We start from the raw sequence: 228,608 nt of genomic DNA on the forward strand, positions 1-228,608 counted from the left end.
GATCCATCCGCGACGTCATCGCGTTGCCAAGGTGCAAACATGCATGCATTGGCCAACTGTGCCTGCCCCAGAAACAGACAGACCGCCAATATGCTTTTGAACAAGAAGACGCGCCATCCATTCGACTGTGTTTGCGGCGCAGCCCGCATGATCAAATCTGCTTTTCGGGCATCTGCACGATCAACCCGTCCAGCTCGTCGGTCACCTTGATCTGGCAGGTCAGGCGCGACCGCTCGGGATCGGGCTCGTAGGCGAAATCCAGCATGTCTGCTTCCATATCGTCCTTGGCCGGTACTTTTCCTACCCAGTCGGGATGGACATAGACATGGCAAGTCGAGCAGGCACAGGCGCCGCCGCAATCGGCTTCGATGCCGGGAATGTTGTTGTCGCGCGCGCCTTCCATGACGGTCAGGCCATTGGCCACGTCCACGGTATGCTCGGTGCCGCTGTGCTCGACATAGGTAATCTTGGCCATCGTGTTCAGGCTCCCCAATACGGATTTCCCGGACGTTCTACCCAAGCCGCCCCGGCCCTGCCAGCCCCATTTGCGACATGGGCCTGCCGCTCTTGCGCAAATCCGCTTATGTTCTATTTTTGTTCTCATGACGATTCCGCGATCCCCCCGCCCCTGCCTGCCCGCCGGGCAGCTTTCGACCCGCCTTAACGGAGCGCGGATCACCGTCGCCGGGCTGGTCATCCTGCGCCAGCGCCCCGGGACCGCCAAAGGGGTGATCTTCCTCACGCTCGAGGACGAAACCGGCATCGTCAACGTCATTGTCTGGCGCAAGCTTTACGAACGCTTCCGCCGCGCGGTGATCTCGGGGCGCTGCCTTCGGGTCACCGGGCGGCTGCAATGCGAAAACGGGGTGATGCACCTGATCGCCGAGGTGATCGAGGATATCTCGCCCCTGCTCGATCGTCTGCTCGACCCGGATCTGCCTGCCATGGCGGCCTCACCCGTCACCCCTCCCGACACGATGCTTTCTTCACCCGATCAAAACCGCTAAAGTAGCGCCCAACCAGAACACAGGCCGGGCAGCCATGTCGATCAGGACCCTTTTACCCATTTGCGGTGCCTTTGCCGCCCTTGCTGCCTGCACCCCGCCGCATCTGGGCGGCCCCATTGCCGCACTGGGTAGCGAACCCGCCCTGGTCCAGACCTATCAGGCCGCACCCCCCGGAGCTCCCGACGGAAGTTGCTGGGGCAAGGACGTGAGCCCCGCCATGCTCGAGACCGTAACCGATCGGGTGCTGATCCAACCGGCCCAGGTGCTGGATGACGGCACGGTGATGTCCGAGCCGGTCTATAGGCTGGAAACCCGCCAGGCCATCGTCCGCGAACGCCGCGAACTCTGGTTCCAGACCCCTTGCGAGGATCAACTGACCCCGGATTTCATTTCGTCGCTACAACGCGCGCTCCAGGCCCGCAGCCTCTATCGCGGCGCAATCACCGGTGAAATGGATGCCCGCACCCGCCGCGCCATCCGCCGCTTCCAGCAACCGCAGGGGCTGGACAGTTCGATCCTGTCACTGTCCGCCGCCCGTCAGTTGGGGTTGGCGGCAGTTGCGCGGGATGAAGGCTAGCCCCGTGCCCCTACCCGCCGCATACAGCCAAACCCGCCACCACACTGCGTAGGTCGTTCATGATCCGCCTCTGCCATACGATATCTCGGATTTGGAACCGAACACCCCCAAAGTCTCCACTGTCCCCAGACGCCGCGCTTGAGGCTGCATTGCTGGACCAGGACGGCTCGGCCCGCGACATCAACTTTCAGGCCCCAACATGGGAAGGTGTGGACCGCTTCTTCAGGCGTGTCGAAGGATGTTTCCGCGATATTTGTGTGTCGGACGGCAACGGCACCGATCTGCCAAACCCAAATTGGCAGCGCATGAAACAGGCGGTGACGCAAACCGGCGTGGTGCGTGGGCTGTTCAAAGGATCGCAAACCCTGCCTCGGAACATGCAAGCCTTCGTTTTCAAACAGGGCGACGGATCGCCATTCCTGGAACTGACATTCTTCCCCGAAGATTTCGCGAATACAGATGACTTGGCGCGCAGCTTCCTGACATGGATTGAGGAGGCAAAGACCTGCCTCCAAGCCGAACGGTACTTTTGCCGATACGAAAACGCATCCTGGACCTTTGGCGACACCGGCCGATACTCCGGTGTCTTTCTGGTATCGGACAACGCCGACGAAATTCTCCAAAGGATCACCTGACCCGTCGGGTGGGTTTCCACCACACCTTCCCTAGAAAAAGAAAACGGCCGCCCCATCGGACGGCCGTTCGCAATTCTCATGTAAGCGAAATCACTCCAGCGACAGCGCCACAAAGCGCGGATCACCGGCCCGGCGCACCAACAGCAAAAGCGACTTGCGCCCGGCCTCTTTGGCGTCCGCAATGCGAGCCTCAAGATCGGCGGCAGTCTTGACCTTCTGCTGACCGGCCTCGGTGATTAAATCACCTGCGCGCAGACCCTTTTCATAGGCCTCTGACATCTCGCCCAGGTCACGCACCACCAGGCCTTCGGCCTTGCCATCCAGATCCAGCTGCTCGCGCAGCTCGTCGGTCAGGGGGCTCAGCTTCATGCCAAGCACCTCTTTCTCGACCGGTGCCTTTTCATCCGGTTTGTCGCCCGGCATCGCCGCAGGCACCGCGCCTTCGGCCTCTTCACGACGGCCCAGTGTGACCTTCAGCGTCTGGGTCTTGCCTTCGCGGAAGACCACGACGCGCACCGCCTTACCAACCGAAGTATTGCCAACCTGGCGCACCAGCCCACGGGTGTCTTTTACGTCCTGCCCGTCAAAGCTCATGATCACGTCGCCCGACTTCATCCCGGCATCCTTGGCGGGTCCATCCGGCACGTCCGTCACCAGAGCCCCGGCAACTTCCTCCAGGCCAATCGCCTCGGCCACATCCTCGGTCACGTCCTGGATACGCACACCCAGCCAGCCGCGACGGGTCTCGCCAAACTCTTTCAGCTGATCCACAACCTTGGTGACCACATTGCTGGCCATCGAGAAGCCAATACCAATCGACCCGCCGTTGGGTGACAGGATCGCGGTGTTCACGCCAATGACTTCACCAGCCATATTAAAGAGCGGCCCGCCCGAGTTGCCCCGGTTGATCGCCGCGTCGGTCTGGATGTAATCGTCATAAGCCCCCGACAGGGCCCGACCACGTTGCGACACAATGCCGGCGCTGACCGAGAACCCCTGGCCCAGCGGATTGCCCATCGCCATGACCCAATCGCCCATCCGGGCGGTATCACTGTCACCGAAATTGACAAAGTCCAACGGCGCGTCGGCCTCAACCTTCAACAACGCAATGTCAGTGTTGGGGTCGGTGCCAATCACCTTGGCCTCCAGCTCGGCACCCTCAAAAAACTCGATAATGATCTCGTCGGCTGACTCGATCACGTGGTTGTTGGTGACGATGTACCCGTCCTCGGAAATCACAAAACCGGACCCCAGCGCAGACGAGCGGCGCGGCCGATCACCGTTTTCACGGTTGCGGTCCTGGAACTCTCGGAAGAAATCCTCGAACGGGCTGCCCTCGGGCACCATCGGGCCGGGGCCAGTGCCCTGCGCCACCACGGTCGAGGTGGTGATATTGACCACCGATGTGCTGACCTTGTCGGCCAGATCGGCAAAGCTCTCGGGCTGCGCCTTGGCGCTTACGGCCTGCACCAGCAGGACCATGGCGGCCATAAGGCCAAGCCAGAAGGCCTGCGCCGTGCGGCGCGGATGATTGGCATGGATGGGAAGTGCCACTGCTTCAACTTTCACTTCCGGGTCTCCCTTTGATCAAAGATAGTATCGTAAAACCAACCGTCCTTACCGAACGGAACCTTGGTTACGACCTTAATGTAGGGGCGTTTGGGCGCAACACAAACTACGCCCCCAATTCTCAACCGAATGTGAAGATACGCGAGAATGCGCCGCTTGTCTCGGGGTTTGCTTGGACTGTTGTTGCAAGGGGCATCGCCAAACTCTCACTCAGAGCCTAACTCTTCGGCCTCACACGGGCAGCGGTCTTGTTGGCAAAGGCTTCCAGCCGCGCGCGCGCATCCGGTTGCGTGTTGACGATGCCACCAACAAAAGCCTCGGCATAGGCGGCGTCCATGCCCGACATGTTGTTCATGTGGCTCACCGCCGAGCAGATGGCGAAATTGGTCAACGGCAGGTTTACCGCAACCTTCTCGGCCAGCTCCATCGCCTTGTCGAAACTGCCACCCTCTTCGACGATGTATTGCGCAAGGCCCAGATCGACGGCCTCCTGTCCCTGATAGACGCGACCCGTCAGGATCATGTCGATCATGCGGTACTTGCCGATCATGTCCGACACCCGGATCGTCGCGCCGCCGCCGGTAAAGATACCCCGCTGACCCTCGGGCAAGGCGAAATAGGTGCCCGGATCCATCACCCGCACATGGGCCGCGCTGGCAAGCTCCAGCCCCCCGCCCACGACCGCCCCCTGCAAGGCCGCGATGATCGGCACTCCGCCATATTCCATCTTGTTGAATGCCTCGTGCCAGCGCAGGCAGACATGCATAAAATCATCCGGGCTGCGATCAGCCTTCCAATGCTCGATCAGGTCCAACCCGGCGCAGAAATGCTCCCCCGCACCAGCCAGCACAACCGCCTTGACCCCCGCCAGACGCGCACCGCTGAAAAAACGGATAAGCTCTTCAACCGTCGCCACGTCCAGCGCGTTGCGCTTTTCCGGACGATTCAATGTCACAACATAAAGACCGTTGTCTCGCTCGGAAATCGCGAGTCTTTCATAGGTGTCGGGGTTCACAACATCGTTCATGATCGGATCCTTTTGGGGATTTTTGCTCAGCGACCCGCACGCCATGCAGAATGCGCGCTCGTTCAGCGCAAACTCTGTCAGGATGTTGGAAGAATGAACAGTGCAGCCTCGCCATTTTCTGCGCTGGCAACCGTTGCAACCGGTTTGACTTACGCCCCGACCGTCTTGGCAATCCACACCAGCAGCACCCCGATCACCAACGCCAGCAGACCGACGATGCGCCGCGCCTCGGGCGGAATCTGTTTCAGCGCTTCAAGCATCTCTTCAACAAGCGAAGGGGCCAGCGCATAGACCAGCCCCTCCACGATCAGTACCAGCCCAAGGGCCAGAAGTGCAGTTCCGACGATCATTCGACCTTGTCGGACTTGAGATAGTCGAAGAACTCACTGTCGGGTGACATCACCATGGAGGTGTTGCCGCCCTTCAACGCGCCGCGATAGGCATTCAGCGACCGGTAGAATTCAAAGAATTCCTGATCCGCGCCAAAGGCCTCGGCAAAAATGGCGTTGCGCTTGGCGTCGGCCTCACCACGGATGATCTCGGACTGTTTCCTGGCTTCCGACACGATCTCGACCTGGGTCCGGTCGGCTTGGGCGCGAACGCGCTGGGCCGCTTCCTTACCGCGCGCCACCTCGTCGGCGGCCTCACGTTCCCGTTCGGCTTCCATCCGGGCATAGGTTGCTTCCTTGTTGGCCTCGGGCAGGTCGGTACGTTTCAGACGCACGTCAATGATCTCCAGACCCAGCGTCCGCGTCTCGGAAATGGCGCCATTGCGAATACGCAGCATCAGCGTCGCCCGGTCGCTCGACAGGATATCGTTTGACGACACCCCACCCAGAACTTCCCGGGTTTTCGAGCGCAGTATCGAATCAAGCCGCCGTCCGGCCACCTCAAGGGCGTTTTCACCGGCCGCACCGGTGGCCAGCCGGAACTGGTTCACGTCGGCAATCCGGTAACGGGCAAAGGCGTCAACCTCGAGACGCCGATCATCCGACGGGGTCACCTGAAGCGGCGGCACATCGCGGCTGAGGATGCGGTCGTCGTAACGCGCCACTTCCTGGATCAACGGGATCTTGAACGCCAATCCCGGTTCATCCTTGGTCGAGACCACTTTACCGAATTGCAGCACCAGCACCTTTTCACGCTCGTCCACGATGAACACCGAGGACAGAACCGCCACGACAGCCAGAACAATCACTGGCAGGATATAAGTCGATTTCCGCATCAGTTGTTCCCTCCGGCCTGGGGTTTGCGCAGCTCGTTGAGCGGCAGGTAAGGCACCACGCCCGAACCGCCCGACTTCTCATCGATGATGATCTTGTCGACCTGGCCCAGAACCTCTTCCATGGTTTCCAGGTAGAGGCGCTTGCGGGTCACTTCCGGGGCTTTCTGGTACTCGGCCAGAACCGCCTTGAAGCGGCTGGCTTCGCCTTCGGCCTCGTTCACGACCTGGGCGCGATAGCCCTCGGCCACTTCCAGCACCTGCGCGCTTTCACCACGCGCGGCGGCCAGAATCTGGTTGGCATAGGCGTCGGCCTGTTTTTCCAGCCGGTCGCGTTCCTGCTCGGCCGATTGCACCTTGAGGAAGGCGCCGATCACCTTGTCGGGCGGATCGGCCTTGTCAAAGTTGACCCGGACGATGTTCACACCCGCGCCGTAGCTGTCCAGTGTTGACTGGATCAGTTCCTGCAGACGTTCGGTGATGCTGCCACGATCCCGGTTCAGGATCGGCGCCAGTTCGGACTGCGCAATGATCTCACGCATCGCCGATTCACTCACTGCACGGATCGTGGCGCGGTGATCACGCAGATTGAACAGGAAATCCTTGGGGCTCTTGATGTTCCAAACCACCTGGAAGTCGATATCGACGATGTTCTCGTCCCCGGTCAACATCAGGCCGGTGTCACCATAGGTCTCACCGGTGCCGATATTCTCGGTCTGCTCTCGCGTGACCGGCAGAATTTCATAAGTCATCACCGGCCAAGGGGCAAAGTTCAGACCCGGATTGCCGGTGTCGGAATACTCACCCAGGAACAGCTCGATCGACTGTTCTTCCGGCTTCACTGTGTAAAAGCTGGCATAGGCCCACAAGGCCACCGCCGCCAGAACACCAAGCAGAACCGTGCCGCGTGTCAGGCCCGGGCCATTGCCGCCCTGACCACCGCCACCGCCGCCATTGCGACGCGCGCCGTCTCCGCCACGGCCACCCATGAGCACTTTCAGCTGCTCCTGGCCCTTTTTCATAAGCTCTTCGATTTCGGGGATCTGCGGCCCGTCATCGCCCGGACGGCGTCCACCGCCCCGGTTGTCGCGGTCGTCGTCACCGCCGCCGCCATTATTTCCGCCGCCGCCCCAAGGGCCGCCCGAATTTCCAGCCATCCAAAGCCATCCTCTCTTTTCGTCCGGTGCCACACTACCTGTGCCTTTGGCCCCGAAAAATCAACCTTTCACACGCTTACGCGCACCTATTCCACCACCCGCGTGGGGGTTTTCATCGTCACGATCTCTTCGCTCATCGTCGGGTGTACCGCCACCGTGCGGTCGAAATCCTCCTTGGTGGCGCCCATCTTAATGGCAATGCCCGCCAATTGGATCATCTCGCCCGCGCCCGGTGCCACGATGTGACAGCCCAGAACCTTGCGCGTCGCGGCACAAACAATCAGCTTCATCAGCACCCGCGCCTCGCGGCCCGCAAACAGCGTCTGCATAGGCCGGAACGAGGTCGCGTAAACCTCAATCGGCCCATGATCACGCGCCTCTTCCTCGCTCAGCCCCACCGTGCCCATCTCGGGCTGGGTAAAGATCGCGGTCGGGATCAATTCATGATCAGGCTTCGTCGGATTGCCTTTGAATACGGTTTCGACAAAGGCCATGCCCTCGCGGATCGCCACCGGGGTCAGGTTGACCCTGTCGGTCACATCGCCCACCGCATAGATGCTGGGCACATCGGTCTGGCCATAGTCATCGACCAGAACCTCGCCCTTGCGGCCGAGCTTCACGCCGACCTCTTCAAGGCCCATGTCCTCGGTATTGGGATGGCGGCCGGTGGCAAACATCACCACGTCGAAATCGCGCTTGTCGCCATTGGTGGCCTTCACATGGATGCCGCTCCCGGTTTTCTCCATCTCGATCACGTTGGTGCCAAGATGCAGCTCGACCCCGTTCTGGATCATCTCTTCGCTGACCAGCCCGCGCGCTTCCTCGTCAAAGCCCCGCAGGATCTGCGCCCCGCGATAGTATTGCGTGGTTTCAACGCCCAGCCCGTTCATAATCCCGGCAAATTCGCAGGCGATATAGCCGCCGCCAACGATCAGGATCGACTTGGGCAACTTATCCAAGTGGAAAATGTCGTTCGAGGTAATCGCATGCTCCTCGCCCGGTGTGCCCGGCTTGATCGGACGCCCACCCATCGCCAGCAGGATATGCTTGGCTGTCTTGCGCTCGCCGGTTGCGAGTTCCACCGTATGCGCGTCGACCACCTTGGCGCGCGCATCAAACGTCTCGACCCCGCTACCCGCCAGCAACTTGCGGTAAATCCCTTCCAGCCGGTCCAGCTCGGCCTCAAGTGCACCGCGGAACCGCGGCCACTCGAAATCGCCCGCCTCTATGTTCCAACCATAGGCCTTGGCATCTTCCATCGCCGGCGCGTATTCGCTGGCGAACACCATCAGCTTCTTGGGAACGCAGCCCCGGATCACGCAGGTGCCACCATACCGGCTCTCCTCGGCCAGCGCGACCTTGGCGCCGGTCTCGCCCGCCGCAACGCGCGCCGCGCGCACACCGCCGGACCCGCCGCCTATTACAAAGAGATCATAGTCAAAATTGCTCATGGATCAGCTATCCCGTTTCAATCCTTCAGGCGGTATCCCACAATCGTGGCTGGGGTAAAAGCCGTTTCGAAACGGCTTGCCCAAGCGGCTTCCAAGCCGCTTTTCAACGCATTTTCGAAAATGCGTTCCCAAGGCTTTTCGAAAAGCCTTGCTCACTTACTCCATCAAGTCGGTAAAAAGATTGTCATCCTCGACAAAATCCAGCCGGTCTTCTTCCTGGGTACCTTCGTTGATGTCTCGCACCACAACGCGGCCATCACCGTGGCCGATCACCACCCGGTCGCAAATGTCGATGAACAAACCATTTTCCACCACACCCGGCATCTGGTTCAGCACCATCGCCAATTGCCGTGCATGGCCGATCCGGTTCAGATGCAGATCAACGATGTGATTGCCCTCGTCCGTCACATAGGGCACTGCCCCGTTCATCCTAAGCGAGGTTTGCCGCCCTAAGACGTCCATCGAGATCAGCGTCTCTTCGATTAACGCCTTCGTCGTCTGCCAGCCAAACGGGATCACCTCGACCGGAAGCGGGAACGCCCCCAGCGACTCGACCTCCTTGCTGGCATCGGTGATCACCACCATCTGGTCGCTCGCCGTCGCCACGATCTTTTCCTGCAGCAACGCGCCGCCACCGCCTTTGATCAGGTTGAGCTCGTGATCAAACTCGTCCGCGCCATCAATGGTCAGGTCCAGCCACTTGGCCTCATCCAGCGAGATCACCTCGATTCCCACATCCCGCGCCAATTCCGCCGTGCGGGTCGAGGTCGGCACCCCGTGGATCTTCAACCCGTCCTCGCGCACCATCTCGCCCAGGCAGCGCACCAGCCACGCGGCGGTGCTTCCCGTGCCCAGCCCGACACGCATCCCGTCTTCAACCATCTCGGCGGCGCGTTTCGCGGCCACGAACTTGGCCTTGTCGATCGGTGAAAGTTCCCCGCTCATTGGCAGCACTCCGTCATCAGTCCCCGAAGTTGTTATATGAGAGTTATCCTTCCCCGGCGAGAGGCAATTCCGTCGCGTTTTGGTATCGCACTCTACCCGCGCCGCATCCCGTCGATCACCCGCTGCATCAACCCGACAAGCTGCGCTTGTTCCTCCACGGTCAACCCTGACAGGGCCGCGCGGTTCTGCGCCATTGCCGCCTGGGTCGCCTCTTCGCGCATCTCTTTCGACGCCTGGGTTAGCTCGACAATCCGGGCACGCCCGTCGTTCGGGCTGGCCCGCCGCGTGATCAGCCCGTCGCGTTCCATCCGCGACAGGGTATTGGCCACCGTTGCCTGTTCCAGGTCCAGCCGGTCGACAAGGTCGCGCTGGGTCAACCCATCCTCGTCCCATAATTCCAGAAGGATCATGAATTGCGCCGGCGCGATCCCAAGCGGGCTAATCCGCCGGGTCAACCCAGCCGCAAACAGCCGGGCCATGTGATTGGCCAGGTATCCGGCCGAATTGTTCTTGTTCCAGGTCATGGGGACAGAAAACACTTGCATAGCATGCTATTCAAGAGCTAATTACATAGCACGCTATTTAAATGGAGATTCGCCATGAAACTGACCATCCACATCGCCACCGCCGCGCTTGCCATGCTCCTGATTGCCACGTTCTGGGTGTCCACCTTGGCGACCGAGCTTTTTGCCAGCCACCAAACCGTCGCCAGCGTCAAATGGCTCATCGTCTACGGCATGGGCCTCTTGATCCCAAGCATCGCCACCGCCGGGGCAACCGGCAATTCGCTGGGTCGCGGTTGGCGGCTGCCCGCCGTCGCCCGCAAGAAACGCCGTATGGGCTTCATCGCCGCCAACGGTCTGCTGATCCTGCTGCCCAGCGCGGTCTTTCTTGCCTTTCGCGCAGGGGCCGGGCAGTTCGACACCCTGTTCTATACCGTTCAGGCGCTTGAACTAATTGCCGGGGCCACGAACTTCACCCTGATGGCGCTGAACATGCGCGATGGCCGCGCCATATCACGCCGCAAGCGGACACGCCCGTCCACACCGAAACCCCAAGTGGCCTGAGCCGCGACAACCATCAAACTCAACAGGTGGCGCGCCCTTCCCCGGATGCGCCGCTAAAGTTTTGAAGTGAGAAAACAGCGCAGCCTGCCGATTTCTCCTTGCAGAGTCGGGATCAGTTGTGTTTCCGATAGGAAACTTTCCATCATGAACCGAAACCACGACCATGCCATCGCCCTATCGCCTGCACTATGCCCCCGACAACGCCTCGCTGATCGTGCGACTGGCGCTGGAAGAGCTGGGCCTGTCCTATGAGACGGTGCTGGTCGACCGTGCGGCCGGGGCACAACACGCCGCGGACTACCTCAAGCTCAACCCAAACGGATTGATCCCGACGCTGGAAACCCCCGAAGGTCCGATCTTCGAAACCGGAGCGATCCTGCTATGGCTGGCCGACATTCACGGTGCGCTGGCCCCGGCACCGGACGGACCCGAGCGGGCTGGCTTCCTGAAATGGCTGTTCTTCACCTCGAACACCCTGCACACGGCAATGCGGATGCTGTTCTATGCCGACAAATACATCGGTCCCGACACGGCCCTGCAGCAGGCCCTGCGCCGCCAGACCCAGGCCAACCTGAAAACCCATCTCGCCAAGCTCGACAACCTGGCAGGCCAGGCCCCGCCCTTCTTCAACTCCATCCCGGTCAGCGCGCTTGACCTCTACATCCCCTGCCTGATGCGCTGGATGGCACTTTACCCGAAGGGTGACACCGACTGGTTCGACATCACCCGCACGCCGCATTTGCACGCTCTTGCGGCGCGTATCGAACAGCGTGACAGCGTCAAACGGGCAATCTCGACCGAAGGCCTTGGCCTGACACCGTTCACCGCACCGCAGCACGCCAACCCGCCAGAAGGAAGCGCGACCTAAGATGTTCCTCTCGGTATTTGACATGTTCAAGGTCGGCGTCGGCCCGTCCTCGTCCCACACGATGGGGCCAATGGTGGCTGCCGCACGGTTCCTCGACCTGATGCGCGCTTCGCCTTTCGAATTTGCCGGTCTGCGCGGCTCACTCCATGGTAGCCTCGCCTTCACCGGCGTCGGCCACGCAACCGATCGGGCCACAATCCTTGGCCTCGCGGGTTTTGAACCCGACAGCTATGATCACGACAAGGCCGAAGAGACGCTCGATGCGATCCGCGAAACCGGTCGCGTCACCCCGCCCGGCCTGCCCGAGTTGCGCTTCACCCCCAAGGACGACCTGATTTTCGACTACGGGCCGGCCCTGCCTGGCCACGCCAACGGCATGATCCTTATGGCGACGGACGCTCAGGGTGACGTAATCCTTCAGGAAACCTATTACTCGATCGGCGGTGGCTTTGTCCTGACCGAACAGGAATTGGCCGATGGCAAAGACACCGATGACGGCACCCCCGTGCCCTATCCGTTCAAATCCGCCGCCGAGATGCTGGAAATGGCCGAACACTCGGGCAAATCCATTGCCGAGATGAAGCGCGAAAACGAAATCGCCCATGGCTGTCCGCAATCCTTTGCCTCCGGCACCGCCCGGCTCTGGGAGGTGATGAACGCCTGTATCGAACGCGGGCTTGCCACCGATGGCGAATTACCCGGCGGGCTGCAGGTCAAACGCCGCGCCAAGTCGATTCGCGATCAGCTCGAGGCCGAACGCGGCATGAACCTCAATGCCCCCCACACGATCAACGACTGGATTTCCGCCTATGCCATGGCGGTGAACGAGGAAAACGCTGCCGGCGGGCAGGTCGTCACTGCCCCCACCAACGGCGCGGCTGGCGTCATGCCCGCCGTTCTACGCTATTGGCTTGATCATGTGCCCGGGGCCGTGCCTTCGAAGATCGAGGATTTCCTGTTGACCGCCGCCGCAATTGGCGGGCTGGTCAAGTTCAACGCCTCGATTTCCGGTGCCGAAGCGGGTTGCCAGGCCGAGGTCGGCTCGGCCTCTGCCATGGCGGCGGCCGGGCTTGCGGCCGTCATGGGGGGCACCCCGGAACAGGTGGAAAACGCCGCCGAGATCGCGCTTGAGCACCATCTCGGCATGACCTGCGACCCGGTCAACGGGCTGGTCCAGGTACCTTGCATCGAACGCAACGGGCTGGGCGCAATCAAGGCGGTGTCGGCGGCCTCGCTGGCGCTGCGTGGTGATGGCACACACCTTATTCCGCTCGATGCTTGCATCGAAACCATGCGCCAGACCGGCGCAGACATGCACGAACACTACAAGGAAACGTCGCTGGGCGGTTTGGCGGTCAACGTCCCCAACTGCTAGGACATGGCTTTCAGGAAATGACGCCAATAGCTTACCCTTCCTTCGGCAGGAACGCGAAAGTTTGGGCTGCGAATTCGCGGGCCTACCCCTGCACCAACAGGGATTTTAGGAACAGAGATTTTAGGGAATCGTTGTCCGCGAAAGCGGCCTTACCGGGAGCAACCTGATCGGAGCAGGTTTGTGACAAGTGGATTTGCGGGGTAAGCCGCAAGCGGTTAAAGACGCGGCACCATCACACCGCACTTATGCGTCCAAAGACAAGCAGAGCTGTATCTAAGATCTGGACCTACGGAGCGACGGCACACCACATGCCATTGACCTGCACCAGTGTAGGTTCGCCGCAATGAAACATGAAATAGGTCACGTTGGTGCTCAGCAGCCGGTCGATGTTGGGTCGGTTGCACAGGGTACCCGCTTTTACAGGCCGGGTCCTGGCCCCTTCCCGCTTGAAGGCCACGTTTTGCCCCGGTGACAGGGTCACCGCCTCGAAGGGCGCGTTCAGCCCCAATGCGCCGCGTTGGAACCGCACCGGGTTGGCATCCTGGAACCCGTTCAGGAAGCCTTCGTCCAGGTAAATCCGGTCCAGCCATTCTACCTTCATGTAGGCGCCCGAAATCGTCTTGACCGGGTCGCGCAGGCGCAAGGCCGCGATCGGCAGGTCGCCAAATGAGGTGGTCACTTTGGCCTTGCCGTCAAACCCGGGCAGATTCCATCGCATCGCGTTTTTGGACGGATCCGTCGAACTGCGCCGCTTGCGCAGGGCAGGCGCCGCCGGCTTGGCCTCGGGCTGGGCCGCCGGTGTCGCCGCCTCCTCTTCGGCCATCGTTTTCATAACGGATGAAATGATGTCGTCAGTCATGCTCTGGTTTTGCCTCGTTACCGGGTCACACGTCATGCCGCACGCGGGCGCACACGTAGCGTGCGGGGCTCAATCGCCAAACTCACACAACTTTGTGGAGGCTTCGGGGACAAAACAAGGGCATTTTGTGATCGACCCGCTCCGGTTTGGCCGCAATTGCCAGCCTCAACCCCATGCGTCGCCCACAAACAAGACATGCCGCTTCCCGCGCTTTAAGCCGGATGAGCAAATCAGCAGGACCCCCAAATGACCGACCGCACCACCCTTGGCATCCTCTGCATGATTGCCTTTTCGCTTATTGCGCCGATCATGGATGCCTTTGCCAAGGCCACCCCGGCCGAGGTGCCGGTTTTACAGATCCTCTCGGCCCGGTTCGGGGTACAGGCCCTGGTGCTTGTACCGTTGGCGATGCTTCTGGGCTTCCGGGTCATGCCGTCCCTGCGCGACGCCGGTCTGCATTTCCTGCGCGCAGCGCTGATTCTGGGAGCTACGGGCTGTTTCTTCCTTGCGCTGCGCTCGATGCCGATTGCCAATGCCATCGCCATCTTCTTCGTCGAACCCTTCATCCTGACCCTGATGGGTGGGTTTTTCCTGGGCGAGGCGATCGGCCCGCGCCGGATCATTGCCTGTATCGTTGGCTTCGGCGGCGCTCTGTTCGTGATCAAGCCTAGCTTTGCAGATCTCGGCCCGGTCGCCCTGCTGCCGCTTGTCACCGCCATGCTGTTTGCCTTCTACATGATCATGACCCGTTCGATGGCCGGCCGGGTCCACCCGATCCCGCTTCAGGCCCAGACCGCCAGCGCCGCACTTTTCCTTGTCATGCCGCTCCTGTGGCTTTTCGACGACACCGGCACGCCTGGGCTCGATCCGGTCTGGCCGACGCAATTCGCCCTTATGACGCTCGCCGGGGTCGGCATCGTCTCGACCATCTCGCACCTTTTCATCAGTTTTGCCCTGCGCTTTGCCCCTGCCGCCACCATCGCACCACTGCAATATCTCGAAATCGTCTCGGCCACAGTTTTGGGGTACTACGTGTTCAGCGACATTCCCGACGGACTCACAATCCTTGGCGCCTCGATCATTGTCGGCTCCGGCCTGTACGTTTTCGCCCGCGAGCGCGGCCTGGAACGGCGTCCGACCCCGGCCCCCTGATACGAGCGGCTTAGATTCTTATTAGGTGTATTTTATTAAGCGAAAAAATCTTTAAGTTGATTGAAGCTCTATTCCGGCCTAGCCTGCCCCACATGATCGGTGACCGCCCCATCTGTGGCATCTTGCTGATGCTCGGCTTCTGCATCGTCGCCCCCATGGCGGACGCGGTGGCGAAAATCCTTGGCCAATCTGTGCCACTGGGACAGCTCATCTTCATCCGCTTTGCTGTACAGGTGGTGCTGCTTCTGCCCTTCATCGCGCTGACCGGGCGACCATGGCGGATACGCGGCCGGGTGCTGTGGTTGGTGATCCTACGCACCTTCATGCACATTTTCGGCATCGGACTTATGATTGCGGCGCTGCAATACCTGCCGCTCGCCGATGCCGTGGCCATATCCTTCGTCATGCCCTTCATCCTGCTGGTCCTCGGCAAACGCATGCTAGGCGAAGAGGTCGGCACCCGTCGCATCCTCGCCTCCCTGATCGGGTTCGCCGGTACGCTGCTAATCGTTCAACCCAGCTTTACCGCGGTTGGCTGGGCCGCGCTGCTGCCGCTTGGCGTGGCTCTGAACTTTGCCTTCTTTATCCTGGTGACCCGCCAGATTGCCAAAGAAACCGACCCGTTTGGCCTGCAAACCACGAGTGGGCTGATGGCCATGGTGATCCTGGCGCCGTTCCTCTTGATTGGGTTGCCCAATCCCCTTGGCCTTTTCGACATCATTTTCCCCAACAGCACCGAATGGGCTCTTTTGCTGGCCATCGGCACACTGGGCACCCTGGCGCACCTTTTGATGACCATGTCTCTGCGCCATGCCCCCGCCGCCACTCTGGCCCCGCTTCAATATATCGAAATCCCCATGGCCGCCCTTCTGGGCTGGATGGTGTTTGCCGACTGGCCCGGCACCATGGCCATGTCGGGCATCCTGATCACTATGGCCGCCGGACTCTATATAGTCCTTACCGAGGGTCGGGCCGAGGAGCAGCCCAGCGCGCCAGCCCCGGATCGCGCAGAACCGTCCGCACCGCGGCAAAACATGCAACCGGCAGAATGACCATCATCGACGGGCTTTCGACCTCGATCCGAACGGCAACCTCGCCGCCCTCCCCGGCGACCCGGTTCGACGTGCCAATCTGCCGACCCGGTTCAAAATCCAATCCATCCAGCGGCCAGGCCAGCCCCTCGGACCGCGCCCCTACCGGAGCCATCGGAAACAGCGACACCCGGCACCCCGCAGGTAATCCAACCTCAATGCGCGGCGGTGCCAGGAACACCACCTCTCGCTTGCCCACCAGCAGGCAGGGCCGATCCGCGTAACGCATCATCCCATGCAGCACCGCCAGCTGATGATCCAACCGCCCGCCGGAAAACCCCAACGCCACTACCAATGGCGCCTCGATCCGGCTCAGGCATTTCTCGAAATCGGTGCTGTCCTGTTCTTCTATCCGGTGAATGCGCCCCTCGGGTAAAACCTCCCGAGCCGCGCTGGACAATGAATCCATATCCCCGATCACCGCGTCGGGCAGAACGCCCCGCTTGATCAACCGGTTTGCCGCCCCATCCGCGGCCACTATCCGGGTACCGTCAACAATCGCGGCGCTTAGCAGCTTTTTTTTCACCTTTGCCCCTCCTACTAGAAGGACTGGCCGAGAATCGTGAACAATCGTCGTTGCTATCATCTATTTGTGCCCGCTCAGGAAACAGATCACATTTATGTCACGAAATGATACGGTAAACATCGCAGATTCGGGCCGGTTTGGACGAGGTGCAGATGCTACAAGTTTAACCAAATCCGTAACTGATTGGCGAGCAATCCCATGGTTAATACGAATAAAATTCTGACAGTCTCCTACGGCACCTTCTCGTGCACGCTTGAGGGGTTTGAGGACTCCTTTGGCACGATGACGCGCATTGCCGAGTATTTTCAGCGGCTTTCTGCAAATGACCGGTATTTTGGCGCCGAGCCGCCAACCCCCGATGCAGAAGAACTGGCACGGATCGCAGAACGCGAGATCGCCCGCCGGGTCGAAGCCGAGGTTGAGGTAGACAACAAAAACATCGTGTTGCGCGCCGACCCCGGAACGATTCTCCCGGTTGCCGCCCGCGCCGCGGACGAGCCACGTGAAGAGCCCGCGGCAGCGGCGGAAGAGCCGAAGCAGGAACTCGCCACCGACTCTGTGCAAATCGAAGAGGCTGCCCCCGAAGCGCCCGCCGACTCCCACGTCGAAACCCCGGCCTTTACTGAGGCCGAGAGAACCGTGACAGACGAAGCGGCGGAAGAAATCGTCGCTGCAGACGACACAATTGACGCAATCGAGGAAGGTTTTGCCGTCAGCGACGCACTACCTGCCGAAACTGTGCAACCGGTAGAAACCGTTGCCGAAGCCGTCATCGCCCCCGCGGGCGAAGTCGAGGTCGACACCTGGTCGCCCGAAGATGCCGCCGCCTTCTTCGATGGCCCGGCCACCGCTCCTGCTGAAACCGGGCAATCTGACATTTCCAGCGTTGCTGCCAAGCTCCAGCGCATTCGCGCCGTCGTCGATCAGGACGAACCGACATCCGGGGAAGACGAGGAAACCGGCTTCTCTGAAGATGAGCACGCCGAGGATTTCCTCGCCGATGCCCATGAAGACATCGAAGCTGCCCTGGCCATCGACGACGAGGCCGAACTGGCCTCCGAACCCGCCCGTGTTGAAGCCGAAGAGGCACAGCTCGACGTCAAACAGAAAGAAGAAACCCCGGTCGACGCTCTCGACGATACTAAGGACGAAGCTCTGGCAGAACCTGACGCCGGTTGGGGCGAACAAGAATACGCTTACGAAGAAGACGCCTACGAAGAAGACATCTCCGAAGAAGTTAATGACGAGATCTCGGCGTTACTCGACCGTTTCGGCGTTGAAGCCGAGGACGAAAGCGCCGACGTAGAAACCGGCGACGCGGCCTTTAACAGTGAGCCTGCCGACGAAGACATCGCGTCGGGTGAAGATATCGTCGACGAAGCGGTCGAAGACGCGGCCAACGAAGCCGCGGAACAGGACGCCCCCGTGCGCGCCCGTGTCATCAAGATGAAGCGCGCCGATTTCGAAGCCGCCGTGGCGGCAGGAACTCTCGACGAAGACGTCAGCGGCGATGAATACACGGCGTTTGACGACGCGGACGAAGCCGCATCCGATTCCAGCCTTTCTGCAGATGAAGAGGCCGATCTGCTGCGCGAATTGGCAGCGGTCGAGGCCGAGCTCGACGGCGTGACCGACGCAAACCAGGATGACCTGGACGAGATGATCGTTGCGACCGATGATGTCGAGACCCAAGTTGAAGACGCTCTTGAAGAGACTCTAGCGCAGTTCGAAGACGAGGATGAAAACGCCTTCGACACTTCAGAAGACCCGGATGGTCCGGTCGATCTGTCGGCTTATGCCAGCGACGATGATTTCGACGCAGCAGGCAAGGATTCGATTTTCGCCGAAGTTGACGACGAAGTCGCCGACGATGCGCCGAAACCCGAAACAGAACGGGTCACGACCCGGTTTTCCGAAGACGCCGACGACGACATGGCCCGCATGTTCGACAAAGCGGCAAACCAGATGGACGAAGAGACCGGCAAGGGGCGTCGCAACGCCATCGCCCATCTTCGTGCCGCCGTGGCCGCCGCAAAGGCCGAGGAAAACGCCGGAGGCAACCTCAAGGGCGAGGGCCTTGATACCGAGGTTTACCGCGACGATCTGGCCAGCGTGGTGCGTCCGCGCCGTCCGGATGGTGCCCAGACACGTCCGCACACCCGTCGCCCGGAAACCCGGCGCCCGGCCCCGCTCAAGCTTGTTGCCGAACAGCGTGTCGACGTCGATGAAGAGCACCCGAGCCAGCCGATCCGCCCGCGCCGCGTTGCCATGCAGCGCCCCGAAGTGGCCGCTGATACAGATGCCGGAAGCGATTTTGCCGAATATGCCGAGGATGTCGGTGCGAACACCCTTCCCGAACTGCTCGAAGCAGCGGCGGCCTACCTGTCCTTCGTCGAAGGCCAGGAGCAGTTCTCGCGTCCGCAGCTGATGACCCAGATTCGCCAGGTCGAGCCCGAGGACTTCTCGCGCGAGGACGGTCTGCGCTCGTTCGGTCAACTGCTACGCGAAGGCAAGATCGAAAAACTCGAAGGTGGCCGGTTCAAGGCAGCCGACTCGATCTCCTTCCGCCCGGACACGCGTGCCGCCAACGGCTAAGCGCCCGGTTACCCGGAAAAAGAAACGGCGCCCACTGCTCGGGGCGCCGTTTCGCTTTTCTCAAGGTGGGCTTCAGCCTTTCGAACCCTACACCTTCTGCTGGGTATACTTGCGCAGCTCCTTGCGACCCACGGTCCGTCGGTGCACCGCGTCAGGTCCATCGGCAAAGCGCAACGTCCGAAGCTGGGTCCAGGCAATCGCCATCGGCGTGTCCTGGCTGATCCCGCCTGCGCCATGCATCTGGATCGAATCGTCCAACACCTGAAGCGCGGTCAGCGGCGCTACCACCTTGATCATCGAAATCCACGGATAGGCTGCGCGCGGATCGCCCTGATCCATCATCCAGGCTGCCTTGAGGCACAAAAGCCGCGCCTGCTCGATCTCCATCCGGGCATTGGCGATGATGTCATAGTTGGCCCCCAGATGCGCAATCGGCTTGCCAAAGGCCTCGCGCTCCAGCGACCGGCGGCACATCCGTTCCAGCGCAGCCTCGGCCTGTCCGATGGCGCGCATGCAGTGGTGGATCCGCCCCGGCCCAAGCCGCCCCTGGGCAATCTCAAAGCCGCGACCCTCGCCCAGGATCATGTGATCGGCCGGCACCCGCACATTGGTGAACCGAATGTGCATATGCCCGTGCGGTGCGTCTTCATGGCCATAAACCTGCATCGGGCGCAGAATTTCGATCCCCTCCGTCCCCGCAGGCACCAGGATCATCGAATGCTGCGCATGTTTCGGCGCGTCGTCATTACCGGTCTTGACCATGGTTATATAGATCTTGCAGCGCGGATCGCCTGCGCCCGATGACCACCATTTTTCGCCGTTCAACACGTAATCGTCGCCATCACGGACACAGGACATCTCGATATTGGTCGCGTCCGAACTTGCCACTTGGGGTTCGGTCATCAAATAGGCCGACCGAATCTCACCCTGCAATAGCGGCGTCAGCCACTTTTCCTTCATCCAGTCGGAGCCGTAGCGCTCCAGAACTTCCATGTTCCCGGTATCAGGCGCGGCACAGTTGAACACCTCGGCCCCCAGCGGCGTCTTGCCCATCTCCTCAGCAAAATAGGCATATTCCACCGTGCTCAGGCCAAACCCGCGCTCGCTGTCGGTCAGCCAGAAATTCCACAGCCCCTTGGCCTTGGCCTTGGCCTTCAACCCCTCCAGGATTTCGGTCTGACGTTCGGTGAATACCCAGGGACTGCCGGTGTGGACCTCCTTGTGATATTCCTCTTCCATCGGCATGATCTCGTCACGGATCATCTCGCGGACTTGGTCAAGAAGCGCCTCGTGCTCCTCGCGAATTCCCAGGTTCATTTCCATGTCGACCCTCTCCTCTCGTCGCGCCTTGCCACGAGTAGACGGGCGCGCCGGACCCGAGTAAACCCCCCGCCCCTTGTGCCGTTGCGTCGCAAGTATCGCGGGCGCCCCGAATACCGTCGCACACCTGTCACATCCATCGGCTAGGGTCTGCGCAATTCTCAATGGTCGTTTTCAGCACTATTCGCGGCAGCCTTTCCCCGGGGCTGCCGCTATTTCTTTGCGTAAGCCTGCATCACCCAAGTACAACCTCGCCCTCGATCTCGATGGCAAAATTCATCGGCAATGCCGCAACCCCGATCGCTGACCGCGCATGCCGCCCTACCTCCGGTCCGAAAACGTTCAGGATCAGATCGGAAAACCCATTGATCACCAGGTGCTGGTCCGAAAAGTCCGGTGCCGAACTCACCATGCCGAACACACGCGTCCAACCGGAGATCCGGCTCAGCTCCCCCAGCTCGACCTTGAGATGCGCCAGCACCGACAGCCCGATCTCACGCGCCGCCGCCTGCGCCTCTTCAAGCGTCAGCTCCTGCCCCACCCGGCCATAGGGCCCGGTGATCGCACCGCTCGCATCATGCCTCGGGTGCCCCGAGATCAGCACCCGGTCGCCGCGCCGGTTCACCATCGAAAACGGCAGGTTCAACTCCGCGGGCAATTGAACCGGCGGTGGCAGCACCAGTCCCATTTCCGCCAGTCTCTCTTCCGGTGTCGTCATGATTTCCTCCTCGCGCTTGCCCCCACTCTCTCCCGGTCCAGCGCCGCAATCAACCGGACTCGCCAAATCGCCCCGCATCCGCTATCCCCCGCCCATGACATCAAGGATCACGCTTCCATGACCACCAAATGCGGCTTCGTCGCCCTGATCGGAGAGCCCAACGCCGGCAAATCGACGCTCACCAACCACATGGTGGGCGCCAAGGTTTCAATTGTCACCCACAAGGTCCAGACCACCCGCGCCCGCATCCGTGGTGTCGCGCTCGAAGGTGAAGCCCAACTCGTCTTCGTCGACACGCCCGGCCTGTTCCGACCGCGCCGCCGGCTGGACCGCGCCATGGTTGCTGCCGCCTGGGGCGGGGCGGCTGATGCCGACATCATCGTTTTGCTGGTCGAGGCTCATCGCGGCATCACCCCCGGCGTCGAAACCATCCTCGACGGCCTCGCCGATCTGCCCAAAGGCCGCAAGATCGCCCTTGCCATCAACAAGATCGACAAGGTCGAGGCCCCGGTCCTGCTCAAACTCACCCAGGACCTAAACGAGCGCTACGCTTTCGCCGAAACCTTCATGATCTCGGCCGAGAAAGGCCACGGCACGAACGCCCTGCGCCACTGGCTCGCCGAAAACCTGCCCGAGGGCCCCTGGCTCTACCCCGAGGACCAGATCGCCGACCTGCCGATGCGCATGCTCGCCGCCGAGATCACCCGCGAAAAACTGACCCTCCGCCTGCACCAGGAACTGCCCTACCAGCTCACGGTGGAAACCGAGAGCTGGGATGAACGCAAGGACGGTTCGGCCCGGATCGAACAGATCATTTATGTCATGCGTGACGGCCACAAGGGCATCGTGCTGGGCAAAAAGGGCGAAACCATCAAGGCGATCTCGAAACTCGCCCGCGAAGAGCTCGAAGAATTCCTCGGCCGCCGCATCCACCTCTTCCTACAGGTCAAGGTGCGACCCAACTGGCTGGAAGAGAAAGAACGCTACTCGGAAATGGGTCTCGATTTCAAAGATGGAAACTGACCTGCCCCTCTTTCTTTGCGCAAATACTCCGGGGGTCGTCCTTGGTTGCGCCATTGGTCCGAGCGACCAATGGACGACGGGGCTGGCCCCCGCTCCGACACCCGCATGACCCGCCTCACCGCCGAATTCTGGGTCAAGGCCTACCTCACTCGCCTGCGCCTCTTCGACATCCCGGCTTTTGTCACCTCCCATGGCGACGACACGGCGGGCGCGGTTCTGGTGAAACTCAACACGCTCGACGGCCAGGCCAAGGCATTCCACCGCACGTTCGATCTGATGACCGGCGCTCGCAAATGGGACCTGCTGGCCGAAGGCCCGGAACCAGATGTCGACGCTTCCATTACCAAGCAACGCAGCTTCGATCCCGACCTCTGGGTGATCGAAGTCGAAGATCGCGACGGTCGCCACCTCTTGGACCAACCCGGCCTTTCCGACTGATACGTTTCAACACGAAACATTTTCGCGCCCGCTTGTAACGCCACGTCAATCCTTGTTACGTCACGGCGCGACCCCCCTGCTGCCGGTTGCCCAGAATCGGGCAATACCGGCAATATGCATCCAAGAGACATCCCGCGAGGACATGAAACATGAGCGAACAGGTCACCCTTACCCGCGACGGCGAAATTGCCGTGGTCACCGTCAACAATCCGCCGGTCAACGCGCTTGGCACCGCCGTGCGCCAGGGTCTCGTTGCCGCGATGGAACAAATCGACGCCGACGATGCCATCAAGGCAGCGATCATCATCGGCGAGGGCCGCACCTACCCGGCGGGCGCCGACATTCGCGAGTTCGGCAAACCGCCGCAACCCCCGGCCCTGTTCGAGGTCTGCACCCGGATCGAAGAAACCACCAAACCCGTGATCGCCGCCATCCACGGCACCGCCCTCGGCGGCGGTCTGGAAATCTCGCTTGGCGCGCATTACCGCATTGCCGACCCCAAAGGCCGCGTCGGTCTTCCCGAGGTTCTGATCGGTGTCATGCCCGGCGCCGGTGGCACCATCCGCCTGCCCCGCATCGCGGGTATCGGCAAGGCGCTCGACATCATGGTCTCGGGTCGTCAGGTCGGCGCCCCCGAAGCGCTCGAACTTGGCATCCTCGACCGGCTCGCAGAAACCGACCTGCTGGACGACGCCAAAACCTTCGCGCGTGAACTCATCGCCGAGGGCGCTGGACCTCGCAAAACCTCCGACCGCACCGAAGGTCTCGGCACGGAGGAAGAGAACGCCACCGCGCTGCAAGCCGCTCGTGACGGAATCGTCAAGAAAGCCCGCGGTCTCTATGCCCCGGCCAAGATGGTCGACAGCATGGAGTATTCCCTGTCACACAGTCTGCATGACGCCTCGATCTTCGAGCGTGACGCATTCATGTCCTGCCTCGGCACGCCGCAGCAACAGGGCCTCAACCACGCCTTCTTTGCCGAACGCGCATCCGCCAAGGTCCCCGAAAACGGTCGCGCGCAACCCCGCCCGCTCAACAAGATCGGTGTCATCGGCGGCGGCACCATGGGCGCGGGCATTACCGTCGCCGCGCTGAACGCAGGCCTAGAGGTCACCATGGTCGAACGCAACGCCGAGGCGATCGCAAACGGCCAGAAGAATGTCGAAAAGGTCTATGACCGCGACGTCACCAAAGGTCGCAAAACCGAGGCGCAAAAGACGGCCATCATGGACCGTTACACGCCATCGACCAACTACACCGACCTGTCCGACGCTGATCTGATCATCGAGGCCGTGTTCGAGAACATGGACGTTAAAAGGGAAGTTTTCAGCACGCTGGACAAGGTCGCTAAACCCGGTGCCGTGCTGGCCTCCAACACCTCCTATCTCAACATCGACGAAATCGCCTCGGCCACCGCGCGCCCCGAAAGCGTGATCGGCCTGCATTTCTTCTCGCCCGCCAACATCATGCGGCTTCTCGAAATCGTCATCCCGACCAAAGCGGCGGATGACGCCATCGCCACCGGCTTCGCCCTTGCCAAGGCGATGAAAAAGGTCCCCGTGCGCGCCGGCCTGTGTGATGGCTTCATCGGCAACCGCATCCTTGCCAAATACATGAGCGCGGCCGCCTTCATGGTCGAAGACGGCGCCTCGCCCTACGCGATCGACGCCGCCCTGGTGAAGTTCGGCTACCCCATGGGCATCCACGCCATGGGCGACCTGGCGGGCCTCGACATCGGCTGGTCCAACCGCAAGAACAACGCCGCCAAACGCAACAACCAGGACCGCTACAACGGCACCATCGCCGACCGCATCTGCGAAAACGGCTGGTTCGGTCAGAAGACCGGCAAGGGCTGGTATGTCTACGCCGAAGGCGACCGCCGCGGCACCCCCAACCCCGACATCGACGCGATCATCGCATCGGCCCGCGCCGATCTGGGAATCACCCCACGCGACTTCAGCGAAGAGGAAGTCATCCGCCGTTACCTCGCCGCCATGGTCAACGAAGGCGCCCGCGTTCTGGAAGAGGGCATCGCCCTCAAACCCTCCGACATCGACGTCACTTTCCTCTTCGGCTACGGCTTCCCGCGCTATCGCGGCGGCCCGATGAAATACGCCGACATGTACGGGCTGGACAACCTGCTCACCGACCTGCGCGAGTTCGAGAAGGAAGACCCAAGGTTCTGGAAACCCGCGCAGCTTCTGATCGACATGGTCGAGCGGGGCGAGAGCTTCGACGACCTCAACAAACGCGCAATGGCATAAGGGAGGCCCTTTATGGACCTGAATTTTTCCCAAGAAGAACAGGATTTCCGCACCGAGGTGCGCGACTGGATCGCCGCCAACCTGCCCGCCGAGCTTGCCACCAAGGTGCGCAATGACGCGCCCATGGGCAAACAGGAAATCCTCGATTGGCAGCTGATCCTGCACGAAAAAGGCTGGCTCACCTACATGTGGCCAGCCGAGTTCGGCGGCACCGGATGGGGCCCGGTCAAACAGTTCATCTTCGAGGATGAAATGGCCCGCGCCTGCTGTCCCCGCATCCTGCCCTTCGGGTTGAAAATGCTCGCCCCCGTGCTGATGAAATTCGGCACCAAAGAACAACAGGACCACTACCTGCCCCGCATGTGCGACGGCACCGACTGGTGGTGTCAGGGCTACTCCGAACCCGGCTCCGGCTCGGACCTTGCCAGCCTGAAAACGGCGGCGGTGCGTGACGGCGATCACTACATCGTCAACGGCCAGAAAACCTGGACCACCCTCGGCCAGCACGCCGACTGGATCTTCAACCTTGTGCGCACCTCTTCCGAGGGCAAGCAACAGGAGGGCATCTCTTTCCTGTTGGTCGACATGAAATCGCCCGGCATCGAGGTCCGCCCGATCCGCACCATCGACGGCGGTCACGAGGTGAACGAGGTCTTCTTTACGGATGTGAAAGTCCCAGCCAGCAACCTCGTGGGCGAGGAAAACATGGGCTGGACCTATGCCAAATACCTGCTGACCCACGAGCGCACCAATATCGCCGGTGTCGGCAAGTCCTATCAGGAACTGGACCGCCTCAGGGATCTGGCTGCCAAGCAGAAACGCAACGGTAAACCGCTGTCCGAAGACCCGCTTTTCGCCGCCCGCCTTGCCAAGGTAGAAATCGACCTGATGAACATGGAAGTCACCAACCTCCGCGTCCTCTCGGCCGCCGAGTCCGGTGGCGCACCCGGTACCGAAAGCTCGATGTTAAAACTTCTGGGCACCGAGATCGAACAGGAAATCACCGATCTGACCCGCCGCGCCCTTGGCCGAAGCGCGCAGGCCCTGACGCCCGAGGTGGATGAACCCGGCTACAATGGCCCGCATGTGACACCCGAAGGGTTCAACAACGCCTCCGGCGTCTATTTCAACCACCGCAAGACCACAATTTATGGCGGGTCGAGCGAGATCCAGAAGAACATCATCACCAAGATGATCGTCGGGCTCTGAAGGGGGATACACAGATGGACTTTACCCAAACCGAAACCCGCCGCATGCTCGCCGACACGATCGAACGGTACCTGCGCGACCAATACCCCCTGATGCCCCGTGTCGAGGCCGGCAACTCGGAGACCGGGTACCAACAGGCCCACTATGACGGCCTTGCCGAGCTTGGTGTCATGGCCGCGCTCTTTTCCGAAGACCAGGGCGGCTTTGGTGGCGATGGTTTCGACATCGCAGTGGTATTCGAAGAAATGGGCAAACGCCTCGTCAATGAGCCGGTCATGGACAACGCCCTGATCCCGGGAGCGATCCTCGCTGCGGCCGGAAAAACCGACCAAGTCGAAGAGATCATTGGCGGCGCGGCACGCTATGCGCTGGCCGCCGAGGAACCCCACGCGCTTTATGACCTGGCCGAAGTCGATACCACCGCGCAACTGTCCGAAAACGCTTGGCGGCTTAACGGCTCAAAGACTGTCGTGAAATACGCCAACGGCTGCGACGGATTCATCGTCTCGGCCCGTACCGATGCGGGCATTGGCCTCTACATGGTCAACGCCGGCGATGCGAGTTTGCGCAGCTACACCACCACGGATGGCGGTCGGGCGTCTGAACTGACACTCGACAACACCCCGTCCACGCTGATCGCAGAAAACGGCGCCGACCTGCTGGCCGAGGCCCAGGCTCGTGCCATTGTCGCCCTGTCGGCCGAGGCGCTTGGGATAATGCTCACCATCCGCGAGATGACCATCGAATACCTGCGCACCCGCAAACAGTTCGGCCTTCCCATCGGCAAGTTCCAGGCCCTGCAACACCGCATGGCCGAAATGCTGGTCGAAATCGAACAGGCGCGCAGCGCGGTGATCAACGCTGCCAACGTGATGACCACGCCGGGCGCGGCGCGCGACCGGATCATGGCCGCCACCAAGTATTCCATTGGGCGCATAGGCCGTCTGGTGTCTGAGGAATCGATCCAGATGCATGGCGGCATCGGCATGACCTGGGAATACGACCTGGGCCATTACGCCAAACGGCTGATCATGATTGATCACGAATGGGGCGATCAGGATTTCCACCTGGCCCGGTTTATCGAGCTGGGTCAGGCGGCCTGATCGCCAGCCCCTACATCGGCGGGGCACTGATCGCCGTGGCCCATCTTGGCCATGACGAGGTCGTGCGCCGCCTGATCGACGCTGGCGCGCCGCCTGATCACATCAAGAATCCCGGTTGGACCGCCCTGATCGAGGCAGTGGTTCTGGGCGATGGCGGCCCGGCGCATCAACAGGTGGGGGGCGACCTGCTTGCCGCCGTGGCTGATCGCAGCATCGGCAACAAGCAAGACGCAACTCCGCTCGATCTTGCCCGCGCCCGTGGCTATTCCGAAATGATCCGAATGCTAAAAGCGGACTAGGCTACGCCCCGGTACTCGTATGGCGGCACTTGCCGTCGGGTGCCACCAGCACCCCATCCTGCATTCGCAACTCCCGCGTCGCGATCTTGCGTCGGAAATGCGGGTCATGGCTGATCAACACCATCGCCTGCGGCAGCGATTGCAGGATATCCACCAACCGCTCCTCGTTCTCCTCGTCCAGCGCGTTGGTCGGTTCATCCAAAAGAAGCACTTGTGGCGACATCGCCAATACGGCGGCAAGGCTTACCAGCCGCTTTTCCCCGCCGGACAGTTTGTGGGTGATCCGATCCCTCAGATAGCGCAGATCAAGCAGCGTCAGCACCTGCTCCACCTGTGCCATCGCCTCGTCGCGCGACTGACCCAGGTTCAGTGGCCCAAAGGCAATATCCTCGGCGACGGTCGGGCAAAACAGCTGATCATCCGGATCTTGGAACACCAGTCCAGCCCCGCGCCGCACCGGTCCGAAATCCACCTCGGTCATACGCCGTTCGCCAAAGGCGTGCACCTCACCCGACGATGGTTTCAACAATCCCACCATCATCCGCAGCAGCGTTGATTTCCCCGCGCCGTTATGCCCGGTGACGGCCAATCGCTCACCATCGCCCAGCGCCATCGAGGCCCCTTTCAGAACCTCGCCATGGCCGGGATAGGCAAAACGGATATCCCTAAGCTCAATAAGCGACATCGACCCACCCGATCGCAATCAATGCCAGCATCAACACTGCAAACCCAACTGCGAAGGCCCGGTCACGTGGCCCGGCACTGAACTGCTCCAACATCGGGAACCGCCCGGCAAATCCCCGGCATTTCATCGCCGCCATGATCCGTTCCGAGCGTTCAATCGCCCGCACCAGCATCATACCGACCAGATAGCCGAACGACCGCAGCGTATGCAGCGACGTGCTGGGCCGGAACCCCCGCGCCTTCATCGCCGCCCGCATCCGCAGGTATTCCTCGTGCAGCACCGACAGGTAGCGAATGGTGAACATCATCAGATGCACCAGCCGTTCCGGCACTTTCAACGCATGCAGCGCATGGCCCAGAACCACCGGCTCCAACGTGCCCACCAACGCCATCAGCGACAGGATCACCGCATTGGCCGTCAGCGCGATTTCAATCGCGTGCAGCAATCCCTCGCGGCTGGCCTCGAAACCCGCAACAGTAAACAGGGTCTCACCCGGCGTGGTAAAGGGCAACATCACCAGCAGGAACAGGATGAATCCGTCCACTGCCGCCATGCGTTTCAACGTCGGACCCGCTGGCAGGCGCGCCGCGACCATCAGGCCCAGTGCCACAGCCATCGCCGCGACCAACGCGGCCAATGACGACAGCGCAACGCAAATCAGTGCAAACACCACCACCGCCACAATCCGGTATCGCGGGTCGATCCGGGTCAACCATCCCGGCCCCGACCGGACAGCCAGGGCAGAGGTCAGCACATCAGCCATCACGGTGGTCCTTAAGCTTCCGCCTTGCGGCAAGATAGAACCCCAGCCCGAACAACCCGACAATATAGCCGATCCCGCCCAGAATGGCCTGCAGATCACGTGTCTCCTTCAACGCCGCAATCTCGCGCCGGATCGGGCGCATCTCGTCGCGGACCACGGCTGCAAACTCTGCCGGATCAATCGCCGCAACCGGGGCTACCGCTACGGATTTCGTTACAGGTGCGGCTGATGCTTCAACCGGCTGCAACCCCTTGGGCAATTCTGCTACGGGCAACACCACCCGCGCCACGTGGCCCATGCCCATATCGGCGATGAAATGATGGTCGACGGCCAGCGTTGGCGTGAAGGTAAAGAACCCCTCATCGTCGGTTGTCACTTCCCCCAACATCGTCCCGTCTGACCCGGTGATCTGAACCAGCTGCCGCTTGGCCAAGTCGCCATTCGACAGCCCGATCTCTCCCTCGATCATGTCGCCCGCCGCATAGACCGTGGCGATCACCTTGTGCGCCATCGCCTGCCCCGGCAGGGCCAAGAGCACTAGGATAAGAAGGCCCCTCATGCCTGCGCCTCGCCCCAAGCCAGGAACAGCTCGGGCTTGACCTGTCGCATCAGGTACACAGCAGCCCCGGTCAACACCGCCTCCACCGCCATCACTGGTACATGCGCCAATATCACCAGCTTCGCGGCAAGGAAGAAAGCCTGGCCCGACAACGCCAAGGCCAGCGCCACCATTGCCCCGGTCATCGCAAGCGCCACCCCGCCACCAATGGCACCCCAAATCCAGGCCAGCCGGGCGTCTCCCCGCCGGATGAAGGGCGTGCAAAGATAGTGAACCGCCACTGCGGGCCCGGCGATGATCACGGTGTTCACGCCCAGCACGCTGAGACCGCCAAAACCGAAGAATACCGCCTGCAACAACAAGCCGACAAACAGTGCCGGAAACGCCGCCCAACCCAACACCAGCCCGGCCAACCCGCCCAGGATCAGATGGACCGAGCTCGGCCCGATCGGCACATGGATCAGCGAGGCCACGAAAAAGCTGGCCGACAGCACACCGGCGGCAGGGATCTTTTCCAGGTCCAGCTTGCGCAATCCCATGGCGATCCCGCCCACGGCAAGCGCCGCGCCACCGATCACCACCGGGTTGGCAAGGGCGCCATCAACGATATGCATCAGTTGCCCCCCATGTCATAAGCCCGCACCCAGATCACCGCGTCCTTGCTCAGCGGCTTGCCCTCGTGGCTGGCGCCTTCGTCAAGGTCCAGCGCGGCAAAGCCCCAATGCCCGGCGCGTGGAATGGCAAAGGTGAAATACCCGCTTGCATCCGATCTAACCACGACGGCACCGCCGGGCATTGCGCCCGTGGTCGCGGAACCGGCGCTGTTGGTGGCCATGTCGGGCTCGGCGGCGATATACTCCACTTCGATCTCCGCGTAGGGAACTGGCTCACCGTTCAAAACAACTCGGCCCGTAAAGCTCGAACCGGCAATCAGGTTATAGGGTTTCGACAACGGCAGGATTTCCGCGGGCAGACCCAGTTCATCTTCCCAATCGGTCGGCATCCCGGCGCGATTGACATAGGCCTTGGCGAATTGCTGGATAAACTTGTCCTCGGCCGCTTCGAAATAAGGGGCAGGCTCCACAGCGACCACATAGTCACCAGCGCGTTTCACCGGCAAAACCGCATCATAAGCGGTGGCCGCATTCTCGGCCCCCTGAAACGAAAACGCCTTCAGCGACGGCGCCAAATCGATACGTTTTCCACGGTGCAACACCCAGACTGCACCCGGCATTCCCATCTCCATCACCGCCCCGTTTTCGAACGGATGCCAGAAGATCAGCTTCAGCGGTACGTTGCCCGCCCGCTCGATCTGGTTTTCCGGCGTGTAAATCAGTTGAAAATGTGCGTGAACGGCCTGCGGCAACGCCAACGCGGCGGCAAGAAGGATAGCTCTCATCATGTCATGTCTCCCTCGCCCAATATCTCAGGGCAAAAGCGACGGGGTTTTGGCTTGGGGCTTGGATTGTGCCGCCTCGCCAGATGCTCACCCCGGCATCTGTTGAAGTTGGAACCACGGGGATTGACCCGTGATCCACCGGCGGCAGGTCTCCTGACTTGCGGGTCATCGCCCTGATCTTGCCTTCCCGGTTGCACGATTGGCATCCAGTGGCCTTGCGATCAGAACTCTCCGCCTACAGTTGCGGGGGCAGTCACGGAGTTGGCGCCTGATGGCTACACCTCACCGTGTTCCCTTTTAATCCGGGCGTGGGTTTACCCGGAACCGTCGACTTCCCCGCAATGGCATTGAAGGGGGGACCGAGTCAATGCTTGCCAATATCGCCGTGCAGCCCCAACATGCGCCCGTTCGATCAAAGGGACTGCACGACATGCTCGAGAAACTGGCGGCCATCGTGGGCGCACAACATGTGCTGACCGGCAGCGATGTGGCACGGTATGGTCACGACTTCACCCAAACCTATCAATGGACTCCGCTGGCCGTCTGCCGTCCGGCCAACACGGGCGAGGTTGCGGCCCTGGTCCGGCTCGCCAACGAAACCAAAACACCGGTTGTGCCGGTCTCGGGCAATACCGGGCTGGCCGGGGGCGCCCGCGCCGAGGGTGCCATCATGATCTCGCTGGAGCGCATGAACGCCATCCGCGAAATTCGGCCCAACGCGCATGTCGCCATTGTCGAGGCTGGTGTGGTGCTGTCGACCCTGCGCGAGGCCGCAACCGAACACGAGCTGATCTTCCCCCTGACCTTCGGTGCACAGGGCTCGGCCATGATCGGCGGCAACCTGGCCACCAATGCGGGCGGCTCGAACGTGCTGCGCTATGGCAATACCCGCGACCTGGTGCTGGGGATCGAGGCGGTGTTGCCCACCGGCGAGGTGATGGACATCATGTCGGAACTGCACAAGGACAACTCGGGCTACAACCTGAAACACCTGCTGATCGGAGCCGAGGGCACGCTGGGCATCATCACCGCCGCCGTGCTGAAACTGGTACCGAAACCGCGCGCCTATGCCACCGCCATGGTTGCCGTGCCCGCTTTGGATCAGGCCCTGACGCTTCTGAACCGCCTGCAAGAGGCCACGGGCGGCGGCGTAGAGGCGTTTGAATACATGCCGCGCAGCTATATCGAACAGCACATGAAAACCATCACCGGCGCGCGTGAACCTTTTGACGCGCCGCATGAAGTCAACATTCTAGTCGAGGTCGGTGCAACCGCCCCGCGTGACGCGACACTGGGTCCCGACGGTGTTGCACCGATCACCGAGTATTTCGAAACCATCCTGGGCGAGTTGTTCGAAGAAGGCGCGTTGCTCGATGCCGTGGTGGCTCAGAACGAGGCCCAGCGCCGCGAGATGTGGGAACGCCGCGAAGCCGCCGCCGAGGTCACACTTTCACGCCAGCCAATCCAGAACAATGACATTGCCGTACCCTTGGACAAGGTGGCGGTCTTCCTTGAGCGGGCTGACACGATGCTGGAACAGGTGGATGCCGGCAGCACCGCGATGGTGGTCTCGCACCTGGGCGACGGCAACGTTCATTACGCGGTCTGGCCGCAAAGCCAGGACCCCGAGCGGATGGACGCGATCATGGAGGCGATCGAGGAAATCGCCCTTGATCTTGGCGGCAGTTTCTCGGCGGAACACGGCATCGGCACGTCGAAACTGCCCTCGATGACTCGGCGCAAGAACAAGGTCGCCCTTGGGGCAATGCGCGCCATCAAGGCAGCCCTTGACCCCAACGACATCATGAATCCCGGCAAGGTGCTTCCCGCGGATGGCTGAGCCCACGTCTCTTTCTTTGCCTAAATACTCAATTCCGACAGGGCGACCTGACGCACGGCCAAGGCTCAGCCACGCCGGAACATCGCGATCCAGCCGGTATCGGCGGCATGTGCTCCCGTAGCCTTGTCACCGTAGTAACGCACCTCTTGCAGGCGGAATTCGGCAATCTGATCCCCAAGTGTTGCGAACCGGGCCTTGAACCCGGCTTTCTCCCAATGCTCGCCATTGATCGACAGAGCAATCAGCCCTCCCTTACGCACCACACGCAGTACCTCGTCGACCCCTTCGGGCCCAACATGGCCGTTGGTGAAGGTCCCCGCGCTGACCGCGCTGCCATAGAACCCGTCCTCGACCGGCAACCGGCCCAGCAGATCACCTTCGAATAGCCGATCATAGACATCTTTCTCGGCCGCCGCCGCCAGCATGCCCGGCGAGATGTCGGTGCCATCCACTGGCCCCACCCCAAGCGCCACCAGCCGTGCCCCAACCAGCCCGGTACCCGCCCCGACATCGAGGATTGGGCCTTCGGGGCCTGCGGCGGCAAAGGCCTCGGCCACACGGTCGGGCAGGACGTAATCCATGTCGCGCACGAAATCGCTGTCATAGCTCTCGGCCCAGCCGTCATAGTGGCGGCGGTTGTCTTCGGGAGATTTCAGTGCGTAGACCGCGTCGAGATCGTCATTGGCATCACTCATCTGCCCATGACACACCGTGCCTGCGCATCACGTCAACCCTAGCCACCGGATTTCAGCGCCTTACCGAACTCCAGGAAGCGCGGGTCGCTCTTAACCCGGTCATTCATCGCCTGGCGTAAGGCCTCAACCGATTTCAGCGGCCGCATCACCACTTCGAACTCAGCAATCAGCCCGTCCTCGCCAAGGGTGATCAGGTCAACGCCCACCGCGTCGAATTCACCGATCTTGCACTGGAACTCCAGCGCCCAGTCGTCACCCGAACCCATCACCCGCCGGTAACGGAAGTCGGAAAACACCTGCCCGACATAACCCAGAACAGCGGCCACCGGCGCACGACCCTGCCAGACCGCCCAGTAGGTCGGCGGTAAGAACCGCACCTCTTCTGCCAGGATCGGGGCAATCGCCGCAGCGTCTCCCTTGGCTACGACCTCCATCATCGTTTCGATTGTCGGGTGCATCGCAGGTCTCCTTCTGGTTCACGCCAGCCTGCCCGCCCGATAGCCCTATCACAAGCCTGACGTCGGGTTGCGAAGGAACCTCCCCCACGCTATGGCCCGGGTCATGAGCGACATCTATTCACCGCCCCAGGACCCGCTCGAGGTTCTGCACGAAGATCACGAGTTGATCGTAGTGAACAAGCCCGCAGGCCTGCTGTCGGTGCCGGGCAAGGGCGAGCACTTGGCCGATTGCCTTCTGAGCAGGGTACAGGCGGCGTTTCCGACCGCACTTTTGGTGCATCGGCTGGATCGGGACACCTCGGGCGTGATGATCTTTGCCGCCACGCCCCATGCCCAGCGCCACCTTGGCCTGCAGTTCGAGAAACGTCAGACCAAGAAGATTTATGTCGCCCGGGTCCATGGCATTCCAGAGGAGAAGGTAGGCACCATCGACCTGCCCCTGATCGTGGACTGGCCCAACCGACCACGCCAGATGGTCTGCCATGACACCGGCAAACAGGCGATTACCGATTACAAGGTGATCAAATCTGGAGAAGGCGAAGCCCGGGTGCGGTTGATGCCCAAGACCGGGCGTAGCCATCAGCTCCGCGTGCATATGGCTGCCATCGGCCACCCGATTCTGGGAGATCCGTTCTATTCGAGCAATGCCAGCGACTATCCGCGGATGATGTTGCACGCTCAGGAACTGCGCTTGCGCCATCCAGATGGCGGCAAAGGCATGCGGTTCTTTGCTAAGGCACCGTTCTGACGACTACTTGGCCGGGTCTTTCGGCAAGGGCGTGAACTGTTTGCGCGTTTCCGGCGGCAGCTTTTTCGCGGCCCGGTGGTAGTCGCCGCGCGCATCGGAATACTCGGCCCGCCCAAAGGCCTCTTGCATCGGGTTCTTGTCCTTGATCGCCTTTTTAACCTTCTGGCGCTTCTCTTCGGCAATGTCACGTTTATGGATCACGTCAAACGCGGTCAGGATGGCCTTGGCCCACTTGCGCAGCGCCTTGTCTTTCTTCTGATTGGCATAACGTTTCAGCTGCACGAAAATCAGATTGAATTCGACGGATTTCCACCCCGAATACCCGTCTCCCATCTCGGTCACCTGATCGACAAAGTTTTCCAGGCGCTTGCCGTTGGTTGCCAGGCCCTTGAGTTTGTCCTTCTTGGCGTATCCCGCGATTTTGCTTTGCGTGTCACGCACGGCGCGTATTTTCGATTGCTTGTAATCAGCGTGCACCGGAACGGATTTTTTGGTCGTCGATTTGCCGTTCTTTTTAGGCGCGGTGGCCGGCTTCTTAGGGGCGGTGGTTGTTTTTGTGTTGTCGTCCGTCGCGCCTCCGTCGCCCCCCATGGCAACGGCCATTGTGCCAATGTGCCCATCCAGCCCAGGCATGCATATCATGCCGACACCGAGAAGAATTGCGTAAATGAAACGTAGAATCATGAGAATGCCCCCTTTGGTAGCCCGAAAAACGGATTGCTGCGCACAAATCAACGTGGAAGCACTGGCAATAGACATGTACCAGTATAGCAGGATTTCAAAAAAACCGGAAAACCGCGGGATCAGGCGGCGCGGCGCTGCATCAGCGTAATCGCCTCGAACGGCTTGATCATCAGATAGGCCGAGCGCGCGTGTTCCGGCAGCATCCGCCGGTCGGCTCCGGCCAGAAGACTCGCTGCCAACGGACCGGGCTTGCGCCGCAGACGGCCCAGATACAGGCTCTCAACCGGACAGCCCGCCGCGATCACCGACTCGTGCCGCGGCAGGATCAGCTGGGTATAGCTCACGGTCACCGCCCCGGTTAGCTGAATCGCCGAAATACCATTGACCAGGTGCCGTGCGGGAACCAGAACCGCCTCGCGGCCGAAGGTGTATTCCACCTCCGATCCACCCACGACAAGGCGTTGATCCGGGGCCACGACGATATCTCGGATCAACCCGAAATAGGGCGCCCTAAGACGCACCGGACGGAACGACCCACAGGCCGGCACCGTGCGCCGAACCGCTTGCAACACCGGCACCACGCCGGATTCCAGCGTCTCGACCATGTCACCGCGCCGCAGGTCGCCCGCATGAGCATAGCCACCTCTGGCAAGGATCGGCACATTGGCTGTCAGACAGGGCATTGGCCCAACGGGTTCGACCTCGTCCGAGACAGCAAAGAACTGAACGTCTTCATCCAGCAGGCGACGGCGCGGATCGGTCGCGATGATCCGCACGTCTTCCAGCATCAAGGGTCGCGCGCTTTGTAATTCGACCGTGGTGACGCTGTCGTATTCCGGCCGCTCGATGGACAGTCGGCCGCGATGGGCCGGCCCGGTACCGCTGGTATTGCGGGCCCAGCTGTAAGAGATGCGCAAGATATCGGCGCGGTCCTGGCTGTCATGGTGCAGCGCCGTGTGAAACACGTCCACCCCGTCGGCAATCACCAGAACAAGCCCGCCACCGGGCAGCGCCTGTAAGGTCAACTTGTAGGGTCTGGGATAGGCCCGTTCGAAAGCCAGCAACGTCTGGGGCCGCCCGTCCGGTGACAGCCGGGACTCGATCATCATCGAACCTTGCGGCATCGGGCAATCCAGCTGACTGGCGGTGGCAACAGCGCCGGGCGCCGCGGGGTCCACCTCCCTGAACATGCCTTCGGCACAGAACCTGTGTTCTTCGGCATCCGATATGGCAATCCAGCCCATGCGCGCCCTATGCCTCCCGGGACAGTGGCGCGTGGCCCGGCTCCAAAGGCCGCACCACGTGGTGTTTCGGGATCTGCCGCGCCGCTAGCATGCCTGCCCAACCCTCGCTTGCGAGACAGAAGCTGGTGTGGAAATCGCCTATGGAAAACCGCACGGGTGCCGTGCGTTCTGCCTTGATCTGCGAACTCTGCTCACCGCCGGGGCTTTTGCCCGGCCAACCCTGCCTCGGGTCTTGTTTGTTACAAGATGGTTAGCACAAGCTCGGATCGCTTGTTAAGGAAAATCTCAACACCGTGTCACTCGGCGGTGCAAAAGCCACATTTGCGCCCGCCGGGCATCTCGGATACGGGTTCTTGCAACGCTCTTCGATGCAACGAGGCCACGCCCATGACCGCACCCCTTGACCCAATTCACCTGACCCAGAACTTGATCCGCTGCAACTCGGTCACACCGCTCGAAGGCGGCGCGCTGGTGCTTCTGGACGAAGTGCTAACCGAGGCCGGTTTCATCTGTACCCGTGTCGATCGCGGCGGGGTCTCGAACCTATATGCCCGCTGGGGCGAGCGGGGCCATGCCCGCAGCTTCGGCTTCAATGGTCATACCGACGTTGTGCCCCCGGGCGACGAAGCCGCCTGGCGTCACGGCCCGTTTTCCGGCCATCTCGAAGATGGCGTCCTCTGGGGCCGTGGTGCCACCGACATGAAATCGGGCGTTGCCGCCTATGTTGCAGCCGTGGTCGATTTCGTCCGCGAAACACCCCCCGACGGAGCCTTGATTCTCGCGATCACAGGCGATGAAGAGGGCGACGCAACCGACGGGACCACTGCGCTTTTGGATTGGATGGCTGAGAATGGCGAAGCAATGTCCGCCTGCCTCGTCGGCGAACCCACCTGCCCCAACGAAATGGGCGAGATGATGAAGATCGGTCGCCGCGGTTCGATGACCGCGTGGTTCTCGGTGATGGGCAAACAGGGCCATTCCGCCTATCCCCATCGCGCAATCAACCCGCTCCCGGCCATGGCGCGACTGATGGACAGGCTGGCCTCGCATACCCTTGACGAAGGCACCGAACATTTCGACGCCTCGACCCTGGCCGTGGTCAGCATTGACACGGGCAACACCGCGACCAACGTGATCCCGGCCAAGTGTTCCAGCGCTGTCAATATCCGTTTCAACGACGCCCATTCCGGCAAATCCCTCACGAAATGGCTCAAGGACGAGGCTGACACCGTTGCCGCAGAATTCGGCGTCGGCATCGATACCCGGATCAAGATCTCGGGTGAAAGCTTCCTGACACCGCCCGGCCCGCTCTCGGACCTGGTGGCAAACTCGGTCGAAGCCGAAACCGGCCGCCGCCCCGAATTGTCCACCACCGGCGGCACCTCGGATGCACGCTTCATCAAGGACCGCTGTCCGGTGGTCGAGTTCGGGCTTGTCGGCAAGACCATGCACCAGGTCAACGAACAGGTTCCCGCCGAGCAGATCACCCAACTCAAGGCGATCTACGCCCGCATCCTTCGCGACTATTTTGCCTGAACCGCCCCGCCTGATTGTCATGGTCAAGGCCCCGGTCGCCGGCCGGGTCAAAACCCGCCTTGGCCGCGACATCGGCGCGATTCCGGCCACCTGGTGGTTCCGCCATCAGGTGACGCGACTGCTGCGCGAGGTGGACGACCCCCGCTGGCGGACCGTTCTGGCGGTGGCTCCCGACACGGCTCTCCACGCGCGCTTCTGGCCGGCCCATTTCCCCCGCGTATCCCAGGGCCGCGGCGACCTGGGTGCCCGCATGGCCCGCCTTTTGCGCCTGCCCCACCCCGGCCCGGTCTGCCTTGTCGGTGGCGACATTCCCAGCCTGAGCGCGGCGCACATCAGCCATGCCTTCGCGGCTCTGGGTGGCAATGATTTTATCTTCGGGCCCGCCACCGATGGCGGCTTCTGGCTCGCCGGGTTGCGCCATCCATCCCTTGCGCCCGCGGGGCTATTTAGCGGGGTGGACTGGTCAACCGCAACGGCTCTGAACGACAGCCTGAAAACACTGGCAGGGCGTCGGGTGCAATTGGCTGACCGCCTGTCCGATGTCGACCGCGCAGCCGATTTATGAGGCTTTGCGCCGCCTTCGGCGTCGCCAGGGGGCCTCGCTTCGCTCGGCCAAACGCACGCTGATGGCGGTCATTCGGAAGTGATCCCGGTCGGGTGAATGGTCCGTTGGATTTTGAGTATTTGGATCAAGGAAGAGGGGCAATCGCGTTCTCTTTCTTGACCCAAATACTCACTGAAACGCCTGTGCCACCCGCCCAACGCCTGAAAAGCGACACGCGACTTTTCCAATGACGCCCAGCGCCGCCCGTGCTAGGGGAGCCGCCATGAGCAAGCTGCCAACCAAGGACGAGATCCTGCAATGGATCACGGACAACCCGACCGAGACCTCAAAGCGTGACATCTCCCGTGCTTTCGGCATCAAGGGGGCGGCGCGGATCGACCTGAAACGCATGCTCAAGGAGCTCGAGGCCGAAGGCCACCTTGCCAAGCGCAAGAAAACCTATCGCGACCCGGACAAGCTGCCGCCAGTGGCGGTGCTGCAGGTGGGTGAACCCACCCTTGATGGCGACATGACCGCCCGTCCGATGGAATGGCAGGGGGACGCAGACGAACCGCGTATCCTGATCATCACCCGCGCCTCGGACCCCGCCCTTGGCTCCGGTGACCGCATCCTGGCCCGCCTGACCGAGGTCAAAGGCGAGTTCCAGTACGAGGCCCGGCTGATCCGCCGCATCGGCACCAACCCGCGCCGGGTGCTGGGTGTCTTCCGCAAGACGCCTGAGGGTGGGCGCATCCTGCCAATCGACAAGGGCGACGGCAAGGAATGGCTGGTCGGCAAAACCAACACCGGTGGCGCCAAGGAAGGCGAGCTGGTCGAGGCCGAGCAATCCGGTCCCAAGGGGCGCATGGGCCTACCCCAGGCGCGTATCGTCAACCGCCTGGGCGATCCGACCCAACCGCGCGCCGTGTCCCTCATCGCCATTCACCAACATGGGCTGCCGCATGAATTCCCCGACGAGGTGATCGCCGAGGCCGACACCATGCATCCCGCGGGCTTGGACGGGCGCGAGGACATGCGGGACATGCCGCTCATTACCATCGACCCGGCCGATGCGCGCGACCATGACGATGCCTGCTGGGCCCATGTCGATGATGACCCCAAGAACGAAGGCGGCCATGTCCTGTGGGTCGCCATCGCCGATGTCGCCCATTATGTCCGCCCCGGCACGGCACTCGATGGCGAGGCCCGCAAACGCGGCAATTCCTCGTATTTCCCCGATCGTGTCGTGCCGATGCTGCCCGATCGCCTGTCCGGCGATCTGTGCTCGCTGCACGAAGGGGTTGAGCGCGCCTGTTTGGCGGTCCGCATCCAGATTGACGCCCATGGTGAAAAGATCGGCCACCGCTTTGTCCGCGGGTTGATGCGCTCGGTCGCTTCGCTGAACTACCGCGAGGTTCAGGCCGCAATGGACGGCGACGTGAATGACAAGGTGGCCCCTCTGATGGACGAGGTCATCCGCCCGCTTTATGCCGCCTATGACGCCCTGATCCAGGCGCGCAACAAACGCCAGCCGCTCGACCTCGACCTGCCCGAACGCAAAATCGTCCTCTCCGACGCGGGCGAGGTTGAATCCGTCAACTTTGCCGACCGGCTCGATGCGCATCGGCTTATCGAGGAATTCATGATCCTCGCCAATGTCGCCGCCGCCGAGGACCTGATCGCCCGCAAGTCGCCGCTTCTTTTTCGCGTGCACGAGGAACCACCCAAGGAAAAGCTCGATGCCCTGCGCGACACCGCCCAGACGGCGGGCCTGACACTGGCCAAGGGGCAGGTGCTGAAAACCTCGCACCTCAATTCGCTGCTGGCCCAGGCCGAAGGCTCGGATCATGACGAGTTGATCAACCTCGCCACCCTGCGCTCGATGACGCAGGCCTACTATAGCCCCAGTAATTTTGGCCATTTCGGCCTGGCGCTTCAAGCCTATGCGCATTTCACCTCGCCGATCCGGCGCTATAGCGACCTGATCGTGCACCGGGCGCTGATCTCGGCGCATAAATGGGGCGATGATGGGCTCTCACCCGAAGGCATCCAGCGGCTGGAACCCACCGCGGCGCATATCAGCGAAACCGAACGCCGCTCGATGATGGCCGAACGCGATACCACCGACCGCTACCTCGCCGCCTTCCTCTCCGAACGGGTCGGCAGCGATTTCGCCGGTCGCGTCTCGGGTATCGCCCGGTTCGGCGTCTTTGTCAGGCTTGATGAAACCGGGGCCGACGGGCTCATCCCAATGCGTAACCTTGGCAACGAATACTACCATTTCGACCGTGAAAGCGGCACTCTGACCGGCTCGGATACCGGTCATGAAATCGCCCTTGGTGACCGCGTTGTCGTCCGCCTGGCCGAGGCCGCCCCGGTCACCGGTGGCCTCGCGCTCGAACTCATCACCCACGAGGGCAAATCCCTGCCCCAGGGCAGCGGCTCGGGCCGCGGCCGGCGTGGCAAACCGGCCAAGCGCAAACTCTCTCGCGCCAAGAAAAAATCGGCCAAGACTGCCCGCAAGGTCACGCGCCGCCGCAAGTGAACCTGCACGATTCCTGCTCGGTGTATGGGTTCAAAACCCACCACCCCATTGCTGCCCGACGGCACCGGGGCGGGCCGCGCAGCCATTGCCACAAGCGAACCACCGGAACAGGATGGGTGGTGCCAGAGGGCGGCAATTCCCGCTTCAATAGCGCCGCCGCGTGCAGGTCATCTCGGTCACCTTCTCACCCAGCCCTCTATTGACGTAGGTATCGTCGATATCACAGTCGTATTCGACCTTGCCAGGGAGAACCTCGATTGGCTCAGCCCCCTTGCCGCATTTCAACCGCGCCTCAATCAAGGCCTGATCCCCTCCCAGCTTCGCCACCGAGCAGCCCGAAACCTTCTCGATCGCCGCCACCGCTCGCGGCGCCACGGCTTCCAACCGCGGCGCCCATTCCCGGTTCAACCGAATGGCTTCCGCCCGGTTGCCGTCCACTCGCACGTCAAACGTGCTTTGGCCGATGGTGATCCGCACCGGTTCCACCCCGCGAAACCCCGGGCTGGGGGTGTTGCAGGCAGCCAGGGCCACGGCGAATACAAGGCAAACAAGACGCTTCATACCCCGATCTGACTGCATCGTGGTTAACAGACGGTTAATGAACTTGCTGATCTTGTGCTTTTACGCGTCCGGTGAGTACAGATGCGGCCGCCCAGAGGGGTCGGAGATGTAACATGTTTGAGGCGTGATTTTCATTTTCGTCGAACGTCGGCTTGGCAACTTCATTTGTTCAGTCGCCGCTTTCGCCTTTTCCCCAGAACAATAGGGGATTTTTACCTGTTGATATCGCTTATCCCTCATACACAGTTCAAAATTTTTCATGCGCAACGCGGCGTTGGTATCCGTAGAATAAATGCCAACGTACGGTGCCCATCCGATTTGTGTATTTACTGGCACCTTCTGCGCGGCAACGGTACTGCATTGTACATAGTCTCGTTCATAACGATCATATGTTACTCCTTGTTTTACAAAGAAGCTTTGATCAACGCAGGCCGTAAGAATAACCGAACCTGCAATAGCCGCCGGAAGAATGAATCTCATTTTTGCCCCCAAAAGATTGTCAATCTTTGTAGCGCTCAACTTTAAGGATTTGCAATACCTAAGTGATGTGACTTAGCGTCTGCACCGCGTTTCATGACCTCGGGCCAAGTCACCAATTCTCTCGCCCTCTGCGACAAAAAGTTCATCCACGAGTCAGCTTTTCCAGTTGTATTCCAAAAGTCGCATGTTACCTAATATTCGAAAATCAATATGTGAGTCACCACCCAATTCAGAAGCATCCCATGTCGACCAACGTCAAACGCCCGGCGGACGCGTATTCGCCACTTTACTTCCTCGGCGCTCTTGGCGCGGGTGGCCTCTCGGTCACCTTCTTCATGTTCCTGTTCTTCTGGGTGCCCCACAACGGCCGCCCGGTGCCGATTTTCGAAGATATCATGGCCGCTTTCTCGCAGGGCGACCTGCCCCAGCAGGTCGCCATCGTGATCGCATGGATCGGCATTGCCACCTTCGCCTTCCTCAACATCAAATACCTTCTGTGGAACTTCTCGGCGCTTGCGGCGTTCAAGAAAACCGACGCCTACGAGAAACTGCGCAATTCCAACGCCGAAACCACCCTTCTGGCGGGTCCTCTGGCCACGGCCATGACCATCAACGGGTTGTTCATCGTCGGCCTCGTCTTCGTACCCAAGCTCTGGACCATCGTGGAATATCTCTTCCCCCTCGCCATGGTTGCCTTCGGCATCGTCGGCATCTGGGCGCTGCGCATCATCGGTGACTTCCTGGGCCGCGTGCTGTCTCAGGGCGGCATCTTCGACGTCACCGCCCATAACAGCTTCGCCCAGTTGCTGCCGGCCTTTGCCCTGTCGATGGTCGCCGTCGGTTTCGCCGCCCCCGCCGCGATGAGCACCGCAACCGTGACCGTTGGTGCGGCGATGGTCATCTCGACCTTCTTCGGCATGGCCGCGCTGATTTACGCCGTGGTTGCCGCGATCACCGCATTTTCCTCGATGCTGCACTATGGCACCGCGAAAGAGGCCGGCCCGACCCTGATGGTCATCGTCCCGATCGTCACCATCCTGTCGATCATGATGCTGCGCCAAAGCCACGGGTTGCACGTCACTTTCAACGTCCACACCTCTGCCGGTGAAACCATGGTCTTTCTTGCCCGGATGATCGCCATCCAGGTCATCTTCCTGATGCTGGGTCTCACAGTCCTGCGCCGTCAGGGATATTTCAAGGATTTCGTATTCGGCTCGAAAACCTCGCCCGGTTCCTACGCGCTGGTCTGCCCCGGCGTTGCCTTCGCGGTGCTGATGCAGTTCTTCATCAACAAGGGCCTCGTGGCTGCCGGCGTGCTGACCAAGTTCTCACTCGCGTACTGGGGCATCACCTTTGTGCCGCTGATCTCGATGTCGCTGATGGTTCTCCTGGTCTTCCGCCTTAACCGCCAGTACTTCGGCAAGTCCGCCACCCCGGCGGCGGTCCCTGCCGAGTAATACCGCGAGGCTTGTCTCTCGGTACCTGCCGCTGTGCGAAGCTCATCGTCGCGCAGCGGCAAACGGGTGGGGGGTGGTCTTCCTCCAAAAAACGACCCCCCACCCAAATTCCCTTCGCTTAGTCCAGCGTCATCAGCATGTCCTTGGTATAGGGTCGCATGTCGCCGTATTCCCCGGAAAGCACCCGATTGGCCCAGTCCGGATTGGCGATCAGCGCCCGCCCGACGGCCACCAGGTCAAACTCGCCTCGACCGACCCGCGCCACCAGCTCATCAATCCCCGTCGGTTCCGCCTCGCGGAAATTCGCGGTGCCATCATCGGGCAGGAAATCGGCATTCAGCCCCACGCTGCCCACCGTGACCGTCGGCTTGCCGGTTAGCTTCTTCACCCAACCTGCAAGGTTCAAGTCACTGCCCTCGAACTCGGGCTCCCAGAACCGCCGCGTCGAGCAGTGGAAAATATCCACCCCGGCCTCAGCCAACGGCTGAACGAACGCCTCCAGCTCCTCCGGTGTTTCCACCAGCCGCGCGGAATAGTCCTGCTGCTTCCACTGCGACCAGCGGAAGATCACCGGGAAGTCCGGCCCCACTGCCGCGCGCACGGCCTTCACAACCTCCAACGCGAACCGCGAGCGATGCGCCAGATCACCACCGTATTCGTCCTCGCGCACATTCGTCCCGTCCCAGAAGAACTGGTCGATCAAGTAGCCATGCGCCCCGTGGATCTCGACCGCGTCAAATCCGATCTCCTTGGCCGATGCCGCGGCCTTGGCAAAGGCCGCAACAACCTCGTCAATATCCTCCTGCGTCATCGCGTGACCGGTCACCTTGCCCGGTTTGACCATGCCGCTGGGGCTGTATCCCGGCGTATCCCCGCCCGGATTGACCCCCGGTTTGCGAATGGCCCCCACATGCCAGATCTGCGGCGCGATCTTGCCACCCTCGGCATGCACCGCCTCAACAACCTTTTCCCACCCGGCCAATGCCTCGTCACCGAAAAACGCCGGCACGTTGGGATAGGCAATCGCCGCCTTGTGGTCGATGAATGTGCCCTCGGTAACAATTAGGCCCACGCCCCCCGCCGCGCGGCGCCGGTAATACTCGATCACCTTCGCGTTCGGCACGTTGCCCGGCGAATAGGTCCGCGTCATCGGCGCCATCACGATCCGGTTGCGCAACTCCAGCGGTCCAAGGGCAACGGGGTCATTCAGTGTTTTCGTATCCGGCACAGACAGGCTCCTCATTCAGCAATTTGCCTCTAACAATGCACTTTCGCCCCAACAGGCAAGCACGTGGCGAAACATCGTGACGTCACGCCCTCACGACGTCACGGCATTTTCATACCAGCCCCGCACAAAAACCCCCTTGCAACCGCACGCCCCGATGATCATCCTCGGAACCTGCAACAGGAGACCGCCGATGACCGAGGACAGCACCCGCCACGCCAGCAAGATGGCCAAGAAAAAGGCCGCCCGCGACAAGATCATGGCGACCAAGACCGACCAGAAGGGGTTGATCATCGTCCACACCGGCAAGGGCAAGGGCAAATCCTCGGCCGCCTTCGGGATGATCTTCCGCTGTATCGCGCACGACATGAAATGCGCCGTGGTGCAGTACATCAAGGGCGGCATGTCCACCGGCGAGCGGGACATGATCCAGCGCCATTTCTCCGACACCTGCGCCTTTCACACCATGGGCGAAGGCTTCACCTGGGAAACCCAGGACCGCGACCGCGACATCGAAATGGCCCGCGCTGCCTGGGAGAAATCCAAGGAGTTGATCCGGGACCCTGCCAACAAGATGGTGCTGCTCGACGAGATCAACATCGCGCTGCGCTATGACTATATCCCGATCAACGACGTGGTCGATTTCCTGGTCAACGAAAAACCCGAGATGACCCATGTCGTCCTCACTGGGCGTAACGCCAAGGAAGAATTGATCGAGGTCGCCGACCTCGTGACTGAAATGGAACTGATCAAGCACCCGTTCCGCTCGGGAATCAAGGCGCAGATCGGGGTGGAGTTCTGACAACGACGGCTACCAAGCGCTGAACAGAGGACCCCACGTCATGCCAGAAACCCGCCTCCTGACCGAATTCGGCATCGGCACCTCGCTGCGTCGCCAGGACTATACCGAGGCCACGCTGCGCGCGATCCGCGACGCGCTGTGGCGCAATTCGATCAACCTCGCCGAGCTGTTCGGCGCCCCCAAGGAAGCGATGATCCTCGATGTGGACATCGGCGTTGCCCAGCCCGACGCAGTGGACATAGACCAGGTCAAGGCGGCCTTTCCTTACGGCCAGCCTCGCATCCATGTGACCAAAGGCGGGCTCGACGTGCCCCGTCCCGATGCCCCACCCAACGTGATCGCCAATGTCGCCATCTCTGTCTCTCTCGACCTGGAGGCGCAATCATGAGTGACCAGCGCTTCATCATCGAAATGGGCATGGGCAATGACCTGCACGGGGAAAACTACACCAAGGCCGCCACCCGCGCCGTGGAAAGCGCAATGCGCCGCTCGTCCCTGCATATCCTCGGCCTGCCCGGCATCGACAGGGACACCTTGCGAGTCAAGGTCACCATCGGCGTCCAAAACCCCGACGCCATCGACTCAGCCGCCATAGCCGCGCTTCTACCCATCGGCATGCCCGAGGTGGTGGTCCTGCATGGCGGCCTCAACTCGACCCACCCTGATACCGGCGAGATCATCGTCATCGCCAGCGCCGCGGTCGAGGCCTTCCTGCCGGTTCAATTCGGGGCCTGCAAACCAACCTGATCCCCAGAGTCATTGCGCCGCCTTCGGCGTCGCGGCAGGCACCGCATGCATGCGCGGCTTGTCCGGCCCGTCAGGTGGTCATATTATCTGACCAATATCCCCAGGAGGCTACGTTGCCCTTTCAGCCCGTCCAGCCCGAAAAGCTCTCTTCCGCAGTGATCCGCCAGATCGAGCGGTTGATCCTGCGCGGCGTTTTACGCCCCGGAGACCGCCTGCCCTCGGAACGCGACCTGGCCGAACGGCTGGCCGTCTCGCGCCCCTCACTGCGCGATGCCATCGCCGACCTGCAGGAGCGCGGCCTTCTGACCAAACGTGCCGGATCGGGCATCTTCGTGGCCGAGGTTCTGGGGTCCGCCTTTTCCCCGGCGCTGGTGCAGCTCTTTGGCAATCACCCCGAGGCGGTGCATGATTTCCTGTCTTTCCGCCGCGACATGGAAGGGCTGGCCGCCGAGCGTGCCGCCCGTCACGCCTCGAATCTCGATCTGCAAGTCATCGACCGGGCCTTCCGCCGCATGGAGACCACCAAGACCCGCCCCGACCCGCAGGAAGAGGCCGATCTCGATGCCGCCTTCCACATGAGTGTGATCGAAGCCTCCCACAACGTGGTGATGCTGCACATGATGCGGGCGATGTATGACCTGCTGCGCCAGGGCGTGATGTTCAACCGCGCGCGCATGTTCGCCCAGAACACCACCCGCGAGGAGCTTTTGGCCCAGCATCGCGCCATCAACGACGCGCTGCAAAGCCGCGATCCAAGGGCGGCGCGGCAGGCCTCCGAGGCCCATCTCGATTTCATCGCTGACGCCTACGAGGCCCAGCGCAAAACCGACCGCAACGCGGAAACCGCCCGCCAGCGGATCGAGCACGACACCGCGGAATAAACCTGGCTCAATTCTCTGCGGCCACCATGACCTTGCCAACGCTTTGGCCCGATCCCAACCGCTGCATTGCCCCGGGCGCGTCGCCCAGCGGGAACACTTTGTCGATCACTGGTACGATCTGCCCTTCCACGGCCATCTGCGCCAACTGTTCTACGTCACGCGGATTGCGGTCCCATAGCAACAGGCGCACGTCCCGGCTGTCAAAGCGCGACAGGATCGGCCCGGCAATACCAGCGATCAATGACGCTCCAAGAGGCCCGCCGATGAACCAGAACCGCCCACCAGGTTTGAGCAATCTGCGACTCTGCAACACCGGACGCCCACAAACGCAATCGATGATCAGGTCGAACCGCAGACCTAAGGCCGCCACATCGTCGGCCCTGTAGTCCAGCACCACATCGGCGCCCAATTCACGCAAACGCTCCCCCTTGGTCGCATTATCCTCGGCCACCGCATGGGCGCCCTTGGCCTTGACCATTTGCAAGGCAAAGGTGCCCACACCTCCCCCGGCCCCGGCAATCAACACCCTCTGCCCTGCAACGACATCGCGCGTCGCCTGCAATGCCAGTACTCCGGCCTGGGGCAGCGCAGCCGCATCGACGAAGGGCAACGCCTCGGGCTTCATCACCCACAGACTTGCAGGGGCGGTGACATATTCGGCCAGCCCTCCCCAATGTTCGAACAGTTCGCCGATCACCGCATCCCCCACGGCAAAGCCATCGACCCCGGTGCCAACGGCCTCGACATAGCCGGCCACATCAGACCCCAGCACACCGATCTTAGGCCGCATCCAGCCCCACATCCGCGAATAGATCGGCCATCCGGTCATGATCTCATAGTCGGCACCGTTCAGCGCACAAGCTTCGACCTTGACCAATATCTCCCCCGAGCCCGGCTTCGGGCAGGGCAGATCGACCGCCTGCAACACCTCCGGCCCGCCATATCGTGAATAGGATAAGGCTCTCATGACACACCCCCTCAGCCCATTCTATCGCAGAGCCACACAAACGAAAAACCCGGACCGCCATGGCCCGGGTTCTTCAATTTCGTCGGGTGGGTTCAAACCCACCATCCAGCTTAGTGCAGCTTGGCGTCCACTTCGGCGATGGCCGCATCGATCAGCTTGTTGCCGCTCGCGGCGGTCATCTGCTTGGCGATCACGTCCTGCGCGGCGCCTACGGCGATCAGAACCGCCTGGTCGCGTACTTCCTTCACAGCCGACGCTTCGGCGCTGGCGATCTGTCCCTCGGCCGCGGCCAACCGGCGCGCGATCGAGGTTTTCAGGTCTTCCTTGGCCTGTTCGGCCGCCAGACGGGCTTCTTCCTTGGCGTGATCGACGATCCGCTCGGCCTGATCGACCACTTCCTTCTGCTTACGCTCGAAAGAGGCCAGAACACTCTGGGCCTCTTCACGCAGCTTGCGGGCCTCGTTCAGCTCGTCCTGGATGCCTTCGGCGCGCTTGTCCAAGAGGCCGCCCAGAAGACCGGGCACCTTGAGGTACAGCAGAACACCAATGAACAGCAGGAACGAGATCAACACCACGAAGTTGGTGTTGCTCAGTGAAAAGAACGGACCAGACGCGGCCAGCGCCGGGCTGGCGGCGAAAAGGGCAATGAATGTTGCAATGATGCGCATGTCTTTACCCTTTCATCCGTGCGTTGATCGCCGCGGTCACCGTCTTGGCGTCGGCTTTGCCGCCCATCGCCGCCACGATATCCTTGGCCGTGTCCTTGGCCACAACCTTGACCGCATCCAGCGCACCGGCGCGGATCTCGGCAATCGCCTTCTCGCTTTCGGCTGCCTTGGCTGCGATCTCCGCATCCGCCTTGGCAATCTCAACTTCAAGCTCGGCCTGCATTTCTGCCTTGGCTTCTGCCACGATGTTGTTTGCCTCGGCCCGTGCATCCGCGAGCGCCTTGTTATAGGCGTCTTCGGCGTCCACGGCCTTTTGTTTCAGATCTTCGGCAGCTGCCAGATCATTGGTGATCGTGCCCTGACGTTCGGCCAGGATTGCCGCGATGCGCGGCAGTGCGATCTTCGACAGCACGAAGAAAATCACCACCAGCGTGACAACAAGCCAGAATACCTGGTTCGCCATCCAGTCGGGGCAAAGCTGCGGCATGCCAATGGCACCACCACTGCTGTCGACACAGGACGAAACTGTCTGAGCAGCTCCGTGACCGGCGTCTTGCGTTTCCGTTGCCATGTCGTCGTCCTCCTCGAACCGGGATTACAACGGGCGGGTCATGCTTTGGCAGAACCCACCCGAGCGTAAGGATGGTCCGTAGGTTTAGACGGCGAACATCAGCAGAAGCGCGACGAGGAACGAGAAGATCCCCAGGGCTTCCGAGAACGCAATACCGATGAACATCGTTGCGGTTTGGCCACCAGCAGCCGACGGGTTGCGCAGAGCGCCCGACAGGAAGTTACCAACCACGTGGCCCACACCAACAGCAGCGCCGCCCATGCCCGTGCATGCCAGACCTGCGCCGATGTATGCGCCCATTTGTACGATATCGCCTTCCATGAGTATTCTCCTTACGTTGGAATTAGCTAGATGAGGTGTAGGGTGCGTGATTTCACGCACCGTTCGTTAGTGATGCGGGTGCAGTGCGTCTTTCAGATACACGCATGTGAGGATCGCGAACACATAGGCCTGGATAAAGGCCACCAGCAGTTCAAGCGCATAGATCGCGGTGATCGCCAGGATCGCGAAGGGCGAGATTGCCAGCAACGCGGCAAAGGCTGCAAACACCTTAATCACGGCGTGACCGGCCATCATGTTGCCCGCCAGACGAATGGAGTGGCTTACGGGGCGCACGAAGTACGAGATGACCTCGATCAGCGCCAGGATCGGGCGCAGCACCAGCGGCGCGGATGAGATCCAGAAGACGCTCAGGAAGCCCAGACCGTTTTTCCAGAAGCCAAGGATGGTGACGAACAGGAACACGGCCATCGCCATGACCGCGGTCACTGCAATGTGGCTGGTGGTGGTGAACGCGCCCGGCAGCAGGCCCAGCATGTTCGCCATCACGATGAACATGAACAGCGTCATGATCATGGGGAAGTATTTCACACCATCTTTGCCGGCAACGTCTTCAACCATGGTGTAGACAAAGCCGTATGCGAGCTCGGCAATCGACTGACCGCGGCTCGGAACAACCGCCCGCTTCGACGTGGCAAGAACCAGCAGCGCAATGATCGCCACAACCGTCAGCGCCATCCACAGGGTCACGTTGGTGATCGTGAACATGCCCACCGGGCCGTCGCTGAACAGCGGCTTGACGATGAACTGATCCATCGGGTGAAAGACCAGGCTCGATCCCTCGGCTGCGGCGTCTGCGGATTGCGTCTCGGTTGCCACGTCTTACGTCCTCTCGTTGTCTTCTTCAGGGCTTGCGCCCGCTTGTTCCTCTTGGAACTCTTTCGCCGTGCGCATCATGGTGCGAACCCCGGCGATAAAGCCCAGCAATGTGAATATGACAAGGAAGATCGGGAGCGTCCCGAACAGGCGATCCAGCCCGTATCCCATGCCAAAGCCGATCAGAACACCGGCGACCATCTCAATCACCATCCGCCAACCCTGTTGGGCCTGGGAATAGTGCTCATCCTGGTGGCGCTTCTCGGTCTCTTCGGCCTTTTTGGCCGCATTGATCTTCGCTTCCAGCGCCTCAAGGCGTGCTTTCGGGTCGGATTCGGACACGGGAAAACCCCATCTGACGATTGCGCCTTTGCTATTTGGGGTGGGGTACAGAGTCAAGCACGCCGACCGGACCGGCTTTACTCACCTAACCTGTTGTTATTTTGAATATTTTTACAAAGAAAGAGAGACGGGGACATTCCGCCGCAACCGGCGTTAGCGCTGACTCAAGGCAAATCGCATATTCAACCAAATGGTTGACGAATTGGCGGGCCATGGGCAAATGGAGCCATGAGTAACGCGCTCGATACCACCTTCGCCGCGCTGGCCGATCCCACGCGCCGCGCGATCCTGACCATGCTTCTCGAAGATGACATGGCCGTGACGGACGTGGCCGAACCGTTCGAGATGTCGCTCGCGGCGATTTCCAAGCACCTGGGTATCCTCACCCGCGCCGGTCTGATCAGCCAGGAAAAGCGCGGTCGGGTGAAGTGGTGCAAGCTTGAACCGGACGCGCTGCGCGGAGCCTCGGTCTGGATGCAGGGCTTTGGCCAGTTCGAACCGGTTAATCTCGACGCTTTCGAGCGGTTTCTCGAAATCGAACTCGATCCCGGCACAGCCGAGGACCCGGCGACTTGATCCACTCGTTCGACAAAATCCCGGCGGCCCACATGGTCACCGTCCGGGATGCCATCACTGTACCGCCGGTCGAGGGCCGCAACATACCCTCTGGCGTATTCGACGATGGCGGAACGATCGTCGACAATTCCCGAACGTTGATGGGCGGGCCGCGCTGGTCGGACATCCCGCCCTATCCCGACCCGATCTCGGTACACTCGTTGCCCGGGCGCCACCTCTTCGGCGGCGTGGGCCGGGTGCATTTCGGCCATTTCCTGATCGAAACGATCCCTCGGCTCTGGGCGCTGGATCACCTCGACCCGCCGGTCGAAAGCGTGATTTTCTTCCCCATGCATGGCCGCCGCACCGATATGCCCTTCGGGCGGACCCTGCGCGAGTTGATTGACCTTTTCTGCGGCGACGTGCCAATCACCATGATCGACCATCCTACCGAGATTGCCGAACTGGTGGTGCCCAGCCAGGGTGTCGGCCACCTGAACTGGTCCACCGGCACACCCGAATTCCGCCAGTTCGTCCGCTCCCGGTTCGAGGCCGCCTACAAACCCGACGGTCCCGAACGGCTCTACATTTCCCGCACCCGGCTTGGAAACGAAGACAGCCTTGTCGACCAGGAAGATGCCATCGAAGAGCTGATGGCGGCAGCGGGTTACACCATCTTTCACCCGGAGCGCTATTCGATCCGTGAACAGGTCGAACACCTGATGGCGGCGAAAACGGTGGTCGGGGCAGACGGTTCAGCCTTCCACCTCGCCGCCCATGTGCTGCAACCCGGCACCCGCGTCGGGTTGATCAAACGCCGCCACCGCACGGCCGTATTCAACGCCATCGCCGAACAGGTCAAAGCCTTCGGCGAGGTCGACCTCAGCACGATCCACCCGCTCAAACCCCAGCAAGAGGGTGAGCCCAAGGCCCGGCTCAACATGTTCCGGCTGGAACGGGCGTTACGACAGAAGGGGTTCCTCTGACCGGGTTAGCGATGCACGGTGAGCGAGCTTTGTCGAAAGGCGCAGCGATTGGCGGCACTGAGCCCAAGGCGGTCGCCATTTTTCTTTGAAAGATTGACATCCATTGGAGGTTTCCCTGAAGCTTTGATAGTAATTTTAGGGGAGAATTATTATGGCACGCATGCACGATACCATCGGGATCATTGGCGGTTCAGGAATGCTCGGGTCCGCAATATCCAAGACGATTTTGGGAAGCGGAGCATTTGAAAATTCGAACTTCTGGATTTCGAACAGAAGCGGCGAAGCCCCGGATTTGGGGCACAGTTCGGACATTCACGTCACGAAAAACAATCAAGAGCTGGTGGGCGCATGTGATGTTATCATTCTGTGTGTGCCGCCCGCGCATTTTGCCGACATTGACATCCGCGCATCCGACCGGCTGGTTGTTTCAGTTATGGCAGGTGTGACGATAGACGAAATGAAATCCAAGACCGACGCCGTCCGCATCGTGCGGGCCATGAGCAGCCCTGCCGCCTCATTGGCCTTGGCATATTCACCTTGGGTGGCTAGCGCCGACGTTACGCCCAAAGACCGAAACACCGTGAGTGCGATTTTCGGGTGGTGCGGGGCAACCGACGAGATATTTGACGAACGACAACTGGATCACTTTACCGCAATGACTGGCCCGGTTCCCGGCTTTGTCGCCTATTTTGCGCAGTGCATGGTGGATCATGCCACAAGTCAGGGAATAGAACCTGAAGTGGCCAATCGGGCCGTTCGCCAACTTTTTCTTGCCAGTGGAACAATGCTGGCCAACGGCGAGGCCAGCCCGGAAGATCAGGTTCGATGGATGATAGATTATGCTGGCACAACCGCCGCCGGGCTAACTGCAATGATAGACTCAACCTTGTCCAAGACAATCAGTGATGGGCTGCTAGCGGCAGCGGACAAGGCTACATCCATGCCGAGGTAGGCGGTTTTTGAAACTGGCGCTTTTGGCTGAAATGCAAACAACTATGAGAATTTCCAAAGCGCAACTTAGAGGTCAAAGTAACGCCCAATAGGTGCGGTTTTGTCATCTGAATCGATGGTCAGACAATCGTATAGTCTGTTCCAATACACGTCGGTAGGTCGTCGCTGAGTTTCAACCAAGTGAGTTTTTCATCATGTGCGGCTTGAAGAGTAGGTTCGAATTTCCCCTACTCGTCCAACGCTGCAACAATAAAGTGCATAACACCTGACATTTTTTCTGATCTGAATGGCAGCGGTGTCCCGCAATTCCCGCAAAAAGTTCTCTCCGCACCCGGTGAAGAGTGAAAAACCTTGGGCGCACCGGTTGTCCATCGCCACTGCTTGTCAGAGACGCCAATGAAAGTTGCCATCGGCGCTGAAAACTGTCGCCTGCAACTTCCACAATGGCAGTTGACGCACGACTGGACCGGTTCATCTACTTCGCATTTGATGCGACCACACAAACAACGACCGCGCATAATAATTTCCTTCGGGAATGCAGGTTGGCCGTTCCAACAGCATCAAACACCAATGGCCGCAAATCCCGCGGAGCGGTCACTCAACACGAGTTTTGATGCGGCTATGCGGCGAACGGCTGCTTTTCCCGATACCGGGCAAAAGCAGGCAGCGTCACGAACCGCAGCTTAGGGCGCGGAAAGCACAATTTCAGTGCCCTTCATCCTTCAGCAGCACCAGCAACGCCAGTACGGTCAGCGCCACCCCGACCAGCACCAGCATGGGCGGCACAGTGTGCCCCAAGGCGATTTCCCACACGATCACCCAGCTGGGCGTCAGATAGGTATAGGCCATCACCTTAGCGCTGGGCAGGCGCAGCGTCGCGAATTGCAACAGCACGAAGGTCACCGCACTGGCAAACACCGCTACATAAACTAGCGTGATCCAGACAATTCCCGGCAGCGCTGCCCAATTGGTCGCCAATATGTCATGCCAACCATAGACGGTCACGACCACCGCTCCCGCGACAAGCATGCCAAAAGTGAACACCACAGGCGCCTCACCGCGGTTCAAAAGCCGCACCATCGGCGTATAGGCCGCATGCGCCACGCACCCCCAGAAATAGATCATCTCACCACGCCCGACCTCGAACGCCCGGAATGCGCCCCAATCGGCACGGAAAATCACCCACAGCGCGCCAACGCCGCCCAGCGCCAGTGCGCCTGCCATCCTTGGCGTCGTCACCTGCCTCAGCAACACGTAGCCAATCACCGCCGACATGATCGGGGTCAAGGTGAACACCGCCGCCGCCGACACCGGCAGCGCCGTCTTCAACCCTTCGAACATCAGCACGAAATAGGCGGCAAATGTGCCCCCCAACAGGAAATAGCGCCACGGCGCCCGCGCTGCCTGCCTTGGCAAGCCCGTGGTCATCAACGCTGCCGCCCCGACCAGCATCGCCGCAATGACGAAGCGCGGCGCATTCAACGCGGCCGGCTCGATATGCGGCGCCGCCATCACCCCCAGCGAAAACGACCCCGCCACCAGCGCCGAGAACGCCAGCATCGCCAAATGGCCCAGCCCCGCCGGACCGATGCGTCCGGTCATCGCACATGCTCTTTCAGAAACTGCACCAGCGCCTGCACCTTGGCCGTGCGATGCAAGTCCATATGCGTGACCAGCCACAATGGTCCACGCCACTTGTCCCGTGGCGGCAACACTTCAATCAGATCGGGATTGTCACGCACATCCTCGGCTGGCAGAAACCCGAGCCCGGCGCCGGCCAGCACCGCCTGTTCCTGGGCTCGGAAATCGTCCGTGCGGAAAACGATCGCCTCGGGTGGGACCTGTTCGCGTAACCAGACCGCGTAGGGCGCACGCGACGCGCTGTTCTCGGTAGACACGAACCGGTGCCCTTCGAGATCTTTGCCATCCTTGGGCTGCCCATAACGCGCGCAATAGGTTCGGCTGCCGAACAAGGCCATTTCCGTTGTGGCAAGCCGCTGCACGACATTATCTGGCTCCTCCGGTGCGTCCATCCTTGCCCGGATCGCCACATGTGCTTCGCCGTATTCCAGCCGAAACACCCGGTCGCTGGCCAAAAGCCGGATGATCACACCGGGGTGGACCTCCTGAAACGCACTCAGCACCACGGCCAACCTTGGCGTGACACCGGGGAGCGCCGTGACCACCAACTCGCCGCTGACATCGCTGCCCCGTCCCTTGATGCGTCCCGCCAGCTGTGAAAACTGGTCGTCAGTCGCTCGCCCCACCCGCAACAGGTCTTCTCCGGCTTCGGTCGGGGTGTACCCCCTGGCATGGCGCTGGAACAGCTTCACCCCCAAACGCGCCTCAAGCGCGTCTATGTGGCGGATCACAGTGGCATGGTGCACGCCCAACGCCTCCGCCGCCCCGCTGACCGTCCCGGCGCGGGCAACATGATAGGCGGTGCGCACCTCATCCCAGTTTTCCATCTCGACAACCCTGTGCAATTTTGAACATGGCTTTCACAACATGGCATTCAGGTTCGGAAATGCAAAGTTGAAACTGAAGCAAGCAGGGCTACTCTGATCGCATGAAAATCCGCAAGAATACCGATCACACATTGATCGTCGAAAACCGCCCCTGGTTCTTTGCCATTATGATTTCGGTCTTCATCCTGGTCTTCACCGGGATCGGGATCGGCCTGTTGAGCTCAGGCGAGCTTATGGGCCTTGTCCCACTGGCCGTCGGCCTGGTGATGGCCCCGCTCTTTCTTTACATCTTCGCCCGCCGGGTTCAGGTGGTATTTTATCGCCCCGAAGGCTGGGTCGAAATCCGCCGCGCCAATCTGCGCGGCACCAGCAAAATCCGCTATGACATCGAAGAGATCCAGCGCGCCATTCTGGAAAGCACGCAAAGCGACAGCAGCACACTCTACCGCGTGACGCTGATGGTCGAAAAGGGCGGCGTTGCCGGCCCCGTGCCCCTGACCCAGGCCTATTCCAACATCGGCAAACACCGCCAAGTCACCGACGCCATAAATGCCTGGCTCTCGGCCTAGGGGTGCTCCCGCCCGTCCTTCACCGATCTGACGATCGGCTCGGCCCGTTGGGCCCGGCCTCGCTTCGCTCGGCCGCATGGTAACCGGTCGCGCCTCGTGAGCGCCCGGCGCGGGTCCAATGGCGCGGCGTTCACCTGTCGGCTCCAATCAGACCTACAGGTTTGGATATTGAGTATTTGGACCAAGAAAGAGACCCGAACTGCACCTATCCTCTTTCTTAGATCAAATATTCGAACTCAGAAGGTTTTACCAAGCGTTTCGATCTCGGGGCGCGTCACAAATCCCCGAAGGCGGGAGGGTGAGATGTCACCCGAGCGGCTTTTCCGGCCAATATGACTGCTCGCTTGACTCTGAACGCCCACAGGCCTAAATCCCCCACAAATCTCCGGAAGTGAAAAACCTTCCGGTCCCATGGGCAAAGGCCCGGGATCGCCCCCCATCAGCGAGTTTCGCCCATGGGGGCATTTGTGCATTCGCCGCCCTGTTCCCATATGAACCGGGCAGATTAACGAAACGGTCAAGGAGGCCGCTGATGTTTGAAAACCTGTCCGAACGCCTCTCCGGCGTATTCGACCGACTGACAAAACAAGGCGCCCTGTCCGAGGATGACGTCAAGACCGCCCTGCGCGAGGTGCGCGTCGCGCTTCTCGAGGCTGACGTCTCGCTCCCGGTGGCCCGTGAATTTGTCAAAAAGGTGCAGGATCAGGCCACCGGCCAATCCGTCACCAAATCCGTCACCCCCGGCCAGCAGGTCGTCAAGATCGTGCACGACGCCCTGGTTGAAACCCTGACCGGCGAGGAAGACCCCGGTAAGCTCAAGATCGACAACCCACCTGCACCGATCCTGATGGTCGGCCTGCAGGGCGGCGGTAAGACCACCACCACCGGCAAGCTGGCCAAGCGGCTCAAGGATCGCGAAGGCAAAAAGGTACTGATGGCCTCGCTTGACATCTATCGTCCGGCAGCGATGGACCAGCTCGCCGTTCTGGGCCAGCAGATCGGCGTCGACACCCTGCCGATCGTGCCCGGCCAGAACCCCGTCGATATCGCCAAACGCGCCAAGCAACAGGCGACCCTTGGCGGCTATGACGTCTACATGCTCGACACTGCGGGCCGCCTGCATATCGACGAAACCCTGATGCAAGAGGTCGAGGACGTCTCCGACGTCGTCACCCCGCGCGAAACCCTGCTGGTGGTCGATGGCCTGACTGGTCAGGTCGCGGTCGAGGTGGCCGAGGAGTTCGACGCCAAGATCGGCATCTCCGGCGTGGTCCTGACCCGGATGGACGGCGATGGCCGCGGCGGTGCGGCGCTGTCGATGCGCGCGGTCACCGGCAAGCCGATCCGCTTTGTCGGCCTCGGCGAGAAGATGGACGCGCTCGAAACCTTCGAGCCCGATCGGATTGCCGGCCGCATCCTCGGCATGGGTGACATCGTCTCCCTCGTGGAAAAAGCCCAGGAAACCATCGAGGCCGAACAGGCCGAGAAGATGATGAAGCGTTTCCAGAAGGGCCGTTTCAACATGAATGACCTCAAGATGCAGCTCGAACAGATGATAAAGATGGGCGGCATGGAGGGGATGATGGGGATGATGCCCGGCATGGGCAAAATGTCCAAACAGATGGAAGGTGCCGGCATCGACGACCGGATGCTGAAGCAACAGATCGCCCTGATCCAGTCGATGACCAAGATCGAGCGCGCCAATCCGCAGCTCTTGCAGGCCAGCCGCAAGAAACGCATCGCCGCCGGTGCAGGGCTCGAAGTCTCTGACCTCAACAAACTTCTCAAGATGCAGCGCCAGATGGGCGACATGATGAAGAAGATGGGCAAGATGGGCAAAGGCGGCATGCTGAAACAGGCTATGAAAGGCATGTTCGGCAAGGGCGGCATGCCCGACATGGGTGACATGGCCCAGGGCATGGACCCCAAGGCGCTGGAACAGGCAGCCAAGCAGATGGGCAAAGGCGGCGGCCTGCCCGGCCTTGGCGGCGGCATGGGCCTCCCCCCGGGCCTCTCAGGTTTCGGGAAAAAGAAATAACCCGATGTCTTCCTCTTGCCAGAAATATCCCCGCCGGAGGCTCCTGTCCTCCCAACCGGCCCCTCGGCCGGCGATGGCGTATTATCTGGCCCCCCTGAGGAAACCTGTCGCGCGCATGCGCGACCGCTGGATCGGCTCACAATTGGGGGGGCTGGCATGACCACCTTTCCCGTACTGACAACCGACCGCCTGATCCTCCGCGCCCCTGGGGCCGCCGACACGTATGCCATGCTGGGCTTCCTCGCCTCGGATCACGCCAAATTCTACGGCGGCCCGATGAACGCCGATGCCGCATGGCACAAATTCTCGGCCTATGTCGGGCAATGGACCCTGCGTGGCTACGGCTTCTTCGCCATCACCCTTCGCGACTCAGGCAACACCATCGGCATGGCCGGCCCGCACCACCCGGATCACTTCCCCGAGCCGGAAATGTCCTGGCTGCTGACCAGCGACGAACACGAGAGCAAGGGTTACGCCTCCGAAGCCTGCCGCGCCGTGCTCAGCCACCTTTTCACCGATCTCGGCTGGACCACATGCGTTAGCTATGTCGACCGCGCCAATACTGCCTCGCGCATCCTGGCCGAAAGACTTGGCGCTACTCTCGATACCGACAGCCCGGCCCTGATCAGCGGCTGCGATACCTACCGCCACACAGCGGAGGCCGTCGCATGACCCTTTCACTGAACATCCCCACACTGGAAACCGAACGCCTAATCCTGCGCGCGCCCCGCGAGAGCGATTTCGCGGCAGAAGCCGAGTTCTTTGCCTCGGATGCGTCGCGTTTCGTGGGCGGCCCGATCCAGCCGCATGAGGCATGGCGCGCGCTGGCGATGATCGTCGGACATTGGGCGTTTCGCGGCTATGGTTTCTGGGCGCTGGAGGAAAAATCCACCGGCACCTATGCCGGTCGCACGGGCCTGTGGTTCCCGCATGGTTGGTCCGAACGCGAAATTGGCTGGACCCTGATGCCCGCCGCGTGGGGCAAAGGCTACGCTACCGAGGCCGCGATTGCCGCCCGGGCACATGCCTATGACGTCCTGGGCTGGGATACTGCGATTTCACAGATTGCCCCGGAAAACGAGCCCTCCAAGGCCGTCGCGCGCCGTTTGGGGGCCAGTTTCGAATCCGTCTATGATGATCCCAAGTGGGGGCCGGTGGAAATCTGGCGCCACCTCGCCCCCGGCGACCTCGAAAACGGTGGAATGGAGGCCTACGCATGACCCTCCCTGCAATTCCCCGGATTGAAACCGACCGGCTGGTGCTGTGCGCGCCGGTGCTCAATGACCTGCCCGCCGTTACCGCTTTCTTTGCCTCCGAGCAAAGCCACTGGGTTGGTGGCCCCAAGGACGCGCTCGGCGCCTCACAGACCCTCAACGCCACCATTGGCCACTGGGTCACACGCGGGTTCGGCATGTGGTATGTCACCGACAAGCTCACCAATGCCTGGCTCGGCTGTGTCGGTTTCATGTTTGCCCCCGGCTGGGACGAGCCAGAACTGGGCTGGTCCGTGTCTCAAAACGCCCAGGGCCAGGGCATTGCCTTTGAGGCCACTCAGGCCGCCCGCGCCTACGGTGCCAAGCATCTGAACCTTGACGGTGTGATCTCTTACATCAACCCCGCCAACACCCGATCCCTGCGCCTCGCCAAACGGCTCGAGGCCACATACGAACGCGCGACCGAATTGCTTGGCACCCCCTGCCAGGTCCACCGCCACCCCACGCTGCAAGAGGCCGCCTGATGCTCGACTTCGCCATCCCTGTTCTGGAAACCCAGCGCCTGATCCTGCGCGGCCCCGAGGCCGAGGACTACCCCGATTTCAAGGCCACGTTCGCATCGTACCGGTCGCGTTTCATGGGCGGGCCGCTCAATGAATACGAAGCCTGGATGCTCTATGCCGCCGAGATCGGCCATTGGAACATCCGCGGCTATGGCATGTGGATGATCCATGACCGTGAAACCGACGAAACCCTCGGCATGGCCGGCGGCTGGTTCCCCGCCAAATGGCCGGAGCGTGAAATCGCCTGGATCATCTGGCCCGACAAGGCCGGTCACGGCTACGCGCTCGAGGCAACCCACGCCGCGCGCAACTATTTCTACAACCAATGCGGCTGGGAAGGGGCGGTTTCCTACATCGACCCGAAGAACCTCGATTCCATCCGCCTGGCCGAACGGCTGGGCGCGCAAAAGGACAAGGAAGCCGCCACCATCGACGGCTCGGACGCGGTCTATCGCCATCCTTCTCCGGATTCTCTCACCGGCAGCCAACTCGAGCACGGGATCGAGATGGAAATCGCCCACTATGCCGACCCACTGTTCAAACCGAAAGGATGGGCCATTGACTGACGCTGTGACACGCGCCGCCGAGGTTCTTAAAGAACATCGCAAAAGCATAGACCGGCTTGATGCGATCCTGGTCTACACGCTTGGCGAGCGCTTCAAACACACTCAGGCCGTGGGGAAACTCAAGGCAACACACGACCTTCCGCCGTCCGATCCCTCGCGCGAAGCAGAGCAGATCGCCCGGCTAGAAGATTTGGCGAAAGAGGCCGAACTGGACCCCGAATTCGCCAAGAAGTTCCTGAACTTCATCATCGCTGAAGTCATTCAGCACCACCGCAAACACCAAAGTTAATCGAAACGTAGGGTGCGTGCTTGCACGCACCACACCCCAAGCCACGAACAGGAGAAACCCCATGGCTATGAAAATCCGGCTCGCCCGCGGCGGCTCGAAAAAACGTCCCTTCTACCGCATCGTTGCGGCCGACTCGCGCATGCCGCGCGATGGCCGCTTCATCGAGAAGCTGGGCACCTACAATCCGCTGCTGCCGAAAGACAGCGAAGAGCGCGTGAAAATGAACATGGAGCGCGTGCAATACTGGCTTGATCAGGGTGCGCAAACCACCGACCGCGTCTCGCGTATGCTCGAGGCCGCCGGCGTGATCGCCAAGAAAGAGCGCTCGAACCCCAAGAAGGGTGAGCCCGGCGACAAGGCCAAGGAACGCGCCGAAGAGAAAGCCGCCAAGGCCGCCGCTCCGGCAGAAGAAGAAGCTCCGGCCGAAGCACCTGCAGAAGAAGCCGCCGCCGAAGAAACCGCCGAGTAATCGGTTGGCTCTCCTCTCCCTGACAGGAGAGGCCCGCAATTCGCCCGGGGCGGTCGCCATGACCGGCCCGGGTCCCTCATTCAGATCGGGGAAGTCCCATGAGTGATCGCATCTGCGTCGGCGCCATCGCAGGCGCCTATGGTGTCCACGGCGACGTGCGACTGAAAAGCTTCACCGCCGATCCTCTGGCCATCGCCGATTATGTGCCGCTGACCTCCGAGGACGGCGCGCACTCCTTCTCCTTTGAGATTTCCCGCCCTGTAAAGGGTGGCTTCGCCGCGCGCTTTGCCGGCGTCCAGACAAAGGAACAGGCCGACGCCCTGCGCGGCACCAGGCTCTATGCCAACCGCGATCAGCTGCCCTCGCTACCCGATGACGAATTCTACCATGCCGATCTGATCGGTCTCGAAGTGGTCGATACCGGCGGCGAGGTTTTGGGCCGAGTCAAGTCGGTGCAGAACCATGGCGCTGGCGACTTGCTGGAAATCCACGGCCCCGGTCTCAAGACCACGGTGCTTTTGCCCTTCACCCGTGAGGCCGTTCCAACTGTCGACCTCACCGCGGGCCGCATCGTTGCCGATCCGCCGGAAGGGGTGTTCTAGGACTGGTGACAATAGTGGTGTGCCGTGCGGTCACCGACCTGTGGGGTGGCGCGCCGAACCCTCGGCATGGCACCGTTTCTCAAACTCATCAAAAGAGCTTCACTGTTCTGCGCGACCTCTCCCAATCTGCGCTAAAATACCTCAACATGGCCCAACCCAGCCCTCGCACCCTGATCCACCCACCGTGCGGTGCCGTAACCTCTTCCTGAACGAGGCCTTGCGCCACCGAACGCCCGACAGATACCCGACAGATAGCAGACGGATACCAGCACCCGGGTTTTTCGCGGAAAATTCGCGTTAACCCGTCGGGGCGCACTGTTTTCGGATTGTGAACTATTCCGCTGCCAGCCGGGCCTCGCCCTGGCACCCGATCTCGGCGATCTCGGCCGTGACCTGACGCATCAAGCGCCTGAAAGAATTGAAGTTTCCGTTGGGCCGCACCAGCGCTTCGTTCATGTAAAGCGACCGGTCCACCTCGACCTGCACCGCGTGACGCCCCTTGGACGGGCGGCCATAGGTCTGCACCACATAAGCCCCGGCAAAGGGCGCATTACGCACCACGGTCAATCCCGCAGCAGCAAAAGAAGCCTCAATTTTTTCAACCACTTCGCTGCTGGCAGCGGCACCGAACCGATCTCCGATGACCACCTCGGGGCGCTTCTTGACCCCCTTGGCGACGATGTCCATCGCCTCATGCGGCATTGAATGGCAATCCACCAGGATTGCCTCGCCAAACAGCGCGTGCGCCTCGTTAACCTGTCGCTCCAGCATGGCGTGGTAAGGTCGCCAGTATTGCGCGATCCGCCTCTTCGCCTCGCTCAGGGGTAGCTTGCCGCTGTAAATCTCGCGCCCGCCCGCCACGACACGCGGGATCACGCCCAGCCCGCTCGAAATTCGCGGGTTGTGGCCCTGCCGTGCGACCCCTTCGATCAGTGCCGGGTCCAATTCGTCCGGCCCGCGGTTCAGGTCGACAAAGGCACGCGGCGCCCCGGCCCGCAGAAATGGCGCGCCATGATCCGGCGCGCTGTCAAACAACTGATCGACATAGGCATCTTCCGAGCTGCGAATCGTCTGGCGATCCAGCTGGGTGCGGCGCAGGAACGACCACGGGTAATCCCGCCCCGAATGCGGCGAGGCAAACACCACCGAGGTGGTGCGTTTTTCGGGGTGGATCAGATCATATGCTACCTTGGGCATGCCGCCTCCTGTGGTATTATGGATAAACGGTTTTTTCTTGTGCCAAAAGCCCTTGATCCCCGGTGCGACTCCTTTTATAGACCCCGGGACCGGCGCGGACTTCCCGCGCCCCTGTTTATTGGGGGCAAAGGTACCAGTTGGTTAAAATGGGCGATTAGCTCAGCGGTAGAGCACTTCGTTGACATCGAAGGGGTCACTAGTTCGATCCTAGTATCGCCCACCATATTCACTGTTTCGCATTTCGCGGAACACCCGCAACCCCAGGCGCTGGCCCGCGCCGCGACTATGAGGAGAGACCGATGAAGGTCAAGAACTCGCTTCGTTCGCTAAAGAACCGGCACCGCGATTGCCGTATCGTGCGCCGCAAAGGCCGCGTCTACGTGATCAACAAGACCCAGCGCCGGTTCAAAGCCCGCCAGGGCTAAGCGACCACGCTACCTGAATTGGAAAAGCCGCCCATATTCGGGCGGCTTTTTCTATTGCGCTCACGGGCGCCCCAGCATCAGGACAACCATCGTTTTCTGATCGACATAACCGGTGACGTTCAACCCGTTTTCCCGCTGGAACCGGCGAATTGCGCGGCGGGTTTCGCGCGTGAACTTGCCATCGGTTGCTCCGGGTTTCATACCGCGCCCCGCCAGGATTTGCTCGACGATGACGCGGGCCGCCTGTCCCGGCACAACCCTGTCTTCTACGGCTTGCAGTCGTTTTCGCGCCTCGGCATTCTCCACCTCGTCCTTCAACTCGGCAAGCCGCTTGCGGCCTTCCTCGGCAAAGACCCCCTTGGGGAACCGGTTGAGAAAACGCTGATAACTCTCGATCGTGTTCTCGGCGACCGCCCTATCCCACGCGCCCCGTTCTTTGGCCTCTGCTGCTGCGCGTTGCTTTTCAAGGATACGGTCAAGCTGCGCCTGCGCCTTATCTGCAAAAAGCCCGTCCGGATAGCGTTTCAAATACAGCCGCAGGCTGGCCTCGTCGCGCCCCAAACCCTGCCATAGCTGGCGATCAGCACGTTCCTCCACCTCGCGCCGCAATCGCGCTTCGCGTTCCAATTCGGCGGCGCGGATATCGGCTTGGCGCTGTAATTCGGCAATCTGGGCGCCGTTCAGGAACCCGATCGCGTCGTAACCCGACGCTTTCTGCCAGGCGGCAATCGCGGCCCGTGAACCGCGTCCAAACAGCCCGTCAATCCCCCGCGGATCATGCCCCAGAAGGTCTAAATGACGCTGGATTTGGCGGCGCTCATTCCGGCTTAGCCCAAGCGCCGTTTCGGCCTCGCGGGCAAGTTCGATCGGATCAGGAGGTTTCTGCGCTGCAATCTGCGCCCGTGCCTCGGCGGCGAAAACGCCTTGTGGATAGCGGTTAAGATAGGCTTGCAGCGCCTCTGAGGTGCCGAGGTCTCGCACCGCGTTCCAATAGGCCATCTCACCCACACCGGTACCACCAGCGGTTCCGGCCTGGGGCCAGCTTGCTGCGGGTCCAAACCCGATCGCCCGCGAGACGAACCCCCGTGCCCGCGTCTCTTCAGGCAGGTTATCAACTGCCTGCGCAAGGCTGCTCCCCTGCGCCAAAAGGCTGTCCCGCGCCCAGGCTTGCAGAGAACTCATCGGTCCCGTCACTGCCGTCACCCCTTGCGGAAGATTGCCGGGACCTGTCACCTTGCGCAATCCAAAGCCAGAGGTTTCTTCCTCGGCGGGCAACCCGATCATAATGATTGCCTGACCGGCCGCCCCTTCCGAAGCAATCTCTGCCAGGGCACCCAGTGACAACCCGTTTGCACCTGCTGTCAGCATGTCGGGTTTGCGACTGCGCGTCTGCAACAACCAGACATCGCGTGAACTCTGGGCGAACCGCCCGGTCAGGGCAATGATCACGCGATCGGCGTCCGAACTGGCCTGCATAAGCGAGCGCAGCCGCATGGCTGAAGCACCCATCTGCGCGGTGTCGGCCTCGCCCATTGCCAGAACCGTCCAACCCCGCGTCCGCAGGTCATGCGCCAGCTGCGAAGCTGCGGCATTGGTCCCGACCTGGCCACCAAAACGGTAGGATTGGTTGGAAATGATCAGGGCGATGTCATCGGCAGGGGCTACCGTCGCCCCACCCATCATCATCAGCCCCGAAAGCCCGCCAAGTATCCATTTCTGCATGATCTTTCCCCCGGATTTACTGTCCGGGGAAAACCCCGGCCTCAATCGTAACTACGAGTATCTTCGATTACTTTGCCGTCATTTGGAAGACTTCCACGGGCCACGACTTCAATCTGACCTTTCAGCTTCAGAACCTCGGCCACCGTTTTGGCATAAGCCACCGAATCACCGCCTTCCGCTTCGATCTGAACCGTCATCGTGTCCATCTCGCCATCGCGACCGGCAATGACACGCGCCTTGGCAATTTCGTCATGCTTGGCAACCAGCGCCGCCACCTGTTCGGGGCGCACGAACATGCCCTTGATCTTGGTGGTCTGATCGGCCCGCCCCATCCAGCCTTTGATCCGCATATTCGTGCGGCCACAAGGGCTTACACCTTCCATCATCGCACTCAGATCACCGGTGGCAAAGCGGATCAACGGATAGTCGGGATTAAGTGTTGTGACCACGACCTCGCCCACTTCGCCCGGCGCCACGGGGGTGCCGGTGCCTGGTGTAACGATCTCGACGATCACACCCTCGTCGACGATCATGCCTTCCATCGCAGGCGACTCGTAGGCAATCGAGCCGAGGTCCGCGGTGCCGTAACCTTGCAGACACTGGATGCCCCGGTCGGCATATTCCTGCCGAAGCGACGGGAACAATGCGCCTCCCCCGACAGCGGCCCTGGCAAACTTCAATTTCAGGCCCATCGCATCGGCCTTGTCGAGGATGATCTTCAGGTAATCCGGCGTGCCAGTATAGGCAGTAACGCCGATGTCATGCGCTGCCTGCACTTGCAGCTCGGTCTGGCCGGTACCTGCGGGCAGTACCGCACAACCGATTGCACGCGCCCCGCTTTCAAACATCATCCCAGCCGGGGTCAGGTGGTAGGAGAAACAGTTCTGCACGATATCTTCGGCCCGGATCCCGGCAGCGTACATCGCGCGCCCGGATCGCCACCAATCGCGGCTGATCCCACCGGGTTCATAGATCGGCCCCGGGCTCTGGAAGTAGTGCGCCACGTTCGAAACCGGAAGAGAGCCAAAGGGCGGTGTCGCCTTCTGCTGTGCGCCCAGTTCAGACTTTCGCAACACCGGCAGGCTAGACATCTCGGACAGATCGCCAATTGCGCCAAGACCGTTCTTTTCCAACTGCGTGTTGAGCGCCGCCAATTGATCCGCCGCGCGCTGATCCGCCGAACGGGTTTCCAATTCGTCGTAAAACTGGCTCATTGGCCCGACCTCCGTTTTTCTGCATGCGACAGTATGCAAACTTGCCTTTCCGCCGCGTCAACTTTAGTGTCCGCGCCGGTATTCCCGCGCGAAAGGTGTAACCCGTGACCCCAGATTTTGACGCCCGCATTACATTTCATGACGATCTCCAAACCATGGAGGCCGACTTTTCCAACTTTGATTTCCCCAGCCCTGCGCTGGTCAACGCCTTCTATGACCGTATCGAATCGCGCATTCGCGAGACCGGCGAGGACAAATGGTTCTTCCTCGTCAACTATTCCCATTGCCGGATCGACAGCAGCGCCTGGGTTGCCTTTTCCCGCCGCGGCAAAGCGCTCAACATGGCGCATTCCATGGGCTCGGTCCGTTTTGACGTCTCCGACGCCACCCGCAAGCAGATCGAGCGTGACGCCAAGACCGAGCGGTTTGACCCGAACCTCTTTGCCGATCGTGACAGCGCGCTGGCCCGCATAAAGACCTTCGACTCCGTCCGCCGGAAAAAGATCGTCCATACCCCCAGCCACACGCCCGAAGAAATCGCCCGCCGGATCACGTTCGATCCCGACGTCCCCCTGATGGAGGCCGATTTTTCCAACTTCACCTTCATGCATTCCCGCGATGTCGACGACGTCTACGACCACATCGAGGGCCGCATTAAGGCAAGCGACCGCAAGTGGTTCTTCCTCGTCAACATGGAGAACTGCGAGATCCACCCCGGTGCCTGGGTCCGTTACGCCCATCGCGGCAAACGGCTCAACATCGCCGCCTCGCTCGGCTCGGTCCGCTTCGCCCCCGGTTCCGAAACCGAGGTGGAAATCCGTGACCGCGCCGAAAGCCAGGGCTTCCGCCCCAACATTCGCAACACTCGGGAAGAAGCGCTGGAACGCATCGCCGAGATGAAGGCTGAACTGATCGCCAGCATGAGCTAGGCCAGCCTCCTCCGGGCGGACCGCGAAAAACGGCCCGTTGGGGTTAATCTCAATGGCTTGGATCATCAGCTCAGCCAGCGCTTCCGGCGACGGTAGGAACGTACGTCACGGAACGATTTGCGGCCCTCGTCGGACATGCCGAGGTAGAACTCCTTGACGTCCGGGTTCTCGCGCAGGTCGGCGGCAGGGCCGTCCATCACCACCCGGCCGCTTTCCAGGATATAGCCATAGTTGGCAAAGCGCAGCGCCACGTTGGTGTTCTGTTCGGCCAACAGGAAGGTCACCCCTTCCTTTTCGTTCAGGTCTTTGACGATGCCGAAAATCTCTTCCACCAGCTGCGGTGCAAGGCCCATTGACGGTTCGTCCAGCAAAATGGTTTCCGGTTTGGACATCAACGCCCGACCAACGGCAACCATCTGCTGTTCGCCACCCGACGTATATCCCGCCTGACTGCGACGGCGTTCCTTGAGGCGTGGGAAATAAGTATAGACCATCTCCAAATCGGCGCTTACTGCGCCACCACCATCGCGACGGGTATAGGCGCCAGTCATCAGGTTTTCTTCAACGGTCAAGTGTTCAAAGCAATGGCGGCCTTCCATCACCTGGATCACACCACGTTTGACCAATTCGGCCGGATCGCGTTCGGCAATATCTTCGCCACGATAGGTGATCGTGCCCTTTGTCACCTCCCCGCGTTCAGAATGCAGCAGGTTGGAAATGGCCTTGAGCGTGGTGGTCTTGCCCGCGCCGTTGCCACCCAGCAGGGCCGTGATGCCACCCTTGGGCACTTTCAGGCTGACGCCCTTCAGCACAAGGATCACGTGGTTGTAGATCACCTCGATGTTGTTGACCTCGAGAAGGGTCTCTTGGGCGGTTTCACCGGCGTCCAGCATCTGGGGACCTCATTCAAATCTCGTTTTGTGGTCCCCCGGCCAGGTGTCCCGGCCGGGGAATTCGGTTACGCTTACTTACAGTTCGGCGCGATGTTGTTTTCGGCAGCGTAGGCTTCCGAGTCCTCTTTGATCAGAGCGTCAATGACTTCCGCATCGGTGGGTTGGAAGTCAGAAACCAGCGACCAAGTCTTCGCTGTCGCATCCCACTGGGCGACACCAACAAGACCTGAACCACCGTGATTTTCACAGCTCACTTGGAACGAAGGGCCAAAGCCCGGCATGCCAATTGAAGCCATGCGTTCTTCGGTGATGTTCAGGCTTTCCATGGCATTACGCACATCACCAGCAGTGATGTCGGCCTTACCGGTTGCAGCTTGCGCATCCTTGATGGCTTCCGCAGCAAGCATGGCCGCATAGATACCACGGTTGTAGAGCACTGTGCCGACCTGATCGCCCGCACCAGCGGTTTTTCCAGCATCAACAACATACTTCTGGATGTCGTCGAAAACCGGGTAGTCACTACCCACCGCATGGAACGTGATGGCTTTATAACCGTTGGCTGCGTCGCCTGCTGGCAGCACGTCATGCTGTGCACCCGACCACCAGACACCGATGAAGTTTTCCATGTTAAAACGGATATTGGCGGCTTCCTGGATGGCAACCTGGTTCATCACGCCCCAGCCCCACATCGTGACATAGTCCGGACGTTCGCGGCGGACTTGCAGCCATTGCGATTTCTGCTCTTGGCCAGGGTGGTCAACAGGCAGCAGGCTCAGTTCGAAACCATGCTTCTCGGCCAAAGCTTCGAGTGTCCGGATCGGCTCTTTGCCGAAAGCGGAGTTGTGATAGACCAGAGCCAGTTTTTTGCCTTTGATATCACCGTTGTTGATTTCCAACAGGTAGTTCACCACACCCGAGGCACCGTTCCAGTAGTTGCCCGGATAGTTAAACACGTGGCTGAACACATTGCCGTTGGCGGCAGACGTCCGACCATAACCCATGGTGTGAATCGGGATATCGTCCACAGTCGCCTTGGGGATGATCTGATAGGTAATACCGGTCGAAAGCGGTTGATAAATCAGCGCGCCTTCACCCTTGGTCGCCTCGTAGCATTCAACACCTTTCTCGGTGTTATAGCCGGTTTCACATTCGATCATCTTGATCGGAGCGCCACCGATACCACCGTCACGCTCGTTAAGCAGGGTGAAATAGTCGGCATAGCCGTCGGCAAAGGGAATGCCGCCAGCAGCATACGGGCCGGTACGATAGCTCAGCGACGGAATAACGAGATCCGCCAACACCGGGCCTGCCGCCATAATGGCACCCAGGGCCATTGTTGCAAGTTTCATCTTCATCGGGTTTCTCCTCCCATGGTTATTTCCGATGTGTTCCGGGGGTATCCCCGAATTTAGTAATGGTCGCCCCCACCTCAGTGCGGGAACGGCCACAGTCTCAGTTTCTCTTTCGCGACGCGCCACAGCTGCGCAAGACCATGCGGCTCGGCAATTAGGAAGATTACAATCAGGGCGCCCACGATAACAAACTCGAGGTGCGCCGCAATATCCGTCGGCCAGCCTAAGGTGCCCACCAGCACGTTCTTCAGCAGAACCGGCAGCAAAACCAGAAAGGCCGCGCCCGCAAACGAGCCAAAGACCGAGCCCAGCCCGCCGATGATCACCATGAACAGCAGCAGGAAGGATTTCTGGATACCGAACGCCTCGCCGACTTCCGCCGCGCCGAGGTAGACGGCAAAGAACAGCGCGCCAGCGATGCCGATATAGAACGAGCTGACTGCAAAGGCCGTCAGTTTGGCCTTGAGCGGATCCACCCCGATGATCTCGGCGGCGATGTCCATGTCGCGGATCGCCATCCATTTCCGACCGACACTACCACGGGTCAGGTTGCGGGCCACGATGGCCAGCACCGTCACGAACACCAGGCAGAACAGATAGGTTGCCCAGGCGCTTGTTGCGGGGCCGGTCACGGCCACGCCAAACACACCGCGCTCGGGCGCGTTGATCTGCCCCGACGCCGAGTAATTGTAGGCCCATTCCCATTTGTTGAACAGCCAGACCAGGAAGAACTGCGCCGCCAGCGTGGCCACGGCAAGGTAGAACCCCTTGATCCGCAGACTGGGCAGTCCGAACAGCACGCCAACAAAGGCGGTGGTCAGACCGGCCAGGATGACCGAGAAGAAGATGTTGATCGGCGGCAGGGCATATTGCACTCCTCCGATCCAGATATCGATCCCCGTCATGAACTTGTAGCAGGCATAAGCGCCCACGGCCATGAACCCGCCCGAACCAAGGCTGACCTGACCGGCATAGCCCACCAGGATATTCAGCCCGATCGCCGCGATGGCATAGATCAGGAACGGCAGGAAGATCGCGTTGACCCAATAGTCATTGAGCATGAATGGCACGATGGCAAACGCAAAGATCAGAACCGCATAGTAACGGTAGCGGTCGAATTTGATCGGGAATGTCTGCCCGTCGTCCTGATAGGAGGTTTTGAAATCTCCGGCCTCACGATAAAACATCAGGCGCTCTCCCCATTTGCATTCATTTCAAGATGCGATTTGTCGGCCCGGCTCGGGCGTTTCGCATATCCGGTGTTCTCGTTGTGGCGCACCAGTTGCAGATAGGCCCACATGCCCACTGCACCGCCCATGGCCGCCAGCACGGCCGCGGTGACCATCTGGGCGGAATTCCCCACCTCCGAGGTCAGCGCGATATAGCCAAAGGCCCAGAACCCTGCCCACGCGATCACGTTGAGGATGGCAATCACCTTTGTCATGCCTACACCCTCTCGATGATCTTCTCGCCGAACAGACCCTGCGGCCTAAAGACGAGGAAGATCAGCGCCAGCACATAGGCGAACCAGTTTTCGGTTGCGCCGCCCACATAGGGACCAACCGAAAATTCGAACAGTTTCTCACCAACACCGATGATCAACCCGCCAACGATGGCGCCCGGGATCGAGGTGAACCCGCCGAGCATCAGCACCGGCAGTGCCTTCAGCGCGATCAGCGACAGCGAGAACTGCACGCCTGACTTGGTGCCCCACATGATGCCCGCGACAAGTGCGACGAAGCCAGCGAGCGACCACACCATCACCCAGATGAAGTTCAGGTTGATGCCAACCGACAGCGCCGCCTGGTGATCGTCGGCCACGGCACGCATAGCGCGGCCCTGTTTTGTGTACTGCGAGAATAGCACCAGCGCGATCACCATCACCGCGGCAATCACCGTGGCAATCAGGTCCAGCTGATCGAGGAAGAAGCCATAGAAGTTCTCGTTCCCCATGCCCATCCACTGGGTATTTTCCTCGATCCAGAAGCTGCCGCCCTGAGGCAGGCCCACATCAAGCGTCTTGATGTCTGATCCCCACATCAGGTCAGCCACCCCTTCAAGGAAATAGGCCAGACCGATGGTCGCCATGAACAGAATGATCGGCTCCTGACCGACAAGGTGTTTAAAGACGAACCGCTGCACCAACCAGGCAAATCCGATCATCACCACGACGGTGAAGACGATCGCCAAAATCGCTGGGATATGCCAGCCAAAGTGGTGAATCTTGGTGCCGAAAACGGCGTTGATCAGGTGGGCAAAGGGCACCTGCCCGACCATGATCCCATGCAGGGTCATCGCCGCGAACAGCGCCATAACACCCTGAGCATAATTGAAGATGCCCGACGCCTTGTAGATCAACACGAACCCCAGCGCCACGAGCGCATAGAGAACGCCCGCCATGAGACCGTTGAGGAAAACCTCGGTGCCGAAAAGAAGTGAATCAGGCATGTCCCGCGCCCCCGGTTTTCATTTTTGTTTCGAAGCGAAGATCAATCATGTGCCACCCCCAAATAGGCGTCGATGACGTCCTGGTTGTTGCGCACTTCGTCCGGCGTGCCGTCGCCGATCTTCTTGCCGTAATCCATCACCACCACGCGGTCGGAAAGGTCCATGACCACGCCCATGTCGTGTTCGATCAGGGCGATGGTAGTGCCGAATTCGTCATTCACATCGAGGATAAAGCGGCTCATGTCCTCTTTCTCTTCGACGTTCATGCCCGCCATCGGCTCATCCAGCAGCAACAGGCTGGGCTGCGCCGCAAGGGCACGTGCCAGTTCGACCCGCTTTTTCAAACCATAAGGAAGACGTGCCACCGGAGTTTTCCGGATCGCCTGGATTTCCAGGAAGTCGATGACCCGTTCCACCACTTCGCGGTTGGCAACCTCTTCGGCTTCGGCCTTGCCCTTCCAGATCGCTTGGGCAAACAGCCCGGTTTTCATGTGGTTCAGTCGCCCGGTCATGACGTTGTCCAGCACACTCATACCCTCGAAAAGCGCGATGTTCTGGAACGTTCGAGCGATACCCTGGCGGGCTACCTCGTAAGGCTTCATCTGCGGACGTGGCGCGCCCTTGTACCAGACTTCACCCTCCTGCGGGATGTAGAACCCAGAGATCACGTTCAGCATCGAGGATTTACCGGCACCGTTCGGACCGATGATGGCGCGAATTTCCCCTTCACGGATGTCAAAGGAAATGTCGGTGATCGCCTTCACCCCACCAAACCGCAGGGTGATGTTCTTCATCTCCATCAGAACCGGGCCGATCTTGCGACCGTCCTCAGTGGTGTAGCCTTCTGGGTTGCTCATATCGTTCATTCTGCTGCTACCTTCTGGCTCACGGTCTGGACCTCGGCATCGCGGATATCGAGCGTCGCGCTGATCGAACCCTTGCGACCATCCTCGTAGGTCACTTCGGTCGTGGTCGCAATCTTGTCCTCGCCGCCATACATCGCGTCGATGATGTCCTTGAACTTGTCCGCCACGATCACGCGGCGCACCTTGCGGGTCCGGGTCATCTCGCCATCATCGGCATCCAGTTCCTTGTGGAGCACAACAAAGCGGTGGATCTGACACCCCGACAGCATCGGATCATCGGCTACGGATTTATTCACCGTCTCCACGTGTTCCTGGATCGTGTCCAGAACCCGCGGATGCCCGGCCAATTCCTGATAGGAGGCGTAACCGATGTTGTTGCGCTCAGCCCAGTTGCCCACCGCCGTCAGGTCGATGTTGATAAAGGCGGTGCAACGATCCTTGCCTGCGCCGAACAGCACGGCCTCCAGGATATCGGGATAGAACTTCAGCTTGTTCTCGACGTACTTGGGCGCGAACATGCTGCCATCGGCCATTTTGCCAACGTCCTTGGCCCGGTCGATGATCCGCAGATGGCCCGTGTCTTTCTCGAAGAAACCCGCATCACCTGTGGCGACCCAACCCTCGGGATCCTTGGTCGACGCGGTGCTTTCCGGGTTCTTGTAGTATTCGACAAAGGTGCCGGGCGAACGATAGAAAATTTCGCCGCTGTCCTCGATCTTGATTTCAACCTCGGGGGCGGGCACGCCGACCGTGTCATTGCGCACTTCGCCATCGGGCTGGATGGTGATGAACACCGTCGCTTCGGTCTGACCGTAAAGCTGTTTCAGGTTGATCCCCAGCGAGCGATAGAACTCGAAAATCTCCGGCCCGATCGCCTCACCGGCGGTGTAGCCGACGCGCACACGGCTGAAGCCCAGCGTGTTTTTCAGCGGGCCATAGATCAGAACCTCACCCATGCGATACTTGAAATAGCTGCGCACAGGTTCAGGATAGAGGTTCAGCAGGATCGGGTCCTTGGCCTTGAAGTGATCGCGCGTGCGCACCGGATGGCGCAGCCTGGCAAAGAACAGCCGGACCCAGTTTTCCACCAACGTCTCGACGGCGAAACCAACGCCCATCGAAAACTTCCAAATCTGCTTCAGACGCCGTTTCAGGTCGGGCTTGGCCAAGGACCGCTTGGGCATGCCGTATTTTTCACCTGCCGTCTTGGCGAAATCCATGAAGTGGTGGAACAGCGCATATTTCAGCGTACCGCTGTCCTCCATCCGGATCATCACGTTGGTCAGCTGGGTTTCGAACACCCGCGGCGGTGCGAAGTAATAGGTCGGGCCAATCTCGCGCAGATCGGTCATCATCGTGTCGGCCGACTCGGGGCAGTTGGTGCAGAACCCGGTCCAATAGGCTTGCCCGATGGCAAAGATGAAATCGCCAACCCAAGCCATCGGCAGATAGGCGAGGATTTCGTCACCTGCTTCAAGGTTATCAAACTCGCTGGCGTTCTTGGCGCTCTGGATGATGTTTTGGTTCGATAGAACCACGCCCTTGGGCTTGCCGGTGGTGCCCGACGTGTAGAGCATCACGCATTGATCATCATAAGCCAGCTTCTCGCGACGGTCCTTCAGCTCCTGAATGAACTCGTCATAAGCAGCGCGACCCTGGTTCTGGATATGGCTGAATTCGTGCAGCGCGCGGTGGTCGTATTTCCGCAGGCCCCGCGGATCGATATAGATCATGTGCTCGAACTGGTGCAGGCGCTCCTGCACCTCGATCACCTTGTCGACCTGCTCCTGGTCCTCGACAACCGCAAAACGCGCGCCGCAATGCTCCAGCACATAGGCCATCTCTTCGGCGGCACTGTCATTGTAAAGCGGTACCGGAATGGCGCCCACGCTCTGCGCAGCAACCATCGACCAATAGAAATGCGGCCGGTTGCGCCCGATGATTGCGATGAAATCGCCTTCGTTGACGCCGAGATTGATCAGGCCCAGCGCAAGCGCCTCGATCTCTTTCTCGGCCTCGGCCCAGGTCCAGCTTTGCCAGATGCCGAATTCCTTTTCGCGGTACGCGGCCTTGTTGCCGAACTCGCGCGCGTTACGCTGCAAAAGCGCCGGAATGGACTGAAGTCCACCGGCCGTGCCAGACGGTTCCACCAAGTCTTGTCCTCCCTTTGTCCGCATCTCGTTGCGGACGCCCCGTTTGCCACAGGGTGATTCTCCCGAGCTCCTAGGGTGCGGGTTTCAAGCTCGCCGTCAACTTTTGCTTCATGTTTTCCAGAATCTAACGAATTGTAACAGGTGAACACTTTGGATGCGGGGGACACGATTTCGCGCATCCCCCCTTTCCCATAACGCCATCATGGTGCTACCCCAAAGCCCAAGGAGGCCGCATGCACAAGCACCGCAGCGACACCACTGCCATGACCATGGCCGGGCTGAATCTCATTCAGCAGGCTCTGTCGATTTACGATCACGACCTGCGTCTCGTAGTGGCAAACCAGCGGTTCGAGGACATGTTCGCCCTTCCTCCCGAACTGGTCACTCCCGGTGCGTCGTTTGGTGAAACCATCCGCTTTCTCGCTACCCGGGGCGAATACGGCGCTGTCGATGATGTCGAACAATTCGTTCAGGACCGCATAGACTTGGCCTTGGCCTTCGAACCGCATTATCTGGAACGCGAAATGGCCAATGGTCGTTGGATATCGGTCGAAGGATCGCCGATTCCCGAAGGCGGCTGGGTCGCGGTCTATACCGACATCACCGCCACCAAACGGGCCGAACAGTTGCTGCGTACACGCTCCGAGGAACTGTCCGAGAAACTGCTGACCCATGCCGAGGACCTGTCGGCTGCCAACCGCAAGCTCGCCTCGACCGTCACCGCGCTGGAAGAGGCCAAGCGCCAGTTGACCGAGGCCGAGGCCCGCGCCCGCCTGACCGCCGAGATGATGCCGGCTCACATCGCCCATGTCGGCCTCGACCGGCACTATACCTATTCAAACCGTCGGCTCAGCTCGGTGATGCCCGGCTCGCAGCCAGACCCGGTAGGGCAGCACGCGGCGCAAGTGCTGGGCGAGCAACCCTGGTCGGTGATCGGCCCGGAACTCGACAAGGCCTACAAGGGCCGCGCCAGCGTGTTCGAATTCAACCACGAGCCCTCGTCGCGCCGCATCCGCGTGGCCCTGACACCCGATGACAGCACCGGTGGTGTCTATATCCTGTCGATGGACATCACCGAGGAAACCCAGACCCGCGCCGCCCTGCAACAGACCCGCCGGCGCGAGATCGCAGCCCAGATGATTTCCGGCCTGGCACATGATTTCTCGAACCTGTTGACCATTATCCTCGGCATGCAGTCACGCCTGCAACGCATGGAGTTGCGCGGGGATGCGGACGAGTTGATCACAGCCACGCTTTCGGCGGCCAAACGCGGCGGCGCGCTGCTCAATCGCATCGCGGACATGACCGGCGCCCGCGAGGTCACCCCGCGGGCCACCAATATCCGCGCCTTCCTGCGCGATTTCGAAACTCTGGCCAGCTCGGCGCTGCCACCAAACGTCACGCTTGCCATCGATAACCGGATCGACACCGGCGCGTTGATGCTCGATTCGGGCATGTTGCAGGACAGCCTTTTGAACCTCGTTCTCAACGCCCGTGATGCCTGCGAAGGCTCCGGCGCCATTTCCCTAACCGCCCACTCGGTCCAGAACACATGGGTCGAATTCAGTGTCTGCGACACCGGCCCCGGATTCAGCCCTGAGGCATTGGAACACGGGTTCGAACCTTTTTTCACCACCAAGGGCGGCGAAGGTTCGGGGCTCGGCCTTGCGATGGTCTATGACATGACCAAGCTCGCCGGAGGCCGCGCCAGCCTCACCAATTGCGACAGCGGCGGGCAGGTGTCGTTACGCCTGCCCCTGCGTCCGGCTCCGCTACCCGTGGAACCCGGCCTTGTGCTCCTGGTTGAGGACAGCCCGGACCTGCGCGCCTCAATCCGCGACATGCTGATTGGGGCAGGCCATACTGTGATCGAGGCCGCATCCGTCGACGAGGCCCTGGCCCTAGCCCAGCAGATTCCCGACATCTCGCTTGTACTCTCGGACATCTCGCTCGAGGGCGAGGCCTCGGGCGTCGACTTGATCGACCGCTTGCCCGACCCGCATCCGCCCTGTTTCTTAATGACTTCGCTGCCTAACAGCCACGATCTATTCTGCGCCGGGCAGGCCCGCGCCCCGATCCTCACCAAACCTTTCACAGGTGACGAGCTCACCGCATTTCTGTCGACCCAACCCTCGCCTTCATCTGGCTAGAAAACATCAGGGGATGTGGGGGCTGCTCCTCTTCCGACCCCGCCACCAAGGACCACGCTCATGACGACCGCCCCCCTGGTCACCATCCTCGACGACGAACCCGCCATCCGCGAGATGCTCACCCAGGCCTTGGAAGAGGCCGGATTCCGCACCATGGGGTTCGGCCGCGCAACCGAATTCGAAGCCGCGCTCAAGACCACCACGCCTGACGTCTGCCTTGTCGATCTGTCCCTGCCGGACAGGGACGGTCTGACGCTTGTTCACCGCTTGGCACTCGAGCAGGGCGCCACCGTCATCATCATCTCTGGCCGTGCTCAAGTACAAGATCGGGTGACCGGCTTAGAACTGGGTGCCGACGACTACATCATCAAACCCTTCGACCCGGCCGAGGTCGTGGCCCGCATACGTGCCCGCCTGCGCAAACCCGCGCCGACCCAGCAATCTGGAGAAACTGCCCATTTCAACGGCTGGACCGCGCATTTTGACCGCTACCTGTTGATAGATGAAACCGGCGGCGAAACCCCGTTTTCCCACGCCGAGGGCGAGGTGCTGCGACTGTTTCTCGAACGCCCTAAGCGGCTGATTTCACGCGCCAATATGCAGGAAAATCTGGGTGGAGCCGCCAGTGAAAGTTTCGACCGCGCCATGGATGTGCGCATTTCGCGGTTACGCACCAAGCTCCGCGAAGACCCAAAAAACCCACGCCTGATCAAGACAATTTACGGGGCGGGGTATATTTTTCTGGGTGATGTAAGCTGGAGCTGACCACCAAAGCTGGGAGGCAATAATGTCGTTGGAGTTCTGGATCATCCAAGTCCCGGGCTGGGCGCTGTTTTTCTACCTTCTGGTCGCTCAATGCAGCGCGGCCCTGTCGTACCGGCTGGGTGTGCGCATGGGCACGCAAGAACCCGCGGAGACAGTCGGTGAAATCGGCGTAGCTTTTTGGAAAGGCTATGCTTTTGCCGATCTGGTATTCTACACGCCTGTTCTTGGGGTTGCATTGTATGGGCATGCGTCGGGGGCGGATTGGGCCCTGTTCGCGCTTGCGGCTGTGCTTGGCATTACGGTCTATTGGCCCATTGCTTGTCTGCGCACGATTGTTGCTGCCCGCGATGCTGCTGGCTGGCAACTGCCGAAGGAGCGGGACTACTGGATCGTCTTACCAGCAATCACAGCGTGGGGCGTCTTAGCCCTTAGTCTGCTGTGGCCATAGTCCAGCCCAAGAGGCACGCTATATTTAGTAGCCGCCATAGAAACTTCACGTAAATGTAGAAATTTCCAAAAATTTGAGGTAATGTGTCTTCAACGCGAAAGGCCAAACCTTTCCAATCCGGTGGGAAAATCCCGCCTCACCCGAGCAAGGAAACGAGACAGTGACACAGCTTGAAACCTATACCGCCCTTGCGGCGCTTTGGCTTGGTATATCCTGGCTTCCCTACATCCTCGACCGGATCATCGTGCGGGGCTTGATGGGGGCCTTGGCCAATTACGATCCCGCCGCAAAACCACAATCCGCCTGGGCCCAACGGGCCATGCGTGCCCACAAGGTCGGAGTCGAGGCCTTCGTGGCCTTCGCCCCGCTGGCCGTCATGGCTATGATACGGCTGCCCGAGGATGGCTATCCCGGCGTGCTGGCCATGGCATGGTTCTACGCCATGATCGCCCATTATATCATCTACTGCCTTGGCATCCCGGTGGTGCGCACACTGGCCTTTGCCGTGGCTGCGGCCTGTACCGTGGCACTTGGCTTGCGATTGTTCGGCATGATCTGATTCAACGGCTCTCCCGAGGCCCTGCCTTTTTGCTCCCCTGGCAGGGTACAATGGCCGGTGCATTCCCCTTTCAGCCAAAAGGAAGTGCGCCGGCCTAGTTTTGCCCCTGCAAACTCGCGACGGCCCCTGCCAGAACCTGCAATCCAGCCACCAGATCACGCTCGTCTGTATCTTCTTCAAAGGCATGGCTGATCCCGTCGATTGATGGCACGAACAGCATCGCCACCGGCATCAACCGCGCCACGTTGGTCGCGTCATGCAGTGCGCCGGACGGCATTTCGCGCCAACGCCCCGGCACCACCAATTCGGCCGACAACTTCAGCGCAGTGCGCAGGTTTTCATCCATCGTCACCGGTTCGAGCCCCAGCATGGGTCCGATCTCCAACCCCAACTCGCGCGCCTCAGAAACCTCCTGCGCTGTTGCACGAATAATCTCTTCCATCCGTCGCAACCGGTCAGCATCGCCATCACGCCATTGCATCGAAAATACTGTTTTCCCCGGCACGATCGAATGGGCATCCGGGTGCAGGCTGACGTGGCCGATGGTCCAGACGGTTTGGGGTGTAACCACGTTCCGGAACCGCTCATTGATCAGAGCGTTGAACTCAGCGAGCCCCTGAAAGGCATCGCGGCGCAGATGCATCGGTGTCGTACCTGCGTGGTTCTGCTGGCCATCGAACGTGATGCGCATATCCCGGATGCCGACAATGTCGCTGACCACGCCGATGGCTTCCCCTGCCTGATCCAACCACGGCCCCTGTTCGATATGCATCTCGATGAACCCGGTGAAGCGGTCCGCATCAACCCAATCGCCGATCAAATGCGCCATCGTGCCCCGAGCCTCAGCCAGGGTCACGCCGTCGCGGTCGGTCAACTCGTCAGCCTGCTCCAGGTTCAACCCACCGGACCAAACCGTGCTGCCGGTGGTGACCCCGAACCGGCCTTCCTCATCCTGGAAGCTGACAACCGAGATGGGCGGCCCTCCGGCCTCGCGACTGGCCCGTGCCACTTCCAGCGCGGCAATTACACCCAGACTGCCATCCAGCCACCCGCCTTCGGGCTGGCTATCAGAATGCGAGCCCAGAAGCAGCGATGTCCCTTCGGCCAGCCCAAACAGGTTTCCCATCGGGTCGTAATGCGTCGTCAGACCCACCTCTTCCATCCGCCCACGCAACCATTCCCGCGCCTCGATATCGGGCTTGGAATAGGCCGGACGAACCACACCCTTTCCAATACCAGACGCCCCGAACTGGCGCAGGGTATGCAAGTCGGAAAGGAATCGGTCGGGATTTACGCTCAGTATCATGCTGCAGCCCCAAAGATATTCTCACGGTGAAAACGAAGGTATTCCGGATGCGGATGGTCTCTCGAATTGTCGGGCAGATGCAATCGCTCTGATGGTGAAATCAGCCGGCGCCGCACATCCGGCGAGACCTTGTTATCTGAAACAAGAATTTCATGCTCGGGTCCTACCGAGATCAAACCACGATCAAACATCCAATGTAGCGTTGCCGAAAGTGCCAGCCCGTTGGGCACAACATCTGGTCCGTCAAGCTTCACAGGTCGAATATGAGCGGCTTGAACCTCGGCCCTGCCCAGCCCATTGCGAAGGTCCAGGCCGGAAATCGCACAGCGACCTTTGTAGGCAGCCTTGACCATTCGCGCAAACGATTGATCTCTCGCTTTGCGAGAGGTGAGGACCTCACTGCGCAAGTCCGAAAGGCCCGGATAAACAAAGGGCTGCGAAGCCTCGCCAAACCCTCCTGCCACCACTCCCGGCGGGTCGGCTTCACGAGGAAGCGCCTCAGGTCCGCTCAGAGGATGCAACCCGGCCTGCACAATCTCGGAAAACTCTTCGAATGAAACACCTCTCACTGCCGAGACAGCATAACCGCCACTCATTGCGCGGCCGTCAGCCCCCCGCAAACTGTGCTCCCAAGCCCGCCCTAAGGGGTTGTTACGCGGCACAACCTGTTCAAATTGCCAAAGCGTGTCTCGTTCGAGCACGGCAAAGTAATGCCCGTCAGTTTCAGGGTCCGGAATTACCTCACGAACTTTCTGCACCGCGGTATAGCCCAACACTCCGGCCTTACCCTCATAGAAGACCACCCAGTCACCGACGCACGCTTGTACCCGACTCAGGTACATTTTGGGAAAGTGATACCGAACGCCTGGTTCATCTTTATAGATCGACCTCGGGTTTTGTATGAAGACTGCATTGGCCATACGGCCAAGAAGCACATCAATGGTCGGGTCGGCAAGAGCTACTCCGCCGCCACGGCCCCCTCAACCTTTTCGACCTTCACCGCCGAGAACTTGAACTCGGGGATCTTGCCATAGGGATCAACCGCCGGGTTGGTCAGGATGTTCGCTGCCGCCTCGACAAAGGCAAAGGGCAGGAACACCATATCCTCGGCCACAGCCCGATCCGCCCGCGCCATCACCTCGACCGATCCACGACGGGTGCTCAACCGGATCATGCCACCCGGCTCAACCCCCAACCGCCGCAACGTCTTGGGGTGCAGGGAACAATTCGCCTCGGGCTCCACGGCATCCAGAACCTTGGAGCGCCGGGTCATTGACCCGGTGTGCCAATGCTCAAGCTGCCGTCCGGTGGTCAGGATCATCGGATACTCCTCGTCCGGCGCCTCGTCCGGTGCAATTACGCTGGCGGGTGTAAACCTTGCCCGGCCATCCTCGCGCGGGAAGCCATCGCCAAACACGATATGCTGCCCCGGATCCTCGGGTGACAGCGACGGATAGGTTACTGCGTGCTCTGCCTCCAACCGGTCCCAGGTGATGTTGTCGAGCGAATGCATGCCGCGTTTCATCTCGGCAAACACATCTCTGGGACTGCCGTAGACCCAGTTGAGCCCCAGCCGCCGGGCCAGCTCGACCGTGATCGCCCAATCCTCGCGTGCCTCGCCCGGAGGGGGGACCGCAGGGCGGCCCATCTGAACCTGCCGATTGGTATTAGTGACGGTGCCCGATTTCTCGTAAAACGCCGAGGCTGGCAGGATCACGTCAGCATAATTTGCCGTTTCGGTCAGGAAAATGTCCTGCACCACTAGGTGTTCCAGCTTAGCCAGGGCCTCGCGCGCGTGATCCACATCCGGATCAGACATGGCCGGGTTTTCTCCCTGGATGTACATGCCCCTGATGTCACCGGCATGGATCGCATCGATGATCTCGGTCACGGTCAGACCCTTTTCCTCATCGTTGAAATCATCCGAGCCCCAGATGTGATTGAAGTTCTCACGAACGTGGTCGTCCATCACGCTCTGGTAATCCGGCAGGAACATCGGGATCAGCCCCGCATCTGACGCCCCTTGCACGTTGTTCTGCCCCCTGAGAGGGTGCAGCCCCGCGCCCGGCTTGCCGACATTCCCGGTCATCAGCGCCAGTGAAATCAGGCAGCGCGAATTGTCGGTACCGTGGATGTGCTGGCTGACGCCCATACCCCAGAAGATCATGCCCGCCTTGGCCCCGGCAAAGACCCGCGCCACATCGCGCAGCACCTCGGGTGCAATACCGCAAATCTCGCTCATCTCCTCGGGCGAGAAATCAGCCAGGTGCTCTTTCTCGGCCTCCCAGTTGTCGGTAAACCGCTCGATATAATCCTGATCGTACAGCTCTTCCTCGACGATCACATGCATGATCGCATTCAGCATCGACACGTCCGCGCCGGGCCGGAATTGCAGCATGTGTGACGCAAACCGACGCAACCCAACCCCACGCGGATCCATCACGATCAGCTTGCCACCGCGTTTCACAAACTGTTTGAAGTAGGTCGCTGCAACTGGATGGTTTTCCACCGGGTTACAACCAATCAAGATTGCCACATCGGCGTTTTCAATCTCGTTGAACGTGGCAGTCACGGCGCCCGAGCCGACATTTTCAAGCAGGGCCGAGACAGACGAAGCATGGCAAAGCCGGGTGCAGTGATCGACGTTGTTGTGGCCGAACCCCTGACGGATCAGCTTCTGAAACAAATAGGCTTCTTCATTGGTGCACTTGGCGCTGCCGAACCCGGCGACCCGCCTGCCGGTATCGTCACGCAACCGCGCCAGGCCCCCGGCGGCCACTTCCATCGCCTCGTCCCAGCTTGTTTCGCGGAACACGTCCGTGAAATTGCCAGGGTCAACGTTCAGCCCCTTCGCAGGCGCATCATCACGCCGGATCAGAGGTTTGGTAAGGCGATGTGGATGGTGGATATAGTCGAACCCGAAACGGCCCTTTACACAAAGCCGCCCTTCGTTGGCGGGCCCATTCAGCCCCTCAACATAAACAACTCTATCGTCCTTGACCTTGAGCGACACCTGGCAGCCCACCCCACAGAACGGACAGACACTTTCCACTTCGCGGTCGAAATCCGATCTATCCCCGCGCTCGCCCTCGGCCACGACGCTGGCCGGCATCAGCGCACCGGTTGGACAGGCCTGCACACATTCGCCACATGCGACGCAGGTTGAGCCGCCCATTGGGTCATTCAGATCAAATATCGGGTACGCGTCATGGCCGCGCCCTGCCATCCCGATCACATCATTGACCTGCACTTCACGGCAAGCCCGCACGCACAGGCCACAAGAAATGCAGGCATCCAAGTTCACCCGCATCGCGATGTGGCTGTCATCCAGAAGCGGTATGCGCCCCTTTTCCAGTTTGGGTAGGCGACTGGCCTCGATGCCACTCGCTTCGGCCATGTCCCAGAAATGTGCGTTCTTGTCGTGGGCCACGTCGCGCTCGGGCTGATCGGTGATCAACATCTCCACCACCATCTTGCGGGCACTCTCGGCGCGCGTCGAGTCGGTGGTAACGACCATCCCCTCGGCAGGCTCGCGAATGCAGCTGGCAACCAGTGTGCGCTCACCTTCGACCTCGACCATGCAGGCACGGCAATTACCGTCAGGGCGGTATCCCGGCGCGGGCTTGTGGCAAAGATGCGGAATCACCAAGCCCCGGCCATTGGCCACTTCCCAGATGGTCATGCCCTTCTCGGCCACAACCTCCTCGCCATCCAATGTGAATCGGACCCTATCATTCATCGCGCGTGCTCCTGTCCTTAAGCGTAGCATAAATCACGCTGTAACGCGCCTGCATCCCCCATTCCCGACCGCTGGGTGGCAATTCGCGCCACCCGCCCCTTCATCTTGCCAAAAATACTCCTGTGCGGAACGCTCCCCCGATTGCCACACGCGCCACACTCGAATATCGAATGCTCCGAAAGGACATTATCCATGCCCCACATCACCCTCGTGCGCCACGGTCAGGCCAACTCCATGGCCAAGGATGAGACCGGATATGACAAGCTCTCGGATCTTGGTCACCAGCAGGCCCGCTGGCTGGGGGAACATATCGACGCCACCGGAGAGCGTTTCGCCCGGGTCTATTCCGGCACCCTACGGCGCCAGGTTGAGACGGCACAGTCGATGGGCGCCGAACGTCACGCGCCGCTGGTGCAGGATGCACGGCTCAATGAGCTTAGCTATTTCGCCATGGCACAGATGATGCAGGACCAGCACGGGCTGCCGATTCCCGAAACCCGCGAAGGCTATGTTGAACACCTGCCGCAGGTCTTTGGCGCGTGGGAGCGCAACGAGATCGCCGACCCACCCGAAAGCTACGCCGATTTCACCGCCCGGATCGACGCCATGCTCGATGAAATCACCGCCTCGAACGGCCGCGCCCTGCTGGTGACGTCCGGCGGGGTGATCGCAACAATCCTGCGACGGGTGCTGAACCTCGATCTGATAGCCTGGAGCCATGTGGCGCTTTCGATCATGAACAGTTCGGTTCACCGCCTTCACGTGTTGCATGGCTATCCGACGCTGGCACATTTCAACGCCATCCCGCATCTGGAACACCGCGACCGGCAATTCGCCCAAACCCATCTCTAACCCTTCCGACGCGCGCATGTCAGGGCGCGGCGAAGGTCCCCGCATAGGAGCCGAAACATGACACATCTCTGGGTCCGCGCCGAACAGCGCCTGAACGAGGAACGGGTCGGCCTGACCCCCGAAGGCGCCAAGGCGCTGGTCGATACCGGTATCCGCGTCACGGTCGAGGAAAGCTCGGTCCGCGCCATCCCGCTGCAAGGCTACATTGACGCCGGGGCCGAAATCGCGCCGGAAAACTCGTGGGCGCAGGCACCCGCAGACGCGATCATTTTCGGCCTCAAGGAACTGCCCGAAGATGGCACCCCCCTTCCTCATCGCCACATCATGTTCGGCCATGCCTTCAAAGGGCAGTTTTCCGGCAAAGACCTGCTGCGCCGCTTCAAGGATGGCGGCGGCACACTATATGATCTGGAATACTTGGTCGACGAAGCCGGCCGCCGTGTTGCAGCCTTTGGCTATTGGGCTGGCTTCGCCGGGGCCGCGGTCAGCCTTATCGCCTGGGCTGCACAACAGAAGGGCGGCATCTGTGGCCCGGTTGGCGCCTACAAGAACAAGGACGCCATGCTGACCGGTCTGACCGCGCAGATGGACGCCACCGGCAAACCCCGCCCCAATGCCATCGTCATCGGCGCGCTAGGCCGGGTCGGCACCGGCGCGGCGGACCTGTGCGAGGCGCTCGGCGTGGACGTCACCAAATGGGACATGGCCGAAACTGCGAGTGGTGGCCCCTTCCCGGAAATCCTGCAGCACGACCTGTTTTTCAACTGCATCCTGGCCCGCCCCGGCACTCCGGTTTTCGTTCCGCAATCGGCGCTGACAGCGGATAGAAAGCTGACAGTCATTGGTGATGTCGCCTGCGACCCCGACAGCGACTACAACCCGGTGCCGGTCTATGACCGGGCCACGAACTGGGCCGAACCGGTTTTCCGCGCCCACGGTACGCCGATCACCCGTGCCCATGACGATCCCCCCCTCGACGTGATGGCCATCGACAACCTGCCGTCGATGCTGCCTCTGGAATCCTCGCAAGATTACGCAGAACAGCTCTTGCCATCCCTTCTGACCCTCTCCAATCTCTCGGATGGTGTCTGGGCACGCGCCGAGGCCGACTTCAAAACACACGTCGCGGAGGTTTGACATGACAATTCACTGGTGTGGCACCGGCCTTTCCACTGTTCCCGGTCTTCGCCGCCTGATCGAGGCGCGCCATCCCGTCACCGTCTGGAACCGGACCGTCGAAAAGGCACAAGAGGCGGTTGGCGATCTGACCACCGACATTCGTGCCTTTGACATGGAGGCCCTGACGGCAGCCACCAAGCAGGGCGATGTGGTGGTCTCGATGCTGCCTGGCGATTGGCACGTACCGCTGGCCGAGATGTGCCTGACTCAAGGTGCCAATTTTGTGTCCTCTTCCTATATCGCGCCTGAGATGAAGGCGCTTGATGACAAGTTCCGCAACGCCGGGTTGGCCTGTGTCAACGAGGTTGGCCTCGATCCAGGCATTGACCATCTGATGGCTCACAAGCTCGTGGCCGACTACCGCGCGTCGGACGCCTATGCCGCCGACAACGAGATCAGCTTCGTTTCCTATTGCGGCGGCGTACCGAAACACGCCAATGCCTTCCGTTACAAATTCTCCTGGGCCCCGGTCGGTGTACTGAAAGCGCTGCGCTCGCCCTCGCGCTCGATCCGCAATTTCGCCGAGCTCAACGTCTCGAAACCCTGGGACGCCATCAGCCGCTACGACGCACCCCTGCCCACTCCGGAAAGCTTCGAAGTCTACCCCAACCGCGACAGCCTGCCTTTCATGGAGGACTACCAGTTCGCCGCCGAGTGGCCAGTGCGCGAGTTCGTCCGTGGCACCCTGCGCCTGAACGGCTGGGCTGACGCCTGGGCCGAGATTTTCGACATGGTCGGCAGCGCATCGGACGAGCATCTGCAACAGGTCGCCAACAAGCTACTGGCAGAAAATGCCTATGATGAGGGCGAGCCCGACCGCGTAGTGCTCTGCGTCAGTCTCAAGGCCGAGAAAGACGGCCGGTCTGTCTGGCACAAGACTTACGTGATGGACGCTTGGGGCGACGCACGCGGCACAGCCATGGCTCGGCTGGTGTCGATCCCGGTCTCTCTGGCGATCGAGGCCGTCTTAAACCGTGAAATTCCCGCTGGAGTGTCCCCTGCGCCTTCCGATCCGAAGCTGGTGGACACTTGGCTGGCCGAGATTGACAAACTGGCTCAACATCTTGAAATCGTTACCGAGGTTTAAGCCGCGAACCAAAACGAAAACCGCGCCCGCAGGCCTTTCCTGCGGGCGCGTTGTTGTTTTCGCGAGTGGCAATCAGCGGGCGTTTACCCCCTTGAGCTGGTTCTGTTCCACGCTGGTTGTGAATTGGGTCACTTTGCGTTCTTGGCCATCATACCAATCGGCTTCCGGGCTATGCGACCGGCTATTGGCCTGCTCATAGTCACCCGATCCGGTTGTAAAAAGATGCTGAGCTGCATCCGGAGCGTCAACGGCGCGTTCGTAGGGGCCAACCATGGCCGAGGCGCCAGAAGCCAGAACGAGAGCGGTGCCAAAGGCTGCGATTGCGAGTTTCATGTCGTGGGTCCTTTCAAAAATACGGGAAGGTTTGGGGGGGGCAGCTTGGGTCAGCGCGCGTCTGCGCCAAGTTGAGCCGGAGCATTGGTCGAGAAAACGGTGACTTTCTTGATATCGTCGCCAGTCCAATCCGATTCCGGGCTGTTCGAAACGCTCGCGGTCTGGTCGACCGTATCGTTCCCGGTGGTAAAGAGATGCGTGGCAGCGGCCGGGTCTTCAACGGCGCGTTCATAGGGGCCGATCATGGCCGAAGCACTGGTGGCCAAAACAAGAGCGGTACCGAAGGCTGCGATTGCGAGTTTCATTGGTATGTCCTTTCGAGGTTCACTTGGGTTTGCGTGTCGATGATCGTGTCGTTCGATCTGCATCCAAAGTGAGCATTGGCCGGTCTGGTTTCAAAACACGCCTGTTCACCGCGCTGTGCGCAGATGGGAAAATCCCCGAACATTGCGCCCTTGGGGCGGAAAAGTGTTCTTTATATATTTAATTTCAGTATGTTACGGTGTGATGAAATGATCACTCCTGCAACATCACTCACAATTCACGAAAAGGTTTTCACGCCGTTATGCAATTCGTGAACACACGCATACAAAAAACCCCGGGCGTAACATCCGTAACCCGGTGGCTCTCTCGCAATTCGTGAGTGATGTTTCGGGATTATCCCCCGCGAACGAGGTCGTCTTCTTCGTCCACTGCCGAAAGGCCAAGTTCATCCAGCCCATTTTCCAGGTGGTCCGACAGGTGCGGCGTGCCCAGAAGATAGTCCGCTGTTGGCGTCGTCGCCTCGGCCATCGCGGTACGCTTGGCTTCTTCCAGGTCGTCGGCAGCGAAACTGTCGCGCCCGATCCACATGACCGCAACAAGGCTGGCCTGTTCTTCCTCGGTCAGCCGGTCGATGAACCCGCGAATCTCGCCCTCGGCCCGGTCAAGCTCTCGGGCCATCAGGATTACCTGGGCAATCTTGTAAACGGAAATGTCCAGCATCGGGTTATCCTCCAGGTCGCGCATTATCTTTATAGTCTGTCAAAGGTCCCGTCCAGACAATCCCGCGTCCTTGATCTGGCGCAAACTGGGGGGTGGAACACGTCCAATGGATCAAACTTGTGTTTCGGCCTTGCCCAGCGGCACAACCTTTGGGTCTTCCGGAGCCAGTTCCTCGAAATCGAAATTATCAAGGCGCTTAGCCCGCCGCCCGGCCTTGCTGGCCGAAATCTTGATGTCGGAAATATCCTTGGCCGCCTGCCCGAAATGCCGGTCCAGATTTTCGACCCGGGTCGAGAGCCGCTCCACATCCTGAAACAGCAACCCAAGCTCGCGTCGTATCGCACCCGCCTGCTCGCGCATGCGCGCATCCTTCAGAATGGCGCGCATCGTGTTCAGCGTCGCCATGCAAGTCGTCGGCGACACGATCCACACCCGCGCGGCAAACCCTTCCCGCACCAGTTCCGGGAAATTGGCATGTAACTCGGCATAGACTGCTTCAGAGGGTAGGAACATCAACGCCCCGTCGGCGGTTTCCCCTTCCAGGATATACCGCTCGGCAATCGCCTTGATATGGGTCCGCACCGACGCACGCATCATCCGACCCGCCTCGTTCAACTCGGTCTGGGTCTGGGCATTCCTGAGCGCCTCATAGGCCTCAAGCGGGAACTTGCTATCCACCACGATCGGACCCGGCGGGTTGGGTAGATGGATAAGAAGGTCGGCCCGCTTGCCATTGGAAAGCGTTGCCTGCGTCGTATAGCTGTCGCTGGGCAGCGCCTTGGACACGATGTCATTGAGCTGTATTTCCCCAAACGCGCCCCGGGTCTGCTTGTTCGACAGGATGTCCTGCAACGACAGAACATCGCCCGACAGCTTGGTGATATTCTCCTGCGCCTTGTCGATGGCCGCCAACCGTTGCTGCAACTCGCCCAGCGACTTCGCTGTACGTTGGGCACTGCCAGTCAGGTTCTCCTGCATCTTGCCCGACACGTCGGTCAGCCGCTTTTCCATCAACTCGATCATGCCCGCCTGCGACGCCGCTTGCGCCTCGCTGACATGGGTCAGCCCACCCGCCAGTTGCTGCTGCCCGTCCGACAGATGTTCCACCCGGGCGCTCATCGTTGCCAGTTGATGCACCAGCGGCTCTGTCGCCCGCGCTGTCCGACCAGCCGCGCGCAACGCCATGATCAGTAGGATCAGAAACAGCAACAGAACCAACCCGCCCGCGAGGGCCAGCAGCTCCATATCCGTCAACACATGTCCGCCGATTTCGATCATGTCCGCCCGAACAGCCTCTCGATATCCTTGAGCTTCAGCTCGACATAGGTCGGTCGCCCGTGGTTGCACTGACCGGAATGGGGCGTGGCTTCCATCTCGCGCAGGAGTGCGTTCATTTCCTCGCCGCGCATCCGCCGCCCGGAGCGGATCGACCCATGACAGGCCACCCGGCTCAGGATCGCCTCAATCTTGGCTTGCACGGTCAGGCTCTCGCCCAGATCATCCAGCTCATCAAGGATGTCACGCAACATCTTCCCGGCATTGACCTCGCCCAGGATCGCCGGGGTTTCACGCACCGCAATCGCTCCGCCGCCGAACGGCTCCAGCGTCAGTCCCAGCCGGGTCAGGTCATCGACCAACTCCATCAGCCGGTCGCAATCGCCCTCGCTCATCTCGACAATCTCGGGGATCAACAACGCCTGTGCCGCCACCCCTTTTTCGGCCATCTGTGCCTTCAGTTTTTCATAAACCAGCCGTTCATGGGCCGCATGCTGATCGACGATGACGATACCGGTCTCGGTCTGGGCAATGATGTAATTCTCGTGCACCTGCGCCCGTGCCGCGCCCAGCGGCAACCCCTCGTCCGGCCCTTGCGTGCCAAGCTCGGATTCGACCACCGGCTCCACTCGCGCGCTTGTCGCATCAGCAAATCCCGGCGCCGAATACTGAGGCGCCTGCGCCTGATAGGCCATCGACAATGATTGCCTTGACGCCCGATCCATCTGGTAAACCCGCGCCGGACCCTCTGCCGGTTCAGGCCGCATCGCCCCCAACGTCGCGTCCGCCACTGTTGACGACGCCCGGTGCCCGGCATCTGCCAACGCATGGCGCAACCCGCTGACGATCAATCCGCGCGCAATGCCCGGTTCGCGGAAACGGACTTCGGATTTTGCCGGGTGGACGTTCACATCCACCAGATGCGGATCGCATTCGATGAACAACGCCGCCGCCGGGTGGCGATCCCGGCTGAGCAAATCGAAATAGGCCGCCCGCAACGCGCCATAGAGCATCTTGTCCTTCACCGGGCGGCCATTGACGAACAGGTATTGCGCCAGGGACGAGCCGCGCGAATAGGTCGGCAGCGCCGCATAGCCGGTCAGCATCAACCCCTCGCGCTCGGCTTCGATCCGGAGCGCGTTCTCGGCAAACTCGCGCCCCAACACCCGCGCCAATCGTCCATGCAGCGCATCAAACAGCTCGCCCTGTTCGGCGTCGGCGCGAAACACCTCGCGTCCTTCACCGCCCTTCGAAACGTCACGAAGAACGAATCCAACATAAGGTTCGGCCATGGCCAAACGTTTGACCACATCACCAATCGCCTGTGACTCGGCCCGGTCCGAGCGCATGAATTTCAACCGCGCCGGGGTAGCGTGGAAAATATCGCGCAATTCGACCACCGTACCTCCATTCAAGGCCGCAGGTTTCACCGCGCTCATCTCACCGCCTGACACCTCGACCCGCGCGCCATCCTGACCCGCGGCCCGCGTGGTGATTGAAAGCCGGCCAACCGCGCCGAGCGACGGAAGAGCTTCTCCCCGAAAGCCAAAGGTATGAATGTCGAGCAGGTCCGTGCCGTCGATCTTCGAGGTCGCGTGACGGCTCAATGCCAGCGGCAGGTCCTCGGGTGCCATGCCACAACCATCATCCGTCACCCGGATCAGCGTCTTGCCACCATCGGCAATCGCTACCTCGATCCGGCGTGCACCCGCATCAATGGCGTTTTCCACCAGTTCCTTAACGGCACTGGCGGGCCTTTCAACAACCTCTCCCGCTGCAATCCGGTTGATCGCGGCATCGTCCAACTGACGAATTTGCGGGCGGTTTTCGCCTATTTGGGGCCTGGGTTCGGACATGACGCAATATTTAGCACGTCAGGCCGCGATTCGACCAGTGAAAGCAAAGATGCACAGTTAATATTCCAATTCTTGAAAGTTAATCGCCAAACCTCTACCTAACGCCGAAACGGAATCGCCCAGACCAAAAGGAAATACCCATGAAATCCGAAACCATCGGCACCGCCACGTTCGAGACCTGGACCCCCGAGGAAACCCGGAAAGCGCTCGACGCCAACGAGATCGTCCTGATCGACGTGCGCACCCCGCAAGAGTTCATGTTCGAACATATCGACGGCGCGCTTTTGCTGCCGATGTCGTTCTTCCGCGCCGACAAATTACCGGGCCAATCCGACAAGCGGATCGTGTTCCACTGCGGCTCGGGCGTGCGCTCGGCCATGGTGTCGAAGAAATGCATCGAAGCGGGTTTCGAGTTGATCGCCCATGTCGAGGACGGCATGGCCGGCTGGAAAAAAGCCAAGCTGCCGCATATCGGCACCAACATGGCCACCGGCGCACCGCAGGAAATTGTTCCCAAGGCCGACTAAGCCATCCTCACAAACGCAAAAAGGCCCGGGCAATCCACCCGGGCCTTTTCCTTTTTTGTGTCGGAAATCAGCCTTTGGCGAATTCCGGATAGGCTTCCATGCCCAGTTCGGCCGAGTCGAGACCGTTGATCTCAACTTCTTCTTCGACCCGCAGGCCCATGATCGCCTTGATGATGAACCACACCACCAGCGAGGCCACGACGGTGAAGATACCTACCACCACGATCCCGTAAATCTGAGCACCGAAGGACGCATCGCCATTGGTCAGCGGCACGGCCAGCGTACCCCAGATACCGGCCATCAGGTGAACCGGAATGGCACCGACAACGTCGTCGATTTTCAGCTTGTCCAGGAACGGAACCGCGAAGACCACAATCACGCCACCGACCATACCGATCAGGGTTGCAGCACCCAAGGTCGGCGTCAGCGGTTCGGCGGTAATCGACACGAGGCCGGCAAGCGCACCGTTCAGCACCATAGTCAGGTCAGGCTTCTTGTAGATCAGCTGCGTCAGGATCAGTGCCGCGATGGCGCCACCGGCAGCCGCCGCGTTGGTGTTCGAGAAGATCCGGCTCACATCCGCCACATCGCTGACGGTCCCCATGGCAAGCTGCGAGCCGCCATTGAAGCCGAACCAGCCCAGCCACAGGATGAATGTACCCAGCGTGGCCAGCGGCAGGTTCGAGCCCAGCATCGGAATGACACGGCCATCCTTGTACTTGCCAAGGCGCGGGCCGATCAGCAGGGCCCCCATCAGCGCCGCCCAGCCACCGACCGAGTGCACAACTGTCGAACCGGCAAAGTCCTGGAAGTTGGCTGCGTCAAGGAAACCACCGCCCCATTTCCAGCTGGCTTGCAGCGGATAGATAAATGCGGTCAGAACGATCACGAAAGCCAGGAAGGGCCACAGTTTCACGCGCTCGGCCACGGTACCCGACACGATCGATGCCGTGGTGGCACAGAACATCAGCTGGAAGAAGAAGTCCGAACCGGTCGAGGCATAGCCGATATCGTCGGCACCCGCCGCGGTTACACCCACGGATTCAAGAACACCCGGACCCCAGACACCCGACAGAACGCCATCAACCGCCCATGTGCCCAGCGGGTACATCAGGTTATAGCCGATCAGGTAGTAGAAGATTGCGGCCAGTGAAAACAGCGCCACGTTCTTGGTCAGCTGCATGGTCACGTTCTTGGAGCGCACCAGTCCCGCTTCCAGCATGGCAAACCCGGCGGCCATCCAGAACACCAGGAACCCGCCGATCAGGAACAGGACCGAGGTGTAGATGAAATCACCGTTGATGAAGGGCGCATAGGTGGCCGCGATGGCATCCGAGGCCGCCGCTGCCGCATCTTCACCGCCGTCCAGCGCCTCTTGCGCCGCTGCGGCTGCCGCATCAAGCGCTTTCTGCTTGATCATGTCTTCAGGCGTCACAAAGGCCGCTTCTGCTGCGGCGACGGCTTCAGGCGAGGGTCCCTCTTCGGCCATTGCAGGCGTGAACGCCCCGAATACCGCGATCATGGCAAGAGCCCCTGCCATCAGGAGTGTTAGAAATCGTTTCATTGGTCTTTCCTTCATTTCCCGGGGACGCCTCAGATCGCGTCCTGGTCGGTTTCGCCGGTGCGCACGCGCACGGCCTGTCCCACGTCGAGTACGAAAATCTTGCCGTCACCGATCTTGCCGGTGCGCGCGGTGCTGGCGATGGTCTCGACCACCTGGTCGACCGTCTCGGCGGACACCACGATTTCAAGCTTGATCTTGGGCACAAAATTCACCGCGTATTCCGCACCGCGATAAATCTCGGTATGGCCCGACTGTGCGCCGAAGCCCTTGATTTCCGTTACCATCATGCCGCGCACGCCAATATCGGTCAGCGCCTCGCGGACCTCTTCAAGCTTGAATGGCTTGATTGTCGCTATGATGAGTTTCACCTCAAATCCCCTTCGATTGCGCCGGCGAAACCGGCCATGTTGCAGGTGCAGCATTTCTTGGCCGCAGGGTGGAACGGAAGAAACCGACCCGAATTTTCGCGAAAATTCCTGGCCAGCCGCTCAAAAAACAGGCGCAATCGGGAATTTGACGCTTTTTTAGTCAGCGCCGGTACGCTCAGGGGGAAAACTCCCCCTCAACTTTTCGGCAAGCGGCGGTTAAGGTGGCGCAAAGAACAAGCTCCGGGCAGGGCAGAAGATGAGTAATTCAGGTCGTAAGAAACCGCCCCTCGTGGCGGACAGGCGCTATCCCAAGGGCGCCGCAAAACCCAAACCCAAAGCAAAACCGAAAGCCAAGCCCAGGAAAGTGGCACGCAAAAGAACGCGCAAACCCGCCCGCAAGCGCAACTTCATCGTCGCCTTCTTCCTCGGAATTTTCGGCCTGATCTTCCGCATCGTCTGGGGCTTCAGCTGGCGAATCGGCCTGATCACGGCGGTGATCATCGGCCTGGCCGTGGGGTATGTCGCCTATACGCTGCCACCGGTGGATCAACAGTTTGACGGGCGCGCCCGGGGCTCGGTCACGCTTCTGGATGCCAAGGGTGATGTCTTTGCCTGGCGTGGCGATCAGTTCGGTGGCGTGGTCACCGCCCAGTCGGTCAGCAAGCACTTGAAAAACGCCGTTGTCGCCACCGAGGACAAACGGTTTTACCGTCATTTCGGGCTCAGCCCGCGCGGCATCGCCTCGGCAGTTCGCATCAACCTGCGCGAAGGGCGCGGGCCGCTTTCAGGCCACGGTGGCTCGACCCTGACTCAACAGACGGCGAAACTGCTCTGCCTCGGCGTGCCGTATGACAAGGCAACCTGGAAGACCGAAGCCGAATACGAAGCCGACTGCCGTCGCGGCTCGCTCGCCCGCAAGATCAAGGAAGCGATCTATGCGATGGCGATGGAGGCCAAGTATTCCAAGGACGAGATCCTGACGATCTATTTCAACCGCGCCTTCCTTGGTGCCGGTGCCCGCGGGTTCGAGGCCGCAAGCCAGCGCTATTTCGGCATTTCCGCCGCCGAGTTGAGCGCCCAACAATCCGCCATGCTGGCCGGGCTTCTGGTCGCACCTACCCGTTTCGCGCCCACCAACAACCTCAAGCGCAGCCAGGACCGGGCCGAAACGGTGCTCAAGCTAATGAATGAACAGGACTACCTGTCGGACAGTGAACACGCCCGGGCGGTCGCCAACCCGGCACAATTGTCTGAAGCTGCCCAGAAAAAGGCCGGGGGCTATTTCGCCGACTGGCTGATGGTGACGGGTCCCGAGTTCTTTACCCGCGACACCACCGAAGACGTGATCATCCGTACGACACTGGATCAGCGCATTCAAACCGCCGCCGAAGAGGCGATGCGCCATATCTTCGAAACCAAGGTCAAAGAAGGCTCAGAAGCACAGGCCGCCATTGTGGTGATGTCCGCCGATGGTGCCGTGCGCGCCATGGTCGGCGGCCGCAAAACCAAGGTCACGGGCGAATTCAACCGCGCCACCATGGCCAAGCGCCAAACCGGATCGTCGTTCAAACCCTTCGTCTATGCCGCCGCGCTCGACCTGGGGCGTAGCCCGCTCGACCTGATCGAGGACGCGCCCTATTGCATCAATGTCCCGGGCTCAGGCGAATGGTGCCCCAAGAACTATACCCGCAAACACTACGGCACCGTGACGTTGACGGACGCGTTGAAGAACTCGCTCAACATCCCGGCGGTGAAGCTGGCAATGGACTCGGGGTTGGATATCGTGCGCACCGTGGCCGAGCAATTCGGCGTCCACAGCGATCTGGCACAGGGACCCGCCTTGGCGCTTGGCGCCTCCGAAGCCTCGTTGCTGGAGATGACCGGGGCCTATGCCGGAATTCTCAATGGCGGCAGCTCGGTCACCCCCTATGGCATGACGGAATTGCGTCTTCTCGGTGCCTCAGAGCCGATCTTCTCGGCCAGTTCGGGCATCGGTGAAAGGGTAATCCAGGAGAACACCGCGGCCCAGCTGATCTGGATGATGAACAAGGTCGTGACCGAAGGCACCGGTAAACGCGCCGCCCTGACCGACCGTCAGGTCGCAGGCAAAACCGGTACTTCGAACGCGGCCAAAGACGCATGGTTCCTAGGGTTCTCGGCCGACTACGTCACGGGGGTCTGGATGGGTTATGACGACAATGAACCGTTGAAGAACGTCACAGGTGGCGGCCTTCCCGCCGAGATCTGGCACGAGACCATGTCCCGGGTGCACGAGGGCCTGCCGGCACGCCCCCTGCCCATGCGCGCACCAGACCCGTCATTGGCTCAGCCCGTGGATAGTCAGGGGCTGCAACCCCTCTTTCCATTAGGAAATCGACCGCGCACCACACGGGATGCAGTCGACAGCGTCCTGAAAGATGTGTTGAACCCTGCGGACAATCGCTGAATGGTTCGTACAGGGCTTAGCTGGCCTTTTTCAGGTCCTTGATCAGCGCATCGATATTCCCGCGACGTTTGTCCAGCATTGCGCCGATCTCGGTACGCTCGGTCAGCAGCATGTTCACCCCCTCGATGAAGAGGTTGAAGAACTTCGCCTTTCCCGACCGGTCCGACACCAGGAAGGTCACCTCGAACGGGGCCTCTCCACGCAGATGCGCGATGGTTTTGACCTCGAAGAAATTCTTGACCTTACGGGCCTTCCGGACCTCGATCTTGCCGCCGATGAATTCACGGAAACGTTTGCCGTATTTGCGGCTGACATAGACTTGGAACGCTTTGGTAAAGGCGCTCAACTGGGCCTTGGTGGCGCGACGGGCATCGACGCCCAGCGCGTATCGCGCAATCGTCGGGACATCCGAGTAACGCACGAAGATCTTCTCGAACTTCTTGATCTTCTGCGCATCCGATCCTCCATCGTCGATAACCTTGTTGATGTCGGCGACGATCGCATCGACCAGGCGCTTGGCGCTGCTTGCGTTCATTGCCATGGCCGGGCGTGCAGCAGCAGCCAACGCTAGGGAGGAAATCATGCCCATAAGGGCGCTGCGACGGGTAGGTTTATTCGGCATAAGGGTCACCATAGGGGTCATCGTAAGGGTCGACATAAGCACTGTCATCGTCACCGCCAAGTTCGAACCGGCGATTTTGCAAATAGATCAGCCGCGCTTGAGCATAAGAATCGGCACTATCATACAATATGGAATCGATGGTTTCGGAATACCGCCCCCGATCGCCCACCTTTGCTGCTAGGGATGCACCGGTACCGTAATACTTCTCCGGGCTGGGCAGGACATAACTGAGCGGGTTGGTGAACAGGTCTACCACCTTGCCCACGGCATCGCGCTCAGTAGACGGGCCCAGAATCGGCAGCTCGACAAAAGCCCCCTCGGGTACCCCCCAGACATGCAGAGTCTCACCGAAATCGGTTTCAACCTCGTGGGCACCGAAAGCGCTTGCCGGGTCGCCCAGTCCACCGATGCCGAAAACCGTATTGAAGGCGAATCGGAAGGTGTTCTGAAATGCCCCGCCCAAATTGCCCTGAAGCAGGTTGTTGACCACAGTACCCGGCAGGCTCAGGTTCGAGGCGAAGTTAGACACCGTATCTGCCACAGGGGCCGGAATGGCCGTGGAATAGCCCTTGCCCGCCGGGCGAAGCAGTCTCCGGTCGATGGTCCGATTGAACTCGTGATTGCTTCGGTTCACCGTTTCATAAGGATCGTGAATCCCATCCGGCGCCTCGCCGGGTCCCGGCACACTGCACGCCGACAGCACAACGACGGCAGCTAGTACCGCCAACCCCCGCACCCAACGGCGCAGTTCAAAAATTTGCGTGGCATGCAGTTGAAACAATAGAATTACCGCCCTGAAACCTTTAGTCTCTACTTAATTGTTGCAACGATATTGCCCAGAGCGCCTTTTGCCTTCAACGAAAGATGTGGCAGATTGGCGACAAACATCACACGGGACATCTCCCAATCAAAGGAATTTGCCCCGGAATTCGGGCAGTTGAACGAAAAAACGCCATGCGCAGAAACTCGCCGCCCATTGAAACCGGCCTTGCCGAATTGCGGGATGCCCGCCGCCAAAGCCGCGGGCTGTACTGGGCTGTGGGGTTGTTTGGCGTCTTCGTCAACCTGCTGATGCTGACAGGACCGCTTTACATGCTGCAGGTCTACGACCGGGTATTGGGGTCGCGTTCAGTGGCGACGTTGGTAGCGTTGTCGATCCTCGTTTTGTTTCTCTACCTCATGTACGGGCTCTTGGATTTTGCCCGCGGCCGGGTGATGGCCCGCGCCGGGGCTCGGTTCCAGGCCCGGCTAGATGGCCGGGTGTTCGACGCAGTGTTACGCAAATCCTCACTGGTCGGGCCTCAGGAAACCGCCTCCAACCTTGCCGATCTCGAAGCGGTCCAGCGGCTGATGTCCTCGCCTGCCCTGCTGGCGGTGACCGATATCCCTTGGACCCCGTTCTTCCTGTTCGCGATCTTCATCTTTCATCCCTGGCTGGGCACGCTCGCCATTCTGGGTGGAGCCGCCCTGATCCTGCTGGCCGTGATCAACCAATGGGTCTCGCGTGCACCGCTGAACCGCGCCGGGACCGCCGGCATCCAGGCCGACCGCATGGCCGGAAACCTGCGCGAAGAAGCCGAACTGGTGGTCTCTCTGGGCATGCGCGACGCTGCCTTCCGCCGCTGGGAAACGGGGCGAAAAGACGCGCTTGCGGCTCAGGTGCACGCCACCGATCTCAGCAGTTCCTTCACCTCTGTCTCCAAAAGCTTCCGGCTGCTGCTGCAATCGGCGATGCTGGGCCTTGGCGCCTATTTGGTGTTGCAAGGGCAATTGACCCCAGGCGCGATGATCGCGGGGTCCATCCTGCTAGGCCGAGCCCTTCAGCCGGTGGAACAGACCATCGCTCAATGGGCCTTGATCGAACGCGCCCGGCGCGGTTGGCACGGCCTCGCTGTGCTTCTCTCCGAAGTTCCACCTGAGGCCCCACGCACGGCGCTGCCGCGTCCTCGTGCACGCCTCGATGTACAGCAACTGACAATCGTGCCACCCGGGCAAAGCACCGCCAGCTTGCGCATGCTGTCGTTCAAACTCGAACCCGGCACGGCACTGGGTGTGATCGGCCCGTCAGGGGCGGGTAAATCCACCCTCGCTCATGCTCTGACCGGCGTCTGGCGTCCGGCTGGCGGCTATATCCGCCTCGACGGTGCGGCGCTCGATCAATACGATCCCAACGTGTTGGGCGGTTATGTCGGCTACCTGCCCCAGCGAGTGCAACTGTTCGACGGAACGATTGCCGAAAACATTGCCCGGCTGTCTCCTGCACCCGATGACGCCAAGGTGGTCGAAGCCGCGCAAAAGGCCGATGCCCATGACATGATCCTGGGAATGCCACGTGGTTATGACACGCAGGTCTCGGCAGCAGGCGGACGTCTTTCCGGCGGGCAAATCCAGCGCATCGGCCTGGCCCGCGCGATGTATGACAACCCGGTCCTGCTGGTGCTGGATGAACCCAACTCAAACCTCGACAACACAGGCTCGATCGCTCTGAACAAGGCCATCCGCGCGATGAAGGCAAAAGGCGGCTCGGTCATCATCATGGCGCACCGCCCGGCGGCCATCCAGGAGTGCGAATTGCTGCTGGTGCTCGAAGGCGGCGCCCGCAAGGCCTTTGGCCCGCGGGACGAAGTGCTGCGTGAGACCGTGCAGAACGCGGCCCAGATCGCAGCTGCCCGCAAACCCGGAGGAATCCAGTGATGACAGGTGATGAGACAAAAGCCTGGTCCGCCCGATGGCCCCTGCTGATCGGCTTCCTGGGCGTTGCGATCCTGCTGGGCGGTTTCGGCACATGGGCCGCCATGACCCAGATTGCCGGTGCGGTTGTGGCCCCCGGTCAGATCGAAGTCGATCAGAACCGTCAGGTCGTCCAGCACCCATATGGTGGCGTGGTGGCGGACATTCTTGTGGACGAAGGCGACACGGTCGAGGCCGGAGCAGTGCTTATCCGACTAGACCCAACCGAACTCAATTCGCAACGTGCCATCATCGAATCCGAACTGTTCGAGATGATGGCGCGCAGCGCCCGGCTCAAGGCCGAACGCGCCGGCACCGACGTGCTGGATTTTGACCCCGAGCTTCAAGCCCGCGCCGCCAAGGACCCCGACGTCAAGGAATTGATGGAGGGGCAGGCCAACCTGATGCGTGCCCGCTCCGTTTCGATTGCCCGTGAAACCGAACAGCTCTCGCGCCAGCGCGATCAGCTCAGCAGCCAGATCAAGGGTATCGACGCCCAGGCCGCGGCACTCAAAACTCAGTTGAGCCTGATCGGCGAGGAACTCACCTCGCAGCAATCCCTGCTCGACAAGGGCCTGGCACAGGCCAGCCGCGTCCTGTCACTGCAACGCGAAGAGGCCCGCCTGTCCGGTACCGTGGGCGAGCTGACGGCACGCAAGGCCCAGACCGAGGAACGTATCACCGAGATCGAGATCGGCATTCTCAAACTCGACAGCGAACGCCGGGAAGAGGCCATCACCCAGCTGCGCGACCTGCGCGTGCGCCAGCTTGAACTCCTGGAACAACGCCGCGCCGTGAACGAACGACTCGATCGTCTGGTCATCACCGCCCCGGTGGCGGGCGTGGTCTACAACATGACCATCTTTGCGCAACGTGCCGTGATCAGCCCGGCGGAACCGTTGCTCTTCCTTGTGCCACAGGACCGCCCGCTGGTGATTTCCGCCATGGTCGACCCAATCCATGTGGACATGGTTTATGTCGGACAGGAGGTCACCCTGCGCTTCCCGGCCTTCGACCAACGCGACACGCCTGACATATTCGGTCAGGTGGCCACCCTCTCGCCAGATGCCTTCCGGGATGAGACCACCGGCGCCACCTTCTACCGCGCCGAGATCGTAATGAACGAAGGAGAGGCCGCACGCCTGCCCGAGGGCGCCAGTCTGATCCCAGGCATGCCGGTCGACAGCTTCATCCGCACTGATGACCGGACACCAATTGCCTATCTTCTACGCCCCCTCACGGTCTATTTCTCCAAAGCCTTTCGCGAAAGCTGACGCAGGACACCAGCGCAAGGTCGCGCAACGTCTCGCCAACACCCCCGCGATGCACTAGCGTCAGCGCGATTCGAACGTTTTCAAAAGGACTGCACCCATGTCACAGATCGAAGCCCGCCTTGCCGAGCTTGGCATCACCCTGCCTGACGCTCCGGCCCCCGCCGCCAACTATGTTCCCTTCGTTCAGGTCGGCGACATCGTCTATGTCTCGGGGCAGATTTCACGCACCGATGACGGGCTGATCACCGGCAAGGTCGGCACCGATCTGACCACCGAGGACGGCGCCGCCGCCGCCCGCACCTGCGCGCTTCAATTGCTTGCCCAGGTCAAGGCGGCCTGCGACGGCGACCTCGACCGCCTGGTGCGCGTCGTCAAGCTGACCGGTTTCGTCAATTCCACTCCCGACTTTTCCGAACAGCCTCAAGTCGTCAACGGCTGCTCCGACTTCCTTGTCGAAGCCCTCGGCGAAGCTGGTCGCCACTCCCGCTCAGCGGTTTCGGCTGGTGCGCTGCCGTTAGGTGTTGCTGTGGAAATCGAAGGCATCTTCCAGATCAAGTAATGCCCACGCTCCCTCCTGCGTTTCTTAACCGCCCCCTGGCCCACCGTGCCCTGCACGACGTGTCCAAGGGGCGGCCCGAAAACTCGCGTGCGGCCATCCGCGCGGCGATCGACGCCGGCTATGGGATCGAGATCGACCTGCAACTGTCTGCTGACGGGCGGGCGATGGTGTTTCACGACTACGACCTCGGGCGGCTGACGCCCGAGACCGGCCCGATCCGCCAGCGCAGTGCGTCAGAGTTGGCAAGACTTCCCCTCAAGGGCGGCGATGGCGAAACAATCCCAACTCTGACGGATGTTCTCGACCTGATCGCTGGCCAAGTACCCCTTCTCATCGAGATCAAGGACCAGGACGGTGCCATGGGCTCTAATGTCGGCCCCTTGGAATATGCCACGGCGCAGGCACTTGCAGACTATGACGGACCGGTTGCCCTGATGTCCTTCAACCCGCACGCAGTCGAGGTTCTGTCCCGGCTTCTGCCCGATTTGCCCCGGGGCCTCACCACCTGCCGCTACAATCCGCTCGAATGGCCACTTCTGCCCGACGCCACCTGCGATCACCTGCGGCTAATTCCTGATTACGACCGGGTCGGCGCCAGTTTCGTCTCACACAATGTCGAGGACTTGCATAACCCACGCCTGACCGAGTTGCGCGTGCAAAATGCCAACATCCTGTGCTGGACCGTCACCTCGGCAGAGCAGGAGGTCGAGGCACGCAAGGTGGTCGACAACGTCACCTTCGAGGGTTACCTCGCTTAGCCCGCTACTTGCTCCTGGCTCCGCCCTGTCGGATAGTCGGGCAATGGACGGCGACACCGCAATCGAAATACGCTTGCTCACTTCCCTCTCGCAGATCGACGCGCGTGACTGGGATGCTTGCGCCTGCCCCGAGGCCGCGTCGGGCGGTGCCCCAAATGACCCCTTTACCACCCACCGGTTCCTCTCCGCTCTCGAACAGAGCGGCTCGGTCGGCCCCGGCACCGGCTGGCAACCGCAATACCTGACCGCATATCTGGAAGGGAAGTTGATTGCCTGCGCCCCGCTCTATGCCAAGTCCCATTCCCAGGGCGAATACATCTTCGATCACAACTGGGCCCATGCCTATGAGCGCGCCGGAGGCCGGTACTATCCCAAGCTTCAGCTTGCCGTGCCTTTCACCCCTGTCACAGGCCGCCGCCTGCTCACGCGTTCCGAGTTCGAAACCACCGGTCGAAATGCCCTGATCCAGGGCGCGGTTCAGATTGCCAGCCAGAACGAAATCAGCTCACTTCACGTCACTTTCTGCACCGAAACCGAGGCACAGGCGGGCCAGAAGATGGGCCTGCTGCACCGCACCACACAGCAATTCCATTGGGAGAACGCGGGCTATGCGGATTTCGACGCATTTCTGGCCTCGCTCAGTTCGCGAAAACGCAAGAACATCCGCAAGGAACGCACCCAAGCTCAGAATTTCGGCGGGCGTATCCTGGCATTGTCCGGCGACGATATCGGTCGCGAGCACTGGGATGCCTTCTGGCAGTTCTACCAGGACACCGGCAGCCGTAAATGGGGCTCGCCCTACCTGACCCGCAGCTTCTTTGACATCGCCCATGAAACCATGCGGGACGACATTCTTCTGGTCCTCGCGGAACGGAGCGGTCGGTACGTTGCTGGTGCCCTCAACTTCATTGGCCGCGACACGCTTTACGGCCGCTATTGGGGTTGTGGCGAACATTACCCCTGCCTGCATTTCGAGCTGTGCTATTATCAGGCCATCGACTTCGCCATCATCCACGGCCTGTCCCGGGTCGAGGCCGGGGCGCAAGGCGAACACAAGCTGGCGCGCGGCTATTTGCCCACCACCTGCCATGCGCTACACTGGGTCGCCGATCCGGGCTTTGCCGATGCGGTGGCGCAGTATCTTGAAGCGGAACGCGAGGCCGTGGCTGAAGAGATCGAGGTGCTCACCACCTTTGGCCCGTTTCGCAAATCAAACGAGGAGGATCACGATTGACCGAGCTTCTCTCAACCACCGCCCGCGACAGTCTGCTTGCGCCGCTGTTTGACAATGGTTGGACCTTGATCGAGGGCAGTGACGCGATCACCAAGACCTACAGGTTCGATGATTTCGCCGGTGCGTTTGCCTGGATGACCCACGCGGCTATCTGGGCCGAGAAATGGAACCACCACCCGGAATGGACCAATGCATATAACAAGGTCGCGGTGACCCTGACCACCCACGACGTTGGCGGCCTGACATCGCTCGATGCCAAGCTCGCCCGCAAGTTCGACAGCCTCTGACGACTTAGAGCTTTTCCAAAAGTTTTTCACCGGCGGTCAATTCACAGACCCCGCCCTGAACCTCTTCGTTCAGATGGGTGACAACCCCGTCTTCGGCCACCAGCGCGTAACGCTTTGACCGGCCGAACATGCCGCCCTGCGGGAAGTCGAAGTCCATGCCCAGTGCCTTCGTAAACTCGCCACTTGCATCGCCCAAAAGGCTGATCCCGGCATCACCCGCGCCCATTTCCTTGTCCCAGGCCGCCATGGTGAAGCCGTCATTGACCGAGATACAGTAGATGTCCTCGACACCTTTCTCGGCAAACCCCTCACGGGTTCGCATAAAGCTGGGCAAATGTGCCGCCGAGCATGTCCGCGAAAACGCCGCCGGAAGCCCGAAAACCACCACTTTGCGGCCATCAACCATGTCCGCGGTCTGAACCGCGTGCACCCCGTTTTCATCGAACTTGTAAAGCGTTCCATCCGGGATCCGATCCCCTACCTTGATTGCCACTGAAACTCTCCTATTCGCGCGTTGCTTTTTACGTCTTTCAGGTTATAGGCTCGCCCAGCAGACACAATGGGAAAGGGTGCACCATGGCTCACATCGTTGTCATCGGGGCCGGCCAGGCCGGCTCTTCGCTTTGCGCCAAGCTGCGCAACTTGAGCTTTGAAGGCGAGATCACCCTGATCGGCAACGAACCTTCGCCCCCCTACCAGCGCCCACCGCTGTCCAAAGCTTATCTCCTGGGCGAGATGGAGTTGGAACGCCTCTACCTGCGCCCCGAGAGCTTCTATGCCGACAACGGTATCGCCCTGCGCACCGGCACCCATGTGCAGTCCATCGACCCAGTGGCGAAAACCGTGACCACCGAAGGAGAAACGCTTTCCTATGATATGTTGGCGCTTTGCACCGGCTCGACCCCGCGCCGTTTGCCTGATGCCATCGGCGGTGCGCTTGATGGCGTGCATGTGGTGCGAACCCTTGCGGATGTCGGCGCCATGGCCCCCGAGTTTACCGAGGGCAAAAACGTGCTGATCGTCGGCGGTGGCTATATCGGCCTCGAAGCGGCAGCCGTGGCCGCCAAGAAGGGCCTCAAGGTCACGCTGGTGGAAATGGCCGACCGCATACTTCAACGGGTTGCCGCCCCGGAGACCTCGGATTATTTCCGCGCGCTTCATACTGGCCATGGGGTCAACATCCTTGAAGGTGTCGGGCTTGACCGGCTTATCGGTGACACACGCGTCACCGGTGCCAAACTCTCGGACGGCACTGAACTGATGGTCGATTTTGTCATCGTTGGCGTCGGCGTCGCCCCAGGGTCCGAGCTGGCCAAGGCCGCCGGGCTCACTCTTGACAATGGCATCAAGACCGATGCCCAGGGCCGCACTTCCGATCCCAACATCTGGGCCGCTGGCGATTGCGCCTCGTTTCCCTATCGCGACACCCGTATCCGGCTGGAAAGCGTGCCAAACGCCATTGATCAAGCCGAATGTATTGCCGAAAACATGATGGGCGCAGGCAAGGACTATGTCGCCAAACCGTGGTTCTGGTCGGATCAATATGACGTTAAGCTGCAGATCGCGGGGCTGAACGCCGGTTATGACAGGGTCATCACCCGCCCCGGCGACAAGGAAAACAGTTCCTCCTTCTGGTACTACACCGGCAACACGCTTCTGGCTGTCGATGCCATGAATGACCCGCGCGCTTACATGATCGGAAAACGCTTGATCGAAGGCGGCAAATCCCCTGACCCGGCGGCGGTGGCTGATCCTTCGGTCGATCTCAAATCGCTGATGTAGCTGCCATGGCGAAGCCCCGTAGGGTGCGTTTTCAACGCACCATCCCTCAACGGTACAACACATGCGCATAATCGGAGGCAATTTCAGGGGCCGCGCACTGGCTTCGGTCGGTAAGGGCGATGCAGGCGCGCATTTGCGCCCCACGACCGATCGCGTGCGTGAGAGCCTGTTCAATGTGCTGACGGGTGGGCGCTTTGGTGACCCGATCACCGATGCGCGCGTTCTGGACCTCTTTGCCGGCACCGGCGCGCTTGGCCTCGAGGCCCTGTCGCGGGGTGCCTCGCACGTCACCTTTGTCGACGACGGCAGGAAATCCAATAACCTGATCCGGCAGAACATCGCGATCTGCCAAGCCCAAAAAACAACCAAACTCATCCGCCGCGACGCCCGCAAACTGCCTGCCTGTCCCACGGACCCTTTCGATCTGATCTTCCTCGATCCGCCCTACGGCAAGAGTTTGGGCGAAAAAGCCCTGCAAACCGCCCTCGCTAATGGCTGGGTCGCCCCCGAATCCCTGATCGTGTGGGAGGAAAACACCGCCATTACCCCACCCGAGTGCGTCACCCTGCTCGATGACCGCCACTATGGTGACACAACAATCTTTTTGCTCGAATACACTGCGTAAGCACGCGCTTATTCCGCGCCTTTTAAGCCGCGAGCCAATAGAGGCTTCGGCCAAGGCCGCGCATGTTCCTTTCAATGAAACCCCACATTCAAAGGAGAACACCAATGCCCCAAACCGCCAAGGCCCTGACCTTTTTCACCTTCCTCGGAATGGCCGGGATGGCCCATGCTCTCACCCCCGACAAGGGCGACATTCTCGGCTTTGACGCCGTTTCCATCGGCCAGGCGCTTGCCGACCAGGGTTACGAACTGACCCGGTTTCACCGGGCACCGGCGCTAATTCACGTCACCGCCACCAAGGGCGGCCAGCGCCACCTGATGCTGATTTCCCCGCGTGATGGCAGCGTGATCAGCCACAAAACAGGTGCCTCGCGCAGCTTTCAACCGATTACTACCCCAAGGATTTCCGCCGTACCGGGCCTTGCTGAAAAGCTGGCCGAACAGGGCTACGAGGTGAAACGCATCAAGGACGAAGGCTATGAACTCGAAGCTTATGCCCTGCGTGACGGCCAACTTTGGGAGCTGAAACTCGATCCAGCAACCGGAGCAATCCTGTCAGTGGAAGCCGAGGATTGATGCCAACTGAGAACCAAACTACGGGCAGGCGGGCATGGGACCCGCTTGTCCGCCTTACCCACTGGACGATTGCGCTGACCATAGTGGTCAATGGCGTGCTCCTGCGGGACGGAGATTTCCTGCATATCTGGATCGGCTATGTCGCCCTGTCAGCACTGATCTTGCGCCTGCTTTGGGGCTTCATCGCCCTCGGCTCGGCACGGTTTGCGGAAATGCCACTCGCACCCGTCGCGGCACTCTCACACCTGCAAGATCTGGTACGTGGCCGCTGGCATGACAGCCCCGGACATACCCCGCTTGGCGCATGGATGGCCGTTTCGATCTGGTTGCTTCTGGCGGTGACCGCAGCAACCGGCCTGGGCCTGCATGCCGACCCCTTCCCCGATGACGAAACCCATCACAGCTGGTCGGACTACCACGTTGACGATGACGATGACGATGACGATGACGACTGGAACCACAACGAAGGCTCCGAAACCCTCGAAGACGTTCACGAGGCCGCAGCAACTGGCCTTTTGATCCTCGCAGCGCTGCATATCGCCGGGATCGGGCTTGAATCCCAGCTCTCGGGCGTCAATCTTGCAAGGGCAATGTTTCGCCCCCGCCGCGAAAGGCCCCGAAAATGAGCCGCAAGCCCAATGACAGACGCCGTGCCTCAATCCTGGCCGTGGCCATCGGCCTGCAAATGCTCGCCGCCGTGTTCTTTCTCGGGGACGTCGCCAGCGATTTCCGCTGGATCGGCTTTGACCCGCACACCACGTTCGAGGCAATGGTCGCTGTTGCCCTCCTGATCGGTATTGGCTTTGGCGCTCTGGAGATGCGTCGCACCCTCGCTCGCATGCACCGCGCCGAAGAGGCGCTCTCCATGGCCAGCGGCGCGCTCGGCGAGGTGATTCAGTTGCGCTTTGACGAATGGCGGCTGACCCCGTCCGAGGCAGATGTCGCGCTCTTTGCCCTCAAAGGGTTCGACACAAACGAGATTGCCAAGTTTCGCTCGGTCGCCGAAAGCACGGTGCGCGCCCAATTGACCCGCGCCTTCGCCAAATCTGACGTCAAGAACCGTGCGCAATTCGTCTCGCTTTTTGTCGAAGAACTTCTGACCCTGCCCGAGGTGGACAACTGACACCGGATAATTACCCCCAAGTCGGGTGAAACTTGCCTTCCGGTGATGGCGTGAATATCTCCACCCCGTTCGCGGTCACGCCAACTGAATGCTCAAACTGCGCCGACAGGGTCTTGTCGCGGGTGATCGCTGTCCAATCATCCGAAAGAACCTTGGTCTCGGGACGGCCCAGATTGACCATCGGTTCGATAGTAAAGAACATGCCCTCTTCAAGAATCGGTCCGGTGCCCGCGCGGCCATAGTGCAGCACGTTGGGCGGCGAGTGGAACACCCGGCCCAGCCCGTGTCCGCAGAAATCGCGTACCACGCTCATCCGCTGGGCCTCAACGTAAGTCTGGATCGCATGGCCGATATCGCCGAACGTGTTGCCTGGCTTTACCGCCTCGATCCCCAGCATCAACGCATCATGGGTCACCTGGATCAACCGCTCGGCAAAAGGCTTGATCTTGCCGACTTTGTACATTCGGCTGGTGTCGCCGAACCATCCATCGACGATGACCGTCACATCGATGTTCAGGATATCCCCCTCGACCAGTTCGTCATGCTTGCGGCTGGTCTTGTCGTTCTTGCCTTTCGGCACTTTCGAGCCGGGAATGCCGTGACACACCACATGATTGAGCGAAATGCAGGACGCGTGCTTGTAACCCTTGTAACCGATCGTGGCCGAGGTCGCGCCCGCCTCGTACACTTTGTCCTCGATTATCTTGTCGATCCCGCCAGTGGTCTGACCCGCCACAATGTGCTCAGCAACTTCATCCAGGATGCGTGCGGCCAGGGCACCGGCCTTATGCATACCGGCAAAATCCGCTTCTTCGTGAATGCGGATACCATCGCGCGTCATGCGCCCCTGATGCGTGTCGCCCAACTTGAGTGCCCCTTTGCCGAACCCTAAGACCATGCGCCCTTCTTAGGCCAGTTCACGTCCAAGGGCCAGAGTGTGTGCCGCTCTTGATCTGAACGATCGCAACGCCCTGAGTTTGGCACACATTTCTTTTCAAACGGATGAATTTTCCATACGCCCATATTGCTTTGCCCTGGCTCTTTTCGCCGCCCCGCCAGCCGTCGCGGATGACTGCCATGAAGAAATCACCGCCTTGTTTGACGGCGGCACGCTTGATGCCTAACAGCGCCCCTCGCATCGTCACGAGAAAAAGGTGATCGACGCTTCGGGCAATGTCACATTGACCTATCAGTCGATCGTGGAAACGCCGTTGCGCACTGTCTCGGGCACAAAGGGCGGGGCGATGACCCCGACCATCGACGAAACCACCTGGACCGATCCGAACCCGATTACGGGCAACACATTCGTTGGGTCGCCCGACACGGTTTAAATCGACCCGGAGACACGGCAAGTCATGCGCAGGAAGCAGACGGGGCTGTTTTCCTCGTGGTTGCCCGAGCCCGGCAAGGACACCCATATCACCCGTTTCACTTATGACCAGTCGATCAAACTGACCCGGCCCGAGTGATCCACCCCCATACCCGCCCGAGGGCGTCAGGGTGGGCTGAGGCACGCCGTGTCACAAGCGCAACCTCTGCATGGGAGGGAGACGCCCGAGGGCGGGTATTCATCCAACAAACGGCAATGCCTTGCCCAATGTGATCTCCTCCGGTGTGATCCGGCAATCAAACGCCATCACCTCGACCCCGGCCTGTCGTGCCGCAATTAAGCCTTCCGCATAGGCAGGGTCGATATCCCCCGCGATGCTCACCCGGTCACTATCAGTACGTTGCACCAAATAAAGCATCACCGCCCGTGCGCCATTCTGAGCCACAACAGAAAGCTCCTGCAAATGCTTCAACCCCCGTGCGGTGCGCGAATCCGGGAATTCCGCCAGCCCCGCCTCGCGGCATAGTGTTACCGATTTGACCTCGACATATGTATCCGGCCCGTCCCCCGACAGCAGGAAATCAATCCGGCTGTTGTCGCCATACTTGACCTCGGGCCGCACCATCGGCGCCTGCAATCCCGGCACCTCACCCGCCACCAAAGACGCCTTCAGCGCCCGGTTGGGCACGCTGGTATCCACCCCGGTGAAATGCCCGTTTCCATGGTCCACCAGCCGCCAGCCGAATTTCAGTTTCTTCTTCGGATCATCGTTCGGTTCAACCCAAATCTTCGTGCCTTCTTCGGCCAGCCCCATCATCGAGCCAGGATTGGCGCAATGCGCCGTCACCTCGCGCCCATCCTCCAGACGAATGTCCGCCAGGAACCGCTTATAGCGCCGGATCAGCCGCGCCGGTTGAAGAGCTGTTTGAAACCGCATGAATGCGGGCCTATACCGAGGTACGCGCCCATGCAAGGAGCCCGCCGATGCCGAACCCCACCGCCGCCATGATCGTGATCGGCGACGAAATCCTTTCGGGCCGCACCCGCGACGCCAACATGCACCACCTCGCCGGGGAACTAGCCACGGCGGGCATCGACCTGAAAGAGGTCCGTGTGGTCTCGGACGATCCGTCAGCCATAACCGACGCCACAAGGGCGCTCAGCGAGACCTATACCCATGTTTTCACTTCGGGCGGCATTGGCCCGACCCATGACGACATTACCGCCGATTGCATCGCTGCTGCTTTCAATGCGCACATCGACGTGCGCGACGACGCCCGTGCCATCCTTGAAGAATACTATCAGCGCACCGGCACTGAATTGAACGAGGCCCGCCTGCGTATGGCGCGCATCCCCGATGGCGCCAGCCTGATCGACAACCCGGTCTCCGCCGCCCCCGGTTTCAAGCTCGAAAACGTACACGTCATGGCCGGAGTGCCGACGATCTTCCAAGCCATGGTCGCCAGCGTTTTGCCAACACTCACTGGCGGCGCACCCCTGCTCAGCCAGACCCTGCGCATCAACCGTGGCGAAGGCGATATTGCCGGGCCGCTGGCTGATCTGGCCAGCGAGTTTTCCGACCTCTCAATCGGCTCCTACCCATTTTCCCAGGGCGGCATCTTTGGCGCCCATATCGTGATCCGCGGCCATGACGGTGCGATGCTGGATGCTGCCATGACCAAACTCAGCGCGATGTTCTCCGAATGACCCTACCCGACGCCCACACCCTCTATGACGTGATCGACGGCACATGGCCGGCGGCAGAATACGTCTCCTACAGCCCCTTCACCCTCCGCAAGGGTGCCGGGGGTGGCCAACGCGTTGCCGCCGCTACTACAGATCAGCCTGTAACGGCTGACGACATTGCCACCGCGGAAGAGGAAATGAAAACCCTCAACGTGGGCGACCAGCCGCCGATCTTCATGGTTCGCGAGGGCCAGTCCGACCTCGACACCCAACTTGCCGCGCGTGGCTACCCCATCGTTGACCCAGTCAACCTCTATGCCTGCAACATCAATCTGCTGACCACCGAACCTATCCCACCGGTCACCGCCATCCCAGTGTGGGAACCGCTTGCCATCATGCGCGACATGTGGGCCGAGGGTGGCATCGGCGAAGGCCGCATCAATGTCATGCACCGCGCGACAGGCCCGAAGACGGCTATCGTCGCGCGCTGGAACGACCACCCCGGCGGCTGCGCCTTTGTCGCCATCCATAACGGCATCGCCATGGTCCACGCGCTGGAAATCCTGAACCACCAGCGCCAACAAGGCCTCGGTAAATGGATGATGCGACGCGCTGCCTTCTGGGCGCACAAACATGGGGCTGATACCATGTCTGTGGTCTGTACCCAGGCCAACACCGGCGCCAACGCGCTCTACTCTTCCCTCGGGATGACCCTTGTGGGACAGTATCACTATCGCAAACTGAAAGATGCCTGACATGAGTGACGCCAAACAACCCACCGCACTCGATCTGCCAATGATCGATCCACTCCCCGAGGCCACGCAAAAATACTTCGACATCTGCACCGACAAACTAGGCATGATTCCAAACGTGCTTCAGGCCTATGCGTTCGACATCGACAAGCTCAACGCCTTCACCGCGCTCTATAATGACTTGATGCTGGCCCCCTCGGGTCTGTCGAAATTGGAACGTGAAATGATCGCCGTCGCGGTCAGTTCGATCAACAAGTGCTTCTACTGCCTGACCGCCCATGGCGAGGCGGTGCGCGCGCTTTCGGGCAACCCAATGCTGGGCGAAATGATGGTGATGAACTGGCGAGCCGCCGATCTGGACGAACGCCAATACGCCATGCTTGAATTCGCCGAGATGATGACCATCGAAAGCCACAAGATCGAAGAAAAACACCGCCAGCGCCTGCGTGACGTCGGCTTCTCGGATCGCGATATCTGGGACATTGCCAACGTCGCCGGCTTCTACAACATGTCCAACCGCGTGGCTTCAGCCACCGACATGCGTCCGAATGACGAATACCACGCCAAGTCGCGGTAGACCCGGCCCCATGTGTCCGGGATACGTCCGGACCGTGGCGCTTGCCTGCCTGCTCCTACCACTCTTTGCGGCCGGGGTGTTGGCGTTCGAACTGTCGTTGCCCGGCAACGCTCGCGAAACCACCCGCGATGACACGTCGCCCGACGCCCACACCTTGGCCACCGCAGGGTTCGCTGACGGCGCGATGCCGCTCGCAACCGTCGAGGGCGCTGTGTCCCGCGCGGCTTGGCGGATCGATGTCCAGGGCATCACCACGCTGCAACTCGTATCGCCTCTGCGTGACCAGCTCAGGGAAGAGGGTTTCGACATCCTCTTCGAATGTGAGGCTGCGACCTGCGGCGGTTTCGACTTCCGTTACCGGCTCGAAGTGTTCCCCGCTCCGCATATGCATATCGACTTGTTCGACTATCGCTACCTTGCCGCCTCGCGGGGCGCGGGTACCGGCGCTGCCGAACACGTTACAATCCTGGCCAGCCGCAGTTCCAGCGCAGGTTTCGTCCAGATCACCACCATCACCCCTCCGGGCAAAATGGCACCTGTCACCAACACAACCGGCTCATCTGTGCGCACAAAACCAACCTCGACCACCACGACTGATCCAGGCACCGATCTGCCCCTGGCCGAACAGCTGGAACGGCGCGGCCATGCCATCCTTGGCGACCTGGCGTTCGAGACCGGCTCGTCCGCCCTCGGCGCTGGCGACTTCACCTCGCTGGCGGAACTGGCCGGATTTCTCAGCGCCGATCCCAACCGCCGCGTCGCCCTGGTCGGCCATACCGATGCCGTTGGCGCCCTTGCTGGGAATATCGCCCTGTCAAAACGCCGAGCGGCATCTGTGCTGGAACGCCTGGTCTCGGCCCATGGTGTGCCGCGCGGCCAACTCGACGCCGAAGGCATGGGCTATCTCTCACCCGTCACAACCAACCTGACGCCCGAAGGCCGCGACCAAAACAGACGGGTCGAGGCCGTGCTTCTGAACACCGAATAACTCCAGCCTTTCGGTAAAAAAAGGCCCCGGAGCGTATCCGGGGCCAGTTGGGTTGCGGAGGTTGCCCTGGCGGGCATCCCTCATGGGAAACTCTTGGGTGTTCGATCACCAGTCATTCGGGCCTTTCTCGCCAAACGAATGCACCAGGAAGTCGATGAAGGCGCGGACCTTGGGCTGGGTAAAGCGACCCGGCGGGTAAACCGCATAGATGCCCTGGGTCTCTGTAGGCAGATCGGGGATCACGTCCTCGACCAGGCCCTGGGCCATGGCTTCGGCGTAAAGGAAGCTCGGCAGATAGGCGATACCAAGGCCGGAGATGGCCGCATTCAGCAGGCTCTGTCCGTCATTCACGCTCAGCCAGCCTGCGGTGCGCACCTGGCGCTTTTCCCCGGACGGCGCAGTCAGCTTCCAGACATTGCCGGTCGACTGGCTCGAGTAATGCAGAAGCTTGTGTTCGTTCAGATCGTCAATCCGCTCGGGCCGGCCATAGCGTTTGAAGTACTCCGGGCTCGCGATCATTCGTTTGGTCGTCTCGGTCAGCTTACGGGCGCGTAGGGTGCTGTCTTCCAGCTCACCAATACGGATTGCCATGTCAAAGCCTTCGGAGATCAACTCAACATAACGGTTGTTCAACACCATGTTGACGGTGATATCGGGGAAATCCGACAGGAAATCGCCCAGAACCGGGCTCAGGTGGTTGACGCCAAAGTCGGTCGCCACGCTGATCCTGAGAAGACCGGAAGGGTCCGATTGCATCGAAGAGACCAGCGCATCCGCCTCACCCGCATCATTCAACACGCGACGTGCACGATCATAGTATGCAAGACCGATCTCGGTCGGGCTGACCCGCCGTGTGGTCCGGTTCAATAGGCGTGCGCCCAGACGGGCCTCAAGTGACGAGACATGTTTCGAAACCGCAGATTTCGAAATGCCCATCTTCTTGGCCGCGTCGGTAAAGCCGCCTTGGTCCACCACAGTGGCAAAGGCTTCCATCTCGGTCAGGCGATCCATGTGTGATCCCTCAATAACTTTTCATTCTTGTCTCGAGGGTCAGGTATGACGGTGAAATTGGGCAGAATACGGGCGCTGATTGGATAATGTCGGGGTTTTGTCACGGATCGTTCAAGGCAGGGAAACGGTGAAACAAGTGTTGCCAGAACGGAATTTGGCCTTTTTTTACTCCTCCCCTTGCGCACTAAGCCTTTCTAGAAATTCTTGCAAACTCGTAGGGCATCAAGGATAGCGGCATGGATGTTGCGCGCGGCAACCGCATCGCCGATCCGGGCGAGATCATATTGCCCTAGCGGGTTATTCACCACGAACGGATCCGTCCCGGCGATCAACGCCACCTGATCCAATTGCCCCATATTGCGCGATTGTGGTTTCAGATCGTGATAGAGCGCTTCTACTGGAACCGATCCGTTTTCAACGACCACATGGTCGCATAGCCGCTCACTCGTCTCTCCGGTCAGAACATGGCGCAAGACCACGCGCTTGCGATTGCCCTCTGCTGCGATTCCGACCAGATCAAGGAAACACTCAAAGACGACGCCCTGACGTACCAGATCACGCAGCACGACCGCTGCATTCGTCGGCCCAAGGTCATGCGCCACCATCCGGTCCGGCGTCACCATGGTGACCATGGCCCCTGCGCGCGCCAATACATCCGCACAGACCGTTGCGGGTTGATCACCGACTTCGTCAAATAGCAGGACCTCGCCTGACAGGCGCGCCTCACCTCCCAAAACATCCCAGCCCGAGATCGCGATATCCCCACCCGGAACATCGGGCGTCTCGGGCCAACCACCAGTTGCCACAACCACCAGATCGGGGGCTTCCGCCATTACATCTGCGGCTTCGACATATGTATTCAACCGAACGTCCACGCCCAGCCGGGCAACCTCTGTCATCAGCCAGTCGGCCACGCCCCAGATCTGCCGCCGGGTCATCCCTTTGGCCGCAAGATTGATCTGACCACCTAACCGATCCCCGGCCTCGAACAACACAACCTCATGGCCCCTTTCAGCGCAAACCCGCGCGGCCTCCATTCCACCGGGCCCGCCGCCGGCGATCACCACCTTGCGTCGGTTGTGGGCGCGTTCAAGGACATGCGGCATCACCTGCTCGCGCCCGGTCGCCGCGTTGTGACCGCAGACCGCCGGCTTGCCCTGATTGACCCGGTCGACACAGTATCCCAGCCCGACACAGGGCCGGATACGCTCTTCATCTCCTTGTCTCAGTTTGTTCACCAGGTATGGGTCGGCGATATGCGCCCGGGTCATGCCGACCAGATCCACATGCCCCGCGGCCACCGCATGGCGGGCGGTGGCAATGTCGGCAATACCACCCGCATGAAACACCGGAATGTCCACCGCCGCGCGGATTTGCCCGGCAATCCCCAGATGCGGGGCCGAGGGCATTCCCATCGGCGCCACCCAACCGGCCAGACCCAGATCGTCATAAGGCGCGCCCGCCAGTACGTTGAGGAAATCGACCGCTCCCGTCTCCGCCAGCTTGCGGGCAATCTCGACACATTCCTCTCCGCTCAATCCGCCGTCCAGAAGTTCATCCCCGGTGATGCGCATGCCCAGCACGATGTCCGGCCCCACCGTGTCGCGCACTGCTTCAACAACCTGCAGGCTCAGGCGCATCCGATTGTCCAGCGACCCGCCGTAATCATCATCGCGCTTGTTGACCAGCGGCGACAGGAATTGCCCCAGAAGATGCGAATGCGACAACAGCTCGATCCCATCAAACCCGCCGAGCTGACACCTTTGCGCCGCGCTGGCGAAATCACCGATGACCCGGGTGATGTCCTCCTGCTCCATCGCCTTGGGAAAGGACCGGTGTGCCCTTTCGCGCGTGCCCGACGGCCCCGCCACCGGCAGCCAATGCCCGTTATCCCAGGCGGTGCGCCGCCCCATATGGGTAATCTGGCAGATCACGGCGGCGCCGTGGGATCGCACACCATCGGTCAATTCCTTGAACCACGGAATGATGCTGTCATCCCCAGCATAAAGCTGCCCGAAAACCGACGGGCTGTCCGGCGCGATATTGGTCGACCCGCCAATAATGCTCAGCCCGATGCCCCCCTTGGCCTTTTCCTCGTGATAAAGCCTGTAGCGCTCGCGCGGATGTCCGCCCTCCTGAAACGACGGCGCATGGGCCGTGCTCATGATCCGGTTGCGCAGGGTCAGGTGGCGTAGCTGGAAGGGCTCAAGCAGTGGGTCCACGAAATCGCCTTTCGAATAGGGGATGCGTTTCCAATACTATGCTTTGGACATTCGTGATCGTGTAGAAAGTCGACACTCGCGGCCGCCATTCACGACAACAGCTTCATGCCACCATCTGTTCGGCTTTCTTCAGGTCCACGCTCACCAATTGGCTCACGCCCTGCTCCTGCATCGTCACCCCGAACAGCCTGTCCATACGCGCCATGGTCACCGCATGGTGGGTGATGATCAGGAATCGTGTGTCCGTCCGGCGGCACATTTCGTCCAGCAGATCACAGAATCGGGTTACGTTAGCGTCATCCAGCGGCGCGTCGACCTCGTCCAGAACACAGATCGGCGCCGGGTTGGCCAGAAACACCGCAAAGATCAGCGCCAGCGCAGTCAGGGTCTGTTCACCGCCGGAGAGCAACGACAGGGTCGACAGCTTCTTGCCCGGTGGCTGGCACATGATCTCCAACCCCGCCTCCAGCGGATCCTCGCTTTCCACCAGCACAAGGTTCGCCTCGCCGCCACCAAACAAGTGCCGAAACAGCAGGGTGAAATTCGAGTTCACCTGCTCGAACGCCGTCAGCAACCGCTCGCGCCCTTCGCGGTTCAGGCTGGCAATGCCGTTGCGAAGTGTGCGGATCGCTTCTTCCAGATCGGTCTTTTCCTTAACCAACTCGTCATGTTCTAGCTGCACCTCGCGGGCATCTTCCTCGGCCCGCAGGTTCACCGCACCCAGCGCATCACGCTGCCGTTTCCACCGGTTCACATCGGCCTCGATCGCTTCAGACGCCGGCATCTTGTCAGGATCGGCGTCCAGGCTTTCCAATAGCTCGCCTGGATCGCATTCTTGTTCTTCGCGAATACGTTCCTCGGCATACACCACGGTTTCGCGCGCTGCATCAGCCCGTGCTTCCGCCCGCGCTCGCGCCTCGCGTGCCTCGCCGGCCGCACGTTCCGCTTCGCGCTCGGCCGTCACAGCATCGCGCTGCGCATTCTCGGCCGCGGCCAGCGCATCCGCGGCGCTCCTGCGCCGCGCTTCCGCCTCGTCAATTGCATCCGACAACTCTTCTCGCTTGGCGGCAATCTCGGCGGGGGCCGCATTGGCCTCCTTCAATTCACCCTCGGACGCTTCCTTGCGTTCCGCCAGCTCGGCAATCCGCTTTCCTGCGGTCTCCAACCGGTGTTTCCAGCCCGAAACTTCCTTGGCCACTTCCTGCGACCGTTTCAGACGCGCCTCACCCTCCCGGCGCAATTCGTCATGGGCCGACCGGCGCGACATCATCGTGATCCGCGCCGCCTCGACCGTCATCTTGATATCTTCAACTTGCGCTCGCGCCGCATCCAGATCACCCAGGTCGGCCACACCTTTTTCGGCCTCGGCCATCTGCGTACGCGCGGCCATCGCGTCTTCCTCGTGCCGCGTCACCGCCAACCCCGAACTCTCCAACCGCGAAGAGGCCAAATTGCGATCCGCCTCGGCCCGGCTCAGCGCCCGCGCTGCATCATTGACCGCCGTATCCGCCGCCCGTCGTGCTTCGCGCGCCCGCTTGTCCGCCTCGGTCAGATCGGCCAGCCGCTGTTGCAGCATCTCATGCGCCCGCTTGGCCCCGTCTGCTCGCGCCGTGGCTGTTTCCATCTGCTGTTTCAACGCCTCAAGGCGGTTCAGTTGTTGCAAACGCAGCGCCGCCGCGCTCGGCGCATCCTCAGCCCAGGCACGATAACCATCCCAACGCCAAAGATCGCCTTCCAAAGTCACCAGCCGCTGACCCGGTTTCAGGTCCGCCTGCAAACCCGGCCCATCTTCGGCCTCGACCAGCCCGATCTGGCTCATCCGCCGCGCCAGCACATCTGGCACCGAAACATGGTTGGTCAGCGCATCAACGCCACCCGGCAATACTTGTGCTTGGGCATAGCCCGGCAATTCTGTCCAGCCCGACGGCCCATCTTCTTCCACCTCGGGCGCGCGCAGATCGTCGGCCAGTGCTGCACCCAATGCCTTTTCATAGCCCTGTTCAACCTGCAAACGGTCGAGGATCTGACCACCCTCGGCGGTGTCACGTTCTACCAGCTTGGCAAGCGCGTTTGCCTCGGCGCTCAGCGCGTTGACCTCGCCTTCGGCCTCGGACCGTTCGGCCCGTGCATCCGCCTCGCGAGCTTGAGTTTCCGCCCGTGCCACCTCGGCCTGGTTCAGCGCCTCTTCAACCTCGGCAGCCTTGGTAACCGCTGCTGTCTCGGCCTCGCCAGCCACCCCGAAATCGGTCTCGGCCTTCTCCAAAGAAGCCTGCGCTTCATCCATCGCCGCCTTGGCCTTGCCAGCTTCTGCTTCGCTGCGATCCAGTGTCTTGCGGCTGTCCTCCAACAAGCGATGCGCCGACTGATGCCGTGCTGCCAGACGCGCCACATCTTCGGTCAGCGTTGACAGATCGCCTTCACGTTCGGACAGCACCCGTGCTGCCTCGTGCGCCTCCTTCGACGCCTCTTCCAGCCGGGCATCGTGCCCTTCGCCCGCCTTGGCAAGCTCGCGCGCCTCCCATTCCAGCCGTTCGATAGTCTCACCCGCGTCGCGGTTCAGGCCGGATTCTCGCTCCATATCCGCGCCCAGCTGATGAATCCGTCGCTCAAGCGTCTCGATCGCCTCACGGGCGCGGGTTTCTTGATCCTGCAACGTATCGCGCTGGACCTGCAAACGCTGCAACACCGCCGCTGCAATCGCCTCTTCCTCGCGCAACGGCGGCAGCGTGTCCTCTTTCTCCTGCCGCAGCTTGGCCGCCTGCCGCGCCGCACCCTCGGCCTGTGCCGCGCCGGTCACCTTGCCACGCAACTCCTCGCTGGCCTTGGCCAGGGCCTCATCGGCTTCTTTCCAGCGACGATACAACAACATGCCTTCAAACCGGCGCAGGTCTTCACCAATCGCGCGATACCGTGCCGCCTGCTTGGCCTGACGTGCCAATTGACCCAATTGCGAGGCCAATTGTTCAATCACGTCATCAACCCGGGCAAGGTTGGTCTCGGCGCCCTTGAGCTTCAACTCGGCCTCATGCCGCCGTTGGTAAAGCCCTGAAATCCCCGCGGCCTCTTCCAGGATACGCCGCCGATTCTTCGGCTTGGCGTTGATCAATTCGCTGATCTGCCCCTGCCGGACAAGCGCGGGGGAATGCGCCCCGGTCGAGGCATCTGCAAACAGCATCTGCACGTCGCGCGCGCGCACATCCTTGCTGTTGGTCTTGTAGGCACTGCCCACGTCGCGGGTGATCCGCCGCACGATTTCCAACACGTCCTCGTCGTTGAATCCCGCCGGGGCCAGCCGCTCCGAGTTATCAATCAGCAAAGCCACTTCGGCGAAATTCCGGGCGGGCCGCGTCGCCGCCCCGGCAAAGATCACGTCCTCCATGCCGCCGCCCCGCATCGCGGTGGGGCGATTTTCCCCCATGACCCAGCGCAACGCCTCAAGCAGGTTCGACTTGCCACAGCCGTTCGGCCCGACAACCCCGGTCAGGCCATCGGCAATGATCAGCTCTGTCGGATCGACAAAGCTTTTAAAGCCGGTCAGTCTGAGTTTGGAAAAGCGCAATACGGCCTGCCTGTTCGCTCGTGATTCCTTGATTGCGACGAATTTGGCGGCAGCAAATGCTCTGAGTCAACGCTGTCACCCCACGATATGGGGATTTTCGCCGACTTATCCACAAAATATTGCGTATCCTTGGTGCCGCACGACTGTCAGGGCCGCATTTCCACACCCAAACGGCGCAATCGCGCTTGACCCTCACCGCCCGGCCCGCGCAAATACACTCCGTTACGAACAGGAGCACGCGCATGCCCGCAAAAACCCCCGCGACCATCGTCACCGGCTTTCTTGGTGCCGGCAAAACCACGCTTATCCGCCACATGCTGGAAAACGCCGACGGGCGGCGCATCGCGCTGATCATCAACGAGTTTGGCGATCTTGGTGTTGACGGTGACCTGCTCAAGGGCTGTGGTGACGAAACCTGCACCGAAGACGACATCATGGAGCTTTCCAACGGCTGCATCTGCTGCACAGTGGCCGAAGATTTCATCCCGACGATGGAAGCTCTGCTCGAGCGTGAAAATGCCCCCGACCATATCGTCATTGAAACCTCCGGCCTGGCCCTGCCGCAGCCGTTGGTCCGCGCCTTCAACTGGCCCGGCATCTCGACCAAGGTCACGGTCGACGGCGTTGTCACCGTGGTCGACGGCAAAGCGGTGCACGAAGGCCTCTTTGCTTCGAATCTCGCCGCCATCGAGGCCCAGCGCAAAGCCGACGAAAACCTTGACCACGAAACCCCGCTTTCAGAACTGTTCGAGGATCAACTCGCCTGCGCCGACATGATCGTCGTGAACAAGTCCGACCTGCTCAGTAATGACGAACTCACCAATACCACCACCGGCATCAAGTCCGGCGCCCGCGACGGCGTGCAGGTGGTCCAATCAACCATGGGCGCCCTGCCCGTGGATGTGCTTTTGGGCCAAGGCATCGGCGCCGAGGCCGACCTCGACGCCCGTCACGAGGTCCACCACCATCACCACGATCACGACGACGATCATCATCACGATGACGACCATGATCATCACCACCATCACGATCATGACCACGACGATTTCGAAAGCTTCGTCTTGACCCGTCCCGAAATCACCGACGCCACCGGTTTCGCCGAACAGATCGCCGACACGATCCGCACCCACGGCATCCTGCGCCTCAAGGGCTTTGCCGCTGTCTCGGGTAAACCGATGCGCCTCGCCATTCAGGCCGTCGGCCCGCGCGTCGACACCTATTTCGATCAACCTTTCGCGTCGGGCGACGCTCGCGAAACCCGCCTCGTAGTGATCGGTCAAGCCGGTCTCGATCGCGCCGCCATCGAAAAGGCCCTGATCGCATGATCATCGTCGAAGCCTCCGACCCGCTCGCCCCCGGGCCGCGTACCCTGCTCGAGGCCTCCCATGCTCTGATGGAATCGCTCTACGCAGCCGAGGACAATCACTTCCTCGACCTCAACGAACTCAAAGCGCCCAACATCCATTTCTTCGCCGCGCGCAACGGGTCAGAGACCCTCGGCACCGGCGCTCTGGCGGCGATGGACGGCTATGGCGAGGTCAAGTCCATGTTCACCTCTCCTGCCGCACGCGGGAAAGGCACCGCCGCCGCCATCCTGCGTCAGATCGAGGACACCGCCCGCGAGCTCGACCTGCCGCTGCTGCGCCTCGAAACCGGCACCGGACTCGATGCGGCCCATCGCCTCTATGCCAAGCACGGTTTTGAGCTTCGCGGCCCCTTCGGCGACTATCCGGACAGCCCCAATTCGATTTTCATGGAAAAGCCGCTGGACTGATCCCTTTGCTTCACCTTTCCCCAAATTTTCAATCATCGCCCACCGCGCGGCAACGGAGTTCCGAATAAATGCACCTCCTCGCCGCCACCCCCGGCACCATCGATGATGGCAAGGAACCGGTCGATCTGGGCCAGACCCCGGCGGACGTTGTGTTCATCTCTGCCGCCGACACTGAACTGGCCGCCCTGTCCGGGGCCCGCTCGGAAATGTCCGCGCCCCCATCTCTGCGGCTGGCCAACCTGACCCACCTCGCCCATCCGATGTCGATCGACCTGCATCTCGACAACACAGCAACCAAGTCACGCCTGGTCATTGCCCGTGTCCTTGGTGGCGTCGGCTATTGGAAATACGGAGCCGAACAATTCGCCGCCCGCTGTCATGAGGCGGGCGTGCCTCTCGTCCTCCTGCCCGGTGACGACAAACCCGATGACGAGCTGCGAGGCCTCTCCACCGTATTGAACGCGGATTACGACGCGCTCTGGGCCTATCTCGTCGAAGGCGGGCCCGAAAATGCCACCAACTTCCTCACCTACGCCCGCGCGATGCTGGATGGCAGCGAAAAGCCAGCAACCGCAGCCCCTCTCCTGCGGGCCGGGGTTTACTGGCCCGGTGCGGGCATCGCCGATCTGTCTGCCGCGCAAGCGGCCTGGACAGATGACGCCCCCATTGTCCCGGTGGTCTTCTACCGTGCGCTTGTGCAAGGCGCGGGCTTGAACCCGATCAATCGCCTGACCCGCTCGCTTTTACGTCAGGGCCTCAACCCGCTCCCCATATTCGTGGCCTCGCTCAAGGACCCAGTCTCAACCGCCACGCTTGAAGCTCTCTTCGCTTCGGCCCCGCCCAGCGTGATCCTCAACGCCACGTCCTTCGCCGTCGGCTCACCCCATGCCGGGGACAACAGCCCATCGAACCCGCTCACCATGGGCGCTGCCAACGCTGCACCGGTCTTCCAGCTCGTGCTCGCAGGCTCGACCGAGGAAGCATGGTCCACCGGCCTCACTGGCCTCTCGGCCCGCGACATCGCAATGAACGTCGCCCTGCCCGAGGTCGACGGCCGCGTTCTGACCCGCGCGATCAGCTTCAAGGGCGAGGCCTTCTTTGACGAAGCCACCGAATGCCCCATCGCCACCTACCGCGCACAGGGCGACAGGATCGATTTCGTCGCTCGCCTCACCGCCAACTGGTGCAAACTGCGCCACACCCCGGCCTCGGGTCGCAAAGTGGCCTTGGTCCTTGCCAACTACCCCAACAAAGACGGCCGCCTCGCAAATGGCGTCGGCCTCGATACCCCCGCAGCCACGGTCCATGCTCTTACCCTGCTGGAAAACGACGGCTACACCGTCACCAATCCGCCTATCGACAGCGACGCCTTGATGCAGGCCATCCTTGCAGGGCCGACCAACTGGCTCACCGACCGCACAAGCCGCCAGGGCGGTGTCCAGATGTCGATGGCCGACTACCAGATCGACTATGGCCAACTGCCCTGGTCCCTCCGCGAAGCCATTGAAGAGCGTTGGGGCAAACCCGAAGAGGACCCATTCTTCACCCGGGGCGCGGTCGATTGTGGTCATTTCTCGCTGTCAGTTCTGCAATTCGGCAATGTGGTGGTCGGCATCCAACCCGCACGCGGCTACAACATCGACCCAATGGACACCTATCACTCCCCCGACCTGGTGCCGCCGCACAACTACCTTGCCTTCTATTTCTGGCTGCGGCACCAACACCGCACCCACGCCATCGTGCACATGGGCAAACACGGCAATCTCGAATGGCTTCCGGGCAAGGCCTTGGCTCTGTCGGAAACCTGCTGGCCCGAAGCCGTCTTCGGCCCTACACCGCATGTCTACCCCTTCATCGTAAACGATCCCGGCGAAGGCACCCAGGCCAAGCGCCGCGCGCAGGCAGTGATCATCGACCACCTGACCCCGCCCTTGACCCGCGCCGAAACCTACGGCCCCATGCGCGACCTCGAGGCGCTGGTGGACGAGTATTACGAAGCCGCCGGTGTCGATCCCCGGCGTATCGACCACCTGCGTCGCGAAATCCTTTCGCTCAGCTCGGTCACCGGGTTGGATGCCGATGTCGGCATGACCGGTGAAAACGAGGAAACCGACCTCGCCAAGCTCGACGCCTATCTCTGCGAACTGAAAGAGGCCCAGATTCGCGACGGTCTCCACATTTTCGGCCAATCCCCCGCCGGCCAGCAAGAAACCGATCTGCTGATCGCCCTCACTCGCATCCCACGCGGCGACGGCGCGGATGCCGACGCCTCTCTCATCCGGGCGCTGGTTGCGGACCTCCATCTCGATTTCGACCCACTCGATGCCGACATGGCGGCCCGGTGGACAGGGCCCCGCCCCGATGCTCTGGCCGACCAGCCCGGCACCTGGCGCAGCACCGGCGACACGATCGAGCGGCTCGAGATCTTGGCGACAGCACTGGTGACCGGCGAGACGCCACCGCCAGGGGAGCAGAGTCGCACCGTTCTCTCGGCAATCGAAACCACCATCCGCCCCACCCTGCGTTCCTGTGGCCCAATGGAAGGCACGGGCCTACTCAGCGCCCTCAAGGGGCACTTTGTCGCCCCGGCGCCATCCGGCGCCCCCACACGTGGACGGCTCGACACACTTCCAACCGGGCGCAACTTCTTCTCGGTCGACAGCCGCGCCGTGCCAACACCCACCGCCTGGACCCTGGGCTGGAAATCCGCCAGCCTACTGATCGAGAAACATCTGCAAACCCATGGCGACTGGCCGCGCTCCATGCTGCTCACCGCCTGGGGCACCGCCAACATGCGCACCGGCGGCGACGACATCGCACAGGCCCTGGCTCTGATGGGGGTGAAACCCAAGTGGGACGCCGCCAACCGCAGGGTTACAGGGTTCGAGATCATCCCCGCCACCGCCCTAGGCCGCCCGCGCGTTGACGTGACCTTGCGCATCTCAGGCTTCTTCCGCGATGCCTTCCCGCAGCTCATCGCGCTTTTCGACAGCGCCGCCCGCGCCGTGCAGGCACTTGATGAACCCGCCGACATCAACCCCGCTGCCGCCCGCGCCCGTGACACCGGCCCAACTGCCCGCATCTTCGGTTCCAAACCCGGGGCCTATGGCGCAGGCCTTCAGGCAATGATCGACGAGCGGCTCTGGGCCGACAAATCTGATCTGGCCGAGGCTTATCTCGAATGGGGCTCCTACGCCTATGGCGCAGCGCAAGAAGGCACCCGTGACCGCACAGGATTCGAAACCCGCCTGCGCGAGACCGACGCCATCGTCCAGAATCAGGACAACCGCGAGCACGATATCCTCGACAGCGACGACTATTACCAGTTCGAAGGTGGCGCGGCGGCAGCGGTATCAACCCTCCAGGGACAGGATCGCCCGATCTACCACAATGACCATTCCCGCCCCGAGCGCCCCCTGATCCGCACGCTGGACGACGAAATCGCCCGCGTTGTCCGCTCGCGCGTGGTCAACCCGAAATGGATCGAAGGCATCAAACGCCATGGCTACAAGGGAGCTTTCGAAATCGCCGCCTCGGTCGACTACCTTTTCGCCTTCGCTGCCACCACCGGGGCCGTCAAGAACCACCATTTCGACCTGGTCGAAGCCGCGTTTCTCGAAGACGATGACACCCGTGCTTTCATTGAAGAGCACAATGAACCCGCGCTCAGGGAAATCGCCCAACGCTTGCAGGAAGCCATCGACCGCGGTCTCTGGACCCCGCGGTCAAACTCGGCTGCTGCGCGCGTCGCAGGGATAATAGAATGACGCGCGTTCTTTTCATTTGCGGCAAAGCCCGCAAACGCAGTCCCACAGCCGTTGAATGCGCCCGCAACTGGCCCGCACTAACCGCTGATTGTGCCGGGCTCAGCCATGACGCCGACGAACCCCTGACTCAGGAACAGATCTATTGGGCCGACCTTCTCGTCGTTATGGAAAAGCGTCAGAAACGCAGGCTCAGCTCGCGCTTTGGCGCGCCGAAACCAGGGCAACGAATTCTATCCTTCGAGATTCCAGATCGATTTGAGTTCATGGATGGCGAGTTGGTGGATATTCTCATATCCCGCCTGACGCATCACTTCGGACCGCCGGAAAACCGGCCAATCTGACCCGATCTATGTTCGCAAACTCATCAGACGACCACCCCACGAGACAATGGGCCGGGCAATGGCGCAGCCGAGCGTCGTCCCGCCGTCATCAATCTCCGAGCTTGGCGTGAATTTCGTCCAGATCGATCTCGCCGATCGGCATCTTGTTCGACGGATCCTCGAAATCGTATTTGAACAGGTCGAAATCGCGTTTGAATATCTCGTAGATCAGATGCATCGACATGTCGTCGAAATAGTCCTCGACCGGATGCGCCCGCTTTGGCCCATGGCCTTCGCTTTCGTTGAAGCGCGGAATCGCCCCCAGATCAACGGTCTGCGGGGTCTCGATCGCGTCCAGAACCTCTTGCATCCCGTCATTGAACTGCTCGGTCCAGAAGATCTTGTCATAGCGCCCGCCGTTGACGATGAAGGTGCTGACATGGCCACTCATCGCACTCCAATGGATATCCGGGTCCATCGGTCGGCGCCAACGGATGGTATCGCGGGCAAACAGCAGGAACCGGCGAAACGATTTGATCTGGTCAAACTCGAAGCCGGATTCCGGGTCGCCCACCTCGATCCCGTATTTTTGAATAAGCAGTGGCACCAGGTTGCCGCGATAACGTTTACCATTGCGCTGGATACCACAGATCTTGTCAAAGAATGACGACAGGATGCGCGTATAGGGGTTGCGCACACAGCTAAACGCATAGGACCCGTGGGTCTTTACATTGGCGTTGATCAGCGGCTGGCTGCGCTCATGCGCCCATTTGTGCAGCCCGTGATCGGCATCGTGAATGTCACCGTCATAGAACTCGCCGTGATCGGAGAAGAACATGATCTGTCCGATTGTGGAACAGGCGCATTTCGGCACCACACGGTAAACGACACTTTCGCTTTCCGTCATCCAGGTTCCGGGAAACCCCATGACTGCTCTGCCTCCAAATGAAACGTGTTTTTTGTCTTTCCTGCCTTATAGCAATTGACAAAAACCTAAACAAACCCTGTTTCGCTGATCGAACCTGCCTGTGTCCCAGCCGCCGCGTCTGCCGTTTCCCGTGTGCGGCTTCAACCCGACGTGCGGATACAATTTCCGCAAGAAAGCTGGTTTATTCAGGCGGCATTCATCATTATCAAGGTAAACAATTCGGGGCAGCAGGAGCAGATTGGTCACAATATGGCAAAAATTGCCTTCATATTGCTGTGCCACAAGGATCCCGAGGCCATCATCAAACAGGCCGAGCGGCTCACGGCCGTGGGCGACTACATGTCGATCCACTTTGATGCACGGGCAAAACCCGAGTTTTACCAACAGATTCGCGACGCGCTGGACGGCAACCCCAACGTGACCTTCGCCAAGAAGCGGATCAAATGCGGATGGGGGGAATGGAGCTTGGTTCAGGCCACCCTGAACGCTGTCGAGGCGGCGGTCGAGGCCTTTCCGCGCGCGACCCACTTCTACATGCTTTCGGGTGATTGCATGGCAATCAAGTCGGCTGAATACGCCCATGACTTCCTTGACCGCAACGACGTCGATTACGTCGAAAGCTTTGATTTCTTTGAAAGCGACTGGATCAAAACCGGCTGGAAAGAAGAGCGACTGATCTATCGCCATTGGCTCAACGAACGCACGCAGAAACGCCGTTTCTACGCGATGTTTAACCTGCAGAAGCGCTTTGGCTTGACCCGCAAAATCCCCGAAGACATCCAGGTCATGATCGGTTCGCAATGGTGGTGTCTGCGCCGCCGTACAATCGAATGGATCATCGATTTCACCAAGCGGCGCAAGGACGTAATGCGCTTCTTCCGTACCACCTGGATTCCGGACGAGACCTTCTTTCAGACCCTGGTACGTCACCTCGTGCCCGAGCATGAAATCCGCTCCCGCACCCTGACCTTCCTGATGTTCACCGACTATGGCATGCCGGTGACCTTCTACAACGACCACTACGACCTTCTCCTGAGCCAGGATTTCCTCTTTGCCCGCAAGATCAGCGCCGAAGCCCAGGAACTCAAACGCCGCCTCGGTCTGCTCTACGCGACCCGCGGCTGGGATTTCAAAATCTCCAACGAGGGCCGGTCCTTGTTCAAATTCCTAACCGGACGCGGCCGCATTGGTCGCCGCTTTGCCACCCGGTTTTGGGAAACCGAAAGCACGCTGGGTCGCGAACGCGAGTTGCTGATCGTTGTTTGCAAGAAATGGCACGTCGCCAAGCGCTTGGTCGACCGCATCCGCCAGATGACCAACATCCCCTGCATCGAATATCTCTTCAATGAAGAAGGCTGCCAGCTGCCCGATCTCGGCGGCATTCAGTCAACGATGGGCAAACGCCACCGCCATCGCCGAGCACTGATGCGGATGCTATTCGATTACTACGATACCGACCGTCTGGTCATCTGCATGGACCCGTCGAATCTCGACCTCTTGGAAGATTTCACTGGCGACCGTTCAGTTACCCGGCTCTTGGAGGTCGAGACCAGCTTTTCCGACGAATACCTTATCGGCCACGCCATGCGCGTTGGCCTCGCGGGCGAGAAAACCCCACAAGAAACGCTCGACCGCCTGCTGCCCACGATCCGCGGCGACATGCAGTTCGAAAGCGACCAGATCCGCGATTCAGGGTTCTACAACCACTACCGCATTCGCGAACCCGACAACCCCGAGATGAACGCAGAAGCGCTGCAGAACTTCCTTAGCATCGGCCATGACAAGGCGGTCGACCTGGCCTCGACCCACTACCTCTATTCCGACTGACCCTTTTGCGCAGGAAACGGATCGCCACAGCGCGACCCGCCGGGCCATGATTGGCCCCGCAACCAACGCGCGAGACCCGCCATGTCTATCCGTTTTCTACCCATACCGACCGAAACTGCCACCGCTTACCGCAACGGCGCACCAGATGCATACGGCAACCCACCCGAGCGCATGACGTCGAAAGGCACCGGTAATCCGTGCCGCCATTGCCTCGATTTCATTCCAGACGGGGCCGAAATGCTGGTCGTCGCGTATTCCCCCTTCGGAGCGCGCCAGCCTTATGCCGAAACCGGCCCGATCTTCCTGTGTGCCGATGATTGCGCAACCTACGACCCACATCGTGGCGTACCGGCGATTTTCGACGGCAACACCATGCTGATCCGCGCCTACAGCAGGGACGAACGGATCCTCTACGGCACTGGCGAAGTCGTTGCACCCGACGCCTTCACCAACGAGATAGCCGCCCGCCTTGCCCGCGACGATGTCGCCTTCGTTCACGTCCGCTCGTCCACCAACAACTGCTTTCAGGCCCGCGTCGAACGCTCGGATTGAGCTTTCGAGCGGTCTTGCCCCCGCGCTCCAGATCGCCCATATTCGCGCACAGGACTCCACGCAGCCAAGGACGCATGACCATGACCACCACAGCCCCCGAGACCAAGATCGTCGACAGCTACCGCGTGTCCTGTGACGGCGGCGAAGGGGCGCTTGGCCACCCGCGCGTCTGGCTGCAAATCCCCAACGAACACGGCTGGGTCGAATGTCCCTATTGCGATTGCAAGCTGGTGCACAAGGACTTCGAGGGCAAGGTCTGATTCCACCGACCGCACCTACCGGATCGACAATACGGCGAAACATATGACCGGCAGCACCCGATACCGCGTGACCGGCATGGATTGCCCTTCCTGCGCGGCCAAGATCGACAAGGCAGTGCGCAGCGTCGGTGTGCCCGATCCATCGATCTCGACCGCATCGCAGCTGATCACGCTGCCAATTGCCGCTGACGACGCACGCATTGCCGCGGTGAAACAGGCCGTGACAGAGGCCGGATACCACCTGACACTGCTACCCGAGGGCGATGGCGACCGGGTCATCGGCACACAGCACCACATCACACCCGGTTATCGCCGCGCGCTTTGGATCGTCGTTCTGCTGAACGTCGGTTACGGCGTGATCGAGATGATCGGCGGGTTCCTGTCCGGGTCACAGGCTCTCAAGGCAGACGCCCTGGACTTCGTTGGCGACGGGTTGATCACCTTTCTTGGCATCCTCGCCATCGGTTGGAGCCTGCTCTGGCGGGCACGTTCGGCATTGATCCAGGGACTATTCCTTGGGGCGCTCGGCGTTGCGGTTTTTGGCGCCACAATATGGCGCGTGTTTTCACAAACCCCGGTCGAGGCCGGCATGATGGGCGGGTTTGCCTTGGTCGCGCTGGTCGTCAACGTCGCCGCCGCGCTGGTACTGATTCCGCACCGCGCGGGTGATGCCAATGTCCGCGCCGTTTGGCTATTCTCCAGAAATGACGCCATCGGCAATGTCGCCGTTGTGGTCGCCGCATTTCTCGTGGGCTGGACCGGCAGCGCCTGGCCGGACCTGATCGTTGCTTTTGCCATTGCCGGGTTGTTCCTGCACGCATCCTGGATCATCGTCCGTGACGCCCGCCGCGATATGGCGGCCCCCTGATCTGGCAAACACCACCCCTCGCACGATCCCCCTAGCCCCGAACGCGCCCTTGTGCGACACAAGACCCACGCAAGCCCGGGAGAACACCAAATGGCATTCGGCAAAGGCCACCACCTGCACCTTATCGACGGCTCGGCCTTCATCTTCCGGGCGTACCACGCCCTGCCGCCTTTGACGCGAAAGTCCGACGGTCTGCCAATCGGTGCTGTGTCGGGCTTCTGCAACATGCTTCAGAAATATGTCGAGGACGCCTCCGGCGCCGATGCTCCCACTCATGCCGCAGTGATCTTCGACTACTCCGGCAAGAGCTTCCGCAACGAAATCTATGACCAGTACAAGGCCAACCGCCCGCCCGCGCCCGAGGACCTCGTGCCACAATTCCCTCTGACCCGCGACGCCACCCGTGCCTTTAACGTCGCCTGCCACGAAATCGAAGGCTTCGAAGCCGACGACATCATCGCCACCCTCGCCGTGCAGGGCCGCGAAGCCGGTGGCCGCGTCACCATTATCTCGTCTGACAAGGACCTGATGCAACTTGTTGGCGGTGGGGTCGAAATGCTCGATGCCATGAAAAACCGCCGCATCGACCGCGACGGCGTGGTTGAAAAATTCGGCGTCCTCCCGGAACGGGTGGTCGATGTTCAGGCCCTGGCCGGTGATAGCGTCGACAACGTCCCCGGTGCGCCGGGCATCGGCATCAAGACCGCCGCTTTACTGATCAACGAATATGGTGATCTGGAAACCCTGCTGGAACGTGCCGGCGAAATCAAACAACCCAAACGCCGCGAAACCCTGATCGACAAGGCTGATCAGATCCGCATGTCCCGTGACCTTGTCCAACTCAAAGAAGACATGGACCTGCCGTTCTCTCTCGACGACCTCGAGGTACAGGACCCGGACCCCGAGGTCCTGTTGCCCTTCCTTGCCGAGATGGAGTTTCGCACCCTTTCCAAACGCATCGCCGACAAGATGGGTGTCGAGGCCCCAATCATGCCCGAAACACCCGCGTCAGTAGGCGGAGAGGCTGCCGATACCCCCGACCTCCCGCCCATCGACCCGGAAAAATACGAACACGTTTCCGACGCCAAGTCGCTGCAGCGCTGGATCGATCTCGCCCATAAACGCGGCTACATCGCAGTTGATACGGAAACCACCTCGCTTGACGAAATGCAGGCTGAACTGGTCGGCATTTCCCTCTGCGTCGAGCCCGGCGATGCCTGCTATATCCCGCTCATTCACAAGGACGGCGCCTCTGACGATCTCTTCGGTTCCGACAAACTGGCCGATGGCCAGATGTCTCCGGACGAGGCGCTGACCATGCTCAAACCCATCTTCGAGGACCCCGCGATCCTCAAGATCGGCCAGAACATGAAATACGACGCCAAGATTTTCGCCCGCAATGGCGTCAACATCACCCCCATCGACGACACGATGCTGATGTCCTACGCGCTGTTTTCCGGCATCCACAATCACGGGATGGACGCGCTTTCGGATCGCTACCTCAACCACACCCCGATCCCGATCAAATCGCTTCTGGGCACCGGAAAATCCGCCATCACCTTCGATCGTGTTCCGGTAGACGAGGCGGTGAAGTATGCCGCCGAAGACGCCGATATCACCCTGCGCCTGTGGCAGATTTTCAAACCGCAACTGCATCAGGCCAAGGTCACCACCGTCTACGAAACCCTCGAACGCCCTCTTGTCCCGGTGCTCGCCCAGATGGAGATGAGCGGCATTACCGTCGACCGCGACACGCTCAGCCGCATGTCCAACGCCTTTGCCCAGAAAATGGCCGGACTCGAGGCAGAAATTCACGAACTTGCGGGCCGCAGCTTCAACGTCGGCTCCCCCAAACAGTTGGGTGAAATCCTATTCGACGAGATGGCTCTGGAAGGCGGCAAGAAGGGCAAGACCGGCGCCTATGCCACCGGTGCCGACGTTCTCGAAGACCTCGCCTCCGAGGGTCACGACCTGCCCGCCCGCGTCCTCGACTGGCGGCAGCTCTCTAAACTCAAATCCACTTATACCGACGCTCTGCAAGACCACATCAACCCGGAAACCGGCCGCGTCCACACATCTTACGTGCAAACCGGCGCCTCCACTGGGCGGCTCGCCTCAACCGACCCCAACCTGCAGAACATCCCCGTACGTACCGAGGAGGGCCGCCGCATCCGCGAAGCCTTTGTCGCGCCAAAGGGCAAGACTCTGGTGTCCCTCGATTACTCCCAGATCGAACTCAGAATCCTTGCCCATGTCGCCGGCATCGACACGATGAAACAGGCGTTCCGCGACGGCCTCGATATCCACGCCATGACCGCGTCTGAAATGTTCGACGTACCCCTGGACGAGATGACCCCCGACATCCGCCGCCGGGCCAAAGCAATCAATTTCGGGGTGATTTACGGTATCTCGGGCTTCGGCCTGGGGCGCAACTTGCGTATCCCGCGAAGCGAGGCTCAGGCCTTTATCGACGCCTATTTCGAGCGTTATCCAGGCATCCGCGCCTATATGGACGAAACCGTTGCCTTCGCCAAGGAACACGGCCACGTCCAGACCCTCTTTGGCCGCAAGATCCACACACCCGAAATCGCCGCCAAGGGCCCCCGTGCGGGTTTTGCCCGCCGCGCCGCGATCAACGCCCCGATCCAGGGCACAGCCGCCGACGTGATCCGCCGTGCCATGATCCGCATGCCCGACGCCATCGCCGACCTGCCGGCCAAGATGCTGCTGCAGGTTCACGATGAACTGCTGTTCGAAGTCGAGGACGGCGCGACCGATCAATTGATCGAGACAGCCCGCCAGATTATGGAAGGCGCGGCACACCCGGCTGTGCATATCGACGTGCCCTTGATCGTCGATGCCGGGACAGGAACGAACTGGGCAGAGGCGCATTGAACATCGTGTTCTGACCTTTGGGACGTCTTCCTTGCACCGCGTCCTTTCTAGCTCGGTCGCCCTTGCCGCTCGCGGAAGGAATGGTGGGGTATGAAATCTCGCATCGGCCGGGGCGACCGCGATCTCATCTTTAGATCGCACACCTAGCATTCCGGAACATGACCGGAATTCGAAGGGTGCACCTGATAACATCTTCTTGGCCTCAGCCCGTCCGAAATTTCCTGCGGAACCGCTTCATGATCAAACGTATTCTTGCCGTCGATGACTCGCGCACAATGCGCGCCATGACTTCCGTGGCGCTTAAAGCGGTCGGAATCGCCGTCGAACTGTTCTAGTTGCGTGCACACCGCCACCATTCAGCGCGCAATTGACAATAACCATAATCGGTTGACCGAGTATGGCGGGGTACGAACTGCGCGACAAAACCCGCAATGGCTTGCGCCGGAACCAACCGATATGCGACGTGTTGGCGAAACCGAACCGCAAAAGGACGGCCATGGAATTCGAATGGATTGCCATCGCGCTGGGTGACGTCGCCTGGATCACCCTGGCCTTTATCCTTGGCCTGTTGGCAAGCCAGGTCGGCTTGCCACCACTGGTCGGCTTTCTGGTGACCGGGTTCGTGTTGGGCTATCTCGGAACAACCGGCGGCGACGTGTTGAACAAGCTTGCCGACCTTGGCATCACCATCCTGCTGTTTACCGTCGGCTTGAAACTCGACCTGCGCGCGCTGATCCGACCGCAGGTCTGGGCCGTAACCCTGCTGCATTCCACGATCACCACCGTAGTTGCCGGTCTTCTCGTCTTCTGGCTTGCGGTGCTTGGGTTACCGTTCTTTGCCGGGCTTGACCTTGGTCCGGCCCTGGTGATCGGCTTTGCACTCAGCTTTTCCAGCACTGTCTTTGCCGTGAGTTCGCTTGAGACGTCGGGCGAAATGAAATCCCTACACGGCAGCATCGCAATCGGCATCCTGATCATGCAGGACCTTGCCGCCGTCGCCTTTTTGGCCGCTTCAACCGGCAAACTACCCGCAATCTGGTCACCGGCCCTGTTCGCGCTGGTGTTCCTGCGTCCTTTGTTGATCCGCCTGCTGTTGCGCGTTGGCCATGGCGAATTGATGATCCTCTACGGATTGGTTCTTGCCCTCGGCGGGGCCGAACTGTTTGAACTGGCCGGGATCAAGGGCGATCTTGGCGCATTGGTTCTCGGCGTGCTGGTCGCCGGCCATCGACGATCTGATGAGCTTGCCAAGTCGATGTTCGGTTTCAAGGATCTGTTCCTGGTTGGGTTTTTCCTGTCCATAGGACTTGTCGGTGAACTTACGTGGCAGGCGCTGCTGGTCGGGCTTGCCCTGGTACCACTGGTCCTGGGGAAAAGCGCACTGTTCCTGGCATTGATGACCCGCTTCCATCTGCGCGCCCGCACGTCTCTTCTAGCCTCCCTGAACCTGAGCAACTTTAGCGAGTTCGGCCTGATCGTCACCGCCATTGGGGTGGCCAACGGTTGGCTTGGTCCGGAATGGCTGGTCGTGCTGGCGGTGGCGCTGTCGGTGTCCTTCATCATTGCCGCCCCGCTGGTGGCCGCTGATGACTGGCTCTATGGTCGTTACCGGCCGGTGTGGACCCGACTCCAACGCGAGCCGCGCCTTCCCGATGACGACTATCTCGACACTCAGGCGGCCACGATTGCGGTCTTTGGCATGGGCCGGGTCGGAACCGGTGCATACGACACGATGCGCGAACATTTCGGTGAAACCGTGATCGGAGTCGATTTCAACCACAACGGCGTGTGTAGGCACCGCGATGCCGGGCGCAACGTGCTGCATGGCGACCCCAGCGATGCGGATTTCTGGGAAAAGGTGGATGCCGACCACCGGATCGAACTCGTCATGTTGGCTCTGCCGACCCTGATCGCCAACCTCGACGCGCTGGCGCAATTGCGCCGGGTCGGGTTCCAGGGGAAGGTCACGGCCACGGCCCGTCATCCGGGCGAAGAAAAGAAATTGGCCGAGTGCGGCGCGACAGCGGTGTTCAACATCTACAAAGAGGCCGGTGCCGGATTCGCTGAACATACGATGGCCATGGCGGAGAGCTGACGCTTACCCGCTGGCCACAGGTTCAATCCTCTTCAAACGGATCCCACTCGTCCTCGACCTCCTGCAAGGCCTCGGCCTGTGCCTCGGCCGCCAGATCGGCGGCGGAACGGATGTCAATGATCCTGGCTTTGGGAAATGCGTCGAACACCTCTTTCACCATCGGATGTTCCCGCGCCTCGGCCTCCAGCGCATTCCGCGCGGCATTGCGCACTTCCACAACCGATGGCGCGCCGCCTTCGCTGACAACGGATACCGCCCAGCGGTTCCCGGTCCACGCCTGCAAGCGTGACCCAAGCCTCTGGGCCAGATCGCCCGGCGCATCCGGCGACGGCTGGAAGGTGATCCGTCCCGGCTGGTAATTGACAAGCCGCAGATCGGACTCCACATCCATCAGCAGCTTGCCGTCCCGATTGGCCCGGATCAGCTCAATCACATGTTCGAAGGTGGGAAACCGCGCCAGTGCCTGATCGGCCACTTCGGCCAATGCCATAGCCGGCCCGCCATTACCGCCACCCGTTCCGCCCGCAGCAGCACCAGAATGCGCACTCACTCCCCCGGATGCCCCCGAATAGGCCCCTCCGCCACCGCCCGATGGCGGCATCGGCGGCGGGGTCTGATCCTTGATCTTGCGCACCAACTCTTCCGGAGTCGGCAGATCCGCCACATGGGTCAACCGGATGATCGCCATCTCGGCTGCCATCATCGCGTTGGGCGCCTGCCCGACCTCGTCCAGCGCCTTCAACAGCATCTGCCACATCCGCGCCAACACCCGCATCGGCAATCCCTCGGCCATCGCCTGTCCACGGGCGCGCTCATCGGGGGAAATCGTCGGGTCCTCAGCCGCATCCGGGGTGATTTTCACCACGCTTACCCAATGGGTGATCTCGGCCAGATCGCGCAGAACCGCCAGCGGGTCCGCCCCATCGGCGTATTGCGCGCTCAGCTCACTCAAGGCGCCCGCCGCATCACCCCGCATGATCATATCGAACAAGTCCAGCACCCGGCCACGATCCGCCAGCCCCAGCATGGCACGCACTTGGTCCGCCGTGGTCTCTCCGGCCCCGTGCGAAATCGCCTGATCCAGAAGCGAGGTCGCGTCCCGTGCCGAGCCTTCTGCCGCCCGCGTGATCAAGGCCAGCGCATCCTCGGCAATCTGCGCCCCTTCCGAATCGGCGATCCGCCGCAACATGCCGATCTGGTCTTCCGGCTCAATCCGTCGCAAATCGAACCGCTGACAGCGTGACAGAACCGTCACCGGCACCTTGCGGATTTCCGTAGTCGCAAAGATGAACTTCACATGTTCGGGGGGTTCTTCAAGTGTCTTGAGCAGCGCGTTGAACGCGCTGGTCGACAGCATGTGAACCTCGTCGATGATGTAAATCTTGTAGCGTGCCGAAGCCGCCCGGTAATGCACGCTTTCAATGATCTCTCGGATGTCGCCCACCCCGGTGCGCGAGGCCGCATCCATCTCCATCACATCGACATGGCGGCCTTCCATGATCGCGACGCAGTGTTCACATTCACCGCAGGGTTCCGTCGTCGGTCCACCGGTGCCATCCGGCCCGATACAGTTTATCCCCTTGGCAATGATCCGCGCGGTCGTCGTTTTACCTGTACCGCGAATGCCGGTCATGATGAACGCTTGGGCAATCCGGTCCGCCTTGAACGCGTTTTTCAGCGTCCGCACCATCGCCTCCTGGCCGACTAGATCGGCAAAGGTCTCGGGCCGGTATTTCCGGGCAAGAACCTGATAGGTTTTGGTTTCACTGTCGCTCATATTAGGCCTCTGTCGGATTCGGGCTTGCGTCAACGTAGAGGTGCCGTGGCGCGAGGTCTACACCAGATCGGGCGGATACAGGTGCCGCGATTTTCCAAAAGAAGGGTTTTGCAAGATGCCGGGGAATCGGTCACTCTGGCGCGGTAGCAAGTTTGGGGGAGTGAGCAATGCGGCTCAGGGGTGTGCGAAAAAGCAGAAATGTCGAAGACCGTCGCAGGTCGAGAGGTGGCAAGGCGGGTGCCGGGATCGGTGGGATCGGTCTTCTGGTAATTCTCGCCATCGGCTATTTCGCCGGGATTGATGTGACCCCTTTCCTTGATGGTCAAACGGCCGGAGGTCAGCAATCCGCACCACGCGATCTCACCCCAGAGGAGGAACGTGCGGCCGAGTTTTCCTCCAGAGTCCTCACCACCACCGAAGAGGTCTGGACGCAAACCTTTCCCAGCGCCTTCGGGCGGGACTACACCCCACCAATACTGGTGCTCTACAGTGGCATCACTCAAAGCCCCTGCGGCGGGGCCTCGGGTGCCACAGGCCCGTTCTACTGCCCGGCGGACAAGAAAGCCTATCTCGACACCGATTTCTTCGCCACCATGGCCCGTCAACTGGGCGCCAAGGGTGACTTCGCCGCCGCCTACGTGATTGCACACGAGGTTGCACACCATGTCCAGAACGAGCTTGGCATCATCCCAAAGGTCAATGCCCAACGCCAGCGCGCCAGCCAAACCGAGGCTAACGCCCTGACCGTACGGTTGGAATTGCAGGCCGATTGCCTGTCCGGCGTCTGGGCCCGCGCTGTGGGTGGCCTGCTGGAACCGGGTGACATCGAAGAGGCGCTCAATGCCGCCCGCCAGATCGGCGACGATACGCTGCAACGCAGGGCCGGTCGCGTGCCGCAACCCCATACCTTCACTCATGGCACCAGTGCCCAACGCCAGCGCTGGTTTACCACTGGCTATGACAGCGGCGATCCCAATTCGTGCGATACGTTCGGAACCAACCGGTTATGACGCGACAGGCAACACATCACGAAAAGGCGTGGAACCGTGAGTGACGGCCTGGTGATCTATGCTCTGCCCGTCGGCGGCGGCACCTTGGCCATTGCCTCGCTGCCCGGGCGCGATGGCGACTATCGTGGCGACATGGATGTGTTCCATGAATGGAAACCGGGCATCGTGTTGTCGATGACCACGGACGAAGAAATGGTTGCCGTCGGTGCCCCCAACCTCGGCTCCGACATTCAGGCCATGGCCAGCCGCTGGTGCCACCTGCCAGTCCAGGATTTCGGCGCGCCGGACACAGAGGTCAATGCCAAGTGGCCCGAAGTCAGCCGCAACGTGCGTCAGGCGCTTGCCGGTGGCGGGCGCGTGATCGTTCATTGCCGTGGCGGCTGTGGGCGTTCCGGCATGGTTGCGCTACGCCTGATGGTCGAATGCGGCGAAGACCGCTTCGATGCATTGAACCGTTTGCGGGGCCTGCGCGACTGTGCAGTCGAAACCAAGGGGCAGCTGCAATGGGCGTTGTCCGGAGAACCAGTGCCCGACGATACGACCCCATCACCCGCCTGAGATTAGCTCTCTGGACGCGCACAAGGCACGCGGGTATCCTGATGGAAAAACCGGCAACGAACATGCAAAACGCGTCGGGAACTGGGCGTCGAACGCATGCGACGCTGCGGCCAAACTGCCTAAGTAATCCAAATTGCTTGCTTTCCTGACCCGCTTGGTATGTTCTTCCAATCAGCGATTCAGTGCGAGGGGAGGCACTTTTGCATCTAGCGCCGAATTGAAGCTAAAACCACGTTTGACAGGCCTTCGGGAGGAGACCGGTCAAACACCAATAAATCGACAAGACAAAAAACTCGGAGGAGAACATATGGAACGTCGTAAATTTCTGAAAGGCGCCGCGCTTGGTGCCGGTGCAGCTGCACTGGCGACCCCGGCGATTGCCCAGGGTGGCAAGCAGCTGACTATCGTGTCGACATGGCCGCGGGACTTCCCAGGTCTGGGTATCTCGGCTCAACGCCTTGCAGCCCGTATCGCCCAACTGGGCAATGGTGCATTCAACGTTGAATACTTCGCCGCTGGCGAACGCGTTGGCGCATTCGACAGCTTTGACGAAGTTGCCTCGGGCAACTCGCAAGCCTACATCGCGGCTGACTACTACTGGGTCGGCAAGCATCCGGCGTTCGCCTACTTCACCTCCGTGCCGTTTGGCATGACCACGGTTGAATGGAACGCTTGGATCAAATTCGCTGGCGGCCAAGCGCTCTGGGACAAAGTCTCGGGCGAGTTCGGCCTCAAGGCCTTCACGTGTGGCGCAACCGGCACCCAGGCCGGCGGCTGGTTCAACAAGGAAATCGAATCGCCGGATGATTTCAAAGGTCTGAAAATGCGTATTCCAGGTCTTGGCGGCAACGTGCTGTCGAAACTGGGCGCATCGACCGTGTCGCTTCCGGGTGGCCAAATCTACGAAAACCTGGTTTCGGGCGCCATCGACGCAACCGAATGGGTCGGCCCCTACAACGATTACTTCATGAAGTTCTACGAAGCCGCCAAATACTACTATACCGGCGGTATGCACGAGCCGGGCGGCGGCCTTGCCTTCGGCATGAACAAGTCGTTCTACGAAGGCCTGAGCGATTACGAGAAAGCCGTGATTGAAGCAGCTTGCATGGAAGAGCACGGCGCAGCGTTCGAAGAGAACATGGCTCTGAATGGTCAGTACCTGAAGAAACTGGTCGACGAGCAGGGCGTCACGGTCAAAAACTTCAACGACGACGTCTGGGACGGCTTCGGTGAAGCGGCTGCAGAAGTGTTCGAGGAAACCCGCGACCACTCGGCGCTGGCGACGGAGGTCGATGACCACTTCCAGGCTTCGCTACGTGAAATTGGTGGCACAATGGCGCTGTTCGAAGGCACCTTCGTGAACCAGCGTAACCGGGTGCTTGGCCTGATCTGATCAGCCGATCATATTATTGCGAAATGAGGGGCGGGGCTGTGGCCCCGCTCCTTTCAACACTCAGAGCAGTTTTCGGAGCAACCCACAACAAAGCTTTTCGTTTGGCCGGTGGTCGCAGAACACCACGGGCGATACCAAACGCTTTCAGGGGGAGAACGGGCAAAACAGCCCGGCCTGGGATCGAAAAGACAGCGAGGGGGAATAATGTCAGCTACAGCGACGAATCTTGGAATCGAGCGCGAGGGGCTCCCGGCCCGACTATCGCGCATCGTCGGTTGGACGATGCTTGGCCTGCTAACGGCCTTCCTGATCAACAATGTGCTGGTGGTCGGCTATGGCTTTGGCGGTTTGCGCGCCGGCACCGCGGGCGGCATGGGCTTCTGGGTTCCGGTGGCGATCTACGGCGCGATGATCGCAGCCGCAGTCCTTTATGTCCTGAGCACCCCGACACAAGCCTTGCGCTGGGACGCCATGCGCATCCATGATTTCAACGTCTTCTTCATACGTTTCTTGTTCTGGGCGGTTCTCCTGGTCGGCATCGCCGATTGCACCGTGGCTCTTATGCGGGTCGAAAAAATTCTTCTGGACACCATCGGCGATGACGGCATGCGCAACCTGGGCAAGGCCAGCTGGGTCGCCACCCGCATCCACTTCCCGCTCATCGGCGTGGCCTTCGTGGTGGCGCTCTTCACCCGCACGCTGGGCTTTCTCTGGCTCGCCCTTCTGATCGTCGCCGCTGAGCTGATGATCGTGATCTCGCGCTTCGTCTTCTCCTACGAACAGGCGCTGATGGGTGACCTGGTGCGCTACTGGTACGCGGCGCTCTTCCTCTTTGCCTCGGCCTATACATTGTTCGAAGACGGCCACGTCCGCGTTGACGTGCTCTATGCCGGGTTCGGCACCTCCAAGCGGGGTTTCGTCAATGCGTTCGGCGCAATCGCCTTCGGGATGAGCACCTGCTGGGTCATCATCATCCTCGGCTTCAACGGCAAACAGTCGATGATCAACAGCCCGGTGATGAACTTCGAAGTCAGCCAGCAAGGCAGCGTCGGCATGTTCGTCAAATACCAGATGGCCCTGTTCCTGGGCCTTTTTGCAATCACCATGCTGATCCAGTTCGTCAGCTATTTCTTTGAAGCCGTAGCTGACCGCCGTGGCGAACCAGGCCACCGCGAGGCCGCGGCCTCGGCGGCGCACTAAGGAGAGATTGAACTCATGGAACTTTTCTTTCTCGCCCTTCTCGTCGTCATCATGGCCGGTGCCCTTGGCTCGGGCTACCCGGTGGCCTTCGCCCTTCCGGGCGCAGCGATCATCACCATCGTTCTGGCCGGTCTGTCGGGCTACCTCTTTACCGGGTCGGCGGATGCCTTCTTCCACTCCGGCGGACCACAGCAATGGCTCTCTGCCGGTACCCTGAACCTTCGAGGGGTCTATTGGGAGGTCGAGAGGGATACGCTCATTGCGATTCCACTTTTCATCTTCATGGGCATCATGCTGCAGCGCTCCAAGATCGCCGAAGACCTTCTGGTCACCATGGCAAAGCTCTTTGGCCCGGTGCCGGGTGGCTTGGGCATTTCGGTCGTCTTTGTGGGCGCCCTTCTGGCTGCCACCACCGGCATCGTTGGCGCAACCGTTGTCGCCATGGGTCTGATCTCGCTGCCCGCGATGCTGCGCAACAACTACTCGCCGTCGCTGGCGACCGGCACAATTGCCGCCTCCGGCACGCTCGGGCAGATCATTCCACCCTCGATCGTGCTCATCATCCTGGCTGACCAATTGGCCAGCGCCACCGACCAGGCCGGCACTGCCCGTAAGGCCTTGCACAAGTCATCAACCGGTGAGCTTAGCATGCCCTCGTCCTTCGACGTGGCCTCGACCTCGGCGGGTGAAATGTTCCTCGGCGCCTTTGTCCCCGGCATCCTGCTGGTACTGCTCTACATGGCCTACATCCTGATCTACGCCCTGATCAATCCGAAGGCCGCTCCGGCGGTCCACGCCAAAGGCGAGAGCACTTTTGATCGCAAGTTCTGGGGTCAGGTTTTCCTGACCCTGGTGCCGCCGCTGACGCTGATCTTCTTGGTTCTGGGTTCGATCATCACCGGCGTCGCAACCGTGAACCAGGCCGGCGCCATTGGTGCCGCCGGTGCGCTGATCATGGCCGGTTATCGGCTCTATGAAGGCAACAAGAAACTGACCTACGTTCCGGCACTTCTGGCGCTCGCGTCGTTGGGAGTCATGGCTTTCTTGATCAAGAATTTTGACATGAACCTGAAATCCGCCTCCTCTGCCGAAGACTGGATGGGCATAACCGTCGGCGTCATAGCCGCAAGCGTCCTGATGTTCTCGTTGATCTGGAGCGGATGGCGAGTGCTTCGGATCGAAAGAACCATGCACGGGGTCATGCTGGAAACCGCGAAAACCACTTCATTGGTGTTCATCATCCTTCTCGGCGCCGCGATGCTAACCGCCGCTTTCCGCGCCTTTGGGGGCGAGGAACTGGTCCGCGAATTCCTCAACGGCCTGCCCGGCGGCTTCTGGACCCAGTTTGTCATCGTCATGGCGGTGATCTTCATCCTGGGCTTCTTCCTCGACTTCATCGAGATCGCCGTGGTCGTGGTGCCAATCGTCGCCCCGATCCTGTTGATGGATCCCAGCGCCAACATCACCGCGGTGTGGCTGGGCGTCATGATCGGTCTGAACATCCAGACCTCGTTCCTGACCCCACCCTTCGGGTTTGCGCTGTTCTACTTGCGAGGTGTCGCTCCGTCTTCGGTGAAGACGACCCAGATGTACAAGGGCGTGATCGCCTTCATCACGCTGCAACTCCTGGCGCTGGGCATCGTGGGCGCCTACCCGCCGCTGGTGAACTACCTGCCGAACCGGGTTTCGCTGCTGTCGGAAACCGCCCCGCCCCCGGTGAACCCCAAGCTGCAATACTGCATCGAAGAGTATACCGGCACGCAACTGGCGTCGGGCGCTGATCCCAAAAGGGCCATCGATCGTATTCGCGCGCTCGATATCTCAACTCTACCCAAAGACCTGCAAAAGGACCTGACCAAGGGCTACGACAACGCCGACAAGGCACTCGAGAACTTGGCCATTGCATTCGAATCCGAGCAAAAGGTCATCGCCGCCTCTGACGAGTACCGCCCGTTGCAACGCACGGTGCGCAAGATCGAAAAGGACGTGCGCAAGCTCGAAGAGGAAGCCGATGAGCTCAAGAAGTTCTTCACGCGCCTCAACAGTGAAGAGACAGCGGCACGCCGTGCCCGTCTCGAGGCCGAGCGCGAAGAACTTCTGGTCGAGGCCAAACACCTGTTGGAGACCATCCCGGAAAACTGGGACGAGGCACACAAAACCTTCGCCGAGCTGACCACCGCCGAACAGAAGGCCCGGCAAATGTATCGCCGTCAGGTCGATGGTGCATGGGAAGCCCCCAGCGTGGTGCTTGCGGTTCTGGCCGACAACGAGGCTTTCAACGCGCTTGAAGGCGAGCTGACCCAAATGCGCGGCTACATCGAGACCGTAGCCGAAGGTGACGAATCCGCCGAAGACACGCTCAAGGCTCTCGAGGCCAAGTTCGGTGCCGTCGAAGGTGCGGGCGACGTCAAAAAGGCGCTCGGCAAAGCGCGCCGCGCCCTCAAGCCCAAGAAGTTCGACCGCGAGAAGGCGCTCAAGGAGTTCGACAAGTCGACCGCCGAGTTCGCCGAGCAGAAAGCCTGGCGCGCCGAGGCAGCCGGCCTGGCACCCGATCTTCAAGCCTATCTCGAAGACATTCGCGGCACGCTCGGCATCCGCTCGCAACGGCGGCTGGATCGCGATCAGGCGCTTTACATGGCGTCCTGCAATGCCAAACACCGCGACATTTCGCTGAATTTCTGATCCGCTCAACAGAACCTGAAAGGCCCCGGCTCTGCCCGGGGCCTTTTTCGTTAGACCCTTTGCCGCGCCGACCCCACGGGGTAGGGTGCCGCCGAACCAAAGGGGCCGCCCGTGGCACAGATCAACCTCAAACAGCTCGAAGCCTTCGTTCAGGTCGCTGACCTCGCCAGCTTCCGTCGTGCCGCCGAGAAGCTTAACACCACCCAGCCCAATATCTCGGCCCGCATTTCCGGGCTTGAAACCCAATTGGGCCAGCGGCTTTTTGTCCGCGATGCCGGTTCCGTGCGTCCGACCCCGCACGGGACTGCTCTCCTACCCAAGGCCCGCGCGGTTCTGCGTGGCATGGATGATTTCCTGGTGGCCGCGGGCGAGGATCACCTGTTCGACGGCATTCTCCGCCTCGGCGTGACCGAGATGATCGTCCACACCTGGCTGGGCCAATTCCTGACCGCTATGAAGAACCGATTTCCCAATATCGACGTCGACCTGACCGTCGATGTCTCGGCCAATCTTTCGCCCCCGCTTTTCGGCCGCGCCATCGACCTCACTTTTCAAAGCGGCCCATTCGACCGGCAGGCCTCTGGGATGGAACCCCTGGGCGATTTCCCTTTCATCTGGGTCGCTGCGCCGGATCACGGCTTTGGCGACAAGGTCCTGTCGCTCAGCCACCTGTCCCGATACCCGGTGCTGACCCACGCGCGTGGCACCCTGCCGCACCAGCAACTCCTCGATCACGTCGCCGGCTCCCCCACTGCCGTCTCGGTTCGCGTTGTGCCATCAACCAACCTCGCCGCCTGCCTGCAGATGACCCGCGACGGGTTCGGCGTCGCCTGCCTGCCTGCCGCCATCGTGGAGTCCGATCTTGAACGTGGCCACCTGAGTCAGCTGCGCTACCTCTGGGTCCCCGACGCACTCAGCTTCCATGCCCGCTTTGATGCTGACACAACCCCGGCTTACGTAGGCGAGGCCGCAAAACTGGCGCGGGATATATCCCTTGCCCACGCCGGAGATCATAAATAATTTCTATTCAATCAATCCAAACGAATAATTGGATTTGATTTATTGGCCCACCTACACTCCCTCCAAGTTATCTCCTCGGAAGGATAGGCAGGATGAGCAAGACACAGGTCCGTTTGGGCGTCGACATTGGCGGCACCTTCACCGACGTGGTTCTGGAAACCGGCAATGACCGCTTCTCGACCAAGGTTCTGACCACCTATTCAGCACCGGAAGACGCCATCATCGACGGTCTGCACCAGGTCTGCGCCAAGTCCGGTGTGCTCGCCTCGAACATCGGTCAGATCATCCATGGCACCACGCTGGCCACCAACGCGCTGATCGAACGGCGCGGCGCCAAAGCCGCCCTGATCACCACCCAGGGTTTCCGCGACGTGATCGAAATGCGGTCCGAAAGCCGGTTCGAACAATACGACCTGAACCTCACCCTTCCCGAGCCGCTTCTGCCCCGCAACCGCCGCTATACCCTGTCCGAACGGATGGACGCCCGCGGAAACGTGCTGATCCCTCTGGACCGCGCCGAGGTCGAGGCCCTGGCCGACACCCTCGCCGCCGCCGACTACACCTCGATCGCCATCGGTTTGCTGCATTCCTATGCCAACGACGCCCATGAACGCATGATAGCCGAGGTGCTGGCCGCAAGACTTCCAAACGCGATGATCTCGCTTAGTTCCGAAGTCAGCCCGCAAATGCGCGAATACGAGCGGTTCAACACCACCATTGCCAACGCCTACATCAAGCCGCTGATGAAATCCTACCTTGGTCGCCTGAAAGACCGCCTCGCCACCGAAGGCGCCGCTTGCCCGGTCTTCCTAATGCATTCCGGCGGTGGCATCATGAGCCTCGAGAGCGCCGCCGAGTTTCCCGTCCGGCTGGTGGAATCCGGCCCTGCCGGCGGCGCGATCTTTGCTGCCGACATCGCCGCACGCCATGGCCTCGACAAGGTGCTCAGCTTCGACATGGGCGGCACCACGGCCAAGATTTGCCTGATCAAGGACCAAACCCCGAAAACAGCCCGTGTGTTCGAAGTCGCCCGCACCTACCGCTTCAAGAAAGGCTCGGGCATGCCGATCTCGATCCCTGTCATCGACATGGTTGAAATTGGCGCGGGCGGCGGTTCGCTGGCGCACGTGGACGCCATGAACCAGATCCGCGTCGGCCCCGAAAGCGCAGGCAGCGAACCCGGTCCCGCTTGCTATGGCCGTGGCGGCGACAAGCCCGCCGTAACCGATGCCGACCTTGTTTTGGGCAAACTCGACCCCAAAAGTTTTGCCGGTGGCTCAATTCCGCTTCACCCATACAGTTCCGCCGCAGCATTGGAAACCGTCATCGGCCAACGTCTCGACATGGACGCCACCGAAGCCGCCTGGGGGCTGGCCGAGGTGGTTGATGAAAACATGGCCAACGCCGCCCGTGTCCATGCCGTCGAAAATGGCGAGGACCTCAGCAATTACACCATGATCGCCTTCGGTGGAGCCGCCCCCCTGCACGCCGCCCGCCTTTGTGAAAAACTTGGCGTCGCCCGCTGCCTTGTCCCCACCGGCGCCGGTGTAGGCTCGGCCATCGGCTTCCTGCGCGCTCCGTTCAGCTTTGAATCCAACCGCTCGGTCTTCATGCGCCTCAGCGACTTCGACCCGGCCAAAGTTCGCGCCCTCTTCGCCGAAATGGAAGACGAGGCCACCCGGTTCGTGCGCTCCTGCGACGCCGACGCGACGATTCGCTCGGACCACAAGGTGTACATGCGCTACTCGGGGCAAGGTTGGGAAATCCCCATCGACCTGACGGCCGAGCAATCCGCCAACCCGGATGCCGATACGTTCCTGTCCCTCTTCGAAAAGGACTACGAAACCCTCTTCGGGCGCGCGGTCGAGGGCATGGAGGTCGAAATCACCGTCTGGTCGGTCAATGCCTTCACCGACCCCGACGCCAGCGGCGCCCTTACCCCCCTGCCAGCCACACAGCAGCCCACGAGTGGCGGCACCCGCAACCTCTTCGACCCGGCCCTCGGCCAACGCGTCGACGCCGCCATCATCCAACGTGACACCATGCAACCCGGCGCGCTCGCCCACGGCCCCGCCGTCGTCACCGAGGACGAAACCACCATCATCGTGCCCTCCAGTCGCGAGGTGATCGCCCATACCGATGGCACCCTGGACATTCGCCCGACCAGCCAAGGAGACGCCCAATGAGTGACCACAGCAAAGTCGCCTATCAGGTCATGTGGAACCGCTTGATCTCGGTCGTCGAGGAGCAGGCCCAGGCCCTTGTCCGCACCGCCTTCTCCACATCGGTACGCGAGGCCGGGGACCTCTCCGCCGGGGTCTATAATGCCAAGGGCGAAATGCTCGCCCAGGCCGTCACGGGCACCCCCGGCCACGTCAACGCCATGGCTGACGCGGTGGGCCACTTCATCCGCCGCATCGGACGGCAAAACATGTTCCCCGGCGATGTCTACATCACCAATGACCCGTGGGAGGGCACCGGCCACAAGCATGACATCACCGTCGTCACCCCCTCTTTCCTTGACGGCAAACTCATCGGTTTCTTCGCCTGCACCGCCCACGTCACCGACATCGGCGGACGCGGCTTCGGCGCCGACGCCAACGATGTGCACGAGGAAGGCCTCTACATCCCGATCATGAAATTCGCCGAAAGGGGCGAGGTCGACCGCACCCTCATGTCGCTGATCCGTGGCAACGTCCGCGAACCCGATCAGCTTGTCGGCGACATCTACGCGCTCGCCACCTGTAACGAAATCGGCCACCGCCGCCTGATCGACATGATGCGAGAGTTCGCATTGCCCGACCTCTCGGGTATCTCAGACTTCATCCTGACCAACTCGCGGCAGGCCACGCTGGAACGGATCAACGCCCTGAACCCCGGCAAGGCCAAGGGCCACATGCGCATCGACGGCTATAGCGCGCCCATCGACCTGCATGTCGAACTCACCATAGAAAAAGACCGTATCGTCTCCGACTGGGAAGGCACCTCCGGCCTCGACAAGAAGGGCATCAACGTGCCGCTGGTCTATACCAAGGCCTACGCCTGCTACGCCCTGAAATGCGCCATCGCGCCGGAAATCCCCAACAACGCCGCCTCGCTCGCGCCGTTCGAAACCGTCGCCCCGGAAAACTCCATCGTCAACGCGGTGTTCCCGGCCCCCGTGGCCCTTCGCCACGTGATCGGCCACATGGTGCCTGACACGGTCTACAACGCGCTGGATCAACTATTGCCCGACACCGTTCCGGCCGAGGGCGCAGGCTGTCTCTGCAACTTCCAACTGTCGCTCCGCCCCCGCATGGACGCCTCAGCCCCTGCCGATGCCCGCCGGGCCGAGGTTCTGACCTTCAATTCCGGCGGTTCCGGCGCGCGCCCCACGCTGGACGGCATGAACGCCACCGCCTTCCCCTCAGGCGTGATGACCATGCCGGTCGAGGCCACGGAACAGGTCGGCCCGGTCATCATCTGGCGCAAGGAACTCCGCCCCGACAGTGGCGGCGCGGGCCAACATCGCGGCGGTCTCGGCCAACACATGGAGGTCGGCGCTCGAATCGGTCACGAATTCGACTTCTCTGCCATGCTCGACCGCGTCAATCACCCCGCCCTTGGCCGTCGTGGCGGCGAACCCGGCGGGGCCACCACGATCGCACGCAGCGACGGCACGACCATGCAAGGCAAGGGCCGCCAATTCGTTCCCGACGGCGAAAAGGTCATCATGGGATTCCCCGGCGGTGCGGGCTATGGCGACCCTGCGGACCGTGACCCGGAACAGGTCAAACGCGATCTTGCACTCGGTTACATCACGCCGGAACATGCAGCCCAACACTATGGCCTGTCCGATGCGGATATCGCCGAAACGCTGGAGCGTGCAAACAAGGGAGAGGACTTCTGATGGCAAAAGGCGGCATGGCGACAACGCCAACAAAATCATCCTATGACGTGGTCATCATCGGCGGTGCGATCATGGGGTCCTCGACCGCGTGGTTCCTCTCGGACAACCCCGATTTCAACGGCTCGGTGCTGGTGATCGAAAAGGATCCAAGTTACGAGTTTTGCTCGACGGCCCACACCAATTCCTGCATCCGGCTGCAGTTTTCGAACGAGCTCAACGTCCGTATCTCGCAATTCGCAGCCGATTTCATCAAGAACCTACGTGAGCGTATGGGCGGCGACGAACGTGTCCCCAACCAGACGATACAGAACTACGGCTACTTGTACCTCGCCGACAACGATACCTTCGCCAACGTCCTGCGTGACAACCAAAAGGTGCAACTCAAAGCCGGGGCAGAAACCGAGCTCCTCACCGCCGACGAAATCAAATCCCGCTACCCGTTCTACGACGTTGACGACATTGTCCTCGGTTCGATCAACACCAAGGACGAAGGATACTGGGACGGCGGCAACGTCTTTGAATGGTTCCGCCGCTCGGCCCGTGAACGCGGCGTCGAATACGTGGCGAACGAAGTCACCGCCATCACCCGCAACGGCAACCGCATCGCCAGCGTTACCCTCGCCTCGGGCGAGGTCATCTCCTGCGGTCAACTGGTCAATGCCTCGGGCCCCCGCGCCGCGCGCACGGCCAAAATGGCCGGCCTCGACATCCCCGTCGAACCCCGCAAGCGGTTCACCTGGATTTTCAGCGCCGAACAGCCGCTTGATCAGGAGTTGCCGCTCACCATCGACCCCTCCGGAGTGCATTTCCGCCAGGACGGGCCGAAAACCTATCTCGCCGGATGCCCCGCCGACCCCGACCCGGCGGTGGAGTTCGATGACTTCCACATGGATCACAACCGCTGGCAGGATCACGTCTGGCCGATCATCGCCACCCGTATTCCCCAGTTCGAGGCGATCAAGGTGGTCACCGAATGGGCCGGGCACTACGCCTTCAACACGCTGGATCAAAACGCCGTTCTTGGCCCGCATAACGAGGTCGAGAATTTCATCTTCCAAAACGGCTTCTCCGGCCACGGGCTGCAACAATCCCCCGCCATGGGCCGCGGCACCGCCGAATGGCTGACCTATGGCGAATTCCGCAGCCTCGATCTCACGCCGTTCCGCTATGACCGGATCGTCTCGAACACCCCGCTGATCGAAAAGGCCGTGATATGAACCTGCCTGCCAATCCATTCCTCGCGGCGATCCGTGCAGGCAAACCCCAGATCGGCCTCTGGTGCAGCCTCGGCAACGCGTTCTCGGCAGAAATCATCGCCGGGGCGGGCTATGACTGGGTGCTGATCGACATGGAGCATTCCCCGAACGATCTGGCCAGCGTCACCGCCCAGCTTCAGGTCTTTGCATCCTTCGATACGACACCCATCGTCCGTCCCGACTGGAACGATGCGGTCAAGGTCAAGCGCCTGCTTGATGCCGGTGCCCCCGGCCTCCTTTTCCCCATGGTGCAATCCGTGGACGAGGCGCAATCCGCCGTCGCTGCCACCCGCTACCCGCCACGCGGCATTCGCGGCGTCGCAGGCACCACCCGCGCCAACCAATTTGGCCGCATTCCCGACTATTTTCTCCGGATCGAAGAGGAAACCGCTGTCCTGATCCAGGCCGAAACCCTTACCGCACTGGCCCAAGCCGAGGCAATGGCCGACATTGACGGCGTCGACGGCGTCTTCTTCGGCCCCGCCGACATCGCCGCCGACATGGGCCTTCTGGGCCAACCGATGCATGACGACGTCTGGGCCGCCATCCTTCCCGCCGCCCAACGCCTGATCGACAAAGGCATCCCCGTCGGCACGCTGGTCATGGACCCCATCTTCGCCAAAAACCTCCTGGCAGAGGGTTTCACCTTTGTTGCCTGCGGCTCTGATGCGGGTCTACTCGCCCGAAGCAGCGACGCCCTTCTCGCTTCCATGAAAGACTGATCCATGAAGAAACTTGTGCTCACCGGCGCCGCTGGCCGCCTTGGTTCCTATCTGCGCGAACCGCTTTCCAAACTGGCTGATGAACTGGTCTCTTCCGACATCGCCGACGACATCGGCGCGCTCTACCCCGGCGAATCCTATGTCCGTGCCGATCTTGCCGATTTCGACGCCATCAACGCACTCCTTGATGGCGCTGACATGGTCGTCCACTTCGGTGCTGTCCCCGACGAGGCTCCCTTCGAGACCATCCTCGGTCCCAACATCGTCGGGGCCTACAACATCTGGGAATCCGCCCACCGTCAGGGTGTGCGCCGTGTGGTCTATGCCAGCTCGATCCACGCCGTCGGCATGCACCCAAAACAGGACTTCATCGGCACCGACGCGCCGCATCGCCCCGACACCTTCTACGGCCTTGCCAAATGTTTCACCGAAGACTTGGGTCGCATGTACTGGGACAAGAATGGCCTTGAGTCGGTGCACCTGCGCATCCTCTCCTGCGCCCAGGTTACCAGCCCCCGCGCGCTCGGCTCATGGCTCAGTTACGATGACCTGATCCAGCTTGTCACCCGCGCCATCGACACCCCGACCACCGGCTTCACCGTGGCCTATGGCGTATCGAACAATGACCGCGCCCCGGTGGACAATTCCGGCGCCAGGCACCTCGGCTATCGCCCTCGCGACAACGCTGAACAATTCGCCGCCGAAATCCTCGCCAATGCCGATCCGGGCGATCCCGCCGACCCGGCCCAGATGTATCACGGCGGTCCCTTCGCTTCGGTCGAATTGGGCCAAAGCGGTCAGGCCACGATGAAAATCGTCGACGACCGCAAGAAAACCTGAAACACGCAGAACTGCGCCGATCACCCGGTCGGTGCAGTCTCCTTCATGCTCTCGCGTTCCGAGAACACGGCATACCAGTCGTCCAGCGCATCATTACCCTTGCGCCAACCCCGTGCATCATGTCGGAAATCCAGATAGCCCAGCGCACAGGCTATGGCGATCTGCGCCATGTCCAGCGGCCCGTTCAGATGGCTCATCCAACGGTCGTTTACTGCCTTTACGGCGTTGGCCACCTTGCCCCACTGCGCCTCGATCCACTCTTCGGATCTGTGCTCCGGTGGCCGCAAGCGGCTCTCATAGGTGACCAGAACGGCAGCATCCATGATCGCATCCGCCGTCGCCTCAAGCGTCAACACCTCCCAGATCCGCGCATCCGGATAAAGCCCGCCCCCGGCCCGGTCATTCAGAAACCGGGTGATCACCCGGCTGTCATAGACCGCCGGCCCATCCGACCGGATCAGCGCCGGAATCTTGCCCGTGGGATTGGCCGCCCGCGCCTCATCGGCCACGGCAGTGGGTGCGGTCTGCACCGGTGCTAACTCTACGTCCTCCTGCTGTCCGGTTTCGATCAGCATGGCACGAACCTTGCGCACGAAAGGCGAAGCGGGGGAATAGATGAGCTGCATGGGCGCACTCCTTCTTGGGATGTCAGACGGGAACGCGATCAGCCTAGGTCGCGCCGAAACCCCTGTCCATGATCCATGTCCATTTCATCACGAATTCGGCGGATTACGCATCATCGCCGCCAACAGCTTCACTTCCTGCCCCATCCCCTGCGCCGCGATATGATCGGCGGCCCCATGCCGCGCTGCATCCGGCTTGTTTTGCGCCAGCTTCCAGGTGCTGTCGACCCGCTCGATTGCAAACCGAAACGGCGCAATCATCCGCATCAGCCTGGCCTTGGCTTCCGCATCCATCTTGTCCAGCAGCCATGGCGGCTTGGGAGTCAACTGCGCCTCAAAATGCGCCGCCAGCCGCTCCAACATTCCTTGCAGCTCGTCCTGCGGTCTCGGCGCCAGCACCCCCGTCAGATGAATGGCAACATAGTTCCACGTCGGCACCTGATCCTCGATCCCGTACCAGTCCGGCGAGATATACCCGTGCGGGCCCTGCACAGCGATCCGCGCCGCTGCCCCCTCCTTCACCACCCGCGCAATCGGGTTCGAGCGCACAAGATGCAGCTCTGCAAACGCCCCGGATGCGTCCACAAGGAACGGCACATGTGACAGCATCGGCGCCTCACCCGCAACCGATACGGCCAACATGCCAAACCCCCACTCCCGTACCAATGCCAGGTCTTCATCATGTCGTTCGGGTCGAAAAGCTAGGTTGGGGTGCATCGTGACTGTCCTGTTCCTGTCCGGCTGCCATTCGCCGAAAACCAGTGCAAAATGTCAACCTGCTCGCGCGGCTTCTGCCCACACTGATGACGCGTGCGCCGATCAAGGCCAAGCCGCCCTATGTCCTCTTTCTTGGCCCAAATACTCAATCCCTAATGCCCAGCAAATCACAACGTCTCGGATTGAATAAGATCCCGTCGCACATTTGGCCGAGCGTGAGCCAAAGCCCCCGGACAACGTCGTCGGGCGGCGCGGCCCCTCACACGGTCAGCCGCCCACCCGAGCGCCCCGAAATCACCGCCTCGATGATCTGTCCTTCCTGCTGCGCCACGTTGAACGCAACCTCGGCAAATTGCTCGGTCCGCCCCATATGCGCATTTTCCGTCAGGATGCGATGCCGCGCGCCCTGCTGCGCTTCCAGATGCCGCGACACCGCTGCATCCCCGGCTTGCCGCAGGCGCGCCGCACGGGCCTTGATATCGGCCCCATGCACCTGTGGCATCCGCGCCGCCGGCGTGCCGGGACGGGGCGAATAGGGGAACACATGCAACCAGGTCAGCTGGCATTCATCGACCAGCTTCAACGAGTTCTCGAACATCGCCTCCGTCTCGGTCGGGAACCCGGCGATAATGTCGGCCCCGAACGTCATATCCGGGCGCAAACGCAACGCTTCCTGTGCAAAAGAAATCGCGTCATCGCGCAGATGCCGCCGTTTCATCCGCTTCAGAATCAGATCGTCCCCATGCTGCAACGACAAGTGCAGATGCGGCATCAGGCGCAGCTCGGTGGCAATCGCCTGCATCAGGTTCTCATCCACCTCAATCGAGTCGATGGACGAAATTCGCAGCCTCGGCAAATCAGGAACCAGCTTAAGGATCCGCATTACCAGATCGCCCAGCTTCGGCGCGCCCGGCAGATCCGCGCCCCAGCTGGTCAGGTCCACCCCGGTCAGCACCACCTCGTTATACCCGCGATCCACCAGCCGCTTGATCTGGTCCACCACCACCCCGGCAGGAACCGAGCGCGAATTGCCCCGGCCATAAGGGATGATGCAGAAAGTGCAGCGGTGATCACAGCCATTCTGCACCTGAACGTAGGCGCGCGACCGCGTCCCGAACCCGTCGATCAGGTGCCCAGCGGTCTCGGTCACGCTCATGATATCATCCACCATGACCGGTTCTGTCTCACCATTGAACCCGGGTGCCAGCTGCCGCCATGTCGTCTCGACCATCTTCTCGGAGTTGCCGATCACCGCGTCGACTTCGTCCATCGCGGCAAAACTGTCAGGATCGATCTGCGCCGCACAGCCCGTAACAATCACCTTTGCGTCCGGATTGTCGCGCCGCAGACGCCGAATCTCCTGCCGTGCCTTGCGCACCGCCTCTGCCGTCACTGCACAGGTGTTGATTACAACGGCATTGTCGACACCGGCCTCTTGGGCCAGCTCCTTCATCGCCTCGGTCTCATAGGCATTGAGACGGCATCCAAGGGTGGTGAATTTCGGCGGTGCCATGGATCAGCCCCTCCAGACCCCGTCAAAGACATGCGCCGTCGGGCCCGTCATCCAGACCCCGTCCTTGCGCCAGTCGATCATGATCGTGCCGCCGTCCAGCTCAATCGTCACCTTACGCCCGGTCAACCCCTTGCGATGTGCCGCCACGGCGGTCGCGCAGGACGACGAGCCCGAGGCCAGCGTGACCCCCGTGCCGCGCTCCCACACCCGCATCCGCAGATGATCCGGCCCAATCACATGGGCGAACTGCACATTGGTGCGTTCGGGATAAAGCGGATGATGCTCGATCTCCGCCCCCCTCGTGGCCAAATCCACCGTCTCAGCATCCTCGACAAAAAACGTGCAGTGCGGATTGCCCATCGACGTCGCGACCGGCGCCCCTTCGATCGGTAGCGCATCGACATCCACCTCCCGCGCCAACGGGATCTCGTTCCAGCGCGTCATGGGCGCCCCCATGTTAACCGAGGTCAACCCGTTACCCGCGTTCCTCGCCGCCAAAACCCCGCGCTCGGTCACAAGCGTGACAGCCTCGGCCCCGCTTTCCTCCATCAGGTAGCGCGCAATACAGCGCGTGGCATTGCCACAGGCCGCCGACAGCGACCCATCAGCGTTGTAGAAAACCAGGCCCGCATCCGCCTCATCCGATTCGGAAACCACCGCCAGCTGATCAAAACCCACACCCCGATTCCTGTCCGCAATCGCGCGTGCCAAGCCCGGCGCCACTTCAACAGCGCGCGCGCGGGCGTCAATGACAACGAAGTCATTGCCAAGCCCGTGCATTTTCATGAATGCAATATGGTGGTTTTGCGTGTTCATGGGCGGCATATACGCCCGCGTTCGAGGTGAATCCAGCGCTTGGGCAAAATTCCTTGATTTTCGGGGTTGACCCCTAGGGCCGGTCTTTCTAGATAGGCCGCCTAGTGGGCCGTTAGCTCAGTTGGTAGAGCAACTGACTTTTAATCAGTGGGTCGCAGGTTCGAATCCTGCACGGCTCACCACTGAAATCACCAATAAAACAATATCTTAGGTGAATTTCACAGCGTTCGCCGCTGCATCTTGGCCTCTGCTTGGTGCAAATTTAGTGCAAATCTCTACAGAATCTGTTACACTTCGCGACAACCAATAGAGCCAACGGAGTGGCGGCATTGGCGTCGATACTGGAAGTAAAGGGAGCGAAGGGCACACGCTGGCGTGCGATGGTGCGCCGGAAGGGTTATCCTCCGCAATCGGCATATTTCGACCGCAAGACAGACGCGCAAAGCTGGGCGCGTTCAATTGAAGCAAAGATCGACGAAGGCAAGCACCCCATCGGATCAGAGGCTCGCCGACATACAGTCGACGAATTGATCGACCGGTACTGCCTCGAAGTCCTTCCCCACAAGAAATCAGAAAAAGACCAAAGGCAGCAGCTTCGTGTCTGGAAGGAATTGGTCGGCGGCTTAAAGCTTTCCGAGCTATCGCCGAACAGGATTCTTACTGCCCGTGCTGAGATTTCCAGCCGCCCGGGGCGCGGGGTTGCCAAAATATCCAACGCCTCTGTGAACCGATATTTCGCTGCTCTTCAGCACGTGCTGGAAATAGCAGTGCGGGAGTATGGCTGGCTTGAGCAAAACCCGATGAAACGTCTGAAAAAGCTGAAAGAGCCTCAGGGGCGAGTTCGATATCTTGATGCTGACGAACGCAAAGCGCTGCTTCAAGCTTGTCGCGAAAGCAAGAACCCGTATCTGGAAGTTATTCTTCTGATAGCTCTGACCACGGGGCTGCGCCGAAGTGAAATTCTCGGAATGACCTGGGGCCGAATTGAACTCGACACAGGCCTCGTGGTGATTGAAGAGACGAAGAACGGAACAAGACGTTCATCACATCTCATTGAACCCATTATTGAACGGCTCAACGTTCTGAAGCAGGCTTCTGATGGGAAATCGCAATACGTGTTCCCAGGAAAAAATCCGTTGAAGCCAATCGACATCAAGTCTGCGTGGCACAAAGCAGTTCGTTCAGCGCAACTTGAAGATTTCCGATTCCACGATCTTCGTCATACCGCTGCAAGCTATGTGGCAATGGACGGGGGTTCGGTTCCCGAAATCGCAGCGCTTCTTGGTCACAAGTCGTTTCAGATGGCGGCACGCTATGCACATCTCAGCGAAGGCCACACGAAGTCCATTATTGAAAAAACAATGTCGAAGGTGGTGCAGGATGACGGATCAGATTGAATGGTCGCTTGGCATGTCAGATGAGGATTTCGTTGAGGCATCGAAACCCCTTTTCCAGAAGAAATTCCTGAATCTTCACGAGGCTTGCTGCCTGCTAGCAAAGGAAGACCCTGCCAAACGGGAGGCTGAAGGGCGGATTGTGGGGGAAGGCTTCTGGGAGCAGGAGAGCACCTATTCCGACGATTACGACCAGACCAGTCGGCCATTCAGAGCAGCATTGGAGGCCATCAAGACAAAGGCCACCGACGAAAGACCGTGGCAAATCCCGCTTACGGCCCTGGAAGTACCTACCAAAATTCAAAACGGAAAGGATGTTTTGATCAACACAAGAACGTTTATGAAGTGGGCAATTGAACAGTTCGAAGGTCAGGTTGGATGGATCGTCGCGGCTGAAAGGGCTTACGAAGAGAGGAGGAAAAAGAACTCGCCTTCATTCCTCATCAACAAACCAGAGGCTGTTTCGAAGGAAATTTCCCGAAGGAATGCATTCAAGCAAATGATGAACGAACTGGGGAAGAAAGCCGGTAAACTGTCGGATCGAGAGCTGGGCTGGAAGCTCGCCGCGCGCATCAAGGAAGAAGACTTTCACGCAAAATCCGAAACGCTTCGAAAGAAAATTGCAATCTGGCGCAAGCAGCTCAAAACTGGGTAACCCAAGCCAGAGCTAAAATACCCAAAATCACATTGAAAACACTGGATTTTTTCCTTCTGGGTACATTTGCCCGCGCCTTAATACCCATACACTTTGAGAGCATCACCGATTCGCTGTTTCACGGAGGACGTGGCGATGTTCGAGACAAACAGTTTCACACCTGATTCAGACGCTGAGCGGGAATCCCGTTTGCGCACCGTCAAGCAGATGTTGGTAATGAAAAAGTACGCGTGGGCCTCACACTCCTTTCTTCGACACGCGATTTACAAAGCAGATGATCGGACCGCATCCAACGGCGACATTCTTCCTGGAAATGGACTCGCAACCGCCATCGTACGGCTCGGGCGAAAAGTCCTCATCGACACCGACGAATTCGATCGATGGGTCGAGGATCACCGTATGCAGCCGCGCGTTCGGTGAAGCCGCTACGCTGACCATCCATTTAACGCAAACAGAAACGGGAGCAGGAAGCCTCGGCTCCCCATAAAAGGAGTATCCGAAATGGTAGTTATCAAGTTGAAAAAACCCAAAAAAGGAGAAGATGGCCACTTATTCGTTGAGCAACATCCGGACAACTTCATCTCAGAGAGGCCCGGAACTCAAGGTATGTATTGCCGTTATGTCGGCAAGAACAACGCTGCGTTTGAAGTGTTGCCACGAATTGAAAACATCCGAATAGCACTGAGCCGACTTGGAATATGGGCGAAATACAACGCCTTCACTCGATTCATAGAAATCGGCGGGAAAGTTTCACCTTTGCCGGAAGGGGCATTGGATGATGCGCACCTGAGCTTTTTGAGGCACAAAATCGAAAGCCGTTTCGGGTTAAAGCAACGAGAAGGGGACCTTTATTCCTCATTGAAGGCAATTGCACGAGACAACCAGTACGATCCGCTTTCGGAATATTTCCTCTCTCTCGAATGGGATGGCGAGGAAAGAGCCGAACAGATTTGGATCGGATTTGCCAATGCCGAAGATACGCCGCTCAACCGAGCCTACGGCGAACGTTTTCTGACGGGAATCGCCGCGCGTGCACTCTTCCCCGGAATAAAAATGGACGAGGTAATCACTCTCATTGGTGACCAGGGCTGTGGAAAATCCAATCTGGCGCGGTCGCTAGCTCCGATCAGTGAAGGAACCTTCACTGACCAAGTGATAATCGGCTCAGACGCGAAGAAAATACTGGAGCAAACCCGTGGCAAATCACTCTGCGAACACGCGGAAGATTTTCGCGGGAAATACGCCGAAGAACAGCGAAAGCACTGCCTATCAACTACTCATGACCGGGCACGAGAAGCCTATGGCAAAACCGCTGTAGAGGTGCCGCGACGGTTTCTCTTCGTGGTGACCACCAACAATGACAACCCAGTGCAAGATCCGACCGGAGCTAGGCGCGAATGGATTATTCCGACAACTGGCCAGTTCACTCCACTTTCACACGAAATTCGAAATCATTTGTACGCGGAAATAATGGAAACGAAAATTCGACCAATTCTGAACTCAGGATTAAGCGAGGCGGACCAACGGAAGAAGGTTCGCAAGCTTTTGACCCTGCCGAAGGAGCTTCGGAAAGATCAGGAAGCGATTGCGCATATGTCTCGTGCCATTCCTGACATGTACGTTATGGTGAAACTGGGGCTCATGAAGCTTCATTACCCTGAGGCCGTAAGTAAGGTCGATTTGCTGGAAGCCATAGCGTTGTCTGAGGGTAAAATCGACAAGACGCGCAGTTTGGACCAGAAGATCGGTGAGACGATGATTTGGGTGGGATATTCTTCGATTCGTAAGAAGATTAACAACAAGCTTCACCGGTATTATGTCTGGGAGAAACCGGGTGACCCCTCTTCGGCTTTCGATGGCGCAATTGAGCAATTGCAATACTCGTAACAGGGATCACCCTCGGATCATCCATACGAAGCACTGGGTGATCCACGCAAGCCATTGTAAAAAGGAGACATAATAGCAGGTATCAGGGTATCATCCTAGCCAACCTCAACCTAGGGGCCGCGCCCAATTACTCGTAACTAGGAACGATACGCCAGCGAGACTGTTTTTCGAGCTTTTTCTCGCGGGTCCAGAAAATGATACGGAGTCTGCCTGACACGTCAAAGCGTCTCGCAAAAAACCAGACCAAGCACGCCGGCAAGCCAATCAGGTGACGATGATCACGTAAATCTGCACAACCAAGGACGATACCCTGATAATATTGAAAAACACATAAAAATCTGGCTGTTACTCGGATCTCCCACGGGGTTATGGAGTAGACAACTTGTTCTAACCGCTTTGAATGTGGCCGAGTCTGGGCCTGTACGCCATCTGCTGTATGAGGAACGATTGAAATGGACAATCAACTTTGGAAGACAGCTCTTCATGAGGCTGGCCACGCTGTAGCTTTTGCTCGTCTTTTCCCCAATGAGTACATTCCGGAGATTTCAATCGTTCCGGACTACGAAGAGAGAACAGCAGGCTATGTGAAGCCTTCGACCGACACAGACATTGTATTGGCGGATACGCCTGACGCAGAAGCGGAGAAGCGTTTCCTCCAGGATGCAACCTATGTATGCGCTGGCTACGCAGCAATGATGGTGTTCGGTTTTTCAGAGGAAGAGGCAGTCCTAGGATGTGATAGTGATTTCGAAAGGGCAGGAAGCTTCCTTGGTGAAGGAAAAAAGGAAGCCTTGGAGCTATTAGACAAAACAGCAAACAAATTCGCGGTCGAGCTTATCGCAGATGAGCTCCTTCAGAAAAAAGTGTTGGACGGGGAACAGGTTTCGCTTCTCATAGGTGTCGCTGACGGTGAAGCAACGCAAAAGGAATATTACGAGTTCTTAGAGCTACGTGCCTTGATGAACGGTTAAGTGTTCTGTTCCTGTGCAATTGTTTGCACAACTCTGGCTTCGAGAATGCAGGCGTCCGACGGCGACATCCGCGTAGTTAAGGCTGAGCAGCTAGATCTTGACCAATTTGAGAACACTATCGGCACATTCCTGACCTTAGATGCGTGGTGCATCATTGTCTGCAACGCGGACGTAATTGCCGTTCGCCTTTCGTAGGCCTATGTCCGCTCCGTCGACACTCCGACAAGGTCTTGGAAATCTGTGACTCCTTTGAGTATGTTAGGCCATGTGGTTCGTCAGAAATCCCGTTTACCCCAACTCCGCCTCGAGATTCTTGAGGGCACAAAGAGTGCCAAGACACAAGCGTTGGTATGCTGCATCGGACCAATGATCGAACCGCACGGAGAGCCACCAGAAATGAATGACTGCCCCAAAGTAATACTGTGTCATTGGCACGGGTCGAAAGTTTTGCTCGGCAGTGCGTCGAATTTCTACACACCGCTTGAGATAGGAGGCGTGTGTGATAGCGGGATCCAGTGAGAACCCCCGCATTTCGTCTTCATAGAGAGTGCGAAATTTGCGCTTACTCTTGGATGACTTCCAATCAAGGCGCACACTGCTCTCAAGTGAGATGAAATCACGGTAGATGTGATTCAATCCAGTTCTAAGAAAATCGATAAATGCAATGGTCCCACTTTTTGGCTCGTACATAATGTTGTTTGCGTTCATATCTCCATGGCAGATGGTTTCAAGTGCGTTAGTCCAATTGTTCGTAAAAAGTAAACGCATCGGTCGGGGGAACCTAATCCCATCGATATCAATAGTCTTGTCTGTGATCTCAAAATGACTGAAGTTCATCTTCTTTTCCAAAACTTCAATGAGCACATTCTCACGAGATTCAATTTGCTTGCTATCTTTAAAAAATGGTTTGTCACTGAAGTATTCAGAAAGGTCTTTTCCAGTATCTCTAACATTGCTGTACCAGGTCCGGCTTTGCGGATTGAATATTGTCTCGCAGACAATTGATACGGAGTTCGCCGTACCAGATTGAAAGTAGCTGGTCAGTTCGTTTGGGCTGCCTTGCCCATCAAAAACAAACGAATAGCAAACGCCGCCGAATGAACGAGTTCGAGCCGTCCCAAGCACCTCGACCCGCCAAGTGTATGGGAGAGTCCACTTAACATACTTTTCGTAATTTCGAAACTCGAGCTCCGAGAACTCAATCGGGGAGATTTTCAAAACGCCGACAATGTTATCGATGCTGTTGCGGAACACGCGCATTTTGAGAACAATGGCTCCGCTGTACCCGCCAAGAAGCGGCTCGAGGATAACCTTTTTGTAAACGTTGGCTGTGCTCGCAATGTGGCCCGCAAAAGCCACTTGTTCCACAATTGATCGAACATCGATCTCCGAGATTTTCTGCGGATCTGAGTCACGAGAATGAAGTTCTTCAAAGATCTCGCCAAAAGGTTTAGTGTATTCGATTTTTTCAATAAATGCGCGCCTGACCTTTTTGAGGATTTCATCCCGGACGAATTCGTGGTATTTTCCCCAAGCACTTCCTATCCCGACTTTTGAAATAATGAAATCTGGATTGGGATGATGGTTTCCGAATTGGCTAAATGCCACCTTCTCACGAGAGAGAAGGCAAAACACTGCGTACGGCATTTCATCTTTGTACCTTGAGATTAACCTAAGCCCTTCCACTTCATCTTTGCCAATTTTCAAGTCAACTACGACGATGTGTGGCCGGTTCTCCTTTACGTGCTTGGCAAAAGTCTCAGCGGACTTCAAGTGAGTAACAGAGACCTCTAAGCCGGTCGTGGAAAAGCATTTCTCAAGGATCGGCCCAAATTTCTTGAACTGCGAAAGCTCATCTTCAACGTAGGCCACTTCTAGAATGGTCATCTTCTAACTCCAATAAAAGGAAGACGGACAAGGAACCGCAATGGCCCGTAACCGGTTGATTTAAGGCAGTTTCGATGCACTTCCACGTGCCCCCCCAAAAGACGAACGTGAGCTCCTATCAGAAACATACCGAAATGCAGCCCATCGCTATCTTGTAACGGTCTGTAGAAAAAGAACTTCGCATCGTCAGGATCTGCAGGTGACGAGTTTGAGCTGTATTCAATTAGGATCTCTCCTCTTCCAGCACCAGGGGCTTCAATAACATCAATTGATACTCGATCCTTTGCAAGGTGCGAGTGTTTGTGTGCGTTCCTAATTATGGAATCAAATATGACCCGAAGGGAGGCAGCAAATTGGGCGTCCAATAGTACTTTTCGGGACGCTGCTGGAGTCGTCACGAGAATTGACTTCGGGTCGCAGCTAGGGTCGAGTTCTTTGGCTCGTGATTCCGCGAACAGTATGGCTTCAAAGAGAGTGGAGCTTTCTTCTTTCAAGCCAAATTGCGCAGTAGAAAGTGTATCTACTATAGAATCCAAGCTTTCTTGGTGTCGCGGTTCGAGTGATCTTCGAAAGTCTGCAAGCTCGTGTGTGGCTAGATGCGTGAATGATATTTGCGAAAGCCAGTATCTATCTGCCGAAGAATGCACAGCCGCCCAAGCTTGTGTCATGAGAAAAGCCATAGTCACAATAAATGTGTCGTCTAGCTCAAATGCGGATTCAAAATCAGCCTCAAGGTTCAAAACACCAACGCGAAGCCCACCCCAATAGAGAGGGACAACAAACTCGGACACGGTCTTCGAACGCGTTCGAAAGGCCTCCTCCAGACCGTCATTTCTAAGGCTTTCTGAAATATTGGTTACGTCCCGGATGTATACGTATTCACCTGGTGCTGTTTTGGAATAGGAATACGCGTTTACACTGCGAAATGGCGTCGCAACTTTAATGCGGCGCCGACCTCCTGTCGCTGCACTCCTCGGTATAACTGAGTCGTAACCGGCACCGTCTTCTTCGCTAACAGCGGCAAGTGTCAAACTTTGAGTTTGCTGATCAAATAAACGAACGGTGCAACTGTGCGCGTTTGTCGTTTGCCGCAAGCCAAAGCAAATAGTCTTAGTCAAATCTCTAAATTCTTTAGCCCGTCGTCTAATCGTCCAGTTTGGTGAATCCTTTTTAGCAAATTTCGCAATTTGGGTTGTGACATCAGTGATCAAGGCACTCCTGTGCACAAACAGCCTTTTGAGGAAAACTTCGTTCAAAGCATCCGCAAGAAAGTAGTCGCAAAGCGGGGATATCCTACTCTTTGAAGTGAGAATTAGGACACCCAGAAGCTCAGATTGCTCAGATATCAAGCTTCTTACAGGAATACTTAGATAGTAAATGGCCTCGCCCTTAGAGTAGAAAATACCGTGGGACTTACGTTTCCTCGACGATGTGAATTTTACGATCGGCTCCAACTGTCCCCGGCATTCTGGTCGCGTCGGGATCCCAACTTGGTGCAAGAGCCTCATCTCGGTTTTCGCAGTCGAACTGTAGAATGCCGCTCCAACTGAGAATGTCCTTAATAGGAAACGAAAAAGTTGCTCTACGTCTGGCTGATGACCTTTTTTCAGCGAATCTGAGAAGTTGTGCCGGTACCGTCTAGCTGCACTTCGAAGGATCTCATCGTACACACTTGTATGAAAGTGTGCGGCGATAAGTCTCCCGATTCGCCAAAAAAGCCTTTCTAATGCTGCATCATTGAAATGAATGACGACATTCTCGAGCTCGATACAAAAGGAGCTTTCAGCAAGGCACTTGTTATGAAGGCCAGCCAAATTGCCATTTTCCGTATGCCTAGAGAACTCTCCGTCAACTAACGAAAAGCTGTAGTGCGGGAGTAGAATATAGCCATCGGACTCGTGTGCTGCAGCGTCCGAAAAAAACTTCTTGTGTCGAACAAATACATGACAATCGAAGAGCATTTCTTCTGACGCAGATATAATACACTCAAGAACATCTTCGTATGGAAACAGTTCTAATCTAGAAACAACACGTTGATGGAGGTCTCTAAGCGACTCGTTCACCTCATTAAGAGACTCTTTCAAATTGGACATCCTAAAGTGGTCCATGCCAAAAAAGCAACTTGATGGAAGTTACGTTTCCATTTTTTTGATATCTTGGAGTCACTTTGATCCGCGCTGCCTAATGAGAATAATATTGCCTGACTGCTTCAACTTGAACTAGATCCTTCTCCGGCCAACGTAGTGCTGTCAGTTTTCCTCCAAACGCGCACCCTGTGTCGATACATATTGTTTTGTTCCTCCACTCTAGCTTGTTGGTTGGCGTGTGGCCATAGACTACGCTTGCCTTGCCCTTGTAGTCAGCAGCCCAATCCCTCCTTATTGGTGGTCCATCACCTCCTGAGGTTTGAACATCGCCATACAATGCAAACCTCTTCGCCGCCGGGGTGTCAAGGTTTTGAAGGTGCTCGGGCAAGCCTGCGTGCGCAACCACTAGTTCCCCTCCAACAAAATCAATGCAATATGGAAGGGAACTCAGAAACCGTTTAACCTTGGAGCTAAATTCAGAGGGTCTTTGAAAGATCTCTGTCAGTGTTTGGTCGAGCTGCGGGGTCATTCTTACTGTTTCGCCATTTAGGTGCCGCAGCAGTTTGAAGTCATGGTTTCCAAGTACGGCGATGGCACCGTTGTACTCGACTAGGTTCATTACAATCTCAAGAACCGCAGCGCTGCTGGGCCCGCGATCAACATAGTCACCAAGAAAGACAAATCTTCGCTCAGGTGATGGCGGCTCCCCTCTTTCGAGGCATTTGGCGGCATCTGCCTCTGCCCGCTTGGCAAGCTTTCGAATGAGTGTTTCGAGCTCAAATACACAACCGTGAACGTCACCTATGATATCTAATCGTGTCGAAAACCAAGTATCTGCCATTGGGGTTTTCCTCACCTTTTGCTTGCCGCGCTTTGACGCTAGTTTAGCGCTCCTGCCTTGTCCAGATTGGCGGCTGTGAAGAGAACGGCTTTTTGTTGTTTGAGAAAAATCATCGGCAAATCAGTCACCATGCCAACGCAGATACTCGCAAGAACTACCGTTTGTACGCTTCGCAGCATCGGGCACAATGGGCTCCAAACGGACCTTCTCTGCGAAATCTACGAAGGTCCGGTCTAGACAACTTGCAAGAAACGTTCCTCGAGCATGAAAGCTCGTTCAAGCGGCAGAAAAGTGACATAGGCACCGGTTTTGTGTCACTTTTTGCGAAGTTTGAGGCTATTTGGGTCAAGAAAATGCGGCAGAAACTGTGTTTTGTGCCGTGGTTTTTCGAGAAAACTGACAGAAATGACATAGTTTTGAACCCGAAGAACAACTGCAGCCCGGGACCGTTTTATTGTGCAAATAATTGCATGCAAGAGTCGGCGGTCGATTTTCAACTTGTTCATTGAAGGGCAAAAGCTAACGTTTATTTGGGGTCAAATCGCCCTCCGAAGAAATGGAGGGAAACATGTTCACAAGTCAGATTTTCACGGAAGAGTGCCGCGAAGAACTAATTGATTTTGCATCGAAAATCGAGGTGAAGGCGCTCACAGGTCCAAAGATGCCTGATCGCTACCTTGCGATGTCACTGCTCCAGAAAGCCGTTCGTCGGGGAGAGCTTGGATATGCCTGGGAGGCAGCCCGCTACCTGCTCATCGAACGCCCGGAAACACTCTGGAAACGTCTCGCTGTGATCGCGCTCGAAGACATTGGCGTCGCCGATATGCCAACTGTGATGAAGATTTTGCTTGTTTGCACGGACGTGGAGTTGAGACACAGGCTCGGAGGGGCGGAGAAATCGGCATTCACTTGTGTCGAACTTCTGTGTGTCTCATCGAAAGACCGGGCATCGGATGATCTGTACGATGTCCTTACTCGTGACCACGGGGTGCGGGAAATGAAAGCCGCTTTCCCCGAAAGCCCACGTCTTAATGCCGAAGAAGCTAACCTGAATGGCATTGTCCAATCCGCTTTGACGCTTCTTTCACACGCGGGCGAACTGGACTTGGATAACGCCTATGTACGTAGCACTAAGGTTTGGGCAAATGCGGTTGTTCGGTTTTCAGACGGCCTTGTGTCGCCGTTGGTGCAGGATGCAGCTATTCTTGGGTTGCGAAAAACGCGACTTGTGTTGGGGCCACTGCTGACTGCGCTGGCACCTTTGCGGCCCGAAAATCTCTCCCTCATTGATGATCCGGTTCTACCTCACCAAACGATTTGTGGGTTTCCCAGCTGGGCATTGGGTATGCACACACGTGTCGGTCTTGAAGGGTTCAGGCGCTTCCTTCAGCGTTCTGACAGATTGCGCGAACTTTTCGCTGACGCGACCACTGGCGAAACCTCAAAACCACGTACAGTGGGCGGTCTTGTGTTTCGTCTGGACTGCGGAGTTCTTAGAAATCGAATCGACTGGTCTGTTGGGCGTGGCCTTCAGAAATGGGCAACACGCATGGGCTGGGGCTTAGCGGACGAAGCAGTCCTCCCGGCGCTTGATCTCATTCGTGAAGAATGGGACCTCGTGAACGATTGTCGGCGCGAAGCGCTCATCAATTACCTCCGATAACCTTCCATTATCGGAACCAAAATCATGTCCGATTTACCGAGAAAAACTGGCCGCGCCCAGCTGCCATCCACTGAGGTGAAAGACCTACTGGAAGCCGCTTATGCAGCCAACACGCGGCGAGCCTATCGATCCGACATCGCTTCCTTCCTGGAATGGGGTGGTTCGATCCCGTCAACGCCGGAAGAGATCGCAGCATTTATCGCGTTCCGTGCAAACAATTGCACAGTGGCCACAATCCGACGCCAAATGGCGGCTTTGTCGTCGCTACATACTTCCCTTGGGTACTTGCCCAACCCGCTCAAAAGTCGTCTCATCGCCTCTACGATGCGAGGTCTGGACCGGATACACGGACAACCCCAGAGGGCTGTTGAACCGCTCTTGATCGAACAGTTGCGATTGATCCTAGACGGAATGCCCGCCTCACCTGTTGGGAAACGTGACGCTGCGCTCCTGACGATTGGGTTTGCTGGGGCGATGCGGCGCTCAGAGCTGGTCGGGATCGACTTTGAGGATATTGACGTCGTTTCGGCCGGGATACGCATCATGATCCGGCGCAGCAAGATTGACCAATCGGGGCGTGGCCGCATTATCGCTGTCCCGCGTGGTTGGACCCGGTATTGTCCAATCCGTTACCTCGAAGCCTGGACCGACGAGTTGGCAGATCAGGAAGGCGCGGTGTTCAGGTCGTGTTCGAAAGGCGGGCGCGTAAATAGTGCGCGTCTTTCGGTCGAGGCCGTTGCGACTATCGTCAAACGACATGTTGAGCGAATTGGCCTGAACCCGACCAAGTACTCCGGCCACTCGCTGCGAGCCGGGTATGTTACAAGCGCCGTTCAAGTCGGTGCTGCGGAGCACTCCATTCGGAAGCAGACAGGGCACGCATCCAGCGCGACAATGGAGCGTTACATCCGTTTGGCCAACTTGTTCGAAGACAACCCAACCGGATTGATGTTTTAGCAAACCCACTTGGATGAATTGAGGTGCCCCTAGATTTGTAGACACTTTGCTTGGTAATTTTGGAAGCAAAGGACGATGCAAATGCCAGGGCGAATTCGCTACTCGGACGAGTTCAAGGTCGACGTGGTGGCGCAGGTCACTGAGCGCGGATAGGGTTGCTGTGAAAGGGTCCAAGAAGAACAATGCAGCAAGCTAATGCACTGAATTGGTCCCAATCATTCTGAGACATAGGGGTCGGACAGTCAAAGAACCCACCTGTTCTTTCCTGATACGCAGCATTCGTCAGCCTGACCAATTGTTCGACTTGACCTTCGGGATGCTTAGGAGCCGCGGGTGGGTACTGCCGATCCAATCAGGACGGTGAAGAACACAAACGTGCATGCGAGCTCGGTCAAAAACAGCCCCCGGACGTATGAAGTGCAGGGCTCAAAGCCTGGGTAGGTTAAAGTGAAAGCATTAGCCGTGCTAAGGTAAAACGCATCGAAGAAATTCGGGCTATCCGCCCGAGGCCAAACAATTTGATCGGCCACATGAATTTGGTAGATGTATGCGTAACTCACCAAATAGAACAGAATCGCTTGAAGCAGGTTTAAGAAGCGTCTTCGCTGGCTCTTGATGTCAGCTCTCTGCGATATATCTCTCTGCCACCCGTGGTCGTAGAAGTAGCTAAAGACATTGAAAAATATCAGCAAGAAGACCAACTTGTCCGACAGAAAGAAATCGAGGTTCCAACATATCAGACATCCGAGAAGCGCCCACTTCAGGATAATAAAGACGTCTATGGTGTCATTTATTATTTTCAGATTTCGGGGATTCTGAGGACCTATTTTCACAAATTTCAACTGAAAAGACTTGGTTGCTGCAAGTTTTAGGATTTCCCCTGGATCCGCCCTAATTACAGCTTTGAATACGAAGTCAAAGATTTCGACAAAAAATCCATTTGTTCTCAAGGCGCACGTCTCCATATTCGTCGTAGTAAGCTAAGCAGAAATCTTAGCTGAAGACTAGGCTCCAGACTCACAATCAGAGAACGCAACGCCATACCTCGCTGCTTCTGTTTGTCTTTGTGCGGTCGTGCCAGCTTCAGCGTTACTCAAGTGCCCGAGCATCCCTCGCTTTTCCGCGGGCTTTTGCTTGCTGCTCAGGATGTCCGGGACTACGGTTACGAAGCTCTCGCCGCACACGTGTGTGTTGCCTGTTCTAAGGTTTTTCGCGCCGAGGCTGCTTCTTCGTCCCGGTGCGTGAAGATCAACATCTCGTAGATTCCGTCGGCCTGATCACAAGTATTCCTTGATTTTAGTGCGCCAAACTGCCACTTATGGCTTGTAAAACAAGAGAGAGCGAGCTAACAGCCGAGCTTAAGAATTTTACAGCACGGCTGTGCGCACGAGAGGCAAGTGCAAAAGGCTCTCCAATGGCACGGCGAGAAGAGGCTAAGATGTTATATCCAAACGCTCCTCGAGTAAAAGGGGTTCGAGCGGCTGAGCTTTGCAGAACGGTCCTCCAGCCGAACCGTCCTCCCGTGCGCGGTATGAAAAACAACGGCGTCGACAGCCCGTACCGTCGCCCACTCAAAAATGATGAAAAGCAGTTGTTAGCACTCAATATTGAGCGGACACTGGTTCTCAACGGCTAGGCGCTCCCCAACATGAGAGCTTTAGGGAGCGTTTCAGCCAGAATTCGTGAGATTTACCGCGAGCACTATGAGCCCCGTGAACCTCAGCGGTACGCTACACTAATTGATGTGTTCAATAAGATCTCTGACATCGTCGAGGCAACACATCATGGATCTACAGTCGTAGTTGACCACGCAGCGCTCGCAGAGGCGGTTCGCTCATACTATCTCGATACAATTAGATACAAAGACTACCACTTTGACCCCGATGAAGTTGGCCCGAACTTGGAGTCTGCCCTTGCGAAGTACGGAATTGAAGACCTAGGGTCTCTTTCGCCGCTTTCACCTGAGTGGAGCCACATTCTCCATTCGACCGTGAATATTAACGGTTCGAAAGCTGCGGCCTATATGGTCAAGTGGATATTACGTTATAAACCAGTTTCGGTTCTAAGCCTTGCTGAAGAGGTTGAGAACAAACCTCACAGCACAATCGTTGCCAATATCAACGAGATTTACGCACTGAACTGTGCGCTCTTGGAGCTCGGAATCGATAGTGTCGAGGTCTCTCAGCAAAAGCTAGACGAGCTAATTTATTGCTTCCGCTTTCGATCTTTTGACGAAGCATCGTATTTCATGATCCTGACTGAGGATTATTTGCTTGATAAGCCGAGAGGCTAGGTTCATTGTTCAAGGTCTTTGTTTCATCTCCGGTAGCCGGACTAGAACCCTACCGTGAAGCCGTTGGACTGGCTTCGCGGCTCGGTCAGGGTCGAATCGAATTCTTCATGTTTGAGCACTACGAAAACCGTCGTGTTCCCGAGAAAACGATTGTCGAAAGCATACTCGACACCTCTGGGGACGAATTTGATGCTTTCTTAATGTTCTTTCAAGACCGCCTTGGAAACGGAACTCTGGAAGAGCTCGAAGCCTTCGAACGAATAATGCGCCCAAAGAACCCAGATATCGAAGTTTGGTGGGCACAGGTCTATTGCGAAGCGCATGATGAGGAAGTTGCGCAAGTATTGGAGCGTTTCAACCAGGAAGAAAACACCGGAATGCCATGTGTCAAAGGCGAAGAATGGTTGAATCACCCGGACAAACTTCGAAACCGAGTCGTTAACCAAATAATTGAATCGTTGGGAAGGCGGGCTGACCTATGACCCGCAAGTCAAGTGGCGAGCGACTAGCTCCGTAGGCAGCTGTCCGCTGAGCAGACTCGCTAAAAAAACAGAATGCTGTGCGATCGATCGAGGTCCGGTTTGAGGGGCCGCACCGCAGCATGGATCAGTTGTGGTCAACGGCAGCTGTGGCCGAAACTCAGCATTTTCTCAATTTCGCAGCAGGGCTTGTGCAAGTATTTGCACTAAGACAGCAACTACAGCACGCGTCTGATGATCATAGGTTCAAGAATAGTGTTTCTAGCAGCCAGCCACTTGTGTGGGTATTTAATGAACCCTCCGCCAGCCTACCAGTTTTACTCTTACTGGTTGAGGCACTTCGGTTTTTGAGTCGTTTTCACGCCTGATTTTAATGCGAATTCTGCCAGAGCGCGGTATCCCCGAGATAGACAGAATTTCACCTTCCCGCGCTCCAAGTGCTCTTAACGCTTTTGTCATGTGCGTTATCCGATATTCGTCGCGGGTACCTCGGTCCGAGTGGAATTTGTTATTGTAGTACACGTATCGGAATTTCCACTCTATGCCTTCATCATCGGTCGCTACAAGCCAGGCATCAGGGTTCTTAGTCGACGGATCGAGCTCAGGCAGGAATGCGAGGAGATCTTTTTGGCATTTCGGAATGTGTATTCCAGCCTGATGGGACTTTGTCTCACCAGTATCGTTTGCGGTTAACTCTTTCTCGAAAGTCATTTCGTTGCTCATTCAGTTCCTCCTGGTCGGATTGATAGCGCTCGCTTGAGGTCGTCCGAGTCACGTGTCGAAACCGGGACGGCTTCGTTACCGAGGGCTTTTCTCCATTCGGAGCGGTCGATCATAACCCGCTCGACAGTGTGCTCATAGAACAGCCGGTAGATGTATACCGGCTCAGTCTGCCCCCTGCGGTGGGCCCTGGCGCTTGCCTGTTTCTCAAGAGCCGGATTCCAAGATTGCGTGTAATGGATCACAATTGTTGCAGCGGTAATATTTAACCCCGCGCCGGCTGCTTTAGGGTTGAGCACGAGACATCCGGGGCCTTCGTGCGCGCTGAACTCATTAACGATCTTCTGTCGTTCTTCCTGCGGCGTGCTCCCATTGATTGCACCCCAATAAGCTTCAGGAATCTGACGGTCTGCCGCCTCACGAATGATTTCGCCACATCGGTTGAAAATGGCGAAAATCAGCACTTTCTTTCTTGCTGCAAATGCTTCCTTCAGAATTGCGGTCGTGCGCTCGATTTTGGGTGTCAGAAGGTCTTTGTCGGAAGAGCGTACAAGCGCGGTCTCTGCGTCTTTCGCGTCACCGCCTTCGTACTGAAGCCAAGGGTGTGCACAGAACAACTGAAGCTGCCCGGTTGCCACCAATGCGCCAGCAGTTGGATATTTCTCAAGTGTATTGTCCAGAACCTCATCATAGAGCGTCGCAAGCCTCGAACCGAGGTCGATCGGAACATCAATGTCAATTCGATCAGGAAGATCAGAAGCGACATCCTTGACCTCCCGTCGAAGAACAACCGGATCCGTTAACCACGCGAGTTCTCGTGCCGCATCCTCCGTGTTTGGGAAGTCAATCTCGAATACTTCGCGCTCCCGTAACAGGCCGGGAATGGCTAGGTCGGCGAGTGACCAGAGGTCAAGAAGTGATGTTTCGACAGGTGTACCTGTCATTGGTATTGTTCGCTGTCGAGGAAGCCTTGCGATATGCTGACGCCGTCCGGAATCTGGGTTTTTCAAGGCCTGCGCTTCATCGCAAATCAGCCAGGACCACTCAACTCCTTCAAATATTGCTACGTCGTTTACAACCGTGTCGTAGGTTGAAAGGACAACCTGCGCCCGTTGCAGCCCGCTGCTTACACCGGTCCTTTTCCCACCGCGATGAATCAGTATTGATAGTGTCGGGGCGAAACGGAATATCTCCGACCGCCAGTTGGCGATAAGGCTCGTCGGGCAAATGATAAGTGCTGGATGCTGCGTAGAGGGGCTTTGCAGCAGAAGCAGAGCAATTATCTGGATCGTCTTTCCAAGGCCCATTTCGTCAGCGAGAATAAGCCCGCCTGTGTGGGCAATCGTCCGATCCATCCAGCTTACGCCATTCGCCTGATAAGGAAAAAGAGTAGCATTCAACCCGTCAATCTGTTGGCTACCAACTTCTTCGTCAGCGACAGCTTTTGCTGGTCGGAACACACTGTCATCTGCTCGAATGGGGATCTCTTGGTCAGCTTCGCGCATGAGTGCAACAACTTGCGAAAACACCAGATTATCTGGGTCGCAGCCGTCGATTGCTTTACGGAAAAAGGATGGAATGTCGTGCGGAAGTGGATGGATGGTATGTCCATCTGCAACCCAGTTTGCCTCCGGGCTTGTGGCTTTCCAAGTTTTCTTTTCACCTTTGATGGTTTTTGTACCAGTGAGAATTGCCCGGAACCGGTCCCCCGACTTCTCAAGCAGAATTTCTGGTTCGAGCAGCCGTTGGGAAATCTCAAAACCTTCAGGGGGAGAGGCCGCGAGCTCCCGAAACAGGAAGGGGAAATGCTCAACGCCTCTAGCCATTTTGTTTCATCATCTCTGCGACCTGCTCGGGAGTCCACGGTACCGGGCGACGGGTATGCACCGCGCTATGGCAGTTTGGACAGAGCGGGATCAAATCGGTTGTAGGATCGTAAACTCGGGGTTCGTCGGAAAGCGAAAGCGGTTGAAGGTGATGAACTTCAATTATCTCGCCGGCTTCTCCGTAAACTGCTTTTGGGTCACATTTACAGATTTTGCAGTACGCGCCGTGGATTCGCAGGCACAATAGCCTGTTTCGCGGATTGCGTTCCCTTCTCCTCACTTCAAGGACGGAAACCGCACCCTCTTTTGCCGCCTCTTCCTCCTGCATAGCCGTGCTATCGGCAGCGTCATAACCGTAGAGCTCAGCCATAGCCGCCAGCATGGGAGTGACTAAGTCACGACAGGTTTCGACGATTACGTCCTCATCGTACCGGTTCTGCAACCCACGCTTTTGGGCCGTGATCGTGAACTGCCCGTTAGTGAGCTCCCAAGAGGTTAGGCTTTGCTGCCCGCCTACAACGACCGAAATGGAGTCGTCTTTCCTGACGGACGCAATCAGCGCTCTTGCAAGTTGGATCTCTTCGTCACTTGCATTTTGCATTTGCTTGATCGTGTCTGCGGCAAAATTTCCAAATGTCAGTTGTGCAACGAAGCCGTTCAGGCCCTTGGGGCGAAGCGTTACTGCCGGACTGTGCGATCTCCTCAGGTCCAGAAACGACAGAACTAGCCCGGATTGAATGCCATGAGCGTCCTCTTCCATCCTTATGCTGGCGCCGGTGCCTGCCGCTACTTCCTCCAGGATAAGACGTTTTTTGTGTTCGAGCATTTACTCGTCCTGCAGGTCTGCTTCCGCCATATCCTCTTCATCGGGAAGCGGCACCTCACGTAACAACTTCTTCAGATTGCTTGAAATCTCTTCGCGTATGTCTTCAAAGATATCCTCGAGCTCTGAGTTCGTGTTGTTCTGTTCAGCGACAGCGAATGCCCATAGCAGCAGATCCATGCCCTCAACGGCGTAACCGCTCGCAGCTGCACGTTGATATATCTTCTGATAAAAATCATGGTGTTTGTTTATGCTGACACCCGGAACAAGTGCGCCGTCGTCGTCCTTCCGCATCGCCGGTTCCCAGAGATGCCCGCTGGTAATGCTTTCTGACGCCTCAACGTGGATGTTGTCCGGATCAACGCTCTTGTCGATATGTACTCGGAGATTGATCCCTGCACCTCTATTGTTGTCGAGGGTCACAGATTTTCCAGAAGGATCCGCAGACAGAATTGCCGGTTTTTTGGTGTTCGGCGTTCCGCCTATGGCTTTGTTGGAGCTCGTATGATCGACGCCACGTTCAACAATAACTGCGCGTTCTTTTCGTCGGTACCGGTTGCCCGCTTCTCTGTAGGTAGGTGCAAGCAACTCCTTGAGTGCCTCTTCAAGAGCAGGATCAAACCGAATTTTCGATTTGTCCACCGGCACATGGAAAGCGTCGTCCAGCTTGTGGTCGAAGTCGAACTCGACACGTAGCAACGAGTAGTGTGGCTCCACCGCCCCAAACACGCCCAACCAACCGCCCTGTTGGATGAGGCGGCCTTCGCGATGAATGTAAAAACCCTGTCCCCGGTTGGTTATCCTGGCGATTTTCTTTTCTTCATCCGTCAGATCCCTGCTATTCGGGAGAATCCAAGCGCGAATATGCGCAGTCTCGATCTCTCCGTCCTCAGTCTCGATTTCGAGGGTTTGCTGTACTTCCGGAAGAACTTGGTCAGCTTTCTCTGGGTAAAATGGATTCCATGGTTCAACCGCCTCTCCGTTGATGGAGATCGTGATGTTGCGCTGCCGATCATCTTCGTGGTCGAGGAACCTATAGTAAATAACTGAAACGTGCTCCTTCAGACGTCTGTAAAGCTGACCGATTGCAAGACGTTCTTTGGCACCGCCTGGCTCATCATATTCCCTGGCTAGTATTCGGTCACAATTCTCCCAGATAACAAGCGTCCCGCGTTTGCCACACAATTCTTCGAAGGTTTCCCGCTCACCTCCAGAAACAGGCTCGCGGAGCATCTCCCAACGGTTACAGTCAGCTACATAGTCGAGATCCCAGGTGAGCTTTTCTAGAACTGCATCGCCAGATTTTCGCGAAAGAACCGAGTACTTCCGGCAAACCGAACTTGAGGCTGTTTTAAGACCAAGGCCGAACTTTCCGAGACTGGCAAGATTCGCTCGTACAGGAGCACCGTAACGCATGGCATCGAAGAGCTCATCGTAGTCCATGCCCGATCCGTCATCACCAAAGAAAACGAACTTTCGTCCGTCCTCCATGATCTCAATCTGAACATTGACTTCAGTAGCATCCGCCGCAATTGAATTGTCGATGATGTCTGCGGCTGCAGTGTTGAAACTGTAACCAGTATCACGAAGGCCAAAGATCAGTCTGGTTGCGTCGGGCTGGTTGATGAGGTCTGACATTTTGTCCCTTTTTCAAAGGCAATCCTATCTCGGCGCGTGAAACTGGAGGGTATGTCGTCAAACGACGCGCGCTAAGTGGAGCCTCTTAATTCAAGAATTTCCTCGCTAGACAACAACCATTGCGAGATAGAGTCAAATACCGCTTTTTCTTCAAGCCGTTGCGGCCCGCGAATGCTGCATTCCCAGATGATCGCCACTCTCCAGCCTAGCTCTTTCTGAAGCTCCAGGTTGTTTGAGTCCCGACTTCTGTTTGTCTCGATTTTGTGTCGCCAAGCTTCCCGGCGCGTCTCAGGAAGCTTGAACAAACGGCAGTCGTGACCATGAAAAAAGCAACTGCGAACGTCGATCAAGGCATTGTATTTTGGGAGAACGATGTCAGGGGTTCCCGGGATACTCCGCTGATGAAGTCTGAACCGAAACCCTAACGCATGAAGTCCGCATCGAATGAGTTTCTCGGGTTTGGTGTCTTTCGATCGGATCGCAGCCATATTCCGGCTACGTGTTTCCTTGTCATGAACGTCAGCCAGCCAAGGCCTCCTTCGCGTCAATGTTTGCCGCAATGTGTGGAGCCATAACTCGCGCGACTTCTTTGAAAACCGGGATTGCCACGCTGTTTCCAAACTGGCGGTAAGCCTGAGTATCAGAAACCGGAATCACAAAATCGTCGCGGTAGCCCATCAGGCGCGCGCATTCGCGAGGAGTCAGGCGCCTTGGGTTTTCACCTTTTCCTTGTTCAATCAGGATCTCAGAGCCATCTTTGTGATACCGGGCAGAAAGAGTACGGGCTACATCGTTCGGTCCAAAGACACTGCATCCGAAACCATTACCTGCTTTCGCATGCTTTTCTTTGTAGTCCTGCAAATACTGCCAAAGATGGTCTGAAAGCGTGTACTTCGGGTTGACTGAACCGATATCACACAAGGTGTATGGGTCTTCTGGTTCCTCTGTCCCGTCTTCCGGGTGGAGAATGGTAGAGAGTTTAAACGAGCCTTTTTGCGGCAGTTCCAGACTTGAAAAGTCAAAGCCTGTATCATGCAGAAAGCCCACAAGAACGATCCTCTGGCGATGCTGCGGCAGGAAATGCTGTGCATCAATGATCTGCGACTTTACCGAGTAACCGAGTTCCTCAAGAGCGCCGATGATGACCTTAAAGGTCTTACCCTTGTCGTGACTGCGGAGATTTTTGACGTTCTCCAGCATGAAAGCTTCAGGGCGATGGTGTTTGAGTATTCTCACGACATCGAAAAAGAGCGTCCCTTGCGTCTCATCCAAGAAGCCATGCGCACGCCCCAGAGCGTTCTTTTTCGACACACCGGCGAGGCTGAAGGGCTGGCAGGGGAAGCCAGCACAAAGAACGTTGTGTTCTGGAACGTCAACTGCATCGATGCACTGAATGTCGCCGTCGATTGGCCGGTTGTCTTTGTAGTTTGCCTCATAGGTCTGCCGCGCAAACTTGTCCCATTCAGAGGTAAACACGCAATGTCCGCCAATGCGCTCCATTGCCTGCCGAAGGCCACCAATGCCAGCAAACAGATCAATGAATGTGAAACCTCGGGGCATTTGCTCTTCCTCGCTTGGGCACACCGTATATCGACAGCCTTGCTCGGTCCAGGCAGAAGTGCTCGAGGAGTGCAGGGAAGGCTTAGCACAACAGCGGGCCCTATCAGTCTGTGCGCTTTTCTCTTAACATTCAGTCAACGACTGCTTGGTGCAAATTTGGTGCAAATCTTCTCTGCAAACAGCGTCAATACGGACACTCCACATAGAGCGGCATTAGAAAACCACAACTTAACAGCCTGTTGACTATGTTGAGTATACAGGCTTTCCGTGGAGCTCTTTCTTTTAATCAGTGGGTCGCAGGTTCGAATCCTGCACGGCTCACCACTAAACCAAATGATATCAATAGCTTGCAGGGGACCCCCCTTTGCTCGTCTGTGTCATTTAGTTTGCCGCGAGCAACACGGAAGCAACGTGACCGACCTTTCCAGGCGGAATCGCTGTTGCGGATGCATCACGGTGGTTTGCCCCGATCATTGCAGCATTGCCTGCGAGATTTGACCCTCCTCCGCTCTTAGGCTGAAACAAAAGAGGTCTGATGGGCGAAGAGTGGACCTTCGCTGCGGTCGGTCCGAAAGTCTCTTACGCGGGACAAACCCGTCATTAGCATCACAACAGGCAACGATTGCTTTCAGCCTACAGTGGACATCTCGCTTAATCACCTAGGATGGGAAGCAGACTCTCTCTGCTGTTCTAACGAACCTCTGCATTTGCGTCAGTATATACAACAATTTTGAATGTCTTTTCTGGCAACGATCATTGGTTGCGGAAACCATCGGTCGGTTGCCCTGAAGAAAAACCGGGCTGTGATCTTCACACCCCGGTCTCGCTTCAGCGGAAGAACTTGTGACGACTCGTGTGCCGTCAATGTGCTATCATGACATGCCTAACTGCTGTGTAGTCCTCAAGCGCATACATGGACATGTCTTTTCCATATCCCGATTGCTTGACTCCGCCGTGGGGCATTTCCGTGGTTAGCATAAAGTGTGTGTTGACCCATGTGCAGCCATATTGGAGACGTGCACAATTATCCATGGCTTTACCGATATCACTCGTCCAAACCGATGAGGCCAGACCGTACTTGCTGTCATTGGCCCAGTTGATGACATCGTCGTCTTCGCCAAAGCGTGTGACTGACACGACCGGACCAAACACCTCACGTTGTACAATTTCATCGGTTTGCAGAGCTCCTGCAACCACCGTGGGTTGGTAGTAGAAGCCGTTGCCCTCGTGCAGGCTGCCGCCTGTTGTTATTTCCATGTGGCTCTGTTCCGAGGCGCGCTGGACAAAACTCGCGACACGATCCCGTTGCCGCTGGCTGATGAGTGGAGGGATTTCGTTTACGGTGTCATCGTCATTGTCATATTGGATGGACGCGGCAGCGTTTGACAGATCAGCCACAAGGTTGTCGTAAATTTTGGACCCGGCATAGATGCGGCACGCAGCGGTACAGTCTTGACCCGCATTGTAATAACCGAACGCCTTCAACCCTTCTACCACCCGGGCTAGATCGGCATCATCATGAACAATGACCGGTGCCTTTCCGCCAAGTTCCAAGTGTGTGCGCTTGACTGAATTGGCGGCGGCTACAAGCACTTTCTTGCCGGTCGCGATGTCGCCGGTAATCGAAATCATGTCGACCCCCGGATGATTGATGAGCGTATTACCTACGCTTCCGCCCTGACCGACGATCACGTTCAATACGCCTTTGGGCAAGATATCGTTCAAGATATTCGCCAGCTTCAGTGCCGTGAGCGGTGTTTGTTCTGACGGTTTCATAACGACCGTGTTGCCGCCTGCAAGCGCAGGTGCCAGCTTCCACGCCATCATCATCATTGGATAGTTCCAGGGGGCAATGGAGGCGACAACGCCGATTGCATCCCTACGGATCATAGAGGTGTGCCCCTCAAGGTATTCCCCTGCGACCGGGCCGTTCATATTGCGCACGGCCCCTGCGAAAAAACGGAAGCAGTCTGCAACGCCGGGTACTTCTTCGTTACGCACCTCGTTGATGGGCTTGCCGCAGTTCAGGGCTTCCAGCTGTGCCAGCTCTTCGAGGTTGGCATCAACGGCATCCGCAATGGCCAGCAGAATGGCCGACCGTTCGCCGGGCGTGGTACGCGACCACGCCGGGAACGCTTCACGAGCTGCCGCGACCGCGCTATCGATCTGCTCGGGGCTGGCCTCTGGCATTTGCAGGATTACTTCGCCGGTTCTCGGGTTAAGGACGGTTTCGGTCATCTCTGTGCCCGCCTCAAAAGCACCATTGATCAGCATGTTGGTTTCCATGATTTTCTCCCTGTTCTTATTTGCCCTGTCCGGCAACCGTGTCAGTGCCGCGGGTGAGATAGTAGGCGCCGAGGATCGGCAGAAAAGTAACGATGACCACAACCATGGCCACCACGTTGGTGACGGGGCGCTGACGCGGGCGCACCAGTTCTTCGAGCATCCAGATCGGTAGAGTCTGCTGTTGACCGGCAGTAAATGTTGTCACGATAACCTCGTCAAAACTGAGGGCAAAGGCGAGCATGCCACCGGCCAGAAGTGCCGTGGAGATGTTGGGAAGGATGACATGCCGGAAGGTCTGAAAGCTCGTCGCACCAAGGTCCATCGAGGCCTCGACCAGAGATCCCGACGTGCGGCGGAACCGGGCAACGGCGTTGTTGTAGACCACCACGATACAGAAAGTCGCGTGACCCAGAACAATCGTCCAGAAACTGAACGGGATGTCGGCGAGGTTAAAAGCCGACCGCAGCGAGATGCCGGTGACGATCCCGGGCAAGGCGATCGGCAGGATCACCAGCAGCGAGATAGCTTCGCGACCGAAGAAACGGGTCCGGCTGACAGCCGCGGCGCATAGCGTGCCCAGGATCAGCGCGATCACGGTCGAGATCGATGCCACCTTGGCCGAAAGCGCCAGCGCTTCCCAGACGTCGGGGCGGTTCCATGTCACACCGAACCACTTCAGCGTCAGTCCGGGGGGCGGCCACTGATAAGATTTGTCTTCGGTGGTGAAGGCATAGACAAAGATCAGGAGGATCGGCAGGTGCATAAAGGCGAGGCCAAGACCCGCGGCGATTTTCAATCCGGTGGAAGCGCGATCAGAGTGCATCGAAAGCTCCTTTCCGTTTGGCGATCCATAGGTAGATTCCCATGATGACAATCGGAACAACGGCGAAGGCGGCAGCCAGCGGGATGTTCCCGGCGGTGCCCTGGTAGGCATAGACGGCCTGACCAATGAACCGGCGCGACGACCCTACGATCTGAGGAATGATGTAGTCGCCTAGCGTCAGGGAGAAGGTGAAGATGGATCCGGCAATAACCCCAGGCAATGCGAGCGGCAGCAGCACATGCCGAAAGCTTTGCCCCGGCGTGGCGCCCAGATCGCCCGATGCTTCCATCATCGAGGGCGGTACGCGCTCCAACGCGGCCTGTATCGGCAGGATCATGAACGGGAGCCACACGTAGAGGAACACCAGAAATGTACCTGTCCAACTGACGGAAAGCGAGTTGCCACCGATGATCGGCAGCGACAGGTAGGCCTCAAGCAGCCAACTCAGATGCAGCGTCTCGAACAGCCAGTTCAGAATGCCTTCTTTCGCCAGGATCAGTTTCCATGAATAGACCTTGACCAGATAGCTCGACCACAAGGGCAGCATGACGCCAAGATAGAAAATGGCCTTCCACTTTCCCCTGGCGTAACGCGCCGCGTAATAGGCTATCGGAAAGCTTACAATTGCCGCTGCGATCGTCACGGCCGAGGCCATCAGGAATGTGCGAACAATGATGTCGAAATTGGCAGGCGTGAACAACTCGCTGTAGGTCTTGAGCGTGAACTCATAGATGATAAGGCCCGAGAATTCGTCGATTGAAAAGAAGCTCTGAGCCAGCAGGGCAAAGAGCGACCCGAGATAGACGACACCCAGCCAAAGCGCAGGTGGTGCGATCAACAGTAGGATCGTCAACCGCGGGTTTCGCCACAACGTGTCGGATATCCGCGTCAGAACGCCGTTGCGATCTGTATCAAGAACACCATCACTCATCCGCCTGCTCCATCAGGTGGATGTCGTCGTCGGCCCAGCTCACATGGGTGTGTTCCCCGACCGGCGGAATTGCTTGCCCCTTGGGTAAAAGGGCGATCATCTGAATACCATCAAGCTCCAACGAGACTCTGGTCGACGTGCCGATAAAGCTGGTTGCCCGGACAGTGGCAGGCAGACCTTCTTCGCCGAGCCTTACCGCTTCGGGGCGAACGGCGGCATTGGCCCAGATACCCTTCGTCTTTTCAGTAACATGCGGCGGCAGCACGTTGGACGATCCGACGAAATCTGCAACGAACGGCACTTCGGGCCGATAGTAGATATCTTCCGGCTTGCCGACCTGAACGATCTTGCCTTCGTTGAATACGGCAACCCTATCGGCCATCGAAAGTGCTTCACCCTGATCGTGGGTGACAAAAACGAAGGTAATTCCAAGCTTGCGCTGCAACGCCTTTAGTTCTTCCTGCATCTGCTCACGTAGCTTGAGATCAAGCGCGCCTAAAGGTTCGTCCAGAAGAAGAACCTTGGGTTTATTGACCAAGGCCCGCGCCAAGGCGACCCGCTGCCGCTGACCGCCTGAAAGCTCCGAAGGTTTACGCCCGCCGTATCCCGGCAAAGCCACCAACTCCAACGCTTCTTCTGCTGCCTGATGCCGTTCCTTCTTGGACATGCCCGCGATCATCAGACCATATGCAACGTTGTCTAGAACATTCAGATGGGGGAATAGCGCATAGTCTTGAAAAACAGTGTTCACGTGGCGCTTGTAAGGCGGCACGCCTTGCGCCGGCTGGCTAAAAATCGATATCTCGCCCGCTGTCGGTTGTTCGAAGCCGGCAATCAAACGCAAACAGGTCGTTTTGCCTGAGCCTGACGGTCCCAGCATGGCAAAGAACTCACCTTCCGCGATGTTGATATCGACCTCGTCGACTGCGCGAACAGATCCGAAATGGCGCGATACGCCGGTAAATGAGACTGCTGATGTCATGGGATTTCCGTTTGGTTTGCCGGCCCCCCTGAGGGGAGACCAGCGTTGGCATTGAATGTCGGTTTTACCGGCCGCCGATCACGCCGATATAGTCCGATACCCAGCGGTAGTAGGGCACACAAGTTTCCTGGCTCTCACATTTGGATACCGGTGTCTGCCAGAACTTGATGCGTTCGAATTCATCCATGCCGTTCTTGGTGCATCCTTCGGCAGTTTGCATGCCTCGACCATCGGTACAGGCCGCCGGAACAGCCGGGTTGGCGCCGAACCAGACCGACAGGTCCGATTGAAGGTTCGAAGACAGAGTATGCTCCATCCACATATACGAGCAGTTGGGGTTTTCCGCATCCACGTGCATCATGGTGGTATCTGCCCACCCGGTGGCGCCTTCTTGCGGAATGACCGACGCGACCTTGGCGCCGTCACCTTGCAGTAGGTTCACCTGGAACGGCCATGAACCGGAGGCGACCATGCCTTCGTTCTTGAAGTCGTCGATCTGGATGAATGCATCGTGCCAGTAGCGTGACACCAGTTCGCGCTGGCCACGCAGCAGGTCCAGAGCAGCGTTGTACTGATCCTGGTTCAATTCGTAGGGTGAAGTGATGCCCAACTCGGGCTTGTGAAACATCAGGTAGTTGGCGGCATCCGCGATGTGAATCGGGCCGTCATAAGCCTGAACCCTGCCCTTGTTGGATTTGCCGTCAGACAGCATCGTCTCTTCGAACACGACCGACCAGCTTGTGGGTGCTTCGTCAAAGGCTTCCGTCGAGTACATAAGCACGTTCGGGCCCCACATGTAGGGCGTGCCATAGTGGGTGGCGTTCACATAGTGCCAAGGTGCTTCTTTGAGGCGCTCGTCGACACTGCCCCAGCTCGGGATCAGGTCGATGTTCACGGGTTGAACGCGTTTGCCCGCTATCATGCGCAATGAGGCATCGCCCGAAGCCGTCACGAGGTCAAAACCTCCCTCGTTCATCAGTGCTACCATTTCGTCGCTGGTGTTGGCGGTTTTAACCTTGACCATACAACCGGTGGCTTCTTCGAATTTGGTGACCCAGTCGAAGGCTTCCACCGTTTCGCCACGTTCGATGTACCCCGGCCATGCCACGATGTTAACCTGACCTTCGCCAGCTCCTATTTCAGTGACCATATCTGCGGCCAGTGACGGCGCTGCAATGGTTATCGCGCACGTAATCGCCGTACAGGATTTTAGGACTTGTCTCATGCTTCGCTCCCTGAGATTTGAAAATGATTGGGGAGGCCCTATCGGCCTTTTACATAGCCAAGCATGTGTAAGGGTCTCAGAATTCGCAAATTCAATTATCAGAAAAGTGATATCGGAAAAACAGATAGCGACTGGCGGTTATGCTTTAGTGCTATGGATTCCCTGAACAATATCGATGAAATCCTTGGCCGCGGGGGATAAAGGAGACCCCTTTCGCCAGACCAATCCTAGCTGAACCGAAGGCAATGTCCCGGAGATATCGCGCGATTCAATCCGATCTCCTTCGAGAGACCATGGGCGATACACGAGATCTGGAAGCACAGCGATTCCCGCTCCGGTCGCCACAAGGCTGCGTACCGCTTCCACCGATCTGGTGCGGAAAGCCACCTTCGGCCTTACCCCCGGGGAAGCGAGGAATTTGATGGCCGCTTCGCCCATTTCATCGATGTCCAATGCTATGAGAGGATCTCCAGCGAGATCTTCGACGCTGATGCTATCCTTTTTTGCCAAATCATGCCCGATGGGCAGCCAAAGTCGGTAAGGCGAAACATCAAGAATCTCAACGTGGAGCGCCAACTTGTCCAAATGGTCGGAAATGACCATGACGGCGACATCCAGTTCGCCACCGATCAAAAGGTGCTCCAAGTACCCACCATTGTCTTCAATCGCGGTCACGTCCACTTCCGGGTTCGCACGCCGGAACCGCGCGAGCAAATCAGACAAGACATAGCCTGCCATCAAGGAGGTTACCCCAAGGTGCAATGTTCCTTGGATTTCCTGCTCCTTGATTTCAAGCGAACGCCGCGCTTCGGAAACTTCAGATAAAATGGAAGTTGCGTGACGTAGGAATTGATGCCCTTTGTGTGTGATACTCAAGCCCCGTGAATGCCTCGCAAAAAGCTTTACTCCGAGGTCTTCTTCCAGAAACTTGATCGCCTCTGTCACGGCAGACTGAGAGATTGCCAAAGATTGCGATGCACGACTAATGGATCCGTTTTCGGCAACGGCGACAAAATACTGAAGCTGTCGGATTGTGAAGGCCATTCGAAAGGTCCTTGTGTAGCCCTGTTTGACGGGTCCAGTGCGATTGTTAGTGCATGATTGGCTTGGTTGCCATCGAGATGGTGTTTTCTGGGCCAGAGGGGCGTTAGCCTAGAATAGCATGTGTTCACTTTGCCGGTCGCCGCCTTGACGGAAGAGCTGCGCGACGCACAACGACACACTAGATGGTTACGGTACGGTAGTAATCCACGCCCTCCAAGTCTGCTTACTGCGCATAGCTGTTATTCAAAGGTTGCGCAACATCGGCCAAAATGGGCTCCTAGCCGCCATGCGGCGGCGCGGCGTGTTGATCGCGGCCCAGGACGGCAGCCAGCGCGCGCTAGCGGCCGGAGACAGCCCAAACACGACATTCAGCTTTCCGATAGATCGCAAGGGACGCTCAAGCAGGTCCGGCGGAAACCGGTCATTCGCTGCAGTTGTGAAAGGCATTTCCAACTCATTGAAAGCAACCATTCCACGTCAGCAAACCACACGCGGGAAATCCACCCAAGCCTTGAACGACGCTTGTTTCGTCCTATCTGCGCGAATGGTTGCGGAATCGGCAACATCGCCGGAGTAATCCAGGCGTCGGTCACGAGGAACCAAGAGGAGAGCCGCAAGAACGCGAGCATATCGCCGAGAAGGAGTGAAGCTTAGGCTCCAGCCGGAATGTCGATTGGCACGGCTATTTGGTTTTCAATTTCAGTCCTGAGATCCACTTCTTCCTCCGCGCGCAAGTTGAGAATAAGCGCGTAACGTACGGTTCGATCATACCGGTTAAGGGCGGCTTTTTCACGCCACCAACCTCCGACGGGAAACACAGCCATTCCATTCAGGTCAGCTAAATCCGAGGCCACACCCCGCCAGATGTCCGAATGCAATGACCCAAGGCCACGCAGCTTTGGCCCAAGCATCCAGCCGTCACCGCCGCCACCTCCTTGGGAGCTTTCAGGTTCGCGCGCGGCGGCATTGATGCGACGCCGGAATCGCTGCAGGCTTTCATCCGGTCGCTTGAGGGCAAATCGCAGACCATGACCGGGATATGATACCCGAAAAGGCCATGATGCGATTGCCTCGCGCGGCGCTCATGCCGTCATACCCCCGAGAAAGAATGCCATGCCCTGCAAGCCCACGAGCGCCGGAGCTATCGCCCGGAACGAGGCGGTCAATGCTTCGCGGTATCTGGGCCGAGCACTGTGGAGACGTTGGAGCGCATACCACCGACGAAGCCGCGTCGAAACCAAGATGCATTGTATCAAGTTGCTGGGGCAAAGCCTCATGGCGAAGGACTCCGACCGACACGTCGCGGAAATCCAGGTCCGCATCGCCGTGCTCAATCGCTACACCGCTCTGGGCATACCCGTCACAGTGCCCGTAGGATAAATCCGTCCCGGGAAAGGGGAAGTCCGCTCACATCCCTATTTGTGCGACAAAGCCGGTTCACCGCCAGCCCTTCCTGTGCGGCAAAGCCCATTTCCTGGGACACAATCAACGGCGCGGCGTCCACCAGGGGAATGAACCCGACAGAAAGCACCGCACCGATCATGACAAAAGTCCCGCAGCCGTCACCAGCGCCTGTGCCACGTCTGCCACGCGCTTGCCCTGGTCCATTGCGGTTTTCCGCAACAGGGCATAGGCGGCGTCCTCTTCGATACCGCGCGCTTTCATGATCATGCCCTTGGCCCGGTCGATCACCTTGCGCTCTTCCAGGGCGCGTTTGGTGGTTTCCAATTCCGTGCGCATCCGGCTGAACATGTTGAACCGGGTCAGGGCGGCGTCGAGGACCGGTTTGAGCCGTTCGGGTTGCAACGATCACTTCGCGGCAGACTGTGCTGGAGTATACCGCACAGCAATACACCGCGCCGTAGTGCGCAAAGTGGTTGATCAGGGGCCAGCATCACTCGTGCCGGTAAATGGCTAATTGTGAAGCAGCCAACGAAGAGCTGGTGCCTCTTGCCACGTTCTCAATTGGCCTCGATGTGCAGCCGCTCGCACAGCAATCCGGCAAAGCGCAATGGTGCTTGGAGCGCACCCCTGCCAACTTGGACGGCGATCCTCGTTCACGCTGCCGACTGGTTGCGTCGGTTGTCTAATACCAGCGATACTCGTAGCGGCAGATCAGAAGGCCAATAGCCGTGCGTCGACACACTTTGACACGGCGCTTTCTCTTCTTCTTTGCAGTCTTCTTCTTGACCGGGTTTTTCGCGATGTAATCGACATAGAGCGCCTCGCTTTCCTGGTTCAGCGCAAGCAGCTGCGTGCCAGACAGGAATCCCGAATCTGGCATGCCATTGGCCTCTTGCCACGACGAAATGGCTGTTCTCGTATTTGCGCCGAAAACGCCATCCACCCCATTGGTATCGAAACCCAGAAGCGTCAATCGCCTCTGGATTTCCCTGCGCTTGTCCCGATCCAGCTTCATGGCATTTTCTGTCAGTTTCGTTGCGACAACAAAATTCGGCTTTGGCGGCACGACACTGGGCTGCACAGCGGCAACAACGGGTTGTGCCGGCGACGCTTTTGGCGCCTCGACACGCTCGACGGACTTCACCCCACCCGCTGTGAACACCACCTTCAGGTCTCTGGCCTGGCCGTCGTTGGGATAAGGCGAACAATCCTCCAGGGCGACAATCCCACTGAGGAATAGACGTCGAATCTGGGCGGTTTCCGCAGATGTGCCCACGCGTTTGGGAATCCCAGACAAGTGCCCGGCACCATCAAGGGCAAACTCGATCGCCACGCTCTCACTTGGAGGAATGTTGCTTGGTTTCCGAAAACACGTCCCAAGCGCCATCTTGATGATTTGCTCCTGTTGTCCGTCGGGGTTGATCGAGACGCTGGGGATCACCGGTTCGACATCGCGCGGCTGCGTGGCGGTTTCGGGTTCGTCCGGTGTGGCCTCGGGTTCTGCGCCGCCTGACGGCTGCAACGCATTTGTGATCGCTTGCAGCGCTGTCGTCGCAATTCCCGGGCGCGGGCTTGTCGCGGTCCCGGGGGCAGGGGTTTCGGCTGACGCTGCCGTGTCGGTCTGTCCAGAAGCCTGCGGTGTTGCCCCCGGCAACGGTTGCGGGGCGGCCGGGGCAACCGGAGCGACAGGCTTCGGCGCGGCGGACAATTGTCGATCAAGCTCGGCCACGTCCAACTCGCCGATCTTGTCTTGCAGCAAAATCCGAACCGCCAGGTCAGAAGCGGGAAACTCGTTCACGATCCGGTCGAGCTTTTGGCGGGTTTGCACGAACACATCGCGCTCGTTGGTATCCTGCCCGGTCAGGTACAGCTTCGTTGCGTCTTCCAAAAGTATCTCGGGGGTCGTTTGTGCGGTCTGGGACATCGCGGTCGAGGGAAAGATCCCGGCGCCGCTAACACAGACCAGGACCGCCAAAACGCGCAGAACGTGTTCCATTTGAGTCTTCATGCTGTACCCCCGGGCTTCATTTCCAGCGCAGCGTTCCGCGCGCTGATTCCCACATTAGTTTCTTCTGCAGTTTAGAACCATGTTTCCTTGCGAAAAGGACAGCAGCGTTGCCCGAGAGGAAACGCGCCGGTTCGCTGCAAACTGCTTGGCATCCCGTTTCGGAATGCGGCAGGTCACAAGAAGGTTCACCTGATTGTGAGATGCCTTGGGCACGGCCGAGCGCAGCGCGTGCCATGCCGATCCGCTGGGTTGGCGGGTATAAAACACGTCTACGGGGTCGGTTGATTTGGTACGCCACGCAACTGAAAACTGGTCGCTGGCAAAGGTCGGTTTTCTCCAGGGAAACGTGATCGTCACCCCTTCCGACAATGCGATCAGGCTTTTGATATGCAAAGACCGCATCGCATCTGCCAGGTTCCTGAACTCTCCCCCCCGGCTTATCAGGGCCTGCAGGTTTCGCGTGCGTTCGTTCTCCAGAAAGAACCGAAGGTCATTGGCAAACCTGCCGCGGCTTTTGGATCGTACCGCCGAATCCCTCGAGCGCTCGCTGCGCAACACCTGCGCATTTTGCGAGCGGACCGAAACATTGCCTGCCCGGTGCCGCACCACCAGTAACGGGCTCTTTGACCGCTGCAAAAACAGGCTGAGATCAATCGGCACGTCCTGCGCGGGTCGGCAGATGTCCCGGGCAACCGGCACGGCGGTTTTCGCCAGCCTCTCGTAGACAAGTTTCTCGCCCACCTCGATATTTCCAGGAATCGTCAGTGTCAGTTCCGCGGACGCGACCTCTTCCGCGCTGCGCGGGATACCCTTGTTTGCCGTCATGCATTCAACCCGAAGCGCGTAGTCGAACTTGGGAAAACTCCAGTAGAGGCGTCCGCCGCGTGTTTCAATTCCCCGGCCAACGCCAACCGGAACCGCACCCATCTTGCCAGTTTTGTCGATGAAATGAATCTCCCCGCGCCCACGCGCAACCCCACCGGAACAGGATCCCTGGTTCCATACATAGGAATAAGCCTGATCGACTTCCGGGTGCCCGGCGCCAACGTTGCATGTCTTGGACCCCAAGACATATCGGGCCGGTGTCACCCTGCCGGACAACGGGTTGTCGTCTGCAAGCGACAGCTGTGCCGTCCCGCGGGCATACTGTACCCAATCGTTGGCTTGTGCCTCTGGATCCGCAGGCAACGATTTGGAAATGCTCAGCAACGGATTGTCATGCCGGTCGAATGCGACAAACTCGGCGTTGTCGGCCTTGCAGACAATCGGCCGCGCGCATTCTGTTTCCTGTCCATCGGGCGTATCCAAACACAACAGGCGATCACGAATTTCGATATATTGCGCGCGGCGGGTTCCGTCGGCGAAGAAACGCGAACTACGAACTTTGTCGCCTGTCTTGCCAAACGGGCCGATGACTTCGCGATACAACTCCTTGCCGTCCGCATATCGGCGGATTTCGTAACCCGACAACCCGGCGAGGTCCCGTTGCGTCACCGGGCGTCCAAGTTCGCCACAGAACGCGGCCACGTTCCGGTCGATTCCATCAAGCTTCAAATGCAACGAGGGCGGGGATGTCCCCTCCGCGCCCGACGCGGAATCAGCGGTATCCTGCGCAACGGCAACGCCGGCCACGAATACGGCCGCCAGATGTGCGCAGGCAAAGATGGATGTTTTCATTGCATACCCCTGAAATCCCCCGGGCTGTACCCCGCCTTGAGCCCCCGACACGCGGGCAACGCGCCTTGACGTTCCTGTGACTTGCCGGGTCATTCGCTTGCCGCCTTCCTGTCCGCTTTCACCTCCTGCCCGAATTCGATTTCGATCTGTCTCGGTCCAGAAAGATGCGACGGCAATACCTTGAACAGGTCTCCTTCGCAGGCCTGCAGCTTCTTAACCAGGCTGCGAAGCTTGTTTTCTGCCGGCACCGCCTTGATCCCGTCGGCATAGATCAGGTGCGTCAGGCTTGAATAAACCCCCCCGTCCCTGCCGAACCCAAGCAGAACCCTAAGGGTGAACTGTTGGTTCGAACCCCAGCCGGTGCATTGCTGGACCCGGCGCAGGATCGACACCGCATCCTCTTTGCTCAACGCGTCCCGGTCTGCAAGTTCCTCAAAGCTTCCAAGTTCATACGCATCGGTCGCGGCCAAGATCTCTTCACCCGTGTCGCGTAGAATGGTCACGCCGAGCGTTTCGCTGAGCACGGCAAGCTCGATGGGAATAGAAAACGACACTGACTCACCCGAACCAGTGGGTCTTTTCGCCAACCGGCCGTAGGTCGTGGTTCTCTTGGACGAAAAAAGCGGTTCGCACGCGCTGCATTTCCGACTCGCGTCCAGGCGGACAATTAGTTTGTCGGCCTTGGTCAGATCCTTGCCGTCCCGGCCTTCCAGACTAAAGACGGAAACATCAACCTCAAAGCCGTCTTGTTCCCGTTTCAGCTCTATTTGAAATCCGCCGTGTTTCTTGTCGGAGTTTTGGAACACCCTGGCCCGCTTGCGCACTGGCAGCTCGGACAACAACGTTTCGGGATATAATGTCAGACCACCCACCGTAGCCACCGGAGACATCAGAACATCAAACCCACCCGAGCGCAGCCTGTCCGCAAACATCTCGGACTTGATCCAAGCGGCCGGATCGCTCCAGCCGGTCAGAAAGGTCTCGTCCTTGCTCCAATCCCCCAATGCAAGTGTGGAATGCCACAGCGGGTGGAAGAAGGTTTCGCTTTCAAAGTGGCGGATTTCGAAATGCACGCCGCACGCATCGGCCGCACCGGTCTTTCCCGCGCCCCCAAGGATCGTGCCCGAGGTGACCTTTCCCAACGCAACCACCGGGGTCTTGTCGAGGTGGAAATAGGCGCTGAAAACCTCTGTTTCATCAACCGTCGTATGGCGGATGATCACAGCATTGCCGATGTCGGCATAGGCCGGATCACCGGCTTTGACCACCGCGACCACCTCACCATCCTTGGCGGCTTGGACCTCGGCACCACAAGGCGCGTGGATGTCGACACCCGGATGGGTGCGCTGACCGTTGGACGGAAACGCCGCGTGTTCAAAGGCCCCGTCAGTCGACCCGCCCGGAACAACCCGTTCGAACCAGTTTTCCTCGGTGACAGGGGCCGGGCCCGCGGCTTCGGGTTCTGGCGTCGCAGCGGTTTTCGTTTCCCCGTCCTCCACAACGGCCTCGACCGCAGCGTCCTGCGTTTCCGGTTTGGGGGCCGGGTCGGCTGCAGGCGTATCGCCGGCAATCCCCCTGAGCACATTTACGTCAATCGCGCCAAGCGGCTGACCCTGCGTGATACGCTGAGCCGGAAGCGATGATGGATAGGCCTGAACGATCAGGTCGAGAATGCGCAGAATATCGCGCGCGCGCGCCACACGTTCGGTCCCTTCCAGGGTTCCGAAATCCTTGTGCAGCAGCAGCGCCTCGGCAAAAGCGATATTCGCGGCGCTGTTGTCCTGATCCTGTGCCTGCACTGCAACTGCGGAGGTAAACAGCCAGAGGCTCGTCGTCAAAACAACGGCAAACGACAGTCTGCGTCCCGCCTTCGCCGCGCAAGAGCCGTTGACCTGACGCATCAACTGGACAAACTGAAACTGCATTGAACCTCCCGATCCTTCCTGTTGATACGCGCCTGCATGGGTTGATCGCCTTCGAGGGTTCCGTCCTCGGCAAGAGACAGAACAAATGCCGGGGGCACCGGATCGCGAAGCTTGATTGCGTGTGGCGCGACGAAACGGAACTTCAATGGTGGCGTCAAAACATCAGAGACCAGCACAACTTCGGCAGGGGTCGCATTGTCGTATTGGGAACCGCGATTGACCCAAAGGCTTGCCCTGAACCCGTTTGACAAAACCTCGTCAAATTGCAGCTCAACGCGGCGGTCAAAGCGCAGGTTCGGATCCTCCTTCGCCGTGCAATTCACCTGCCCGTGCCAGTTCTTCGGTAGCTTGTCCAATTGGGCGATCCGGTCTTCGCGCATCTTCTGGAAGGTGGCGAGCGCCGCCTTGTCGGCCAGGGCAATCCCTCCAAGCAACCTGGCCAAAGCGTTCTGGTTCTGCTTGATGTCGGTTGCCATCTCGACCTGGCGCGCCAACGCCTGGCGCTCGACCGCCAGGCCGGTTTCCAGTTCCGAGATTTGCTGGCGTTGCCGGACAATGAGTTCACCCCGCGTCTTTGCATGCTCGGTCACGATCTTCAAAAGTTCGGCTGCAGCATGTTCCCGCTCGGCGCGCAGGTCCGCCGCAATTTGCTGTTTCAAGGCATCCTGTTGCTTGCGCCCGGTTTCACGAACCCGCTCCAGCGCCTTTGCCGACTGCCGTCCAAGTGTCGCAGCCTCCTCGATCAGCCTGGCATCGGAAACCTGTTTCAGCTTCTTTTCCGCCTCGGGTGAGCCAACGATCAAAGGCGGCAGATCGAACCGCTTCAGTGGGAGTCCGAACGCCTGGGTATCATGCGACAGGCTGATACCACTTTTCCAAGCGCCGCTCTGCCAGGTCAGGTCGATCACCGCATGCAGGTCGACGGTATCTTCGCGGGCCAGCGTATCGACAACAAGCTGGAACGGACCAACCTGTTCCAGCGGGGCATAAAGGTTTTCACGTGTCGCAATCTGCAGCTCGGCGCGGAATATCTGTCGGTTCTTGTCGCCGGTCACGTTTTTCTCCGGCTCTCCGACGGTAAACTTGGAAATCGCCCAATAGGGTGGCAGTTCATTTTGAACCAGCTTTTGCAATTCCGACCGGCGCGGCGCATTCTGAGACATCGCGGGATCGAAAGGAAAAACGGTCAGGACTACGGCAACCGAAACCAGCCAAAGAAGGCCAATTCGACAAGGGTTTAAATTACGGATCAAGCGCAGCAATTTGAAAGGCCCCCCACAGCCAAATGTATCTTTCCAATGTGTTTTTTGTCAAAACTTCCCAAGTGCAGGATTTAGGGTCATTGTTATTGCAACAGCACCAGTTCGTCCACGTCCGAGTGTTTTTCAGTGGCAATTCAATAATAACGCGGAGCTTTGCATGATCTGCCCAATTCCGAAACAGCGTCACCCTTCCGTTCAATCCAGGGTGCAGACATGCAAAGGATAAAGGTCACCAGTCGCACGCCTATCGCGAAGTCGGCACAACGAACGGCAACACGTTGCCCCTCCAGCCTGTTGATGGCTGCCGGCATTCTTTTTGTCACCTGTTCCGCCGTGGCGGCACAAATTGACCGAACGGCTCCCAACCTCGGCACGGCTGCCGCTCAATCGGCCGACAGCCTTCGGCACCTGTCCGGATCTGCTGAAAACACCCCAATCCTGGCGTCGCAAACAACCAATTCCCAATCGTCCGGCGCGTCGCAGACCTCCACTGCTGATGCCAACCTGCTGTTTGGCCAGGCCATCCGCCTATATGCACAGGCGCTCGGACAACCCGAAACCGAACGGGCAGATATCTACAAGAACATTCTGGCAATCATCGACCGGATTGCCGCCGAGTTCCCCACGTCGATCCCCGGACAGAGGATAGCTCAGGGCCAGCCGCTGGGACCGATTGACGTTGCCGCGTTGCGCGCCGCCGTAGCCAAACCCGCCGCATCACCGCAAACCGCCCCAACAATGACCCACGCACAGGCCAAGGCCACCGAGCCAACGCCACAAGTGATCACGCCGGACTGGGTCGAACGTATCGTGCCCGGGGGCAAGCTTGGCGGGGGCTATTCACATGGCCAGTACCCATCATGGGGCAAACGCACCCATCCCGGTATCGACATCGGCGGTGGCTGCGGTCTTCCGGTCCTGTCCGCTGGGGCCGGGCGCGTGACCCGGGTTGTGTCCAAACCGCGGGGCGTTCCGCGCATTGACGCGATTTGCGCCAACGCCAGCGAACGCAAGGCGGCCGCCGACGCAGTGCGCGACTACTGCGCCGTCGGTAATGCCGTGGTGATCGACCATGGCCAAGTGAACGGCAAGCCGACCTATACGGCCTATTTTCACCTTGCCGGCACCCCCGAGGTCGAGCCCGGGCCAATCGTTTCCGGCGCCCGCATCGGTGTGACCGGGGATACCGGCGCCGCCCAGGGCTGCCACCTGCATTTCGAAATCCGCCACTTTGAAGGGGTTCGGCAACTCTATCACCCGACATGGGGCAACATCTACGGCGCGGGCGATCAATCCAGCGGGGCTGTTCTGACAAGCGACTGGACGAACCCGGGCGATTGGTTCGACACGCCTCAACCGGTGGCAACCATCTCCTCGGTACCAGTACAAACCAGCACAAGCAGCGCGAGTCCGGGTAAATGGGGACCGGACATCGTTCCCGACCCGTCAATCGAAATTGGCTACCGGCCCTGCGCTAAGGAAGATCGTACGCCCGCCTGCCTCAAACGTATCGGCCTTTCGAAAGCGGCAATCACATTTTCCTATACCTTCGAAGGTGACTACTCGGGTACGACAGTTGCCAACTATTTTCAGGAGTTAGGAGAAATTGATCTCGCGGTCGCCGAAATTGCCGGAGCAGGCGTTTATTTCCAACCAGTGCTTCTGAACGGATCGCTGGACTTCTCACCGGTCGAAGGCGCTCGGAACCTTAAGGCTACGTTCCGTGATGCGACCAGCCGCAAGATGCTGCGAAAGTTCCCCAAGGCACAGAACTGGGCATTGAACATCAATTCGCACCGCCTGCTGTCTGACGGAACACAGCGCTTCGCGCTGAGCGAGATGGTCACGGATTTCTGTCGCGCCTGCCCCATCCTTGGCACCGCGGTTTCGTATCTGGAAATAGGGCCATCCACCGGCGGGCGGCTTGTCCGTCGCCCAATTGGACTACTGCTGGGCGATCCGGATGACTCAACGGCTATGTCGGTGGACGTCCTACGTAACAACCCCGACAGCCTCCAGGTCATGCTCAACATCAATGGTTACGAGGCCGGCGAGATGGACGGTCATCCGGGTCCACAAACCCGACAGGCCCTGATGGAGTTCCAGGTCGAGCACTGCCTGCAACCGACCGGCCAACCGGACACGGCAACCTTGCGCTACCTGCTGAATGCCGACGGTTTCAGCGCACCTTGCGCCGGGGCACGCTTGCCTGACGGGATCACCGCGAACACGCCGCTGAGAACCGGAATCTACGTTGATGATCCGTCTTTGTGTAAGCTGGAATCACTACCGTTCGAGACAAGCCATCTGCGGCAACGCATTATCCGCGGGGCCTCCACGACCTGGGGCCATGAGGGCGGTTGCCAAACTGCCCGAACCGATATCCGAGATGGTGTGACACTGTTTCGGGGCACCTGCCACGAAGGCAATCAGAGCAACAAGGCCCGATGGAGGTTCGACATCGTTTCGAGCGAAAGCTTCATCGACCTGGACATGCCCACCGCAATCAAGCGGGATTCGGCGCCTAGACGGTTCACCATATGCCCTTACGACAGCGTATTGCGAACAGCATGGTCAGCCTGGTTCCCGGAAACAAATGCCGCAACCGGGCAGCCGACGACCCCATCACATTCAGCTGAATATGACACGATCCAGACCGTCCAGCTTTTTGGCGGCCAGGGCCTGTCCGGCAGTTTCAAGATCGGTGTCCGACGCGGCAGCACCGCCGTCACCTTTGATCTGGTCGGCATTCAGGGGCGCCAACAGTCCAACATGAAGTTCAATCCCGTTGAACCGCATGAAGCATTCGACCTGTCGCTAAGCGTATCCGCTGGCAAGGAGTGCAAGGACTGCAAAGCCGTCCTCAGCGAAAACTCGGGCATAGCCGCGGTTTTGAGCAACGGCCTTTTGTCGCTACGCCGTCCGACGCAAGGCGTCACGATTTCCTATGATGCGTTGGCCGGGCTCGACACAATCGGGTTCTCGCTGTTGTCGTCAACGCGAACATACGGCGACGGCGACCGGGGGCGGACGCTTTTTCTTTCACCCTTCAAACTGCCCGTGTCACGTGTTCTGCCCTCTTCGAACCAGGCTCCAGCAAACTCTGTAAACGCGACGTTGTCGTCTTACCGGGCCACGTTCAATCGGATGTGCTCTTTGCCAAGCGTTCGAGAATCCGGGCTAAAGTGCCCCAAAATCGTGGGCGCCTGCGAAGGCGAAGGCTGTATCGGCCGCGGCCCCTTCAGAGCGCGGGAAACTGTATCGTTGGTCGAAGCGCCGGGCAGCAACAAGGTGGTGGCAACCATCAGACCGCGCGAATGGGTTTTTTCCGAACATGCCGAAGTCTGGTTGGCGCCGTGCAAATCACGCTTTGTCAAATCCCTCGACGGGCTTACTGGAGCAAAGCGGCCCAGACCGGGCGATATCCTCTGGCGGCTCAATTACATCGGCGAGGGGTACAGCGTCTTCCAGTCGGGAAACCGTCTGGAACAGTTCTTTGACCCTGAGTTTCAAGACCAGCCCGGGGTAAGCGATCCGTCGATCAACCCCTGCCATCACGACAACAGGCAGCGGTGGTACCTGATCACGACCGAGGCCGGAACGCGCGGCTGGGTCCAGCCCGCCAATCAGTTCGACGGCATGGGCCATTTCAGCGGTGACGACATGAGCGGCGCACCGCAATGGGTGCTGAACCTCAAGAAGACGGGCAAGAACTACTACGGTCAGCCCAACCTCTATTCATTGGTTCTCGAAACACCCGCGTCACCAGTGACAAACGGTCAGTCGGGACGCTATTCCGCACCCTCGGGCACAATGTGGGTCCAGGTTGCCTCGCGAAACAATGTCGAAGAAGCCATCGCCGTGGCGCGGCAAACCGGCCAAGGTGCCCGTATATTCAAATCGGCCAACGGCTGGTATGCCATCACCGCGGCGCTGCTGAGCGAACCCGCATACGAGCATGGCGGTTTCGCCCAACTCGTTACCTCCCAGGGCTGGCCGCACGACAGCCTTCTGACCCGTGGTAAAAAATACGTCGAAGAAATCACGCTGGACCAAGGCGGTGCGACCGCTGCGGCCTTCACTCGCACCAAAGTGATCCGGCAAACCTGGATCCAAGTTCGCACCTGGCGCAACAACGCACCCGCCTATGACAAGGTGCGATTGGCGAAAGCCGGGGAAGACATCATTGTCTACGGCAAACCCGACAATATCGGCGATTGCCTTGTGGACAGTCACGAAGGCGTTTTCGCAAAATGCGCTGACCTGGCTGCGTTTTCCCAGCCTGAACCCATGACTGCCTCGGACCCCACAGCGAAAACACCCGCCGAGCCGAAATACACCGCCGAAGACATACGCGCCTGGCACTATTACGACGAGGCGGGCGGCGACAAGATCAGGGACGCCTACCGCAGCCTGATTTTCGAGAAGCAGAACACCCAATGGATGCTGCAGATTGTTGGCGTCATGAACAGGATAGACGACGACACCTCGCCGGATCAGATTCTTGCCTATCTGGACGCGATCATGAAAAAGATGATGTTGTCGCGCGAAATCCTGACCCTGACCGCCGGCATCCCGCCGATTGAAAGCTCTAGTCATGGCGAGTTCTATACGCTTTGGCTGCTGAACACGGCGCGCAGCAAGAATCAGAAACCATCCTTCCCCTACGCCGACCTCGAGGCCTCGGGCTTCAAGAAGCTCAGCCCGCAAAAAAGCGCGTTCCACGCAATCGGCCTTGATGCTTCTCGGGTGGAAAAGTGGGTTCACGGCGACGGGCGCGAACATGTTTTCCTTCGCGGCAGTGATGACAAAACGACCATCGTGTTCGACGGCCGGAACAACGGCACCTTCAATTACTGCGGTTTGCCTGCCTGCCACATGATGCTGGATATCCTGCCTTGGGTGAAATGGGGCGCGGCACAGAACGATCCCTCGACCGCACAACAGCGGGCCGTGCTGTTCAGGGACAGCCTGCTGGCGTCCAACTACTCCTGGGAGGATCTTCTCGGATTCTTCTGACGGACCCTGCACGCGAACCGCCCGCCCGGGCCGCGTCATGCAGCGCCATCCGACATCATGACACCGGCAACAACCCCGGTCTGACGCCGTCACTCAAGCCGCAAACCCTAAATCCTGCGCCCAAAACGCGCATTTACCATTCCGTTCTGGACGCAAGGGCAATCCGCCGCTAAAGAACGCGCACGAAGGGCTGCGGGATTCTGCGGCCCGTTACGCGTAGGCCGGTTTTCGGCCTGGAAAAAACGGAGAATACCTCGTGTCGCACGCTGAAGATCACGAAGGCACCCGCAGAGACTTCCTCTACTACGCCACCGCAGGAGCCGGTGCCGTTACAGCAGGTGCCGCAGTTTGGCCGCTGGTCGATCAAATGAACCCCTCCGCCGACGTTTCGGCGCTGTCCTCAATCCGGGTCGATATCTCGGGCGTCGAGGTCGGCACCCAGCTGACGGTGAAATGGCTCGGCAAACCCGTCTTCATCCGCCGCCGCACGGCGGAAGAGATCGAAGCCGCTCGCGCCGTGTCGCTGGACGACCTGGAAATCGACAAGATGGCCCAGAACCGCAACGACATGACGCTGGACGCAAGCGATGAGAACCGCGCGCTGGACGAAGCCGGCGAATGGCTGGTGATGATCGGTGTCTGCACCCACCTGGGCTGTGTTCCGATCGGCGACGGTGCCGGTGACTTTGGCGGCTGGTTCTGCCCCTGCCACGGTTCGCACTACGACACATCCGGCCGTATCCGCAAAGGTCCGGCCCCCGAAAACCTCTGGGTTCCAGTCGCCGCCTTCGAGGGCGACGAGCTGGTGCTTGGTTAAGGAGACGCGCACATGTCCGGAATTCCACACGATCACTACGAGCCCAAATCGGGTGCCGAAAAGTGGCTGCACAAGCGTCTGAACGTTGTCGGCCTGGTCTATGACACCATCATGATCCCCACCCCGAAGAACCTGAACTGGTGGTGGATCTGGGGTATCGTTCTCGCCTACTGCCTGGTGCACATGATTGTCACCGGCATCATCCTGGCGATGCACTACACTCCGCATGTCGATTACGCCTTTGCCAGCGTCGAGCATATCATGCGCGACGTGCGAGGCGGGCACATGATCCGTTATCTGCACATGAACGGCGGATCGCTGTTCTTCCTTGCGGTCTACATCCACATCTTCCGTGGCCTGTTCTACGGCTCCTACAAGGCGCCCCGCGAAATCACATGGATCGTCGGCATGCTGATTTTCCTGATGATGATGGGCACCGGCTTCATGGGTTACGTGCTGCCCTGGGGTCAGATGTCGTTCTGGGGGGCCACCGTTATCACCGGTCTCTTCGGCGCCATACCCTTCATCGGCGAGCCGCTGCAAACCTGGCTTCTGGGCGGGCCGGCCGTGGACAATGCCACGCTGAACCGCTTCTTCTCGCTGCACTACCTGCTGCCCTTCGTGATCGCAGCGCTGGTTGTGGTGCACATCTGGGCCTTCCACACCACCGGCAACAACAACCCCGCCGGTGTTGACGTGCGGACCGGCTCGAAGGAAGAGGTCAAGAAAGACACGCTGCCGTTCTGGCCCTACTTCGTGATCAAGGACCTGTTTGCCCTGGCGCTGATCCTGGCGGTGTTCTTCGCGATTGTCGGCTTCATGCCGAACTATCTCGGCCACCCCGACAACTATATCGAAGCCAACCCGCTGGTGACGCCTGCACATATCGTGCCCGAATGGTACTTCCTGCCGTTCTACGCGATCCTGCGTGCCTTCACCTCGGAAGTCTGGGTCGTGCAATGGGCTGGCGCCCTGACCGGTGGCATCATCGACGCCAAGTTCTTCGGCGTGCTGGCCATGTTCGGTGCGATCATCGTCATGGCACTGGTGCCCTGGCTTGACACCAGCCGCGTGCGCTCGGGTCGTTTCCGTCCCGCGTTCAAGTGGTGGTTCTACCTGCTGGTTCTGGACTTCATCTTCCTGATGTGGCTGGGCGCAATGCCCGCGGAAGAGCCTTATGCGACCTACTCGCTGATCGGCTCGACCTACTGGTTCGCCTACTTCCTGGTGATCCTGCCGCTCCTGGGCGTGATGGAGAAACCCACCGCAGCCCCGGCAACCATCGAAGAAGACTTCGAAGCCCACTACGGCAAACCGGCCGAGTAAGGAGACAGGAACAATGCTCAAGAAACTTAGCATCGCTGCAATCGCCGCCCTGTCGCTTTCGGCAGGGGGCGCCATGGCCGCCGGTGGCTCCAGCGGCCACATCGAGAACATCAAGTTCTCGTTCGACGGTCCGTTCGGCACATTCGACCAGAACCAGCTGCAACGCGGCCTTCAGGTCTATACCGAGGTCTGCTCGGCCTGCCACGGTCTGCGCTACGTGCCGCTGCGCACGCTGGGCGACGAAGGTGGTCCGCATTTCTCGGACAAGGAAGTTCGCGCCTACGCGGCGCAGAACTTCACCGTCTACGACGAGGAACTGGAAGACGACCGCGAAGCCAAGCCGACCGACTTCTTCCCGATGTCGGGCGATCCGAACGCCCCTGACCTCAGCCTGATGGCCAAGGCCCGTGCGGGCTTCCACGGCCCCGCCGGCACCGGCATCAACCAGCTCTTCAAGGGCATGGGCGGTCCGGAATACATCGTCGCGATCCTGGCCGGCTATACCGGTGAGGAAAAGGAAGAGGCCGGGACGACCTTCTACGAAAACACCGCCTTCCCCGGTGGCTGGATCGCCATGGCACCGCCGCTCTACGGTGAAGACGTGGAATTCGCAGATGGTCACAGCAACGACCTGCATCACGAGGCCGAAGACGTGGCCGCGTTCCTGATGTGGGCGGCCGAGCCCAAGATGATGGCCCGCAAGCAGGCCGGGTTCACCGGCGTGATCCTGCTCTTGATCCTGACCACCCTGCTCTACCTGACCAACAAGAAGATCTGGGCCCCCCACAAAGGCAAGCACTGACACTTCTGACCCTCAGGTTTGACAAATTGAAAACCCCCGCCCAACCGGCGGGGTTTTTCTTTGGATCGCAAAGGTCGGTGCTGCGCCGAAAATCGGCTCAACCCGGCCTTTGGATACGACGTCAGCGAATGACAGGAGAACGCCCACAGCACCTAATGCTGCGCAGCGCACAAATGACCCGTGTAGTGTGGTTTCCGGCCACTCGGCTTGGCATGTACGCGGATAGAGCAGCCGCAGTTTTGATGCAGGCGGCAAAGATTGCGATAGACGATGTAAATCAATGCATGACGGCCATCATGCGCGACAGTCTTGCCTTTACAGTTGGACGGTTATTGTTTGGTGCAACGATGTTGCCCGAATTGGGGGCCTTGTCACGGAACATCCGGCTGCGTCCTTCTCGAATTTCGTGTTTTTCACAGGGCTCGTCTTTGTCCATCGTGCACTCGATGCAGTACCCCAGAGAAAAAGAGCAACATATGGTAAAGCGATTATTGCTTCCTTTTGTGCGGCCGTCCTTGGCCAAGAGGCACTGAGTTTGCAGGTCGGCAGCGGTGCTGTTGGAAACCTTCTTTTCAGCCCAGGCAGGGGCGGACATCGTTGTTGTCAGCGCAAGCGTGACAATGGTTGTGAATTGGATAAGCGATTTATTCGACATGGTTTTTCTCCGGTTTATGTGGTGGCTGGGGTTTGGTCCCGCCAGCCTTGGGATCACCATGACAGGTCCGCTGAATTGCGTTTGTGTCGCGCGTCACACCCAATGACAGCCCCCACACGAACCCTCGCATTTTGCCGCGAGAGCCCGGCCATGGTCGCAAGAAAACACCCAAAAACACGTGCCGCCGGGCAGAACACCCGGCGGATTGAAAATCAATTAGTGCGTTCAGAGCTTTTTGCATTCCTGAATGGCCAGTGGGATTGCAGCAGCCAGCACCACACCAGTGCTTCCGCCGGTCGCGCCTCCGATGCCACCACCGATGGCGGACACGGCAGTTTCACAGATGTGGTCTTTCAGCAGCCGCGCGCCCTTACCGGTCAGCCCATCGCTGGCAAACAACCCGTTCTTGCCGAACACCTTGCCGGACAGTTTGCTGAACCCGGAGCCGCACTTGCTTTTTCCGTGCCATCCCAGGTCGATCCCCCAGGTCCGTTCGCAATAGGTCATTTCCGTGCCCATCCTGGTGTTGTGAAGGGCAAACGGCATGCCGGCGACCAGCTTGGTACCTTTTTGGCCGCCTGTAACCTTCCAGATGTAGTGCGGTTTGTTGTTGTCATCGCTCAGATTGATGCCGTGACTTTGCTTTTTGTATTTGAGCCAGCCGTAGGATTTGACCTCGAGCGCAACCACGTCGCCGTAGCGGACCTGACCGTTACCGTTTAGGCGGCGGATACGCACGTTGAAGGCATTTGATTTGGACGACAGCCAACCCAGGTTCGCCGCCAGGCTGCGGACCTTTCGGGTCAGACCGGCCTGGGCAACCGAGTTGTACAACCGATACTGGTTGCCACTGAGGATCGGGCGACCGTTCTTGCTGGCTTTCATTGTCCACTGCATCGTGGTGAGCTTGGATTTCATGTCCCGGGCAATGGAAAACGAAAGGCCGGGAACCCGGGCGGTTTTGGGTGCGATGGACGCCTTTTGCAATTTAAGTGTTTGCACCGATTTGAGCGTGGTTCCTGCGGCCACCGGCGAATAGGTTGAGGTGATCAGTATGGCGGCGAGAGCGGTTGTGAAATCAGATTTGCGAAACATTGTGGTGATCCTTCTAGGTTGGAGCGAACCCTTTGTTCGCCGATGCCCAGACCTACCCAGTGGACAGCGCGCGTCCTTGTGATGCGCGTCACACCAAAACTACCAATTCAACTTTCTTGGATTTGACAGGCCGTTAGGTATCGCCAGCAAAGTCCGCCAACTTGTTTCGGTCCAAGATGATCAGCCAGCCGTCCCTGAGGTCAATGATCCCCGCCTTCTGCCAGCGACGCAGGCAACGATTCACGTTTTCTCGAGTGCCGCCGATCATGTCGGCAATTTCCGATTGCGAAAGCGACAGCCTGTCCTTCGCGTTGACCGGGTCGCCATCGAGCCCGCCCGAGATCCGCAACAACGTTCGTGCAATGCGTTCGGGCAATTGCAGGAAGGCAAACTCCATCATTCGGTCGTCTGATTTTCGCAGACGCTGGCAGAGAAGGGTGATCATCTTGACGGCAAGATCTGGCTGGCCCTTCAGGTATGGCAACACGTGACGGCGTTCCAAAACCACGAGTTCGCAATTCGTCGAGGCACGCACGTCTGCTGACCTCTCACCACCATCGAGCAAGGCGATTTCGCCAAACACATCGCCCGCCTGCAAATCGGCAAGCACCACATTGCGCGCGGTTGGAGCCAGCGCGCTAACACGAACCGAGCCCTTCGCAATCGCCATCATGCTTTGCCCGGTCGACCCCTGATCAAAGATCGTGTCGCCCGCCGAATAGCGTACAAGCCGTGCCTTTTCCGCGAGTTCAAGCTGGATTTCATGATCAAGAATGCCGAAGACAAAGCTCTTGGAGAGCAGGTCTTGCTTCTGAATCGTATCAGCATTGTTCATGCATGCTTCCTTCAGAGGTTACTGTAAAAAGGCGACTTGGATTGAGCGATGGTCGCCTGAGTGGCCAGATGGCACGTGCCGCCATTGTTTACAAAACGACGGTGGCGGGTCTAGTGTTTTACACTGGACGTGCGGGGCAACGCCCTGTGCAAGGCAAGGGGCCTTTAGGATTTCAAACAATGACATCGGGCGTGAAAACCGCGAGACGGCGAGATTTCAAGCAGGCCCTGCTGGTCGGTTTGATCATGGGGATGACGCCGTTACCTGCGCTGGCCGATCAGGATGGTGTTTGTACGACATCCGAACTGAAGAACCCGGTTCGTGTCGTTCTGCGCTGCCCAAATGGGTTGGTTGTCGAAGCAGAAACACGGGCAGATCTGCGGGCGCTGACAGGGGGCAGGCCGCCGGAAACCGTTTCGATAAAGAACCGTGCCGTTCTTGTCGAAACACCCAAAGGCAACGGCGCATTCCAAGTCAAAACCCCGCATGCGATTGCCTCTGTGCGCGGCACACTTTTTGCGGTGGATGCGACCAGCAACCAATCCTCCGTTCTTGTTCTGCGGGGTCAGGTTGCCGTCACCTCTCTCACAACACGGGAAACCGTGGTTTTGTCCGCGGGCCAGGGAGTTGTGATCGCCTATGACAAACCGGTACAGGTCAAAACCTGGCCTGAGGAAAAGATATCGGCGCTGTTGGCACGTTTTGCCCGATGAAGACAGCGTCTTGGCGATGGCTATTGCTTGTGGCTGTGTCTGCTGCCGTACTCTGGTCCGGCTGGCTGGGTTTTCGGCATTTGAATGGCAAGGCGTCCCTTCTTGATCCAGTTGAAGCCGCGACGCTGGACATTCGAGCCCGCTTTTTCGGCGAACTTGCGCCACCCGGATCGGTGGTGATCGTCGCGATTGACGACGCAACAATTGCAGCAGCCGGAGGATATCCGATCGATCGTGCCAGCCTGGGCGAAATCGTAACGCATATCGCAGATGCCGGGGCCGCAGGGCTGGCCATAGACCTGTTGTTTCTTGATGCGACCTCGCCGTCATCTGACGCTCATTTTGCTTCGGCGTTGTCCCGGCTTCCAAATGTGCTGGCCAGCGCAGGTGTGTTCACAACTGAAACCCACCCGGGCATGCCCATTCCTGTCGCCTCTGAGGTTTTGGGACCATTGCCCGGATTTGCTCACGGTACACGCACCGGCCTCGTCAACATCTCCAGCGATAATGGCGGCACACCGCGGCACGTGCCGCTTTTGTTTGGCACGGATCAGGGACCGCAGCCATCGTTTGCGTTGCAGGCGGCCGGGGTTTTCCAAAACACGTATCCCACCTTGGTGCCTGAGGGTGTGCGCCTTGGGGATCGGGTGCTCGCCCTCGACCTGGGGTGGCATATGCCGCTTCGCTATCTGGGTGATCGGGGCACGGTCACGACGATCAGCGCTCAGGCGATTTTGAACGGTACGGTGCCGCGCGGTGTGCTGACAGATAAAATGGTCGTGTTGGGAACGACGGGAACCGGGGTTGGTGATCGTTTTGCGAGCCCCTTTGACCCAATACTCCCAGGTGTCGAGATCCAGGCCACGGCGATTGCGAATTTGCTGGATGGTACGCTTTTGCGACGTGATGTGGCCGCACGAAAGGTTGATTTCGCCGCAGGTGTTGTTCTGGCAATGCTGGGAAGCGTGGCCGTTTTCGTTTTGCCCCTGACCGTAGGAGCTGCAGTTTTCGCCGGCGGTTTGATCGCATGGCTATCGGTTGTCTGGGCAGCATTTGGACAAGGTATCTGGCTGAGCATTGTACTACCGCTTGCCGGAAGCGTGCCAGTCGTGGTCGCGTTCGTTTTGATCCGCCAGATCGTTGACAGAAGGCAGACAAAATCGCTTGATCGGGCACGTCAGGAGTTAAGCAGGTTCCAATCCCCTGCTTTGGCGCAAAGGATCGCCCGTGATCCGTCCTTCCTAGCGCAGCCGCAGGAGCAGAACGCGGCCATTCTTTTTGTGGATCTTGCCGGGTTCACCGGCGCCGCAGAGCGTTTCGGACCGGCGCAAACACGTGATTTTCTGAAGGAATTCCATACACGAATTGTTGACGTCGCCACAAAACACGAGGGCGTGGTGTTTGATTTCATGGGCGATGGCGCGATGATTGCATTTGGCCTGCCCGATCCCGGCGAAAACGACAATCGCAATGCATTAACCGCTGCCTTTGCATTGTCGAGCGAGATACAACACTGGATTAGGCAGTCAACATTGCAGGGGATCATCCAAGGTGTTCGTATCGGGGTAAACAGCGGCCCGGTCGTGTTGTCACGTTTGGGACATCATCAACAACAGCAGATTGCCGCCACTGGGGACTGTGTAAATGTCGCCAGCAGGTTGATGGAAGTCGGCAAAACCCATCACGCCAATATCGCAGTCTCATCCCGGGTGTTTTCTGATCTGACATTCGTAGGACTGGGGCTTGCCGAGCCAGACGAGCGTATTCGGGTTAATATCCGCGGCCGCCGGGAATCGCTGGACGTTGCCTTGTGGCACCTTGGCGAACCATGACTGAGAATCGGAGAAACAAAAGCCGCACCTTTTTTGGCGCGGCTTTCGTCTCGAACGGCATGCGAACGCTTTAGTGGGTCAGAATGCCAATAGTCTCGACCCGGATCTGGCCGGTGTGCGAGCTCATCGCGGCGCGAACGACAACCGTGTCATTCACCGCTGTGTAGTGAAAAACCGCGCCACTGCAATCATAGGCCCGGATCAACCGGTACCCCATCTTAACAAGGGTGTTTTCACCGTATTCGCAGGGCTTTTCGCCCTGCCCGACGACGACAGTTTCGGTTGTTCTTTTTGCACGATGATCGCGAACGGTCACCTTTGTGCGATGGTCGCGAACAGTTTCCGAACCACTGATGGCAGGAACGGCCGAAAACGTAGCGGTGATGGCAACGGTGGCGGCAAGCAATGTGCGGATAGAATTGGACTGCATGATTTTTCCTTCAGACGTGTTTCTAGTTTCGCTTTTCAACACGGGTAACTCGGGTCCATTTCTCGAGAAGATGATCACTGGGTGTATGCATTCATCCCGAGCGTTGGCAGGTTTGTCATTCCCAATGCCGTGTTCGATAGAGCCAAGCTATGTGAGGTTCGCTACTGGCGCCTGTGACGCCCGTCACACCACACGCATCCAGAGCATGTCAGGCAGTCACATTGCTGCCTTTGGCGCGCTTGAAGCAACTACCCCTTTTTGTCGCGCACAACCGTCTTTCGGCACTGTCGTATCCAAGATCCACTTGGGCAACAAATCGACACAGAGCACCCCCACCGCACGCTCTGTTAACCACTTTCTTGACAGTTCGCTGACCCACCGAACGCCAGACGGATACCCGACAGAAAGCAGACGGATGCCAGCACCCAGCGTTTCTTAACAAACGGTTGCATTAACCACCCGGGACGGTGGATCTGCTAGCCCCCAGATAGGCCCGTAGGGTCTCGGGCGGATCTGCCAGCAATTCGGCCACTGGCACGGGTGCCTCTGCCCGCCCTTCGGCCACCATAACCGCTTGATCTGCAAAGCGTTCCGCGTCTCGGGGATCGTGGCTCACCATCAACACCGTCGCTCCGCTTTCGCTGGCCAATTCCCCCACCAGATCCAGCATTTCATCCTTCAATGCAGGCCCCAGCGCCGCGAAGGGTTCATCCAGCAGCATCAGCGGCTTCCGCTGAACCAGCACCCTGGCCAACGCCGCCCGGCTCTGCTGCCCGCCCGACAACTGCCCCGGTTTGCGGGCCTCCAACCCTTCCAGCCCCACCCGCGCAATGGCCTGTAATACCTGCTCTTTTTGCGCCACATTCAATTGCATGCCCGGATCAATCCCAAGGCCCGCATTCTGCTCCACGCTCAGGTGTGGAAACAGGTTATTATCCTGAAACAGCATTGCAATCGGTCGCTCTCCTGGCCGCTTGCCGCAAATCTCATCCCCGTCCCACAACACCCGGCCCTCTGCCAAGTCCAGAAACCCGGCAATGGCATTCAACAGCGTGGATTTTCCCGCCCCCGACGGCCCGATCACCGCGACCCGCGCGCCGGCCTCCACGCCGAAATCGGCCTGCATTTCAAACCCGTCTTGCCGTATCACCACAGCTTCAAGCATCAACATCGACGCGCCCTCCCCGGTCGAAAAACCAGAACAACAAAAGGCTCAGCGCCAGCAACAACAACCCCGCCCCGGCAGCCGCCTCCATCCGATAGGCCCCCATCAACCGGTACATTTGCAACGGCAAGGTCGCCCAATCCGTCGCAGCAAACAGGGTCACAACGCCCAAGTCCCCCATCGACAGTGCTGCCGCCAGCCCAGCCGAAAACCCCATCGGACGGCGCAACCGCGGCAGATAGAGCCAGCGCATCCGCGCCCATCCCGCCATACCCAAGGCATCCGCAAGCCGCCCGAAGTCCGTCTCGATCGCGCGCAGTTCTGGTCCCAACACCCGCACCGAAAAGGGAAGCGCCATCAGCGCGTTGACCATCACAATCACCGGCAGAGCCAGGGCCATCGGGTCGGCCACCGGGTTGATCAGCAAGAACAATCCCGTCCCTACCACCATCGGCGAAATCGCCAATCCCAGATAGCCCCAAATCTCGGCCCGTTGGGCCAATCCCAGCGCCAGCACCATCGTCACGCAGGTCGACATCAGCGCGATCAGAACCGACACGCCCGCCGCCGAATACACCGCTGCCGGCATCTTGGCCAACCCGGCCAAGCCGCTCAGAACTACCATCGTCAACGGCAGGATCAAGAACAGCGCCGCCAGCACAATCACCCCCCCATCCAAAACCCGCACCGTCGCCCCATCGCTTTCCCAGCGCCGCACCACCCGGTCCAGCCCGGCGCCAAACCCCATCGGCACTGCCACCCACAGCGCCAGCGCCGCCGCGCCGCCTGCCAGCACCAGTTGCAACAGCGCCAGCATTGCTGCCCGACCGAGATCAAAATCGAACCGGAACGCCTGATAGATCGCCAGCTCGATAGTCGTTGCCCGGGGTCCGCCCCCAAGGGTCAGCGCCACCGCGAAACTGCTCAGGCATAGGGCAAAAATGACCATCGCCGCCCCAGGCAACACCGACCACAGCATCGGCCATTCCAGCGTGCGAAATACATCCCTCGGCGCCATGTCCAGGCTCGCTGCTAGCCGAAACCGCTCGCCCGGTATCCCCTGCCACCCTTGCAGGATGATCCGAGTTGCCAGCGGCAGGTTGAAAAATACATGCGCCAGCACCACGCCCTGAAGCCCATAGATTGAAATCGGCTCGACCCCGGCCCAACCTAGCGCGCTGTTCAAAACCCCACCCCGCCCGAACACGGCCAAGAGGCCCAGCACTGCCACGATCACCGGCAGGATGAAGGGCGCGCCCAAAAGCGTGATCAGCACGCCGCGCCCGACAAACCGCCGCCGCGCCAGTGCGCGGGCCACGGGAATCGCCAGCGCCACACTCAGAAATGCCGACAGAATCGCTTGGACTAGGGTGAACCGTACGGTGGCCCATTCTCCCGTTAACTCGTCGTTGATACTGTCCGCATGAACGAAAACCGCCACAACCGGCCCAAGCAACAAGGTCGCGACGACAAACGCCGCGACCCAGCCGAAAAATCGGCCCTTGGTTATTGCGAAAGCGCCGCGCGCCATTCCGCCAGTGCCTGATCACGCATGCCCGGTACATCTTCGGGCGGCAGCAAAACCGCCTGCTCCTGACCCAGCGGAGATGCAAATCCCTCGGGCATGCCCGTCGAAGGTGTCACCGCCGGATACATCCAGTTGGTTGTCGGGATGATGCCCTGGAAGGCGTCCGACAACATGAACTGCAAGAACCGGTCCGCCAGTTCCGGCTGATCTGTCCCGGCCAGTTTCCCAGCCACCTCGATCTGCATGTAGTGCCGGTCAAACAGCGCCGCCGCTTTGCTGTCATCCTCCTCGGCGATCCGGTGATAGTCCGGCGAAGTGGTATAGCTCAGCACCATGTCCGCCTCACCCTCAAGGAACAGGCCATAAGCCTCGGACCAACCCGGTGTCACGGTGACGATATTGTCCGCGAGCGCGCCCCACATGTCTCCGGCCTTGTCGCCATAAAGCGCCTTGACCCACAGCATCAGCCCCAGCCCCGGCGTCGACGACCGCGGGTCCTGGATCACGATCTTGGTTTCGGACGCGGCCAGCTCCTCGAAGGATTTCGGCGGCTCTGCCAGCTTCGTCTTGTCATGCACGAAGGCAAGGAACCCCCAGTCATAGGGCAGAAAATGCTGATCGCTCCACGTTCCCGGCTCACCGAACGGATTGGGCACATCCACCACAGGGCTTTGCCCGTGCTCGGCAAACAGCCCTGTTTCGGCAGCCTGCGCCGTCAGGCTGGTATCCAACCCCAGCACCACGTCGGCCTTGGTCCGCGCCCCTTCCAGCTTCAGACGCGCCAAAAGCGCCGCGCCATCTCCGGCACCGACGAACTGCAGATCACAGCTGCAGACCTCTTCAAACGCTTTCTCGACTGAGGGGCCCGGCCCCCAGTCAGAAACAAAACTGTCATAGGTATACACAGTCAGAACGGGTGTCTCGGCCACCGCTTCAGTGGCACAAAGAACTCCCGCAGCAAACAAAAGATGTTTCATTCATCTCTCCATACATTGCGACGGGCGGAGCAAGTGTTGGGAGAGACCCCAGACCTTCCCTCCGCCGGTCTTAACCGGTTCAGGTTCAACGGGTTCGCATCACGCATCTCAGCCAACAGGCACCCCGAGGTAGGTCCGTCCTAGTGTGCAACGCGCCAATTGGCAAGCCACCATGATCCCTTCATCTGACCCCAAATATCCCGGGGGAGCGGGGGCTGGCCCCCGTTCCCGTCCTCTGAAACCCTTGGCACCGCCCTTGGCTCACGGTATGCCACCTCCCAAAGGAGCCTATGCACATGAGCCTGAACACATTCGGTCACCTCTTCCGCGTCACCACCTGGGGTGAAAGCCATGGCCCCGCCCTCGGCGCAACGGTCGATGGCTGCCCCCCCGGTGTGCCTCTTGAACCCGAAATGCTCCAGCATTGGCTAGACAAACGCCGCCCCGGTCAGACCAAGCATACAACCCAGCGACAGGAACCCGATCAGGTCAAAATCCTCTCGGGCGTGTTCGAAGGCGTGACCACCGGCACCCCGATCCAGCTGATGATCGAGAACACCGACCAGCGTTCAAAGGACTATGGCGAAATAGCCCAAACCTTCCGCCCGGGCCATGCTGACATCACCTATCACACCAAATATGGCATCCGGGATTATCGCGGCGGTGGGCGTAGCTCGGCCCGCGAAACCGCCGCCCGCGTTGCCGCCGGCGGCGTGGCGCGCGAGGCAATCAAGACGCTCGTGCCGGGCTGCGAGATCAAGGGTTACATGACCCAGATGGGCGAGGTCGAAATCGACCGCGACGCCTTTGATTGGGACGCGATCGACAACAACCCGTTCTGGATCCCGCAAGGCGCAGAGATGGTCGCCAAGTGGGACGAGTATCTCTCGGCCATCCGCAAAGCCCAGAACAGCGTCGGTGGCGCGGTCGAGGTGGTGGCACGTGGCGTCCCCGCAGGGATCGGCGCCCCGGTCTATGGCAAACTCGACACCGACCTGGCAGCCGCGATGATGTCGATCAACGCCGTCAAAGGCGTCGAAATCGGCGAAGGCATGGCCGCCGCCGCCCTTAAGGGCACCGAGAACGCCGACGAGATCTTCATGGGCAATGACGGTCAGCCGGTCTATTCCTCGAACCACGCTGGCGGCATCCTTGGCGGCATTTCCACCGGTCAGGACCTGGTGGTGCGCTTTGCCGTCAAACCCACCTCCTCCATCCTGACCCCGCGCCAGTCCATCCGCCTGGACGGCACTGCAACCGAGGTCGTCACCAAGGGCCGCCACGACCCCTGCGTCGGCATCCGCGCCGTGCCCGTGGGCGAGGCGATGATGGCCTGCGTGATCCTTGATCACATGCTTTTGCATCGCGGGCAGGTCGGCGAAAACCAGGGCAAGATCGGCTGAATGGAGGCCCTGCGCCAACGCCTGCGTCAAGTGGCCTTGGCGGAGATGAACAGCGACCCGGCGCATGACCTCGCCCATCTTGACCGGGTCTGGGAAAACGCCCGCACGATTGCGTCAGACATGGCCAACTTGGACATGACCGCCCTGTTGGCGGCGGCCTACCTACACGATCTGATCAACCTGCCCAAGGCCTCGCCCAATCGCGCCCAAGCCTCGACTCTGTCGGCAAAACGCGCGGCGAAACTCTTGCCCACCCTCAGCCTGACGAAGGGCCAAGTCGCTGCAACTTGCCACGCCATCGAAGCTCACAGTTTCTCGGCCGGGATCATGCCCGAAACAAACGAGGCCCGCATCCTGCGCGACGCCGATCGGCTTGATGCGCTTGGCGCGATTGGCATCGCACGCTGGTTTGCCACCTCAAACGAGATGGGCCGACCCTTCTATGATCCCGACGACCCCTTTGCAAAAAACCGCACCCCTGATGATCGCCGCTTTGCGCTCGACCATTGGCGCATGAAACTGCAAGCTCTCTCGGGTGGGATGTGCACCAAGAAAGGACGTATCATGGCACAGGAGCGGGTGGATCACATGGTCGATTTCCTTGCACAGCTCGCAACCGAGTTGGGTACAGAATTGCCCGGCGACTGGAGGGCGTAGCCCATGCTCACGATCCTTGCCATTACCTTCCCGATCTATGCGATCATCGCGCTTGGGTACATCGCGGTCCGTCAGGGCGTCTTCAAGCCCGAACAGATGCCCGTCTTTGGCGGCTACGTTCTCAACATTGCCCTGCCCGCGCTTTTGTTCAACGCTGTCGCAACCCGCGATGTTGGCGACGTGTTCAATCTTACCTATATGGCGGTTTTCCTTGTCGGAGCGCTTGCCACTATCGCCATTGCATATCTGGCCTTCACCGCGCTTGGCATCTCGCCATCCCGCCGCGCTGTGGCGATCATGGGCACCACCTGCCCCAACTCGGGTTTTGTCGGCTATCCGGTGATGCTCTTGGCCTTTCCGGGCATCGCCGGGCAGATCCTGGCCCTCAACATGCTGGTCGAAAACTTCGTGATCATCCCGATCTGCCTTGCGCTGATGGAGGCCTCCAAGGCCGAGGACGCCCATATCCTGCGCAAATTGCGCAACATCCTCTGGGGCGTGCTGAAGCGACCGATGGTGCTTGCCCTTCTCGCCGGGCTCGCTGTGTCGATCAGCGGGATCGAGATGCCCGCACCCGTTCTGCGGGTCTTTGGCATGCTGGCGGCCTCGGCCTCGGCACTGGCGCTCTTCGTGATCGGCGGCGCACTGGTTGGCGTACCATTCCGGGGCAACCGTGCCACCGCGGTTCAAATCGTTCTAGGCAAGCTGCTCCTGCATCCGGTCATGGTTTTTCTTGCGCTGATCATGGCCCCAATGATCGGTTTTGCCCCGCTCCCGCCGGACTTGGCGGCGGCGGTGGTGATCTCTGCCGCTATCCCGATGTTCTCGGTCTATGCGCTGTTTGCGCAGGAATTGGGCCACGAAGGTATGGCCTCCATCGCCCAGATTCTTGCAACGTCACTGGCGTTCTTTACGCTCAGTGCGCTTTTGTTCGTGATACTTTAAGCCGTCGCCGCGTCCAGCGCCGCATCCATCAGCGCCTTGATCGACTCTCGGCTGGTGTCGGCCACGATTCGCCCAAGTTCCGCATCGCCCTTCAGAACCACAAGGGTCGAGCGGCGCGGGATTTCCAGATCGAACGCCAGCTCGCTGCGGCCATATTCGTCCCAGTCGACATTGATGAAGGTGATGTTCTTGTCATAGGCCGGGTTCTCGCCCTTGAGCGCATTGATCACCCGCTCCTGCGCCTTGCAGGTGCCGCACCAACTGGCCTTGAAATCAAGAAACACAGTCTCACCCTTGGCCAGGTGTTTCTTCACCAGACCCGGTTTGTACTCCAGCGGGGCCGCTTTCGCTGCCATCGGGACCAGCGCCAGTGCCGCGCCTGCGGCGATAAAGTCACGTCGTTTCATTTCCTCACTCCTTTTCACAGGGAAACCGAAAAATCCGTCAGCCAATAGGGAAGTACATCCAGCGCCCAGGCCTCGATCATGTGGTGAACGCGGAACAGAATCATCAGGCCCACGGCGACGAAAACCACGCCCAACACGGGTCGTGCCTTCTCGGCAATCCGGCGCATCAATGCCTGTCTGCGTTGCAGGGCAGACCGTGCACCATAGCCCAGCGCCAAGATGATCGTCGATACGCCCATAGCAAAGCTGATCATGATCCCGAGTGCCAAAGCCAAACTTTCGCCCTGATAGGCCAGCGAGATCGCACCACCAAGCGTCGGCCCCACGCAGGGACTCCAGACCGCGCCAAGCAGGGCACCGCCCAGGAACTGACCGCCAAGGTTCTGTCGGTCCAACGCATCCATCCGCGCATCTGCGCCAGCGGCAACCCCGGCGGTTGCGGTGGAAAACGCCATGCTGAAACGCGGCACGAGCAGGACCAGGCCAAACCCGATCATCATGACCGCGCCAGCCTGGCTTATCATTTGTTCATCCAGACCCAGCGCTCGGCCAAACACCGCAACTGAGAAGCCCAGTACCACAAAGGACAAGCTCATCCCGGCGGCCAACGCCACAGGCCCCCAACGGCTGACCTGCAAGGCGGTGGCCAGGACAATCGGCAACACCGGCAGAACGCAGGGGTTGATCAGGGTCAGCAACCCGGCCAGATATCCAAATAGCAATTCCATGAGCCAACAGCTAGAACAGCCCGCTTTGCGGGTCACCTAACATTCGCCGCACGGCGGTTCACGCCTGCGTGGGCTTTTGTTTCGAAAGCTGCACCGCCAGAATGCCTGCCGCGACGATGAACACCCCGATCACGTCCCACGCACCCATGTTCTCACCCAGAAACACCCAGGCCACGGCCACCCCGAAGAACGGGTTGAGAAAGTGGAAGGTCGCGGCCTTCACCGCACCGATCATGTTGACCAAGGTGAACCACACCCATGTGGCCAGGATACCCGGCACCAGTGTCGTATAAACAAAGGCCACAAAAAGTTTCCAACTCCAGGTCACCTCGATGGTCTCGGTTGCCCCGGCGACAACCGCCAAACAGGCCGAGCCCACCAGCATTTGCAACCCGACAATCATCATCACGTTGCCACCGGACGAGGCTCCACGCACCGACAGGGTGGCAATCGCCAGGGCAAATGCCCCGACGAAACAAAGCGCAATCCCGGTCCAGTCAAGTCCACCTTCCAGCCGCCCGCCCATGATCAGGGCCACGCCGACAAAACCCATGATCAAGCCAAGGATCGCCAGCGGCGGCAACCGATCCCTCAGTGCAAGCCAGCCCAGAAGTGCCACCATCAACGGCATGGTCGAGGCAATGATCGAGGCCAGCCCGGCCTCGACCCACTGCATCGCCACAAAATTTAACCCCAGGTAAAGCGCGTTCTGGCAGATGCCAAAGATGATCGTCGCGCGCCATTGCACCCGGGTCAGGCGCGGGGTTTGGCCCAGAGCGGCGGCAATCGCGATGGCAATCACGCCTGAGATCAAGAAGCGAAGGGACAGCGACGCCATCGGCGGGGCGTGGGCGACGATCACCCGGGCCGAGGTAAAGGCCGAGGACCACATGAAGGCAAAGACCACCCCCATGAAAATTGCGCGCGCGTTCATTGGAGTGTTTGCCTTGCCTTGCCCCGGTCCAGCGCAGTTAACTATGCAACATCTCGAACGGCAAGGGTGGGTATGATGGCAGAATATGACGGGTTGATCACGTGGGTCTATTGCGATGATCTTGAAACCACCTGCTCCTTCTATGGCGAGACTCTCGGCCTACCGCTGTGGCGCGATGCCGGAGCGGCGCGAATCTACAGGGTGGAAGGCGGCATGATTGGCGTCTGCCGCGCCTTCAAGGACCGCGTGATCGAACCGCGGGGCAGCATGATCACGCTTCTGACCGATAACGTCGACCAGATTTATGCTCGGCTTGTACAGCAAGATGCCGCGGTTGATGGTCCGCCTGAGGTGCTTGAACAATTCGGCATCTACAGCTTTTTCTGCCGTGATCCCAATGGCTATTTCATCGAGGTACAGAAATTCCTTGACCCGTAAATACCCAAACGAAAAGGGCTGCCCAATTGGGCAGCCCTTTCCGAAACTGTTGATCGTAGATTGATCAGCCGTTCACGCTGTCTTTCAACGCTTTGGCGATGGTCATCTTCACCACCTTGTCGGCTTCTTTCGGAATTTGCTCACCGGTGGCGGGGTTGCGCACCATGCGCGCGGGGCGCTCGCGGCAGTAGATCTTGCCAACGCCGGGCAGGGTCACAGCGCCGCCGCCCGAGACTTCGCGGGTGATGATCGCAATGATCGCATCCAGCGCGCCGGAAGCGGATTTTTTGTCGCTGCCCATTTCTTCGGCCAGAGCGGCCACAAGCTGGGTCTTGGTCATCGGTTTTGCCATTTCTTGGTCTCCTTCACTTGCCCGATCTCTTGGGCCTCATTGCCGTCATATAACGGAATATGGGGCATCAACACAATGAATAGTGGGTGTTTGCAAGCGAAAAACTTGGGTTTTCGGCCAGTTTTTGCAGGCTCACAGGAAAGCGGTTTCGTTGAAACTGCGCAATTTCCGGCTGTGAATACGTTCCAGCGGCATCTCACGCAACGCTTCCATTGCCCGAATCCCGATCATCAGGTGGCGTTCCACCTGGGTCTTGTAGAAGTCCGAAGCCATACCCGGCAACTTTAATTCGCCATGCAACGGTTTGTCCGATACACATAAAAGTGTGCCGTATGGCACCCGGAACCGGAACCCGTTGGCGGCAATGGTGGCGCTTTCCATATCAAGCGCAATTGCCCGGCTCTGGCTCAGACGCTGCACCGGGCCTGTATGCTCTCGTAATTCCCAGTTGCGATTGTCGAAACTTGCCACTGTGCCGGTTCGCATGATCCGTTTCAATTCGTACCCTTCCAACCGTGTCACCTCGGCCACCGCATTTTCCAACGCGATCTGTATCTCGGCCAAAGGCGGCACCGGCACCCAAGTTGGCAAGTCGTCATCCAGCACCTTGTCCTCGCGCAGATAGGCATGGGCCAGTACGAAGTCACCGAGGGCCTGAGAGTTTCGCAACCCCGCACAGTGCCCAACCATCAACCAGGCATGCGGTCGCAATACGGCGATATGATCGGTGGCAGTTTTTGCGTTCGACGGCCCAACCCCGATATTGACCAGCGATATCCCCGAACCGTCGGCACGTTTCAAATGATAGGTCGGCATCTGCGGCAGCTTGGACGGGCGGTCGATGGCACATTGCCCGTCTAGGATCTCGCAATTGCCGGGTCCGACAAAGCTCACATAATCACTGTCCGGGTCATCCAGCGCGTTGCGGGCGAACTCCTCGAATTCCTCGACATAGAACTGGTAGTTGGTGAACAGCACGTGGTTCTGAAAATGCTCTGGATCAGTGGCGGTGTAATGGCTCAAACGCGCCAACGAGTAATCAACCCGCTGTGCGGTGAAAGGGGCCAAGGGCATTTCGCCCCCCGATCCCGGCTGGTAGGTCCCGTTGACGATGTCATCATTGGTGGTGCTCAACTCGGGCACATCAAAGTAGTCGCGCAGGGTGAAATCGGCCGCGCCTTGCTGCGGCACCTGGATGTTCACGTCGTTCGCCACCGCAAAATGCACTGGCATTGGCGTCTCGGACAGCCCGATCTCCACCGCCACGCCGTGCGCATCGATCAGCAGATCAATCTGCTGCGCAAGATAATTGGCAAAGAGTAGCGGGCGTGTGATCGTGGCGACGTGACAACCCGGATCCGACACATGGCCAAAACTCAACCGGGTGTCGACCTGGGCAAAACTCGTAGTTTCGATCCGGATCATCGGGTAGTAGGCCCTGATCTTCTTTTCCGGCACCTCGCCCGCCATGGCCGACAAGAAATGCCGGCTCAGGAATCCAACCGCCTCGTCATAAAGCGTGATCAGATGCTCAACCGCAGCTTGGCCCGTTTCAAACGCTTGCGACCTCACGGTTTCGGGTGTCAGATATCGTCCGCTCTCACTCATCCTGTCGCGCTCCCTGAAAAAGACATTATCACATTTTATGTCAGCTATGTTGACATAACCACCAGCCGCTTACAAGCTTGGCGAGTATACGCCACGAAAGGGTCATGTCATGGATTACGAAACCGTCAACGCCAATGACTTCGGTGCCTCCCTGCGCGGACTCGGCCTGAATGTTCTGGTACGCGACGTACGCGCCACTGCCGGTTTCCTGCAATCGGTGTTCGGCATCGGAATCCACCAGCTCACGGATGATTTCGCCATCGCCACCTATGGCGAAGAGGTGTTCCAACTCCATGCCGACAGCACCTATTCGAGACACCCGCTTTTGCACATGTTGCCGGAAAACCCACCCCGCGGTGCCGGACTTGAAATCCATCTCTATGACACCGACCCGGACGAGGCGGTGCAAAAAGCAGAGGCCACCGGGGCCACCATCCTGACCGCACCGACCGACAAACCCCATGGTCTGCGTGAGGCCCATATCCTCGATGCCGATGGCTATTGCTGGGTACCCTCACGGCCGCTCTGACCAAACAACCGGTCTCTTTCTTGGTACAGACACTCAATCCCGGCTTCTCCAACGGTGCAGCGCCGCACGTGTCGCGTCACCTCACCACTTTCTGAACAAATCGTGCAGAAGTACTCACCTTTATCACCTCCGCCAATGCCAAGGTCGCAAACTGGCAAGACAGTCGCATCCGGTCCATGCTGCCCTTGGACGACACTCAAGGGAGGCCCGCCATGTCCATCGCAAAGCTACAAACCAATATCGATCATTGGCCCGAACGGGTTGACCTCGCTGCCGCCTTCCGCTGGACCGAACGGCTGAACCTGCACGAAGGTGTCGCCAACCATTTCAGCCTGGCGGTAAATGATGATGGCACCCAATTCCTGATGAACCCGAACCAGATGCATTTCTCACGTATCCGGGCTTCGGACCTTCTGTTCCTTGATGCCAACGACCCCGGCACACTCGAAGGTCCCAACGCGCCTGATCCCACCGCCTGGGGGCTGCACGGCTCGATCCATCGCCGCTGTCCGCATGTGCGCTGCGCCATGCATGTGCATTCGATCCACGCCACGGTTCTGGCCAGCCTGGCCGACAGTAACATGCCCCCGATCGATCAGAACACTGCCACCTTCTACAATCGCTACGTCATCGACGAAGAATTCGGCGGTCTAGCCTTTGAGGAAGAAGGTGAACGTTGCGCCACCCTTCTTAGCGACCCAAAGAAAAAGACCATGATCATGGGCAACCACGGTGTCATGATCACCGGCACCACCGTGGCCGAGACTTTCAACCGGCTCTACTATTTCGAGCGCGCCGCCGAGACCTATATCCGCGCCCTGCAGACCGGTCAGCCTCTGCGCATTCTGTCCGACGAGGTCGCCGAGAAGACCGCCCGCGAGCTTGAGGAGTACCCCGAACAGGACACCCGCCACCTGGCCGAACTCAAGGCCATCCTCGACGAGGAAAGCTCGAACTACGCCACATGATCCCGTAGGCCGGGCTTCAGCCCTGCACCCGCCGGAGCGCAGCCCCATGCCCACCGATGTCGACCTCTCGCAAAACCCCGAGGCCCAGCGATGGAACTATCACCCGCCGCATGCGGTGCGGCTCAACCCGATTTTCTCGTGGCCGCCAAAACCGCGCGCGGTGTGGGATTGGTATCGCGGCGCATGGTTGCAAATGACGGCGCTCACCGTGCCATTCCTTGCCGCACTCCTGCTTTATTGGATTGTCCTGCCGCCGCTTGAAATCATGAAAACACTCCAGATCGGCTGGATCTTCCGCATCTGGCTGATGAATGTGGTGGCCCAAACCACCCTGGCCGGTTGCCTCCACTGGTGGCTTTACATGCGCAAGGGTCAGGGCATGCAGACCAAGTTCGACCGCCGTGACCTAACCCGCTCGAACGGTATTTTCACCTTCAACAACCAGGTGCTGGACAATATCTGGTGGACACTAGGCAGCGCCATGACCGTGGCCACCATCTACCAATGCCTGATCTTGTGGGTCATGGCCAACGGCTGGATTCCAACGGTCAGCTTCGCCCAAGACCCGGTCTGGTCAATCATCTGGCTGGCCTTCATCCCGATGTGGTCGGGCCTGCACTTCTACTGGGTGCATCGTCTTGAACATCAACCGGCGCTCTACAAACATGTTCATGCCGTGCATCACCGCAATGTCAATGTCGGTCCTTGGTCAGGCATCTCGAACCACTGGTACGAAAACCTACTCTACTTCACAACTTACTTCGTTCACCTGATCATCCCGTCCCACCCGTTCCACCTTCTGTTTCACGCGATGTTCCAGCAGCTGTCGCCGGTCATGTCCCATGCTGGTTTTGAAAAAATTATCGTGAAGGAAAATGACATGAGCCGCTCTGGCGATTTCTTCCATCAACTTCACCACCGCTATTTCGAGTGCAACTATGGCACTTCCGAGATTCCCTTCGACAAGTGGTTCGGCACCTTTCATGATGGCAGCGCCGAAGCCACCGAGCGCACTAGAGCGCACAAGAAACAAATGTACACACGATGAGCGACCGCCAGGAATGGAACCACACACCCACGACACCAATCATTGTGTCGCCGCTGTGGCAATGGCCGCCCAAACCATATGCGGTGTTTCGCTGGTATTTCGACACGTGGTTCTGGATTACGATCAACATGATCATCGTTGGCTTGTCCGTGGTCGCCCTGTTCTGGGCCAGCCCGACACTTGAACAAGCCGCGCAACCCGGCGCGTGGATTCTCGTAATCCTGTTGCGCAACCTTGTGCTGACCTTTCTCGTGGCCCATGGCTTGCACCTCTGGTTTCACGGCTACTCGGTTCAAGGTACCGACAAGAAATATGATCCCCGTCCCTTTCCCCGCCAGGGACGCATTTTCACAGGGCACAGCCAGCTGACCGACAACATGATCTGGGCTTTGGCCTCAGGCGTGCCGATCTGGTCCGGGTTCGAGGTGTTGATGTGGTGGTCACTTGCCAACGGCTATGCCCCCTCGTCCACATTCGCCGCCTCGCCGATCTGGTTCGTTGCCTTGTTTTTCCTGATCCCGGTCTGGGAGAGTTTCTATTTCTACTGGATTCACCGCGCGCTTCACACCAATGCGCTCTATCGCTTTCACGCCCTGCATCACCGCAACACCGATGTTGGCCCCTGGTCCGGCCTCAGTATGCATCCGATCGAGCACCTGATGTATTTCGGTACCGTCCTGATCCATTTTGTTGTCCCAAGCCACCCGGTGCACGTCATCTTTCATCTGATGTTTTATGCCCTGACCGCCATCACCACCCACACCGGGTTCGAAGGGCTTTGGTTCCTGGGTAAAAAACGTATGCATCTGGGCATGTTTCATCACCAGATCCACCACCGGTACTTCGAAGTAAATTATGGCAATCTCGATGTGCCTTGGGACCGGTTTTTCGGGACCTTTCATGACGGAACCGCTGGGGCCAAGGCCATGATGAAAGAACGCTTAAAATCCCGAAAACGGTAAGCGACTCACCCCCGCCGCAACCCCCGCGGCGTGTCGCCAAACTCTTCACGAAACGCCCGGGTCATCGCGCTGGCATCCTGATAGCCACAGCGCAGCGCGATCTCGGCCACCGCCATGTCGCTTTCCAACACCAGCTTGCGCGCCTGGATCAGCCGCAACCGCCGATACACGGCCTGCGGCGTCGCGCCCAGCTGCGCCCGCATCCGCGCCTCCAAGTCCTTCTGCGACCGCCCCACCGCCCGCGCAATCCGCGCAATGGTGAGTGGCGCCTCAATGTTTTCCTGCATCACCGCCACCGCCCGGGCCACCGTCCGTGACCGGGCCAGCACACCCTCTTGCGCACCTTGTCCACCGGTCGCCTCTGGCGCCATGAACAAGGTCGCCACCTCGAGCCGCAGCGCCTGGCCATGGCGCTCGCCGATCAGTTCCATGATCAGCTCGAACGCCGCCAGCGCCCCGCTACAGGTGATCCGGTTGCCATCGATCACATGGCGCTCGCGCAGGGCCTCGACGTCGGGGAATGCCTCGGCAAATCGCTCCAGAACCTCCCAATGGATCGTGGCTTGCCGTCCATCCAGCAACCGCGCCGACGCCAATAGCCAACTGCCCGTATCGAACCCCGCAATCACACTATAACGCCCCGCCGCTGCACGTAATGCCCGCCCCGTCGCTGTCGTGGCGTGTTCTGCAAACCGATAGCTCGGCATCACAATCAGTATGTCGCCTGACGCGTCCGAGAGTTTTCCATGCGTCGCCACCGGCATCCCCGAGGACGACGCCACCAATCCACCCTCTAGCGACAGAAACCGCCAACGGTAAACCTCGCGTGCGGCAAACCCGTTCGCAGCGCGCAAAGGTTCAACTGTATTGGCCAGGCAATGGTTCGAGAACGCCTCGAACAAAAGCACGTCGACCTGCTGCGGTGCAGCGTTTTGATTCACCCAATTTCGCATGATTTTTTCTAACTCCGCACAATGTATCCATGCAATCCCCTTAAACTCGCGCCAACCCAGTTGAAGGAACCGCGCCCATGCATTTCGCCCTGACAGACGAACAGAAGATGATCGTCGACACCACCCGCAGCTTTGTCGAGAACGAGCTTTACCCCCACGAGGCCGAAATCGAACGCACCGGCCACCTGCCGATGGAAATCATCAAGGACGTGCAGGCCAAGGCAATCAACGCCGGTCTTTATGCCGCCAACATGCCCGAAGAGGTCGGCGGAGCTGGGCTCGATACGTTGACATGGCTGCTCTACGAAAAGGAACTAGGGCGGGCGAACTATGCGCTGCACTGGACCTGCGTCGCACGGCCTTCAAACATCCTGCTGGCAGGCACGCCCGAACAACGCGAAAAATATCTTGAACCCTGCATGAAAGGCGAAACCTGGGATTGCCTGGCCATGACCGAGCCAGGTGCAGGATCGGACCTGCGCGGCATGAAGGCTACGGCGAAACAGGACGGCGATGATTGGATCCTCAACGGCACCAAACACTTCATCTCACACGCCGATATCGCCGGGTTTTCTATCGTCTTCTTGGCAACCGGCGAAGAAGACACCCCGCGCGGCCCCAAAAAGCTGATCACCGCGTTTTTTGTCGACAAGGGAACGCCGGGTTTCACCGTGCGCGACGGCTATACCAATGTCAGCCACCGCGGCTACACCAACGCGGTTTTGGAATTTGACGATTGCCGACTGCCCAAATCCGCCATTCTGGGCGAAATCAACAAGGGTTTCCAGGTGGCCAATGACTGGCTCGGGGCAACCCGCCTGCAGGTCGCCTCAACCTGCCTTGGCCGGGCAGAACGGGCGCTTCAACACTCCGTCGACTATTCCGCTGAACGCAAGCAGTTCGGTCAACAGATCGGCAAGTTCCAGGGCGTCAGCTTCAAGCTTGCCGACATGGCGATGGAGCTCAAGGCCGCCAACTTGCTGACCTGGGAGGCCGCCTGGAAATTCGATCAGGGCACCGTGACCGAGGCTGACATGTCGATGGCCAAACTCAAGGCGACCGAAATGTTAGCCATGGTCGCGGACGAGGCGATCCAGATCCACGGCGGCATGGGCCTGATGGATGAACTTCCGCTCGAACGGATTTGGCGCGACGCAAGGGTCGAACGCATCTGGGAAGGCACCAGCGAGATCCAGCGCCACATCATCAGTCGTGAATTGCTGCGGGCAGTAGGGGGATGAGTGTTGGAGGCTTCAGTCTTGCGGTTGCTCTCCGGAAGGGCACGCATCAAGGTCCATCTCTGGGCCACCTGGTAAGCACTCACATGGACGGCCATCGTTGTCGCGATCATGTTGTCCGCAATCATCAGGAAAGCGGTGATGTCCGCTTTCTTTGCAGTGTTTCACTGCATCCTGATATGTCACGAATTCAGGGCAAAGTTTTTCGTGCCCATTTGCGGTTGAAACTGCAAAAACCGCAGCGCCGACCGGTAACGAAAACAATCCGAGCCTCATTTTGCAATCCATTCGCCAACTTTTGGGCTGAACTTATCCCCCATAACAACCTCAGTAAATCCGAGCACAGCCAATGACCCGTGATCTGTCCCGCCTGTTTCGCCCAAAATCCATTGCCGTGATCGGCGGCGGCGAATGGTGCCGTCAGGTAATCCTGCAATGCGAAAAGATGGGCTATGATGGCGTGATCTGGCCAGTCCATCCCAAGGGCGGCGCGCTGGCCGGACATCAGGTCTATACAAGGCTGGAAGAGCTACCTGCCCCCCCCGACGCTGCCTTCGTGGGCATTAACCGCAACGCCACGATCGAAGCCATCAACGTTCTATCGTCAATCGGCGCTGGCGGTGCCGTCTGTTTCGCCTCGGGTTTTTCCGAGGCCGCGGCCGAGGACGCCAGTGGCGCATCGCTTCAGGATCAGCTTGTAAAAGCGGCGGGCGACATGCCCATTCTCGGGCCCAATTGCTATGGCTTCGTCAATGCGCTCGACGGCGCGCTTCTGTGGCCCGATCAACACGGCTGCGGCCGCGTCGACAAGGGAGTGGCGATCCTGACCCAAAGCTCGAACATCGCGATTAATCTCACCATGCAGCAGCGCGCCCTTCCTATCGCCTACACAGTAACTTGCGGGAACATGGCTCAAACCACCCAGGCCGAAATCGCCACAGGGCTTCTTGATGATGAGCGCGTTACCGCCATCGGCCTGCATATCGAAGGGTTCTCCGAATTGCGCGCCTGGGAGATCCTTGCGCAGAAAGCCCACGTCAAGGGTGTCCCGCTCATTGCTCTCAAGGTCGGCCGTTCGCAACAGGCCCAGGCCGCGACGGTCTCTCACACCGCCTCGCTTGCCGGCGGCGATGTCGGAGCACAGGCATTGCTGAACCGCCTTGGGATCCCGCGTCTCGATGATCTGACAACTTTCCTCGAAACACTTAAACTCCTTCATGTTGCCGGGCCTTTGGCAGACAACACGCTGGCCTCTGTCAGCTGCTCAGGCGGCGAAGCCAGCCTTGCCGCCGACACCGCTCATGGGCGGGGTCTGGTCTTCCCGCCGCTAAATGACCGCCAGAAAACCGGCCTTCGGGCCGCCCTAGGCCCTAAGGTCGCTCTGGCTAATCCACTCGACTATCACACCTATATCTGGCGCGACACCGAGGCAATGACGGAGGCCTTTTCTGCCATCACCGATCCCGGCATCGCTTTGACGATGCTGATCGTCGACTATCCCCATACCGACGCCACCGATTGGACTTGCGCAACCCAGGCGGCGCTGGCCACCCGCGCCGCCACGGGACACCCTGTCGCCATTGTCTCCACCCTACCCGAGCTTCTGCCTACAAACGTGGCCGAAACCCTGATGGCTGGCAGTGTGATCCCCCTCCAAGGTCTTACAGAGGCCATCTCCGCCGCCGAAGCCGCATCATCGATCCGTGCCCCCGTCACCGACCCATTGTTGCTCCCCGGGGCCCCTGACAGCAGCGAAACCCTGACCGAAGCCCAATCCAAGGCCGCCCTTGCGGCCCATGGTCTCATCATCCCGCGCCACGTCACTGTTGTAAACGAGGTGGACCTGTCAACGACGGATGAGCTGACCCCTCCGCTGGTTCTCAAAGGCCAAGGCATCGCCCATAAGTCCGAAGCTGGTGCCGTTGCCCTGAACCTCACCGCCGGCGAGCTAGCAGAAGCCACCGCCCTCATGCCCACCAACACATTTCTGATCGAAGAAATGGTGCAAGGCGGTGTAGCCGAACTCTTGATCGGTATCACCCGCGACCCGGCACATGGTTTCGTGCTGACCTTGGCCGCCGGGGGCGTCATGACCGAGCTTCTGGCTGACAGTACTTCACTCTTGGTTCCGGCCAGCCGGAACGACATGGCCCGCGCCCTAAGCAAACTTAAAACCTACAAACTGCTCACCGGGTTTCGCGGCAAACCGGCGGCCAATATCGACGCCGTCCTCAATGCGGGTGAAGCTCTGCAATCCTATGCCCTTGCCAACGCCGCCTCGCTGGAGGAGGTTGAGGTCAACCCGCTGATCTGTACGCCCGACACGGCCATCGCCGCCGACGCACTTATCCGAAAGGCCCCCTGACATGTCCGACCCGATCAAAACCCGCCGCGACGGCTCCATTCTCGAAGTGACACTCGACCGGCCCAAGGCCAACGCCATTGATCTCGCCACAAGCCGGATCATGGGCGACGTCTTTGCCGATTTCCGCGATGACCCCGAACTGCGCGTCGCGATCATAACCGGTGGTGGAGACAAGTTCTTCTGCCCCGGTTGGGACCTCAAGGGAGCGGCGGGCGGCGATGCAGTCGATGGCGATTATGGCCTCGGCGGTTTCGGAGGGTTGCAGGAGTTACGCGACCTGAACAAACCGGTGATTGCTGCAGTCAACGGCATATGTTGTGGCGGCGGGCTGGAATGGGCGCTGTCCGCTGACATCATCCTCGCCGCAGAACATGCAACCTTCGCGCTGCCTGAAATCCGATCCGGTACCGTCGCCGATGCGGCATCGGTGAAACTGCCCAAACGCATCCCCTATCACATCGCCATGGAACTTTTGCTGACAGGGCGCTGGTTCGACGTGGACGAGGCGCACCACTGGGGCATCGTCAACCACATCCACCCCGCTGATCAACTGATGGATCAGGCCTGGAAGATGGCCCGCCTTCTCGCTTCAGGCCCGCCGCTGGTCTATGCCGCTATCAAGGACATCGTGCGCGACGCCGAGGACGCAAAGTTTCAGGACAGCATGAATCGCATTACCAAGCGACAGCTCTCCACTGTGGACACGCTTTACGCCTCCGAAGATCAACTGGAAGGCGCTCGTGCTTTTGCCGAAAAACGCGATCCCGTTTGGAAAGGGAAATAGGAAATACCCGCACTGATTCTCGCATAACGTGTGCAATCAGGAGCAATCCTCCGGACGATTGCGCCCACAGAACCGCCCTTGGGCGGGAAATCGCCCACGGAATCACACGTTTCCATGTGTATTCGGCGGGATTTCAGCAATATCTTGTGTACGGGAGATTTCTGCATTTGCAGCATTTCCCGTCTTGCGTAGTATGTCTGGGTAGCCATAAACACGGTCACACATCGGGAGAAAGCTCGTTTCCTAGAAACACAGATTTTCTTTGTTCTCTGACCTGGCTCCTACTTTTCCCAGCCGGTCCAAAACACCAAGGTTGCTTGAGGGCTCCATGACGATTTACGAGTTTGTTATGTCTCTGACGCGCAATCAGAAACGCAACACGTTTCTGGTGATTGACGGGTTGATGGTCCCTGTCGCGCTTAGCCTGTCCATCTTCCTGAACGCAGCCGACAACCTCACCTGGGATCTTGCCGGTCGGCTGGCCCCCCTGGTGGCAATCCTGATTGGCGTGGCGGTTGCTTCTTCGCATTTGCTTGGCCTCACACGAATCAAGCTGAACGCTTATGAATTCCAAGGGATCATCCGCACCGCAATACTGGCCGGTATAGTCGGCGTTTCCGGACTGTGCCTGAATTATGTTTTCAGCTACCCGGCAACCGGCAACACTTTCCTGATATTCACCATGGCGCTTTTGATCATGAGCGTTTCCGTTCGGATGTTCATGCGCCAGACTCTGATCCGCATCTATCGCACAGGGTTGGACCGGATGCGTGTGCTGGTCTATGGCGCAGGCCAGACTGGTCAGCAACTTGCTGCGGCCCTGCGCACCGACGACACCGTTCGGCCGGTTGCCTTCGTTGACGACAACCCAACACTGCAGTCGCTGGTGGTGTCAGGGCTTCCGGTTTTCGCTCCCTCGAAAATAAAAGAACTGATCGAAAATGAAGAGATCGACCGCGTGGTGCTTGCCATGCCGTCCTCGTCCCAGACTGTGCAGGCACGCATCGCGCACAAGTTGCGTCAAATGGGCACTGAGGTTCATTCGCTTCCCTCTTTTGCGACACTGGTCGGTGAAGGCGATCTCGGCCAGCAATCCAGCCCGGTATCGCTCAGCGACCTCCTCGGGCGGTCGCGTCTTGAGCATGAATTACCCACCGTTTCGGACACCTATTCGGGCCATCGCATCCTGATCACCGGTGCGGGCGGATCCATCGGTTCGGAACTGTGCCGACAGTTGATCTCGTGCAAGCCGGAATCCCTTGTTTTGTTTGATCACTCGGAGCTGGCGCTCTACACCATCGTCAAGGAATTGCAGGAACTGACCAGCGGCATCGAAATCGTGCCGGTTCTGGGGTCAGTCTGCGACCGCGGCCTGGTCGACCAAGCCTTGACTGAAAACCATGTCAACGTGGTGCTACATGCGGCCGCCTACAAGCATCTGCCGCTTGTCGAAATCAACGAAATCGCAGGCCTCGACAACAACGTGTTCGGCACCAAGACGATGGCAGATGCCGCCCGGGCCAATGAGGTTGAACGTTTCATCCTCGTGTCGTCGGACAAGGCGGTACGCCCGACCAATGTCATGGGCGCTTCCAAACGTCTGGCCGAACTGGTGGTTCAGGATCTGTCGACCCGCTCGACAACCACCCGGTTTTCCATGGTCCGCTTTGGCAATGTGCTGGGGTCATCTGGTTCGGTCATTCCACTGTTCGAGGAACAGATTGCTCGTGGCGGACCCGTCACCCTGACTCATGGCGAAGTCACACGCTATTTCATGACCATTTCCGAGGCTGCACGGCTCGTTCTGCTGGCCGGGTCCTTTGCCCGCGGTGGCGATCTGTTCGTGCTCGATATGGGCGACCCGGTTCCAATCCGCAAACTCGCCCGCCAA

General features: G+C 59.4%; 215 protein-coding genes, 2 tRNA genes, 2 pseudogenes and 2 riboswitches (2 of these 221 cut by a window edge). Of the genes and pseudogenes, 115 read left to right on the forward strand and 104 right to left on the reverse strand.

Annotated elements, in window-relative coordinates:
- Together RXV86_RS22060 and RXV86_RS08970 are read right to left on the reverse strand one after the other, a co-directional pair.
- Nucleotides 1-149: the beginning of an FG-GAP repeat domain-containing protein gene (locus RXV86_RS22060; RefSeq protein WP_367575557.1), read on the reverse strand. Its footprint begins 685 nt before the window's first position; the window shows 149 of its 834 coding nt (coding positions 1-149); its start codon is at nt 147-149; its stop codon lies off the left edge, out of view.
- Nucleotides 150-151: 2 nt separating this feature from the next.
- Nucleotides 152-475: a 2Fe-2S iron-sulfur cluster-binding protein gene (locus RXV86_RS08970; protein ID WP_316299161.1), complete on the reverse strand. Its 324-nt coding sequence runs from the start codon at nt 473-475 to the stop codon at nt 152-154.
- A gap of 127 nt (nt 476-602) precedes the next feature.
- Between RXV86_RS08970 and RXV86_RS08975 the strand changes: the two genes are divergently transcribed.
- From RXV86_RS08975 to RXV86_RS08985, 3 genes are all read left to right on the forward strand, one after another.
- Nucleotides 603-1,007, forward strand: a complete 405-nt coding sequence (locus RXV86_RS08975) for an OB-fold nucleic acid binding domain-containing protein (RefSeq protein WP_316299162.1) — start codon at nt 603-605, stop codon at nt 1,005-1,007.
- 34 nt (nt 1,008-1,041) lie between these two features.
- Nucleotides 1,042-1,584, forward strand: a complete 543-nt coding sequence (locus RXV86_RS08980) for a peptidoglycan-binding domain-containing protein (protein WP_316299163.1) — start codon at nt 1,042-1,044, stop codon at nt 1,582-1,584.
- A gap of 149 nt (nt 1,585-1,733) precedes the next feature.
- On the forward strand, nt 1,734-2,219 hold the full coding sequence (locus RXV86_RS08985; RefSeq protein ID WP_316299164.1) for a hypothetical protein: 486 nt from the start codon (nt 1,734-1,736) through the stop codon (nt 2,217-2,219).
- Between the two features lie 90 nt (nt 2,220-2,309).
- Here RXV86_RS08985 and RXV86_RS08990 read toward each other — a convergent pair whose 3' ends face one another.
- The 8 genes from RXV86_RS08990 to RXV86_RS09025 all read right to left on the reverse strand — a co-directional run bounded on the left by RXV86_RS08990 (nt 2,310) and on the right by RXV86_RS09025 (nt 10,114).
- On the reverse strand, nt 2,310-3,710 hold the full coding sequence (locus RXV86_RS08990) for a Do family serine endopeptidase (protein ID WP_367575562.1): 1,401 nt from the start codon (nt 3,708-3,710) through the stop codon (nt 2,310-2,312).
- A gap of 295 nt (nt 3,711-4,005) precedes the next feature.
- The gene (dmdD, locus tag RXV86_RS08995; RefSeq protein ID WP_316299165.1) at nt 4,006-4,815 is read right to left on the reverse strand and encodes a methylthioacryloyl-CoA hydratase; all 810 of its coding nucleotides are present in this window, start codon (nt 4,813-4,815) and stop codon (nt 4,006-4,008) included.
- A gap of 149 nt (nt 4,816-4,964) precedes the next feature.
- Nucleotides 4,965-5,165 (reverse strand): DUF2065 domain-containing protein, encoded by a 201-nt coding sequence (locus RXV86_RS09000; protein WP_316299166.1) that lies wholly within the window; start codon nt 5,163-5,165, stop codon nt 4,965-4,967.
- Nucleotides 5,162-6,040 carry a protease modulator HflC gene (locus tag RXV86_RS09005; protein ID WP_316299167.1) on the reverse strand — a complete coding sequence of 293 codons (879 nt, stop codon included), beginning with the start codon at nt 6,038-6,040 and terminating at the stop codon, nt 5,162-5,164. Before RXV86_RS09005 ends, RXV86_RS09000 begins: the two co-directional genes overlap by 4 nt.
- Nucleotides 6,040-7,194: an FtsH protease activity modulator HflK gene (hflK, locus tag RXV86_RS09010; RefSeq protein WP_316299168.1), complete on the reverse strand. Its 1,155-nt coding sequence runs from the start codon at nt 7,192-7,194 to the stop codon at nt 6,040-6,042. Before hflK ends, RXV86_RS09005 begins: the two co-directional genes overlap by 1 nt.
- Before the next feature lie 86 nt (nt 7,195-7,280).
- Nucleotides 7,281-8,645, reverse strand: coding sequence for a glutathione-disulfide reductase (gene gor / locus RXV86_RS09015; protein ID WP_316299169.1), 1,365 nt, complete (start codon nt 8,643-8,645; stop codon nt 7,281-7,283).
- Between the two features lie 156 nt (nt 8,646-8,801).
- A complete protein-coding gene (rpiA, locus tag RXV86_RS09020; protein ID WP_316299170.1) occupies nt 8,802-9,590 on the reverse strand; it encodes a ribose-5-phosphate isomerase RpiA in 789 nt (262 codons plus the stop codon).
- Nucleotides 9,591-9,682: 92 nt separating this feature from the next.
- Entirely contained in the window at nt 9,683-10,114 is a 432-nt protein-coding gene (locus RXV86_RS09025; protein ID WP_316299171.1) for a MarR family transcriptional regulator, read from the reverse strand.
- Nucleotides 10,115-10,189: 75 nt separating this feature from the next.
- Between RXV86_RS09025 and RXV86_RS09030 the strand changes: the two genes are divergently transcribed.
- The 3 genes from RXV86_RS09030 to RXV86_RS09040 all read left to right on the forward strand — a co-directional run bounded on the left by RXV86_RS09030 (nt 10,190) and on the right by RXV86_RS09040 (nt 12,900).
- The gene (locus RXV86_RS09030; RefSeq protein WP_316299172.1) at nt 10,190-10,657 is read left to right on the forward strand and encodes a hypothetical protein; all 468 of its coding nucleotides are present in this window, start codon (nt 10,190-10,192) and stop codon (nt 10,655-10,657) included.
- 163 nt (nt 10,658-10,820) lie between these two features.
- Complete coding sequence (locus RXV86_RS09035; RefSeq protein ID WP_316299173.1) at nt 10,821-11,525, forward strand: glutathione S-transferase family protein; 705 nt, start codon at nt 10,821-10,823, stop codon at nt 11,523-11,525.
- 1 nt (nt 11,526) lies between these two features.
- Entirely contained in the window at nt 11,527-12,900 is a 1,374-nt protein-coding gene (locus tag RXV86_RS09040; RefSeq protein WP_316299174.1) for an L-serine ammonia-lyase, read from the forward strand.
- 286 nt (nt 12,901-13,186) lie between these two features.
- Here the strand turns inward: RXV86_RS09040 and RXV86_RS09045 are convergent, their stop codons facing one another.
- The gene (locus RXV86_RS09045; protein WP_316299175.1) at nt 13,187-13,759 is read right to left on the reverse strand and encodes a Hint domain-containing protein; all 573 of its coding nucleotides are present in this window, start codon (nt 13,757-13,759) and stop codon (nt 13,187-13,189) included.
- A gap of 246 nt (nt 13,760-14,005) precedes the next feature.
- On the opposite strand from RXV86_RS09045, the gene RXV86_RS09050 reads away from it, so the two are divergent.
- Together RXV86_RS09050 and RXV86_RS09055 are read left to right on the forward strand one after the other, a co-directional pair.
- Nucleotides 14,006-14,911 carry a DMT family transporter gene (locus RXV86_RS09050; RefSeq protein WP_316299176.1) on the forward strand — a complete coding sequence of 302 codons (906 nt, stop codon included), beginning with the start codon at nt 14,006-14,008 and terminating at the stop codon, nt 14,909-14,911.
- Nucleotides 14,912-15,003: 92 nt separating this feature from the next.
- Nucleotides 15,004-15,963, forward strand: coding sequence for a DMT family transporter (locus RXV86_RS09055; protein WP_316299177.1), 960 nt, complete (start codon nt 15,004-15,006; stop codon nt 15,961-15,963).
- Here the strand turns inward: RXV86_RS09055 and RXV86_RS09060 are convergent.
- On the reverse strand, nt 15,869-16,588 hold the full coding sequence (locus tag RXV86_RS09060; RefSeq protein ID WP_316299178.1) for a thiamine diphosphokinase: 720 nt from the start codon (nt 16,586-16,588) through the stop codon (nt 15,869-15,871). The genes RXV86_RS09055 and RXV86_RS09060 overlap by 95 nt on opposite strands.
- 138 nt (nt 16,589-16,726) lie before the next feature.
- On the opposite strand from RXV86_RS09060, the gene RXV86_RS09065 reads away from it, so the two are divergent.
- Nucleotides 16,727-19,123, forward strand: a complete 2,397-nt coding sequence (locus RXV86_RS09065) for a chemotaxis protein CheA (protein WP_316299179.1) — start codon at nt 16,727-16,729, stop codon at nt 19,121-19,123.
- 87 nt (nt 19,124-19,210) lie between these two features.
- Here RXV86_RS09065 and RXV86_RS09070 read toward each other — a convergent pair whose 3' ends face one another.
- Nucleotides 19,211-20,446 carry an acyl-CoA dehydrogenase family protein gene (locus RXV86_RS09070; RefSeq protein WP_316299180.1) on the reverse strand — a complete coding sequence of 412 codons (1,236 nt, stop codon included), beginning with the start codon at nt 20,444-20,446 and terminating at the stop codon, nt 19,211-19,213.
- A 232-nt stretch (nt 20,447-20,678) separates the two neighbouring features.
- Nucleotides 20,679-21,161, reverse strand: a complete 483-nt coding sequence (locus tag RXV86_RS09075; RefSeq protein ID WP_316299181.1) for a RidA family protein — start codon at nt 21,159-21,161, stop codon at nt 20,679-20,681.
- A gap of 117 nt (nt 21,162-21,278) precedes the next feature.
- On the opposite strand from RXV86_RS09075, the gene era reads away from it, so the two are divergent.
- The 6 genes from era to RXV86_RS09105 all read left to right on the forward strand — a co-directional run bounded on the left by era (nt 21,279) and on the right by RXV86_RS09105 (nt 27,497).
- Nucleotides 21,279-22,184, forward strand: a complete 906-nt coding sequence (gene era / locus RXV86_RS09080; RefSeq protein WP_316299182.1) for a GTPase Era — start codon at nt 21,279-21,281, stop codon at nt 22,182-22,184.
- Between the two features lie 105 nt (nt 22,185-22,289).
- On the forward strand, nt 22,290-22,622 hold the full coding sequence (locus tag RXV86_RS09085) for a DUF1491 family protein (protein WP_316299183.1): 333 nt from the start codon (nt 22,290-22,292) through the stop codon (nt 22,620-22,622).
- Nucleotides 22,623-22,771: 149 nt separating this feature from the next.
- Nucleotides 22,772-24,886 (forward strand): 3-hydroxyacyl-CoA dehydrogenase NAD-binding domain-containing protein, encoded by a 2,115-nt coding sequence (locus RXV86_RS09090; RefSeq protein WP_316299184.1) that lies wholly within the window; start codon nt 22,772-22,774, stop codon nt 24,884-24,886.
- Nucleotides 24,887-24,898: 12 nt separating this feature from the next.
- On the forward strand, nt 24,899-26,095 hold the full coding sequence (locus RXV86_RS09095; RefSeq protein ID WP_316299185.1) for an acyl-CoA dehydrogenase family protein: 1,197 nt from the start codon (nt 24,899-24,901) through the stop codon (nt 26,093-26,095).
- A 14-nt stretch (nt 26,096-26,109) separates the two neighbouring features.
- Nucleotides 26,110-27,198, forward strand: coding sequence for an acyl-CoA dehydrogenase family protein (locus RXV86_RS09100; RefSeq protein WP_316299186.1), 1,089 nt, complete (start codon nt 26,110-26,112; stop codon nt 27,196-27,198).
- Between the two features lie 35 nt (nt 27,199-27,233).
- Nucleotides 27,234-27,497, forward strand: coding sequence for a hypothetical protein (locus RXV86_RS09105; protein ID WP_316299187.1), 264 nt, complete (start codon nt 27,234-27,236; stop codon nt 27,495-27,497).
- A gap of 1 nt (nt 27,498) precedes the next feature.
- Here RXV86_RS09105 and RXV86_RS09110 read toward each other — a convergent pair whose 3' ends face one another.
- From RXV86_RS09110 to RXV86_RS09130, 5 genes are read right to left on the reverse strand one after another with little or no spacing between them, the layout of a single operon-like run.
- Nucleotides 27,499-28,182: an ABC transporter ATP-binding protein gene (locus RXV86_RS09110; RefSeq protein WP_316299188.1), complete on the reverse strand. Its 684-nt coding sequence runs from the start codon at nt 28,180-28,182 to the stop codon at nt 27,499-27,501.
- Nucleotides 28,169-28,945: a cobalt ECF transporter T component CbiQ gene (cbiQ, locus tag RXV86_RS09115; RefSeq protein WP_316299189.1), complete on the reverse strand. Its 777-nt coding sequence runs from the start codon at nt 28,943-28,945 to the stop codon at nt 28,169-28,171. Before cbiQ ends, RXV86_RS09110 begins: the two co-directional genes overlap by 14 nt.
- Nucleotides 28,938-29,504, reverse strand: a complete 567-nt coding sequence (locus RXV86_RS09120) for a cobalt ABC transporter permease (RefSeq protein WP_316299190.1) — start codon at nt 29,502-29,504, stop codon at nt 28,938-28,940. The genes cbiQ and RXV86_RS09120 overlap by 8 nt, the downstream gene beginning before the upstream one ends.
- Complete coding sequence (cbiM, locus tag RXV86_RS09125) at nt 29,501-30,118, reverse strand: cobalt transporter CbiM (protein ID WP_316299191.1); 618 nt, start codon at nt 30,116-30,118, stop codon at nt 29,501-29,503. The genes RXV86_RS09120 and cbiM overlap by 4 nt, the downstream gene beginning before the upstream one ends.
- Nucleotides 30,118-30,906: a DUF4198 domain-containing protein gene (locus RXV86_RS09130; RefSeq protein WP_316299192.1), complete on the reverse strand. Its 789-nt coding sequence runs from the start codon at nt 30,904-30,906 to the stop codon at nt 30,118-30,120. Before RXV86_RS09130 ends, cbiM begins: the two co-directional genes overlap by 1 nt.
- Nucleotides 30,907-31,028: 122 nt before the next feature.
- A riboswitch (cobalamin riboswitch) is annotated at nt 31,029-31,247 on the reverse strand.
- 86 nt (nt 31,248-31,333) lie between these two features.
- Between RXV86_RS09130 and RXV86_RS09135 the strand changes: the two genes are divergently transcribed.
- A complete protein-coding gene (locus RXV86_RS09135) occupies nt 31,334-32,743 on the forward strand; it encodes an FAD-binding oxidoreductase (protein WP_316299193.1) in 1,410 nt (469 codons plus the stop codon).
- A 65-nt stretch (nt 32,744-32,808) separates the two neighbouring features.
- On the opposite strand, the gene RXV86_RS09140 is transcribed toward RXV86_RS09135, so the two are convergent.
- Together RXV86_RS09140 and RXV86_RS09145 are read right to left on the reverse strand one after the other, a co-directional pair.
- Nucleotides 32,809-33,438: a methyltransferase domain-containing protein gene (locus tag RXV86_RS09140; protein WP_316299194.1), complete on the reverse strand. Its 630-nt coding sequence runs from the start codon at nt 33,436-33,438 to the stop codon at nt 32,809-32,811.
- Nucleotides 33,439-33,476: 38 nt separating this feature from the next.
- Nucleotides 33,477-33,896, reverse strand: a complete 420-nt coding sequence (locus tag RXV86_RS09145; protein ID WP_316299195.1) for a nuclear transport factor 2 family protein — start codon at nt 33,894-33,896, stop codon at nt 33,477-33,479.
- A 103-nt stretch (nt 33,897-33,999) separates the two neighbouring features.
- Here RXV86_RS09145 and RXV86_RS09150 point away from each other — a divergent pair, with 103 nt between their 5' ends.
- Complete coding sequence (locus RXV86_RS09150; protein WP_316299196.1) at nt 34,000-34,644, forward strand: RluA family pseudouridine synthase; 645 nt, start codon at nt 34,000-34,002, stop codon at nt 34,642-34,644.
- Nucleotides 34,645-34,647: 3 nt separating this feature from the next.
- Here the strand turns inward: RXV86_RS09150 and RXV86_RS09155 are convergent, their stop codons facing one another.
- Both RXV86_RS09155 and RXV86_RS09160 read right to left on the reverse strand, forming a co-directional pair.
- Nucleotides 34,648-35,328 carry a hypothetical protein gene (locus tag RXV86_RS09155; RefSeq protein WP_316299197.1) on the reverse strand — a complete coding sequence of 227 codons (681 nt, stop codon included), beginning with the start codon at nt 35,326-35,328 and terminating at the stop codon, nt 34,648-34,650.
- Nucleotides 35,329-35,447: 119 nt separating this feature from the next.
- On the reverse strand, nt 35,448-36,572 hold the full coding sequence (locus RXV86_RS09160; protein WP_316299198.1) for a Hint domain-containing protein: 1,125 nt from the start codon (nt 36,570-36,572) through the stop codon (nt 35,448-35,450).
- Nucleotides 36,573-36,959: 387 nt separating this feature from the next.
- On the opposite strand from RXV86_RS09160, the gene dapE reads away from it, so the two are divergent.
- The 3 genes from dapE (at nt 36,960) to rnr (ending at nt 41,197) form a co-directional block, all read left to right on the forward strand.
- On the forward strand, nt 36,960-38,108 hold the full coding sequence (dapE, locus tag RXV86_RS09165) for a succinyl-diaminopimelate desuccinylase (RefSeq protein ID WP_316299199.1): 1,149 nt from the start codon (nt 36,960-36,962) through the stop codon (nt 38,106-38,108).
- Nucleotides 38,109-38,127: 19 nt separating this feature from the next.
- Nucleotides 38,128-38,673, forward strand: coding sequence for a DUF2064 domain-containing protein (locus RXV86_RS09170; protein ID WP_316300219.1), 546 nt, complete (start codon nt 38,128-38,130; stop codon nt 38,671-38,673).
- A gap of 262 nt (nt 38,674-38,935) precedes the next feature.
- Nucleotides 38,936-41,197 carry a ribonuclease R gene (gene rnr / locus RXV86_RS09175; protein ID WP_316299200.1) on the forward strand — a complete coding sequence of 754 codons (2,262 nt, stop codon included), beginning with the start codon at nt 38,936-38,938 and terminating at the stop codon, nt 41,195-41,197.
- Between the two features lie 144 nt (nt 41,198-41,341).
- Here rnr and RXV86_RS09180 read toward each other — a convergent pair whose 3' ends face one another.
- Nucleotides 41,342-41,758, reverse strand: coding sequence for a hypothetical protein (locus RXV86_RS09180; RefSeq protein ID WP_316299201.1), 417 nt, complete (start codon nt 41,756-41,758; stop codon nt 41,342-41,344).
- A gap of 60 nt (nt 41,759-41,818) precedes the next feature.
- Entirely contained in the window at nt 41,819-42,277 is a 459-nt protein-coding gene (locus RXV86_RS09185) for a hypothetical protein (protein ID WP_316299202.1), read from the reverse strand.
- 203 nt (nt 42,278-42,480) lie between these two features.
- Here RXV86_RS09185 and RXV86_RS09190 point away from each other — a divergent pair, with 203 nt between their 5' ends.
- A complete protein-coding gene (locus RXV86_RS09190; RefSeq protein WP_316299203.1) occupies nt 42,481-43,695 on the forward strand; it encodes a hypothetical protein in 1,215 nt (404 codons plus the stop codon).
- A gap of 118 nt (nt 43,696-43,813) precedes the next feature.
- On the opposite strand, the gene RXV86_RS09195 is transcribed toward RXV86_RS09190, so the two are convergent.
- Nucleotides 43,814-44,923, reverse strand: a complete 1,110-nt coding sequence (locus tag RXV86_RS09195) for an NADH:flavin oxidoreductase (protein WP_316299204.1) — start codon at nt 44,921-44,923, stop codon at nt 43,814-43,816.
- A gap of 190 nt (nt 44,924-45,113) precedes the next feature.
- On the opposite strand from RXV86_RS09195, the gene cobO reads away from it, so the two are divergent.
- The 4 genes from cobO (at nt 45,114) to RXV86_RS09215 (ending at nt 47,350) form a co-directional block, all read left to right on the forward strand.
- The gene (gene cobO / locus RXV86_RS09200; protein WP_316299205.1) at nt 45,114-45,722 is read left to right on the forward strand and encodes a cob(I)yrinic acid a,c-diamide adenosyltransferase; all 609 of its coding nucleotides are present in this window, start codon (nt 45,114-45,116) and stop codon (nt 45,720-45,722) included.
- A gap of 40 nt (nt 45,723-45,762) precedes the next feature.
- The gene (locus RXV86_RS09205) at nt 45,763-46,110 is read left to right on the forward strand and encodes a Lin0512 family protein (protein ID WP_316299206.1); all 348 of its coding nucleotides are present in this window, start codon (nt 45,763-45,765) and stop codon (nt 46,108-46,110) included.
- Nucleotides 46,107-46,469 (forward strand): Lin0512 family protein, encoded by a 363-nt coding sequence (locus tag RXV86_RS09210; RefSeq protein WP_316299207.1) that lies wholly within the window; start codon nt 46,107-46,109, stop codon nt 46,467-46,469. Before RXV86_RS09205 ends, RXV86_RS09210 begins: the two co-directional genes overlap by 4 nt.
- A gap of 113 nt (nt 46,470-46,582) precedes the next feature.
- Nucleotides 46,583-47,350 (forward strand): FCD domain-containing protein, encoded by a 768-nt coding sequence (locus RXV86_RS09215; protein ID WP_316299208.1) that lies wholly within the window; start codon nt 46,583-46,585, stop codon nt 47,348-47,350.
- Between the two features lie 7 nt (nt 47,351-47,357).
- On the opposite strand, the gene RXV86_RS09220 is transcribed toward RXV86_RS09215, so the two are convergent.
- The 6 genes from RXV86_RS09220 to RXV86_RS09245 form a co-directional block, all read right to left on the reverse strand.
- Complete coding sequence (locus RXV86_RS09220) at nt 47,358-48,317, reverse strand: NAD(P)-dependent alcohol dehydrogenase (protein ID WP_316299209.1); 960 nt, start codon at nt 48,315-48,317, stop codon at nt 47,358-47,360.
- Nucleotides 48,318-48,427: 110 nt separating this feature from the next.
- On the reverse strand, nt 48,428-48,985 hold the full coding sequence (locus tag RXV86_RS09225) for a F0F1 ATP synthase subunit B (RefSeq protein ID WP_316299210.1): 558 nt from the start codon (nt 48,983-48,985) through the stop codon (nt 48,428-48,430).
- Nucleotides 48,986-48,989: 4 nt separating this feature from the next.
- A complete protein-coding gene (locus tag RXV86_RS09230; protein WP_316299211.1) occupies nt 48,990-49,556 on the reverse strand; it encodes a F0F1 ATP synthase subunit B' in 567 nt (188 codons plus the stop codon).
- A gap of 84 nt (nt 49,557-49,640) precedes the next feature.
- Nucleotides 49,641-49,877: a F0F1 ATP synthase subunit C gene (locus RXV86_RS09235; protein WP_106471144.1), complete on the reverse strand. Its 237-nt coding sequence runs from the start codon at nt 49,875-49,877 to the stop codon at nt 49,641-49,643.
- A gap of 66 nt (nt 49,878-49,943) precedes the next feature.
- Entirely contained in the window at nt 49,944-50,714 is a 771-nt protein-coding gene (locus tag RXV86_RS09240) for a F0F1 ATP synthase subunit A (protein ID WP_316299212.1), read from the reverse strand.
- Nucleotides 50,715-50,717: 3 nt separating this feature from the next.
- Complete coding sequence (locus tag RXV86_RS09245; RefSeq protein ID WP_316299213.1) at nt 50,718-51,053, reverse strand: AtpZ/AtpI family protein; 336 nt, start codon at nt 51,051-51,053, stop codon at nt 50,718-50,720.
- 228 nt (nt 51,054-51,281) lie between these two features.
- On the opposite strand from RXV86_RS09245, the gene RXV86_RS09250 reads away from it, so the two are divergent.
- The 3 genes from RXV86_RS09250 to RXV86_RS09260 all read left to right on the forward strand — a co-directional run bounded on the left by RXV86_RS09250 (nt 51,282) and on the right by RXV86_RS09260 (nt 53,546).
- A complete protein-coding gene (locus RXV86_RS09250; RefSeq protein ID WP_316299214.1) occupies nt 51,282-51,629 on the forward strand; it encodes a metalloregulator ArsR/SmtB family transcription factor in 348 nt (115 codons plus the stop codon).
- Entirely contained in the window at nt 51,626-52,594 is a 969-nt protein-coding gene (locus RXV86_RS09255) for a glycosyltransferase 61 family protein (RefSeq protein WP_316299215.1), read from the forward strand. Before RXV86_RS09250 ends, RXV86_RS09255 begins: the two co-directional genes overlap by 4 nt.
- 160 nt (nt 52,595-52,754) lie before the next feature.
- On the forward strand, nt 52,755-53,546 hold the full coding sequence (locus RXV86_RS09260; RefSeq protein ID WP_316299216.1) for a pyrroline-5-carboxylate reductase dimerization domain-containing protein: 792 nt from the start codon (nt 52,755-52,757) through the stop codon (nt 53,544-53,546).
- Nucleotides 53,547-53,772: 226 nt separating this feature from the next.
- On the opposite strand, the gene RXV86_RS09265 is transcribed toward RXV86_RS09260, so the two are convergent.
- The 3 genes from RXV86_RS09265 to RXV86_RS09275 form a co-directional block, all read right to left on the reverse strand.
- On the reverse strand, nt 53,773-54,063 hold the full coding sequence (locus tag RXV86_RS09265; protein ID WP_316299217.1) for a GFA family protein: 291 nt from the start codon (nt 54,061-54,063) through the stop codon (nt 53,773-53,775).
- Between the two features lie 187 nt (nt 54,064-54,250).
- Nucleotides 54,251-55,147 carry a DMT family transporter gene (locus RXV86_RS09270; protein WP_316299218.1) on the reverse strand — a complete coding sequence of 299 codons (897 nt, stop codon included), beginning with the start codon at nt 55,145-55,147 and terminating at the stop codon, nt 54,251-54,253.
- Complete coding sequence (locus RXV86_RS09275) at nt 55,144-56,013, reverse strand: LysR family transcriptional regulator (RefSeq protein WP_316299219.1); 870 nt, start codon at nt 56,011-56,013, stop codon at nt 55,144-55,146. The genes RXV86_RS09270 and RXV86_RS09275 overlap by 4 nt, the downstream gene beginning before the upstream one ends.
- Nucleotides 56,014-56,114: 101 nt before the next feature.
- On the opposite strand from RXV86_RS09275, the gene RXV86_RS09280 reads away from it, so the two are divergent.
- The 9 genes from RXV86_RS09280 (at nt 56,115) to rimM (ending at nt 62,323) form a co-directional block, all read left to right on the forward strand.
- Nucleotides 56,115-56,582: a hypothetical protein gene (locus RXV86_RS09280; protein ID WP_316299220.1), complete on the forward strand. Its 468-nt coding sequence runs from the start codon at nt 56,115-56,117 to the stop codon at nt 56,580-56,582.
- A 532-nt stretch (nt 56,583-57,114) separates the two neighbouring features.
- Nucleotides 57,115-58,620, forward strand: coding sequence for a signal recognition particle protein (gene ffh, locus RXV86_RS09285; RefSeq protein WP_316299221.1), 1,506 nt, complete (start codon nt 57,115-57,117; stop codon nt 58,618-58,620).
- Between the two features lie 156 nt (nt 58,621-58,776).
- Entirely contained in the window at nt 58,777-59,292 is a 516-nt protein-coding gene (locus tag RXV86_RS09290) for a GNAT family N-acetyltransferase (protein WP_316299222.1), read from the forward strand.
- Nucleotides 59,289-59,840: a GNAT family N-acetyltransferase gene (locus RXV86_RS09295; RefSeq protein ID WP_316299223.1), complete on the forward strand. Its 552-nt coding sequence runs from the start codon at nt 59,289-59,291 to the stop codon at nt 59,838-59,840. The genes RXV86_RS09290 and RXV86_RS09295 overlap by 4 nt, the downstream gene beginning before the upstream one ends.
- Nucleotides 59,837-60,358 carry a GNAT family N-acetyltransferase gene (locus RXV86_RS09300; protein WP_316299224.1) on the forward strand — a complete coding sequence of 174 codons (522 nt, stop codon included), beginning with the start codon at nt 59,837-59,839 and terminating at the stop codon, nt 60,356-60,358. Before RXV86_RS09295 ends, RXV86_RS09300 begins: the two co-directional genes overlap by 4 nt.
- Entirely contained in the window at nt 60,358-60,963 is a 606-nt protein-coding gene (locus RXV86_RS09305; protein WP_316299225.1) for a GNAT family N-acetyltransferase, read from the forward strand. The genes RXV86_RS09300 and RXV86_RS09305 overlap by 1 nt, the downstream gene beginning before the upstream one ends.
- Nucleotides 60,956-61,252: a chorismate mutase gene (locus RXV86_RS09310; RefSeq protein WP_316299226.1), complete on the forward strand. Its 297-nt coding sequence runs from the start codon at nt 60,956-60,958 to the stop codon at nt 61,250-61,252. The genes RXV86_RS09305 and RXV86_RS09310 overlap by 8 nt, the downstream gene beginning before the upstream one ends.
- A gap of 61 nt (nt 61,253-61,313) precedes the next feature.
- Entirely contained in the window at nt 61,314-61,721 is a 408-nt protein-coding gene (gene rpsP / locus RXV86_RS09315; RefSeq protein ID WP_316299227.1) for a 30S ribosomal protein S16, read from the forward strand.
- Nucleotides 61,722-61,819: 98 nt separating this feature from the next.
- Nucleotides 61,820-62,323 (forward strand): ribosome maturation factor RimM, encoded by a 504-nt coding sequence (gene rimM / locus RXV86_RS09320; protein WP_316299228.1) that lies wholly within the window; start codon nt 61,820-61,822, stop codon nt 62,321-62,323.
- A 333-nt stretch (nt 62,324-62,656) separates the two neighbouring features.
- Here rimM and RXV86_RS09325 read toward each other — a convergent pair whose 3' ends face one another.
- Nucleotides 62,657-63,520, reverse strand: a complete 864-nt coding sequence (locus RXV86_RS09325; protein WP_316299229.1) for an N-formylglutamate amidohydrolase — start codon at nt 63,518-63,520, stop codon at nt 62,657-62,659.
- Between the two features lie 148 nt (nt 63,521-63,668).
- On the opposite strand from RXV86_RS09325, the gene RXV86_RS09330 reads away from it, so the two are divergent.
- A tRNA-Val gene (locus RXV86_RS09330) sits at nt 63,669-63,743 on the forward strand.
- A gap of 76 nt (nt 63,744-63,819) precedes the next feature.
- Entirely contained in the window at nt 63,820-63,945 is a 126-nt protein-coding gene (gene ykgO / locus RXV86_RS09335) for a type B 50S ribosomal protein L36 (protein WP_054004448.1), read from the forward strand.
- Nucleotides 63,946-64,005: 60 nt separating this feature from the next.
- Here the strand turns inward: ykgO and RXV86_RS09340 are convergent, their stop codons facing one another.
- Both RXV86_RS09340 and RXV86_RS09345 read right to left on the reverse strand, forming a co-directional pair.
- Nucleotides 64,006-65,667, reverse strand: coding sequence for a peptidoglycan-binding protein (locus tag RXV86_RS09340; RefSeq protein WP_316299230.1), 1,662 nt, complete (start codon nt 65,665-65,667; stop codon nt 64,006-64,008).
- A 41-nt stretch (nt 65,668-65,708) separates the two neighbouring features.
- Nucleotides 65,709-66,881: an AMP-binding protein gene (locus tag RXV86_RS09345; protein WP_316299231.1), complete on the reverse strand. Its 1,173-nt coding sequence runs from the start codon at nt 66,879-66,881 to the stop codon at nt 65,709-65,711.
- Between the two features lie 104 nt (nt 66,882-66,985).
- Between RXV86_RS09345 and RXV86_RS09350 the strand changes: the two genes are divergently transcribed.
- The gene (locus RXV86_RS09350) at nt 66,986-67,810 is read left to right on the forward strand and encodes a hypothetical protein (RefSeq protein WP_316299232.1); all 825 of its coding nucleotides are present in this window, start codon (nt 66,986-66,988) and stop codon (nt 67,808-67,810) included.
- 65 nt (nt 67,811-67,875) lie between these two features.
- On the opposite strand, the gene RXV86_RS09355 is transcribed toward RXV86_RS09350, so the two are convergent.
- The 7 genes from RXV86_RS09355 to RXV86_RS09385 form a co-directional block, all read right to left on the reverse strand.
- Complete coding sequence (locus RXV86_RS09355) at nt 67,876-68,703, reverse strand: ABC transporter ATP-binding protein (protein ID WP_316299233.1); 828 nt, start codon at nt 68,701-68,703, stop codon at nt 67,876-67,878.
- 71 nt (nt 68,704-68,774) lie between these two features.
- Nucleotides 68,775-70,058: an ABC transporter substrate-binding protein gene (locus tag RXV86_RS09360; RefSeq protein ID WP_316299234.1), complete on the reverse strand. Its 1,284-nt coding sequence runs from the start codon at nt 70,056-70,058 to the stop codon at nt 68,775-68,777.
- Between the two features lie 74 nt (nt 70,059-70,132).
- Nucleotides 70,133-71,242 carry a branched-chain amino acid ABC transporter permease gene (locus RXV86_RS09365; protein WP_316299235.1) on the reverse strand — a complete coding sequence of 370 codons (1,110 nt, stop codon included), beginning with the start codon at nt 71,240-71,242 and terminating at the stop codon, nt 70,133-70,135.
- Complete coding sequence (locus tag RXV86_RS09370; RefSeq protein WP_316299236.1) at nt 71,242-71,499, reverse strand: hypothetical protein; 258 nt, start codon at nt 71,497-71,499, stop codon at nt 71,242-71,244. The genes RXV86_RS09365 and RXV86_RS09370 overlap by 1 nt, the downstream gene beginning before the upstream one ends.
- Before the next feature lie 2 nt (nt 71,500-71,501).
- On the reverse strand, nt 71,502-72,503 hold the full coding sequence (locus RXV86_RS09375; protein ID WP_316299237.1) for a branched-chain amino acid ABC transporter permease: 1,002 nt from the start codon (nt 72,501-72,503) through the stop codon (nt 71,502-71,504).
- 41 nt (nt 72,504-72,544) lie between these two features.
- On the reverse strand, nt 72,545-73,369 hold the full coding sequence (locus RXV86_RS09380) for an ABC transporter ATP-binding protein (RefSeq protein ID WP_316299238.1): 825 nt from the start codon (nt 73,367-73,369) through the stop codon (nt 72,545-72,547).
- Nucleotides 73,366-75,519 (reverse strand): AMP-binding protein, encoded by a 2,154-nt coding sequence (locus RXV86_RS09385; protein WP_316300221.1) that lies wholly within the window; start codon nt 75,517-75,519, stop codon nt 73,366-73,368. Before RXV86_RS09385 ends, RXV86_RS09380 begins: the two co-directional genes overlap by 4 nt.
- Before the next feature lie 236 nt (nt 75,520-75,755).
- Here RXV86_RS09385 and RXV86_RS09390 point away from each other — a divergent pair, with 236 nt between their 5' ends.
- From RXV86_RS09390 to RXV86_RS09405, 4 genes are all read left to right on the forward strand, one after another.
- Entirely contained in the window at nt 75,756-77,672 is a 1,917-nt protein-coding gene (locus RXV86_RS09390) for a PAS-domain containing protein (protein ID WP_316299239.1), read from the forward strand.
- Between the two features lie 60 nt (nt 77,673-77,732).
- Nucleotides 77,733-78,437: a response regulator transcription factor gene (locus RXV86_RS09395; RefSeq protein WP_316299240.1), complete on the forward strand. Its 705-nt coding sequence runs from the start codon at nt 77,733-77,735 to the stop codon at nt 78,435-78,437.
- Between the two features lie 22 nt (nt 78,438-78,459).
- Entirely contained in the window at nt 78,460-78,885 is a 426-nt protein-coding gene (locus RXV86_RS09400; RefSeq protein ID WP_316299241.1) for a hypothetical protein, read from the forward strand.
- Nucleotides 78,886-79,045: 160 nt separating this feature from the next.
- Nucleotides 79,046-79,444, forward strand: a complete 399-nt coding sequence (locus RXV86_RS09405; RefSeq protein ID WP_316299242.1) for an MAPEG family protein — start codon at nt 79,046-79,048, stop codon at nt 79,442-79,444.
- A 94-nt stretch (nt 79,445-79,538) separates the two neighbouring features.
- Here RXV86_RS09405 and RXV86_RS09410 read toward each other — a convergent pair whose 3' ends face one another.
- Genes RXV86_RS09410 through fdhF form a run of 3 tightly spaced genes read right to left on the reverse strand, consistent with a single transcriptional unit; the run spans nt 79,539 to nt 84,489 of the window.
- A complete protein-coding gene (locus RXV86_RS09410) occupies nt 79,539-80,744 on the reverse strand; it encodes a Zn-dependent hydrolase (protein ID WP_316300223.1) in 1,206 nt (401 codons plus the stop codon).
- Between the two features lie 2 nt (nt 80,745-80,746).
- On the reverse strand, nt 80,747-81,670 hold the full coding sequence (locus RXV86_RS09415) for an HNH endonuclease (protein WP_316299243.1): 924 nt from the start codon (nt 81,668-81,670) through the stop codon (nt 80,747-80,749).
- 38 nt (nt 81,671-81,708) lie between these two features.
- Nucleotides 81,709-84,489, reverse strand: a complete 2,781-nt coding sequence (gene fdhF / locus RXV86_RS09420; RefSeq protein WP_316299244.1) for a formate dehydrogenase subunit alpha — start codon at nt 84,487-84,489, stop codon at nt 81,709-81,711.
- A gap of 192 nt (nt 84,490-84,681) precedes the next feature.
- On the opposite strand from fdhF, the gene RXV86_RS09425 reads away from it, so the two are divergent.
- From RXV86_RS09425 to RXV86_RS09435, 3 genes are read left to right on the forward strand one after another with little or no spacing between them, the layout of a single operon-like run.
- Nucleotides 84,682-85,341 carry a histidine phosphatase family protein gene (locus RXV86_RS09425; RefSeq protein ID WP_316299245.1) on the forward strand — a complete coding sequence of 220 codons (660 nt, stop codon included), beginning with the start codon at nt 84,682-84,684 and terminating at the stop codon, nt 85,339-85,341.
- Between the two features lie 57 nt (nt 85,342-85,398).
- Nucleotides 85,399-86,478 carry a saccharopine dehydrogenase gene (locus RXV86_RS09430; protein WP_316299246.1) on the forward strand — a complete coding sequence of 360 codons (1,080 nt, stop codon included), beginning with the start codon at nt 85,399-85,401 and terminating at the stop codon, nt 86,476-86,478.
- Nucleotide 86,479: 1 nt separating this feature from the next.
- Nucleotides 86,480-87,607 carry a saccharopine dehydrogenase family protein gene (locus tag RXV86_RS09435; protein ID WP_316299247.1) on the forward strand — a complete coding sequence of 376 codons (1,128 nt, stop codon included), beginning with the start codon at nt 86,480-86,482 and terminating at the stop codon, nt 87,605-87,607.
- A gap of 72 nt (nt 87,608-87,679) precedes the next feature.
- On the opposite strand, the gene RXV86_RS09440 is transcribed toward RXV86_RS09435, so the two are convergent.
- From RXV86_RS09440 to mutL, 5 genes are all read right to left on the reverse strand, one after another.
- Nucleotides 87,680-87,940 carry a hypothetical protein gene (locus RXV86_RS09440; protein ID WP_316299248.1) on the reverse strand — a complete coding sequence of 87 codons (261 nt, stop codon included), beginning with the start codon at nt 87,938-87,940 and terminating at the stop codon, nt 87,680-87,682.
- A 50-nt stretch (nt 87,941-87,990) separates the two neighbouring features.
- Nucleotides 87,991-88,245: a hypothetical protein gene (locus RXV86_RS09445; protein ID WP_316299249.1), complete on the reverse strand. Its 255-nt coding sequence runs from the start codon at nt 88,243-88,245 to the stop codon at nt 87,991-87,993.
- A gap of 352 nt (nt 88,246-88,597) precedes the next feature.
- Nucleotides 88,598-88,924 (reverse strand): DUF3775 domain-containing protein, encoded by a 327-nt coding sequence (locus RXV86_RS09450; RefSeq protein ID WP_316300225.1) that lies wholly within the window; start codon nt 88,922-88,924, stop codon nt 88,598-88,600.
- Nucleotides 88,925-89,035: 111 nt separating this feature from the next.
- On the reverse strand, nt 89,036-90,202 hold the full coding sequence (locus RXV86_RS09455; protein WP_316299250.1) for a DNA recombination protein RmuC: 1,167 nt from the start codon (nt 90,200-90,202) through the stop codon (nt 89,036-89,038).
- A complete protein-coding gene (mutL, locus tag RXV86_RS09460) occupies nt 90,199-92,055 on the reverse strand; it encodes a DNA mismatch repair endonuclease MutL (RefSeq protein ID WP_316299251.1) in 1,857 nt (618 codons plus the stop codon). The genes RXV86_RS09455 and mutL overlap by 4 nt, the downstream gene beginning before the upstream one ends.
- A gap of 140 nt (nt 92,056-92,195) precedes the next feature.
- On the opposite strand from mutL, the gene RXV86_RS09465 reads away from it, so the two are divergent.
- Nucleotides 92,196-92,582 (forward strand): rhodanese-like domain-containing protein, encoded by a 387-nt coding sequence (locus tag RXV86_RS09465; RefSeq protein ID WP_316299252.1) that lies wholly within the window; start codon nt 92,196-92,198, stop codon nt 92,580-92,582.
- Nucleotides 92,583-92,649: 67 nt separating this feature from the next.
- On the opposite strand, the gene RXV86_RS09470 is transcribed toward RXV86_RS09465, so the two are convergent.
- A complete protein-coding gene (locus RXV86_RS09470) occupies nt 92,650-94,002 on the reverse strand; it encodes an ammonium transporter (RefSeq protein ID WP_316300228.1) in 1,353 nt (450 codons plus the stop codon).
- A 173-nt stretch (nt 94,003-94,175) separates the two neighbouring features.
- Nucleotides 94,176-94,514, reverse strand: coding sequence for a P-II family nitrogen regulator (locus RXV86_RS09475; protein WP_316299253.1), 339 nt, complete (start codon nt 94,512-94,514; stop codon nt 94,176-94,178).
- 256 nt (nt 94,515-94,770) lie between these two features.
- On the opposite strand from RXV86_RS09475, the gene RXV86_RS09480 reads away from it, so the two are divergent.
- Entirely contained in the window at nt 94,771-96,960 is a 2,190-nt protein-coding gene (locus RXV86_RS09480) for a PBP1A family penicillin-binding protein (RefSeq protein ID WP_316299254.1), read from the forward strand.
- A 16-nt stretch (nt 96,961-96,976) separates the two neighbouring features.
- Here RXV86_RS09480 and RXV86_RS09485 read toward each other — a convergent pair whose 3' ends face one another.
- Nucleotides 96,977-97,582 carry an ABC transporter substrate-binding protein gene (locus RXV86_RS09485; protein ID WP_316299255.1) on the reverse strand — a complete coding sequence of 202 codons (606 nt, stop codon included), beginning with the start codon at nt 97,580-97,582 and terminating at the stop codon, nt 96,977-96,979.
- Nucleotides 97,572-98,309, reverse strand: a complete 738-nt coding sequence (locus tag RXV86_RS09490; RefSeq protein ID WP_316299256.1) for a VacJ family lipoprotein — start codon at nt 98,307-98,309, stop codon at nt 97,572-97,574. Before RXV86_RS09490 ends, RXV86_RS09485 begins: the two co-directional genes overlap by 11 nt.
- Nucleotides 98,310-98,536: 227 nt before the next feature.
- On the opposite strand from RXV86_RS09490, the gene RXV86_RS09495 reads away from it, so the two are divergent.
- The 6 genes from RXV86_RS09495 (at nt 98,537) to RXV86_RS09520 (ending at nt 104,424) form a co-directional block, all read left to right on the forward strand.
- Nucleotides 98,537-100,276: a type I secretion system permease/ATPase gene (locus RXV86_RS09495; protein WP_316299257.1), complete on the forward strand. Its 1,740-nt coding sequence runs from the start codon at nt 98,537-98,539 to the stop codon at nt 100,274-100,276.
- Nucleotides 100,276-101,586 (forward strand): HlyD family type I secretion periplasmic adaptor subunit, encoded by a 1,311-nt coding sequence (locus RXV86_RS09500; protein WP_316299258.1) that lies wholly within the window; start codon nt 100,276-100,278, stop codon nt 101,584-101,586. Before RXV86_RS09495 ends, RXV86_RS09500 begins: the two co-directional genes overlap by 1 nt.
- A gap of 97 nt (nt 101,587-101,683) precedes the next feature.
- Complete coding sequence (locus RXV86_RS09505; RefSeq protein WP_316299259.1) at nt 101,684-102,145, forward strand: RidA family protein; 462 nt, start codon at nt 101,684-101,686, stop codon at nt 102,143-102,145.
- Nucleotides 102,145-102,903 (forward strand): glycerophosphodiester phosphodiesterase family protein, encoded by a 759-nt coding sequence (locus RXV86_RS09510; protein WP_316299260.1) that lies wholly within the window; start codon nt 102,145-102,147, stop codon nt 102,901-102,903. Before RXV86_RS09505 ends, RXV86_RS09510 begins: the two co-directional genes overlap by 1 nt.
- 43 nt (nt 102,904-102,946) lie before the next feature.
- Entirely contained in the window at nt 102,947-104,137 is a 1,191-nt protein-coding gene (locus tag RXV86_RS09515) for a GNAT family N-acetyltransferase (RefSeq protein ID WP_316299261.1), read from the forward strand.
- The gene (locus RXV86_RS09520; RefSeq protein WP_316299262.1) at nt 104,134-104,424 is read left to right on the forward strand and encodes a 4a-hydroxytetrahydrobiopterin dehydratase; all 291 of its coding nucleotides are present in this window, start codon (nt 104,134-104,136) and stop codon (nt 104,422-104,424) included. Before RXV86_RS09515 ends, RXV86_RS09520 begins: the two co-directional genes overlap by 4 nt.
- Before the next feature lie 4 nt (nt 104,425-104,428).
- On the opposite strand, the gene RXV86_RS09525 is transcribed toward RXV86_RS09520, so the two are convergent.
- Nucleotides 104,429-104,917: a peroxiredoxin gene (locus tag RXV86_RS09525; protein WP_316299263.1), complete on the reverse strand. Its 489-nt coding sequence runs from the start codon at nt 104,915-104,917 to the stop codon at nt 104,429-104,431.
- A gap of 83 nt (nt 104,918-105,000) precedes the next feature.
- Here RXV86_RS09525 and RXV86_RS09530 point away from each other — a divergent pair, with 83 nt between their 5' ends.
- The 5 genes from RXV86_RS09530 (at nt 105,001) to RXV86_RS09550 (ending at nt 108,529) form a co-directional block, all read left to right on the forward strand.
- The gene (locus tag RXV86_RS09530; RefSeq protein ID WP_316299264.1) at nt 105,001-106,206 is read left to right on the forward strand and encodes an FAD-dependent oxidoreductase; all 1,206 of its coding nucleotides are present in this window, start codon (nt 105,001-105,003) and stop codon (nt 106,204-106,206) included.
- Between the two features lie 61 nt (nt 106,207-106,267).
- The gene (rsmD, locus tag RXV86_RS09535) at nt 106,268-106,831 is read left to right on the forward strand and encodes a 16S rRNA (guanine(966)-N(2))-methyltransferase RsmD (RefSeq protein WP_316299265.1); all 564 of its coding nucleotides are present in this window, start codon (nt 106,268-106,270) and stop codon (nt 106,829-106,831) included.
- Between the two features lie 104 nt (nt 106,832-106,935).
- Nucleotides 106,936-107,406 carry a PepSY domain-containing protein gene (locus tag RXV86_RS09540; RefSeq protein WP_316299266.1) on the forward strand — a complete coding sequence of 157 codons (471 nt, stop codon included), beginning with the start codon at nt 106,936-106,938 and terminating at the stop codon, nt 107,404-107,406.
- Nucleotides 107,406-108,032, forward strand: a complete 627-nt coding sequence (locus tag RXV86_RS09545) for a cytochrome b/b6 domain-containing protein (RefSeq protein WP_316299267.1) — start codon at nt 107,406-107,408, stop codon at nt 108,030-108,032. The genes RXV86_RS09540 and RXV86_RS09545 overlap by 1 nt, the downstream gene beginning before the upstream one ends.
- Nucleotides 108,029-108,529, forward strand: coding sequence for a helix-turn-helix transcriptional regulator (locus tag RXV86_RS09550; RefSeq protein WP_316299268.1), 501 nt, complete (start codon nt 108,029-108,031; stop codon nt 108,527-108,529). Before RXV86_RS09545 ends, RXV86_RS09550 begins: the two co-directional genes overlap by 4 nt.
- A gap of 10 nt (nt 108,530-108,539) precedes the next feature.
- Here RXV86_RS09550 and map read toward each other — a convergent pair whose 3' ends face one another.
- Nucleotides 108,540-109,427: a type I methionyl aminopeptidase gene (map, locus tag RXV86_RS09555; RefSeq protein ID WP_316299269.1), complete on the reverse strand. Its 888-nt coding sequence runs from the start codon at nt 109,425-109,427 to the stop codon at nt 108,540-108,542.
- A gap of 19 nt (nt 109,428-109,446) precedes the next feature.
- On the reverse strand, nt 109,447-109,668 hold the full coding sequence (locus RXV86_RS09560) for a hypothetical protein (RefSeq protein WP_316299270.1): 222 nt from the start codon (nt 109,666-109,668) through the stop codon (nt 109,447-109,449).
- A gap of 15 nt (nt 109,669-109,683) precedes the next feature.
- Here RXV86_RS09560 and RXV86_RS09565 point away from each other — a divergent pair, with 15 nt between their 5' ends.
- Entirely contained in the window at nt 109,684-109,860 is a 177-nt protein-coding gene (locus RXV86_RS09565; protein ID WP_316299271.1) for a hypothetical protein, read from the forward strand.
- 237 nt (nt 109,861-110,097) lie between these two features.
- On the opposite strand, the gene sfsA is transcribed toward RXV86_RS09565, so the two are convergent.
- Nucleotides 110,098-110,796, reverse strand: coding sequence for a DNA/RNA nuclease SfsA (gene sfsA / locus RXV86_RS09570; protein ID WP_316299272.1), 699 nt, complete (start codon nt 110,794-110,796; stop codon nt 110,098-110,100).
- Between the two features lie 47 nt (nt 110,797-110,843).
- Between sfsA and RXV86_RS09575 the strand changes: the two genes are divergently transcribed.
- From RXV86_RS09575 to RXV86_RS09590, 4 genes are read left to right on the forward strand one after another with little or no spacing between them, the layout of a single operon-like run.
- Nucleotides 110,844-111,566, forward strand: a complete 723-nt coding sequence (locus RXV86_RS09575; protein ID WP_316299273.1) for a molybdopterin-binding protein — start codon at nt 110,844-110,846, stop codon at nt 111,564-111,566.
- On the forward strand, nt 111,563-112,300 hold the full coding sequence (locus RXV86_RS09580) for a GNAT family N-acetyltransferase (RefSeq protein WP_316299274.1): 738 nt from the start codon (nt 111,563-111,565) through the stop codon (nt 112,298-112,300). Before RXV86_RS09575 ends, RXV86_RS09580 begins: the two co-directional genes overlap by 4 nt.
- 1 nt (nt 112,301) lies before the next feature.
- The gene (locus RXV86_RS09585; protein ID WP_316299275.1) at nt 112,302-112,874 is read left to right on the forward strand and encodes a peroxidase-related enzyme; all 573 of its coding nucleotides are present in this window, start codon (nt 112,302-112,304) and stop codon (nt 112,872-112,874) included.
- Between the two features lie 34 nt (nt 112,875-112,908).
- Complete coding sequence (locus tag RXV86_RS09590) at nt 112,909-113,862, forward strand: OmpA family protein (protein WP_316299276.1); 954 nt, start codon at nt 112,909-112,911, stop codon at nt 113,860-113,862.
- 105 nt (nt 113,863-113,967) lie between these two features.
- Here RXV86_RS09590 and RXV86_RS09595 read toward each other — a convergent pair whose 3' ends face one another.
- From RXV86_RS09595 to smc, 3 genes are all read right to left on the reverse strand, one after another.
- Nucleotides 113,968-114,873, reverse strand: coding sequence for a LysR family transcriptional regulator (locus RXV86_RS09595; RefSeq protein WP_316299277.1), 906 nt, complete (start codon nt 114,871-114,873; stop codon nt 113,968-113,970).
- 194 nt (nt 114,874-115,067) lie between these two features.
- Entirely contained in the window at nt 115,068-117,095 is a 2,028-nt protein-coding gene (locus RXV86_RS09600) for an NADH:flavin oxidoreductase (RefSeq protein ID WP_316299278.1), read from the reverse strand.
- 103 nt (nt 117,096-117,198) lie between these two features.
- Nucleotides 117,199-120,654 carry a chromosome segregation protein SMC gene (gene smc / locus RXV86_RS09605; protein WP_316299279.1) on the reverse strand — a complete coding sequence of 1,152 codons (3,456 nt, stop codon included), beginning with the start codon at nt 120,652-120,654 and terminating at the stop codon, nt 117,199-117,201.
- 242 nt (nt 120,655-120,896) lie between these two features.
- Between smc and cobW the strand changes: the two genes are divergently transcribed.
- From cobW to RXV86_RS09625, 4 genes are all read left to right on the forward strand, one after another.
- Nucleotides 120,897-121,979, forward strand: a complete 1,083-nt coding sequence (gene cobW / locus RXV86_RS09610; RefSeq protein WP_316299280.1) for a cobalamin biosynthesis protein CobW — start codon at nt 120,897-120,899, stop codon at nt 121,977-121,979.
- On the forward strand, nt 121,976-122,428 hold the full coding sequence (locus RXV86_RS09615; RefSeq protein ID WP_316299281.1) for a GNAT family N-acetyltransferase: 453 nt from the start codon (nt 121,976-121,978) through the stop codon (nt 122,426-122,428). Before cobW ends, RXV86_RS09615 begins: the two co-directional genes overlap by 4 nt.
- A gap of 68 nt (nt 122,429-122,496) precedes the next feature.
- Nucleotides 122,497-126,195 (forward strand): cobaltochelatase subunit CobN, encoded by a 3,699-nt coding sequence (cobN, locus tag RXV86_RS09620; RefSeq protein WP_316299282.1) that lies wholly within the window; start codon nt 122,497-122,499, stop codon nt 126,193-126,195.
- A complete protein-coding gene (locus tag RXV86_RS09625) occupies nt 126,192-126,536 on the forward strand; it encodes a phosphotyrosine protein phosphatase (RefSeq protein ID WP_316299283.1) in 345 nt (114 codons plus the stop codon). The genes cobN and RXV86_RS09625 overlap by 4 nt, the downstream gene beginning before the upstream one ends.
- Before the next feature lie 88 nt (nt 126,537-126,624).
- Here RXV86_RS09625 and RXV86_RS09630 read toward each other — a convergent pair whose 3' ends face one another.
- Complete coding sequence (locus RXV86_RS09630) at nt 126,625-127,443, reverse strand: sulfotransferase family protein (protein ID WP_316299284.1); 819 nt, start codon at nt 127,441-127,443, stop codon at nt 126,625-126,627.
- A gap of 249 nt (nt 127,444-127,692) precedes the next feature.
- Between RXV86_RS09630 and RXV86_RS09635 the strand changes: the two genes are divergently transcribed.
- The 6 genes from RXV86_RS09635 to RXV86_RS09660 all read left to right on the forward strand — a co-directional run bounded on the left by RXV86_RS09635 (nt 127,693) and on the right by RXV86_RS09660 (nt 135,940).
- Nucleotides 127,693-129,270 (forward strand): DUF5928 domain-containing protein, encoded by a 1,578-nt coding sequence (locus RXV86_RS09635; protein ID WP_316299285.1) that lies wholly within the window; start codon nt 127,693-127,695, stop codon nt 129,268-129,270.
- 81 nt (nt 129,271-129,351) lie between these two features.
- Nucleotides 129,352-129,822, forward strand: a complete 471-nt coding sequence (locus tag RXV86_RS09640; RefSeq protein WP_316299286.1) for a DUF1203 domain-containing protein — start codon at nt 129,352-129,354, stop codon at nt 129,820-129,822.
- An 80-nt stretch (nt 129,823-129,902) separates the two neighbouring features.
- Entirely contained in the window at nt 129,903-130,082 is a 180-nt protein-coding gene (locus RXV86_RS09645) for a zinc-finger domain-containing protein (RefSeq protein WP_316299287.1), read from the forward strand.
- 43 nt (nt 130,083-130,125) lie between these two features.
- Nucleotides 130,126-130,950, forward strand: coding sequence for a cation transporter (locus RXV86_RS09650; protein WP_316299288.1), 825 nt, complete (start codon nt 130,126-130,128; stop codon nt 130,948-130,950).
- Nucleotides 130,951-131,040: 90 nt separating this feature from the next.
- Nucleotides 131,041-133,845: a DNA polymerase I gene (gene polA, locus RXV86_RS09655; RefSeq protein WP_316299289.1), complete on the forward strand. Its 2,805-nt coding sequence runs from the start codon at nt 131,041-131,043 to the stop codon at nt 133,843-133,845.
- Between the two features lie 496 nt (nt 133,846-134,341).
- The gene (locus RXV86_RS09660; RefSeq protein ID WP_316299290.1) at nt 134,342-135,940 is read left to right on the forward strand and encodes a cation:proton antiporter family protein; all 1,599 of its coding nucleotides are present in this window, start codon (nt 134,342-134,344) and stop codon (nt 135,938-135,940) included.
- Between the two features lie 22 nt (nt 135,941-135,962).
- Here RXV86_RS09660 and RXV86_RS09665 read toward each other — a convergent pair whose 3' ends face one another.
- Nucleotides 135,963-137,735 carry a DNA polymerase III subunit gamma/tau gene (locus tag RXV86_RS09665; protein WP_316300230.1) on the reverse strand — a complete coding sequence of 591 codons (1,773 nt, stop codon included), beginning with the start codon at nt 137,733-137,735 and terminating at the stop codon, nt 135,963-135,965.
- A 149-nt stretch (nt 137,736-137,884) separates the two neighbouring features.
- Here RXV86_RS09665 and RXV86_RS09670 point away from each other — a divergent pair, with 149 nt between their 5' ends.
- The 11 genes from RXV86_RS09670 (at nt 137,885) to RXV86_RS09720 (ending at nt 152,287) form a co-directional block, all read left to right on the forward strand.
- The gene (locus RXV86_RS09670) at nt 137,885-138,727 is read left to right on the forward strand and encodes a neutral zinc metallopeptidase (protein WP_316299291.1); all 843 of its coding nucleotides are present in this window, start codon (nt 137,885-137,887) and stop codon (nt 138,725-138,727) included.
- A gap of 36 nt (nt 138,728-138,763) precedes the next feature.
- Nucleotides 138,764-139,285: a protein-tyrosine phosphatase family protein gene (locus RXV86_RS09675; protein WP_316299292.1), complete on the forward strand. Its 522-nt coding sequence runs from the start codon at nt 138,764-138,766 to the stop codon at nt 139,283-139,285.
- Between the two features lie 307 nt (nt 139,286-139,592).
- Complete coding sequence (locus RXV86_RS09680) at nt 139,593-140,678, forward strand: TRAP transporter substrate-binding protein (RefSeq protein ID WP_316299293.1); 1,086 nt, start codon at nt 139,593-139,595, stop codon at nt 140,676-140,678.
- Nucleotides 140,679-140,882: 204 nt separating this feature from the next.
- Nucleotides 140,883-141,878, forward strand: coding sequence for a TRAP transporter small permease subunit (locus tag RXV86_RS09685; RefSeq protein ID WP_316299294.1), 996 nt, complete (start codon nt 140,883-140,885; stop codon nt 141,876-141,878).
- Between the two features lie 15 nt (nt 141,879-141,893).
- Entirely contained in the window at nt 141,894-144,560 is a 2,667-nt protein-coding gene (locus tag RXV86_RS09690; RefSeq protein WP_316299295.1) for a TRAP transporter large permease subunit, read from the forward strand.
- 111 nt (nt 144,561-144,671) lie between these two features.
- Nucleotides 144,672-145,580, forward strand: coding sequence for a LysR family transcriptional regulator (locus tag RXV86_RS09695; protein ID WP_316299296.1), 909 nt, complete (start codon nt 144,672-144,674; stop codon nt 145,578-145,580).
- A gap of 92 nt (nt 145,581-145,672) precedes the next feature.
- Nucleotides 145,673-147,766 carry a hydantoinase/oxoprolinase family protein gene (locus RXV86_RS09700; protein WP_316299297.1) on the forward strand — a complete coding sequence of 698 codons (2,094 nt, stop codon included), beginning with the start codon at nt 145,673-145,675 and terminating at the stop codon, nt 147,764-147,766.
- Nucleotides 147,763-149,469 carry a hydantoinase B/oxoprolinase family protein gene (locus tag RXV86_RS09705; protein WP_316299298.1) on the forward strand — a complete coding sequence of 569 codons (1,707 nt, stop codon included), beginning with the start codon at nt 147,763-147,765 and terminating at the stop codon, nt 149,467-149,469. The genes RXV86_RS09700 and RXV86_RS09705 overlap by 4 nt, the downstream gene beginning before the upstream one ends.
- Nucleotides 149,469-150,686 (forward strand): FAD-binding oxidoreductase, encoded by a 1,218-nt coding sequence (locus tag RXV86_RS09710; protein WP_316299299.1) that lies wholly within the window; start codon nt 149,469-149,471, stop codon nt 150,684-150,686. Before RXV86_RS09705 ends, RXV86_RS09710 begins: the two co-directional genes overlap by 1 nt.
- Nucleotides 150,683-151,447 (forward strand): aldolase/citrate lyase family protein, encoded by a 765-nt coding sequence (locus RXV86_RS09715; RefSeq protein WP_316299300.1) that lies wholly within the window; start codon nt 150,683-150,685, stop codon nt 151,445-151,447. The genes RXV86_RS09710 and RXV86_RS09715 overlap by 4 nt, the downstream gene beginning before the upstream one ends.
- Before the next feature lie 3 nt (nt 151,448-151,450).
- Entirely contained in the window at nt 151,451-152,287 is an 837-nt protein-coding gene (locus tag RXV86_RS09720) for an NAD(P)-dependent oxidoreductase (RefSeq protein ID WP_316299301.1), read from the forward strand.
- A 20-nt stretch (nt 152,288-152,307) separates the two neighbouring features.
- On the opposite strand, the gene RXV86_RS09725 is transcribed toward RXV86_RS09720, so the two are convergent.
- The 4 genes from RXV86_RS09725 to dapF form a co-directional block, all read right to left on the reverse strand.
- On the reverse strand, nt 152,308-152,913 hold the full coding sequence (locus tag RXV86_RS09725) for a glutathione S-transferase (RefSeq protein ID WP_316299302.1): 606 nt from the start codon (nt 152,911-152,913) through the stop codon (nt 152,308-152,310).
- 87 nt (nt 152,914-153,000) lie between these two features.
- The gene (locus RXV86_RS09730; protein WP_316299303.1) at nt 153,001-153,627 is read right to left on the reverse strand and encodes an FMN-binding negative transcriptional regulator; all 627 of its coding nucleotides are present in this window, start codon (nt 153,625-153,627) and stop codon (nt 153,001-153,003) included.
- Nucleotides 153,628-153,886: 259 nt separating this feature from the next.
- The gene (gene mtaB, locus RXV86_RS09735; RefSeq protein WP_316299304.1) at nt 153,887-155,140 is read right to left on the reverse strand and encodes a tRNA (N(6)-L-threonylcarbamoyladenosine(37)-C(2))-methylthiotransferase MtaB; all 1,254 of its coding nucleotides are present in this window, start codon (nt 155,138-155,140) and stop codon (nt 153,887-153,889) included.
- Nucleotides 155,141-155,143: 3 nt separating this feature from the next.
- Nucleotides 155,144-155,926 carry a diaminopimelate epimerase gene (gene dapF, locus RXV86_RS09740; protein ID WP_316299305.1) on the reverse strand — a complete coding sequence of 261 codons (783 nt, stop codon included), beginning with the start codon at nt 155,924-155,926 and terminating at the stop codon, nt 155,144-155,146.
- 136 nt (nt 155,927-156,062) lie between these two features.
- Between dapF and RXV86_RS09745 the strand changes: the two genes are divergently transcribed.
- From RXV86_RS09745 to RXV86_RS09770, 6 genes are all read left to right on the forward strand, one after another.
- Nucleotides 156,063-156,138 (forward strand) — tRNA-Lys (locus RXV86_RS09745).
- A gap of 147 nt (nt 156,139-156,285) precedes the next feature.
- Nucleotides 156,286-157,353, forward strand: a complete 1,068-nt coding sequence (locus RXV86_RS09750; RefSeq protein WP_316299306.1) for a site-specific integrase — start codon at nt 156,286-156,288, stop codon at nt 157,351-157,353.
- Nucleotides 157,337-158,005, forward strand: coding sequence for a hypothetical protein (locus RXV86_RS09755; protein ID WP_316299307.1), 669 nt, complete (start codon nt 157,337-157,339; stop codon nt 158,003-158,005). The genes RXV86_RS09750 and RXV86_RS09755 overlap by 17 nt, the downstream gene beginning before the upstream one ends.
- Nucleotides 158,006-158,140: 135 nt before the next feature.
- Nucleotides 158,141-158,425 (forward strand): hypothetical protein, encoded by a 285-nt coding sequence (locus RXV86_RS09760; RefSeq protein ID WP_316299308.1) that lies wholly within the window; start codon nt 158,141-158,143, stop codon nt 158,423-158,425.
- Between the two features lie 81 nt (nt 158,426-158,506).
- Nucleotides 158,507-159,892 (forward strand): VapE domain-containing protein, encoded by a 1,386-nt coding sequence (locus RXV86_RS09765; RefSeq protein ID WP_316299309.1) that lies wholly within the window; start codon nt 158,507-158,509, stop codon nt 159,890-159,892.
- Nucleotides 159,893-160,344: 452 nt separating this feature from the next.
- Nucleotides 160,345-160,863: a hypothetical protein gene (locus RXV86_RS09770; protein WP_316299310.1), complete on the forward strand. Its 519-nt coding sequence runs from the start codon at nt 160,345-160,347 to the stop codon at nt 160,861-160,863.
- 288 nt (nt 160,864-161,151) lie between these two features.
- On the opposite strand, the gene RXV86_RS09775 is transcribed toward RXV86_RS09770, so the two are convergent.
- The 3 genes from RXV86_RS09775 to RXV86_RS09785 form a co-directional block, all read right to left on the reverse strand.
- The gene (locus tag RXV86_RS09775) at nt 161,152-162,750 is read right to left on the reverse strand and encodes a phosphotransferase (protein WP_316299311.1); all 1,599 of its coding nucleotides are present in this window, start codon (nt 162,748-162,750) and stop codon (nt 161,152-161,154) included.
- Nucleotides 162,747-164,843, reverse strand: coding sequence for a hypothetical protein (locus tag RXV86_RS09780; RefSeq protein WP_316299312.1), 2,097 nt, complete (start codon nt 164,841-164,843; stop codon nt 162,747-162,749). The genes RXV86_RS09775 and RXV86_RS09780 overlap by 4 nt, the downstream gene beginning before the upstream one ends.
- An 88-nt stretch (nt 164,844-164,931) precedes the next feature.
- Nucleotides 164,932-165,678, reverse strand: coding sequence for a metallophosphoesterase (locus tag RXV86_RS09785; protein WP_316299313.1), 747 nt, complete (start codon nt 165,676-165,678; stop codon nt 164,932-164,934).
- A 568-nt stretch (nt 165,679-166,246) separates the two neighbouring features.
- Here RXV86_RS09785 and RXV86_RS09790 point away from each other — a divergent pair.
- The 4 genes from RXV86_RS09790 to RXV86_RS09805 all read left to right on the forward strand — a co-directional run bounded on the left by RXV86_RS09790 (nt 166,247) and on the right by RXV86_RS09805 (nt 171,073).
- Nucleotides 166,247-167,341 carry a hypothetical protein gene (locus RXV86_RS09790; RefSeq protein WP_316299314.1) on the forward strand — a complete coding sequence of 365 codons (1,095 nt, stop codon included), beginning with the start codon at nt 166,247-166,249 and terminating at the stop codon, nt 167,339-167,341.
- Between the two features lie 24 nt (nt 167,342-167,365).
- The gene (locus tag RXV86_RS09795; RefSeq protein WP_316299315.1) at nt 167,366-168,298 is read left to right on the forward strand and encodes a site-specific integrase; all 933 of its coding nucleotides are present in this window, start codon (nt 167,366-167,368) and stop codon (nt 168,296-168,298) included.
- Nucleotides 168,299-169,946: 1,648 nt separating this feature from the next.
- On the forward strand, nt 169,947-170,591 hold the full coding sequence (locus RXV86_RS09800; RefSeq protein ID WP_316299316.1) for a hypothetical protein: 645 nt from the start codon (nt 169,947-169,949) through the stop codon (nt 170,589-170,591).
- A 107-nt stretch (nt 170,592-170,698) separates the two neighbouring features.
- Nucleotides 170,699-171,073, forward strand: coding sequence for a hypothetical protein (locus tag RXV86_RS09805; RefSeq protein WP_316299317.1), 375 nt, complete (start codon nt 170,699-170,701; stop codon nt 171,071-171,073).
- 285 nt (nt 171,074-171,358) lie between these two features.
- On the opposite strand, the gene RXV86_RS09810 is transcribed toward RXV86_RS09805, so the two are convergent.
- The 12 genes from RXV86_RS09810 to RXV86_RS09865 all read right to left on the reverse strand — a co-directional run bounded on the left by RXV86_RS09810 (nt 171,359) and on the right by RXV86_RS09865 (nt 184,928).
- The gene (locus tag RXV86_RS09810; protein ID WP_316299318.1) at nt 171,359-171,793 is read right to left on the reverse strand and encodes an EcoRII N-terminal effector-binding domain-containing protein; all 435 of its coding nucleotides are present in this window, start codon (nt 171,791-171,793) and stop codon (nt 171,359-171,361) included.
- Nucleotides 171,790-173,616, reverse strand: a complete 1,827-nt coding sequence (locus RXV86_RS09815) for a DEAD/DEAH box helicase (protein WP_316299319.1) — start codon at nt 173,614-173,616, stop codon at nt 171,790-171,792. The genes RXV86_RS09810 and RXV86_RS09815 overlap by 4 nt, the downstream gene beginning before the upstream one ends.
- On the reverse strand, nt 173,609-174,442 hold the full coding sequence (locus RXV86_RS09820; protein WP_316299320.1) for an HNH endonuclease: 834 nt from the start codon (nt 174,440-174,442) through the stop codon (nt 173,609-173,611). The genes RXV86_RS09815 and RXV86_RS09820 overlap by 8 nt, the downstream gene beginning before the upstream one ends.
- A complete protein-coding gene (locus tag RXV86_RS09825) occupies nt 174,443-176,077 on the reverse strand; it encodes an ATP-binding protein (RefSeq protein ID WP_316299321.1) in 1,635 nt (544 codons plus the stop codon).
- Between the two features lie 71 nt (nt 176,078-176,148).
- The gene (locus RXV86_RS09830; protein WP_316299322.1) at nt 176,149-176,565 is read right to left on the reverse strand and encodes a very short patch repair endonuclease; all 417 of its coding nucleotides are present in this window, start codon (nt 176,563-176,565) and stop codon (nt 176,149-176,151) included.
- 31 nt (nt 176,566-176,596) lie between these two features.
- Nucleotides 176,597-177,637 (reverse strand): DNA (cytosine-5-)-methyltransferase, encoded by a 1,041-nt coding sequence (gene dcm, locus RXV86_RS09835; protein WP_316299323.1) that lies wholly within the window; start codon nt 177,635-177,637, stop codon nt 176,597-176,599.
- Between the two features lie 861 nt (nt 177,638-178,498).
- Nucleotides 178,499-179,923, reverse strand: a complete 1,425-nt coding sequence (locus tag RXV86_RS09840) for a gamma-aminobutyraldehyde dehydrogenase (protein ID WP_316299324.1) — start codon at nt 179,921-179,923, stop codon at nt 178,499-178,501.
- A gap of 16 nt (nt 179,924-179,939) precedes the next feature.
- Nucleotides 179,940-180,746 (reverse strand): ABC transporter permease, encoded by an 807-nt coding sequence (locus RXV86_RS09845; protein ID WP_316299325.1) that lies wholly within the window; start codon nt 180,744-180,746, stop codon nt 179,940-179,942.
- On the reverse strand, nt 180,736-181,677 hold the full coding sequence (locus RXV86_RS09850) for an ABC transporter permease (protein ID WP_316299326.1): 942 nt from the start codon (nt 181,675-181,677) through the stop codon (nt 180,736-180,738). Before RXV86_RS09850 ends, RXV86_RS09845 begins: the two co-directional genes overlap by 11 nt.
- Nucleotides 181,670-182,659: an ABC transporter ATP-binding protein gene (locus RXV86_RS09855; protein WP_316299327.1), complete on the reverse strand. Its 990-nt coding sequence runs from the start codon at nt 182,657-182,659 to the stop codon at nt 181,670-181,672. The genes RXV86_RS09850 and RXV86_RS09855 overlap by 8 nt, the downstream gene beginning before the upstream one ends.
- Nucleotides 182,660-182,723: 64 nt before the next feature.
- Nucleotides 182,724-183,884 (reverse strand): ABC transporter substrate-binding protein, encoded by a 1,161-nt coding sequence (locus tag RXV86_RS09860; protein WP_316299328.1) that lies wholly within the window; start codon nt 183,882-183,884, stop codon nt 182,724-182,726.
- A 138-nt stretch (nt 183,885-184,022) separates the two neighbouring features.
- Nucleotides 184,023-184,928 carry a LysR family transcriptional regulator gene (locus RXV86_RS09865; RefSeq protein ID WP_316299329.1) on the reverse strand — a complete coding sequence of 302 codons (906 nt, stop codon included), beginning with the start codon at nt 184,926-184,928 and terminating at the stop codon, nt 184,023-184,025.
- Between the two features lie 1,038 nt (nt 184,929-185,966).
- On the opposite strand from RXV86_RS09865, the pseudogene RXV86_RS09870 reads away from it, so the two are divergent.
- Nucleotides 185,967-186,308: pseudogene (locus tag RXV86_RS09870) on the forward strand (transposase); the annotation flags it as partial.
- Here RXV86_RS09870 and RXV86_RS22065 read toward each other — a convergent pair.
- The 6 genes and pseudogenes from RXV86_RS22065 to RXV86_RS09895 all read right to left on the reverse strand — a co-directional run bounded on the left by RXV86_RS22065 (nt 186,289) and on the right by RXV86_RS09895 (nt 193,105).
- Nucleotides 186,289-186,471: an ABC transporter substrate-binding protein gene (locus RXV86_RS22065; RefSeq protein ID WP_367575558.1), complete on the reverse strand. Its 183-nt coding sequence runs from the start codon at nt 186,469-186,471 to the stop codon at nt 186,289-186,291. The pseudogene RXV86_RS09870 and the gene RXV86_RS22065 overlap by 20 nt on opposite strands.
- Nucleotides 186,468-186,734 (reverse strand): annotated as a pseudogene (locus tag RXV86_RS09875) (ANTAR domain-containing response regulator); the annotation flags it as partial. The gene RXV86_RS22065 and the pseudogene RXV86_RS09875, both read right to left, overlap by 4 nt.
- Before the next feature lie 280 nt (nt 186,735-187,014).
- Nucleotides 187,015-188,340: a peptidoglycan-binding protein gene (locus RXV86_RS09880; RefSeq protein ID WP_316299330.1), complete on the reverse strand. Its 1,326-nt coding sequence runs from the start codon at nt 188,338-188,340 to the stop codon at nt 187,015-187,017.
- A gap of 54 nt (nt 188,341-188,394) precedes the next feature.
- A complete protein-coding gene (locus RXV86_RS09885; protein ID WP_316299331.1) occupies nt 188,395-190,017 on the reverse strand; it encodes a hypothetical protein in 1,623 nt (540 codons plus the stop codon).
- 89 nt (nt 190,018-190,106) lie between these two features.
- Nucleotides 190,107-191,942 carry a M23 family metallopeptidase gene (locus RXV86_RS09890; RefSeq protein ID WP_316299332.1) on the reverse strand — a complete coding sequence of 612 codons (1,836 nt, stop codon included), beginning with the start codon at nt 191,940-191,942 and terminating at the stop codon, nt 190,107-190,109.
- Nucleotides 191,918-193,105 (reverse strand): hypothetical protein, encoded by a 1,188-nt coding sequence (locus RXV86_RS09895; protein ID WP_316299333.1) that lies wholly within the window; start codon nt 193,103-193,105, stop codon nt 191,918-191,920. Before RXV86_RS09895 ends, RXV86_RS09890 begins: the two co-directional genes overlap by 25 nt.
- Nucleotides 193,106-193,501: 396 nt before the next feature.
- Between RXV86_RS09895 and RXV86_RS09900 the strand changes: the two genes are divergently transcribed.
- The 4 genes from RXV86_RS09900 to RXV86_RS09915 all read left to right on the forward strand — a co-directional run bounded on the left by RXV86_RS09900 (nt 193,502) and on the right by RXV86_RS09915 (nt 201,168).
- Nucleotides 193,502-198,223: a peptidoglycan DD-metalloendopeptidase family protein gene (locus RXV86_RS09900; RefSeq protein ID WP_316299334.1), complete on the forward strand. Its 4,722-nt coding sequence runs from the start codon at nt 193,502-193,504 to the stop codon at nt 198,221-198,223.
- Between the two features lie 256 nt (nt 198,224-198,479).
- Nucleotides 198,480-199,040 carry a ubiquinol-cytochrome c reductase iron-sulfur subunit gene (petA, locus tag RXV86_RS09905; RefSeq protein WP_316299335.1) on the forward strand — a complete coding sequence of 187 codons (561 nt, stop codon included), beginning with the start codon at nt 198,480-198,482 and terminating at the stop codon, nt 199,038-199,040.
- Between the two features lie 12 nt (nt 199,041-199,052).
- The gene (locus RXV86_RS09910; protein WP_316299336.1) at nt 199,053-200,366 is read left to right on the forward strand and encodes a cytochrome b N-terminal domain-containing protein; all 1,314 of its coding nucleotides are present in this window, start codon (nt 199,053-199,055) and stop codon (nt 200,364-200,366) included.
- Between the two features lie 13 nt (nt 200,367-200,379).
- Nucleotides 200,380-201,168, forward strand: coding sequence for a cytochrome c1 (locus RXV86_RS09915; protein WP_316299337.1), 789 nt, complete (start codon nt 200,380-200,382; stop codon nt 201,166-201,168).
- A 277-nt stretch (nt 201,169-201,445) separates the two neighbouring features.
- Here RXV86_RS09915 and RXV86_RS09920 read toward each other — a convergent pair whose 3' ends face one another.
- The 3 genes from RXV86_RS09920 to RXV86_RS09930 form a co-directional block, all read right to left on the reverse strand.
- Nucleotides 201,446-201,823, reverse strand: coding sequence for a hypothetical protein (locus RXV86_RS09920; protein ID WP_316299338.1), 378 nt, complete (start codon nt 201,821-201,823; stop codon nt 201,446-201,448).
- A gap of 225 nt (nt 201,824-202,048) precedes the next feature.
- Nucleotides 202,049-202,918, reverse strand: coding sequence for a hypothetical protein (locus RXV86_RS09925; RefSeq protein WP_316299339.1), 870 nt, complete (start codon nt 202,916-202,918; stop codon nt 202,049-202,051).
- A gap of 133 nt (nt 202,919-203,051) precedes the next feature.
- A complete protein-coding gene (locus RXV86_RS09930) occupies nt 203,052-203,753 on the reverse strand; it encodes a Crp/Fnr family transcriptional regulator (RefSeq protein WP_316299340.1) in 702 nt (233 codons plus the stop codon).
- A 191-nt stretch (nt 203,754-203,944) separates the two neighbouring features.
- Between RXV86_RS09930 and RXV86_RS09935 the strand changes: the two genes are divergently transcribed.
- Together RXV86_RS09935 and RXV86_RS09940 are read left to right on the forward strand one after the other, a co-directional pair.
- Nucleotides 203,945-204,466, forward strand: coding sequence for a FecR domain-containing protein (locus RXV86_RS09935; RefSeq protein WP_316299341.1), 522 nt, complete (start codon nt 203,945-203,947; stop codon nt 204,464-204,466).
- Between the two features lie 80 nt (nt 204,467-204,546).
- Nucleotides 204,547-206,298 carry a CHASE2 domain-containing protein gene (locus RXV86_RS09940; protein WP_367575559.1) on the forward strand — a complete coding sequence of 584 codons (1,752 nt, stop codon included), beginning with the start codon at nt 204,547-204,549 and terminating at the stop codon, nt 206,296-206,298.
- A gap of 70 nt (nt 206,299-206,368) precedes the next feature.
- Here the strand turns inward: RXV86_RS09940 and RXV86_RS09945 are convergent, their stop codons facing one another.
- The 4 genes from RXV86_RS09945 to thiB all read right to left on the reverse strand — a co-directional run bounded on the left by RXV86_RS09945 (nt 206,369) and on the right by thiB (nt 210,398).
- Nucleotides 206,369-206,728, reverse strand: a complete 360-nt coding sequence (locus tag RXV86_RS09945) for a hypothetical protein (protein ID WP_316299343.1) — start codon at nt 206,726-206,728, stop codon at nt 206,369-206,371.
- Between the two features lie 451 nt (nt 206,729-207,179).
- Nucleotides 207,180-207,899 carry a thiamine ABC transporter ATP-binding protein gene (gene thiQ, locus RXV86_RS09950; protein WP_316299344.1) on the reverse strand — a complete coding sequence of 240 codons (720 nt, stop codon included), beginning with the start codon at nt 207,897-207,899 and terminating at the stop codon, nt 207,180-207,182.
- Nucleotides 207,886-209,424 (reverse strand): thiamine/thiamine pyrophosphate ABC transporter permease ThiP, encoded by a 1,539-nt coding sequence (locus RXV86_RS09955; RefSeq protein WP_316299345.1) that lies wholly within the window; start codon nt 209,422-209,424, stop codon nt 207,886-207,888. Before RXV86_RS09955 ends, thiQ begins: the two co-directional genes overlap by 14 nt.
- Nucleotides 209,400-210,398, reverse strand: a complete 999-nt coding sequence (gene thiB / locus RXV86_RS09960; protein ID WP_316299346.1) for a thiamine ABC transporter substrate binding subunit — start codon at nt 210,396-210,398, stop codon at nt 209,400-209,402. The genes RXV86_RS09955 and thiB overlap by 25 nt, the downstream gene beginning before the upstream one ends.
- 39 nt (nt 210,399-210,437) lie before the next feature.
- A riboswitch (TPP riboswitch) is annotated at nt 210,438-210,535 on the reverse strand.
- A 159-nt stretch (nt 210,536-210,694) separates the two neighbouring features.
- On the opposite strand from thiB, the gene aroC reads away from it, so the two are divergent.
- The 3 genes from aroC to RXV86_RS09975 are packed head-to-tail and all read left to right on the forward strand — an operon-like array spanning nt 210,695 to nt 213,403.
- Complete coding sequence (gene aroC / locus RXV86_RS09965; RefSeq protein WP_316299347.1) at nt 210,695-211,801, forward strand: chorismate synthase; 1,107 nt, start codon at nt 210,695-210,697, stop codon at nt 211,799-211,801.
- Nucleotides 211,802-212,458 (forward strand): HD domain-containing protein, encoded by a 657-nt coding sequence (locus RXV86_RS09970; protein WP_316299348.1) that lies wholly within the window; start codon nt 211,802-211,804, stop codon nt 212,456-212,458. It abuts the gene before it with no gap.
- A 3-nt stretch (nt 212,459-212,461) separates the two neighbouring features.
- Nucleotides 212,462-213,403: an AEC family transporter gene (locus tag RXV86_RS09975; protein ID WP_316299349.1), complete on the forward strand. Its 942-nt coding sequence runs from the start codon at nt 212,462-212,464 to the stop codon at nt 213,401-213,403.
- Here the strand turns inward: RXV86_RS09975 and RXV86_RS09980 are convergent.
- From RXV86_RS09980 to RXV86_RS09990, 3 genes are read right to left on the reverse strand one after another with little or no spacing between them, the layout of a single operon-like run.
- Nucleotides 213,400-213,810: a thioredoxin family protein gene (locus RXV86_RS09980; RefSeq protein WP_316299350.1), complete on the reverse strand. Its 411-nt coding sequence runs from the start codon at nt 213,808-213,810 to the stop codon at nt 213,400-213,402. The two genes, RXV86_RS09975 and RXV86_RS09980, sit on opposite strands and share 4 nt — an antisense overlap.
- Nucleotides 213,811-213,824: 14 nt before the next feature.
- Nucleotides 213,825-214,538: a cytochrome c biogenesis CcdA family protein gene (locus RXV86_RS09985; RefSeq protein WP_316299351.1), complete on the reverse strand. Its 714-nt coding sequence runs from the start codon at nt 214,536-214,538 to the stop codon at nt 213,825-213,827.
- A 58-nt stretch (nt 214,539-214,596) separates the two neighbouring features.
- Nucleotides 214,597-215,472, reverse strand: coding sequence for a DMT family transporter (locus RXV86_RS09990; protein ID WP_316299352.1), 876 nt, complete (start codon nt 215,470-215,472; stop codon nt 214,597-214,599).
- Between the two features lie 75 nt (nt 215,473-215,547).
- Between RXV86_RS09990 and RXV86_RS09995 the strand changes: the two genes are divergently transcribed.
- Nucleotides 215,548-215,910 (forward strand): VOC family protein, encoded by a 363-nt coding sequence (locus RXV86_RS09995; protein WP_316299353.1) that lies wholly within the window; start codon nt 215,548-215,550, stop codon nt 215,908-215,910.
- Nucleotides 215,911-215,974: 64 nt separating this feature from the next.
- Here RXV86_RS09995 and RXV86_RS10000 read toward each other — a convergent pair whose 3' ends face one another.
- The gene (locus RXV86_RS10000; RefSeq protein WP_316299354.1) at nt 215,975-216,262 is read right to left on the reverse strand and encodes an HU family DNA-binding protein; all 288 of its coding nucleotides are present in this window, start codon (nt 216,260-216,262) and stop codon (nt 215,975-215,977) included.
- 132 nt (nt 216,263-216,394) lie between these two features.
- Complete coding sequence (locus RXV86_RS10005; protein ID WP_316299355.1) at nt 216,395-217,870, reverse strand: AMP nucleosidase; 1,476 nt, start codon at nt 217,868-217,870, stop codon at nt 216,395-216,397.
- Between the two features lie 109 nt (nt 217,871-217,979).
- Between RXV86_RS10005 and RXV86_RS10010 the strand changes: the two genes are divergently transcribed.
- The 4 genes from RXV86_RS10010 to RXV86_RS10025 all read left to right on the forward strand — a co-directional run bounded on the left by RXV86_RS10010 (nt 217,980) and on the right by RXV86_RS10025 (nt 221,377).
- Nucleotides 217,980-218,399 carry a VOC family protein gene (locus RXV86_RS10010; RefSeq protein ID WP_316299356.1) on the forward strand — a complete coding sequence of 140 codons (420 nt, stop codon included), beginning with the start codon at nt 217,980-217,982 and terminating at the stop codon, nt 218,397-218,399.
- 212 nt (nt 218,400-218,611) lie between these two features.
- Entirely contained in the window at nt 218,612-219,367 is a 756-nt protein-coding gene (locus RXV86_RS10015; protein WP_316299357.1) for a class II aldolase and adducin N-terminal domain-containing protein, read from the forward strand.
- 46 nt (nt 219,368-219,413) lie between these two features.
- A complete protein-coding gene (locus RXV86_RS10020) occupies nt 219,414-220,415 on the forward strand; it encodes a sterol desaturase family protein (RefSeq protein ID WP_316299358.1) in 1,002 nt (333 codons plus the stop codon).
- Nucleotides 220,412-221,377 (forward strand): sterol desaturase family protein, encoded by a 966-nt coding sequence (locus RXV86_RS10025; RefSeq protein WP_316299359.1) that lies wholly within the window; start codon nt 220,412-220,414, stop codon nt 221,375-221,377. Before RXV86_RS10020 ends, RXV86_RS10025 begins: the two co-directional genes overlap by 4 nt.
- Nucleotides 221,378-221,382: 5 nt before the next feature.
- Here the strand turns inward: RXV86_RS10025 and RXV86_RS10030 are convergent, their stop codons facing one another.
- Nucleotides 221,383-222,330 carry a GlxA family transcriptional regulator gene (locus RXV86_RS10030; protein WP_316299360.1) on the reverse strand — a complete coding sequence of 316 codons (948 nt, stop codon included), beginning with the start codon at nt 222,328-222,330 and terminating at the stop codon, nt 221,383-221,385.
- 77 nt (nt 222,331-222,407) lie between these two features.
- Here RXV86_RS10030 and RXV86_RS10035 point away from each other — a divergent pair, with 77 nt between their 5' ends.
- The 4 genes from RXV86_RS10035 to RXV86_RS10050 form a co-directional block, all read left to right on the forward strand.
- Nucleotides 222,408-223,571, forward strand: a complete 1,164-nt coding sequence (locus tag RXV86_RS10035; protein ID WP_316299361.1) for an acyl-CoA dehydrogenase family protein — start codon at nt 222,408-222,410, stop codon at nt 223,569-223,571.
- A 346-nt stretch (nt 223,572-223,917) separates the two neighbouring features.
- On the forward strand, nt 223,918-225,933 hold the full coding sequence (locus RXV86_RS10040) for an acetate--CoA ligase family protein (RefSeq protein WP_316299362.1): 2,016 nt from the start codon (nt 223,918-223,920) through the stop codon (nt 225,931-225,933).
- A 1-nt stretch (nt 225,934) separates the two neighbouring features.
- Complete coding sequence (locus RXV86_RS10045; protein ID WP_316299363.1) at nt 225,935-226,717, forward strand: carnitinyl-CoA dehydratase; 783 nt, start codon at nt 225,935-225,937, stop codon at nt 226,715-226,717.
- Nucleotides 226,718-227,045: 328 nt separating this feature from the next.
- Nucleotides 227,046-228,608, forward strand: partial view of a nucleoside-diphosphate sugar epimerase/dehydratase gene (locus RXV86_RS10050; protein ID WP_316299364.1) — the 5' portion only. The gene runs 315 nt beyond the window's last position; only the first 1,563 of its 1,878 coding nucleotides appear in the window; it begins with the start codon at nt 227,046-227,048; its stop codon lies off the right edge, out of view.

Origin of the sequence: Aliisedimentitalea sp. MJ-SS2 (genome assembly GCF_032586155.1) — a bacterium.
In the GTDB taxonomy this organism is placed as follows: Bacteria; Pseudomonadota; Alphaproteobacteria; order Rhodobacterales; family Rhodobacteraceae; genus JAWHTC01.

Coding starts and splice junctions, on each gene's coding strand:
- RXV86_RS08970 (WP_316299161.1), bottom strand. CDS start 475: ATGGCCAAGATTACCTATGTCGAGCACAGCGGCACCGAGCATACCGTG.
- RXV86_RS08975 (WP_316299162.1), top strand. CDS start 603: ATGACGATTCCGCGATCCCCCCGCCCCTGCCTGCCCGCCGGGCAGCTT.
- RXV86_RS08980 (WP_316299163.1), top strand. CDS start 1,042: ATGTCGATCAGGACCCTTTTACCCATTTGCGGTGCCTTTGCCGCCCTT.
- RXV86_RS08990 (WP_367575562.1), bottom strand. CDS start 3,710: ATGGCCGCCATGGTCCTGCTGGTGCAGGCCGTAAGCGCCAAGGCGCAG.
- dmdD (WP_316299165.1), bottom strand. CDS start 4,815: ATGAACGATGTTGTGAACCCCGACACCTATGAAAGACTCGCGATTTCC.
- RXV86_RS09000 (WP_316299166.1), bottom strand. CDS start 5,165: ATGATCGTCGGAACTGCACTTCTGGCCCTTGGGCTGGTACTGATCGTG.
- RXV86_RS09005 (WP_316299167.1), bottom strand. CDS start 6,040: ATGCGGAAATCGACTTATATCCTGCCAGTGATTGTTCTGGCTGTCGTG.
- hflK (WP_316299168.1), bottom strand. CDS start 7,194: ATGGCTGGAAATTCGGGCGGCCCTTGGGGCGGCGGCGGAAATAATGGC.
- gor (WP_316299169.1), bottom strand. CDS start 8,645: ATGAGCAATTTTGACTATGATCTCTTTGTAATAGGCGGCGGGTCCGGC.
- rpiA (WP_316299170.1), bottom strand. CDS start 9,590: ATGAGCGGGGAACTTTCACCGATCGACAAGGCCAAGTTCGTGGCCGCG.
- RXV86_RS09025 (WP_316299171.1), bottom strand. CDS start 10,114: ATGACCTGGAACAAGAACAATTCGGCCGGATACCTGGCCAATCACATG.
- RXV86_RS09030 (WP_316299172.1), top strand. CDS start 10,190: ATGAAACTGACCATCCACATCGCCACCGCCGCGCTTGCCATGCTCCTG.
- RXV86_RS09035 (WP_316299173.1), top strand. CDS start 10,821: ATGCCATCGCCCTATCGCCTGCACTATGCCCCCGACAACGCCTCGCTG.
- RXV86_RS09040 (WP_316299174.1), top strand. CDS start 11,527: ATGTTCCTCTCGGTATTTGACATGTTCAAGGTCGGCGTCGGCCCGTCC.
- RXV86_RS09045 (WP_316299175.1), bottom strand. CDS start 13,759: ATGACTGACGACATCATTTCATCCGTTATGAAAACGATGGCCGAAGAG.
- RXV86_RS09050 (WP_316299176.1), top strand. CDS start 14,006: ATGACCGACCGCACCACCCTTGGCATCCTCTGCATGATTGCCTTTTCG.
- RXV86_RS09055 (WP_316299177.1), top strand. CDS start 15,004: ATGATCGGTGACCGCCCCATCTGTGGCATCTTGCTGATGCTCGGCTTC.
- RXV86_RS09060 (WP_316299178.1), bottom strand. CDS start 16,588: ATGATAGCAACGACGATTGTTCACGATTCTCGGCCAGTCCTTCTAGTA.
- RXV86_RS09065 (WP_316299179.1), top strand. CDS start 16,727: ATGGTTAATACGAATAAAATTCTGACAGTCTCCTACGGCACCTTCTCG.
- RXV86_RS09070 (WP_316299180.1), bottom strand. CDS start 20,446: ATGGAAATGAACCTGGGAATTCGCGAGGAGCACGAGGCGCTTCTTGAC.
- RXV86_RS09075 (WP_316299181.1), bottom strand. CDS start 21,161: ATGACGACACCGGAAGAGAGACTGGCGGAAATGGGACTGGTGCTGCCA.
- era (WP_316299182.1), top strand. CDS start 21,279: ATGACCACCAAATGCGGCTTCGTCGCCCTGATCGGAGAGCCCAACGCC.
- RXV86_RS09085 (WP_316299183.1), top strand. CDS start 22,290: ATGACCCGCCTCACCGCCGAATTCTGGGTCAAGGCCTACCTCACTCGC.
- RXV86_RS09090 (WP_316299184.1), top strand. CDS start 22,772: ATGAGCGAACAGGTCACCCTTACCCGCGACGGCGAAATTGCCGTGGTC.
- RXV86_RS09095 (WP_316299185.1), top strand. CDS start 24,899: ATGGACCTGAATTTTTCCCAAGAAGAACAGGATTTCCGCACCGAGGTG.
- RXV86_RS09100 (WP_316299186.1), top strand. CDS start 26,110: ATGGACTTTACCCAAACCGAAACCCGCCGCATGCTCGCCGACACGATC.
- RXV86_RS09110 (WP_316299188.1), bottom strand. CDS start 28,182: ATGTCGCTTATTGAGCTTAGGGATATCCGTTTTGCCTATCCCGGCCAT.
- cbiQ (WP_316299189.1), bottom strand. CDS start 28,945: ATGGCTGATGTGCTGACCTCTGCCCTGGCTGTCCGGTCGGGGCCGGGA.
- RXV86_RS09120 (WP_316299190.1), bottom strand. CDS start 29,504: ATGAGGGGCCTTCTTATCCTAGTGCTCTTGGCCCTGCCGGGGCAGGCG.
- cbiM (WP_316299191.1), bottom strand. CDS start 30,118: ATGCATATCGTTGATGGCGCCCTTGCCAACCCGGTGGTGATCGGTGGC.
- RXV86_RS09130 (WP_316299192.1), bottom strand. CDS start 30,906: ATGATGAGAGCTATCCTTCTTGCCGCCGCGTTGGCGTTGCCGCAGGCC.
- RXV86_RS09135 (WP_316299193.1), top strand. CDS start 31,334: ATGCTCGAGAAACTGGCGGCCATCGTGGGCGCACAACATGTGCTGACC.
- RXV86_RS09140 (WP_316299194.1), bottom strand. CDS start 33,438: ATGAGTGATGCCAATGACGATCTCGACGCGGTCTACGCACTGAAATCT.
- RXV86_RS09145 (WP_316299195.1), bottom strand. CDS start 33,896: ATGCACCCGACAATCGAAACGATGATGGAGGTCGTAGCCAAGGGAGAC.
- RXV86_RS09150 (WP_316299196.1), top strand. CDS start 34,000: ATGAGCGACATCTATTCACCGCCCCAGGACCCGCTCGAGGTTCTGCAC.
- RXV86_RS09155 (WP_316299197.1), bottom strand. CDS start 35,328: ATGATTCTACGTTTCATTTACGCAATTCTTCTCGGTGTCGGCATGATA.
- RXV86_RS09160 (WP_316299198.1), bottom strand. CDS start 36,572: ATGGGCTGGATTGCCATATCGGATGCCGAAGAACACAGGTTCTGTGCC.
- dapE (WP_316299199.1), top strand. CDS start 36,960: ATGACCGCACCCCTTGACCCAATTCACCTGACCCAGAACTTGATCCGC.
- RXV86_RS09170 (WP_316300219.1), top strand. CDS start 38,128: ATGGTCAAGGCCCCGGTCGCCGGCCGGGTCAAAACCCGCCTTGGCCGC.
- rnr (WP_316299200.1), top strand. CDS start 38,936: ATGAGCAAGCTGCCAACCAAGGACGAGATCCTGCAATGGATCACGGAC.
- RXV86_RS09180 (WP_316299201.1), bottom strand. CDS start 41,758: ATGAAGCGTCTTGTTTGCCTTGTATTCGCCGTGGCCCTGGCTGCCTGC.
- RXV86_RS09190 (WP_316299203.1), top strand. CDS start 42,481: ATGTCGACCAACGTCAAACGCCCGGCGGACGCGTATTCGCCACTTTAC.
- cobO (WP_316299205.1), top strand. CDS start 45,114: ATGACCGAGGACAGCACCCGCCACGCCAGCAAGATGGCCAAGAAAAAG.
- RXV86_RS09205 (WP_316299206.1), top strand. CDS start 45,763: ATGCCAGAAACCCGCCTCCTGACCGAATTCGGCATCGGCACCTCGCTG.
- RXV86_RS09210 (WP_316299207.1), top strand. CDS start 46,107: ATGAGTGACCAGCGCTTCATCATCGAAATGGGCATGGGCAATGACCTG.
- RXV86_RS09220 (WP_316299209.1), bottom strand. CDS start 48,317: ATGAGAGCCTTATCCTATTCACGATATGGCGGGCCGGAGGTGTTGCAG.
- RXV86_RS09225 (WP_316299210.1), bottom strand. CDS start 48,985: ATGCGCATCATTGCAACATTCATTGCCCTTTTCGCCGCCAGCCCGGCG.
- RXV86_RS09230 (WP_316299211.1), bottom strand. CDS start 49,556: ATGGCAACGGAAACGCAAGACGCCGGTCACGGAGCTGCTCAGACAGTT.
- RXV86_RS09235 (WP_106471144.1), bottom strand. CDS start 49,877: ATGGAAGGCGATATCGTACAAATGGGCGCATACATCGGCGCAGGTCTG.
- RXV86_RS09250 (WP_316299214.1), top strand. CDS start 51,282: ATGAGTAACGCGCTCGATACCACCTTCGCCGCGCTGGCCGATCCCACG.
- RXV86_RS09260 (WP_316299216.1), top strand. CDS start 52,755: ATGCACGATACCATCGGGATCATTGGCGGTTCAGGAATGCTCGGGTCC.
- RXV86_RS09265 (WP_316299217.1), bottom strand. CDS start 54,063: ATGCGCGGTCGTTGTTTGTGTGGTCGCATCAAATGCGAAGTAGATGAA.
- RXV86_RS09270 (WP_316299218.1), bottom strand. CDS start 55,147: ATGACCGGACGCATCGGTCCGGCGGGGCTGGGCCATTTGGCGATGCTG.
- RXV86_RS09275 (WP_316299219.1), bottom strand. CDS start 56,013: ATGGAAAACTGGGATGAGGTGCGCACCGCCTATCATGTTGCCCGCGCC.
- RXV86_RS09280 (WP_316299220.1), top strand. CDS start 56,115: ATGAAAATCCGCAAGAATACCGATCACACATTGATCGTCGAAAACCGC.
- ffh (WP_316299221.1), top strand. CDS start 57,115: ATGTTTGAAAACCTGTCCGAACGCCTCTCCGGCGTATTCGACCGACTG.
- RXV86_RS09290 (WP_316299222.1), top strand. CDS start 58,777: ATGACCACCTTTCCCGTACTGACAACCGACCGCCTGATCCTCCGCGCC.
- RXV86_RS09295 (WP_316299223.1), top strand. CDS start 59,289: ATGACCCTTTCACTGAACATCCCCACACTGGAAACCGAACGCCTAATC.
- RXV86_RS09300 (WP_316299224.1), top strand. CDS start 59,837: ATGACCCTCCCTGCAATTCCCCGGATTGAAACCGACCGGCTGGTGCTG.
- RXV86_RS09305 (WP_316299225.1), top strand. CDS start 60,358: ATGCTCGACTTCGCCATCCCTGTTCTGGAAACCCAGCGCCTGATCCTG.
- rpsP (WP_316299227.1), top strand. CDS start 61,314: ATGGCTATGAAAATCCGGCTCGCCCGCGGCGGCTCGAAAAAACGTCCC.
- rimM (WP_316299228.1), top strand. CDS start 61,820: ATGAGTGATCGCATCTGCGTCGGCGCCATCGCAGGCGCCTATGGTGTC.
- RXV86_RS09325 (WP_316299229.1), bottom strand. CDS start 63,520: ATGCCCAAGGTAGCATATGATCTGATCCACCCCGAAAAACGCACCACC.
- ykgO (WP_054004448.1), top strand. CDS start 63,820: ATGAAGGTCAAGAACTCGCTTCGTTCGCTAAAGAACCGGCACCGCGAT.
- RXV86_RS09340 (WP_316299230.1), bottom strand. CDS start 65,667: ATGCAGAAATGGATACTTGGCGGGCTTTCGGGGCTGATGATGATGGGT.
- RXV86_RS09345 (WP_316299231.1), bottom strand. CDS start 66,881: ATGAGCCAGTTTTACGACGAATTGGAAACCCGTTCGGCGGATCAGCGC.
- RXV86_RS09355 (WP_316299233.1), bottom strand. CDS start 68,703: ATGCTGGACGCCGGTGAAACCGCCCAAGAGACCCTTCTCGAGGTCAAC.
- RXV86_RS09360 (WP_316299234.1), bottom strand. CDS start 70,058: ATGAAGATGAAACTTGCAACAATGGCCCTGGGTGCCATTATGGCGGCA.
- RXV86_RS09365 (WP_316299235.1), bottom strand. CDS start 71,242: ATGTTTTATCGTGAGGCCGGAGATTTCAAAACCTCCTATCAGGACGAC.
- RXV86_RS09370 (WP_316299236.1), bottom strand. CDS start 71,499: ATGACAAAGGTGATTGCCATCCTCAACGTGATCGCGTGGGCAGGGTTC.
- RXV86_RS09375 (WP_316299237.1), bottom strand. CDS start 72,503: ATGCCTGATTCACTTCTTTTCGGCACCGAGGTTTTCCTCAACGGTCTC.
- RXV86_RS09380 (WP_316299238.1), bottom strand. CDS start 73,369: ATGAACGATATGAGCAACCCAGAAGGCTACACCACTGAGGACGGTCGC.
- RXV86_RS09390 (WP_316299239.1), top strand. CDS start 75,756: ATGCACAAGCACCGCAGCGACACCACTGCCATGACCATGGCCGGGCTG.
- RXV86_RS09395 (WP_316299240.1), top strand. CDS start 77,733: ATGACGACCGCCCCCCTGGTCACCATCCTCGACGACGAACCCGCCATC.
- RXV86_RS09400 (WP_316299241.1), top strand. CDS start 78,460: ATGTCGTTGGAGTTCTGGATCATCCAAGTCCCGGGCTGGGCGCTGTTT.
- RXV86_RS09415 (WP_316299243.1), bottom strand. CDS start 81,670: ATGGCCAATGCAGTCTTCATACAAAACCCGAGGTCGATCTATAAAGAT.
- fdhF (WP_316299244.1), bottom strand. CDS start 84,489: ATGAATGATAGGGTCCGATTCACATTGGATGGCGAGGAGGTTGTGGCC.
- RXV86_RS09425 (WP_316299245.1), top strand. CDS start 84,682: ATGCCCCACATCACCCTCGTGCGCCACGGTCAGGCCAACTCCATGGCC.
- RXV86_RS09430 (WP_316299246.1), top strand. CDS start 85,399: ATGACACATCTCTGGGTCCGCGCCGAACAGCGCCTGAACGAGGAACGG.
- RXV86_RS09435 (WP_316299247.1), top strand. CDS start 86,480: ATGACAATTCACTGGTGTGGCACCGGCCTTTCCACTGTTCCCGGTCTT.
- RXV86_RS09440 (WP_316299248.1), bottom strand. CDS start 87,940: ATGAAACTCGCAATCGCAGCCTTTGGCACCGCTCTCGTTCTGGCTTCT.
- RXV86_RS09445 (WP_316299249.1), bottom strand. CDS start 88,245: ATGAAACTCGCAATCGCAGCCTTCGGTACCGCTCTTGTTTTGGCCACC.
- RXV86_RS09450 (WP_316300225.1), bottom strand. CDS start 88,924: ATGCTGGACATTTCCGTTTACAAGATTGCCCAGGTAATCCTGATGGCC.
- RXV86_RS09455 (WP_316299250.1), bottom strand. CDS start 90,202: ATGATCGAAATCGGCGGACATGTGTTGACGGATATGGAGCTGCTGGCC.
- mutL (WP_316299251.1), bottom strand. CDS start 92,055: ATGTCCGAACCCAGGCCCCAAATAGGCGAAAACCGCCCGCAAATTCGT.
- RXV86_RS09465 (WP_316299252.1), top strand. CDS start 92,196: ATGAAATCCGAAACCATCGGCACCGCCACGTTCGAGACCTGGACCCCC.
- RXV86_RS09470 (WP_316300228.1), bottom strand. CDS start 94,002: ATGATCAAGCAGAAAGCGCTTGATGCGGCAGCCGCAGCGGCGCAAGAG.
- RXV86_RS09480 (WP_316299254.1), top strand. CDS start 94,771: ATGAGTAATTCAGGTCGTAAGAAACCGCCCCTCGTGGCGGACAGGCGC.
- RXV86_RS09485 (WP_316299255.1), bottom strand. CDS start 97,582: ATGCCGAATAAACCTACCCGTCGCAGCGCCCTTATGGGCATGATTTCC.
- RXV86_RS09495 (WP_316299257.1), top strand. CDS start 98,537: ATGCGCAGAAACTCGCCGCCCATTGAAACCGGCCTTGCCGAATTGCGG.
- RXV86_RS09500 (WP_316299258.1), top strand. CDS start 100,276: ATGACAGGTGATGAGACAAAAGCCTGGTCCGCCCGATGGCCCCTGCTG.
- RXV86_RS09505 (WP_316299259.1), top strand. CDS start 101,684: ATGTCACAGATCGAAGCCCGCCTTGCCGAGCTTGGCATCACCCTGCCT.
- RXV86_RS09510 (WP_316299260.1), top strand. CDS start 102,145: ATGCCCACGCTCCCTCCTGCGTTTCTTAACCGCCCCCTGGCCCACCGT.
- RXV86_RS09515 (WP_316299261.1), top strand. CDS start 102,947: ATGGACGGCGACACCGCAATCGAAATACGCTTGCTCACTTCCCTCTCG.
- RXV86_RS09530 (WP_316299264.1), top strand. CDS start 105,001: ATGGCTCACATCGTTGTCATCGGGGCCGGCCAGGCCGGCTCTTCGCTT.
- rsmD (WP_316299265.1), top strand. CDS start 106,268: ATGCGCATAATCGGAGGCAATTTCAGGGGCCGCGCACTGGCTTCGGTC.
- RXV86_RS09540 (WP_316299266.1), top strand. CDS start 106,936: ATGCCCCAAACCGCCAAGGCCCTGACCTTTTTCACCTTCCTCGGAATG.
- RXV86_RS09545 (WP_316299267.1), top strand. CDS start 107,406: ATGCCAACTGAGAACCAAACTACGGGCAGGCGGGCATGGGACCCGCTT.
- RXV86_RS09550 (WP_316299268.1), top strand. CDS start 108,029: ATGAGCCGCAAGCCCAATGACAGACGCCGTGCCTCAATCCTGGCCGTG.
- map (WP_316299269.1), bottom strand. CDS start 109,427: ATGGTCTTAGGGTTCGGCAAAGGGGCACTCAAGTTGGGCGACACGCAT.
- RXV86_RS09560 (WP_316299270.1), bottom strand. CDS start 109,668: ATGCGAGGGGCGCTGTTAGGCATCAAGCGTGCCGCCGTCAAACAAGGC.
- sfsA (WP_316299272.1), bottom strand. CDS start 110,796: ATGCGGTTTCAAACAGCTCTTCAACCGGCGCGGCTGATCCGGCGCTAT.
- RXV86_RS09575 (WP_316299273.1), top strand. CDS start 110,844: ATGCCGAACCCCACCGCCGCCATGATCGTGATCGGCGACGAAATCCTT.
- RXV86_RS09580 (WP_316299274.1), top strand. CDS start 111,563: ATGACCCTACCCGACGCCCACACCCTCTATGACGTGATCGACGGCACA.
- RXV86_RS09585 (WP_316299275.1), top strand. CDS start 112,302: ATGAGTGACGCCAAACAACCCACCGCACTCGATCTGCCAATGATCGAT.
- RXV86_RS09595 (WP_316299277.1), bottom strand. CDS start 114,873: ATGGATCGCCTGACCGAGATGGAAGCCTTTGCCACTGTGGTGGACCAA.
- cobW (WP_316299280.1), top strand. CDS start 120,897: ATGCCCGCAAAAACCCCCGCGACCATCGTCACCGGCTTTCTTGGTGCC.
- RXV86_RS09615 (WP_316299281.1), top strand. CDS start 121,976: ATGATCATCGTCGAAGCCTCCGACCCGCTCGCCCCCGGGCCGCGTACC.
- cobN (WP_316299282.1), top strand. CDS start 122,497: ATGCACCTCCTCGCCGCCACCCCCGGCACCATCGATGATGGCAAGGAA.
- RXV86_RS09625 (WP_316299283.1), top strand. CDS start 126,192: ATGACGCGCGTTCTTTTCATTTGCGGCAAAGCCCGCAAACGCAGTCCC.
- RXV86_RS09630 (WP_316299284.1), bottom strand. CDS start 127,443: ATGGGGTTTCCCGGAACCTGGATGACGGAAAGCGAAAGTGTCGTTTAC.
- RXV86_RS09635 (WP_316299285.1), top strand. CDS start 127,693: ATGGCAAAAATTGCCTTCATATTGCTGTGCCACAAGGATCCCGAGGCC.
- RXV86_RS09640 (WP_316299286.1), top strand. CDS start 129,352: ATGTCTATCCGTTTTCTACCCATACCGACCGAAACTGCCACCGCTTAC.
- RXV86_RS09645 (WP_316299287.1), top strand. CDS start 129,903: ATGACCACCACAGCCCCCGAGACCAAGATCGTCGACAGCTACCGCGTG.
- RXV86_RS09650 (WP_316299288.1), top strand. CDS start 130,126: ATGACCGGCAGCACCCGATACCGCGTGACCGGCATGGATTGCCCTTCC.
- polA (WP_316299289.1), top strand. CDS start 131,041: ATGGCATTCGGCAAAGGCCACCACCTGCACCTTATCGACGGCTCGGCC.
- RXV86_RS09660 (WP_316299290.1), top strand. CDS start 134,342: ATGGAATTCGAATGGATTGCCATCGCGCTGGGTGACGTCGCCTGGATC.
- RXV86_RS09670 (WP_316299291.1), top strand. CDS start 137,885: ATGCGGCTCAGGGGTGTGCGAAAAAGCAGAAATGTCGAAGACCGTCGC.
- RXV86_RS09680 (WP_316299293.1), top strand. CDS start 139,593: ATGGAACGTCGTAAATTTCTGAAAGGCGCCGCGCTTGGTGCCGGTGCA.
- RXV86_RS09685 (WP_316299294.1), top strand. CDS start 140,883: ATGTCAGCTACAGCGACGAATCTTGGAATCGAGCGCGAGGGGCTCCCG.
- RXV86_RS09690 (WP_316299295.1), top strand. CDS start 141,894: ATGGAACTTTTCTTTCTCGCCCTTCTCGTCGTCATCATGGCCGGTGCC.
- RXV86_RS09700 (WP_316299297.1), top strand. CDS start 145,673: ATGAGCAAGACACAGGTCCGTTTGGGCGTCGACATTGGCGGCACCTTC.
- RXV86_RS09705 (WP_316299298.1), top strand. CDS start 147,763: ATGAGTGACCACAGCAAAGTCGCCTATCAGGTCATGTGGAACCGCTTG.
- RXV86_RS09710 (WP_316299299.1), top strand. CDS start 149,469: ATGGCAAAAGGCGGCATGGCGACAACGCCAACAAAATCATCCTATGAC.
- RXV86_RS09715 (WP_316299300.1), top strand. CDS start 150,683: ATGAACCTGCCTGCCAATCCATTCCTCGCGGCGATCCGTGCAGGCAAA.
- RXV86_RS09720 (WP_316299301.1), top strand. CDS start 151,451: ATGAAGAAACTTGTGCTCACCGGCGCCGCTGGCCGCCTTGGTTCCTAT.
- RXV86_RS09725 (WP_316299302.1), bottom strand. CDS start 152,913: ATGCAGCTCATCTATTCCCCCGCTTCGCCTTTCGTGCGCAAGGTTCGT.
- RXV86_RS09730 (WP_316299303.1), bottom strand. CDS start 153,627: ATGCACCCCAACCTAGCTTTTCGACCCGAACGACATGATGAAGACCTG.
- mtaB (WP_316299304.1), bottom strand. CDS start 155,140: ATGGCACCGCCGAAATTCACCACCCTTGGATGCCGTCTCAATGCCTAT.
- dapF (WP_316299305.1), bottom strand. CDS start 155,926: ATGAAAATGCACGGGCTTGGCAATGACTTCGTTGTCATTGACGCCCGC.
- RXV86_RS09755 (WP_316299307.1), top strand. CDS start 157,337: ATGACGGATCAGATTGAATGGTCGCTTGGCATGTCAGATGAGGATTTC.
- RXV86_RS09760 (WP_316299308.1), top strand. CDS start 158,141: ATGTTCGAGACAAACAGTTTCACACCTGATTCAGACGCTGAGCGGGAA.
- RXV86_RS09765 (WP_316299309.1), top strand. CDS start 158,507: ATGGTAGTTATCAAGTTGAAAAAACCCAAAAAAGGAGAAGATGGCCAC.
- RXV86_RS09770 (WP_316299310.1), top strand. CDS start 160,345: ATGGACAATCAACTTTGGAAGACAGCTCTTCATGAGGCTGGCCACGCT.
- RXV86_RS09775 (WP_316299311.1), bottom strand. CDS start 162,750: ATGACCATTCTAGAAGTGGCCTACGTTGAAGATGAGCTTTCGCAGTTC.
- RXV86_RS09780 (WP_316299312.1), bottom strand. CDS start 164,843: ATGTCCAATTTGAAAGAGTCTCTTAATGAGGTGAACGAGTCGCTTAGA.
- RXV86_RS09785 (WP_316299313.1), bottom strand. CDS start 165,678: ATGGCAGATACTTGGTTTTCGACACGATTAGATATCATAGGTGACGTT.
- RXV86_RS09790 (WP_316299314.1), top strand. CDS start 166,247: ATGTTCACAAGTCAGATTTTCACGGAAGAGTGCCGCGAAGAACTAATT.
- RXV86_RS09795 (WP_316299315.1), top strand. CDS start 167,366: ATGTCCGATTTACCGAGAAAAACTGGCCGCGCCCAGCTGCCATCCACT.
- RXV86_RS09800 (WP_316299316.1), top strand. CDS start 169,947: ATGAGAGCTTTAGGGAGCGTTTCAGCCAGAATTCGTGAGATTTACCGC.
- RXV86_RS09805 (WP_316299317.1), top strand. CDS start 170,699: ATGTTTGAGCACTACGAAAACCGTCGTGTTCCCGAGAAAACGATTGTC.
- RXV86_RS09810 (WP_316299318.1), bottom strand. CDS start 171,793: ATGAGCAACGAAATGACTTTCGAGAAAGAGTTAACCGCAAACGATACT.
- RXV86_RS09815 (WP_316299319.1), bottom strand. CDS start 173,616: ATGGCTAGAGGCGTTGAGCATTTCCCCTTCCTGTTTCGGGAGCTCGCG.
- RXV86_RS09820 (WP_316299320.1), bottom strand. CDS start 174,442: ATGCTCGAACACAAAAAACGTCTTATCCTGGAGGAAGTAGCGGCAGGC.
- RXV86_RS09825 (WP_316299321.1), bottom strand. CDS start 176,077: ATGTCAGACCTCATCAACCAGCCCGACGCAACCAGACTGATCTTTGGC.
- RXV86_RS09830 (WP_316299322.1), bottom strand. CDS start 176,565: ATGGCTGCGATCCGATCGAAAGACACCAAACCCGAGAAACTCATTCGA.
- dcm (WP_316299323.1), bottom strand. CDS start 177,637: ATGCCCCGAGGTTTCACATTCATTGATCTGTTTGCTGGCATTGGTGGC.
- RXV86_RS09840 (WP_316299324.1), bottom strand. CDS start 179,923: ATGGAAACCAACATGCTGATCAATGGTGCTTTTGAGGCGGGCACAGAG.
- RXV86_RS09845 (WP_316299325.1), bottom strand. CDS start 180,746: ATGCACTCTGATCGCGCTTCCACCGGATTGAAAATCGCCGCGGGTCTT.
- RXV86_RS09850 (WP_316299326.1), bottom strand. CDS start 181,677: ATGAGTGATGGTGTTCTTGATACAGATCGCAACGGCGTTCTGACGCGG.
- RXV86_RS09855 (WP_316299327.1), bottom strand. CDS start 182,659: ATGACATCAGCAGTCTCATTTACCGGCGTATCGCGCCATTTCGGATCT.
- RXV86_RS09860 (WP_316299328.1), bottom strand. CDS start 183,884: ATGAGACAAGTCCTAAAATCCTGTACGGCGATTACGTGCGCGATAACC.
- RXV86_RS09865 (WP_316299329.1), bottom strand. CDS start 184,928: ATGGCCTTCACAATCCGACAGCTTCAGTATTTTGTCGCCGTTGCCGAA.
- RXV86_RS22065 (WP_367575558.1), bottom strand. CDS start 186,471: ATGATCGGTGCGGTGCTTTCTGTCGGGTTCATTCCCCTGGTGGACGCC.
- RXV86_RS09880 (WP_316299330.1), bottom strand. CDS start 188,340: ATGAAGACTCAAATGGAACACGTTCTGCGCGTTTTGGCGGTCCTGGTC.
- RXV86_RS09885 (WP_316299331.1), bottom strand. CDS start 190,017: ATGAAAACATCCATCTTTGCCTGCGCACATCTGGCGGCCGTATTCGTG.
- RXV86_RS09890 (WP_316299332.1), bottom strand. CDS start 191,942: ATGCAGTTTCAGTTTGTCCAGTTGATGCGTCAGGTCAACGGCTCTTGC.
- RXV86_RS09895 (WP_316299333.1), bottom strand. CDS start 193,105: ATGTCTCAGAATGCGCCGCGCCGGTCGGAATTGCAAAAGCTGGTTCAA.
- RXV86_RS09900 (WP_316299334.1), top strand. CDS start 193,502: ATGGCTGCCGGCATTCTTTTTGTCACCTGTTCCGCCGTGGCGGCACAA.
- RXV86_RS09910 (WP_316299336.1), top strand. CDS start 199,053: ATGTCCGGAATTCCACACGATCACTACGAGCCCAAATCGGGTGCCGAA.
- RXV86_RS09915 (WP_316299337.1), top strand. CDS start 200,380: ATGCTCAAGAAACTTAGCATCGCTGCAATCGCCGCCCTGTCGCTTTCG.
- RXV86_RS09920 (WP_316299338.1), bottom strand. CDS start 201,823: ATGTCGAATAAATCGCTTATCCAATTCACAACCATTGTCACGCTTGCG.
- RXV86_RS09925 (WP_316299339.1), bottom strand. CDS start 202,918: ATGTTTCGCAAATCTGATTTCACAACCGCTCTCGCCGCCATACTGATC.
- RXV86_RS09930 (WP_316299340.1), bottom strand. CDS start 203,753: ATGAACAATGCTGATACGATTCAGAAGCAAGACCTGCTCTCCAAGAGC.
- RXV86_RS09945 (WP_316299343.1), bottom strand. CDS start 206,728: ATGCAGTCCAATTCTATCCGCACATTGCTTGCCGCCACCGTTGCCATC.
- thiQ (WP_316299344.1), bottom strand. CDS start 207,899: ATGTTGATGCTTGAAGCTGTGGTGATACGGCAAGACGGGTTTGAAATG.
- RXV86_RS09955 (WP_316299345.1), bottom strand. CDS start 209,424: ATGGCGCGCGGCGCTTTCGCAATAACCAAGGGCCGATTTTTCGGCTGG.
- thiB (WP_316299346.1), bottom strand. CDS start 210,398: ATGAAACATCTTTTGTTTGCTGCGGGAGTTCTTTGTGCCACTGAAGCG.
- aroC (WP_316299347.1), top strand. CDS start 210,695: ATGAGCCTGAACACATTCGGTCACCTCTTCCGCGTCACCACCTGGGGT.
- RXV86_RS09970 (WP_316299348.1), top strand. CDS start 211,802: ATGGAGGCCCTGCGCCAACGCCTGCGTCAAGTGGCCTTGGCGGAGATG.
- RXV86_RS09975 (WP_316299349.1), top strand. CDS start 212,462: ATGCTCACGATCCTTGCCATTACCTTCCCGATCTATGCGATCATCGCG.
- RXV86_RS09980 (WP_316299350.1), bottom strand. CDS start 213,810: ATGAAACGACGTGACTTTATCGCCGCAGGCGCGGCACTGGCGCTGGTC.
- RXV86_RS09985 (WP_316299351.1), bottom strand. CDS start 214,538: ATGGAATTGCTATTTGGATATCTGGCCGGGTTGCTGACCCTGATCAAC.
- RXV86_RS09990 (WP_316299352.1), bottom strand. CDS start 215,472: ATGAACGCGCGCGCAATTTTCATGGGGGTGGTCTTTGCCTTCATGTGG.
- RXV86_RS09995 (WP_316299353.1), top strand. CDS start 215,548: ATGGCAGAATATGACGGGTTGATCACGTGGGTCTATTGCGATGATCTT.
- RXV86_RS10000 (WP_316299354.1), bottom strand. CDS start 216,262: ATGGCAAAACCGATGACCAAGACCCAGCTTGTGGCCGCTCTGGCCGAA.
- RXV86_RS10005 (WP_316299355.1), bottom strand. CDS start 217,870: ATGAGTGAGAGCGGACGATATCTGACACCCGAAACCGTGAGGTCGCAA.
- RXV86_RS10010 (WP_316299356.1), top strand. CDS start 217,980: ATGGATTACGAAACCGTCAACGCCAATGACTTCGGTGCCTCCCTGCGC.
- RXV86_RS10015 (WP_316299357.1), top strand. CDS start 218,612: ATGTCCATCGCAAAGCTACAAACCAATATCGATCATTGGCCCGAACGG.
- RXV86_RS10020 (WP_316299358.1), top strand. CDS start 219,414: ATGCCCACCGATGTCGACCTCTCGCAAAACCCCGAGGCCCAGCGATGG.
- RXV86_RS10025 (WP_316299359.1), top strand. CDS start 220,412: ATGAGCGACCGCCAGGAATGGAACCACACACCCACGACACCAATCATT.
- RXV86_RS10030 (WP_316299360.1), bottom strand. CDS start 222,330: ATGCGAAATTGGGTGAATCAAAACGCTGCACCGCAGCAGGTCGACGTG.
- RXV86_RS10035 (WP_316299361.1), top strand. CDS start 222,408: ATGCATTTCGCCCTGACAGACGAACAGAAGATGATCGTCGACACCACC.
- RXV86_RS10040 (WP_316299362.1), top strand. CDS start 223,918: ATGACCCGTGATCTGTCCCGCCTGTTTCGCCCAAAATCCATTGCCGTG.
- RXV86_RS10045 (WP_316299363.1), top strand. CDS start 225,935: ATGTCCGACCCGATCAAAACCCGCCGCGACGGCTCCATTCTCGAAGTG.